This window comes from Cupriavidus sp. FW306-1B-F12B (assembly GCF_058781795.1).
This window is the reverse complement of sequence record NZ_JBYSXC010000015.1, coordinates 1-201,236: the sequence shown is the minus strand read 5'-3', so window position 1 is coordinate 201,236 and position 201,236 is coordinate 1. Positions and strand designations below refer to the sequence as shown.

Sequence of the window (201,236 nt, the reverse complement as noted above, 5' to 3'; positions counted from 1 at the left end):
AGCCTGGCGGGCGGCCGCCCGCGCGGCGGCGGCGGGCGACATGGCCCCGTTGCCGGCGCCAGCGGCCGGCCGTGCCGGCGCAGCTTCAGGGGATGCAGGGACAGCGGCAGGTGCGGCAGCGGGTTCGGCCACTACCGCGGGCTGGACCGCCCGTGCGGGCATAGGGGCAGGGACCGGGGCCGCCGCAGCACCGGCCTTGGCAGCCTGTTCGGCGGCATTGGCCACAGCCGTCGCATGGCGGGTATCAACGGTTTGCGCGGCTTCGGCACCACGCTGGCGCGCAGGCGCGGCACCACCGCCCTGCCCTTGCGTCGTAGTGGGTTCAGACGACGGCCGGAACGCCAGCATGCGCAGCAGCGTCATGGTGAAGCCGGCGTACTCGTCCGGCGCGAGCGCCAGCTCGCTGCGGCCGAGGTTGGCGATCTGGTAGAACAGCTGCACTTCCTGCGCGTCGAACACGCCGGCCAGGCGCCGCACCTCATCGGCTTCGGGCCATTCGTCCTGCACCGAGGCCGGCACGGCCTGCGCCAGAGCCACCTTGTGCAGCAGCGAGCCCAGGTCCTGCAGCGCGCCTGCAAACGACAGGCTGCGGTCGGCCATGGCATCGGCAATCGCCAGCATGGCGGCGCCGTCTTCGGCGGCCAGCGCATCGAGCAGCTGCACCAGGTAGCCCTGGTCGATCGCGCCCAGCATGCCGCGCACCGCGTCTTCCGAGACCTGGCCCGCGCTGTAGGCGATGGCCTGGTCGGTCAGCGACAGCGCATCGCGCATCGAGCCGTGCGCGGCCTGCGCCAGCAGCCGCAGCGCATTGCCGTCGTGGCCGATGCCTTCCTGCGCCAGGATATGGTCCAGGTGCGAGACGATATGCCCCGGCGGCATCTGCTTGAGGTTGAACTGCAGGCAGCGCGACAGCACCGTGACCGGGATCTTCTGCGGATCGGTGGTGGCGAGGATGAACTTGACGTGCCCGGGCGGCTCTTCCAGCGTCTTCAACATGGCGTTGAAGGCGTGGTTGGTGAGCATGTGCACTTCGTCGATCATGTAGACCTTGAAGCGCCCGGAGGTCGGGGCGTAGACCGCCTTGTCCAGCAGCTGCGCCATCTCGTCGACGCCGCGGTTGGACGCGGCGTCCATCTCGATGTAGTCGACGAAGCGGCCGCTGTCGATCTCCTGGCAGGCCTTGCACTGCCCGCACGGCTGGGCGGTGATGCCGCCGTTGCCGTCAGGGCCGGTGCAGTTCAGGGCCTTGGCCAGGATCCGCGACAGCGTGGTCTTGCCGACCCCGCGCGTGCCGGTGAACAGGTAGGCATGGTGCAGCCGCTGCTGTTCCAGCGCGTGCGTGAGCGCGCGGACCACGTGCTCCTGGCCGACCAGCGTGGTGAAATCCCTGGGGCGCCATTTGCGCGCTAGAACTTGATAACTCATGGCGGCGATTGTAGCAAAATGCGGCCCCCCTCCGGCCGCCGCCGCCCCGACCTCGCGGTCTTTATTCGCCACGCGCCGCGCGGGCTGGCTCCGGTGGCCGCAACCCGCCCGCGGCGGGGCTCAGCCGCACTCGCCCACGTAGCCGCAATTGGCGCATTTGGCGCATCCGTCGACCTTGTGCAGGGCGTGCGCGCCACACTCCGGGCACGGCTTGCCGGTGCCGACACCGGGGGTGCCGGGGACTCGGACCGGGCTGGCGAGATCCGCCCCGGCATCCGGCGCCTGCCCCCCGCCCTCGCGCTGGGCCAGCCTGGCCGCCAGCGCGGCTACCGGCACCTGGCCGCCGTCGGCATCCAGGAAGCCGCGCTTGATCAGGATGCGCTGCAGCGCGTAGCTGAGCGCGGCCACTTCGGAGTCATGGAAGCGCGGCACCTCGGTACCGTCCTGGCGCACCAGCGTGCCGTAGCGCACCGTGCCCTTGTCCCACACCACGTTTCGCATGTCCGCCAGTGCCTTGGCCACCGAGCCGCCCGAGCGCGCCACCATCGACAACAGCCGCATGGTCGAGGTAATCCACTGCTGGCCCTCGCTGCGCTGCCCCGCCGGCATGAAGAACTCCACCGGGCGCTCGATCTCCACCGGCTTGCCGCCGGCAACGCCGGCGACGCGCATGAAGTTGACGGTCAGGTAGACGGTCTTGTGGCCCTCGTACGTCAGGTATTCGACCTTGGACGTCACGCCCTCCAGGTCGCCCACCGGCCGGCTGCCGAAGGGGCGCACCAGCGGATTGTCGTCGGCCATGGCAGCGGGTGCCGCCGCCGGCGCCTCTACTGACAGCACGGCCCCCAGCACCGAATTGGGACGATAGGTCGCCAGCCCCTTCAGGCCGGCCTTCCACGCCTCCAGGTACAGGTTGCGGAAGGCTTCATACGGATAATCCTCCGGCACGTTGACGGTCTTGCTGATGCTGGTGTCGATATACGGCTGCACCGCTTCCAGCATCCGCATATGATCCAGCGCCGACATCTGCAGCGCGGTGACGAAGGCATCCGGCAACTGGGCCATGTCGGCCCCCATGTGACGGTAAAGCCGCCAGGCATGGTCCGCCACTTCGAAGCTGCGGTAGCTGTCGTCCGGCATCCGCTTCTTGCGGTTGTAGGTCCACGAGAAAGCCGGCTCGATGCCGTTGGAGGCATTGTCGGCAAAGGCCAGCGTGATGGTGCCGGTGGGTGCGATCGACAGCAGGTGCGAATTGCGCAGCCCGTTGCGCGCAATGGCATCGCGCAAGCGTTCAGGCAGCCGGCCGGCAAACCCGCTCTGCAGGTAGGCGTTGGCATCGAACAGAGGGAAGGCACCCTTCTCCACCGCCAGTTCGGTCGACGCCAGGTAGGCATCATCGCGCATGCGCTCCGAGATCCGCGCCGCCAGCTGCCGCGCCGGCTCTGTGTCATAGCGCAGGCCCAGCATCACCAGCGCGCTGCCCAGCCCCAGGAAGCCCAGCCCGACGCGGCGCTTGGCGTGGGCCTCGGCCTGTTGTTCGGGCAACGGCCAGAAGGTCACGTCGAGCACGTTGTCGAGCATGCGCGTGGCCACACGCACCACTTCGGCAAAGGCATCGAAATCGAATTCGGCCTGCGGCGAGAACGGCTGGCGCACGAAGCGCGTCAGATTGATCGAGCCCAGGCAGCAGCAGCCATAGGATGGCAGCGGCTGCTCGGCGCACGGGTTGGTGGCCTCGATGCGCTCGCAGTAATAAAGGTTGTTGTCGGCATTGATCTGCGACAGGAACAGGATGCCCGGCTCGGCATGGTCGTAGGTGGCCTGCATGACCTGGTCCCACAGGTTGCGCGCCGGCACGCGCCGGTACACCCACTGGCCGTCGTCGCGGCGATAAGCTCCTGCGGCGATCATATCGGCGCCCGGCTCGGCCTCATGCACCAGTTCGACCTCGCCGTCTGCCTGCACGGCCTGCATGAAGGCGTCAGTGACGCCGATGGAGATATTGAAGTTGCTGAGGTCGCCCTTGTCCTTGGCGTGGATAAAGCTCTCGATATCGGGATGGTCGCAGCGCAGCACGCCCATCTGCGCGCCGCGGCGGGCGCCGGCGGATTCCACGGTGGCGCACGATGCGTCAAACACTTTCATGAACGACACCGGCCCCGAGGCGCGCGAATGCGTGGCCCGCACCAGCGCGCCGGCCGGTCGGATCGCCGAGAAGTCATAGCCCACGCCGCCGCCGCGGCGCATGGTTTCGGCGGCCTGCGCCACCGCCGTATAGATGCTGGGGCGGCCCTCGCGCGGCTCCGACACCGAATCGCCCACCGGCTGCACGAAGCAGTTGATCAGCGTGGCCTGGATGCCGGTGCCCGCCGCCGAGTTGATGCGTCCGGCCGGCACGAAGCCGTTTTCCTGCGCCCACAGGAAGCGCGCGCTCCAGGCCTCGCGCTGGTCCTCGGGTTCGGCCTGCGCCAGCGCGCGCGCCACGCGTTGCCTGACATCGGCAATGCTGCGCTCTTCGCCCTTGGCGTACTTCTCGATCAGGACTTCGGAGGAGATTTCCTGCGGCGCCAGGGCGCCGCGAATGATCTGGTCGTTTGCGTTCATGTATTGGCTCACCACGGTCTGGGTCGGTGAATGGTCGGGCCGCCGCGGCCCGCGTTACCTGCGCCAGATCAAGCCGACGCATTTACCGCGGGCAATGACCCACCACTGCAAAGGGCATTCAACGCAATTTCTCCGCGATATCGCGGTCTGGGGTACAATGCCGCTCGGACGGGCCTCCTCGCATGGTGGCGCGGTCAACCTGGTCAGGTCGGGAACGAAGCAGCCACAGCCGTTTTCCGCCAGTGCCGAGGGTCAGGCTCGTCCACCTCACACCCCCTCCTGCCGTACCCCTCCCGCTGTATCCGCACGCACGAGTCGTTCGCAGCGCAGTCCCTGTCACTTTAGTACAGCCGGGCCGCGAGCGCGCGCGCTGCACACCCCATTTTGCGCCGATTCTGGCACCCTGTCCGGGTGCCACGCCAGCCGTCAGAACAGCGAGCCCTGCTGCGGCATCGGCGGCGCCATTCGCTCGGCGGGAATCCATTCGCCGTCCGCGGTGGCCACGCCGGCCTCGATACGCTTGCCCGGGAACATCGGCGCAAGCGCGGCCACATAGCGGCCCAGCTGCGCGCGGTAGGCGGCATGCTCCTGCGGCAGGAGCCGCAGCTTGTAGTCGACGATCACCACGCGGTCGTCGAATTCCACCAGCCGGTCGATGCGCAGCAGCCGGCCGCGCGCGTCATAGAGTTCGACTTCATTGCGCGCGCTGCGGGCGTCCCCCGCCCCCAGCAACGGCGCCAGCGCCGGCGCGCGCAGCATCGCAGCCACCGCCTCCAGCGCTTGCGCCACCTGTTGCCGCCACGCCTGCCGTGCCGCCCCGGTGTGCGCGCCCGTCAGCGGGAACCAGCGCAATGCGGTGTCGATCCCCGGCACGTCGGCAAAGGCTTCGGGATAGCGCGTCAGGCGCTCCAGCAAAGCATGCACCAGCTCGCCGTGGCGGGCGGCCGCGGCGTTGAAGACGATGCCGTCGGACTCGTCTTCGGCTTCGGCCTCGCCCTCTTCTTCAAGCGCGGTCCCCTGCCGCGCATCCACTGCATCGCGATAGCGCAGCCGGAAGTCGGTAAAGCGCACCGGCTCGCTCAGGCGCGCGGGCATCGGGGCCTGGTCCTGCGCATCGGCCAGCTCGCCCGGATAGGCCGGCACCATCTCGCCGACGCCCGCGGCCTGCAGCCGCACATACCAGCTGCCGGCGATCTCGGCATTGCCCTCGCCCGAACCGCTGCGGCTGGCCCGGCCCTTGACCCCGCTGACCAGCAGGCCCTGCTGCGCGCGCGTCATGGCCACGTACAGCAGGTTCCAGTTCTCGCGCTCGCCCAGCGCCGCCTCTGACTCGAACAACGGCGCCCGCGCCAGCCCGCGCTCGCTGCGCTTGCCGTAGGCCGAGAAATGCCGAGGCACCGGCGACGACGGCGGCCAGTCGACCAGGATGCCGCCCCGGTCCGCGGCCGGCTCGCTGTGATTGGCATCGAGCAGCACCACGAACGGCGCCTCCAGGCCCTTGGCTGCATGCACGGTCAGGATATGGACCGCGTCGAGGCCGGCAAACGCCGGATCGTCCTCGGCCGGCTCCACGTCTTCGGCGCTCTCGCCCATGCCGCCTTCATCGGGGCTTTCGCCCTCGTCGCCGCGGCGGATTTCCTGCAGCTCGTCGATAAATTTCGGCAGGCTCGGATAGCGCCCGCCGTCGAGGTCCAGCGACAGCTTCAGGAAGGCATCGAGGTTGGCCAGCACCTGTTCGCGGATATCCGGCGGCGCGGCCTCGGCATAACGGCGCCGCACTTCGCCGCCGTGGAAGATCTGGTCGATCAGGTCATGCACCGGCCGGTGCGGCGCGACGCGCAGCCACTGGCGCAAGCGCTGCACGCCTTCGCGCAGCGCATCGGATACGTGTTCGGGCAGGCCGCCTGACTCGATGCGTGCCCACCAGCCGCCCTCGCATTCGATCCGGGCCAGCGCCAGCAGGTCGTCGTCAGTCGCGCCCACCAGCGGACTCTTCAGCACGTGCGCGAGATCCAGGTCCGATTCCGGCGTCATCAGGAACGCCAGCAACGCCGACAGGTCCAGCGCCTCGAGCGTGGCCAGCAGGCCGCCGCGGCGCGGGCTCAGGCACGGAATGCCGGCCTCGCGCAGCGCGCGCTCATAGTCAGCCAGATGGGTCTTGCGGCGCACCAGCAGATGCATGTCGCTCCAGCGCGCGGGGCGCTGTTCGCCGCCCTCATGGACCGGCACGGTGTCGCGCACCAGGCGCAGCCACGCGGCCACGCGCCGGCCCTCTTCCAGCCGCAGCGAATCGCCGGCCTGCCGGCGTGGCTGCAGCAGCGTGTCGCGATGGGCGGAGGCGGCTTCGGCGCCCTTGTCCTCTGCACCATCGTCAACGGCGTCTTCGGCCTTGTCCTCGGGCTCCACCAGCGGCAGCAGCCAGACCGGCCCGTTGCCTCCGGCCAGTGCCGTGGTCTGGGTCGCGTACAGCGGATAGCGGCCCTCGGCGCGCGCGCTGTCGAACACGGCGTTGACCCAGTCCAGCACTTCGGCGCGGTTGCGCCGGGTTCGGTTGGTGCGCAGCACGGTGGCGCCGAACGCATCGCGCAGCATCTCGCCGGCCGCGCCGAACAGCCGTGCATCGGCGCGCCGGAAACGGTAGATCGACTGCTTGGGATCGCCCACCAGGAACACCGTCGGCCGCTCGCCCAGGCCCGCATAGCCGGCCAGCCAGCCCTGCAGGATGCGCCACTGCAGCGGGTTGGTGTCCTGGAACTCGTCGAGCAGCAGATGGCGGTAACGCGCGTCGAGCCGCACCTGCAGGTAGGTGGCGGTCTCTTCGTCCGACATCAGGCGCGCGGCCTGCCATTCCAGGTCGGCGAAGTCCATCGCGCGCTGCTCGTCCTTGTGCCGCTGGTAGCGCGTCAGCAAGGCATCGCCGATGCAGAACAGCGCGCGGTTGATCGCCAGCACCGCGGCTTCGCAACAACGCGCGCTGATGTCGTCAAGCATGGCGCAGATCGAGGCATGCTCGTCCAGCAACGCATCGACCATGCCTTCGCCGCCGGCGGCCTTGACCAGCGCCGCGGTGCGCCGCAGCGAACGCGGGCCGCCGGTGGTGGTGAAGAACGCGGCGCGCAACTGCGCGAACGCCCGTTCGGCGGGCTTGCCGGGCACCGCGCCCGCTTCGCGCCACGCGGTGATCGCCATCAGCGCATCGGTGATGCGGCCGGCGTGGGTCTGCTCGGTCTTGCCGGCCGCGCCCAGGCGCAGCGCCAGCGACTCGCAGGCATCGCGCCAGCCTTCGTCGGCCAGCGCCTGCAGCAGCACGTCGCCCCGGGCGTCTTCGCCCAGGCAGTCGGACAGCGCCTGCAGCGGGTCGCCGCCCTCCTGCATCGCCCACCATTCGCTGCGGGCATGGAACATCGCGTCCAGCAGCGCGCGTGCCTGGAAGTCGCCCACGGTATCGACCAGCGTTTCCCACGCGGCGCGCAAGTCGGTGTATTGCTCCGTGGCCAGCGCGCGCCAGACCGGGGCCCAGGCTTCGCGTTTCATGCGTAGCGCATCTTCGCGCAGCGCCGCGCCCGGCACGATGCCCGAGGCCAGCGGCGCGCCGCGCAGCAGCGTGCCGAACCAGCCGTGGAAGGTATCGATGGCCATGCGCCCGGGCGCGGCCAGCACCTGCGCATGCAGGCGCCGCGCACGCGGCAGCGTCTCGCGCGCGGCGTCGGGCGTCAGGCCGCGCTGCACCAGAGCGGCGATCACGTCGTCGTCGCTGTCGCGCGACAGCTGTGCCAGCACCTCCAGCAGGCGGTCGCGCATTTCTTCGGCGGCCTTGCGCGTGAAGGTGATGGCCAGGATCTCGTGCGGCGCGGCGCCGGCCAGCAGCAAGCGCACCAGCCGCGCCACCAGCAGCCAGGTCTTGCCGCTGCCGGCACAGGCCTCAACCACCACCGAGCGCGCGGGATCGCAGGCGGCGCGCGTGAACTCGGTCTCGGAAACGGGTTCGCCGTCGCGCTGGTAAGGCTGGACGTGGTGCGGATCGTGGGGCGTCATGATGTCAGCGCCGGCACGGCGGTGGATTCCCAGAAGCCCTTGCGGCACAGGCCGCGGGCGGTGCAATACAGGCAGGCGGAGGCATCGCCGAAGGCCGGCAGCCTGGCGCCCTGGCGCAGGCGCATGACGTCGTCGCGCATCTGCCGTTCCAGCCAGATGACGGCGGCTTCAAAATCGGGCAGGCCGACTTCGCGCTGCGCCGCCGCTGCGCCCTCGCGCGCGCCTTCGAGCGATACCCAGCTGCCGGCTGCCGCATCGGCGCGCAGCAGGCCGTAGAACGGCAGCTGGCAGTCTTCCTCGACCTCGGCCAGCTTGCGCTTGAGGCGGGTGGCGCTCTGCGTCTTGTAGTCGAGCACGGCATGCGCCCCGCCCGGGCCCTGGTCAAGCCGGTCGATGCGCCCGGTCAGGCGCAGCGGCTGGCCGTCGGGCATCGGCAGGTCGATGCCGGCGTCGAGCTCGCCGCCGCGCCAGAACCAGCCCTCGGCCTCGCGCGCGGATTGCCAGGCGACATACGACGGCATCACCTCGCGCCAGCGCCGGTAGTAGGCAATGGCATTGCCGTCCTCGGCCATCAGCGCGCCGAACACGTCTTCGGAAATCTCGGCCAGGCGGGCCAGGCGCTGGTCTTCCGCCAGCGTCTCGCCACGCTCGCGGCGCGCCTGCAGGTCCTTGTGGTAGCGCAGCAGCACGTGGTGCAGGTGTTCGCCGATCTCGCGTTTCTCCAGCTCGTCGCTGACTGTCTCCAGCCCGGCCAGGCCCAGCATGCGGCCGGCGAAGAACTGGTAGGGGCAGCGGCGCAGCATGTTGTAGGCCTGCGCGCTCCAGCGCACCGGCACCAGCGCGGGCTCCGCCGCCGGCGCCGGCATGCCCTGCGGATCGGCAAAGGTCTCGTGCGCCTGTGCTGCGGCGGCGGCTTCGATGCTGACGCCCGCGCGCGCGCAGCACGCCGCCAGGCGCTCGATCCAGCCCGACACATGATGCGGCTCGCCGCGGCTGCCGTAGCGTTGCCAGGTCAGCACCACGTCGTCGTTGTTCAGCAGCACCTCGGCCAGGTCGCGCGCCTGTTGGGCAAAGCGGGCCTCGCGGTCTTCCAGGTCCAGCTCGCGCCGCATCTGGTTGGAAAAGAACATCAGCTCGGCGGCGCTGGACGGCAGTTGCGCGTCATCGCAGCCGACGATCACCACGCCCTCGAAGCGGCGCATGCGCGCGCCGTTCAGGGGCAGGATGGTGATGCGCGCCGGGCCGCTGGCCGAGGGCTCCTTGTAGGCGACCGATTCCAGCAGCGCCGACAGCATCGCGCGGAACTCGCCCTGCGACAGCGTGGCATGGCCGCCAGTCTCGTCCAGCGGCAACTCCTGCAGCCGCGCCAGCGCATCGAGCAGCTGGCTGCCGGCATCGTCCGCGGCCAGCGCCGCGCGCATGCCGAGGCCGTCGAGCATGCCGTCGAGCCGTTCCAGCCAGGTTGCCAGCGGATGCTGCGCGAGCCCGCGCGGCCAGCGCGCCGCCTCGTCGGCGAGCACGGCGACGAGCGCGTGCGCGGCGCGGCGCGGCGCTTCGGCGGCATCCTCGTCTTCCGCGGCAGCTTGCTGCGCGGCAGTCGGTGCGCTCCCGAACAGCTGGCGCAGGCGCACCCAGCCGCCGGTAATGCCTTCGCGCCGCACCTGGCGCTCAAGCAGCGCGATGGCCGCGCCGCGCCCGGCAACCTCCGGCAGACAGAACGGGCTCTTGAGCAGGTCCAGCAGCGCGGCGGTGTCGCCGTCGCGCACCAGCAGGTCGAACCAGCGCATCAGCGCGGCGGCCGCGCGCGTGGTGGAAAGCTTCCAGCCGGTCTCGTCGCACACCGGTGCCCCGGCGCGCGCCAGCAAGGCGCGGGCGCGCCGCGCCACCACGCGGTCGTGCGCGACCAGCGCCACCTGGCGGCGGCCTTCATTGAGCCACTGCACCAGTTGCGCGGCTGCCGCGGCGGCTTCGTCCTCGAAGCGCGCGCTGCCGATCACGCGGATCGACGAACGCTGCGGCGGCAGCGCAGGCATGGCCGGCGCGGGGGCGACGGCTTCGGCATCGTCGGCGATCCTTGCTTCCGGCCACAGCGCCAGCAGCGTCTGGTACCAGTCGGCATCGCTCTCGCCCTGCCCGGTCCAGTCATAGCCGACCTGCAGCACCGGCACCAGCTCGGCGGCATCGCGCAGGAACGCGGCTTCAAGCGGCGTGGGCGGGGTCGGGGCAATCCAGATCACCGGGCCGCGCAGCTGCTGCGACAGCTCGCGCAAGGCGCGGCGCCGCGCCGGCAGCGGATCGTCCGGACCGGACAGCGCCTGCCAGAAGGCCAGCACGATGCGCGCCTCTTCGCCGAGGAAGCGCTCGGACAGATGCGAATAGGTCCGTTCCAGCGCGCCCTGCAGCAGGCCGGCGCGATCGTCGCCGTCGATCTCGTCATCGTCGCTGATGGCGGCGTCTTCGAGCCAGCGCGCGTTGAGCTCGTCGCAGATCGACAGCAGCGTCTGCGACAGGCCCCATGCGGCGGTCTCGTTCTGGGCGCCGAAGGCGCGGCGCAGCCAGTCCTGCCCGCGCACCGCCTGCTGCACGGCCAGCAGGCGTGCGGCCGGGCTGCGCACCGGGGCGCCCTCGGGCGGCAGGTCGAGCAGCCAGTGGCCCAGCGTCAGCACGCGCGGCAGCAGCCGCGGGCTGCCCGCCGCGCGCGCGGCGGCGTCCAGTGCCTGGCGCACGCCCGGAATCTGCGCCGCAGTGGGCACGACCACGTGCGCGCCCGCCTCCGGCGCGCCGCAGCGGTCGAGGAAATACCAGGCAGCGGTGGCGGCCTGGTCGAGGAAATCAGGGCCAGGGCGGAAACGTAGCGACGTCATGGGCGCGTGGGGCGCAGCCCGGAATGGCTGCGCGAACTGCGTCGGTCGGCGAAAGCGTCAGGATGCAACGGAAACAATACGGGCGCCGCCGGCCTGGGCGGCTGGCGGCAAGTGTGATGCAGGGGCAGGCGGAACGGCTCAGTCCGAACCGCCTTCCAGCCGGGCGCGGATCTCGCGCGCGGTCTCGAGCAGGCCCTCATAGCCGGAGCGCGCATGCTCGGGCAGGTCCGGGTCGCCCACCAGGGTACCGAGGGTCTCGATGATGCTGTAGACCAGGCCGCGTGCGGCACCGCTGGCGATGCTGTTGGTCTCCACGGCGCTGCTGATATGGTCCAGCGCATCGCTCAGGTGGTCCACGTCCGGCGCCTGGCCGGGCTCGGGCTCGGGCTGCGAAGGCTTGCGGGGATCGGTGTTCATGTCGATGACCTAGTCAGTGGCGCAGGATGCAAGATTGGTCCGCTGGCGCCGCCCGCGAACCGCTTTCTATTCTACGCGCACGCCACACGCAATCGGCACCGCGCGGCGCGCACAAGTGCATTCTATGACACACCCTCCCGCACGCCGCAAGCGATTACCCGAATCTCTCGGCGCCATAGAAAATAAGCATTTCAATGAATCCCCCGCTTGCAGCAGAATCATTTCCGTGCCGGCGCGCTTTCGAGTGTTTGCCAGGCCGGTCTTGAAAATCGGCAAACTGGTAACATATCGGCAGCACCGGGCGCGGCAGCGGCCCCCACAGCCTGTTTGCGGGCTGCGGAGGCAGCCCGACGGGTCCGCGCAATCTCGTGTAAGGTAACGGTTCGGCCCTCCGAAGTCTCCAGCCTTCAACATAAACAGAGCGAAACCAGAGGTTTTCCGCCATGAGCGAACAAATCAAGTATGTGAGCGACGCCTCCTTCGATGCTGACGTCCTCCAGTCCGACAAACCCGTCCTGCTCGACTTCTGGGCGGAATGGTGCGGCCCCTGCAAGATGATCGCGCCGATCCTGGACGAAGTCGCCAAGGACTACGGCGACAAGCTGCAGATCGCCAAGATCAACGTCGATGAAAACCAGCAGGTGCCGGCCAAGTTCGGCATCCGCGGCATCCCGACGCTGATCCTGTTCAAGAACGGCGCAGTCGCGGCCCAGAAGGTCGGCGCGCTGTCCAAGTCGCAACTGACCGCCTTCCTCGACGGCAACCTGTAAGCTGCGCGCCGGGACCTGACCCACGGTCCCGGTTTTGTCACGATCCGACGTGCGTGCGCCACATCCTGGCGCGCCGGTCGGATTGTGCTAAGATGCCACCAACAACTCCCCGAGCGTTCGCTCATTTCCCCCCTTCCCTTTAGGTCTCGCCCGTCCGGGCCCATCTGTACCCCTCGTCTATGCACCTGACAGAACTCAAATCGCTTCACGTGTCTGCGCTTCTCGAAATGGCGGCTACGCTCGAGATCGACAACGCACAACGGATGCGCAAACAGGAACTGATGTTTGCGATCCTGAAGAAGCGCGCCAAGATGGGCGAAACCATCTTTGGAGACGGCACGCTGGAGGTGCTGCCCGACGGCTTCGGCTTCCTGCGCTCGCCCGAAACCTCGTATCTGGCCAGCACGGACGACATCTACATCAGTCCGTCCCAGATCCGCCGCTTCAACCTGCACACCGGCGATTCGATCGAGGGTGAAGTGCGTACGCCCAAGGACGGCGAACGCTACTTTGCACTGGTCAAGGTGGACAAGGTCAACGGGCAGCCGCCCGAAGCGGTCAAGAACCGCATCATGTTCGAGAACCTGACGCCGCTGCACCCGAACCGGCCGCTCACGCTCGAACGCGATATCAAGGCTGAAGAGAACATCACCGGCCGCATCATCGACATGATCGCGCCGATCGGCCGCGGCCAGCGTGCGCTGCTGGTGGCATCGCCCAAGTCCGGCAAGACCGTGATGCTGCAGCACATCGCCCACGCGATTGCCAACAACCATCCGGAAGCGGACCTGTTCGTGCTGCTGATCGACGAACGCCCGGAAGAAGTGACCGAGATGATGCGATCGGTGCGCGGCGAAGTGGTTGCGTCGACCTTCGACGAACCGGCCATCCGCCACGTCCAGGTTGCCGAAATGGTGATCGAGAAGGCCAAGCGCCTGGTCGAACTGAAGCGCGACGTGGTGATCCTGCTGGACTCGATCACCCGCCTGGCGCGGGCCTACAACACCGTGGTGCCGGCCTCGGGCAAGGTGCTGACCGGTGGCGTGGACGCCAACGCGCTGCAGCGCCCGAAGCGCTTCTTCGGTGCCGCGCGCAACCTGGAAGAAGGCGGTTCGCTGACCATCATCGCCACCGCGCTGATCGAAACCGGCAGCCGCATGGACGACGTGATCTATGAAGAGTTCAAGGGCACCGGCAACATGGAAGTGCACCTGGAACGCCGCCTGGCCGAGAAGCGCGTCTACCCGTCGATCAACCTGAACAAGTCGGGCACGCGCCGCGAAGAGCTGCTGATCAAGCCGGAAATCCTGCAGAAGATCTGGATCCTGCGCAAGTTCATCTCCGACATGGATGAAGTGCAGGCGATGGAATTCATCATGGACAAGATGAAGGCCACGAAGAACAACGCCGAGTTTTTCGATATGATGCGCAGAGGCGGCTGAGCCCTCGCTGCAGCGTCAACGCAGCATCGCCGCAAGGCGGACAGGAAGGCGTGCCACGGCACGCCTTTTTTTGTTGCCCGACCTTTTTTGTTGCCGGACCATTTCACAGCGCACCGCGCTACGCCCATGCTCGGCAAACTGACCTCATTCCTGCGCACCCGCTCGCGGGCCCGCAAGCTGGAGCACTACGCCATCCCCGATGCGCTGTGGGCGCGCACGGTCGCCACGCTGCCGTTCGTGCAACGCTACGGCAGCGAAGACCTCGCGGCGCTGCGCGAGCTGGCCACGCTGTTCATCGCTGACAAGGAATACTCCACCGCGCACGACCTGCCGCTGGCCGACGACATGGTGGCCAGCGTTGCCGTGCAGGCCTGCGTGCCGATCCTGAAGCTGGGGCTGCCTTGGTACCGGGGCTGGCACGGCATCGTGCTCTACCCGGGCGAGTTCATCATCCGCCGGACCGTGCAGGACGAGATCGGCCTGGTGCACGGCGTGGTCGAGGAAGCCAGCGGCGAGGCCTGGGAGCACGGGCCGGTGATCCTGTCCTGGCCCGACGTGCACACCCCCGGGGCCGGCATCGACAGCGACCACGAACTGCCGGCCGATACCTACAACGTGGTCATCCACGAGTTCGCCCACAAGCTGGACATGCTCGACGGCGAGCCCGACGGCGTGCCGCCCTTCTCGCGCGTGCTGCACCCGGACATCGACGCGGAAGCCTGGGCCGAGACCTTCCTGACCGAGTACGACCGCTTTGCCGAGGCCTGGGAGGCACGCGACGAGGCCGACTGGGAGCACCCGGAGCGGCTGCCGCCGGCACTGCGCATCATCGACCCATACGGGACCGAGGCGCCGAGCGAGTTCTTTGCCGTGACGTCAGAGGCATTTTTTGTCGAGCCGACCGGGCTGGCGCGGCACTGGCCGCTTGTATACCAGTCGCTGGCCGTCTTCTATCGCCAGGACCCGGCCTCCATGTGATGCTTTTGCCATATTCCTGCGCAACACTTTCTGTGCCGCGCGTGGCGCTGCCTCTTCCCCAAGTATTTGTTTTTCTGCCATAATCCCGGTTTGCCCGTTACCGGCAAGTGGTTCGTTCGTCGCCGCGCCATGCACGCTCTCGCCCTCGGCGGAGAACAGCGGATTGCAACGGACTGGCTACCCAACCAGAAAGGACTCATCATGAAAGAAGGCATTCACCCGAATTACCGCGAAGTCGTGTTCCAGGACATGTCCAGCGACTTCAGCTTCATCACCCGCTCGACCATCCAGACCAAGGACAAGATCGTGAAGGACGGCAAGGAATACCCGCTGGCCAAGATCGAAGTCTCGTCGGAATCGCACCCGTTCTACACCGGCACCCAGAAGATCATGGACACGGCCGGCCGCGTGGAAAAGTTCCGCCAGAAGTTCGGCAACAAGCTGGGCAAGGCTGCGAAGTAAATCGCTTTCAGCGAACCCCGCTTCGCAAGGCCTGCGGACAGATGCTCCGGGGCCTGTGCGAAACAGCAAAGAGGCAGCATCGGCTGCCTCTTTGCTTTTATGCCGGACCACGACCGGTACCGCCGCATTCATTGGATTTACCCCACACCCCGTGAGGCTTCCACGCCATGCCACGGCCCGCGCGGCCGCCGCATGCGCGATACTGTGGCCTTCGCGCCATTGCGCCACGGCCCGACCTGAGCATCGATGCGTCAAGCCAATACCTCCCCCGTCCAGTTGACCGCTGCCGCGACCGGCGCCCTGCCGCGCGCGCTGCTGCTGGCGATCTGCATCATCTATGGCCTGGTCGGCCTGTTCGGCCGCGACCCGTGGAAGAACGAGGACGCCGCCGGCTTTGGCGTGATGTGGCAGCTGGCCACCGGCAACCTGCACGACTGGCTGATGCCGAATATCGTCGGCCGCCCGTACAGCGAGGACGGCCCGCTGGTGTTCTGGATCGGCGCGCTGATGATCCGCGGCTTCGGCAGCTGGCTGGGCGCGGCCGACGCCGCGCGGCTGGCCACGGCGCTGTTCTTCTTCGCGACCTGCGCCTGCATCTGGTACACCACCTACCTGCTGGGCCGGCGCGACGAGGTCCAGCCATTTGCCTACGCCTTCGGCGGCCAGCCCAACGCGCGCGATTACGGCCGCACGCTGGCCGACGGCGCGCTGCTGATCTTCCTGGCCTGCGTGGGCCTGGCCATGCGCGGGCACGAGACCACGCCGCAGGTCGGCCAGGTCGCCTTTATCGCACTGGCCCTGTACGGCATGGTGCGCAGCCTCGACAAGCCCATCCAGGGCAGCCTGGTCTATGGTGCCGCGCTGGGCGGGCTGGCGCTGGCCAGCGGGCCCCTGCTGCCGCTGGCGCTGCTGGGAGGCAGCGCGGTCTGCGCACTGGTGTGCAAGCCGCTGCCGTGGCGGCGCCTGGCCGCCATCGGCATTCCGCTGGCGCTGCTGATGGTGTCGGCGTGGCTGGCGGCCGCCTACTTCGGCGCGGCCGACCGCGACGAGGCGGTGACCTTCATCCGCGAATGGTCGCGCTATGACCGCCGCAGCTACGGCTCGCCCAATGTGGCGACCTTCGGCTTCAACGTGCGCAACCTGTTCCTGTACACGTGGCCGGTCTGGCCGATCGCGGGCTGGGCCTGGATCGCATGGACCGGCATGCGCCGCGCCCCCCATGTGGCGGCGCCGCTGGCGCTGCTGCTGCCGGTGCTGGTGCTGCTGTTCCTGCAGCGCAGTGCCGGCGACGTGCAGTTCATCCTGCTGCTGCCGCCGATGGCCGTGCTGGCCGCATTCGCGCTGCCCACGCTGGCGCGCGGCGTGATCAACGCGATCGACTGGTTCGCGCTGCTGTTCTTCACCATCTTCGGCGGCACGGTCTGGTTCATGTGGATCGCCAAGACCACCGGCTGGCCGCCGCGCATCGCACGCAACGTCTTCCGCCAGCTGCCCGGCTACCAGCATGAGTTCACCATCGCCGCGGTGGTGTTTGCGCTGGCGGCCACGGTCGCGTGGGTGCTGATCGTGCGCTGGCGGCTGTCGCGCGCGCCCAAGCAGATCTGGCGCCCGGTGGTGATTTCCGCCGCCGGCACCACCCTGATGTGGGTCATGGCCATGACGCTGTGGCTGCCCTCGATCAACTACGGCAAGACCTACCGCGACGTGGCCCAGGCTGCGGCGATGGCGCTGCCGCCTGCCTACCAGTGCGTCCAGCCGATCCGCATGGGCGATGCGCAGCTGGCGTCGTTTGCCTATTTCGGCCATATCCGCTTTGGCGGCCCCAACGACGGCTGCGACGTGCTGCTGCGCCATGACGCGGTCGACTATGGCGAGCCGGGCAATATCTCGCATTTCGAGTGGCGGCTGATCTGGGAAGGCCGCCGCCCCGCGGACCGCGACGAGCGCTTCCGCATGTACCGGCTGGTCGATACCGCGCGCGCCGTCCATCCGCGCCCCGACCTGCCGCGGCGCCGCCTGCCGCGCCAGCCCTGAGCCCTTTCCGGCGTCACTACCACCGCAGCGCCTGTCGCACCATCGAACCATTCCGGCCGCAGGCGGCTGCGGGGCTGACCATCCAGCCCTGACCAAGCCTGCCGAGCCCTGAATGACCCTGTTCCAAGACCTTCGCCGTATTGCCAGCCTGGCCGGCCCAGTGCTGGCCGGCCAGCTTGCCGTTATTGCCTTTGGCGTCATCGATACCGCAATGGCCGGGCGCGCCTCGGCGACCGACCTGGCCGCCGTGGGCTTGGGCGGCTCGATCTATGTCACCATCTATATCAGCCTGATGGGCGTATTGCAGGCGCTGTCGCCCATCGCCGGCCAGCTCTATGGCGCCGGCCGCATCGAAGCGATCGGCGCCGAGGTCCGGCAGGCCGCATGGCTGGGCGCCGCGCTGGCGATTCCGGGCGTGCTGCTGCTGGCCTTCCCGGCCCCGCTGCTCGCTTTCGCCAAGGCGCCGCCCGAACTGGTCGAGAAGGCCACTGCCTACCTGCACTTCGGAGCCTTCGGGCTGCCGGCGGCGCTGGGTTTCCGCATCTACTCGGCGCTGAACAATGCGCTGTCGCGCCCGATCATGGTGACGGTGCTGCAGATCGGCGGGCTGGCGCTGAAGGTGCCGCTCAATGCCTGGTTCATCCACGGCGGCCTGGGCGTGCCGGCCATGGGCGGCCCCGGCTGCGGCCTGGCCTCAACGCTGATCAGCTGGGCCTGGTGCATCGCCGGGCTGCTGATCCTGCGCTATGGCAGCGCCTATCACCCGCTGCGGATCTTCAGTATGTGGAGCTGGCCGGCTGCCGCCCCGCTGCGCGCGCTGCTGCGGCTGGGCCTGCCGATGGGCCTGACCTACCTGATCGAGATCACCTCGTTCACGCTGATGTCGATCTTCATCACGCGCCTGGGCACGGTCACGCTGGCCGGGCACCAGATCATCGCCAACCTGGGCGCGGTGGCCTACATGCTGCCGCTGTCGCTGGGGATTGCCACCTCGACGCTGGTGGCACAGCATCTCGGCGCGCGCGACCTGGCCGGCGCCAGCCGCCTTGCCTGGCGCGGCATCCGCATGGCGGTGACGCTGGCGGTGCTGACCGGTGCCCTGCTGTGGCTGCTGCGCAAGCCGGTGCTGCATGCCTACGCGAGCGATCCCGCGGTGGTCGCGGCAGCGCTGCCGCTGGTGCTGTTCGTGGCGTTCTACCAGGCCTTCGACGCGGTGCAGGTGATGACGGCGTTTATCCTGCGCGCGTACAAGATCGCGCTGATTCCGACGCTGATCTACGCCGGCTCGCTGTGGGGCATCGGACTGGGCGGGGGTTATGTGCTGGGCTTCGGGCTGATCGAGGGCATGCCGGCCTTCACGCGCGGCGCCAGCGGCTTCTGGCTGGCCAACAGCATCAGCCTGGCGATTGCAGGCGTGCTGCTGGTGCGGTATTTCAGCCGGGTCAGCAAGGATCCGGAAAACTGACTCTGGCACTGGCCGCCCGCAAGGGCGGCGGCCGCGATTTCAGCAGCCGGAAAAGAAAAACGCCCGCTTGCGCGGGCGTTCTAATTTGGCGGAGTGGACGGGACTCGAACCCGCGACCCCCGGCGTGACAGGCCGGTATTCTAACCGACTGAACTACCACTCCTTAGTCGGCGTCTTCCGAAGCTTCGCTTCAGTCGACTGGGCGTCTGATTACGCCCTGTTGTTATGGCGTCCCCTAGGGGATTCGAACCCCTGTACTCACCGTGAAAGGGTGATGTCCTAGGCCTCTAGACGAAGGGGACAGAAACTTGTTTTACAACGCGTTTTCTGTCTTGCGCTGGAAAGTCCGCCATCATAGCAGGCTTTTTCGCGCCTGGGAAGCTTCTTTTCAGACGCTTCCCAAATTCTGGTGGAGCTAAGCGGGATCGAACCGCTGACCTCTTGCATGCCATGCAAGCGCTCTCCCAGCTGAGCTATAGCCCCGTATCCGGTACGGCTGGACGGTTACTGCTGGAACCACCTTCGCTGCCTGCCGCTTACCGCAGCATTTGCAGCGAAGACAGGATTATATAGCGAATTTCGCAACGAATGCAACATTTTTTATTGCGTTTGCAGCGATTAACGACATAATCCCTCACCCAAAGAAAAACCCGCATGGTGCAAACCATGCGGGTTCAGTTTTGGCGGAGTGGACGGGACTCGAACCCGCGACCCCCGGCGTGACAGGCCGGTATTCTAACCGACTGAACTACCACTCCTTAGTCGGCGTCTTCCGAAGCTTCGCTTCAGTCGACTGGGCGTCTGATTACGCCCTGTTGTTATGGCGTCCCCTAGGGGATTCGAACCCCTGTACTCACCGTGAAAGGGTGATGTCCTAGGCCTCTAGACGAAGGGGACAGAAACTTGTCTTTCAACACGTTCCGTCTGGCGCCACCCCAAACAACCTGGATGACACCTAAATCTTGGTGGAGCTAAGCGGGATCGAACCGCTGACCTCTTGCATGCCATGCAAGCGCTCTCCCAGCTGAGCTATAGCCCCATGGTACTGCCATTTACTGCAACTTGCTGCGCTTTCGCCTGAATTAACTACCGTTTCAGGCGAAGCCAAGATTATATATCAACCATTAATCTTTGCAAGCTCCCGTTTCAGCTTTTTTCGCTTTCCCGTCACTTCAAAAATCAGTTCGGAGATTGCGAAGATCCTTGCGGATCCACCAGCCAGCTTGGTCAGGGACCGCGCTGCAGGGAGAAAGAGATTATGCGCAAGTCCGGCCCGGAGCGCAAGCCCCCGGCGCGGACTTTTTACGACTTTTTATGCAGCTGCCGCCAGGCGGCGCAGCACCGTGTCGCGGCCGAACAGTTCCAGCACCGCATCGATGCCCGGCGTCTGCAGCTGGCCGGCCACCAGCAGGCGCACCGGCATGGCCAGCTTGGGCATCTTCAGGCCGAACTCGGCGAGCACGGCCTTGAAGGTGGCGCTGATGGCTTCGCGCTTCCATTCCGGCAGCGCGGCCAGCTGGGCGGCCAGCACCGCCAGCGCGGGCTGGATTTCCGGGGTCAGGTGCTCGGCCTTGAGCGCGGCTTCCGCCTGCGGCTCGCCGCGATAGAACAGCAGCGCCGCCTGCGCGACCTCCTTCAGCGTATTGGCGCGGTCCTTCACCAGCGCCACCACGCCGGCCAGGTCCGCCCCTTCCACCTTGCCGCCGAGCGCCTCGATAAACGGCTGCGTCAGCGTGGCCAGGCGCTGGTTGTCGCCGACCTTGATGTAGTGGTTGTTCAGCCAGGCCAGCTTCTCGGGGTTGTACTGGGCGGGCGACTTACCCAGGTGCTCCAGGTCGAACCATTCAACGAACTGCTCGCGCGAGAAGATCTCGGCGTCGCCGTGGGCCCAGCCCAGGCGCGCCAGGTAGTTCAGCACGGCTTCGGGCAGATAGCCCTCGTCGCGGTAGCCGGTCACGGCCATCGCGCCATGGCGCTTGCTCATCTTCTCGCCCTGCTCGTTAAGCACGGTCGGCAGGTGGGCGTAGACCGGCGGCGTGCCGCCCAGCGCGCGGATGATGTTGATCTGGCGCGGGGTGTTGTTGACGTGGTCGTCGCCGCGGATCACGTGGGTGATCTTCATGTCGAGGTCGTCCACCACCACGCAGAAGTTGTAGGTGGGGGTGCCGTCCGGGCGCGCGATCACCAGGTCGTCGAGCTCGTCGTTGGAGATCTCGATGCGGCCCTTGACCGCGTCATCCCACACCACGCTGCCGCCGATCGGATTCTTGAAGCGGATCACCGGATCGACCCCTGCCGGCGGCTCGGGCAGAACCTTGCCCGGCTCGGGACGCCAGAAGCCGTTGTAGCGCGGCTTCTCGCCGCGCTCGCGCTGGGCTTCGCGCAGGGCATCCAGCTCTTCGGTGCTCATGTAGCAGCGGTAGGCCAGGCCGGACTCGACCATCTGCGCGACCACTTCGCGATAGCGGTCCATGCGCTGCATCTGGTAGAACGGGCCTTCGTCGATATCCATCTCCAGCCAGGCCATGCTCTCGAGGATCACGTCGACCGCTTCCTGCGACGAACGCTCGACGTCGGTGTCTTCGATGCGCAGGATGAAGTCGCCCTTCATGCGGCGGGCGAAGGCCCAGGGATAGAGCGCGGAGCGGATATTGCCGAGGTGGATAAAACCGGTCGGGCTCGGCGCAAAGCGGGTGCGGACGCGTTGGGTCATGGTCAGGGGCAGAAACAAGAAAGCCCGCGCGCAGCGGCGCGCAGGCTGGTGTATGTGCAGGCCTTGCATTATACCAACGCGCATCCCTCGCCCCGCCCGGCGTGCCGGCGCCGCGCGGAATCATTTATGCTTGCGCCGGTCTGAGGTGATGCCGCTGATTCAGGCTATGCGATGCCAGCCTCCCTGGAGGAGCGCCCGCATCACATCCCGTATCCGCCGGTCCCACCTGATTACTGATCCCGCTTCATGCAACGACGTCATTTCCTCGGCATCTCCGCGGCCGCCCTGCTGGCGGGCTGCTCGTTCGGCCCGCGTCCCGCGCCGCCGCTCGCCACTACCCCGCCCGCGCCGCGGCCCGTCAAGATCGGCCTGGCGCTGGGCGGCGGCGCGGCGCGCGGCTTTGCCCATATCGGCGTGATCAAGGCGCTCGAAGCGCAAGGCATCCATGCCGACCTAGTCACCGGCACCAGCGCCGGCGCAGTCGTGGCGGCGCTTTACGCCAGCGGACTGAATGGCTTCCAGCTGAACAAGCTGGCGCTGACCATGGACGAGGCTGCCATCGCCGACTGGGCCCTGCCCTTCGGCACCCGCTTCGGCGGCTGGCTCAAGGGCGAGGCGCTGCAGAACTACATCAACCGGCTGGTGCAGAACCGGACCATCGAGGCCATGAAGCTGCCGCTGGGCATTGTCGCCACCGATCTCAAGAGCGGCGAGAAAATTCTGTTCCGCCGCGGCAACACAGGCCAGGCCGTGCGCGCGTCGAGCAGCGTGCCCGGGGTGTTCCAGCCGGTGTCGATCCAGGGTCACGACTATGTCGACGGCGGCCTGGTCGAGCCGGTGCCGGTGGATTCCGCGCGCGGCATGGGCGCGGACTTTGTCATCGCGGTCAACATCTCGGCCGACCCGTCGGCGCAGAAGAACGCGGGCCAGAGCGGCGTGCTGCTGCAGACCACCGCGATCATGGGCCAGTCGATCAACAAGATGGCACTGGCGCGCGCCGACGTGGTGATCCGCCCCGAGCTGCCCGATATGGGCGGCAGCGACTTCAACGCCCGCAACCGGGCCATATTGGCCGGCGAACAGGCCACCACGGCGGTGATGGCAACGCTGCGGCAGCGGCTGGAACAGGCCCGCCTGGCACCGGCCGGAACGGTCGCAGTGCAATAGCCGGGAGAGCACGCCTCGCCAAAGCAAAAAGGACTACCGCAGCAGTCCTTTTTGCTTGAAGCGTGCCGGAACCTCAGCCGCCGTACATCGATGCGCGGACGACCTTGGGGTCGTAGCGCTTGAGCGTCTCGACCATGTCGCCGAGGCCATCGGCGCCGCCCTCCTTGCCATCCTCGATGCGGCGGGCGCCGTTGTAGCGGGTCACCCAGTAAGACGCACGCATGTCGTCGACACGGATCTTGCTGCCCGTGGACGGGGCATGCACGAACTTGTTGTCGCCGATATAGATACCGACGTGCGAGAAGGTCTGGCGCATGGTGTTGAAGAACACCAGGTCGCCCGGACGCAGGTCGGTGGCCGCCACGGTGGTGCCGACACGGCTGATTTCGACAGAGCGGCGCGGCAGCATGAAGCCGAAGGTGTCCTGGAACACGTAGCGGACGAAGCCGCTGCAGTCCAGGCCGGATTCGGGGCTGTTGCCGCCGAAGCGGTAACGCACGCCAATCAGGCCCAGCGCATTCATGACCAGGTCGCCAGCCTTGCTGGCAACGTTGCTGGTGGAATTCACCACCGACGACAGCAAGCCCCGCTTGCCTTCCGCATGCGAATCCGCGGCGTGGGCCGTGGCATCGATACGGGCGTCGGCATCCTTGAATACCGTATCCGCCAGCACTCCATTCGACACAGTCGCACCGCAGGCAATGGCAATTCCGACGGCGGCACGCGCCAGGGAATGAAGTACCGATCGCTGCATTGGTTCTCCCGTTGATCGTTCCACAGCAAGCCCCGGCACAAGTCCGGGGCAGCTGGGTATATGTGAAATTCGCGTGAACTTCGCGAGAAATTCATGTGAACCTGCGGGGTGAACCCTATGCAACATCCGCACCAGGCTTACCGGGCCTGTTTTGCACCGCAATCGTGCCATGCACGATCCAATGCGTCGGACGGACCACCCCCAAAACTAGTTCTCGCGGGATGGTAAAGGGTTGTCATTCACATGTCAAAGTTCGTTACAAATTCGCCGGATTTGACTGGCGAATCAAGGATATAGGCGGGAGTTCGCACCTTGTTTATCGGATTGATCCGAACCACCGGATGCTAGCCAGGCGGGGCCGCGGCGTTGCTGCGCCGCACACCTGCGGGTCAGCCAGCGCCGACCTGCGCCGCCGCCATCAGCTTGCGCGTATAGGGGTGCTGGGGTGCGCCCAGCACCGCTTCGGTGTCGCCGGCCTCGACCACCTCCCCTGCCTTCATCACGAAAACCCGATGCGCCATGGCGCGGATCACCGCCAGGTCATGGCTGATGAACAGGTAGGTGAGGTTGTACTTGTGTTGCAGCTGGGACAGCAGCGCCAGCACCTGCTGCTGGATCGACACGTCCAGCGCCGAGGTGGGCTCGTCCAGCACCAGGATCTGCGGCTTGAGGATCAGCACCCGGGCAATCGCGATGCGCTGCCGCTGCCCGCCCGAGAATTCGTGCGGATAGCGGCCCAGCGCGGTGCGGTCCAGGCCGACCTCGCGCAGGGCTTCGATCACGCGCTGGCGCGTGCCCTCGTGCGACAGGCCGGGCTGGTGCAGCGCCAGGCCTTCTCCGACGATCTGCTCGATGGTCATGCGCGGCGCCAGCGAGCCGAACGGGTCCTGGAACACCACCTGCATGCGCGCGCGCAACTGGCGGCGATCGTCGCGCGTCGCGGTGTCGAAGCTGCGGCCGAGGAAATGGATGGTGCCGCCGCTCTTGCGCTGCAGCGCCAGCACGGTATGCGCCAGCGTGGTCTTGCCCGAACCGGACTCGCCGACGATGCCGACGGTCTCGCCCTCGCGCAGCTGGAAGTCCACGTCCTTGACCGCCGCAAACTGGTCCTTGCCGAACCAGCCGGCCAGCCCGCGGCGCTTGCGCGCGTAGTTGACGCTCAGCTTGCGCGCTTCCAGCAGCACCGGCGCCAGCGGCACCAGCGGCAGCACCTCGCGCCTGGGGCGGCTGTCGATCAGCTTGCGGGTGTAGGGGTGCTGGGGGGCGGCAAACAGCTGCGCGGTCTCGCCGGTCTCGACCAGCACGCCCTTCTCCATCACGCCCACGCGCTGGGCAAAGGAACGCACCAGGTTGAGGTCATGGGTGATCAGCATCACCGCCATGCCGAACTCGGCCTGCAGGTCGCGCAGCAGGTCCATGATCTGGGCGCGGATGGTTACGTCCAGCGCCGTGGTCGGCTCGTCGGCGAGCAGCAGCTTGGGGCGGCAGGCCAGCGCCATGGCAATCATGGCGCGCTGGCGCTGGCCGCCCGAGAGCTGGTGCGGGAAGCTGTCGAAGCGGTGCGCGGCGTCGCTGATGCCGGTGCGCTCCAGCAGCGCGATGGCGCGCTCGCGCGCGGCGCGGCGGTCCAGGCCCTCGTGCAGCGCCAGCGTCTCGACGATCTGGTTGCCGATGGTGTACAGCGGATTGAGCGCCGTCATCGGCTCCTGGAAAATCATCGCGATCTCGGCGCCGCGGATGCCGCGCATCTCGCGGTCCGACACCTCCAGCAGGTTCTTGCCCTCGAAGCGGATCGCGCCGTCGTAGTAGGCGTCTTCCACCAGCCGCAGCATCGCCAGCGCGGTCACGGTCTTGCCCGAGCCCGACTCGCCCACCAGCGCGTAGCGCTCGCCCGCGCGCAGGTCGAAGCTGACTTCACGCACGGCACGGGTGGCATGCTCGCCGTGGCCGAAGGTGACGGAAAGCTTGTCGACGCACATCAGCGTGGAACCGGGCGCCGGCGCCGCGGCCGGCGCCTCGGCCGGCTGGATCACGGGAGACACCGCGGTCATGGCGTGGCCTCCGGTGCCGCCCCGGTCGGCGCGCCGGCCGGGATCTTGGGTTCGACCCGGCCGCGCAGCGCCGCCAGGCCCAGGCGGGTATCGAAGGCATCGCGCAGCGCGTCGCCCATGAAGGTCAGCAGCAGCAGCGTGACCACCAGCACCGCGAAGGTCGACAGCGAAATCCACCACGCATCCAGGTTGGCCTTGCCCTGCGCCAGCAGCTCGCCCAGGCTGGGCGTGGTCGGCGGCACGCCCATGCCGAGGAAGTCCAGGCTGGTCAGCGCCAGGATCGCGGCGCTCATGCGGAACGGCAGGAAGGTGATCACCGGGGTCAGGCTGTTGGGCAGGATATGGCGCCACATGATCTGCACATTGGACAGGCCCAGCGCGCGCGCGGCCTTGACGTAGTCGAGCGAGCGGTTGCGGTAGAACTCGGCGCGCACGTAGTCGGACAGGCCCATCCAGCCGAACAGCGACAGCAGGATGATCAGCAGCGCCAGGCTGGGTTCGAAGATCGAGGCAAAGATGATCAGCAGGTACAGCTCCGGCATCGAGCTCCAGATCTCGATGGCACGCTGCGAGAACAGGTCGAAGCGCCCGCCGAAGAAGCCCATCAGCGCCCCGCTCAGCGTGCCCACCAGCACCCCGATCACGGTCAGCGCCAGGCTGAACAGCACCGACACGCGGAAGCCGTACAGCAGACGGGCCAGGATGTCGCGGCCGCGGTCGTCGGTGCCCAGCCAGTTCTCTGCCGACGGCGGCGCCGGGTTGGGCTCCTTGGCAAAGTAGTTGAGCGAGTCGTACGAATAATGGTTCAGCGGGAACACCGCGAAGTTGCCGTTGGTGGTGATGCGGTCGCGGATATACGGATCGAGGTAGTCCGCGGGCGTGGCGAAATCGCCGTCGAAGGTGGTTTCCGGGTAGACCTTGACGATGGGGAAATACCATTCGCCCTTGTAGTGCACCACCAGCGGCCGGTTGCTGGACAGCAGCTCGGCGCCCAGGCTCAGCACGAAGATGACCACGAAGATCACCAGGCTCCAGTAGCCGCGCCGGTTGCGGCGAAAGCGCTGCCAGGCGCGCTGGCGCGGCGAAGGCGAATGCGGCAGCCCGTTGGGGGCCGCGTGCGTGAACAGTTTCATCGGTGCAAGCCCTCGAAATGGATGCGCGGATCCACCAGCACGTAGCAGACATCGGAGATCAGGCGCGTGACCAGCCCGATCAGCGTGAACAGGTAGAGCGTGCCCAGCACCACCGGATAGTCGCGCCGCAGCACCGCCTCATAGGACAGCAGGCCCAGCCCGTCGAGCGAGAACAGCGTCTCGATCAGCAGCGAGCCGGTGAAGAAGGCGCCGATGAACGCGGCCGGGAATCCCGTCACCAGCGGGATCAGCGCGTTGCGGAACACGTGCTTCCACAGCACGCGGCGCTCGCCCAGGCCCTTGGCGCGCGCGGTCAGCACGTATTGCTTGCGGATTTCCTCGAGGAAGGCATTCTTGGTCAGCATGGTGACCACCGCGAAGCTGCCCACCACCGATGCCGTGATCGGCAGCACCAGGTGCCACAGGTAGTCCATCACCTTGCCCATCAGCGAGAGCTGCTCCCAGTTGTCGGAGGTCAGCCCGCGCAGCGGGAACCACTGCACGAAGGTGCCGCCGCCGAACAGCACCAGCAGCAGCACGCCCAGCACGAAGCCGGGGATGGCATAGCCCACCAGCACGATGATGCTGGTCACCACGTCAAAGCGGCTGCCCGCGCGGATGGCCTTGGAAATGCCCAGCGGCACCGATATCAGGTAGGTCAGGAAGAAGGTCCACAAACCCAGGCTGACCGACACCGGCAGCTTGGACTTGACCAGCTCCCACACGCTGCGGTGCTGGAAATAGCTCTGGCCCAGGTCGAACTGGGCAAAGCGCTTGAGCATCAGGAAGTAGCGCTCCAGCGGCGGCTTGTCAAAGCCGTACAGGGCCTGGATCTCCTTGATCTTCTCGGGGTCGACGCCGCGCCGCCCGCGGTATTCGGCGCCGCCGCCGCTGGCTTCGCCGGCACCGCCCCGCCCTTTCAGTTCCATCATCATCTGCTCGACCGGGCCACCCGGCACGAACTGGATCACCACGAAGGTCAGCGTGATGACCCCGATCAGCGTCGGGATCATCAGCAGAATGCGCTTGAGCAGGTAGGCAAGCATCGGCCGGTCCTCTTCCTTGTCTTGGTCGCGGCGGGCGCGTCAGCGCGCCTGCGGCTGCAGGTCCGTGCGCCACCATTGGCTCAGGATCCAGCCTTCGGCCGTGTAGTAATAGGGAAGGCGCTCCGGGTAGGCCAGCGTCTTGCGGTATGACACGCGGTGCGATGCGCTGTACCAGTTCGGCACGATGTAGTAGCCATGCATCAGCACCCGGTCCAGCGCCCGCCCGGCGGTGACCAGCTCCTGCCGGGTATGGGCGTGCAAGACGTTGTCCACCAGCTTGTCGACCACGGGCGACTTCAGCCCGAACAGGTTGTCCGAGCCCGGCGTGCCGGCCGCCTCGCTGGAAAAGCGGTCGCGCAGCTCGTTGCCGGGGCTTTGCGAGTCGGGAAAGCGGATCGACACCATGTCGAAGTCGAAATCCTCCAGCCGCTTCTGGTACAGCGCAAAGTCCGTGGTGCGCTGGTTCACCTGGATGCCAAGCTTCTCCAGGTTGCGCACATAGGTGGTGATGACGCGGCTCATGGCGCCGCCGTCGTCGAGGAACTCGAACACCAGCGTCTCGCCCTTGGCGTTGCGCAGCGCGCCATCCGTATAGGTCCAGCCGGCCTGGGCCAGCAGGCGCCGTGCCTGGCGCAGGTTGTCGCGCAGCGAACGCGGCGCCGCAGTGCTGGGCTGGACCACGTCCGGGCCGAACACCTCCGGCGGCAATTCCGCGCGCAGCGGCTCAAGCAGCGCCAGCTCGCCCGGGCCGGGCCGGCCATCGAAGGTGGCGCTGGCGGCCAGCTCGCTGTTGGAGAACCAGCTGTCCAGCCGCCTGTAGGCGCCGTAGAACAACTGCCGGTTCAGCCATTCGAAGTCCAGCGCAAGGATCAGGGCCTGGCGCACGCGCACGTCCTGGAACACCGGCTTGCGCATATTCATCACGAAGCCCTGCATGCCGGCACCGTTGCGGTGCGGGAACTCGGTCTTCAGCAGCTCGCCGTTGCGAAAGCGGGTGCCCTGGTAGCTCTTGGCCCAGTTCTTGGCCTTGTATTCGACGATGGCGTCGAACTCCCCTGCCTTGAAGGCCTCGAGCTTGGCGGTCTCGTCCTTGTACAGGCGGTAGGCCACGCGCGCGAAATTGAAGGTGCCGCGGCGCACCGCGAGATCCTTGCCCCAGTACTTCGGGTCGCGCTGGAAGATGATGCCGCGGCCGGCGTCATAGCGCTCGATCAGGTAGGGGCCGCTGGTGACCGGCGGCTCGAAGGTCAGCTTCTCGAACGGGACCTTGGCCGTCCATTTCTTCGAGAACACCGGCAGCGAGCCTACGATCAGCGGCAGCTCGCGGTTGCGCTGCTTGAATTCGAAGCGCACCGTGCGCTCGCCGGCGACGATCACCGCCTTCACATCGGTACACATGCTGCGATAGCCCGGACTCGAGGCCTTGCTCATCAGCATGTCATAAGAATATTTGACATCCGACGCCAGCACCGGGTCGCCATTGGAGAAGCGCGCCTGGGGCCGGATGGTGAACGTGACCGACAGCTCGTCCGGCGCCACCGTGACGTCCTCGGCGAGCAAGCCATAGGCGCTCGCGCTCTCGTCGGCGCTGCTGATCAGCAGCGACTCGAACATCAGCGCGTTCAGGCCGGGCGCCGACGTGCCCTTCAGCGTGAACGGATTGAACTTGTCGAAACTGGTGCGCCGGTCCGGATTGGCGAGTGTCAGCGTGCCGCCGGCGGGTGCATTGGGATTGGCATAGTCGAAATGCCGGAAATCCGCCTGGTACTTCAGGTCCCCGTGCAGCGCGAAGCCATGCGCCGCCAGCGCCAGATTGGAAAAGAGAGAGACCCCCGCCGCCAGCGCCATGGCCAGCCCGCTTGCAACCCAACCGCGCAGTACCGCATCCCGCCGGAAGCACTGCCATGCCGCCTGAAGCGGCCAACGTGCTTGAATAGGCATCCCGTTGGATTCCTCCACTATGACCTGTGGGGCCCGGCATTCTGTGGCCGGGCCAAGTATGAGACAATTTTACATGCGTCCGGGGTGGCGCCAGCCATCCGGACATTCCCTCTGCGCGGCGCAATAAAAACGACCGCAAGACAGCAAAGGCACGCACACGGCCGCACGGCGGACGCACGAAGCGTGCCTGATACACCACCTTGGAGAACTTATGGGATTTCTGGCAGGTAAGCGGATCCTGATCACCGGCTTGCTCTCTAACCGGTCGATCGCCTATGGCATCGCATCGGCGTGCAAACGCGAAGGCGCCGAACTAGCCTTCACCTATGTCGGCGAACGGTTCAAGGACCGGATCAGCGACTTTGCCAAGGAATTCGGCAGCGACCTGGTGTTCGAATGCGACGTCGGCAGCGACGAGCAGATCGCCGCGACCTTCGCCGCGCTGGGCCAGCGCTGGGATAAGTTCGACGGCCTGGTGCACTCGATCGGCTTCGCGCCGCGCGAGGCGATCGCCGGCGACTTCCTGGAAGGCCTGTCGCGCGAAGGTTTCCGCATCGCCCATGACATCTCCGCCTACAGCTTCCCGGCGCTGGCCAAGGCCGCGCTGCCGCTGCTGTCGGACAAGGCCTCGCTGCTGACGCTGACCTACCTGGGCGCCGAGCGCGTGGTCCCCAACTACAACACCATGGGCCTGGCCAAGGCCTCGCTGGAAGCCAGCGTGCGCTACCTGGCCTCGTCGGTCGGTCCGCGCGGCATCCGCGCCAACGGCATCTCCGCCGGCCCGATCAAGACCCTGGCCGCCTCGGGCATCAAAGGCTTCGGCAAGCTGCTCGGCCACTTCGAGCAGGCCGCGCCACTGCGCCGCAACGTCACCATCGAAGAAGTCGGCAACGTGGCCGCCTTCCTGCTGTCCGACCTGGCCAGCGGCGTGACCGGCGAGATCACCTATGTCGACGGCGGCTTCAACGTGGTCGGCGCCAGCGTCGCGGACGCAGAGTAAGCCCGTCCCGCCAGCGGATGCATGAAAAAGGGGTGCCCGATGAGGCACCCCTTTTTTGTTCCTTGCAGACCTGGTGCGCACACCAGGTCCGCCTGCATCACGCTTGCGCCGCGGCTGGCGCGCCCTGCCGACCCATGCTCAGCATCGACCACGCATAGACCACCAGGCCGCCCAGCGCCAGCAGCAGGCCGACCCAGCCGGTGGACTCCCAGCCGTAGCCGGCGGCAATGGTCACCCCGCCCAGCCACGCGCCGAGCGCGTTGGCCATGTTGAAGGCCGAGTGGTTGAGGGCCGCGGCCAGCGTCTGCGCGTCGCCGGAGACATCCATCAGCCGGATCTGCAAGGCCGGGCCCAGTGCCACCGTGGTGCCCACCAGCAGCACATTGATGGCAGCCAGCCAGGGATGCGACGCGGTCAAGGCGAAGGCGCCCAGCACCAGCGCCGCCCACACCAGCACGCCGCCGATGGTCGGCATCAATGCCTTGTCGGCCAGCTTCGCGCCGGCAAGGTTGCCCGCCACCGTGCCGATGCCGAACAAGGCCAGCACCACCGGGATGCCCGCCGCCGGCATATGCGCCAGCTCCAGCATGGTCGGCTTGATATAGCTGAACACCGAGAACATGCCGCCGAAGCCGATCGCGCCGATACCGAGCGTCAGCCAGACCTGCTTGCGCTTGAGCGCCGACAGTTCGCGCAGCGGGCTGGCGCACCGGTCGGCCGGCACGAACGGGACCCACCGCCACACCAGCAGCGCCGTCAGTGCGCCGAGGGCACCGACAATCAGGAAGGCCGAGCGCCAGCCCAGCCAGGTGCCGACCGTGGCGGCGATCGGCACGCCCACCAGCGTGGCAGTGGTCAGGCCCAGCATCACCAGCCCCACCGCCTGCGCGCGCCGTTCGCGCGGGACCAGGCTGGCGGCCACCAGCGCCGCCACGCCAAAGTACGTGCCATGCGGAAAACCCGTGAGCAGGCGCGCCACCATCATCGACAGATAGGAAGGCGCCAGCGCGCTGGCGATATTGCCGGCGGCAAACACCGCCATCAGCGCGATCAGCAGGTTGCGCCGCGGCCAGCGCGCGCCCAGCACCGCCAGCAGCGGCGCGCCGATGACCACGCCCAGCGCATAGGCGCTGATCAGGTGGCCGGCTTGCGGGATGGAGATGGCGAGGTCGCTGGCGGCATCGGGCAGCAGGCCCATGATGACGAATTCGCCGGTGCCGATGCCGAAGCTGCCGACCCCGAGCGCCAGCAGCGGCAGGCGGCCGGATGGATTGCGATCGCGGGAAGAAACGGAAGCGTCTGCGCCGCGGACGGGATCCGCGGCGGAATGTGCATGTGGGGCGGCCATGTACAGGATTGCAGGATGTTCAACAAAATGCCGCCCGCTGACGGGCGAGGTCAGTGCCCTCGCCTCTGATCGATCCAGCGTGCTCCTGTGCGGCGCGCAGGCTGTATTGTGCGGCAAAACCGCAAATCTTGCCCGCGCCGGCCTGACTGGCCGGCGTTGCTTACTTGGTCACGTGGACCAGCCGGTGCCACCAGTACCGAAGCGAGTGCTTCGCTATGCCGAACACCGGCTTGTGGTGGATACCCACCCGGATGATGTAGCCGTAGACCCCGACCAACACGGCCAGGAACACAAGGGACCAGACGATCCCTGCACTGTCGGTCTCAGTCATTTCTTCTTCTTGGCGACCTCATCGTGCCCGCGAAACTGGACCGTGCTGAAGGGTGAGGCCGGCACGGATGGCTTCTTCGGTTGCTTGGGTTTCTTGGCTTCGCGGCTGCTGCGTAGTTGACTCTTGGCCATGATGGGCTCCTGAATGGCTTGCCTGGAGATAATGGCAATCCCAGCATACGCGCTAAATCGCCGGCGAAAGAAATATCTTTCGCGAAGACCGCGGCCATGCGCTCCAGCAGGCCGCGGGGACACATGCCCAGCTCGCGGGAAACAGGCGCATACTAGGGGCGGCAGCACCGGCTGGCGCCAGCAAGCCCAACACGCACGGCGTACCGTGACCGGACAGGAGTCTGCAATGGCACTGAATTTTCCCAATCCCAGCCGCAGCTACGATGCGGCGCGGCACTGCGTTTGCTTCTGGGGCTACGACAACGCGCGCGAAGTGGCCTTTCAGGTCACTGACGAAATCCTTCTGCGCCTGAGCCACCAGGGTGCCGCGGAAGAATCCGCCCTTCTCGCCACCTTCGACCATCATCGGGACCAGATCCTGCAACTGGCCAGGGACCTCTACAACCCCGGGGAACGTACCACCTACACGATTTCCTGACCGGAAAAACGCAGCGCGGCGGGCCAGCTTTCGCAGAGATCGGGATGCATCGATTGCCCAGCCCCGCCCGCGATTCGGCATCCGATATTAGAACCGTCCCAGTCCCGGCCCGGGCTGCGCCCGACGCCCCCATCCCTATGGCCGCTCGTCCTGCCGCAGCCTGGCCGGGTTGCGCTTGATCACGTCCAGCACCGCCGCGGTCATCACTGCGGTGGAGACGCCGAACATCAGGATGCCGTTGGCCGCCTCGAGCGGCCCCAGCAAGCGCCGGGCTTCGGACATGACGATATCGCCGTAGCCCAGCGTGGCGAAGTTCACGCCCGAGTGATAGAGCGCGGTAGCGAAATCGCCGAACTCGCCCAGCAGCATGAACAAGACGGCCCAGATCGCCATCTGCACGAAATTGCCAAGCAGCATCAGCATCATCACAACCGACAACAGCAGGACGTCCTGCCACAGCGATTCGCGGCCTTGCCGGGCATGCTTGAAGCGCACGTAGTAGCGCAGGCAGATGGCCACGAAGAGCGCCTGCAGCAGCAGGCACAGCAGCATTACGGGAAGGCCGATCAGCAGGTTGCTCAGCACGACCGGCCTCTTCAGCGGGCGCGCCGTCGTGCGCCGCGCGGCTGGTCGAGCAGCTCGATCATCAGCCAGGCATACAGCGTGACGCCGATAAACAGGCCCATGCGCACGGCGAAGGCGGTATAGACATCCTTTCCGGCCGCGCTGTCCTGCACGGACTGGCCCAGCAGGATGATCAGCGTCACGAGAGTGTTCACCCAGAAGCCTGGCGGGTACCGCGACGGGCTGAGGCCATACAGCTTGCGCGCCGCCAGCAGGCCGAACAGCAGCATCCACAGGAAGTACATCCACAAATGTACGAACAGGCTGAGTGCACACCAGAACACGATGGCCAGCACGCCGCCGAACATGGTCGAGCCAAGCAGCTCCCGCCCGGCGCCGCGTGCCGTGGTGGTGCAGCTTTGCCGGCCGAGGCTGACCGCTTTCATGATGATCGGGATGTACGCGGCCGGATCGTTCAGCGCCAGCAGGAAGGCCGGCATCACCACCAGCGCCGCGCGCAGCGCAATCCAGGCGGCCTGGTCATCCGGCAGAGCCTTGGCCGCAGGCCGCGCCTGCGCGCCGGACGGTTCGGGAAACAGCCAGTGGCCAAGTGTCAGCACCGCGACCGCGACGAGCAGTCCCTTGACCAGGGCATCGATGACCATGACCGCCAGCCCGAAATCGATGGTGCCCGCCGCCGAGATCATGGTCAGGCCGACCACCAGCAAGGTGGAGACCAGGTTATTGCCGCCGCGCAATCCGTAGCGAAAGGCCAGGAACAGGCACAGGCCGATCATCAGCACGCCGCTGACGGGATAGTAGCGCAGCAAGGGGATCAGCAGCAGGCCGGTGCCGGTGGTCAGCATCACGACCAGCACCAGGCCCAGCCCGGCCTTGGCCGACATCGGCTGGTTGACGCTGGCCAGCAGGAATACGCCGAGCACCGGCGCGAGCATGGGGATCGGCAGGCCCAGGCCGAAGCTGGCCGCCAGGCACAGCGCGGTGCCGCTGGCCAGGCGCAGCGAACGCTGGGCGCGTGGATCGCGCGCGGGCAACGGCAGCGCCGGGGCGTCAGTAGACATAGGAAAGCCAGCTCATCAGGTACAGGAATACGCGGCCGAGCGGATTGAGCGGGTTGCCCTGGGTGGGAAACGCCATGACTTCGGCCTGCCCGCCCACGCGAATGCCCCGCATCGAGGCGAGTTCGCCCTGGGCAAACTCGACCACCACCGGGAAGCGTTGTGCCGGACGCAGCCAGTCTCGGCTGTTCTGCACCGTCGGCAAGCTGCCCGGCGGCGTGCTCGGGCCGACGTTGACGCCATAGCCAACGCTGCGCACACGGCCTTCGAAGATCCTGCCCGGCAGCGCATCCAGCACGATGGCAACCGGCGTGCCGGGTTCGACACGGCCCAGGTTGTTCTCGGTCATCTCCGCGCTGATCCACAGATCGTGGATCGCGATCAGCGTCATGACCGGGTTGCCGGCTGCGGCAAACTGGCCGGCGTCGGTGCGCAGGTCGGTGACCAGCCCGGCGGCGCGCGCCCGCACCCGCGTATTGGCAAGATCCAGTTCGGCCTTTTCCAGGGCGGTGGCGGCGCTGCGCAGCTTGGCGTTCTCTTCCTCGCTGCCCCCCTGCTGTTCGCGCGCACGCTGGACCTCGGCCTTGGCGGCGGCGACCTGGCTGACAGCCTGCTCGAGGCTGGCCCGCGCCACCTCCAGACGGCGCAGGGAGATGGTGCCGGGATCATCGCTGTACAGGCGCTCCAGGCGATCGCTGTCCTGGCGCGCCTTGAGCTCGTTGGCGCGTGCTGCGCGCAGCGATGCCTGCGCCGATTCGATGCCGGCGGTGCTGGCGCCGATCTGCCGGCGTGTCGACTCCAGATCGGCGCGGGCGCGGTCCACGGCAATCTTGTAGTGCTGGGGATCGACCTCGAACAGGACAGTGCCTGCCGCGACGTCCTGGTTGTTGCGCACATGGACCTTGGTCACGCGCCCGGACACTTCCGCCGCAACCGGCACCACGAAAGCCTGTACCCGCGCCTGCTGCGTGTACGGGGTCAACCGGTCGGCAAACAGGTACCAGGCCAGGCTGATGACGATCAGCAAGAGCACCCAGCGCACGCCCTTCCTTGCCGGGTCGGCGGCGGGCGGCGGTGCGCTGGGCGCTGGGGCTGCGGGGGGTTGCGGGGCATCGCTCATCGGCACTCGCTCAGGGAGATCTACCTCTGCTTCACAGGGAGGCTGGCACCGGCGGACGGCGGGCCTGGTTCATCCAGCAGGTTCCCCCAGTCGGTGCGTTGCTGCATCTGCTCACGGGTGGCCGGGTCCACCAGTGGCTGCTCGCTGTGCCAGCCGCCGCCGAGCGCCTTGTACAACGCGATCAGGTTGCTGACGGCATTGCTGCGGTTGACCAGGTAGGTGTCCTGCTGGGCGGCCAGCGCACGCTGGGAATCCAGCACGCGCTGGAAGTCCGAGTAGCCTTCGCGGTAGAGCGCGTTGGCCAGCGTCAGCGAACGCCTGGCGGCCAGCGCGCTGTCGCGCAGGATCTGCTCGCGCTCCAGCGCCTTGATCAGGGCACTGGCGGCATCGTCGGCCTCGCGCGCCGCCTGGCGCACGGCATCCTGGTAGGCGACGATCAGCTGCTGCAGGCGGGCGTCCTGCACGCGCACGGTGTTCTTGATGCGGCCATAGTCGAACACGTTCCAGCGCAGGCTGGGGCCGCCGATCAGGGCCAGGCTGTTGGGCGTACCGGCCAGCGTGCTGGCAGACCAGACAATGCTGCCCAGCAGCGTCAGCGACGGATAGAGATCGGCTTCGGCCACGCCGATCAGCGCCGATTGCGCGGCGATCTGCAGCTCGGCGGCGCGGATGTCCGGACGGCGCGAGAGCAGGCTGGCGGGCACGTCCTGCAGTACCGCGCGATCGATCAGTGGAATCACCCCTTCCTTGCCCGCCAGTTCCGGCAGCTCCGGCAACGGGCCTGGCGGGCGGCCCATCAGCACCGCCAGGGCATTGCGGGTGCGCATGATCTGGCTTTCAAACTCAGGGATGGTGCTCAGGGTGCCCAGGTACTGCGTCTTCGCTTGCTGCAGGTCGAGCTCGTCGGTCTCGCCGCTCTTGAACAGCCGCTCGGTGATTTCAAGGCTGCGCTTTTGCAGCGCCGCGTTTTCGCGAGCGATGCGCAGCCGTGCCTCGGCCGTGCGCAGCGCAAAGTAGGTCTCTGCCACCTGGGCGCGCAGCAGCACCAGCACATCGTCGCGGTTGGCGCGGGCGGCAAAATAGACAGCATCGGCAGACTCGATGGCGCGGCTGAAGCGGCCCCAGAAATCGAGTTCCCAGCCGATATCGAAGCCCGCGCTGTATTGCCAGAAGCGGCTGTTCTGCGGGTTGAGGCCGCCGGCCTGCCGGCGGTCCGTGTACAGGGCATCGGCACTGGCCTGCTGCAGTTGCGGGAAGCGCCCGCTCTGGGCAATGCCCAGTTGGGCGCGCGCTTCCATCACGCGCAGGCCGGCAATCCGCAGGCTGGCATTGTGCGCGTCGGCTTCGGCGATCAGGCGTTCGAGCGTCGGGTCGGCAAAGACCTGCCACCACTCGCGGATGTCGGGCTGGGCCCGCTGCTCGGTCGCCTGCTCAAGCGCCGGGCTGTGCCACTGCTGCGTCCAGGGTTCATGCTGCGGCTGGAAATCGGGCCCCAGGCGCGCGCAGCCGCCAAGGCAGCAGGCGCCGGCCAGCAATGCGCGCAATGGATGATTCCAGCGCGACATGGGCGGCCCGGACCACTTCAGGTCTGTTGCTGGTTGCCGGGATCCGCCTGCAGCGGCGGGTCTTCCACCCATTGCCAGAACAGCTGATACCCGACCGCAAGCACCACCGGACCGATGAACAGGCCGATCACGCCGCCTGTCACCATGCCGCCCAGGGCACCGATCAATACCACCGGCATCGGCACATCGACGCCGCGCCCGAGCAGCAGTGGCTTGAGCACGTTGTCGGCCAGTCCCGCAACGAAGACGTAGATGGAGAAGACGATGGTGGCAACGCTGGCACCTTCCGTGGCAAAGACATAGATGATTACCGGCACCGTGATCAGCGTGGCCGGCAACTGCGCGATGCCCAGCAGCAGCACTGCCATGGCCAGCACGCCCGCGGCAGGAACCCCCTTGATCACAAAGCCTATGCCGATCAGCAGCATCTGGATGAAGGCGATGCCGACCACACCCTGCGCCACCGCGCGGATGGTCGCCGTGCATAGCGTGGCGATGCGCTGGCCCCGCTCCAGGCCGAAAATGCGCGAGGCAATCTGCACGGCGCTACGGTTGCCGGCCTCGCCGTAGGCCATGAAAATGCCCCCGATAATCAGCGCGAAGACGAAGATCAGCAGCCCCTTGCCGATGCCGGCGGCTGCGGCCAGCACGGCCAGAGTGATTGCCTTGAGCTGAGGCGCCAGCGTCTGCATCAGGCCGGCCAGGTCCGAGGCGGCTTGCAGCCAGAAGTCATACAGGCGCTGGCCAACCAGCGGCCAGCTGGCTACCGACTCATGCGGTGGCGGAATATGAATGCCTTCGCTCTTGACGATGGCGATCGCATGCTCCATCGAGTCAATCATGGCGGCGCCCAGCAGGTAGGCTGGCAGCGCAATGATGGCAATGGCGGCCAGCACGATCAGCGTGGCGGCGCGGCCGTCCTTGTTGCCCAGCCGGCGCCTGAGCCTGACCTGCAGCGGGTAGATGGTCACCGCCAGGATCACGGACCAGACAATGAGATCAAGGAAGGGGCGGAATATCCGGAAGCAGAAGATGGCCAGCACCGCGATCAGCCCGGCACGGATCAGGACATCGAGTAGTCCGCGGGACAGCGCTCTCTCTGAAGTGGGCGTGGGCAACATCGCTGGTCTCCCTGCAGATCACCGCAAAGGTATCGGATCGGCAGCCTCACCGCCGGCCCTCACCAAGCCGGGTTAAGTACCGGTCTCTTGGGAAGGTGAAATCCAGTCTAGACGAGTGACCCGGCCGGAACAACCTCAAGACGTATGCCAATCGCTACATGGGAAGGACGTCGGTGCCACGAGCGTGACAGACCAGGCGGGGAATCGCCCGGCGGGAATCAGTAACCTGAATCCATGGGATGACCCCAAGGGGCTGGCGCGTCCTAGAGGATTCGAACCTCTGACCGCTCGCTTAGAAGGCGAGTGCTCTATCCAACTGAGCTAAGGACGCGAAGGCGTGCATTCTACCGCAGCGCCGCTGCGCAGTGACAAGCGGCGCATATCAGGAGGCGGCACGCGGCTGTCCGCGCGTGATGTAGTGGCCATCGTCCGCGCCGCCATCGGCGCCCGCCTCGCTGCCTGCCGGATGCAGGGACACGCAGTTGCGCCCTTTCAGCTTGGCGTCGTATAGCGCACGGTCCGCGCGTCGCATCAGCGCATCGGCGCCTTCGCCCGGCTGCCGCGCCGCCAGGCCGATGCTGACGGTATAGGCGATCGGATCGGGTTCAGACGGGCATGGCGTGGCGCGCACCGCCGTGGCCAGCCGCAGGCAGGCCAGCCGGCCCTGCTCCAGCGCCGTATCCGGCATCAGGATGGCAAATTCCTCGCCGCCCAGGCGCCCCGCCACCTCGAGCTGGCCAAAATTCTTGCGCAGTTGCCCGGCGAAATGCCGCAGCACGCTGTCGCCCGCCAGGTGGCCGTAGACATCGTTGATTGCCTTGAAGTGATCGAGGTCGACAAAGGCCACCGTCAGGGGCTTGCGCTGCCGCTCGGCGCGCAGGCAGGCTGCCTCCAGCTCTTCCCAGAACGCGCCGCGCAGCAGCACATCGGTCAGGTCGTCATGGCGCGCGCGCCGCTCCAGCATACGCCGCAGCCGGTCGTGTGCCATCAGCGCAAAGCTGACCGACACGCCCACCAGTGCAAAGACGTTGAGCATGGCGAGTTCGCCGTCCCACGGCATCGGCCGCGGCCAGGCGCCGCCCTGCATGACTGCCGCCAGCGGCAGCGCCACGGTCCATGCGTTGATGGCCGCCACGGCGATGACGATCAATACCAGCGACAACGCCGCCAGCCGGCCGGTGCCGCGCGTGGCCGGCACCGACGGCAAGGCGCTGCGGGCCAGGTCCAGCAGCAGTGCGATATGGCACATCGTCAGCAGCGGTGCCATCTCCGGCATCAGCGCCGGCACGGCAAGATACTGCGGCGCCAGGTCGTGCCAGGCCACCGCCGCTGCGGCCGCCAGGTTGAGCGCCAGCAACGGCGCGGCGCGGCCGGGCCGGCCAGCGAAATGCCGCGCGCCCACGGCCATGACCGAGAGCGCCGCCAGCAGCGCCAGGTCGCTCGATTCCAGTACCAGCCACAGCGGGCGCAGTTCCTGCACCGCCGCCAGGGTCGCTGCCATTGCGGCCAGCACGCTTCCCAGCGCCCACGACGTCAGGCCGCTGCGATCCATGCCCGCCGAGCGGCGCAATACCACGCAAACCACAGCCATCTGCAGGGCGAACAACCCCGCGATGAGCACAACTATGTGCGACTGAAACATCTTCATTCCCGTCCAAGGCGACCAGCGGTGCACCGCATGGCGCCGCTGTTACCTGCTCTTTACCGGTCCTGTGTCGGACCGTTGTTATCAAAGCCGCATACCCGTTTTCAGGCCGGCTGGCGCCGCCAGCCGACAGACGCAAACACGCCGAGGCGCCCGCCGCGGGCGGGAGCGCCGTTATTGTTGTGGTGATCAGGTCAGTCCGGAAGGAATAGGCAAACCGGGCGTTCCCAAAAGCACGCCGGTCGGACTGGTGCGGTGTGCGGATTATCCCAGCGCGCAAACCCAAGTCAAGCCAAAGCGTCCCCGCCAGAAGGGGGAACAGGCCGGCAAGGTTGAGTGCGCCAGAGCGGGCATCATCACATTAGATTGACCGCGATCGCGGGGGCCGGCTACAATGGCCGGCTTCGGAGCGTAGCGCAGCCTGGTAGCGCATCTGATTTGGGATCAGAGGGTCGTAGGTTCGAATCCTATCGCTCCGACCAGAAATATGTAACGGAAACAACGGCTTGGATCGAAAGATCCAAGCCGTTTTTCTTTTCTGCCAACCGCGTCCAATAGCCGGACAGGCACGATCTGTTCTCACCACCGCAGCAAGTCCGGCCAGATCAGCGCCCCCGCGAACAGCATCAGCATCACCGCGACGATGACCAGCCGCCGGCTTGGGCCAGCATGGCCGGTTTCGACCTTTGGCATCCACGACTGGCCGGCCTCGGCCTCGGCCGGGGCCGCAGGTGACGGCGGCGGCGCGGGCGGCGCAGGCACGATGAATGCAACCCGCGGCACAAAGTCGGACTCGGCCAGCAGGAAGCCCATGGGCGTAGCCTGGCCGGCTGCACCCATGTGCTGGAACAGCAGCTTGGACAGCGCCAGGCAATCATCCAGCGCAACCTGCGGACGGGGCCGGAAGATGCGCAGGTGCTCGCACAGTGTATCGAGCTTGTGGTTAGGGACGTGGAAGTACTGGGACCAGCGGACCTGGCGCACCGAGCAGCGCCAGCGCTTGTGCTGGATGTCGGGAAGCACTTTTCCCAGCATCCGCGCATCGAATTCGGCGCCGTGGGCGACCAGCACATCCGCGTCGTCAACGATGGCACGGATGGCATCGACGTCAAAGCGCCGCCCGCGCAGCATCTCCGCGGTCAGCCCGTGCGTGCCGGTGGCCGCTTCGCTGATCGGCACGGTGGGCTCCTGCGAACCGTAATAGTCGGTGATCTCGCGCAACAGCGTGCCAGCCCGCGGCGCCACTTCGACAAGCAACAGGCCGATGCTGACGGGCTCGTCCGCTGGCGTGAGCCCGGTGGTTTCGGTACTGACGATGGCGACCCGCATGGGCTCGGTACTCCGGTGTAGCCGTCCGCGGGCATGGTTGGCGGCGGCCGCTCTGATTGTTTGCCTTTAGGTTAGTGCGAGCGCGTTAAACGTCATATCAACCAGATGGGCTAGCTGGAGGCGCCGGCCGGGAGGGTGCCGGCTGCCGCCGGTCCTCCCTCATCCCCACCACGTGGTTCAGGCAGGCTGCTGTTCCGCCTCGCCGCGCCGTCGCTCGAGATTGCAGTAGACGTCGGCCGCCACCAGCCCGAAGAGCGCGTGGGCAAACAGGCTTTCCCAGCCGCGGGCCTCGTCGAACCAGTTGAAGTAGGTTCCCAGCAGATAGAAATTGACCAGGTAGACCACCACGCCAAACACGATCCCGACCACCGAGGCCAGCCACAGGCTGGAATCGAAGCGGAATGACGACAGGATCATCGCCAGCACCGCCGCCAGGATGATCGACAGCGCGAAGTGCACCGTCCCCGCCGAAAGCACGACTGTCCAGTTGAAGGCATCGGCAGACAGGGCTTCACGCCCGAGGATGATGGCCGCGACCATCTTCACGGTGCCCCAGGCCCCCTGATACAGCAGGAAGCGCGCCGTCAGCAGTTCCAGCACCATGTAGACCGCGCCGGCAATCAGCCCCGCCACCACTGCGGCCCGCCAGTCCGGCCGGCAGCGAACGTAGCGGTGCGATTCCAGATGGAGTTCCATGGCAGTCTCCTTGCGAGATCCGGCCCGGCAAGGCCGTACGAGTTAGTTCTAGCTCATACGGGGCAAATACCAAGCCGGCCAGGCCGCAAGACACGCCTTTCAAGGCACATGAATTGCCGACCTGCCCGGCACCGTGCAACCGTCGCGGCCGGCGATCTGCCGCAACGTGCCGGTCATGCTGCAACTGCGTACGTGATACAATGTCAAAGTAGCCCCCGGGGTGTCCGTGCATCCCTGTAACCGGGCGTTCTCACCAGCGCGCTCTTCGCGAGCGAACAGCAGCCGCCGGCGCGGGCCTTCCGCGACGACACCAAACTGGCGAACCACCGGGTACAACCTGCCCGCCTGCTCCGCAAAGCACACGGTCTCCCCGGCCGTCAGCGGCCAGGCCGTCGCCCAAGCCATCCGCGCCCGTTGGGCGATACCGCTGACAGGACCGAGCATCAGGCGCCGCGCGCCGCAGTCCGCGTGAGCTTGCCCCGAACAACCCAAGGCGCGCTTCGCCGCAACCGGCGAAACATGCCGCGGTTCCGCGCCGTGCCGGGCGAACCGAACAGGATTTTTGAAATCGCAACCACGCAGCCTTCACGGGCTGCCGAAAAGGAAGACAGATTGGCTAAGGAAGAACTCATTGAATTTGGCGGCGTGGTGTCGGAAGCCCTGCCTGACAACCGCTATCGTGTCACGCTGGAAAACGGTGTCGAAATCTGGGCATACGCTTCGGGCAAGATGCAGAAGCACCGCATCCGCATCCTGGCCGGCGACCGTGTCACCCTGGAAATGTCGCCCTATGACCTGACCAAGGGACGCATCAACTTCCGCCACAAGTCCTGAGTTTCTGCACGGCCCCGGCGATACCGCATACGCGGCTGTCGCCCGCGCCGCGGCCGTTGTGCGCCGACGCGCTGTCACGCCGCTGACACCGCGCCCGGACACACTTGCGGGCTGCCCGACAGGCAGCCTGCTTCCGTTTACGCGCCGCGCGCAGCCTGGCCTGCGCCATCGGCGCGGGCCAGCTGGCGCTTGCACCGGTCGGGCCGCTTCACCATACTCGAAGCTCGCTCATTGCCCTGCCCGACATGAACCTGATCCTGTGGCGCCACGCCGAAGCCGAAGACCTCCCCGACGCGCTCAGCCTGAGCCGCCATGCCGACCTGCAGCGCCCGCTGACACGCCGCGGCCGCAAGCAGGCGGAGGTATCCGCCAAATGGCTGCGCGCGCATCTGCCGGCCGACACCCGCGTCCTTTGCAGCCCGGCGCTGCGCACCCGTGAAACGGCGGCCGCGCTGTCTGCCGAGGCGGAGATCATTGACGCCCTTGCGCCCGGCGCCGACGTCAGCGCAGTGCTTGCAGCAGTCGAGTGGCCGGAACGCCCCGAGCACGTGGTGGTAGTCGGGCACCAGCCCTGGATCGGCCGCGTCGCCAGCCTGCTGCTGGCCGGCTCGGAGATGAACTGGAGCGTGCGCAAGAGCGGCATCTGGTGGCTGACCGGCCGCACCCGCGAAAGCGAGGCGCAGACCGTGCTGCGCGCCGTCATCAACCCCGAATTCCTCTGAGCCCCCGGCGTGCCAGGTGCCGCCTGACGGCACCTGGCCCATTTTCTCCCGTCAAAATCAGAAATAGCTGATGGCGGGCGGAATCTACCGTTACTAGAGTGGCCTTGGCGCCTCTTCCGGTGCCGATAGCAGTTGTCACGGAGATTCCCCATGAATGGCCCGGCTGATCGTCATATTGCTGTCGAGGATCGCAACGCACACCCTGACCCATCTCGCGAAAGCGCCCGACCATCCGCCCTGGCAGCGGACGTCACGGAACCGTCATCCCCGGGTCACGGCACTGTCACCCGCTCTCACTACATTGCATCGCAACAGTTTCGTCACCAAAAGGACATACTGATGCGAGATCTGCCGACGCCCACCCAGCCGCTTTTCGACTCTCTGCCCAATGGCCTTGGCGGCCAGACGGCGCGGAGCCGTCTTCATCGCCAATCAGATACACCGGCACATGAATCGCCTGTTCTCAGCGTGGCGTGGGCGCGCCACCAGGACGAAGTAGTCGAAGCCCAGCGCCTGCGCTACAAGGTCTTTGCCGAGGAAATGGGCGCGCGCCTGACCTCTTCGGTGCCGGAACTGGACATCGACATGTTCGATGCCTACTGCGACCACCTGATCGTGCGCGACATGGCCACGCTGCGCGTGGTGGGCACCTACCGCGTGCTGCCGCCGCACCAGGCCAAGCGCCTCGGCTGCCTGTACGCGGAGTCTGAATTCGACCTGGTGCGCCTGGCCCACCTGCGCCCCAAGATGCTGGAACTGGGCCGCTCCTGCGTGCACCGCGACTACCGTTCGGGCAGCGTCATCATGGCGCTGTGGGGCGGCCTGGGCGAGTACCTGCAGCGCTGGGGCATCGAATCGATGCTGGGCTGCGCCAGCGTGCCGATGAACGACGGCGGCCACTATGCGGCCAGCCTGCACCGGCTGTTCAGCGAGCGCTCGCTGGCGCCGATCGAATACCACGCCTTCCCGCGCGTGCCGCTGCCGGTCGAGGACCTGAACCAGCAGCTGGATGTCGAGCCGCCCGCGCTGATCAAGGGCTACCTGCGCCTGGGCGCAAAAATCTGCGGCCAGCCGGCCTGGGATCCGGACTTCAACGTGGCGGACTTCCTGACGCTGCTGCGCGTGAACGACATGAACCCGCGCTACGCCCGCCACTTCCTCGGCCTGAACAACGGCGCCTGAGCGGCACCAGGCGCCTGTCAGCGGCCGCCGCCCTGGCGGCCGCCCTCCGCCCTGCGCTCAGTCGTAGATGACCTTGTAGCGCTTGCCAATCCGCTGCCATTCGTCAGCCTCCTGTGCCAGGCTGTATTCGATCAGCGGATTGGCCTCGATCCACACCTTCGGCAGGCGCACGGTGAAGCCTTCGTCCAGCGCCTCGGCCAGCTGGCTCACGCGGATATCGGGCAAGGCCACGTCCGAGCGGCGGCGGCACAGCACAAAGGCCAGGCGCAGGCTGAACAGCATGCGCCAGTCGACGAACCTGCCGCTGCCCGACAGCTTGCCGAGCTTGCCCGCATGGCCCAGCAGCAGCGTCGCCAGCCGCGCCTGGTCGGTCTTGGAAAAGCCCGGCATGTCGGCATGGGTGGCGATATAGGCCGAATGCTTGTGGTAGCCGCTGTGCGAGATCGACATGCCGGTCTCATGCAGGCTGGCGGCCCAGCCCAGCAGCGCCAGGTTGTCCTCGCGCCGTTCGTTGGCCGGCTCCGGGAACTGTGACAGCAGCGTCTGCGCGGCACGGCGCACGCGGCCGGACTGGGCCCGGTCCACGCCGTAGCGGCGCATGAACTGGTCCACCGTGACGGTGCGCATGTCCTCATGGTGGCTGCGTCCGAGCAGGTCGTACAGCACGCCCAGCCGCAGCGCGCCGTCGGTGACATCCATGCGCTCGATATCGAGTTCGGCAAACACGCCCAGCATGATCGACAAGCCGCCCGGCAGCACCGGGATGCGGTCCGCCTTGAGGCCGGTCAGCTTGACGCGGTTGGTGTTCTCGGCCTTGATCAGCGCGCGCTTGAGGCGCTCCAGCCCTTCGCGCGTGATACCGTGCTCGGCGGTGCTGTCGTTCATGCCATTGAGTTCGATCAGCTCGGCCAGCGCGCGCGCCGTGCCCGACGAGCCGACCGCCTGCTCCCAGCCCGCGGCGCGGTACTGGCGCACCAGCACCTGGATCTCGCGGCGCGCGGCCAGCTCGGCCTGCTTCATCGCGTATTCGTCGACGTTGCCGCTGGGGAAGAACTGGCGGCTGTGCGATACGCAGCCGATATACAGGCTTTCCATCAGCTTGGACTGGTAGCCGTTGCCGATGATGAACTCGGTCGAGCCGCCGCCGATATCGACCACCAGGCGGTTGCCCTGGCAGGCCGGGGCGTCGTGCGAGGCCCCGAGGTAGATCAGCCGCGCTTCCTCGCGCCCGGCGATCACTTCGATCGGGAAGCCCAGCGCGCTTTCGGCCTCGATCAGGAACTCGGACGCGTTCTTGGCCACGCGCAGTGTATTGGTGGCGACGGCACGCACCTGGTTGGGCGCGAACTCGCGCAGCCGGTCGCCGAAGCGCCGCAGCGCATCGATGCCACGGCGCCGCGCGGGCTGGTCCAGGTATTTGTCGGGAGTCAGGCCGGCGGCCAGGCGCACCGGCTCGCGCAGCGCGTCGACCTGGAAGATCTGGCTGGCCGGGCCATTGGCCGTGGGGGTCTCGTCCACCCGCCCGATCATCAGGCGGAAGCTGTTCGAACCCATGTCGACGGCAGCCAGCAGGCGTGGGGTGTTGTTCATCGTGTGCTAGGAGGGCTGGTTCGCGTTGGCGTTGCGTGGCGCGGCAGGTGCACTCTGGTGCCTGGGCCTGCCGGCGTTCGCGCCCGGGAAAAATATGTCCTGGTCATGTCTGCATCATGACAAAATCAAACTGTCATAAAAGTGACACGTTTTTATGAAAAAGTCGCCACATTACCAAAAGAAGGTCATGCTCATGTCGACGACTCCGTCCAGTACGCTGCTCAACCGCGAACTGGGCATCCTGGAATTCAATGCCCGCGTGCTGGCGCAAGCGGCGGACCCGAAGGTCCCGCTGCTGGAGCGGCTGAAATTCATCTGCATCGTGTCCAGCAACCTGGACGAGTTCTTTGAAATCCGCATGGCGGGCCTGAAGGAACAGATGCGCGACAACGCTTCGGGGCTGACGCCGGACGGCCTGTCATTCCAGCAGACCTACCAGCTTGTCACCGAGCGCACGCAACGGCTTGTGGCTTCGCAGTATGACATGCTGCAGAACACCATTTTTCCACTACTTGAAAAAGAGGGGGTCTTTTTCCACCTGACCACCACCTGGACCGACGCCCAGCGCGAATGGGCGCGCGAATTCTTCCAGCGCGAACTGGGGCCGGTGCTGACCCCGATTGCACTGGATCCCGCCCACCCCTTTCCCCGCGTGCTCAACAAGAGCCTGAACTTCGTGGTGGAATTGTCCGGCAAGGACGCCTTCGGCCGCGAGGCCGACCTGGCCATCGTGCAGGCGCCGCGCGCGCTGCCGCGCGTGGTGAAGATGCCGGAGAAGCTGTCGGGCTACCCGTATGGCTTCGTGATGCTGTCGTCGTTCATGCAGGGCTTCGTGCATGAGCTGTTCCCGGCGATTGCCGTGCACGGCTGCTACCAGTTCCGCGTCACGCGCAACTCCGACCTGTTCGTCTCGGAAGACGAGATCACCGACCTGCGCGAGGCGCTGCAGGGCGAGCTGCCCACGCGCCATTTCGGCGATACCGTGCGCCTGGAAGTCTCGTCGGACACGCCGGCACCGCTGGCGCGCCGGCTGCTGCTGGAATCGGGCCTCGCCGAGCAGGACCTGTATCGTGTTTCCGGCCCGGTGAACCTGGTGCGGCTGATGCAGATCCCCGACATGGTGGACCGGCCCGCGCTGAAGTTTGCGCCGTATGTGCCCGCCCCGGTCAAGGCCTTCTCCGCCGGCGCGTCGATGTTCGACGTGATGCGACAGCAGGACGTGCTGCTGCACCACCCGTACGAGAGCTTCAGTTCCGTGCTCGACCTGCTGCAGCTGGCCGCGGCCGACCCCAACGTGGTCGCGATCAAGCAGACCGTCTATCGCACCGGCAATGAGTCGCTGGTGATGGAAGCGCTGATGACCGCCGCGCGCAACGGCAAGGAAGTGACCGTGGTGGTGGAGCTGCTGGCGCGCTTTGACGAGGAAACCAACATCAACTGGGCCGAGCGCCTGGAATCCGCGGGCGCACACGTGATCTACGGCGTGGTCGGCCACAAGTGCCACGCCAAGATGCTGCTGATCGTGCGGCGCGAGCCCACCGGCCCCAAGGCCAAGCAGGTCAAGCTGCGGCGCTACGCCCACCTCGGCACCGGCAACTACCATCCGCGCACCGCCCGCCTCTACACCGACTTCGGCCTGCTGACGGCCAACGAGGAGATCTGCGAAGACGTGCACCACGTGTTCCAGCTGCTGACCGGCACCGCCGGCACCATCCGGCTGAACCACCTGTGGCAGTCGCCCTTCACCATGCAGAGCAACCTGGTCGACCATATCCGCGCCGAGGCCCGCAACGCGCGCGCCGGCAAGCCCGCGCGCATCATCGCCAAGATGAACGCGCTGCTGGAGCCATCGATCATCGACGAGCTGTACAAGGCCTCGCGCGCGGGGGTGAAGATCGACCTGATCGTGCGCGGCGTGTGCGCGCTGATGCCGGGCGTCCCGGGCATGTCCGAGAACATCTCGGTGCGCTCGATCATCGGCCGCTTCCTGGAACACCACCGGGTCTACTACTTCCACGCCGGCGGCGAAGAGGTGCTGTACCTGTCCAGCGCCGACTGGATGGACCGCAACCTGTTCCGCCGCGTGGAAGTTGCCTTCCCGGTGCTGGACAAGGCGCTGAAGGCACGCGTCATCAAGGAAAGCCTGCAGGTGCACCTGCGCGACAACGCCTCGGCGTGGATCATGCAGCCGGACGGCAACTATGCACGCAAGCAGACGCGCTCGAAGCGTCCACATGTGAGCCAGAACGATATGCTGGTGATGTTTGGGGGGATGCCCTGAGCGGGCTTCTGTTGCCCACCTTGCGCCAGGAGCCGAGGAGGCTTCCCTGAGGCATAACATGCAAAACCCCGCCGCGGCGGGGTTTTCCTTTCCGGCTCAGGCGGCGCGCCGCGAGGTGTCCGGCGACTGCGGCGGCGCGGTCGGGCCGCTGCCTGGCGCGGGCATGTCCGCGCCCTCCCCGGCCGAGCGCAGGCTGCGCTCAAGCGGGAAGATCACGCGGAACACGCTGCCCCGGCCCTCTTCGCTGGTCACGCGCAGGTCCGCATGGTGGCGTGACAGCACGTGCTTGACGATGGCCAGCCCCAGCCCGGTGCCGCCGGTGTCGCGCGAGCGGCTGCGGTCCACGCGGTAGAAGCGCTCGGTCAGCCGGGGAATATGCTCGGGAGCGATGCCCAGGCCGGTATCGGCCACCGAGAACACGGCATGACCCTCTTCCCAGGCCAGCCTGATGGTGATGCGCCCGCCGTCCGGCGTGTAGCGCACGGCGTTCGACACCAGGTTGCCCAGCGCCGACAGCAACTCGGTCTCTGCGCCGCGCATGCCGACGGTCGGGTCGATCTCGGCCGAGACCTGGTGCCGTCCCTGCGACAGCGCCTCGGCGTCGTGGGTCAGGTGCGCCACCATGGCACGGATCGGCACGATGTCATTGCCGGGCGGCTGCGCATCGCTTTCCAGCTTGGCCAGCGCCAGCAGGTCTTCGACGATGCTCTGCATGCGCACCGACTGCGCCAGCATCATGTCGATGTAGCGGCGCCGGTCGTCTTCCGATACCGGCAGGTCGCGCACGGTCTCCAGGAAGCCGGTCAGCACCGTCAGCGGCGTCTTCAGTTCGTGCGACACGTTGGCAACGAAGTCGCGCCGCATCGCCTCGGTGTTTTCGAGCTTGGTGATGTCCTGCGTGATCACCAGCTTGCGGTTGTCGCCATAGGGCAGGATCTGCACCGCGATCACGCTGTGCTTGTGTTCGCCCATGTCGCGCATCACCAGCGGATCGTCAAAACGCTGCCGGGTCAGGTAGTGGACGAACTCGGGCCGGCGGATCAGGTGGGTGATGCGCTGGCGCACGTCGCGCCGCGCGTTCAGGCCGAAGTGCTGCTCGGCCACGTCGTTGCACCACTCGATCTGGTCGGCGTCGTCCAGCATCAGCACGCCGTTGGGCGAAGCCTGGATGGCCTGGATAAAGCGCGTGTGCTGCTGCTCGACCTGCAGCACCTGGGTGCGCCAGCGCTTGACCAGCCGGTGCAGCCGGTAATACACCTCGCCCCAAAGTCCGAGTGCACTGGGGATCTCGCCGTAGACCGGCGCATCGAGCACCTTCCACAGGCGGTTGATCTGGTACAGGTAGTAGAACAGCAGCCCGAGCAGCGATACGCATGCCAGCGCCAGCGCCGGCACCGGGCCCACGGCCAGGTAAACACCGGCGGACAGCACCAGCAGGCTGATCAGGATGGCCACGGAACGGGCCCAGATGACATTCATGCGCAGGGTTCAGGCTCGCAGCCAGGGAAGGCTGCAGGGTTGCGACGGAGTGTGCCACGAATTCGCCGCGCCCTGCCAGCAGCGTGGGCTCTGGCAGGGCAGCACGTCAAGCCGCCCTCCCGTGTCCGGCGCGTCAGGCGCCGGGCGTGCGCGCCAGGCGGTAGCCACTGCCGCGCACGGTTTCGATCATATTGCTGTAGCCGCCGGGGGTGAGCGCGGCGCGCAGGCGCTTGATATGGACGTCGACGGTACGCTCCTCGACAAAGACATGGTCGCCCCAGACCTGGTCGAGCAGTTGCGAGCGGCTGTGCACGCGTTCCGGATGCGTCATCAGGAAGTGCAGCAGGCGGAACTCGGTCGGACCCAGCTCCAGCTTGATCGCGCCGCTCTCGTCCTGGCCGGTGACGCGGTGCGTGGCCGGGTCCAGGCGCAGGCCGTTGATGGCCACCACATCGTCGGTCAGCTGCGGCGCACGGCGGCGCAGCACCGCCTTGATCCGCGCCAGCAGTTCCTTGGGCGAGAACGGCTTGGTGACGTAGTCGTCGGCGCCGGCCTCAAGCCCCATCACCTTGTCCTGCTCCTCGCCGCGGGCGGTCAGCATGATGATGGGGATCTGGCGGGTGCGGTCGTTGGCCCGCAACTCCTTGGCGAAGTTCGCGCCCGACTTGCCCGGGAGCATCCAGTCGAGCAGCACCAGGTCGGGCAGCACATCGCTCATCAGCGACAGCGCCTGCTCGGCGTTATAGGCCCGGATCGGATAGTGCCCCGCGTGCTGCAGGTTCACGGCGATCAGTTCGGCGATCGCCGGTTCGTCTTCGACAACGAGAATACTGCTTGGCATGTAATTGTTCTCCGTGGGCGGCTGAGTTCAGCTCAGCGCTTCGCGCTCCATGTCCTCGCGCGAGACATGGCGGACGTCCGTCCCCTTGACAATGTAAATGATAAATTCCGCGATGTTCTTGGCGTGATCGCCGATGCGCTCGACGGCCTTGGCGATGAACAGGAAATCCAGCGCGACCGAGATCGTACGCGGGTCTTCCATCATGTACGTGATCAGCTTGCGCACGAAGCCGCGGAATTCCTCGTCGATGGCCTTGTCGTCCTTGACGATGCGCGCCGCCGCCACGGTGTCCAGGCGCGCAAAGGCGTCCAGCGCCTGGCGCAGCAGCGAGATCGCCATCTCGCCCGAGAGTTTGACCTCGGCGTAGTTGATGCTGTGCGCCGACGCGTCTTCCATGATGTGCTTGGTGCGCTTGGCGATCTTCTCGGCTTCGTCGCCGGCGCGCTCCAGGTTGGTGATGGTCTTGGAGATGGCCATCACCAGGCGCAGGTCGCGCGCGGTCGGCTGGCGCCGGGCAATGATGTTGCCGCAGTCGGCATCGATCTCGACTTCCAGCGCGTTGAGCTGGATCTCCCGGGCGATGACCTGGTCGGCGGTCTCGCCATCGAAGTCGGCCAGCGCGCGCATGGCGAGCTCGATCTGCGACTCGACCAGGCCGCCCATCTGCAGCAGCTTGGTGTTGATCGCGTTGAGGTCGGCGTCGAACTGGGTCGACAGGTGCTTGTCTGGCATGGGATTCTCCTGGCCGCTTATGGATATGCTACGCCCTGCGGTAACGATCAGCCGAACCGGCCTGTAATGTAGTCTTCCGTTTCCTTGCGGTGCGGCTTGATGAAGATCTTCTCGGTCTCGCCGAACTCGATCAGCTCGCCCAGGTACATGTAGGCGGTGTAGTCCGAGCAGCGCGCCGCCTGCTGCATGTTGTGGGTAACGATCACCACGGTGTACTCATCCTTCAGTTCCGCGATCAGCTCTTCGATGCGGCCGGTGGAGATCGGGTCAAGCGCCGAGCATGGCTCGTCCAGCAGCAGCACTTCCGGGCGGATGGCAATGCCGCGCGCGATGCACAGGCGCTGCTGCTGGCCGCCGGACAGGCCGTAGCCGGACTGGTGCAGCTTGTCCTTGGCCTCGTTCCACAGCGCCGCCTTGGTCAGCGCCCATTCCACGCGGTCGTCCATCTCCGAGCGCGACAGCTTCTCGAACAGGCGCACGCCGAAGGCGATGTTGTCGTAGATCGACATCGGGAACGGCGTCGGCTTCTGGAACACCATGCCGACCTTGGCGCGCAGCAGCGCGATGTCCTGGCGCGCGGTCAGCAGGTTTTCGCCGTCCATGTTGATCTCACCCTCGGCGCGCTGCTCGGGGTACAGCGCATACATCTTGTTGAAGGTGCGCAGCAGCGTCGACTTGCCGCAGCCCGACGGCCCGATAAAGGCCGTGACCTTGCGGTCCGGGATCGACATGTTGATGTCTTTCAGCGCATGGAACTGGCTGTAGTAGAAGTTCAGATTGCGCACGTCGATCTTGGCGCGTACCGAATCGGGAATGTCGATGACGGTGGAGGTCATTGCGTTTCTCGCTTGCAGTCTTTAGGGCGGGACGGATTACCGGCCGTGCCGCTTATTTCTTGAACAGGATGCGCGCCAGGATATTCAGGGCCAGCACGCCAATCGTAATCAGGAACACACCCGCCCAGGCCAGTTGCTGCCATTCGGTGAACGGGCTCATGGCAAAGCGGAAGATCGTCACCGGCAGGTTGGCCATCGGCTTGTTCAGGTCGCTGGTCCAGAACTGGTTGGACAGCGCGGTGAACAGCAGCGGCGCGGTCTCGCCGGCGATACGGGCGACGGCCAGCAACACCCCGGTCACAATGCCGGCGTAGGATGACTTCACCGTGATCGACAGCACCATCTTCCACTTGGGAGTGCCGAGTGCGAAGGCCGCCTCGCGCAGCGCGTTGGGCACCAGGTTCAGCATGTTCTCGGTGGTGCGCACCACGATCGGCACCTGCAGCAGCGCCAACGCGCAGATCCCGGCCCAGCCCGAGAAGTGGCCCATGCGGGTCACCACCAGCGCGTAGACAAAGAGCCCGATCACGATCGACGGCGCCGACAGCAGGATGTCGTTGATAAAGCGGATAAAGCTGGCCAGCGGCGAGCTCTTGCCGTACTCGGCCAGGTAGATGCCGGCCAGGATGCCCAGCGGCGTGCCAAACAGCGTGGCCATGCCGACCATCACGAAGCTGCCGAAGATGGCGTTGGCCAGGCCGCCGCCGGCGGTATTCGGCGCCGGGGTCATCTGCGTGAACAGGTCCAGCGACAGGCCGCCCACGCCCAGCGTGACGGTGGTCCACAGGATCCACGCCAGCCAGAACAGGCCGAAGCCCATCGCCACCAGCGAGGCGGTCAGTGCATACAGGTTGGTGCGGCGGCGGCGCGCCTGCAGCCGGGTGCGGATGGCATCCGCGTCGGGGCGGACCGCCGGGATCGATACGGTAGACACGGCTTGACTCGCGCTCATTTGGTTCCCTCATTCTTTGCCAGTCGCAGCAGCAGCAGCTTGGACAGCGCCAGCACCACAAAGGTAATGAAGAACAGGATCAGGCCCAGTTCCATCAGCGCGGCGGTGTGCAGGCCGGCGCCGGCTTCGGCGAATTCGTTGGCGAGGGCCGAGGTGATGCTGTTGCCCGGCGAGAACAGCGAGGCGCTGTCCAGCAGGTTGGTGTTGCCGATCACGAAGGTGACGGCCATGGTCTCGCCCAGCGCGCGGCCCAGGCCCAGCATCACGCCGCCGATGACACCTGCGCGGGTATAGGGCAGCACCACGTTCCACATCACTTCCCAGGTGGTGCAGCCCACGCCGTAGGCGGATTCCTTGAGCAGCACCGGCGTGACTTCAAACACGTCGCGCATCACCGAAGCGATGTACGGGATGATCATGATCGCCAGGATCACGCCCGCGCACAGCAAGCCGATGCCCAGCGGCGCGCCCTGGAACAGCTTGCCGACCACCGGCAGCTGGCCCACCGTGGCGGCCAGGGGCTTCTGGAAATACTCGCCGAAGATCGGCGCGAACACGAGCAGGCCCCACATGCCGTAGACGATCGACGGCACCGCGGCGAGCAGTTCGATGGCGGTGCCCAGCGGGCGGCGCAGCCAGGCCGGCGACAGCTCGGTCAGGAACAGCGCGATGCCGAAGCTCACCGGCACCGCGATGATCAGCGCGATCAGCGAGGTCACGATGGTGCCGTAGATGGGCACCAGCGCGCCATAGACATCGGCGGGAGGATCCCACTCCGCGGTCCACAGGAAGCGCGCGCCGAAGGTCTGGATCGACGGCCAGGCGCTGATCGCGAGCGAGACGATGATGCCGCCCAGCAGCAGCAGGGTCACGATCGCGGCGCCCCGCGTCAGGCCGCCGAACAGGATGTCGCCCATGCGGCTCGGGGGCTGGACGTTGCGGATCTCGGAGGGGGTAGTCGCCATGTCGGGAATTCAGGGTGGATCGCCGCTCCCGCCTGGGCGGGAGCCCGGTGTCCGGGCCAGTTTCGGGCAGCCCGGCCACCGGCCCCGCACTCGCGCGGGGCCGGCGATGCCGTCAGGATCAGTACAGCGCCTTGCCCGAGGCGTCCTTGACGCTGGTCTTCCAGGTCGAACGGATCTGGTTCACAACGTTTTCCGGCAGCGGCACGTAGTCGAGGTCGGCAGCCATGTTGGCGCCGCTCTTGTAGGCCCAGTCGAAGAACTTCAGCACTTCGGCACCCTGCGCGGCCTTTTCCTGGTTCTTGTGGACCAGGATGAAGGTGGCGCCGGCGATCGGCCAGGCTTCCTTGCCCGGCTGGTTGGTCAGGATCTGGTAGTAGGTCTTGCTCCAGTCCGCACCGGCGGCGGCAGCCTTGAAGGCATCGTCGCCCGGCTTGACCACGGCACCCGACGCGTTCTTCATGTTCACGTGGGTCATCTTATTCTGCTTGGCGTAGGCGTACTCGACGTAGCCGATCGCACCGTTCAGGCGCTGCACGAAGGCGGCGACGCCCTCGTTGCCCTTGCCGCCGGTGCCGCCGCCCGGCCAGTTGACCGTGGTGCCCTCGCCCACCGCGCTCTTCCAGTCCGGGCTGACCTTGGACAGGTAGTTGGTGAAGATGAAGGTCGTGCCCGAACCGTCGGCGCGGCGCACCGGCAGGATGTCCTGGCTCGGCAGCTTGGCTTGCGGGTTCAGCGCCTTGATCGCGGGGTCATCCCACTTCTTGATCTTGCCCAGGTAGATGTTGGCCAGCACTTCGCCCGTGATGGTCAGTTCGCCCGGCTTCACGCCCTGCAGGTTGATCACCGGCACCACGCCGCCGATCACGGTCGGGAACTGGACCAGGCCCTGCTTGTTCAGGTCCTCGTCCTTCAGCGGCGCGTCCGAGGCACCGAAATCGACCGTCTTGGCGCCGATCTGCTTGATCCCGCCCGACGAACCGATGGATTGATAGTTGACCTTGTTACCCGTTGCTTTTTGGTATGCGTCGGCCCACTTGGAATACACGGGCGCGGGGAAAGAAGCGCCTGCACCGGTAATTTCCGCCGCGAACGCAGTGCCCGCCACCACCATCGAAACGATGCCTGCCACGGCAGGCTTGACCAGCTTCATATGTCCTCCAGAGAACATTGGTTGGGAATGACAAATTTTTGACAAGACGAACTCTATGCTCCCTGTATGACAATTCCGTGACATCTTTAAATCTTCTTGGAACCGGCCTCCAGCAAGGGATCGCCGTTACCATCCGGCAGTCATGGTGACGCAATAGGACGGCGGTTAATTGCGTTATGGAATAAAAAAACGCCGGGACTGGCCCGGCGTTTCTGGTCAGGGGGCGGCGTATCAGGCGCCCAAGGCATCGGCCAGCCGCCTGGCCGCGCGCTCGGCCATTTCGGCCTGCTCGGCCTCGACCATCACGCGCACCACCGGTTCGGTGCCGGAGGCACGGATCAGCACCCGGCCGCGCCCCTCCAGTTCAGGCTCGACCGCCGCGCGCGCGGCCTGCAGGCCAGCATGCGACTGCCAGTCGAAGCCTTTCTGCACGCGCACGTTGATGAGCGTCTGCGGGAACAGCCTTACGCCCTCGAGCAACTGCGCCAGCGTCTTGCCGCTGCGGCGCAGCGCGGCCAGCACCTGCAGCGCCGACACGATGCCGTCGCCGGTGCTGTGGCGGTCCAGGCACAGCAGGTGGCCGGAGCCCTCGCCGCCAAGGGTCCAGCTGCGCTTGTTCAACTCTTCCAGCACATAGCGGTCGCCTACCTTGGCGCGCACGAATTCCACGCCCTGGCGCTTGAGCGCCAGCTCCACCGCCATATTGGTCATCAGCGTGCCTACGGCACCCGGCACCGCCTGGCCAGCGGCCTGGCGGTCGCGCACGATCAGATACAGCAATTCGTCGCCGTTGTAGAGACGGCCGTCGGCGTCCACCACCTGCAAGCGGTCGGCGTCGCCGTCAAAGGCCAGGCCCAGGTCGGCCCCATGTGCCTTGACCGCCTCAACCAGCTTGCCCGGCGCCGTGGCGCCGTAGCCGTCGTTGATATTGCGGCCGTCCGGCTGGTTGCCGATCGAAACCACGTCGGCGCCCAACTCATGGAACACGTGCGGCGCGATGTGGTAGGCCGCGCCATGGGCGCAGTCGACCACCAGCTTCAGGCCGTACAGGTCCTGCTCATGCGGGAAGGTGCTCTTGCAGAACTCGATATAGCGGCCGGGGGCATCGTTGATGCGGCGCGCGCGGCCCAGGTCATCGGACGGCGCGCACACCATCGGCTCTTCGATGGCAGCCTCGATCTCCGCCTCGACCGCATCCGGCAGCTTGTCGCCGTCGGCCGAAAAGAACTTGATGCCGTTGTCGTAGTAGGGATTGTGGCTGGCCGAGATCACCACGCCCGCGGACAGGCGCAGCGCCCGCGTCAGGTAGGCGATGCCCGGCGTCGGCAGCGGGCCGGTCAGCAGCACGTGCACGCCGGCCGAGGTAAAGCCGGCTTCCAGCGCCGCTTCCAGCATATAGCCGGAAATGCGCGTGTCCTTGCCAATCAGCACGGTCGGCTTGCCTTGCCCGGTCTTGGCGCCGTGGGCCAGCACCTTGCCGGCCGCATGGCCCAGGCGCATCACGAAGTCCGGCGTGATCGGCGCCTCGCCGACCCTGCCCCGCACGCCATCTGTCCCGAAATACTTGCGTGTCATTCGCTGATTCCCTTTCTTTACTCTGGTCGTTGATCTGTCTGCGGTGGCCGCGGCTGATTCAGGCCGCGCCAACGGACTCGTTGCGCACCGCCCACCAGGTCTTCACGGCATCCACCGTCTGCTCCACATCATGCACGCGCACGATAAATGCTCCGCGCTCCAGCGCACACACCGCGGCGGCAATGCTGGCCGCAACACGCTGCTGCGGCGGCCGGCCACCGAGGACCGCGCCCAGCGTGGACTTGCGCGAGATGCCCGCCAGCACCGGCAGGCCCTCAAGTGCCAGCCGCGGCAGTTGGCCGAGCAGGCGCAAATTATGATCGGGTGTCTTGCCGAAGCCAAACCCCGGATCGAGGGAGATGCGCGCATCGTCGATGCCGGCAGCGCGCAGCACGGCAATGCGCTCGGCAAGGAACCCGGCCACCTCGGCGACCACGTCATCGTAGTGCGGGTCTTCCTGCATGGTCTGCGGATCGCGCTGCATATGCATCACGCACAGGCCCGCCTGCCCCGCCGCCACGGCCTCGACCGCGCCCGGCATGCGGAAACCCCAGATATCGTTGATGAGATCGGCTCCGGCCGCAAGCGCGGCGCGCATGACCTCGGGCTTGTAGGTATCGACCGAGAGCGGCTTGCCGCAGTCGCGCAGCGCTTCCACCACCGGGATCACGCGCGCCAGTTCGTCTTCCAGCGGCAGCGCCGCCGAACCGGGCCGGCTCGATTCCCCGCCGATGTCGATGATGTCCACACCCTCGGCGATCATCTGCCCGGCATGGCGCAGCGCCGCGTTCCGGCTGGCATGCTGGCCGCCATCGGAGAAAGAATCGGGCGTGACGTTGAGGATACCCATCACCAGCGGGCGCTGGTCCAGGGCAAAGCGAAAACGGCCGCACTGGAAATACCGGGTCTGAGAAGTCTGCTGCAAGGTAGGAATGCTTGATTCAATCCGGGCGCCGCGGATGCCGCGCAAAAGGAAAAGCCGGTGCACCAGGCACCGGCTTCAGGGACAGGCACTACACAGCCATCACTACGGCGTCGTCTGTGAACGCACCAGGATCAGGCCGTGGCGGGCGCGTTGGTCGGCGGCGCCACCGGCGAGCCGCCCGGAGGCGTGCTGCCGCCGCCGTTCGGGCCCGACGCGCTGCGCGGCGGACGCGGCGGCTTGCCGGCCATGATGTCGTTGACCTGGTCGGCATCGATGGTTTCCCATTCCATCAGCGCGTTGGTCATGGCTTCGACCTTGTCGCGGTTCTCTTCGAGCAGGCGCTTGGCCAGCGCGTATTGCTCGTCGATGATGCGGCGGATCTCGGCGTCGACCTTCTGCTGCGTGGCTTCTGACACGGTCTTCGACGACAGCTTGCCGAACATGCCATCCTGCTCGGTATCCACGTAGACCATGGCACCCAGCGAATCGCTCATACCGAAGCGGGTCACCATGTCGCGGGCAAGCTTGGTGGCGCGCTCGAAGTCGTTGGAAGCACCGGTGCTCATGGCGTTGAGGAAGACCTCTTCCGCCGCGCGGCCGCCGAAGAGGATGGCAACCTCTTCCAGCATGCTGTCCTTGTACTTCGAATACTTGTCATGCTCCGGCAGCTGCCAGGTCACGCCCAGCGCCCAGCCACGCGGCATGATGGTGACCTTGTGCACCGGATCGGCCTTGGGCAGCAGCTTGGCCACCACCGCATGGCCCGACTCGTGGTAAGCCGTGGCCCGGCGCTCTTCTTCGCGCATGACCGTCGACTTGCGCTCCGGACCCATATAGATCTTGTCCTTGGCATCTTCGAAGTCCTGCATATCGACCACGCGCTTGCTCCGGCGGGCGGCAAACAGTGCGGCTTCGTTGACCAGGTTGGCCAGGTCCGCGCCCGAGAAGCCCGGGGTGCCGCGCGCGATGATCGAGGCGTCGACATCGTTGCCGATCGGCACCTTGCGCATATGGACCTTCAGGATCTGCTCGCGGCCGCGGATGTCCGGCAGGCCCACGTAGACCTGGCGGTCGAAACGGCCCGGACGCAGCAGCGCCTTGTCCAGCACGTCGGCACGGTTGGTCGCGGCGATCACGATCACGCCCGAGTTGGCCTCGAAGCCGTCCATCTCGACCAGCATCTGGTTCAGGGTCTGCTCGCGCTCGTCGTTGCCGCCGCCCATGCCGGCGCCACGATGGCGGCCAACCGCGTCGATTTCATCGATGAACACGATGCAGGGTGCCTGCTTCTTGGCGTTCTCGAACATGTCGCGCACGCGGGCCGCACCCACGCCGACGAACATTTCCACAAAGTCGGAACCCGAGATGCTGAAGAACGGTACCTTGGCCTCGCCGGCAATGGCGCGCGCCAGCAGCGTCTTGCCGGTACCCGGAGGGCCGACCAGCAGCACGCCGCGCGGGATGCGCCCGCCCAGCTTCTGGAACTTCTGCGGGTCCTTCAGGAAGTCGACCAGCTCGACCACTTCTTCCTTGGACTCGTCGCAGCCGGCCACGTCCTGGAACGTGACGGCGTTCTGGTTCTCGTCGATCAGGCGCGCACGCGATTTGCCGAATGAGAAAGCGCCGCCTTTGCCGCCCCCCTGCATCTGGCGCATCATGTAGAACCAGAACACGATGATCAGCAGGGTCGGCCCGAGGTAATACAGGGCCTGGACCAGCACGTTGGGTTCGTCGTCCGCCTTGCCGGTCACCTGGACGCCGTACTTCATCAGGTCGCCAACCATCCAGATGTCGCCCGGCGAGATGATGGTGTACTTGGCGCCTTCCTTAGGCGAGACCACCAGGTTGCGGCCCTGCACGTCGACACGCGACACCTTGCCATTCTTGGCGTCATCCATGAACTGCGAATAGGTGACGCTGTCCTGCGCACGGGGCTTGTCGAACTGCTTGAAGACGGTAAACAACACCAGCGCGATCACGAGCCAGATTGCCGCCTTTTGAAACAGGTTGTTATTCAAGGCCGAACTCCTTTGCAATTGCCTTGCCAACGGATAGCTGCATTGTAATGCAGCGCCCGCCCTCGGGGGGAAACAGAGAAACTATGATGCCGATAGCACCGGGTGGGGCACTTTCCACGCTTCTTTTTTCGCCCTGGCTTGTATCGAGACCGGTCAATCCACTGCCTTGAGGTAGCGCCCAAGGATAAAGGTTTCGGAAGACTTGTCGCGAGACGCCTTGGGCTTGCGTTTCGCAACCACTTTGAAATGCCGTTTGAACTTCTCCACGATCTGGCTGTAGCCGCTCCCGTGGAAGCACTTTACCAGCAATGCCCCCTCCGGCTTAAGGTGGGCCTGCGCAAATTCCAGCGCCAGGTCGCACAGGTACTCGATCCGTGCTGCATCGGCGAAGGCCACACCGGACAAATTGGGGGCCATGTCCGACAAAACAAGGTCAATCTTGTTACCGCCGGAGGCGTCCAGCACCACACTTTCCAGTTCGCGGAAGACCGATTCCTCGCGGAAGTCCCCCTGGATGAAAGTGACGTCGGCGACCGGTTCCATCGGCAGCAGGTCGATCGCGACCACGGCGCCATCGATCCTGCCGTCCTTGGCCCGGGGCGAGTCCGCCAGCTTGTTGCGGGCGTACTGGCTCCAGCTGCCCGGCGCCGCGCCCAGGTCGACGATCACCTGCCCCGGGCGGATCAGCTTGTCCTGCTCGTCGATCTCCTTGAGCTTGTAGGCCGCGCGGGCGCGATAGCCCTCGCGCTGGGCCATTTTCACGTACGGATCGTTGATGTGGTCGTGCAGCCACGAATGATTGAACTTGTTTTTTGCCATGCCAGTTACCAGCCTGTTCCCTGCCCCCGCCCGCCGCTCAATGCCGCCCGCGAAGGTTTTCCTACTGTTTTGATGATTTTGCTGCCCGACAGTGCCGGATTGACGGATAATACGCGCCAATCCGCATACCGACCGCCGGCTCGCCTTATCAGCTGCCGGCTTGCCGCCCCCGGCGGCCGTCGGCAGCCTGTCCTTGCCCGACCCGCCGTGTCACGACCGGCGCGGGCTGCAGCGCCCGATTTCCAGCGCCCACGCGCTCTATCACTATTTCAAGCGCCTAATAATCAGCGCCAACCTATGCCCGCTCTACAACTAGTCCCTGCCCAGCGCTCTGACCTGCGCTCCCGTGCCCATGCCCTGAACCCGGTCGTGATGGTCGGCGCCGAAGGCCTGACCCGTGCCGTACTGGCCGAGATCGACCGCAGCCTGGCCGCCCACGACCTGATCAAGATCCGCGTGTTCGGCGACGATCGCGACGCGCGCATCGCCATCTACGAGGAAATCTGCGACCAGCTCAGCGCCGCGCCGATCCAGCATATCGGCAAGCTGCTGGTGGTCTGGCGTCCGGGCGAAGCGCGCCTGAAGGAAAACCAGGCCGAAGACCTGGGCCGCCACACCCCCGCCCGCCGTGGCGGCGCGGCCCCGCGCACGGTGACAGTCAAGAAGCCCAGCGCCGCGCCGAACCGCCGTCCGACCCGCAAGGAAGTCACGGTGCTTGGCAACGAGCGCGTCACCGCCGGCGGCAATGTGAAGCGTTCGCGCGCACGCCCGACCAGCCAGAAGAAGAAGGCGCTGGGCTGAGCACGATCAGCTGAAGCATGACGGGGTCGCTGCCAGGCGACGCCCGATGCCGGCACGCCACGCCCGTGGCCGTGCCGGCGGCCGGCCTCACTCCCCGGCCGAACGCGGCGCCGAAGCGCGCCACACCAGCACCAGCGCCAGCAGGCTTTGCAGCAGGTAGAAGGCGCTCGACACGCCGTGCAGCATGCCGAACTGCGCCTTGTAAGGCGATTCCGAAACGCCGACGCCCAGCGCCAGCGCCTTTTCCTTCAGGCCGGCCATGAACGGCTGGGTGCCGAAGTAGCCCGCCAGCACGCAGCACAACATGCCCAGCACCAGCCAGCGCAGGCCGCGATAGCGGTGGGCACCGCGCCGGATCATCACGTTGCACAGCACCAGCTGCAGCACGCCGATGGTGACCCCGACGATGGCCTCGGTATGGAACAGGTGCCCGGCGATCATGCCCGCCATCTCGCGGCTGGGCAGCACCGAAAACAAAGTCGGCGCCACCATGTAGCCGACGGTCCAGAGGCTGCCCGCCCACACCACCGTCAGCAGCAGGAAGATGCGGTGCGGCAGCGGCGGCAGATTGTTATAGGAATTGGAGAACACGTGCCGGTCTTTCCGGGGGCCGGGCCAGGTGCAAGCCTGCCGGCCGGGCCGGCGTCAGATATAGCGTACGGTAATGACTTCGTACTCGCGCTCGCCGCCAGGGGCCAGCACGGTTGCGACGTCGCCTTCGAACTTGCCGATCAGCGCACGCGCGATGGGCGAGCTGACCGAGATCTTGCCGACGTCGATGTCGGCTTCGTCATCGCCCACGATCTGGTAGCTGACGGGACTGCCGGACTCCAGGTCTTCCAGGTCCACAGTCGCGCCAAAGACGATGCGGCCGTCGGTGTCCAGCTGGGTCGGATCGATGATCTGCGCGGCCGACAGCTTGGCCTCCACTTCCAGGATGCGGCCTTCAATAAAGGCTTGCTTTTCCTTGGCGGCGTCGTATTCGGCGTTTTCAGACAGGTCGCCCTGTGCGCGGGCTTCCGAGATCGCATTGATCACCGACGGACGCTCGACAGCCTTCAGGCGCTGCAGCTCCTCCTTCAGGAGCTCTGCGCCACGCTTGGTAATCGGAATGGTGCTCATGTCTTCGTTCAACAAAAAAATGAGCCGCAGCGGAGCTGGAGCCATCCCTGGCCAATGCTGCCAGGGCACTTCCGCTCAACCGCGGCTTTCAGACAGGACCGAATGCGGGCACGCCGCATCGATCGGCGAATTTGACGTAGTTTAGGCCAGGAAGCCCGCCGGCAGCAACTCCGGCGGGCTTCCTGGACTTGACCGGGCACAACCCGCCCGGCCAGTGGCAATGTGCCGCTTGCCTTACCTGCGGGGCTTCAGGCCAGCGAGGCGTGCAGGCTCTGCAGGTCGTAGACCTCCAGGCTCTGCATGTGCTTCAGGCCCTCCACCGCGGCGCGGGCGCCGGCGATGGTGGTGTAGTAAGGAATGCGGTGAGCCAGCGCCGAGGTCCGGATCGAGCGCGAATCGGCAATCGCGGTGCGGGTTTCGTCCACAGTGGTGAACACCAGCGCCAGTTCGCCGTTCTTGATCATGTCCACGATATGCGGACGGCCGTCCTTGACCTTGTTGACGGTCTTGACCGGGATGCCGGCGGCCTCGATGGCCGAGGCGGTGCCGCGGGTGGCAACGATCGGGTAGCCCATGTCGTGCAGCATGCGAGCCACGCCAACGGCGCGCGGCTTGTCGCTGTCCTTCACGGTGATCAGCACGGTGCCCTTCTCCGGCAGGCGCGAACCCGCGGCCAGCTGGCTCTTGAACAGCGCCTCGCCGAAGGCCTTGCCCACCCCCATCACTTCGCCGGTCGAGCGCATTTCAGGTCCGAGGACCGGATCGACGCCCGGGAACTTGTTGAACGGGAACACCGCTTCCTTGACGCTGTAGTACGGCGGGATGACTTCTTCGCCGATGCCCTGCTCGTCCAGCGACTGGCCCGCCATGCAGCGCGCGGCGATCTTGGCCAGCTGCAAGCCGGTGGCCTTGGACACGTACGGCACAGTACGCGAGGCGCGCGGGTTCACTTCCAGCACATAGACGGTATCGACGCCGTCGTTCTGCTGGATCGCGAACTGCACGTTCATCAGGCCGATCACGTTCAGCGCCTTGGCCATCGCGGCGGTCTGGCGCTTCAGTTCAGCCACGGTCTCGGCCGACAGCGAGTACGGCGGCAGCGAGCAGGCGGAGTCGCCCGAGTGCACGCCAGCCTGCTCGATGTGCTCCATCACGCCGCCGATGAAGACGCGCTTGCCGTCGGAGATGGCATCGACGTCGCACTCGATGGCGTCGTTCAGGAAGCGGTCCAGCAGCACCGGGGAATCGTTCGAGACCTTGACGGCCTCGCGCATGTAGCGCTCGAGGTCGCGCGGCTCATGCACGATTTCCATGGCGCGGCCGCCCAGCACGTACGACGGGCGCACCACCAGCGGGTAGCCGATCTCTTCGGCCAGGCGCAGCGCCTCGTCCTCGGCACGCGCGGTGCGGTTGGGCGGCTGGCGCAGGCCCAGCTCCTGCAGCAGTTTCTGGAAGCGCTCGCGGTCTTCGGCCGCGTCGATCATGTCGGGGCTGGTGCCGATGATGGGCACGCCGTTGGCTTCCAGGTCCAGCGCCAGCTTCAGCGGGGTCTGGCCGCCGTACTGCACGATCACGCCGACCGGCTTCTCGAGCGCGACGATCTCCAGCACGTCCTCCAGCGTCAGCGGCTCGAAGTACAGGCGGTCCGAGGTGTCATAGTCGGTCGACACGGTTTCCGGGTTGCAGTTGACCATGATGGTCTCGTACCCGTCTTCGCGCAGCGCCAGCGCGGCGTGCACGCAGCAGTAGTCGAACTCGATGCCCTGACCGATCCGGTTCGGGCCGCCGCCCAGCACCATGATCTTCTTCTTGTCGGTCGGCTGCGCCTCGCACTCGCCATGCTCGGCCTCGTAGGTCGAGTACATGTAGGCGGTGTTGGTGGCGAACTCGGCCGCGCAGGTGTCCACGCGCTTGTAGACCGGGCGCACGTTCTGGGCGATGCGCGCTTCGCGCACGGCCTTGGCGTCGGTCTTCAGCAGCTTGGCCAGGCGGCGGTCGGAGAAGCCCTTCTGCTTCAGGAAACGCAGCTCGGCGGTCGACAGGCTTTCCAGCTTGCGCGTCTTGACCAGGCCTTCGGTCTTGATGATGTCTTCGATCTGGGCCAGGAACCAGGGGTCGATGTCGGTCTCGGCATAGACCTCTTCCAGCGACATGCCCAGGCGGAAGGCGTCGCCCACGTACCAGATGCGGTCGGGGCCGGCTTCGCCGATTTCCTCGACGACCTCGTCACGGTCCGACGACTTTTCGTCCAGGCCGTCGACGCCCACTTCCAGGCCGCGCAGGGCCTTCTGGAACGATTCCTGGAAGGTGCGGCCCATCGCCATCACCTCGCCCACCGACTTCATCTGGGTGGTCAGGTGGCTGTCGGCCTGCGGGAATTTCTCAAACGCGAAACGCGGCACCTTGGTGACCACGTAGTCGATCGACGGCTCGAACGAAGCCGGGGTCGCGCCGCCGGTGATCTCGTTCTTCAGCTCGTCCAGCGTGTAGCCCACGGCCAGCTTGGCCGCGACCTTGGCGATCGGGAAGCCGGTGGCCTTGGAGGCCAGCGCCGACGAACGCGACACGCGCGGGTTCATCTCGATGACGATCATGCGACCGTCCTTCGGGTTGATCGAGAACTGCACGTTGGAGCCGCCGGTGTCGACGCCGATCTCGCGCAGCACGGCCAGCGACGCGTTGCGCAGGATCTGGTATTCCTTGTCGGTCAGGGTCTGGGCTGGAGCGACGGTGATCGAGTCGCCGGTGTGGATGCCCATCGGGTCCAGGTTCTCGATCGAGCAGATGATGATGCAGTTGTCCTTCTTGTCGCGGACCACTTCCATCTCATACTCTTTCCAGCCCAGCAGCGATTCTTCGATCAGCAGCTCGCGCGTCGGCGACAGGTCCAGGCCGCGCTTGCAGATCTCTTCGAATTCTTCGCGGTTGTAGGCGATGCCGCCGCCGCTGCCGCCCAGCGTGAACGACGGGCGGATCACGATCGGGTAGCCGCCGGTGCCGGTTTCCTGGGCAATGCGCGACTGCACGGCCATGGCTTCGTCCATCGAGTGGGCGATGCCCGACTTGGCCGAACCCAGACCGATCTTGGTCATGGCGTCCTTGAACTTCTGGCGGTCCTCGGCCTTGTCGATGGCTTCCGGCGAGGCGCCGATCAGCTCGACCTTGTATTTCTCCAGCACGCCGTGACGGTGCAGGTCCAGCGCGCAGTTCAGCGCGGTCTGGCCGCCCATGGTCGGCAGGATCGCGTCCGGGCGTTCCTTCTCGATGATGCGCTCGACCACTTCCCAGGTGATCGGCTCGATGTAGGTCACATCGGCCGTGTTGGGGTCGGTCATGATGGTCGCCGGGTTCGAATTGACCAGGATGACCTTGAAGCCTTCCTCGCGCAGCGCCTTGCAGGCCTGGGCGCCGGAGTAGTCGAACTCGCACGCCTGGCCGATGATGATGGGGCCCGCGCCGATGATCAGGATGCTCTTGATGTCTGTGCGTTTTGGCATTGCACGCTCTCTTTATGGGCCGGCCCGCCTTGCCTGCGGACCGCGCCGGTAATCAGGGAATCCGTCAGGATTCAAAAATATCGTCTTGCTCAGTTCATCGTGGCCGTCGCCAGCTTGGCGCCGAAGCCGATGAACATCGCGCCCACCCCGCTCGACATGCCCGCCGACAGGCGCCGGCGGCGCCGGAATGCGTCGGCCAGCTTCGCGCCCACGAAGATGATCGTGGTCAGGTAGGCAAAGCTGCAGAACTGGGCGACCAGGCCCAGCACGGAGAACGACAGCACCGGGTAAGCGAAGGCCGGGTCGACAAACTGGATGAAGAACGAGATGAAGAACAGGATCGCCTTCGGGTTCAGCAGGCTGATCAGCAACGCCTTGCGGAACGGGTCGGACTGGTCGGCCTTGCTAACCGGCGCGGTGGCGGCGGCATCGCCGCGCGCGGCCCAGTTGCGCAGCGCGCCGCGCAGCATGCTGAAACCAATCCACGCCAGGTAGGCCGCGCCAACGTACTTCACCACGTAGAACAGCGCCGGGCTGGCCTTGAGCAGCGAGGCCACGCCCGCCGCCGACAGCACCATCAGCACGAAGTCGCCCAGGAACACCCCGCACGCGCCCTTGTAGCCGGCGCGCACGCCGCGCTGCGCCGCCACCGACAGCACATACATCGAGTTCGGCCCCGGCAGCAGCACGATAAAGATCGTGCCCAGCACATAGGTCCAGAAATCGGTGATGCCGAAAGCGGTATGCATGAAGGCGTTCATGGGATGTCCCTGAGGTCTGCGCTGTTCTTCTTGCCCGCTTACTTGCGCGCGTCCGTCATCAGCTTGATGAAGCGGTCGAACAGGTAAGCCACGTCGTTCGGACCGGGCGACGCCTCCGGGTGGCCCTGGAAGCAGAAAGCCGGCTTGTCGGTCAGCGCGAAACCCTGCAGCGAACCGTCGAACAGCGACTTGTGCGTCACGCGCACGTTCGACGGCAGCGTGTCCGCATCGACCGCGAAGCCGTGGTTCTGCGACGTGATCACCACGCGGCCATCGTCCAGGTCCTTGACCGGGTGGTTGGCGCCGTGGTGGCCGAACTTCATCTTCAGGGTCTTGGCGCCAACTGCCAGCGCCATGATCTGGTGGCCCAGGCAGATGCCGAAGGTCGGGATGCCGCGCTCGATGAACTCGCGCGTGGCGGCGATGGCGTAGTCGCACGGCTCGGGGTCGCCGGGGCCGTTGGACAGGAACACACCGTCCGGATTCAGCGCCAGCGCGTCGGCGGCGCTCGCCTGCGCGGGCAGCACCGTGACCTTGCAGCCGCGCTCGGCCAGCATGCGCAGGATGTTGTACTTGACGCCGTAGTCATAGGCGACCACGTGGAATTGCGGCTTGTCCTGCTTGCCGTAGCCTTCGCCCAGCTTCCATTCGGACTGGGTCCACTCGTACGGTTCCTTGACCGAGACCACCTTGGCCAGGTCCATGCCGGCCAGGCCGGGGAACGAGCGGGCCAGGTCGATGGCCTTCTGGACATTGTCTTCGCCGGCCAGGATGCAGCCGTTCTGGGCACCCTTTTCGCGCAGGATACGCGTCAGCTTGCGCGTATCGATGCCGGCGATGGCCACCACCTTTTCCTGCTTCAGGTAGTGGGCAAGGGTGTGCTCCTTGCGGAAGTTCGAGGCCAGGATCGGCAGATCCTTGATGATCAGGCCGGCGGCATGGACTTTCGTGGCTTCGACATCCTCAGGATTGACCCCGTAGTTACCGATATGCGGATACGTCAGCGTGACGATCTGCCGGGAGTAACTCGGGTCGGTGAGGATTTCCTGGTAACCGGTGATGGCGGTGTTGAACACCACTTCACCGATGGTATGGCCGGAAGCGCCAATGGAATAGCCACGAAAGACCGTGCCGTCTGCAAGCGCGAGAATGGCGGACGGAAAAGACGGTAACACGGGTAGGCTCCTGCTGGACTCACCCCGTGACCGACCAATCGACGCCTCGTGCCTCCCAGGCTGGATCCGTGACGGCGGCAGCGGCATTGCGCCGATGCGGTCGGATCCGGTTGCGACATGCTCCTTGCGTCACATTGAATGCGGACAGCAAAGGCGGCGCGGCTGGGGGCGGCGGAAGGTGGAAAGCGGTAGGCGCTAGGGTGAAGGGTTCTGAAAGCGAAACTTTCGAATTATATCCCGCGCAACCCAATTTCTCAAGTTTTCAAGGACTTGCACGCGGCAGGCGCCGGCTGCGCCACGCCGCCGGCCACCATCCAGCCCTGTGCCTGCTACGTTACGCCCGCGGCGGCACGACCGCCGTGACCTCGATTTCCACCTTGGCGCGCGGCTCCACCAGGTCCGCGACCTCGACCGCCGTCATCGCCGGAAAGTGGCGGCCGATGATGGCCCGGTAATGCTGGCCGATCGCCCCATAGGCGCCGACATATTCCGCCTTGTCCTTCACATACCAGGTCATGCGCACGATATGCTCGGGCAGCGCGTCGCCGGCCGCCAGCACGGCAACCACGTTGCGCAGCGCCTGCGCCACCTGCAGGCCGAAGTCGTCGGTCTCGAATTCACATTTGCCGGTCCAGCCGATCTGGCCGCTGACAAAGAGGAGGCGGCTGCCGACCTGCATTTCGGTCATGGTGCCGTTGGCGTAGCCACGCGGGGGCGCCCAGTCGGGCGGCTGCAGGATGTTCATGGTGCGTTTTCCTGTTGGTATCTGTATGAGTAGATGGAATTCGGGGATTCAGGCCGTCGCGACCAGGTAGGACGACATGGCCTGGCGCACGGCATCGGGCAACGGCTGCGGAGCAATCGAGCCGGTATCGACGCAGACCAGCCGCTGCGTCACTTCCATGCGGGTATCGTCATGCGGGCCGGCGAAGCGGATCGCGAGGGTAAAGCTGGACTGGCCCAGCTTCAGCACGCGCAGCTCGCGCGTCAGCACCTCGCCCAGCCGGCTCGGAGCCAGGAAGCGGCACTCCAGCTCGGCGGTCGGCACGCCGGCGCGGCCCTCGCCATGCATGGCATCGAAGGGCCAGCCCAGCGCCTCGCTGAACCAGTCTTCGATCAGGTCGTTGAGCATCTCGAAATAGCGCGGGTAGAACACGATGCCCGCGGCGTCGCAGTGCTTGAAGCGCACCAGGACGGTGCTGCGGAACACGGGGCTCATGGCTTCCCCGCCTGGTTGACGCCGCCATTGCCGCCGCCATTGCCCTGCTCCGCCATCTGCCGCAGCCGGAAGCGCTGCAGCTTGCCGGTCTCGGTGCGCGGCAGCGCCGGCACGAACACAATGCGGCGCGGATACTTGTAGGGCGCGATCTGGCGCTTCACGTAGTCCTGCAGCGCGGTGCGGGTAGCGTCGTCCGCCGCCACGCCCTCGCGCAGCACCACATAGGCCATCACCACCTGGCCGCGCCCGTCGTCGGGCGCGCCGACCACACCGCATTCGGCCACTGCCTCGTGCTGCATCAGTGCGCTTTCCACCTCCGGCCCGGCGATGTTGTAGCCGGCTGAGATGATCATGTCGTCCGAACGCGCCTGGTAGAAGTAGTAGCCGTCCTCGTCGACGAAAAAGGTATCGCCCGGCAGGTTCCAGCCCGCCTTCACATAGTTGGACTGGCGTGGATCGTCCAGGTAGCGGCAGCCGGTCGGCCCCTGCACCGCGAGCTTGCCGACCTGCCCCGGCGGCAGGGGCTGCATGTTCTCGTCGACGATCTGCGCGACATAGCCCGGCACCACGCGCCCGATCGCGCCCGGCCTGACCTCGGCGCCGGCGCTGGAGATAAAGATATGCATCATCTCCGTGCCGCCGATGCCGTCGGTCATCTCGATGCCGGTGGCCGCCTTCCAGCTCTGGCGCGTGGCGTCCGGCAGGGCTTCGCCGGCCGACACGCTCTTCTTCAGGCTGGACAGGTCGTAGCGCCGCGCCAGCGCTGCCATCTGCCGGTAGAAGGTCGGGGCGGTAAAGACAATGGTGGCGCGGAAATCCTGGATCAGCCCGAGCAGCGTCTCTGGCGTCAGCTTCTCGGCCAGCACGGCGCTGGCGCCGATGCGCAGCGGGAAACACAGCATGCCGCCCAGCCCGAAGGTGAACGCGATCGGCGGCGTGCCGCAGAACACGTCGTCGGGCCGCGGGCGCAGCACGTGGCGCGGGAACAGGTCGCACATGGCCAGCACGTCGCGATGGAAGTGCATGGTGCCCTTGGGCTGGCCGGTGGTGCCGCTGGTAAAGGCGATCAGGCAGACGTCGTCGCTGGCGGTGTCGCAGGCCTCGAAGGCATCCGGCTTGCCCGCCATCGCCGCCTCCAGCGAACCCTCGCCTTCACCGTTGAAGTACAGCGTGCGCGCCAGGCTCGGGCAATGGAATTCGCCGCCGGCCTGCAGGTTGGCATCGAGTTCCTCGCGCAGCCGCGCATCGCACAGCGCGGCGCCGACCTGGGCCTTGTCGATGATCTGCTTCAGTTCCTTGGCGCGCAGCAGCGGCATGGTCGGCACCGCGACCAGGCCCGCCTTGAGCGTGGCCAGCCAGCTGGCGGCCATCATCAGGTTGTTGGGCCCGCGCAGCAGCACGCGATTGCCGGGCACCAGCTGCATGTCCTCGACCAGCACATGGGCGATGCGGTTCACCAGCGCCGCCAGCTGCGCGTACGTGACCGTCTCGACCTGTCCGTCGCGGCGATGGCGGATGGCGATGCGCTCGCCGCGGCCTTCGCGCACATGGCGGTCTACCAGCTCCACCGCGGCATTCATCCGCTCCGGGTAGTCGGTATCGGCATTGAAGCGGAACACCGGCCACATATCGGGCGGCGGCAGGCGGTCGCGCGCGAAGGTATCGAGGTGGGCTGTGGTCGCCATGGCTTGTCTCCTGTCTGCTCTGTATCGGTACGGCAGTTCGTGGGTGGCACGCGGGCGCGTCAGGCTTTGCGCCCGGCCAGCGTCTCGCGCGCAATGATCAGCTTCTGCACTTCGGTGGCGCCTTCATAGATGCGCAGCGAGCGGATCTCGCGGTACAGGCTTTCCACCCGCGTGCCTACCTTGACGCCCAGGCCGCCGAACATCTGCACCGCACGGTCGATCACCTGCTGCGCATTCTCGGTCGCCACCATCTTGGCCATGGCCGCCTCGCGCGTGGTGCGCTGGCCCTTGACATCGCGCAGCCAGGCCGCGCGGTAGGTCAGCAGCGCCGCGGCGTCGATCGCGGTGGCCATGTCGCCGATGGCGGCCTGCGTCAGCTGCAGGTCGGCCAGCACGCCACCGAACATCGGGCGCGCGCAGGCGCGCGCCAGTGCATCGTCCAGCGCGGCGCGGCCAAAGCCCAGCGCCGCCGCCGCGACCGAAGCACGGAAGATGTCGAGCGTCATCATCGCCACCTTGAAGCCCTGCCCCGCCTCGCCCAGCCGGTTGCCCACGGGCACGCGGCAGTCGTCGAAACGCAGCGTGGCGAGCGGGTGCGGCGCCATCACGTCGATGCGCTCGGCGATGGTCAGGCCCGGCGTATCGGCGTCCACCACAAAGGCGGAGATGCCGCGCGCGCCCGGCGCCTCGCCGGTGCGCACGAACACGCAGTAGAAGTCGGCAATGCCACCGTTGGAAATCCAGGTCTTGGCGCCATCGATCACATAGTGGCTGCCGTCGTCCGACAGCCGTGCGCTGCACTGCATGGCGGCCACATCGGAACCGGCCTCCGGCTCGGACAGCGCAAACGCGGCAATCGCCTCGCCGCGGGCCACGCGCGGCAGGTAATGCGCGCGCAGCGCATCGCTGCCGGCCAGCGAGATCGCGCCCGAGCCCAGCCCCTGCATGGCAAAGGCAAAATCGGCCAGGCCGTCATGGCGCGCCAGGGTCTCGCGCAGCAGGCACAGCGAGCGCGAATCCAGCGCCGGCAGCGCGCCGCCGTGCGCGGCCGGCACGCAGTAGCGCAGCCAGCCGGCATCGCCCAGCTGGCGCACCAGCGCGCGGCAGGCGGCGTCGGTATCGCTGTGGTCGACATGGAGGTGTTGCGCGCACCAGGCGTCCAGTTCGCGCTCCAGTGCGCGGTGCGCGTCGTCGAACAGCGGCAGGTCGAGATAGGTCTTGTCGGACATGGCGCTTCAGTCCCCTTCGAACACCGGCTTGGTCTTGGCGACGAAGGCCTCGTAGGCGCGGCGGAAGTCGCGCGTCTGCATGCAGATTGCCTGGGCTTCGGCCTCGGCCTCGATGGCCTCGTCCAGCCCCATGTTCCATTCCTGGTGCAGCAGCTTCTTGGTCACGCCGTGGGCAAAGGTCGGGCCGGCGGCCAGTTGCGCGGCCAGTGCCTGCGCCTGGGCCAGCACCGCTTCGGACGGATGCAGCGCATTGAAGAAGCCCCACTGCAGGCCCTCTTCCGCGCTCATCGAGCGGCCGGTGTAGAGCAGCTCGCTGGCACGCCCCTGCCCGATCACGCGCGGCAGCAGCGTGCACGCGCCCATGTCGGCGCCGGCCAGGCCGACGCGCGTGAACAGGAACGCGGTCTTGGCCTGCGCCGTGCCCAGGCGCATGTCGGAGGCCAGCGCCATCATCGCGCCGGCGCCGGCGCAGATGCCGTCGACCGCGCTCACCACCGGCTGCCGGCAGGCGCGCATGGCCTTGACCAGATCGCCGGTCATGCGCGTGAAGTCGAGCAGCTCAGGCATGGTCATGCGCGTGAGAGGCCCGATGATCTCGTGCACGTCGCCGCCCGAGCAGTAGTTGCCGCCCGCGCCCGTCACCACCACCGCCTTGATGTCGCTGGCATAGCACAGGCCGCGGAACAGATCGCGCAGCTCGGCGTAGGAATCGAAGGTCAGCGGGTTCTTGCGCTCCGGCCGGTTCAGCGTCACGGTGCCGACCTTGCCGTCGCCGGACACCGACCACAGGAAGTGCTCCGGCTGGTAGCCGGCAAAGCTGCGCTTGTGGTGGCGCATGTCGAGTGCGATCTCTGTCATGGGTTCTCTCTCAGGTCCTTCTGTCGTTGTCAGCCGGCCATCACCTCGCCGCCGGCCACCGGGATTGCCTGGCCGGTGATCGCCGCGGCGGACGGCTGGCACAGCCAGGCCACGGCGTCGGCCACTTCCTCGGGCTGCACCAGGCGGCGCTGCGGATTGCGCGCGGCCAGTTCAGCGCGGGCCTCGGCTTCAGTGCGGCCGGTCTTGCCGACGATATTGGCCACCGCGTCGCGCACGATGTCGGTTTCGGTATAGCCCGGGCAGACCGCGTTGACGGTCACGCCCTTGGCCGCGGTTTCCAGCGCCAGCGCGCGCGTCAGGCCGATCACCCCATGCTTGGCCGCGCAATAGGCACTGACATAGCCATAGCCGATCAGGCCGGCCGTGCTCGCCACATTGACGATACGGCCCCAGCCCGCGTCGAGCATCGCCGGCAGCGCCGCCTGCGTGCACAGGAAGGTGCCGGTCAGGTTCACGTCCAGCATGCGCTGCCACAGCGCGGCGTCGGTCTTCAGGAACGGAGCGCTGTGCGCCTGGCCGGCATTGTTGACCAGCATCGACACCGGACCGGACTGTTCCGCGGCGGCGGCGAAGGCGCGTGCCACGCTGTCGGCATCGGCAATATCGGCCGTGACAAAGGAGACTACGGCGCCTGCGGAAGCAAGCTCACGCAGCGCTTGCACGGTCGCCTGCAACGCGCCGGCATCGCGGCCCAGCAGTGTCACGCTGGCGCCGTCGGCCAGCAGCCGGCGCGCGATGGCCGCGCCGATGCCGCGCCCGCCGCCGGTGACCAGCGCGTGGCGCCCTGACAGTGAACCCGTGCTGCCCGTCATCCCTGCTTCTCCTGCGCCGCGGCGCGTTCCAGGTTGGTTTCAAGTTGCCGCTTGCCGGCCTGGTACTGCTTGGGCCAGGCGATATCGCGATAGCCGATGCGCGCCGCTTCCTGCAGCGTCCAGGCCGGGTTGGCCAGATGCGGCCGCGCGATCGCGCACAGGTCGGCACGGCCCGCGGCGATGATCGAGTCGACGTGGTCGGCCTCGAAGATCGCGCCCACGGCAATGGTGGCGATGCCGGCTTCGTTGCGGATGCGGTCGGCAAACGGGGTCTGGTACATGCGGCCGTAGACCGGGGCCTGGTCCGGGCTGACCTGGCCCGACGAGCAGTCGATCATATCGGCGCCGGCGGCCTTGAAGGCGCGTGCGATCTCGATCGCGTCGTCGGGGGTGATGCCGCCTTCGACCCAGTCGTGCGCCGAGATGCGCACCGACATCGGCTTGTGTTCTGGCCACACCTCACGCACCGCGGCAAACACCTCCAGCGGGTAGCGCAGCCGCGCGGCCAGCGAACCGCCGTATTCATCTTCCCGCGTATTGGTCAGCGGCGAGATAAAGCTCGACAGCAGGTAGCCGTGCGCGCAGTGTAGCTCCAGCCAGTCGAAGCCGGCCTCGGCGGCGCGGCGCGCGCTGGCGACGAAGTCATCGCGCACACGGTCCATGTCTGCGCGCGTCATCTCGCGCGGGGTCTGCGACTCGCCCGGCAGGTAGGGCAGCGGCGAGGCCGAGATCACCGGCCAGTTGCCGTCCGGCAGCGGATGGTCCATTGCCTCCCAGCCGAGCTGGGTCGAACCCTTGCGGCCCGAGTGGCCGATCTGCATGGCGATGCGCGCATCGCTGTTGGCATGCACGAAGTCGACGATGCGGCGCCAGGCATCGCGCTGTGCGTCGTTCCACAAACCCGGGCATCCCGGCGTGATGCGCGCATCGGGCGACACGCAGGTCATCTCCGCCACCACCATGCCGGCGCCGCCCAGCGCGCGCGAACCCAGGTGGACCAGGTGGAAGTCGCCGGGCACGCCGTCGGTGCATGAGTACATCGCCATCGGCGACACCACCACGCGGTTCTTCAGCGTGACGCCGCGCATGCGGAACGGCGTGAACATCGGCGGCAGCGGCTGATGCTCGCGCAGTTGCAGGCTTTCCGGTTGCACGCCGGCCTGCCGCGCCAGCCAGTGCTCGAACTGCGCCACGTAGTCCGCATCGCGCACGCGCAGGTTCTCATGCGAGATGCGCTGCGAGCGGGTCAGCAGGGAATAGGCGAACTGCTCCGGCGGCAGGCTGCCCGCGTAGCGCTCGACGTTCTCGAACCATTCGGTCGAGTTGCGCGCCGCGTTCTGGATCTTCAGCACTTCGACGCCGCGCGTGGCTTCGTAGCGCGACAGTGCATCGGGCAGGCCGTCATGACCCCTGCCACGGATTTCCTCGGCCAGGTCAATCGCATCTTCCAGCGCCAGCTTGGTGCCCGAACCGATCGAGAAGTGCGCGGTGTGCGCGGCATCGCCCATCAGCACCACCGGCACGCGGCGGCCGTCGGGCAAGGTGTTCCAATGCACCCATTGGCGGCAGATCACGCGCGGGAAGCGGATCCAGATCGCCGAGCCGCGCAGGTGCGCCGCATTGGTGATCAGCTTGTTGCCGTCGAGGTAGCGCGCGAACAGGCGCTCGCAGTAGGCCACGCCCTCTTCCTGGCTCATCTGCTCGATGCCCGCGGCGCGCCAGACCGACTCCGGGGCCTCGACGATAAAGGTCGAGGTGGTGTCGTCAAAGCGGTAGGCGTGCGCCTGGAACCAGCCGTGCTCGGTCTTCTCGAAGGCAAAGGTGAAGGCGTCGAACAGCTTGTGCGTGCCCATCCAGACAAAGCGGCACTGGCGCGTGTCGATGTCAGGCTGGAAGGTGTCGGCGTAGCGGGTGCGGATGCGGCTGTTCAGGCCGTCCGAGGCGATCACCAGGTCGGCCTGGTATTGCATCGCCAGCGCCTGGTCGTCGGACACATCGATCTCGAACACCAGCTTCACGCCCAGCGCCTCGCAGCGTGCCTGCAGGATATTGAGCAGGCGCTTGCGGCCGATGCCGATAAAGCCATGGCCGCCGGAGCGGATGGTGCGCCCGCCGATATGGATGTCGATATCGTCCCAGTGGTTGAAGGCCGCGTTGATCTCGGCCGCGCTGACCGGGTCGGCTTGCTTCAGGTTGTCCATGGTGGCGTCAGAGAACACCACGCCCCAGCCGAAGGTGTCGTAGGGCCGGTTGCGCTCGACCACGATGACCTCGTTGGCCGGATCCTGCAGCTTCATCAGCAGCCCGAAGTACAGGCCTGCCGGGCCACCACCAATACAAAGCACTCGCATCTGTCGCCTCCTGCCGGCTGCGCCGGGCACCTTTGCCCAGGATCACACCGCCATCTAGATGATGTCTAAATATTTTATGCTTCAAATATTAGACTGCATCACGGCCGATGGCAAGGGCGGGATGCGGAGTGCCCCGCACGCCACCCGCATCCCACGCCCTCAGCCCGCCATCTAGCCTTTCAGCGCTGCCTGCAACTGTTCCAGCGCACCCGGGTCCTCGATCGTGGTCAGGTCGCCCGGATCGCGTCCTTCGGCCACCGCCTGCATGGCGCGCCGCAGCAACTTGCCGGAGCGCGTCTTGGGCAGCGCATTGACAAAGAATACGCGCGCCGGCCGCGCCACGGCACCCAGTTGCTGCTCCACCGTCTTCATCAGCTCGCCCTCCAATGCCAGCCGCGCTTCGGCCGTGGCCGTGCGCGCCGGATCGCGGGCGATGCAGAAGGCCATGGCCACCTGCCCCTTGAGCGCGTCCTGCACGCCCACCACCGCCACCTCGGCCACGGCGGCGTTGGACGACAGGCTTTCCTCGATCTCGCGGGTGCCCAGCCGGTGGCCGGCCACGTTGATCACGTCGTCGGTGCGGCCCAGGATAAAGACGTAGCCGTCGGCGTCGCGCACGCCCCAGTCGAAGGTCGAATAGCACAGCCGGTTCGGCACCGCCTGCCAGTAGGTGCGCACGAAGCGGTCGTCGTCGCCCCAGACCGTGCTCATGCATCCCGGCGGCAGCGGGCCGTCGATGGCGACCACGCCCTTCTGCCCCGGCGGGCATTCAGCGCCGGTGTTCTCGTCGACGATCTTCAGGTCATAGCCATAGGCGGGCACGCCGGGCGAGCCCAGCTTGGGCGGCAGCGCCTCGATGCCGCGCTGGATCGCGAGGATCGGCCAGCCGGATTCGGTCTGCCAGTAGTTGTCGACCACGGGCTTGCCCAGGCCGTCCTGGATCCAGCGCGCGGTGGGCTCGTCCAGCGGCTCGCCGGCCAGGAACAGCAGGCGCAGGCTGGACAGGTCATAACGCGTCAGCCAGGCCGGGTCCTGCTTCTTCAGCACGCGGATCGCGGTCGGCGCGCTGAACATCAGGTTGACCTGGTATTGCTCCACCAGCCGCCACAGGATGCCACCGTCGGGGCGGATCGGCGTGCCTTCATACATCAGCGTGGCCATGCCGGCCAGCAGCGGGCCGTAGACGATATAGCTGTGCCCCACCACCCAGCCGATGTCCGACGCGGTGAACATGGTGTCGCCGGGCTTGCCGCAGAAGATGTATTCCATCGAGGTGGCCAGCGCCACCGCGTAGCCGCCGGTATCGCGCTGCACGCCCTTGGGCTTGCCGGTGGTGCCGGAGGTGTAGAGCACGTACGACGGCTCGCTCGATTCCAGCCACACGCACGGCACCTGCACGCCGGCCACGCGTTCGCGCCAGGCGGCGTAGTCCTCATCGCGGCCCTCGGTACGGGGCATTTGCGCCAGTTGCCGGTCCACCAGCAGCACCTTCCCGGGCTGGTGCGACGAGAGCCGGATGGCCTCGTCCAGCAGCGGCTTGTAGGGCACCACCTTGCCGGCGCGCGAGCCGGCGTCGGCGCTGACCACCACGCGCGGCCGGGCATCCTCGATGCGCGCGGCCAGGCTGACCGAGGCAAAGCCGCCGAACACCACCGAATGGATCGCGCCGATGCGCGCGCAGGCCAGCATGGCAAAGGCGGCTTCCGGGATCATCGGCATGTAGATCAGCACGCGGTCGCCCTTCTGCACGCCCAGGCCCTGCAGGATCGCGGCCATGCGGCTGACTTCGTCGTGCAGCTCGGCGTAGGTAAAGGTGCGGGCCTGGTCGGTCTCGCTCGAGACCCAGTGCAGCGCCGGCTGGCTGGCGCGGGCCGCCAGGTGGCGGTCGACCGCGTTGTGGCACAGGTTGGTGCGCCCGCCGGCGAACCAGCGCGTAAAGGGCGCGCGGCTGTTGTCGAGCACCTGGCCGAACGGGGTTTCCCAGTCGATGCGCGCCGCCTGTTCGGCCCAGAACCCCTCGGGGTCGGCCAGCGAACGGGCATGCACGGCATGGCTTGCCGTCATGTCTGTCTCCTCCGCGTCTGCGGTCATTGTGATGATGACCGTAGTTTGCCACCGGCGCGGGTGCGCGTGGACACAGATTCGGAGAGGGGCGCGCGGGCCCCGGGGGCCGGCACATGAAAAAAGGGGCGTGCCGACGGCATCGCCCCTTCTTGCGCCATGCGGCGGACCAGCCGGCGCCCGCATTCGTCAGCGGGCCTTGGCCCCCTTGGCGCCGGCCTTGGCCGACGCCTTGACGGTCGGCCCCGGCTTGGACTCGCGCACCACGCGCGCCGGCGCCGCCTTGACTGCCGTTCGCCGCGAGGCCGCCTCGACGGTGACGCGCTTGCGCGGCTCCGCCTTGCCCGCCTTGCCCTTGGCCGAGACCCGCACGATGCCGCCCTTGCTGCTTCGCTCGGAACGCTCCGCACGGTCGGCGCGCTCGGCACGGTCAGCCTGTTCGGCACGTGCCGCCCGCACCGCGCCGGCGCCGCGCACCGGCACCATCAGCACCAGGCTCTGCCCGGCGACCAGCTTGGTGCCGGAGAGCTTGTTCCTCGACTGCACCTGCCCCGCCGAGACGCCATAGCGCCGCGCCACCGAGGCCACGGTGTCGCGCCGGCCGGCTCGCACCACCACGCGGCGCGCATCCGGCAAATCAGGCTCCATCGCCAGCATGGCGCTGTCGGCCAGGGTCGCGCTGATATCCTGGTCGTGGCGGCCCGAGCGCGGGATCATCACGGTCGAGCCGGCCTTCAGGCGCATGCCCTTCGGGATGCTGTTGATCTCGCGCAGCGTATCGGCGTCGACGTTCAGCCGTGCCGCCAGCGCTTCGATACGCTCGCGGCTGTCCACCGTCACCGCCGACCAGCTCGACAACCCGCCGCGGTAGGTGTTCAGGTTGTACTGGAAGCGCTCGGCGTTATCGAACGGCAGCAGGATCTGCGGGTTGGACGCGCCCAGGATCACGGGCCGGTTGAACGACGGGTTGAGCGCCTTGAATTCCTCTACCGACATGTCCGCCAGCTTGGCCGCCAGGTTCACGTCGATATCGCGCGAGGTGGTCACCGTGACAAAGTACGGGTGGTCCGGGATCTCGGGCAGCTTGACGCCATACGCGGCCGGGTTGGCGATGATGTTCTTGACCGCCTGCAGCTTCGGCACGTAGTAGCGCGTCTCGTTGGGCATGGGCAGGCTGGCGTAGTCGGTCGGCAGCCCTCGCGCCTGGTTGCGTGCGATCGCGCGCGACACCGCGCCCTCGCCCCAGTTGTACGCCGCCAGCGCCAGGTGCCAGTCGCCGAACATGTCGTAGAGCCGCGCCAGGTAGTCCAGCGCGGCGTCGGTCGAGGCCAGCACGTCGCGGCGCTCGTCGCGGAACATGTTCTGCTTCAGGTTGTACGACTTGCCGGTGCTCGGGATGAACTGCCACATGCCGGCCGCCTTGGCGGTGGACTGGGCCTGCGGGTTGAACGCGCTCTCGACGAACGGCAGCAGCGCCAGCTCGGTCGGCATCTTGCGCCGTTCCAGCTCTTCTACGATGTGGTACAGGTAACGGCTTGAGCGCCCGACCATCCGTTCCATGTATTCCGGCCGCTGCGCATACCACTGGGTGCGGTCATCGACCAGCGTGCCCTCCAGGTCCTGCATGGCAAAGCCGCGCCGGATGCGGTCCCAGATGTCGCTGGACGGGCCGCGCAGCCAGTCCAGGCCACCCTGGTCGACATTGATCGTGGATGCGGAAGAAAGCGCCGATTTGTCGCTGAGCGAGTTGAGCGGGTCCTGGCGCTTGGCGGTCTGGGCGGTCGCGGCGCCGTTGGCGCCATCAGGCGGCGTGGGGGTGCTGGCGCACGCTGCAAGCAGCGCGGCGCACGCGACCACCGCCAGTAATCGACCAATTTTCATTAAGTTCTCGAATCGTGACGCCAAAAGGATGCGTGATGCTAAAAAAAACCGCGTATCGCGTCAATCAGATTTTCCATATAGCCAATATCCGCCGGGCAGCCGGAAAGCCTTGCGGCGCAAGGCGCGCAGGCCAGGCAGGGCTCAGCGGAAATTGTCCTTCCAGCCGCGCAGCGCACCGAAGGCCTGCGCATCGCCCGTGGCGGCCCCGCCCTGCGCCGCCACCGCCGCGCGCACCGCGGGCTCGCGCGAGCGCAGGAAGGGATTGACCTCGCGCTCATGGGCGATGGTGGTCGGCAGCGTCGGCTGGTCCGCCGCGCGCAGCGCGTCGACCCGCTGCGCCCACGCCGCCAGCGCGGCATTGGCCGGTTCCACCGCCCGTGCAAAGCGCACATTGCTGCGCGTATATTCGTGCGCGCAATAGACGCGGGTATCGCCCGGCAGTGCCGCCAGCTTGTCGAGCGAGTCCAGCATCTGTGCCGGCGTGCCTTCGAACAGGCGCCCGCAGCCACTGGCAAACAGGGTATCGCCACAGAAGACCGCCGGGCCGGCTTCGCCCAGGTCGCCCACATAGGCGATATGGCCGGCGGTGTGCCCGGGCACGTCCAGCACGTGCAGCGTCAGGGCCGGCGTCTCCAGCGTCACGACATCGCCTTCGCGCAGGGCCCGGGTGCGCCCGCCAATGCGTTCGCCGGCCGGCCCCAGCACCGGCATCGGCGCGCCCGACGGGGTGCGCGGGTGCGCCGCCAGCAACTCGGCCACCCCGCCCTGGTGATCGCCGTGGTGATGGGTGATTACAATAGCGCCCAGAGCCAGACCGCTTTGCGCCAGGAAGCGCTCCACCGGCGCGGCCTCGCCGGGATCGACCACGGCGGCGCTATGCCCGTCGTGGATGGCCCAGATATAGTTATCCTGGAACGCCGGGATCGGCTCAACCTTCAACATGCGCATGCTCCTATGTCCAATCGTCCCAATCATCCGATTGTAAGCTGGGAAGACTGGCTGGCCTCGCCGCCCGGTGAGTACATGCTGCGCTGGGAAGCGCAGCAGTACGACCGGATCGTGACCGACATCTTCGGCTACCACGCCGTCCAGTTGGGCCTGCCCTTTATCGACACCCTGCGCGAGAACCGGATGCCGTTCTCGGCGCTGGCGCTGGACCCTTCCAGCGGACCGCACGGGCCGCGCGCCGCACATCCCGATGCGCGCCAGCTGCTGTGCCGCTTCGACGAGCTGCCGTTCGACACCCAGAGCATCGACCTGGTCACCCTGCCCCACATCCTGGAATTCGCCGAAGACCCGCACGAAGTGCTGCGCGAGGTCTCGCGGGTGCTGATGCCCGAGGGGCGCGTGGTGGTCACCTGCTTCAACCCGATGAGCCTGTGGGGCGCGCGCCAGGGCATGAACCGGCTCGGCGCCACGCCCTTCCTGCCGACGGACGCGCAGCAGATCGGCTTCGTGCGCATCAAGGACTGGCTCAAGCTGCTGGGCTTCGATATCATCCGCGGCCGCTTTGGCTGCTACTGCCCGCCCTACCGCACCGACCGCTGGCTGCAGCGCGCCGCCTTCATGGAAAAGGCCGGCGACCGCTGGTGGCCGATCTTCGGCGCGGTCTATATGATCTCGGCGATCAAGCGCGTGCGCAATATCCGCCTGGTCGGCCCGGCCTGGAAGAGCAAGCCGGCGCTGGCTCCGGTGTCATCGCCCGTGGCCACGCCTACCGGCACCCACGGCAAGACCCCCGGCGAAGAGCGCTGACGCCGGCGCGCGCCCGCGCTCTCACCCAATTCGCCCTCAAAGCGCCACCTGCCCGGCGGGTGGCCACCTTGGAATCACATGCAAGAAGTCACGATCTACTCCGACGGCGCCTGCAAGGGCAATCCCGGCCGCGGCGGCTGGGGCGCGGTGCTCGTCGCCGGCACCAGCGAGAAAGAAATGTTCGGCGGCGAGCCCAACACTACCAACAACCGCATGGAAATGACCGCCGTGATCGAAGCGCTGCGCGCGCTCAAGCGGCCCTGCGTCGTGCGCGTCTATACCGACTCGCAGTATGTCCAGAAGGGCATCAGCGAATGGCTGCCCGGCTGGAAGGCCCGCGGCTGGAAGACCGCCGACAAGAAGCCCGTCAAGAATGCCGACCTGTGGCAGGAACTGGACACCCTGGCGCAGCCGCACCAGATCTCCTGGCACTGGGTGCGCGGCCACAACGGCCACCCCGGCAATGAGCGCGCCGACGCACTGGCCAACCGCGGCGTCGAATCGATCGGCCGCTGATCCCTCTCGCTAACAAGAAACCGCGGAGCGCCCGCGCCGCTCCGCTAGAATGCCCGCCATGCGACAAATCGTTCTCGACACCGAAACCACCGGCCTGAGTGCCGCCACCGGCGACCGCCTGATCGAAATCGGCTGCGTCGAGCTGATGAACCGCCGCCTGACGGGGCGCCACCTGCACTTCTACGTCAACCCGGAACGCGATATCGACGAGGGCGCGATCGCCGTGCACGGCATCACGGTCGAGTTCCTGGCCGACAAGCCCCGCTTTGCCGAAGTCGTCAACGACATCCGCGAGTTCATCCAGGATGCCGAGCTGATCATCCACAACGCGCCGTTCGACCTGGGCTTCCTCGACATGGAATTCCAGCTGCTGGGCCTGCCGCCGTTCCGCCAGCATGCCGGCAATGTGATCGACACCCTGCGCGAAGCCCGCCAGATGTTCCCCGGCAAGCGCAACTCGCTCGACGCCCTGTGCGACCGCCTGGGCATCAGCAACGCCCACCGCACGCTGCACGGCGCCCTGCTGGATGCCGAGCTGCTGGCCGAGGTCTACCTGGCCATGACGCGCGGCCAGGATTCGCTGGTGATCGACATGCACGACAGCAGCGCAGGCAACGGCGGCGCGGTTGCCGTGGCCGACCTGTCGCGCCTGGCCCTGCCCGTGCTGCGCGCCACGGACGAAGAGCAGCAGGCCCACCTTGCCCTGCTCAAGGGCCTGGACAAGGCCAGCGGCGGCAAGACAGTGTGGCAGGAGGCCCCCGCGGCAGAGTCCGGAAGCCTCGCCGCCTGACAAAAATCAAAAAAGGGCTTTACAAGATACAAGAACCTCTGCATAATCTCACTTCTCCGCTGCACGACGGCAACGACGACGCAGTAAGGGGTGGTTAGCTCAGCGGTAGAGCACTGCCTTCACACGGCAGGGGTCACAGGTTCAATCCCTGTACCACCCACCAGACAAATGGCCAGCAACTGCCTAAGTTGCCAGGAAACCCAGACAGCGCAAGCTCTCTGGGTTTTTTGTTGCCCGGCGTTTGCCCACGTTTTCTACCCTCCCCGGAAAACCGTGGTTCATCACGCCAATCAAGGAAAGCTGGCCTGGCATATTTGCGCCTGGCACGCATACTTGTCCACAGGACGACGGGCCAGGCAGGCACAGTCGCCCTCGCTCCCACGGGCACAGCCCCTATCGCCCATCCGATCATCGACGCAGCTTTCGGGAGTCCGCCATGCCCGATTCACCCAGGACGACGATCCATGCCGGCGCGACCGTGCCGCCGGAGGATGCCCAGACACGGGAGCCGGTGCTGGACGTAGTGGATCGCGTCTCCGAGATGTGCTTCGGCCTGTTCATGGCGCTCACTTTTGTCGGCGCGGTGTCGAGCGGCACGGGCGGCCCGGATGCCAGCCGCACCATGATGCATGCCGCGCTGGGCTGCAACCTGGCCTGGGGCATGGTGGACGCGGTCATGTTCCTGATCCGTACGCTGGCGAGCCGCGGCCAGCGGATCTCCCTGGCACTTGCCGTCAGGAATGCTAGCGACCAGGCCACGGCGATCGGCCTGATTCGCGATGCGCTGCCTCGCGCAACGAAGTCGCTGGTCACCGACAAGGAACTGGAAGCCATGCGGGCACGGCTTGCCGCCGCCCCGGCACTGCCGCCCCGCCCCCGCCTGAACATGGCCGACCTGCTCGGTGCCGTGCGCATCTTCTTTATCGTTGTACTGGCCACGTTTCCGGTCGCACTGCCGTTCGTACTGCTGGACAATGTCAAACTGGCGCTACTGATCTCGCGCGGGCTGACCCTGGCCATGCTGTTCGCCGCCGGGTGGGCGCTGGGCCACTATGCCGGCTTTGGCGGCTGGGTCACTGGCGCAGCCATGACTGCGCTGGGCGTGGTCATGACCATCGCCATCATCGCGCTGGGCGGCTGAGATGCGAGGCGCGATCCTACTGCTTGCCGCCGCCCTTGGCGCGGGCACGGTCCAGGCACAGGAGCCGCCCCAGCCCGCGCCGGATGCCGCCGGGCAGGCGGCCGGCTCGCCCTGGACCTTCTCGGCAACAGGCTACTGGAACATGCCGCGCCAGAGCGGCGACTACCTCTCCGGCATCTTCATCGCCGAAAGGAAGCAGCTTCACCTCGAGGCAAGAAGCAACTACGAAGCAGTCCACTCGCAGTCAGCCTTCATCGGCTGGACCTTCTCGGGCGGCGAAACCATCCAGTTCAAGGCGACCCCCATCGCTGGCTTCGTGGGAGGCTCCACCCACGGCCTGATCGGCGGGATCGAGGCCAGCGTCGCAGTGAGCAAGTTCGACTACTACATCGAAGCCGAATACCTGGACGCGCGCGGCGAAGAGCCGGGCTATCTCTACGCCTGGAGCGAACTTGGCTTCCGCCCGGTCGAATGGCTGAGGCTGGGCCTGGTCGCGCAACGTACCCGGATCTACGCGGAAGACCGCGAACTCCAGCGAGGCGGCTTTTTCCAGGTTACGGTGCGCAGGTTCACGGCGGGCTTCTACTGGTTCAACCCGGGCTCGACGGACCAGGTCGCGATCCTTTCGCTGGGCGTGAGCTTCTAGGCCGTAGCCACGTCGCGACGCAACCTTTCCGTTGCCGGCGATAAGGCTTATCTCATATCCACCCACTCATTCGCCGGCTACCTTGACCGCTCCGACCTGTACCGGAGCACGACTTGCCATCCGCCTGCCTCCCCACCGCGACCGAAACAGAACCCGCCCTACCCTGGACCGGCCGCAACCCGGTCAGTGCCGGCTGGTTCGAGATGCGCCCGGCGCGCGTGCCGCGTGATGCGCGGCCGGTCTATGACGAAGACATGGATTGCATCATCGGCTATCACCGCAGCTTTGCCTCGGTGGCTTCCACCTATGACCTGACGGGCGCGGTCGTGGCGCTCGATGCATACGTGGATGAAGCTGGCGCGGGGCGCGCACCGCTGCTGGTTGCCGGCACGCTGTGGCAGCCGCGCGTGCGCGGCATGACGCGCAGCGGCGCCGAGGGCGAAGGGCTGGCGGCGCCCGCGGCGACGCTGGCGCGGCTGCGCGGGCGCTTCATCGCACTGGCCCGGCAGCCACTGCATTTCACGCTGGCCGCGCTGGCAGACATGCAGGAGCCGGAGCGGTTCGTCCCGCTGCATATCCTGCGGCTGGCGATGCGCTGCGGCACGCGCCTCGCTGCGGCAGCGGACATGACACGCTTTGTCGCGCCAATCACGCGGCGGGGCGTGCCGACCGCACTGGAATTGACGCTGCGCCCGCGCGACCATACCGTGCTGCGCGTGCGCACCTGGACCGTCGCTGGTTAGCCGTGCCAGGCCCCTGCGTCCGCGACGACCGTGGCGAAGCGGTCGTTCAACGCGGCCAGCGTGCTGCGGTGGAGATCGGCCGCAGGCACGGCGGGGCCGCCCAGCGGGTCAGGCAGGTCGCGCGTGGCGCAGGCCGCGGCCACCACGGTGCTGCGATAGCCGTGGTCGAGCGCGGAGCGCACCGTGGCGCTTACGCACATATGCGTCTGGAAGCCGGCCACGATCAGCTCCTTGCGGCCGAGCCTGGCCAGCTCGTCGGCCAGGGTGGTGCCGGCGAAGCTGTTGGGCAAGCCCTTGGTGACGGTAATCTCACCGGCCTGCGGCCCCACCCCTCCAATGAAGGCGGCATACGGCCCGGTCGGATCGAACGCCATGCTTCCCGGACGGCCGTGGTGCGCGACATGGATCACCGGCGTGCCGTGGCTGCGCGCCAGCGCCAGCAGCTGCGCGCAGGCAGTCACGGCCGCGGGCATGCCGACCAGCGGCAGGCGGCCGTCGACATATTCGCGTTGATGGTCTATCAGGATCAGGACGGCGGCATCCCAGGCGGAAGGGGTGCGGCTGGCGCCGGCCAGGTCGAGCAGCGTAGTCGGTAAGGTCATTGGCGTTTGGACTGGAAGGAATCGGGAACGGCAATCAGGAACCGCGAGACGGGCCCGCCACATCGCGGGCCATCCCGCATGCTAATGCCAAGCCGGAATCCATGCATGAGTGCGCGTGGCGATCTCGCCACCGGCCGCGCCCTTCGCTGTAGCGCGGCAGGCACGCTGCGCTTGCACGATGGGCGCGCGGTTGCAAACAGTTGCGAATTTCATCTTGACATCTGCTAATCTTGGTTTCACGTCCCGGACAGAATCTCGGTCGGCAACACAATGCGCCGGGGACGGGATACGGGTCAGTGCGCACAAGAAACAAGTCAATCATGCAGCACTCTTTGAAGTACCGGATGGCGTTCGCCACGGCGGGTGTGGTGACGCTGATCATCGTGCTGCGCGCGCTCTACGCGCAGTGCTACGCATACGACGGCCTGAAGACTTTGCAGCAGACGCAGCAGGACACGCTGGTCAAGATGGTGGCCGAGCAACTCGATGAAAAGCTGCAGGGCCGGGCCGCCGTCCTGCGGCGCGTGGCACGCCAGCTCTCCCCCATGCTTTCGGCAAAGCCGGCCGAGCTGCGCCGGGCCGCGGAGGGCCTGGTGGAAGTGCCCGAGACCTTCAACGCCGTCTTCCTGGCCGCGCCCGACGGGCACCTGGTGTTCAGCACCGCCGTGCCGGACGGAGTGCGCCTGCGCGTCGACGACCGCGACTATTTCCGCGATATCCAGCAAGGCCAGCCATTTGCGGTGTCGGACCTGGTCCAGGGCAAGCAGACCAATGCCCCCGGCGTGGTGCTGGCAGTGCCGCTGCACGGTCCGGGCGGCGAGCTGCGCGGCGTGGTCGGGGGCGTCCTGAACCTCGCGGACAGCAACTTCCTGCGCGAGCTTGCGCACAGCCGCGTGGGCACGACCGGCAGCTTCTGCCTGGTTTCCGCCGGCACCAATCCCCGCTATGCAATGCACCCGGACGTTGCCCGCGTGCTGAGCCCCGCACGCGCGATCGGCGAAGCCTGCGGCGCCGATCATGCCCCCGCCTTCCTGGAAGTCCTGACGCCGACGCAGCCGATCGTGGCGCGCCATCTGCTGGCATCCAACGGCTGGGAGTTGGTGGCGGTCCTGCCCGCAGCCGAAGCCTACGCGCCGCTGCTCGCGGTGCGTCAACGGACCCTGGTCATCGGCGCCATCACCATGCTGCTTGCCGCCGCGATGATGTGGCTGGTCATGCGCCGGCTGCTTGAACCGCTGCAGCGGCTGCACCGCGCCGTGCGCCAGATCGGCACCAACCCGGCCGCGGTGGCAGACCTGCCCGCCGGCCGTGCCGACGAGATTGGCGAACTGGCCGTGACCTTCGCCGAAGTGGTGGCGCAGCTGTCCGAGCGCGAAGCCGCGCTGAAAACGGCCAAGGACCGCGCCGCCGAAAGCGAGAAGCGCATCGAGGCGATCGCCAACCATGTGCCGGACTTTGTCTCGTTCATCGACATGCAGCAGCGCTATGTCTTCGTCAACCAGGCCTATGCGCAGCGCTACGGCGTGCCGGCGCAGCAGATCGTGGGACTGTCGCTGCGCGAACTGTGGGGCATGCAGGAATACCTGGCTTGCCAGCAGTACCTGGAACAAGCCCGGGCCGGGCGCTCAGTGACCTTTACGCGGGAAAGCGCCGACGGCACCGAGTGCATCGAGATCACCTGCCAGCCGGCCTGGAACGATGCCCAGGACACCGTCCTCGGACTGCACATGTTCGGGCGCAACGTCACCCATGAGCGCGAAAAACTGCGCAGCCTGGAAGCGCAAACCATCTCCGACTACCTCACCGGCCTGCTCAACCGCAAGGGTTTCGACCGGCGCCTGGCCGAATGCATGGCCCGCGCCAGCGCCGACGGCCGCTCGCTGGCGCTGCTGCTGGTGGACCTGGACGACTTCAAGGGCGTCAACGACAGCCTTGGCCACCCGGTGGGCGACCAGTTGCTGGTCGCCTTTGCACAGCGGCTGCGCGCCTGCGTGCGCAAGGGCGACGCGGTCGCGCGCATCGGCGGCGATGAGTTTGCGGTGATCCTGGACGGCGTTGCCGACCGCCAGGCCATGGCATCCATCGCCAATACCATCGTGCAGGCCGCGCGCATGCCCTTCGTGATCGATGGCCACACGCTGGCGGCCTCGGCCAGCGTCGGCTCGGCCATCCATGACGCGCGCCATGCCATGACCGCGAGCGAGCTGTTCATGCACGCCGACATAGCGCTGTATGAGGCCAAGCGGCATGGGAAGGCGCGTTATGCGGTGCAGTCAGTGGCGAACGAGCCCCACTCGGAAACATCGGACTTGGCCACGTAGAAAGCGAGCGCCGAAGTCAGGGCCGGATGACCTGTTGAGTGCCCCCCTCTCCCGCATGCGGGAGAGGGGGGCAAACCAGCGGCATTCATTCATTGCCGGCAGCCTCAAACGCCTCAGCGCACCTTCCCTTCCTTCCACGCCTGCAACAGCTTGTCGTAAGGAATGGTCTCGCCCTTCGGCTTTTCGTTGGCCAGCTTCTGCCACGGCGCATGGTCGTTCGACAGCCACTTGCCCGGGTCTCCCTTCGGGTTGAGCTTGGGCGCGCAGTTGCTCATGCCGGCGCGTTGCAGCCGCGCCATGACCTGGTCCATCTCTTCGGCCAGCGTGTCCATGGCGGCTTGCGGCGTCTTCTCGCCGGTCACCGCGGTGGCCACGTTCTTCCACCACAGCTGGGCCAGCTTCGGATAGTCGGGTACGTTGGTGCCGGTCGGCGTCCAAGCCACGCGCGCGGGGCTGCGGTAGAACTCGACCAGCCCACCGTACTTGGCCGCGTTCTTGGTCAGGTACTCGTGGTGGATGTCGCTGTCGCGGATAAAGGTCAGTCCGGTCAGCGACTTCTTCAGCGAGACCGTCTTGGACGTCACGAACTGCGCATACAGCCAGGCGCCCGCCAGCTTGTTGGGGTCGGTGTTCTTGAAGAAGGTCCAGGAGCCCACGTCCTGGTAGCCGTTCTGCATGCCCTGCTTCCAGTACGGGCCGTACGGCGACGGCGCCATGCGCCACTTGGGCGAGCCGTCGGCGTTGACCACCGGCAGGCCCTTCTTGGTCATGTCCGCGGTGAAGGCGGTGTACCAGAAGATCTGCTGCGCCACCTGGCCTTGCGCGGGGACCGGGCCGGCCTCGGAGAAGGTCATGCCCATCGCCTGCGGCGGCGCGTACTTCTTCATCCAGTCGATGTACTTGGTCAGCGCATAGACCGCCGCCGGGCTGTTGGTGGCACCGCCGCGCGACACCGAGGCGCCGACCGGCGTGCACTTGTCCTCGGCCACGCGGATGCCCCACTCGTCAACCGGCATGCCGTTGGGAAGGCCCTTGTCGGCGGTGCCGGCCATCGACAGCCAGGCGTCGGTGAAGCGCCAGCCCAGCGACGGGTCCTTCTTGCCGTAATCCATGTGCCCGTAGACCTTCTTGCCGTCGAGCTCCTTCACGTCGTTGGTGAAGAAGTTGGCGATGTCCTCATAGGCTGACCAGTTGGTCGGCACGCCCAGGTCGTAGCCGTACTTGGCCTTGAACTTGTCCTGCAGGTCCTTGCGCGCGAACCAGTCGGCGCGGAACCAGTACAGGTTGGCAAACTGCTGGTCGGGCAGCTGGTACAGCTTGCCGTCCGGCGCAGTGGTGAACTTGGTGCCGATAAAGTCCTTCACATCCAGCCCGGGGTTGGTCCACTCCTTGCCGGCGCCGTTCATATAGTCGGTCAGCGGCAGGATGGAGCCATAGCGGTAGTGCGTGCCGATCAGGTCCGAGTCAGAGATCCAGCCGTCGTAGATCGACTTGCCGGACTGCATCGAGGTCTGCAGCTTCTCGACCACGTCGCCTTCCTGGATCAGGTCGTGCTTGACCTTGATGCCGGTAATCTCCTCGAACGCCTTGGCCAGCGTCTTGGATTCGTACTCGTGCGTGGTGATGGTTTCGGACACCACGCTGATCTGCGTGACACCCTTGGCCTTGAGCTTGGCGGCGGCGTCGATGAACCACTTCATTTCGGCCTGCTGCTTGTCCTTGGCCAGCGACGAGGGCTGGAACTCATTGTCGATCCACTTCTTGGCCTCAGCCTCGCCCGCCGAGACGGACCCACAAGCCAGCGCAGCCGCGCAGGCAAGGGCTGACATCCCCAACTTCACGTGCACTTTCATCAGTGTCTCCTCAAGATTTCCCCTCCCCGGCTATGGTCGTGGTGGCGGCCCCGGGGCAGGGATAAGCCGCAAACCTTCCATCCAACCCTGATGCTTATGAATAAACGGCTAGCCCTTGCGCATGATCAGCGCCAGCACCAGCATCGATACCCCGAAGCTGATCCAGACCGACGGCTCTTCGGGCAGCGACAGCCAAGCGGTGATTTTCTCGCCCAGTCCTACCCACGCCAGGTTGACCCAGGCGGCGCACATCAGCCCGATAAACAAGCGGTCGCCACGCGTGGTCGCGATCGGCAGGAAGCCCTTGCGCAGCACCGAAGGCGCGCGTATTTCCCAGATAGTCATGGTGATCAGCATGACTACGATGCAGCCGAAGAACACCGCCACCGGTGTCGTCCAGACCATCCAGCTCAGCATTGCGCCGTCTCCTTCCGTTGTGGTTAGGTTGCGTCGCGCGCTTACACGCGCCCCATCGCAAAGCCCTTCGCGATGTAGTGCCGCACGAACCAGATCACGATGCCGCCGGGCACGATGGTCAGCACGCCGGCCGCGGCGAGCACGCCCCAGTCCATTCCCGATGCCGACACCGTGCGCGTCATGGTGGCGACGATGGGCTTGGCATTGACCGAAGTCAGCGTGCGCGCCAGCAGCAGCTCGACCCAGCTGAACATGAAGCAGAAGAACGCCGCCACGCCCACGCCGGCCTTGATCAGCGGCAGGAAGATGGTCAGGAAGAAGCGCGGGAACGAGTAGCCATCGACATACGCGGTCTCGTCGATCTCGCGCGGCACGCCCGACATGAAGCCCTCCAGGATCCACACCGCGAGCGGCACGTTGAAGACCAGGTGCGCCAGCGCCACGCCCAGGTGGGTATCCATCAGCCCGATGGTGCTGTAGAGCTGGAAGAACGGCAGCAGGAACACCGCGGGCGGCGTCATGCGGTTGGTCAGCAGCCAGAAGAACACATGCTTGTCGCCGATGAACTGGTAGCGCGAAAAGGCATAGGCGGCCGGCAACGCCACGCTGATCGAGATCACCGTGTTCATCGCCACGTAGATCATCGAGTTGACGTAGCCCGAATACCAGGATGGGTCGGTGAAGATGGTCTTGTAATGCTGCAGCGTGAATTCCGCGGGCCACAGCGACAGCGTGGAGACGATCTCCTCGTTGGTCTTGAACGACATGTTCACCATCCAGTAGATCGGCACGATGGCGAACAGCAGGTAGACCAGCAGGAAGCCGGCGCGCCACCAGGTGGCGCGGTTGGCGGGGGTGCGCATCTCAGCCATGGGGCATGTCCTCGCTGCCGGCGGTGCCCGCGCGCTGCATCCAGTTATAGAGGATGAAGCACATGAGCAGGATGATCAGGAAATAGACGATGGAAAACGCCGCCGCCGGGCCCAGGTCGAACTGGCCCACGGCCTTCTGCGTCAGGTACTGCGACAGGAAGGTGGTGGCGTTGCCCGGCCCGCCGCCGGTCAGCACGAACGGCTCGGTATAGATCATGAAGCTGTCCATGAAGCGCAGCAGCACCGCGATCATCAGCACGCCGCGCAGCTTGGGCAGCTGGATATAGCGGAACACCGCCAGGCGCGAGGCGCCGTCGATCTGCGCGGCCTGGTAGTAGGCGTCGGGGATGGCGCGCAGGCCGGCGTAGCACAGCAGCGCCACCAGCGGCGTCCAGTGCCAGACGTCCATCACCAGCACCGTGACCCAGGCATCGAAAGCGCTGCCGGTATAGTTGTAGTCGAATCCCATCGCCTCGAGCGCGGCACCGAGCAGGCCGATATCGGTACGCCCGAAGATCTGCCAGATGGTGCCGACCACGTTCCACGGGATCAGCAGCGACAGCGCGATGATCACCAGCACCGCCGACGCCTTCCAGCCCCTGGCCGGCATCGACAGCGCCAGCAGGATGCCGAGCGGGATTTCCACCAGCAGCACCGCCAGCGAGAAGCCCAGCTGGCGCAGCAGCGCGTCGTGCAGCTCGCCGTCGCGCAGCACGGTGCGGAACCATTCGGTGCCGACAAAGACGCGCCGCTCGGGCGAGATGATGTCCTGCACCGAGTAGTTGACGATGGTCATCAGCGGCAGGATCGCGGAGAACGCCACGCACACCACCACCGGCAACACCAGCAGCCAGGCCTTCTGGTTGACGGGCTTCATGGCACCAGTTCCTCGTTGACGTAGTAGCAGGTATGGCGGTTGAACACCGACAGCCAGGCCGTGTCGCCCAGGCGCAGATCGGCCGCCTCGATACCCAGCCGCGCGCGCAGCGTACCCGCCAGTGCGCCCGCCTCCTGCACGCCGCCGGTCAGCAGCCAGTAAGTGCCGATGTCCTGCGCGCGCTCGACCCGCACCGGCACCGCCTGCGCGTCGCTCTCCGGCGCCAGGCGCAGGTACTCGGGCCGCACACCGATGCGGAAGCTGCCGGCCTCGCGCAGCGCCGCTTCGACTGACGGCGACAACTCCGGCATGTAGCGGCGACCCGCCAGCTCGATCGCGCCGTCGCGCCACTGCCCGGTCAGGAAATTCATGCCCGGCGAGCCGATGAAATGCCCGACGAAGGTATGCGCGGGACGCTCGAACAGCGCATCCGCCGGCCCCACCTGCACCGCCTTGCCGCGCGACATCACCACCACCTGGTCGGCAAAGGTCAGCGCCTCGGTCTGGTCGTGCGTCACGTAGATCAGCGTCAGGCGGAATTCGTGGTGGATTTCCTTGAGCTTGCGCCGCAGCTGCCATTTGAGCTGCGGGTCGATCACCGTCAGCGGCTCGTCGAAGAGGATGGCCGACACGTCCTGGCGCACCAGCCCGCGCCCCAGCGAGATCTTCTGCTTGGCGTCCGCGGCCAGGCCGCTGGCGCGGCGATCGAGCGTGGCCGACAGGTCCAGCATCTCGGCCACGCGTCCTACCCGCTCGCGCACCTGGGCTTCCGGCACGCCGCGGTTGCGCAGCGGGAAGGCCAGGTTCTCGCCGACGGTCATGGTGTCGTAGATCACCGGGAACTGGAACACCTGGGCGATATTGCGCGCCTGCGGCGTGGCAGCGGTCACGTCGCGGCCATCGAAGGCAATGGTGCCGTGCGAGGGCCGCAGCAGCCCGGAAATACAGTTCAGCAGCGTGGTCTTGCCGCAGCCCGACGGGCCCAGCAGCGCATAGGCGCCGCCGTCTTCGAACGTGAATTGCAGTGGCAGCAGCGCGTAGTCCTCGTCGGTACGCGGATTGGGCACATAGGAGTGCGCCAGGTCCAGGTCGATGCGCGCCATCTCAGGCCCCTGCCCCGGCAGCCGCGGCCGCGCCGCCGGGCACGTCCGCCGCCAGCCCGCCCGGCCGGCGCGGCGCATGGATGCGGCGCCCGTCGGCGTCGAACAGATAGATCTGCTCGGGCAGCAGGTGCAGTGACACCGGCTCGCCCAGCGCCAGGTCGAGCACGCCGGCGAACTGCGCCACCAGGTTGCCCACCGGCGTATCGGCGTGGACGAAGGTGTCTGAGCCTGACAGCTCGGCCAGCGCTACGCGCCCCGGCACCGCCACCGCGCCCGGCTCAGCGGCCAGGCGCAATGCCGACGCGCGCACCCCCACCGTGACCGGGCCGTCGTGCCCGCCCGCGCCGGGCACCGGCACGGAGATATCGCCAGCCAGCGTGACCCAGCCGCCCTGCAGCCGGCCCTCGACCAGGTTCATCGGCGGATCGTTGAACGCTCGCGCCACGCGCAGCGAATCGGGATAGTGGAAGACCTGGGGGGTGGGGCCGTACTGCAGCAGTTCGCCGGCGTCCAGCACCGCGGTATGGCCGCCCAGCAGCAGCGCTTCGCCGGGCTCGGTGGTGGCATAGACCACGGTGGCGTCGCCATGCGCGAACAGCTGCGCCAGTTCCTCGCGCAGTTCCTCGCGCAGCTTGTAGTCAAGGTTGACCAGCGGCTCGTCCAGCAGCATCAGCGGCGCCTCCTTGGCCAGCGCGCGCGCCAGTGCCACGCGCTGCTGCTGCCCGCCGGAGAGCTCGGACGGATAGCGGTCCAGCAGGTGGTCGATATGCAGCCGCCCGGCCAGCTCGCGCACGCGCGCGGCAATCTCTGCGGCCGGCGCCTTGCGCCGCAGCCGCAGCGGCGAGGCGATGTTGTCGAAGACCTTGAGCGACGGGTAGTTGATGAACTGCTGGTAGACCATCGATACATTGCGCTCGCGCACCGGCATGCCGGTCACGTCGTGGCCGTCGACCAGCACGCGGCCGGCGCTGGGCCGGTCCAGCCCGGCCATCAGCCGCATCAGCGAGGTCTTGCCCGCCTGCGTGGCGCCCAGCAGGATGGTCACGGCGCCCGGAACCGGCGCGAGCGTCATCGGATAGAGATGCGCCTGCGAACCTGCCTGCTGTGCGACGCCTTCCAAACGTAGCTGCATCCGGCCTCCATGTTCGATATGCTTCCCGCATCACAGCTTTGGCGCGCGATGCAGGCGCACAAGTTTTGGCTTGACGTTCGTTTTAGCAACAAAACGAACGCAAAACAATAGTGCAATGCATCATTTGTTTTCGTTTCTGTTTGAACTAGAATCCCGGCATGACCCTGAATCCCCGCCAGACGGCCCTGCTCGAAGAAGTCCGCACCCAGGGCTTTGCCTCCATCGACGAACTTGCGCGCAAGTTCGGCGTCACGCTCCAGACGGTGCGCCGCGACGTCAACCTGCTGGCCGGGAATGGCATGCTGGCGCGCTTCCATGGCGGGGTTCGGGTGGAGGGCTCCACCACCGAGAACATCGCCTACCGGCAGCGGCAGGTGCTCAACGCCGAAGGCAAGGCGCGCATCGCGCGCGCGGTGGCCGCCGCGGTGCCCGAGGGCTGCTCGCTGATCCTGAACATCGGCACCACGGTGGAAGAGATAGCGCGCGAACTGATGCACCACCGCGGGCTGCGCGTCATCACCAACAACCTGAACGTGGCCAATATCCTTGCCGACAACCCCGATTGCGAGGTCATCGTCGCCGGCGGCGTGCTGCGCTCACGCGACCGCGGCATCGTGGGCGAGGCCACGGTGGAGTTCATCCGCCAGTTCAAGGTGGATATCGGGCTGATCGGCATCTCGGGCATCGAGACCGACGGCACGCTGCGCGACTACGACTTCCGCGAGGTCAAGGTGGCGCGGACCATCATCGAGCATTCACGCGAGGTGTGGCTGGCGGCGGACGCCAGCAAGTTCAACCGCCAGGCGATGGTGGAGCTGGCGCATGTGTCGCAGGTCGACCGGCTCTTTACCGACGAGCCGCTGGCAGCGCCGTTCGACCAGATCGTGGCCGACAGTGGGGTGAAGTGTGTGGTGGCGGAGCGGGACTGACCCGCTGGCCCGGCATCCCCGCGCCGGCGGGGATGCGGCAGCCGTGAAGCGGCAGGATTCCCGCGGGCGCGGGAACCGGGGGACGGCGAGCTTACTTGAACACCACGGTCTTGTGGCCGTTCAGCAGGATACGGTGTTCGGCATGCCACTTGACCGCGCGCGCCAGTGCCACGCATTCCACGTCGCGGCCGACGGCGGTCAGTTGCTCGGGGTCCATGCTGTGGTCCACGCGCTCGATCTCCTGCTCGATGATCGGGCCTTCGTCCAGGGCGGCGGTGACGTAGTGCGCGGTCGCGCCGATCAGCTTCACGCCGCGGTCATGCGCCTGGTAGTAAGGCTTGGCGCCTTTGAAGCTGGGCAGGAACGAGTGGTGGATATTGATCGCGCGGCCGGCCAGCTTGCGGCACAGGTCGTCGGACAGCACCTGCATGTAGCGCGCCAGCACCACCAGGTCGATCTTCTGCTCCTGCACCACATCGAACACGCGCGCTTCCTGCGCGGCCTTCTGCTCGGCCGAGGCGTTCATCAGCGGCAGGTGGAAGAACGGCACATCGTACGACGCCGCCAGCTGGTAGAAGTCGCGGTGGTTCGAGACGATGGCCGCGATCTCGACCGGCAGGCCGCCGACCTTGGCGCGGAACAGCAGGTCGTTCAGGCAGTGGCCGATCTTGGACACCATGATCATCACGCGCGGCTTGACCGCGGCGTCGTTCAGCTCCCACTGCATGCCGAACTGGTCGCCGACCGGCACGAACGCGGCCTTCAGCGTGTCCAGGTCCGGGCCGCCGGCGGCCGGCGTGAAATGCACGCGCATGAAGAAGCGGCCGGCGTACTCGTCACCGTACTGGTCGGAATCGACGATATTGCAGCCGTGCTGGAACAGCAGGCCCGAGACGGCATGGACGATGCCCGGCTGGTCGGGGCAAGAGAGGGTCAGGATGAATCCGGTGTTGCTCATGGTGTGTTGTTCTGTCGGAGTGGCGCGGCGCAAGGCCGGGAAAATCAGGTCAGCGAGGTCGGCAAGACCGGCACAGGCGGAACCCGCGGCGACGGCTCAGGGGCGATGGTCAGGACCGAGCCAGCCGCGTCGCCCAAGGGCATCCAGCGTCACCAGTGTCGCATCGACCGTCATGGCGCCGGCCGACATGATAGCAAGCAATGCGGCCAAGTCGACGCGCCGGTGCTCGCTGACCTCGCCATCCTGGTTGCGCGGCGTGAAGCCCGGCGGCAGCAGCAGGTCGTAGACATAGATCTGCTCCCACTGTACGCCTTCGGGCAGGTCGCGCAGCACCTCGATCATGCCGTGGGCCTGCACGCCCTGCGCCAGCGCGGGCGGGATGCCGGATTCTTCCTCGCATTCGCGCACCAGCGTCGCCAGCGGATCGCTGCCGTGCGGCATGCCGCCGGCGACCAGGTTGTCCCACATGCCGGGGTCGACCGACTTGGCCAGGCTGCGCCGCGAGATCCACAGGGCGGGACCACCGTCCACATCGCCATCGACAATGCCGTTCATGTGCGAGGCAAAGGTCAGCAGCCCGAGAAAGCGCGCCGCCGCACGTTCCACCACGGCGAGTGCGGGCGCGTCCAGCGCGGGCGTGACCGCGAACAGTTCGTCGCGCCAGCCGCGCACATGGCCGGTATCGGCCAGCTGGCGGGCCAGCGCCTGCAGCGCGGCGCTGCGCGCGTCGAAGTCATTGCGCCCGGGCAGCAGTTCAGCCGCCGTGGTGCCATCGGCCAGGCGCTCGTCCGGGCCGAGGATGGCGCCCATGCCGCGCAGGATTGCCGCATGGGCACGCGGCAGCCAGCCAACCTGCTGGCCTGCCGCCATCAGGCGCAGCTTGGCGGCGGCGTCGAAGCCGCTGCGCGCCGCCAGCGAGGCGGCGATCTGCGCAGCGGGACCGGCGGCGAGGTTGCCCGCGGCGTCCGCGGGCGGCAAGGAAGACGTTTCAGCCATCAGGAATCCATGCGCCGGCCGGGCCGGCGCGCTTTGTCATTGTCAGGATTGAACGCATGAACCAGCCAGCCGCGCAGGCCCAGCGCCCTGCTTCGTCCCAGCTTCCCACCGAGCCGCAATATGTGCTGGCGCTCGACCAGGGCACCAGCAGTTCGCGGGCCATCCTGTTCGACCATGCCGGCAACGTGGTGCGGCTCGCGCAGCGAGAGTTCCGCCAATATTACCCACATCCCGGCCATGTCGAGCACGACCCCTACGAGATCTGGCAATCGCAGCTGGCGGTGGCGCACGCGGTGCTGTCCGACGCCGGCATCTCGGCCGCGCAGGTGCGCGCCATCGGCATCACCAACCAGCGCGAGACCACCGTGCTGTGGGACCGCAAGACCGGCGAGCCGGTCGGGCGCGCGCTGGTCTGGCAGGACCGCCGCACCGCGCCCATGTGCGAGGCGCTGCAGGCCGCCGGCCACGGCGAGCTGTTCCGCGACAAGACCGGCCTGATCATCGACGCCTACTTCTCCGGCACCAAGCTGCGCTGGATGCTCGACAACATCGAAGGCGCGCGCGAACGCGCCCAGCGCGGCGAGCTGGCCTTCGGCACCGTCGACAGCTGGCTGATCTGGCAGCTGACCGACGGCGCGCGCCATGTCACCGATGTGTCAAATGCCTCGCGCACCATGCTGTTCAATATCCACAGCTTCGAGTGGGACGATGCGCTGCTGGCGCTGCTAGACATCCCGCACGCGCTGCTGCCCGAGGTGGTGGCGTCCAGCGGCGAGGTGGCGCGCACCTCGGCGCGGCTGTTCGGCATGCAGATCCCCATTGCCGGCATCGCCGGCGACCAGCAGGCCGCCACCTTCGGCCAGGCCTGCCTGTCGCCCGGCATGGCCAAGAACACCTACGGCACCGGCTGCTTCCTGCTGATGAATACCGGCTCGCAGCCGGTCGCGTCGCACAACCGGCTGCTGACCACGATCGGCTGGCAGATCCGCGGCCAGACGCAATATTGCCTGGAAGGCGGCGTGTTCATGGGCGGCGCCACCATCCAGTGGCTGCGCGACGGCCTCAAGCTCATCAACAGCGCGCCCGAGGTCGAGCCGCTCGCGCGCCAGTGCGACGACACCGGCGGAGTGGTGCTGGTGCCCGCCTTTGCCGGCCTGGGCGCGCCGCACTGGGACCCGTTTGCACGCGGCACGCTGGTCGGCATGACGCGCGGCACCGGCCGGCCGCAGATCGCGCGCGCGGCGCTGGAATCGATCGCGCTGCAGAGCGTCGACGTGCTGGAAGCCATGCAGAAGGATGCCGACATCTCGCTGGCCGAGCTGCGCGTGGACGGCGGCGCCTCGCGCAGTGACCTGCTGATGCAGATGCAGGCCGACCTGCTCGGCACCCCGGTGGTCCGCCCGCGCGTGACCGAAACCACCGCGCTGGGCGCCGCCTACCTGGCGGGACTGGCCACCGGTTACTGGAGCGATCCGGCGGAGATCGCGCAGCAATGGCAGGTGGAGCGGCGCTTTGAGCCGAACCTGTCGGCTGACGCGCGCGGCCACCGGCTGGCGCGCTGGCATCGCGCAGTCGACCGCGCGCGCGACTGGGCGCGCGAGGATGAAGCCAACGGCAGCCACGCCTGAGCGCCGCCCCCCCGAACACACCCCCCAAAAAAAGCGTCATGCAGAGAGTCTCCACCCCGATCCAGCCCCCCGGCCGCGCCGCCCTGCTTGCCACCCTGGAGCGCGAGCCGCGCTGGGATGTGATCGTCATCGGCGGCGGCGCCACCGGCCTGGGCACCGCAGTCGACGCCGCCTCGCGCGGCTACCGAACGCTGCTGGTCGAAGCCGCAGATTTTGCCAAGGGCACCTCCAGCAAGGCCACCAAGCTGGTGCATGGCGGCGTGCGCTACCTGGCCCAGGGCAATATCAGCCTGGTGCGCGAGGCCCTGCACGAGCGCGGCCTGCTGGCGCGCAACGCGCCGCACCTGGTGTGGCCGCTGGGCTTCGTGGTGCCGGCCTACCAGCTGTTCGACCAGCCCTTCTACGGCATCGGCCTCAAGGTCTACGACATGCTGGCCGGCGACCTCAACCTGGCCGGCAGCCGCTGGCTGAACCACCGCGAGGTGCTGGCCGCAGCGCCCAACCTGGCCGAGCACGTCGGCGGGCGTCCGCTGCGCGGCGGCAACCTGTATTTCGACGGCCAGTTCGACGATGCGCGGCTTGCGGTGGCGCTGATGCGCACGCTGTTCGACGTGGGCGGCACCGCGGTCAACTACATGCGCGTGACCGGCCTGAGCCAACAAGGCGGCGTGATCAGCGGCGTGACCGTGCAGGATGTGCTGGGCGACGCCACCTTCCACCTGCGCGCCGACTGCGTGATCAACGCCACCGGCGTATGGGTCGATGCGATCCGGCAGATGGAAGACGGCCACGCGCGCGCCATGGTCGCGCCCAGCCAGGGCGTGCACCTGACGCTGCCGCGCAGCTTCCTGCCGGGCGAGCGCGCCATCCTGATCCCCAAGACCGACGACGGCCGGGTGCTGTTCGTGGTGCCCTGGAACGGCCACACCATCGTCGGCACCACCGACACGCCGCGCCGCGACCTGCCGCTGGAACCAGACGCCGGCGCCGACGATGTCGACTTCATCCTGGAAACCGCGTCGCGCTACCTGGCCAGGGACCCGACCCGTGCCGACGTCACCAGCGTCTGGGCCGGCCTGCGGCCGCTGGTGCGGGCCACCGGCGAGGCCTCTACCGCATCGCTGTCGCGCGAGCATACGATCCTGGTGTCCAAGGCCGGGCTGATCACCGTCACCGGCGGCAAGTGGACCACTTACCGCAAGATGGCCGAAGACGTGATCGAGACCGCGATCCAGCGCCAGATGGTGCGCGCGGCCCCGTGCGTGACCGCCGAGCTGCCCCTGCACGGCGCGGCGGGGCTGCCGGCAGGGCTGCCGCCGCCGGATTCAGGCTCGCCGGACCGCTACTACGGCAATGAACTGGACCTGCTGCGCGCGCTGCCCGGATATGACCGGATGCTGGCACCAGCGTCGGGCCTGACCGAGGCGCACGTGCGCTTTGCGGCCCGGCACGAACTGGCGCGCCGGGTCGAGGACGTGCTGGCCCGCCGCAACCGCGCGCTGTTCCTGGACGCGCGCGCCGCCGTGGACGCCGCGCCGGCCGTGGCCGCGGTCCTGGCCGAGGAGCTCGGCGAGAACGAGGCCTGGCAGGCGCGCGAAATCGAGAGCTTCCGCACGCTCGCCGCCGGCTACATGCTCGGCTGACCCGGACGCCGCCGGAACCACCATCGGCGCCGCCCCCCCTCAACTGGCTGCCCCCCCATCGACCAAGGCAAACCCATGACCACTCGTCCGATCCTGTCCTGCGCCCGCGCCGTGGTCCTGCTCGCAACCGTCGGCGCCTGCGCCGCCGCGCACGCCGCCCGCGCGCCCGGCATCGACGGCGTGCGCTTCCCGGACGTGCGCACCGTGCGCTACCAGTGCGACGGCGGCAAGACTCTTTCCGTGCGCTATTTCAACAGCCCGGACAACCAGGCGGCAGTGTTCCGCATCGACGGCAAGCCGGTGCTGGCGGTCAGCACCGTGTCGGCCTCCGGCGCGCGCTATGTCGGCGGCCGCTACGAATGGTGGACCAAGGGCGAGGAAGGCACGCTGCGCGACCTGATGCAGGCCGAAAACGCCGCGCCGGCGCTGGCCAACTGCCAGGCAAAGCCCTAAGCGCCACGTCAACGTTTGAGGTGGCGGCGTTCCGGGCGATAATGCGGGGATTGAATCAGGGAGAACACCATGGACGAGATTGAAGATCTGTCCGATCTGCCGATGCCCCGCTTTATCTGGGGCTTCGCCGTTATCGCAGGCAAAGGCGGCGAGGTCATGCACGACGAGTTCGAGTATCTGACCCATACCCGCAGCCCGCGCTTCACCTGCCGCGTGGTCGAGCTAGAAGACATGCCGGCGGAAAGCGAGGAAGACGCCATCGATGGCCGCATCGTCCATGAAGACGATCCGAGCCGGATGTTCTATATCACCGATGCCGGCATGGCGCTGGTCAATTTCCAGCTGTTCGACAAGATGCCGGACAAGCAGAAATTCAAGCGTATCTGCGACGAAGCCATCGCCAACTGGATGCTGCGCCGCGAATTCCTTGACGAAGAAGAAGAGGACTGACCCGCTCGTGGCCTGATGGGGTCAGGCAGGTGGCCGCGGGCGCGGCCACCATATTTCAGCTCTGGCCCTGCTCCGGCGGCAACGCGCCCGCCAGCAGTTCATTGAGCAGCCCGGTCATGCCACCCGGGTGATCGACGGCAAGCGCCTGCAGGCGCTTGACCAGCGTGCCGTCCAGCTTGCACGCAAAGGGCACCAGACCTTGCTCCTGGTCGAGCCGGCGCTGTTCGCGCCGGTCCGGGCGCGCCGCGCCGCCGGGAATACCCCGCCCCGCCGAAGCCTGCTTCAGGCTGTTGGCGATCTTCAGGCCCTTGTTTTTTTCCAGGTCCGTTTTCTTCACGGCATTATCCGAAAGTCTGTAGAGGCCGGTATTGTACGCACCTGCGGCATCCACCGGCCGCAAGGCGACCGGCGCCGCTATTCGTTGCCGACTTCGATCAGTTCGGCAGCCACCCGCTGGATTTCCGCATAGACCGGAATGGCCTCCATCGGCCCGGTGCAGCCCACGGCCGTGGCCTGGCTGGCATCGGCGCCAGGCGGCAGGAACACAAAGGCCATGCCGGGCTGCCAGCCGGGATGCTTGCGCAGGCTGTCATTGAGGATGTCGAGATACTGCGCGCGCGTGAAAACGTGCTTTGCCATTGCTACCTCCGGTATCCGCCGCCGATGTGCCGCGCGGGCGCGGTTGTCATGGCGGCGATCGTAGCATGGCAAGGCCACCCGGCGTCACCGTGCGGCGCCGGGTGGCCGGCACCTCAGCACTCGCCCTTCTTGGCGTGGCCGGGCGGGCAGTGATAGCCCTTGTCCTTGTGGCCCTTATCCTTGTGCCCCTTGTCCTTGTACCCGCCCTGGTCCCAGCGACCTGGCACCAGCACCCAGCCGTCGCGCGACTGGATCCAGCGCGGCGACTCATAGACATAGCCGGGGCGTTCACGTTCCCAGCGCCCCTTCTTCCAGGCGTGCTTGTGGTGGTGATCATCCCAGTCCCAGTAGCCCGGCATCCAGACATAGCCGGAGCGCGGCGCGGGCACGACCTCGTAGATCGGGGCCGGCGGTGGTACGCCGATGCCAATATTGACCGACACCTGAGCCATCGACGCCGCACTGAACGTCAGGCCGGAACCCAGCAGGGCCGCCAGCAGGAGGGCCTTGGCCGGCCGGAGCGCGCGATGTGTCATGGGAGTCCTTTCTTGTGGAGGAACATGCCCACAGTCTAGCGCGCACCGATCCCGGCGCAATGTAAGAAACGGTATCCGCTGGTCACAAAGATGCCGGCGCGCAACACTCGCTAGTGGTCTTCTGCCATCGCCTTGAGCTGGGCCTCGCCCGCTACCCGCGCGGCATCCGAGGTGGTGAAGGTGTCGTCCGAAACGATGGCGCGCCGGATCTGCTGCGCGCCAAAGTCCACCAGCGCGATGACCCACACATAGCGCCCCGCCTGGGGCGCGGTCTGCACGAAAGCCTTCAGGTTGTTGCGCGATTCACTTGCCATGATCCATCTCCTGTTGAGACGTGCCGCAGCACAGGTGTCTGGGAACTCTAGCACATGGCTCGCCCGCTCACCGGGTGGCGGCCTCGGTGGCGAAGTCACGCAATTCGCGCGCGCGCCCGGCCGTCATCCGCGCCATGCAGGTCGCCCCGGCCACGCGCGCGGCCGTGCCGCCGGCCGGATTGGCCACATAGGTGCAGTTGGCCTGGCGAAACTCCAGCCAGACCCGCTGCGCCACCCGCAGCTGGCCGGTGCGCGGCGCTTCCAGCCGCCGCAGCAAGGCTTGATAGGCGCTGTTCAGCGCCACGTCCTGGACCCGTGCTTCGGCCAAGGCGCAGCCGAGCATGTCGGCAGTCGACGTGGCCTTGGCCATGCAGCGTTCATATTCGGCGCTCAGGCCATTGCCTTGCTCGGCGCGCGCCGGTGTGCCCGCCGCGGCGAGAACAAGGACGGCAAGACATGCGATGACGCGCATAACGGCTCTCCTTTTGCCTGGTGGTGACATGACGACGCCATGCCGGGGCATCGGGACGCTCAGGCCAGCCAGCGCCCCAGCGTGGCCACGGCGATATTGACCAGCCCGAGCACCAGGTTGGTCCCCACCGCCTGCCGGATGCGGTTCAGCGCGGCACCGGCGCCCGGCCAGTCCTGGGCATCCACGGCCCGGCCCAGCGCGCGATACGGCCCAAACCACACGTAGCAGAAAATCACCGTCATGACGAGGCCGATCCCCATCATCAGGTGCCAGCTGCGTGGGGCAGCGGACATGCCCACTGCAGCCAGCATCGCTGCGCCGCTCAGCAGGATCGCAATCACCGCCGCCCATACCCACGGGAAGAAGCGGGCAAACACGCCGCGCCAGAGCCGCAGCCGCGGCGGCGGTTCCAGCACGGTGCCGGCCACGGGCCGCAGGCACAGGTAGGCGAAGAACATACCGCCCACCCAGACGGCAACGCCGGCAACGTGCAGGAAGCGGAAAAGCGGGTCGGCAATCATGGCGGCATGCGGCGGCGAGGCGCGCGTTGGGGACGATGGACCCATTCTAAGTGTTGTGCCCGCCACGGCGAAGCGCTGCGCGCGTTCCCGCCTGACTTCAGGAAAACGACCCAAAACCGTTAAACATTCCGTATCACGCCGCGTCGCAAGCAGGCCCCACGGAAGCATGCCCGCACAAGCGTGTTCCGGGGCCGGGCCCGCCCGTGCCGGACGCTTGACCGCCCGGAACCCGCCCCCGGACAATAACTGCGGCTGCGGACAGCCCACCACCCATTACAGGCCACACCGAACCTCCTTCCCCAGACCATGGCTCCTGCCCCAGCCAGCGCCCTTCCCAGTGCCGATTCCGCCCGACGTCCACCGCTGCTGCGCCGCGCCCTGCCGGCCCTGCTCGCCGTGACGCTGGCGGTGCTGCCGGCCATGCTGCCGCCGGCGGTAACGGCGCAGCCCGCGCCGCAGCGCACCGACCTGGTCGCGCGCGTGGTCTTCAGCCTGCTGGGGTATGCACGCTGGCCGGTCGAGCGCGACCCGGTGCGGCTGTGCGTGGACAACACCAGCCGCTACTCCGCGCGGCTGATGGAAGGCGGCACGCTCGCCAATGGCCGCCCGGTGCGCGCGCGCCAGGTCGACGTGCTGGCCGACATGCTGCATCCGGCCTGCGATGCCCTCTACATCGGCGCCATGAACGAAGCCCGCCGCAAGCGGCTGTCAGGCGAGCTGACCGGCCGGCCGGTGCTGGTGATCGCCGAGGAAGACTTCGAGTGCGAGGTCGGCAGCATGTTCTGCCTGAACATCCGCGACCAGCAGGTCTCGTTCCGCGTCAACCTCGACACGCTCGCCCGCAGCGGCGTGCACGTGCACCCCGGCGTGCTGCAGCTGGGCCGCCGCAGGGGAGCGCCATCATGAGCGCCCACCAGCCGGCGCGCGGCAACGGCGCCCGCCCCACCCTCTACAGCGTGCTGCGCCGGATCCACCTGGGCGTGGCGCTGATCGCGGTATTCACTGCCGGGGTATCGCTGACCGCCCTTGGCCTGACCGCACTGCGCGTCTATGCCGACCACAACGTGCGGCTGGTGGCCCGCTCGATCGCCTACACGCTGGAAGCGCCAGTCGTATTCCGCGACCAGGCGGCCACCGGCGAGACGCTGGCGGCTATCGCCGCGTCCGAGGACATCGCGCGCGCCACCGTCTACGACCTCGACAACCACGTGCTGGCCGAATGGCAGCGCCCCGGCCAGGCGCCACTGACCGGCTTGCGCCACGTGCTGAGCGAGTGGCTGAGCATGGGTGTCGTGGAACAGCCGATCCTGCACCAGACGCAACAGGTCGGCATGCTGCGCGTCAGTGGCGACCCCCGCAACCTGCTGCATTTCCTGCTGCGCGGCGCGCTCGGCCTGCTTGGCTGCCTGCTGCTGACCGCCATCGGCGCCCACTACCTGGCCAGCCGGCTGCTGGTGCAGATCGTCGAGCCGCTGCGCAACCTGATGCGCGTGGCGCACGCGGTGCGTTCCAAGCGCGATTTCGCGCAGCGCACGCCGCCGGCCAGCATCGCGGAACTCAATGCCCTCAGCGAAGACTTCAACGGCCTGCTGGACGAACTGCAGACCTGGCAGAACCAGATGCAGCACGAGAACCGCTCGCTCGCCCACCGCGCCAACCACGATGCGCTGACCGGCCTGCTCAACCGCGCCGCCTTCGTCGAAGCGCTGGAGCACGCCGTGCGCCATGCCGCGGCCAACGACGAATACGCGGCCGTGCTGTACCTGGACAGTGACGATTTCAAGAACATCAACGACCGCCACGGCCATGCCGCCGGCGATGCCGTGCTGGTGGCCGTGGCCCAGCGCATCCGCGCCAGCCTGCGCGCCGGCGACACCGTGGCACGCATCGGCGGCGACGAGTTCGCCGTGCTGGCCGCAGCGCTGCGCGCGCCGCGCGACGCCATCCATATCGCCGAGCATATCCTGCAGGCAATGTCCGCCCCGATCGACCTGCCCGACGGCAGCACGGTGCAGGCCTCGCTCAGCATCGGCCTGGCCGTCTTCCCTGTCCATGCGCAAGGCAGCCAGGCGCTGCTGCACGCGGCCGACGCCGCCATGTACGGCGCCAAGCGGCGCTCCGGCGGCACCTGGCAATGCGCCGAGCCGCGCCTGGACGTCACGCAGTGAGAACCCGCATGCCCGAACGCCTGCCCCTGCCCTACTGGAAGTCCCTGTGGAAACTCTGGCTCGCCGCCGTCGTGCTGACGGGGCTGTCGCTGGCCGGCTGCCAGACCGCGCCGCCAGCCACCGGGCTGTCTCCGGCACAGGTCGCGGTGCTGAAGCAGGAAGGCTTCGCCCTGACCGATGAAGGCTGGGAACTCGGCTTGTCAGACAAGCTGCTGTTCGGATTCAATGAGGACCTGATCGACGCTGAGCGCGCCGCCAATGTGCAGCGCCTCGGGCGGGCGCTGAAGGGCGCGGGCATCGAGCGCCTGCGCGTGGATGGCCACACCGACGACGCGGGCTCGGCCGAATACAACCAGTCGCTGTCAGTGCGGCGCGCCGAAGCCGTGGCAAGGCTGCTGGCGGGCACCGGCTTTGCGCCGGAAAACATTGAAGTTCGCGGACGGGGCAAGAGCCACCCGGTGGCCGACAACCGCACCGCCGCCGGACGCAGCGAGAACCGGCGCGTCGCCATCGTCGTATCGGTCGAGTAGGACGACGGCAGGCGCGTCAGTCACCGAACGGATTGGGCGCGCGGTTCTCCGGCGCGTCGCTCAGGTCGAACTCGTCGCGCACCTTGTCGACCACCGCGCGGATGCTGGCCTCGTAGCCGGACGCATTGCCGAAGCCCGTCATGTTCCAGTTGCGCCCGCGCGCATCGCGCGCGTGCGGCACAGGCGCCGGCACCCGGACCTTGGCGCCGTCCTCGCCGATTTCATAGATTTGCTGGATGCGCCGGCTCACCTCGTCCTGCAGGGCACGCCGGCCACGCTCACGCTTGGCCATGGCTGACTCCTCGATCAATCCCGAGGCATCCTAGCACGCACGCAAATCTGCTCAAAGCGCAGCCTTGGCAGCCTGGTACGCAGCGTAAAGCCGGCCAAAGACCGGCCCCGGCACCCCCTTGCCAATGGCGCGGCCATCGATGGTCACCACCGGCAGCAGCTCCTTGCTGGCAGACGACAGCAGCACCTCATCGGCGGCGAACACCTCTTCCTTCGCGATGCGGCGCGCCTCCAGCGCAATCCCCATCGCGGCACAGACCTCTTCCATGAACCCGTAGCGGATGCCTTCCAGAATCAGGTTGTCCTTGGGCGGCGCCATCACGCGGCCGTCGCGCACCACCCACACATTGGACGCCGACGCCTCGGTCAGCCAGCCATCCCGGAACTGGATCGCCTCGATCGCGCCGTGCTCCACCGCATGCTGCGCCGCCAGCACGTTGCCCAGCAGCGACGTCGACTTGATCTGGCAGTTCAGCCAGCGCCGGTCCTCCATCGTCACGCACGCCACGCCCTGCTCAAGCATCTGCGCCGACGGCAACGCCATCGGGTTGGTCATGATCAGCACCGTCGGCACGACCTCCTTCGGAAACGCATGCGTGCGCTTGGCGACGCCGCGCGACACCTGGATGTAGACCAGCTGGTCCGACAGGCCGTTGGCCTCGACCACCTCGCCGACCAGCTCCAGCCACTGCCCGGCGCTGTACGGATCGGAAATCCCGATGCCCTCCAGGCTGCGGTGCAGGCGGGCCAGATGCTGCTCTGCGCGGAATGGCTTGCCGTTGTAGTAAGGGATGACTTCGTAGATGCCATCGCCAAAGATGAAGCCGCGGTCGAGGACGGGGATGCGGGCTTCGGAGAGAGGGGTCAGGGTGCCGTTGAGGTGGACGATGGGGTCGGACATGGGGGCAAGTGCTAGAGATTCGAAAAAGACGCCTGATTCTTTCACGGGCAGCCACGCAGGTTCATGCAATTTGCGCATGAGGTTGGCTACCCGTGCCAAGCCGGCGCCGGCGCCGGCGCGCACACTCAGGCTGGCGGCAGCGCTTTCGACAACAGCACAGTGGTAAAGCCACTGTCCCAGCTCTCGTCGGGATAGAAATCGATCTCGGCATAGCCATGGCGCCGGTAGAACGCGCGGCTTTGCACGTTGAACGTGTCCGTCTCCAGCCTCGCCTCGCGATGCCCGGCGCGGGCAATCGCGCCTTCGGCATGGGCCAGCAGCGCCCCGCCCAGCCCCATGCGTTGCCATGCCCGCCCGACATGCAGGGCCCAGATAAAGTTGTTCTCCCAATCCACCATCGCGGCGGGCACGCCATCCACGCAGGCTACGCGGAATGCTTGCAGGCGCGCTTCGACGTAGCTTCGGGTCTTGCCTTGCCGTTCGAAGGCAGCTGCCGCGGCGGCTGTCAGTTGCGGCTTCCAGGTGCCGAGGTAGGTGTCGGTCAGGATGGCTTCCACCGCTTGCGCGTCTGCGGGCAAGGCGGGGCGGATTTCGAGTTCGAAGGTGAGTTTGGTCATGGCCGGGAGGATACCGGGCACCGGGTACATGGCGGAAGCCCTCTCATGGCCAGAACAACTGGATCGACGCGCTCATCCAATCCGGCGCGCCGAGAGGGAAGCCATGCCTTCGCCGCGATGGCTGGCATAGCATGTCGCCTTGCGGCAACACCTCTATTTAGAGGGATGCGCGATACAAGGTCCTATACGACCATCGCTCACGGGCGATCCCGCGACTCGCCCACTACTACTTCAGCCCTCGCCTACCCTGGCCGAGGGCTTTTCTTTGAGCCCTTCAGGCATTACGAAGCCACCAGGGACTGGAAACAAAAAAGCCGCCCAGACGGGCGGCTTTGCTGTGCATAGTGTTCTGGCGGAGAGAGGGGGATTCGAACCCCCGATAGGCTGTTAACCTATACACGCTTTCCAGGCGTGCGACTTAAACCACTCATCCATCTCTCCGGGAAGTCCGAGATTATAGCAGAGTTGCCTGGCGAATCCAGTGCTTCGTCGCCGTATCCCGCCTTACTTGACAAGCCCATCCGCCCTACCCCTTGCGCAGGTAGCTAACCAACCGGTCGATCACCGGTGCATTGCGTGGTGTCAGCAGGCTGACGATGATGGCCACGGCGAAGCCCGCCGGCACGCCGAAAGCGCCGGAGGCGATCGGGTCGACGCCGAACCAGCGGTTGCCGAAGATGCCGGTCATGCGGGTGAAGAACGGATAGTTGACGATGATGTAGTAGACCGCCACGCCCAGCCCGGCGGCCATGCCGGCGACTGCGCCGGCGGCGGTGGTGCGGCGCCAGAAGATGCCGAGGACCAGCACCGGGAAGAAGCTGGAGGCGGCCAGTGAGAACGCGGCGCCGACCAGGAACAGGATATTGCCGGGGCGCAGCGATGTGACGTAGGAGGCAAAAAGCGCCACGCCCAGCAACACGATCTTGGCGGTGGTGACGCGGCGCTGGTGGCTCGCCTGGCGGTCGACCATGTGATAGAAGACGTCGTGCGAGAGCGCATTGGCGATGGTCAGCAGCAGGCCGTCGGCGGTGGACAGCGCAGCGGCCAGGGCGCCGGCGGCGATCAGGCCGGAGATCACGTATGGCAGGCCGGCGATTTCCGGCGCGGCCAGCACGATCATGTCGGGCTGCAGCAGGATCTCGGCCCATTGCACGATGCCGTCGCCGTTGACATCGCGGATGCCGAACACGGGTGGATCGACCTTGCGCCATTGCACCACCCACTGCGGCAATTCGGCGTAGGGGGTTCCCACCAGGTGCTGGAAGAACTCGTATTTGACCAGCGCAGCCAGCGTGGGCGCGGACACGTACAGCAAGGCGATGAAGAACACGGCCCAGGCCACGGAGTTGCGCGTTTCCTTGACCGACGGGGTAGTGTAGAGCCGCGTCAGGATGTGCGGCAGGCTGGCGGTGCCGACCATCAGGCAGAACACCAGCAATACAAAATTCAGCCGCTTGGTCTTGCGCTCCTGCTCCGATGCCGCGGGATAGGGCTCGGTCGATGACAGCGAATGGCGGCTGCGGGCCAGTGCGTCTGCCCGCTGCTGGTTCCACTGCTGCTGTGCCGCAGCAGGGTCGCGCGGGAATTCCAGCCGTTCGCGCTCCAGCGACTTGATGTCGCGCAGCGGCGCATTACGCGTGCGCAGGTCCTGCAGCCGCGCGTCGAGCGCGTCGCGCTCCTGAGCAAAGGAATCGGGCAACCGGGCGATGCGCTCCTGCAGCAGGATGGCCTGCTGCCGGTAGTACTCGCGCACGGCCTGCTCGGCCGGCTCGCGCTCCAGTTGCTGCTCGCGCGCGTCCAGTTGCGACAGCAGCGTGCCGTAGCTGAGCTGCGGCAGCGCTTCGTGGTGATGCTTCCACGCGATCATCGATACCGTGACCAGGAAGGCGACGATCATCATGATGTACTGCGCCACCTGCGTCCACGTGACCGCGCGCATGCCGCCCAGGAACGAGCACACCAGGATGCCGGCCAGCCCGAAGAAGATGCCGACGGCAAACTCCACGCCGATAAAGCGCGTCACCACCAGCCCCACGCCCTGGATCTGCGCCACCAGGTAGACGAAGGAGCAGAGCGAAGCCGCCAGCACCGCGATCGCGCGCACTGGCAGGTTGCCGCCGGGCTTGCCGTTGCCGTAGCGCGCCGCGAGGAAATCGGGAATGGTGTAGCCGCCGTACTTGCGCAGGTACGGCGCCAGCAGGAAGGCCACCAGGCAGTAGCCGCCAGTCCAGCCCATCACATAGGCCAGCCCTTCGTAGCCCGAGGAAAACAGGATGCCGGCCAGGCCGATGAAGGACGCCGCGCTCATCCAGTCGGCGGCAATCGCCATGCCGTTGAACAGCGCCGGCACGCGCCGCGAGGCAACGTAGTACTCGTTCAGGTCAGAGGTGCGGCAGATCAGCCCGATGCAGGCATAGATCGCGATGGTGATGAAGAGGAAGACGTAGCCGAGCCACAGCGCATCGGCGTTGGACTTTTCCAGCAGCCCCATCATGCCGACGAAGCCGAACAACCCTAGCGTGAACAGGCCGTAGTACAGCAGCAACCGTCGGCGAAAGCGCGACTGGGCTTCAGGCATGGGGGACGGTCCGTGGTCGGTGGGGGGCTATCGTAACAAACCCGCCGGCGCGCGGGAACGCGGCGGCGGGTTCAAGGGCTCGATCGGGCCGAAGCTAGGCGATCACTGTGCCTGCTTGAGCTGCTCCAGGATGGCCGGATTCTCCAGCGTCGAGGTGTCCTGCGTGATTTCCTCTCCCTTGGCCAGCGACCGCAGCAGGCGCCGCATGATCTTGCCCGAGCGCGTCTTGGGCAGGTTGTCGCCAAAGCGGATGTCCTTGGGCTTGGCGATCGGGCCGATCTCCTTGCCGACCCAGTTGCGCAGTTCCGTCGCGATCTTGACGGCCTCTTCGCCAGTCGGACGCGAACGCTTGAGCACGACGAAGGCGCAGATGGCCTCGCCGGTCATGTCGTCGGGGCGGCCCACCACGGCGGCTTCGGCCACCAGCGGGTTGGCCACCAGCGCTGACTCGATCTCCATCGTGCCCATGCGGTGGCCCGACACGTTCAGCACGTCGTCGATGCGGCCCATGATGGTGAAGTAGCCGGTGTCCTTGTCGCGGATCGAGCCGTCGCCGGCCAGGTAGAGCTTGCCGCCGAGCTCTTCGGGGAAGTAGCTCTTCCTGAAGCGCTCCGGATCGCCCCAGATGGTGCGGATCATGGCCGGCCACGGACGCTTGACCACCAGGATGCCGCCGTTGCCGTTGGGCACGTCATGGCCGGTCTCGTCGACGATGGCGGCCATGATGCCCGGCAGCGGCAGCGTGCACGAACCCGGCACCAGCGGCGTCGCGCCCGGTAGCGGCGTGATCATGTGGCCGCCGGTTTCGGTCTGCCAGAAGGTGTCGACGATCGGGCAGCGCTCGTTGCCGATGTTCTTGTAGTACCACATCCAGGCTTCGGGGTTGATCGGCTCGCCCACGGTGCCGAGCAGGCGCAAGCTGGACAGGTCGTACTGCTTCGGGTGGATCTTCTCGTCGGCCTCGGCGGCCTTGATCAGCGAGCGGATCGCGGTCGGCGCGGTGTAGAAGATGCTGACCTTGTGGCGCGCAATCATGTCCCAGAAGCGGCCGGCGTGGGGGTACGTGGGCACGCCCTCGAACACCACCTGGGTCGCGCCGGCGGCCAGCGGGCCATAGGCGATGTAGGTATGACCGGTGACCCAGCCGATGTCCGCGGTACACCAGAACAGGTCGTCGGGCTTGATATCGAAGGTCCACTTCATTGTCATCAGCGCCCACAGCAGGTAGCCGCCGGTGCTGTGCTGCACGCCCTTGGGCTTGCCGGTGGAGCCGGAGGTGTAGAGCACGAACAGCGGGTGCTCGGCGCTCACCGGCTCGGCTTCGCAGGTATCCGGCTGGCCGGCGCTGACATCTTCCATCCAGCGGTCGCGGCTTTCGGTCCAGGCAACCTTGCCGCCGGTGCGGCGGTAGACGATCACGTTCCTGACGGCCTCGCAGCCACCCAGCGCCAGCGCATCGTCGGCGATGGCCTTGAGCGGCAGCGCCTTGCCGCCGCGCATCTGCTCGTCGGCGGTGATCAGCGCCACCGCGCCCACGTCCACCAGCCGCTCCTGCAGCGACTTGGCCGAGAAGCCGCCGAACACCACCGAGTGCGTGGCGCCCAGGCGTGCGCAGGCCTGCATCGCGACCACGCCTTCGACCGACATCGGCATGTAGATCACCACGCGGTCGCCCTTCTTGATGCCGAGCGCCCTCAGGCCGTTGGCGAAGCGGCACACCTTGCCATGCAGCTCGCGGTAGGTGACGCGCGTCACGGTGCCGTCATCGGCCTCGAACACGATCGCGACCTTGTCCGCATTGCCGTTCTGCAGATTGCGGTCCAGGCAGTTGTAAGAGGCGTTGAGCTCGCCGTCTTCGAACCACTTGTAGAACGGTGCGTTGCTTTCGTCCAGCACCTTGGTGAAGGGCTTGGTCCAGTGCAGCAGCTCGCGCGCGTGGCGCGCCCAGAAGCCTTCATAGTCACGCTCGGCTTCGTCGCACAGCGCCTGGTAGGCCTCCATGCTGGGGATCGCGGCCTGGCTGGCGAAGCCTTCCGGCGGGTTGAACACGCGATGCTCTTGCATCACCGATTCGATGGCGGACATAAGTTTGTCTCCTGATTTTGGACTGGCTTTGGCTGCCACGTTACGCCCGACGGCTTACTTAAACCTGACGGTAAGACCTGACGGTGGGCCTGGGTGTGCCTGCAACTTGTTGCAATGCAGCGGGAAAAATCCACGCACGCGCAGCGAAAGTGCAGCCTTCTCCATTAGGCTAGCACAGCTATAATCCGCGAGTTCCATACTTGATCGCGGCGCTTACCCTTGCCGCTCCCGCCGGCTCAGCACCCGCCGCGCCAAGGCGCCGCGGCGCCCGCCGGACGACCAAGGCCGTACCCGTGCCCGCCAATCCTTCAGCATTCTCCCCGGTCTACGCCCTCTTCCTGGTTGCCTCGATGGCGCTGGTCGGCAGCAACGTGGGCCTCGGCAAATCGATCATCGCGCATGTGCCGGTGCTGCTGTTCGCGCTGCTGCGTTTTGTCATTGCCATCGTCTGCCTGGCACCCTGGTACCGGCCCGCGCGCATGCGCCGGGTCTCGCGCGGGGAATGGCTGAACCTGTTCCTGCAGGCGTTCTTCGGCACCTTCCTGTTTACCCTGCTGATGCTCAATGGCGTGCGGCTGACCAGCGCCATGGCGGCCGGCGTGATCACCAGCACCATCCCGGCCACGGTGGCGATCCTGTCGTGGCTGCTGCTGCGCGAGCGGCTGTCGCGGCGCACGGTGGCATCGGTGCTGCTGGCGATGACCGGCATCGCCGTGCTGAATATCGCCCGGGGCGACGCGCACGGTGCCGGCAGCGGCAGCCAAGCATGGCTGGGCAACCTGATGATCATGGGCGCGGTGGTGTGCGAATCGATCTACGTGATCCTGTCGCGGCGGCTCACGCAGACGCTGGCCGCGATCGAGATCTGTGCCTACACGCATTTGATTGGCGGGCTGCTGATGCTGCCGCTGGGGCTGGTGCCGCTGCTGGACTTCGATGCGTCGCCGGTGCCCACGCAGACCTGGCTGATGCTGCTGTGGTATGCGCTGTCGGCCAGCGTGTTCTCGTTCTGGCTGTGGATGAAGGGCATCCGCCATGTGCCGGCGCAGCTGGCGGGGGTGTTCACCTCGGTGCTGCCGGTGGCGGCTGCCACCTACGGCATCGCCTTCCTGGGCGAGCAGCCGGGCTGGCCGCATGGGGTGGCGCTGGCGTGCGTGCTGGCCGGGATCGTGCTGGCCAGCTGGCCGGGGCGGATCGCGCGCGGCGCGTGGCGCGGCAAGGCGGCCGGCGCCGATCCCGGCGCCGCGGCCTGAGCCACGCCGGCGACGAACGGTTCGGTTACGGTCGGTAACAGCGCCCGGTCATCGGCGCTTGGTACAATCCACGCCGCCTTTCAACTCGCTGACACCGCCCCGCCCATGGCTTCCAATCCAATGACCAGGCCGCAGACCATGCGGCCGATCCCGAGCATCATCTTCGCGTCGCGCTGGCTGCAGTTGCCGCTTTACCTGGGCCTGATCGTGGCCCAGGGCGTCTATGTCTACCACTTCCTGGTCGAGGTCTGGCACCTGCTGGCGCATGTGACCGAGTTCGACGAGAACAAGATCATGCTGGTGGTGCTGGGCCTGATCGACGTGGTGATGATCTCCAACCTGCTGATCATGGTGATCGTGGGCGGCTATGAGACCTTTGTCTCGCGCCTGGGCATCGACAACCATCCGGACGAGCCGGAATGGCTGGACCACGTCAACGCCGGGGTGCTCAAGGTCAAGCTGTCGATGGCGCTGATCGGGATTTCGTCGATCCACCTGCTCAAGACCTTTATCGATGCCGAGCAACGGACCACGCACACCATCATGTGGCAGGTGGCCATCCATATTGCCTTCCTGCTGTCGGCGGTCGCCATGGCCTGGGTGGACCGGATGGTGTCGCACCCGGCCGGCGCACCTGCCAAGCACTAATCACATTCGTGCGCCATCGGACGCCTAGTCCCAGCCAGACCGCGGCCATGTGCCGCGGTTTTTGCTTTTGGGCCCGCCCCCGCGCAGGCAGCGGCGTTTGCCGCACATTATCGGTTGTAGACGGATGTATGCAGCCGGGCAGAGCGCCTCGGCTCAGTGTATGATTTCAGGCTGTGTTTCACCGCTGCCCTCCCCACAAAATGACTGTCATCAAGCAAGAAGACCTCATCCAGAGCGTCGCCGACTCCCTGCAGTACATCAGCTACTACCACCCGATGGACTACATCACCAGCCTGGGCCGCGCCTATGAGCTGGAGCAGAGCCCGGCGGCCAAGGACGCGATCGCGCAGATCCTGACCAACAGCCGCATGTGTGCCGAGGGCAAGCGCCCGATCTGCCAGGACACCGGCATTGTCACGATCTTCGTCAAGGTGGGGATGGACGTGCGCTGGGATGGCGCCACCATGGGCCTGACCGACATGATCAACGAGGGTGTGCGCCGCGGCTACACGCATCCGGACAACGTGCTGCGCGCCTCGATCGTCAGCCCGCCCGAAGGCGGCCGCAAGAACACCAAGGACAACACCCCGGCCGTGATCCACTACGAAGTGGTGCCGGGCAACACCGTCGACATCCAGGTCGCGGCCAAGGGCGGCGGCTCGGAGAACAAGTCCAAGTTCGTGATGCTGAACCCGTCCGACTCGATCGTCGACTGGGTGCTGAAGACCGTGCCGACCATGGGCGCCGGCTGGTGCCCGCCGGGCATGCTGGGCATCGGCATCGGCGGCACCGCCGAGAAGGCCATGGTGATGGCCAAGGAATCGCTGATGGAGTCCATCGACATTCAGGACATCATCGCCCGCGGCCCCAAGGACTGGGTCGAGGAACTGCGCGTCGAGCTGTACGAGAAGGTCAACGCGCTGGGCATCGGCGCGCAGGGCCTGGGCGGCCTGGCCACCGTGCTGGACGTCAAGATCATGGCCTGCCCGACCCACGCCGCGTCCAAGCCGGTCGCGATGATCCCCAACTGCGCCGCCACCCGCCACGTGCACTTCACGCTGGACGGCAGCGGCCCGGCCAAGCTGGAAGCGCCTGACCTGTCGCAATGGCCGAAGGTAGAGTGGGCCCCGAACACCGAGACCTCCAAGCGCGTCGACCTGAACACGCTGACGCCGGAAGAAGTCGCCTCGTGGAAGCCGGGCCAGACCCTGCTGCTCAACGGCAAGATGCTGACTGGCCGCGACGCCGCGCACAAGCGTATCGCCGACATGCTGGCCAAGGGCGAGAAGCTGCCGGTGGACTTCAAAAACCGCGTGATCTACTACGTCGGCCCGGTCGATCCGGTGCGCGACGAGGCCGTCGGCCCGGCCGGCCCCACCACCGCCACGCGCATGGACAAGTTCACCGAGATGATGCTGGCCGAAACCGGCCTGATCTCGATGATCGGCAAGGCCGAGCGCGGCCCGGTGGCGATCGAGGCCATCAAGAAGCACAAGTCGGCCTACCTGATGGCCGTGGGCGGCGCCGCCTACCTGGTGGCCAAGGCGATCAAGGAAGCCAAGGTGGTCGGCTTCGAAGACCTCGGCATGGAAGCGATCTACGAGTTCGACGTCAAGGACATGCCGGTGACGGTCGCCGTGGACAGCGAAGGCACCTCGGTGCACAAGACCGGCCCCGCGGAATGGCAGGCCAAGATCGGCAAGATCCCGGTCGCCGCGCTGTAAGCCTGGCAGGACGGTAGAATCTGCCGTCGCGCTCGAAAAAGAAGCCGGGTTCCGACCCGGTTTTTTTCTACCTTGATTCTTGTCGTCCCCGCACCCCAGTGAACCCCGCACCCATCGGCGTCTTCGATTCCGGCCTTGGCGGCCTGTCCGTGCTGCGCGAGATCCGCGCGCTGCTGCCCCATGAATCGCTGCTGTACCTGGCGGATTCAAAATACGCGCCCTATGGCGAGAAGCCCGAGGCCTTTGTCGAGGCGCGCACGCTGCAGGCCTGCGAATGGCTGCTTGGCCAGGGTTGCAAGGCGCTCGTGATCGCCTGCAATACCGCCACCATGCATGCAGTGCAGACACTACGCGAGCGGCTGACGGTGCCGATCATCGGCGTCGAGCCCGGCCTCAAGCCCGCCGCCGCGGCCAGCCGCAGCAAGGTCGTGGGCGTGCTGGCCACCGCCAATACCCTCAAGAGCGCCAAGTTCGCGCGGCTGCTGACATCGCTGGAAGGCGAAAGCCGCTTCCTGTGCGAGGCGGGCCTGGGGCTGGTGTCGCTGATCGAGCAAGGCGAGACCGACGGCCCGGCCGTGCGCCAGCGCCTGGATGCCTACCTGACGCCCATGCTGGAGGCAGGCGCCGACACGCTGGTGCTGGGCTGCACCCATTACCCTTTTCTCTCCGGCACGATCCGGGCGATGGTTGGCGACCAGCTGGCACTGGTCGACACCGGCAGCGCCATTGCGCGCCAGCTGGCACGCAAGCTGGCCGAACACAAGCTGGCCGCCGCGCCCGATGCCACGCCGCACGACCGCTTTGCCTCGACCAAGGACGCCGCGCATCTGCGCGCGATGGCAGCCACGCTGTTGCAGGTGGAAGCGGATGCGGAAACCGTGGTGATCGAGCCGGCGCCGGCGCTCTGACCTCTGAGCGGCGCCTTCCCCTACTGCAGGAAGCCCAGTGGCCGGTGCTCCCGCACCTCGGGCTTGATCGCGTGTTCCTGGCGCAGCTGTGCCAGGAACTCGTCCGGCGTCAGCGCCTCGCCCAACAGCACGCACTGGCGCTTGACCGTGGCGAAGTCGCCCGGCGTCAGGCAATCCATCGCATCCAGTTCACGGCGCATGCTGTCGGTCAGGCCGGCGGCATCGCCGTCGAGCGCCTCGTCGACAAACATCGCCACGCGCTGCGTGGGCTTGAGCGCCAGGAAGCGGATCTTGAAAGAGAAGCGGCGCAGCGCGGCCTCATCGATGCGGTCGAACAGGTTGGTAGTGCAGATAAAGATGCCGTTAAAGCGCTCCATGCCCTGCAGCATCTCGTTGACCTCGGAGATCTCATAATTGCGCACCGCCTGCTGGCGGCTCTGCATGAAGCTGTCGGCCTCATCCAGCAGCAGCACCGCCCCATCCTCTTCGGCGCGCGCGAACATGGCGGCGATCTGCTGCTCGGTCTCGCCCACATATTTGCTCATCAGGTCGGAGGCGCGGCGGATCATCAGCGGCAGGTCCAGCTCGGCCGCGATATGCTCGGCCAGCGCGGTCTTGCCGGTGCCGGGCGGGCCGTAGAAGCACAGCGTGCCGCGCTGGCGCACGCGCAGCGCGTCGACGATCTTGACCACCTCGTAGCGGGTTTCAAGGTGCAGGTTCTCCAGCCGGTAGTGCGTGACCACCGAGCGCGCCTCGGCCTCGGGGCGCAGCCCCATGGCGCGGTCGGCGTGTTCCAGCTGGCGCAGGATCAGCGCTTCCACCGGCTCTTCCACGTCGGGCCGCGCCAGCTCGACAAAGCGCGCGGCCGACTGCACCTGCGCCGGCGTCAGCGTCTTGCGCCCGGCCAGCCCGGTGATAAAGGCGTCGCTGACGTCCAGCCCGCCCAGGTGCTTGCGGATGATGTTCTCGCGCACCAGCGGCGGCGGGATCTTCAGCTCCAGGTGGAACTGGAAACGGCGCAGGTAGGCCGGGTCGATCTGCCGGATCGAATTCGAGATCCAGATCACCGGCACCGGGTTCTGCTCGAGCGTCTGGTTGACCCAGGCCTTGCCGTTGACCGAGGCGCGCGTGTCTTCCTGGCCGAACAGGCTCATCAGCTCGCGCGCGCTGCCCGGGAAGACGTCTTCCACCTCATCGAACAGCAGCGCGGTATGGGCACGCCCGCGCAGGAAGGCCTGCGACACCTGCAGCGAGCGGTAGCGGTCCTTGCCCGACAGGCTGTTGCCGTCGCGGTCCAGGCAATCGACTTCATACAGCTCGCAGCCCGCCTCGCGCGCCAGCAGCCGCGCAAACTCGGTCTTGCCGGTGCCGGGCGGGCCATAGATCAGCACGTTGACGCCGCTCGCATGCTGGCGCGTGGCATTGCTCAGCAGCGCGCACAGGTAGCGCGCGTCGGTCTCGACATGGGGATAGTCGGCCGTGGTCAGCGTGGGCGGCGCGGCCGGGCGCGTGAACACCGCCATCATCTCGGCTTCGTTGGCGTAGTTGCCCAGCAGCACGTGCAGCAGCCGGTCCGAGAGCCGCATCAGGTCGCCCAGGTCGGTCACGCTGTTTTCCGGCAGCGGCTGCTCGATCAGGTTCAGCGTCTCCAGCCGCGAGCCCGGCCGCAGCGAGGCAGCCACGTCGGCGGCGCCGGCGCCGGTCAGGCCGGCCAGGATCTGGAACGCCTCCTGGCTGTGCGCCACCTTGCAGTCGACCATCACCGCGCGCAGGTCGCGCTTGTACTTGGCCAGCGCCGCGTACAGCAGCAGCTTGCGCTCGTGCTCGGGCAGGTCCAGCACATGGCTGAGCATGTCGATATTGCGCACCAGCAGCACGCGCTCGCCTTCCAGGCGCTGGGCGATGGCAGCGGCGGACGCGTCGAACACGGCGAACATGTCCTTGGCGTGGTGCTTGACGTACTCGTCCAGGTAATAGAACAGCGCGCTCTCATCGAAAGCGCTGTTCCACTGTCCGTGGCGGTCCAGGAATTCCTCAGGGGTCAGGCGGGCGGTGCCCTTCCAGGCGGGCATGTCGGCGCAGCGCGCGGCCAGGAAGCGCTGCACGCGCAGCACCACGCCGTACGGCCACACCATCTCCTGCGCGCTGACGGTCAGGACATCGTTGATATTGCTGCGCAGGTTGAAACGCGGACCCAGTGCGCACACCACGCGCAGGGCAAACTGGGCGCACATCCAATCCAATGCTGAACTGGACGATGTGCCAGGCATGGAGCGCAGAATCGTCGATCGGTCATCTTCAGCAAAACGTGTGAAGTCCATGGACGGGTCCCCGAGCGCGCTGTGCGCGATGGCGGGGCCGCGACCGGACACCGCCACGTCTGCAGTTTCTTCCTATGCTAGCGCGCTTTGGTACCAACCGCGCATGCCTGTGCGCAACGGGCGCCGCCGATTGTGGCCTGGGGCACCGAAGCACGGCAAAGTGCCAGAGCGCGCCAGCGCGCGTGCACCGCTGCATCACCTCCCGAAATGCTGCCTGGACTTGCCGGTATAACGTGCCGGGCCAGAAAATTCCAGTTGCGACGCACAAATCACAACAAATAAGAATCATTATCGTTTATACTAGCCCGCTGACACGCTGCCCCAGAGTGGCGCTCCCACGGCAACCCAGTTGAAGGAGCGTTTATCATGGAATTGCTGCTTAGCCTGCTGGTCGGTTGCGGCATCTCGCTGATCCTGTTTTATCGCAAGTGACGGCGCACAGCGCCGCCGCGGTGCCACCGCTGGCAGACTTTTGTTGTTGACACATGTTCGACCAACGCTTCTTCAAGATTACGCTCGCCGTACTGCTGTTCCACGTCGGCCTGCTCTACCTGATCCAAAGCGGCCTGGGCCGCAAGCTGACCGAGGCGGTGATCTCGCCGGAAATCGTCGCGCGCATCATCCCGCTGGAGCCTCCCAAGCAGGAAGCCCCGCCGGAGCCGCCCAAACCCAAGCCCAAACAGGAAACCCCGCCCAAGCAGGTGAAGGTGACCACGCCCAAGCCGACCCCGCCGCAGCCCAAGCCAACCCCGCAGCCGGTAGCCAGCCTGCCGCCGACACCGAACGCGCCCGAGGCTCCTCCCGCGCCGCCGGCACCCCCGGCACCGGCACCTGAGCCCGCCCCTGCACCGGTATCCGCCGCGCCGCGTGCAGTCGGCATCGGCGAAATCCAGTGCACGGCGCCGCAACCGAAGTATCCTTCCCAGTCACGCCGCATGGGCGAGACCGGCAAGGCCGTGGTGCGCCTGACCACCGACGAAAGCGGCAAGGTCGTGAAGACTTCCGTCGTATCCTCGAGCGGTTCATCGCGCCTGGACCAGGCCGCGGTAGAGGCCGTGCAGGCCATGCGCTGCAAGCCTTACATGGACAACGGCCGCGCCGTCGCCGTCACGGCGCAGCAGCCGATCGGCTTCGAACTGAACTGACCGCCCCAGATTTCCGATCTCTGATCTGACCTAAACCAAGCGAACTCACCAGGAACCAACACATGCAGGACCTCGGACTCTCCCACCTCTGGACGCAAGGCGACTTCGTCATGCGTGCGACCGCGATCATTCTGCTGATCATGTCGCTCGCCTCATGGATCGTGATCCTTACCAAGGCGTGGGATCTGGTGCGCCTGAAGAAGATGGCGCACGGCGCGGAAAAGCGCTTCTGGCACTCGGACGATTTCGACCACGCGCTCGAAACCTTGGGCGCCGGCGATTCCAACCCGTTCCGCACGCTGGCCATCGCCGGCAAGGAAGCCGCCCAGCACCACCGCGCCAGCCAGCCGCAGCTGCACGACGTGATGGACATCTCCGACTGGCTGACCCGCTCGCTCAAGAGCTCCATCGACGAGTCGGTGGCGCACATGCAATCGGGCCTGGCGGTGCTGGCTTCGGTGGGCTCGACCGCACCGTTCGTGGGCCTGTTCGGCACCGTGTGGGGCATCTACCACGCGCTGATCGGCATCGGCGCCTCGGGCGTGCCGACCATCGACAAGGTTGCCGGCCCCGTGGGCGAGGCACTGATCATGACCGCCTTCGGCCTGGCCGTGGCAATTCCCGCCGTGCTGGGCTATAACGCCCTCACCCGCGGCAACAAGTCGGTGATCTCGAAGCTCAACCGCTTTGCCCACGACCTGCACGCCTACTTCGTCACCGGTGCGCGCGTGCGCCCCACCGGCGCCCGCGCCGAGGACGGCACCGTGCGCCTGGCCGCGGCACAGCGCTAAACCGCAAGCAAGGAAGTCATCATGGCATTCGGTACTCTCGACGGCGACGACGACGAGGTGATGAGCGAGATCAACATGACGCCGCTGGTCGACGTCATGCTGGTGCTGCTGATCATCTTCATCATCACCATCCCCGTGATCAACCACGCGGTGAAGATCGACCTGCCGCGCGCCACCAACACCCCGAACGACCCGAAGCCGCAGAACATCAACGTCTCGATCGACGCTGCCGGCAAGGTCTTCTGGAACCAGGTGGAAGTGGACCAGGCCACGCTGGCAAGCAATATCGCGTTGGCCGCGCAGCAGCAGCCGCAGCCTGAGCTGCACCTGCGCGCGGACCGCGAGGTGCGCTACGAGCGCGTGGCCGAAGTCATGGCCGCCGCGCAGCACGGCGGCCTGGGCAAGATCGGCTTTATCACCGAACCCAAGCAGTAAGCGCGCGCCGCCAGGCGCTCCGGAACGACAAAGGGCACCTCAGGTGCCCTTTGTCGTTGATGCCGCCGAGTCATTGCGCCAGCCTGTGCTGCGCCGCCTCTGGCGCCCCTTCCAACCGCACATGGTCGTTCCGCGAATCTTATCCAGAGGCTATTGTAATGATAACAATTCTCATTTAATATCTTTCCATCGACTGCGCCATAGCCGGCGCGCCCTTTTTGCAGAACGGAGCCAGAAGATGAGCACACTTTCCCTGCCGCTGTCGCAACCGCGTGAAGTCACCCGCCGCCGGCTGTCGCTGCGCCGCGTCGAGGTCGCCGCGCAACCGCGCCGCGAGGCCAGCGCGAAGGCGGCACCGTCGACCATCGCATCCGTGAAGTCCGCGGTGGCGGCCCTGCCCGCCCGGCTCGAGGCACTGGTGCGCGACAGCCTGTCGCCAGCGCCTGCCGGCGAGGCGGTGGCCCTGGACGCCATCATGCGTGGCGCCAGCACCCTGCCGATCCTGCACAACGGCGATGTCTACACGCTGCGCGTCACGCGCTACGGCAAGCTGATCCTGACGAAATGACGCGGCCCCGCGGCGATACCGCAAGGTTGAAGCCAGAGGGAAGCGACCGAGACCCGCGTTGGGCGCGGGTGCCACGTACGTGGCAGTAAAGACTTTTGTGGGGACCACCTCGGAACGAGGTGTTGGGCAGTAGCCAGGTACTGGTGCCGCGGGCGGGATTCAGACCCCACGCCGGGCCGACCGTACCCAGCCATGCCCTCTTTTATGCCGCCCCGCAGGCCATGCCTGCGGGGCCTTTTCATGCGCCGGCACAATGGCCGGCGCAAGGGCTTTACAGGCCCAGCGCAGCGATACCGGCACGCGCGATCTGCGCGTCTTCGGTCGACTTCACGCCCGACACGCCCACGGCACCGACCACCTGATCGTTGCAGACGATGGGCACGCCGCCCTCCAGCATGCCTTGCAGCACCGGCGCCGTCATGAACGAGTAGCGACCGTTGTTGATCATGTCTTCGTAGACCTTCGACTCGCGACGGCCCAGCGCCGAGGTACGGGCCTTTTCGCCGGCAATATAGGCCGAGATCGGCGCGGCACCATCCAGGCGCTGCATCGCCAGCAGATGGCCGCCATCGTCCACCACGACAATGGACACGGCCCATTGATGATTTTTCGCCTCGGTTTCCGCTGCGGCCATGATCTTCTTCACGTCGTCTGCCGTCAGAACCGTTTTTTGCTGCATGCCACTCTCCTGGTCATTCATTTGGTTAAGGCCGAAGTATAGCGCCGCACCCCCGCCATCGTCATGACAGGCGCCCCATTGCGGTGCGCCGGAGCGCGGGGAAAAACAAGAATGGCCCGCGCTTGGGCGGGCCATTCAACATAGACGGACAACAGCGATTCAGGCGCCGTCCGAGAACGGATCCGGCTTGCCAATGAGCGCGCCATCGGTGTACGGATCGGGCTTGGCGAGGCGGGCACCGTCGGTGAACGGATCAACCTTGCCCATCTTGGCACCATCGGTGTACGGGTCCGTCTTGCCGACCCTGGCGCCGTCCAGGTACGGATCGACCTTGCCGACGGCGGCAAATGCGGAGGTGGAAAGCGCGCCCAGCGCGGCCAGCGCTGCGACGGCAGCAACGGCTTGTGTGATCTTCATGGATATTCCCCTTGCTATTGTTGGTCGAGGCACCGTGCAGCACGTTGCAGTGCCGTCATCACGATGTCACACCGATAGTTTAGGGGGAAACCCTTATAACGATAGAGGTGACGCTTTGAGCAGTCTGTTCAAATAATTTGACTACTCTGACCAAGGGGGCGAATTTCCTGGAACTGGCTTCAGCGCCTCATGTCGCAGTGCGGCAGGAAAAAGGGAAAGGGCCCCGGAGGGCCCCTTCTCTTTCAAAAAGCTTGCGCAGGTCGAACGACGATCAGTCGTCGTGCCAACGGCCGTGGCCATGCCCATGCCGGTGGCCGTGCCCACGATGGTATCCCGGCGGGCCATAGTAGCCGCGGTGGCCGCCGTAATAGCGCGGCGGGCCGTAGTAGCCAGGACCGTAATAGACCGGACGCGGCCGCACCACCACCGGCGGCGGACCGTAGTAGACCGGCGCGGGCGCCACCACGACAGGCGGCGGTGCATAGTAAGCCGGGGCTGGCGGATAATAGGCGGGCGCGCCAACCACTACGCCCGGCACGCCGATTGCCACGCCGACGCTCACATGGGCCATTGCTGCCCCGGAAGCAAGCCCGGCTGCGACACCGAATGCTGCGAGCCACCAACGTTTCATATCCGCCTCTCAATGTGAGATTTCTCTTAATCCGTATTGTAGGGGTTCGGAATTTTCCAGGTGCAACGGCAAGGTCGACATTGTTACCAGCCGTAACAGTGGCGTCACTTTTTCGCGCGCCCGGCGCCCGCCGCAGTAACGCGCTTGCATCCGGGATGCCGAGCCACCACAATACCGGGCTTGCCGTGCGGCCGTGGAGAAATTGGTAGACTCAGCAGACTTAAAATCTGCCGCCTTTCCAGGCTTACGGGTTCGAGTCCCGTCGGCCGCACCAGGGTGTACAGCCCCCTTCCGCTCCCGTTTCAAAATAAAAGAAGGGGCCATCGGCCCCTTCTTTTGATGCCTTCAGCTCCGCGCGCGTCAGGCCATCGCGTAGCACATCAGCGCACCCACCCCCATCAGGAACACGAACAGCACACCGGCCAGCGCCAGCGGCTTGCGTCCGGCGCGCACCAGGTCGCCGATGCGGGTGTGCAGGCCGATCGCCAGCATCGCGCAGGCCAGCAGCCAGTTGTCCAGTGCGATCAGCGGCGCCTTCCAGGCAGTGGGCACGGTGCCGGCCGAGTTGACCGCCATCACCGCGACAAACCCCACCGCGAACCACGGCACCGACTTCAGGATGCCATGCAAGCGGCTGCCGCCTGCGGTGCCTTGCTCGGCTTGCTCGCCGCCCTGCGGCCACAGCGCCATCACCAGCAGCAGCGGGCCCAATGCCAGCACGCGCACCATCTTGGCCACCACGGCAGCGTCGGCGGTCGGCTCGCTGATCATCTTGCCGGCGGCGATCACCTGGGCCACCTCGTGCAGCGTCGCGCCGGTAAAGATGCCGAACATGCGCTCGCTGACGGCCCAGTGCCAATGGCCTGTCGCCAGTTCGTACAGATAGGGATAAAGCAGCATGCCGACGGTGCCGAACAGCACCACGGTCGCCACCGCCACGGCGGTCTGCTTGTCGTCGGTGCGCACCACCGACGATACGGCGATGGCCGCGGCGGCACCGCAGATGGCACTGCCGGAGCTGACCAGGATCGCTTCGCGGCGGCTCAGGCCGAAGAACGTGGTGCCCACCCAGGTGCCGAACAGCAGCGTGGCCACCAGCATGGTCAGCGGCACCACGATGCCCGGCAGCCCCAGCGCGACGATCGAGGCAAAGGTCAGGCGCAGCCCGTACAGTGCCACGCCCAGGCGCAGCAGGTGGTGGCGTGCGACCTGCATGCCGGGGGCCAGCGGCGCCAGCCAGTGGCGCGGCAGCGTATTGGCCGCGACCATGCCGGCGCACATGGCCAGCGTCAGCGCGCTGAGGCCATAGCGCGCCACGGCCGGATGCTCGGCCAGCGCAATCGCCAGCCAGGCAATGCCGCCCAGCGGGACCAGTGTCAGCAGGCGCTGCGACCACGGCGGCGGCAAGGCCGGCGCGGCGGCCGGGGTGGTGCGGGGGGCGGAGACGGAGGACATGGCAGGCTCGGGTCGTGTTCTTTAGTGACTCAAGCGTACTGGCGCCCCGCTAACCCGTAAAACGGGTAATATCGGTATGCGTTATTGATTATATCGATATGGACCACCGCCCCGATCCCCGGCCCGAACACCGCCCCCTGCGCCTGACGCTGCGCCAGCTGTCCGTCTTCGTTGCCGTGGCCCAGCATGGCAGCACCATGGCGGCGGCGCAGGCACTTGCGATGTCGCAGTCGGCCGTCAGCGCCTCGCTGGCCGAGCTTGAACGCGCGCTCGACAGCCCGCTGTTCGACCGCGTGGCCCGCCGGCTCAGCATCAACGAGACCGGACGCCAGTTTTTCCCGCGCGCGCTGTCGCTGCTGGACCAGGCCCAGGAACTGGAGCGCTTTGCCACCCAGACCGGCGTGCAGCTGCGCATCGCGGCCAGCAATACCATAGGCAGCTACATCCTGCCGCCGCTCCTGGCGGGCTTCCGCCATTCGCGCAGCGGCCCGTGCACGCTGGACCTGCGCATCGGCAATACCCGCGAGGTGCTGCAATCGCTGCTGCAGTTCGACGCCGATATCGGCCTGGTCGAAGGCGCCAGCCATGAGCGCGACCTGCGCAGCGTGCGCTGGTGCGACGACGAGATGGTGGTGGTGGTCGGCCCCTCGCATCCGCTTGCGGCCGCGCCGCATGACCTGGTGGCGCTGCGCGATGCCGAATGGATCGTGCGCGAGCCGGGCTCGGGCACGCGCGAGGTCATCGAGGAACGGCTGGTGCCGTTGCTGGGCGAGTTGCGCTTCGCGCTGGAGCTGGGCAACGCCGAAGCCATCAAGCGCGCCGTAATGAGCGGCTTCGGCGTCAGCTGCCTGTCGCTGCATGTGGTGCGCGATGAACTGGAGCGCGGCACGCTGGTGGCGATCCGCGACGGCCTGCCACGCATCGTGCGGCCGCTGCAGCTGGTGGTGCACCAGGACAAGTTCCCGACCCAGGGGCTACTGGCCTTTACCGAATACCTGCGCACCATGGCGCCGCGGATCGGCGGCTGAGCCGAACCCAGGCTACGGTCATGCCGGCTGCGGATCCGCGCTGCGATGGCGCCGCGCCGTGTACAGGTCGAGCAGGTGGAACAGCACCGGATTGAGCATGATCGACAGCAGCGCCCCGGCCAGGATCAGCGCCTGGCCGCGCTCGGGCAGGATCTTCAGGTAGACGCCGAGGCTGGCGAGAATGAACGAGAACTCGCCGATCTGCGCCAGGCTCACGGCAATGGTCATGCCGGTCTGCCCGGAATGCCCGAAGGCACGCACGATGCCCAGCGCCGCCAGCGACTTGCCCACCACGATGATAAACACCGTCGCCAGCACGCCCCACGGGTCGTTGACCAGCACCATCGGGTCGAACAGCATGCCCACGGATACGAAGAAAAGCACGGCGAAGGCATCGCGCAGCGGCAGCGACTCTTCGGCCGCACGATGACTGAACTCGGACTCCGCCAGCACCATGCCGGCAAAGAACGCGCCCAGCGCGAACGACACGCCAAAGAGCGCATAGGCGCCGTAGGCCACGCCCAGCGCCGTCGCCAGCACGCCCAGGCGGAACATCTCGCGGTTGCCGGTCCAGACGATGCGCTCCAGCATCCACGGGATAAAGCGCCGGCCGATCACCAGCATCACCGCAACGAAAGCGGCCACCTTGCCCAGCGTCGCGAAGATCGCGAGCACCACGTCACCGGTAGCCGGCGCGGCCTCGCCCGGTGTTTCGCCGGCGCCCGCCAGCAGACCTGCCATGGCCGGCAGCAGCACCAGGGCCAGCACCATCGCCAGGTCTTCCACGATCAGCCAGCCGACCGCGATGCGGCCCTGCGGCGACTCCACCAGGTCACGCTCCTGCAAGGCCTTGAGCAGCACCACGGTGCTCGCCACCGACAGCGCCAGTCCGTACACCAGCCCCTGCCCCCATGACCAGCCGAAGCCCCAGGCCACCAGCATCCCCATCAGCGTGGCGATGCCGATCTGCACCACCGCCCCCGGAATGGCGATGCGCTTGACCGCCATCAGGTCCTTGATCGAAAAGTGCAGCCCCACCCCGAACATCAGCAGGATCACGCCAAGCTCGGCCAACTCCGGCGCCAGGGCCTGGTCGGCGGTATAGCCAGGCGTGTGCGGACCGACCACGATGCCTGCGCACAGGTAGCCGATCAACGGCGGCAGGCGCAGCCGGCTGGCGATGGCGCCAAGGATAAAGGCCAGGACGATACCGCCGACGATGGTACTGATAAGCGGGGTGGCGTGATGCATGCGCGCGGGATTCCTCGTGTCAGGGGCTGAACGGCTAACCCGCTCCCAGCCCTGGCAACCGCGACAGCGCCTCCGGCGCGCACCAGCGGTCAGCGCGGGGAAGTCGCCGCAACAATTGGCAGCAGCATCGGAACGGGGAAGAACGGGAAGTGCCGCAGCGGCCCCGGACACGCCGGCGGCGCGTCACGGATCGGGGATGGCGATTGACATGCTGCCCCGCTATCCATCACGCGGAGCCCCCCGAAAAGCGTACGACAGGAGTAATGTAACATGCCCGCCACGTGCCCGAGGCGCGGAGATGGCGGACGATCCGGCGCCCGGAAAACAAAAACGGCGCCGCGAGGCGCCGTTCTGCATGCAACTGGAGGCGGAGGTCGGAATCGAACCGGCGTACACGGCTTTGCAGGCCGCTGCATAACCACTCTGCCACCCCGCCAGGTGACGTGCTGCTGGATTGTATCCGCATTCAGCCGATGCTGCCGGAGCGCAGCTTCCGGCAATGTCTTGCGGCGATTCAACCCAAACAAAAAGGGAAGCGGTGCTTCCCTTTGGGGATTGGAGCGGGAGACGAGTCTCGAACTCGCGACCTCAACCTTGGCAAGGTTGCGCTCTACCAACTGAGCTACTCCCGCATACAACTTTTGCTGCCAGCCCCGCATCGTGCAAGCACGCTGCCGGACCTTCTTTAACCTGGAGCGGGAGACGAGTCTCGAACTCGCGACCTCAACCTTGGCAAGGTTGCGCTCTACCAACTGAGCTACTCCCGCAGGGGCACCGCTAAAATCCAACTAAGGCGTTTTATGCCGCAACACGCTGTTATCTCACAACATCTTGCGTCAAACCCACCTTATCTCGCTGCTTTCGTTTGCGTCGTCAGCAACGAGAATGAGATTATGCAAAGAACTGCTCTCGCCGTCAACACCTTTTCAAAAATTCTTTTCATTTCTGCGCGCCGGCGCGCGCCACCATCCCGCTGCGCTCGCGGATTTGCGGCCAGGCCAGCTTCATGTAATAGAACATCGACCAAAGCGTCAGCACCGCCGCCACGTAGATCATCCACGTGCCGAGCAGGTGGGCATCGAAGCCGAGCAGGCGGTCGCTGTACAGCAGCAGCGGGATCGCCACCATCTGCACCGTGGTCTTGAGCTTGCCGAGGAAGTTCACCGCCACGCTCTTGGAAGCGCCGATCTGCGCCATCCATTCACGCAGCGCCGAAATGGTGATCTCGCGCCCGATGATCACCAGCGCGATCAGGTCCGTGACCCGGCCCAGTGCCAGCAGCGAAAGCAGCGCCGCCGTCACCATCAGCTTGTCGGCGACCGGGTCCAGGAAGGCCCCGAACGACGAGGTCTGGTTCCAGCGCCGCGCAAGGAACCCGTCCAGCCAGTCCGTGACCGCGGCAATGATGAAGAACGACGCCGCCGTCAGGTTCTTGGCGTGCATCGGCAGCCACGCGTCGGGCAGGTAGAACACGCCAACCACCAGGGGAATCATGGCGACGCGAAGCCAGGTCAGCAGGATCGGGAAATTGAAGGGCATGGAACTCGGGCGGCGGGGGACGGTAACCAATCTTGCGATTGTCGCCGATTTCCGGACCAATCGACCATCACTGGCCAATTTCCCACCCCGCGGCCCCGCGCGCTCAGTGCAACTGCCGGTAGATCTCTTCGGCCAGGCCGCGTGAAATGCCCTCGACGCTGGCCAGTTCGTCGATGCTGGCGGCCATCACGCCGCGCAGCCCCCCGAAGCGGGTCAGCAGCTTCTGGCGCCGGCGCGCGCCGATGCCCTCGATCTCTTCCAGGCGCGAGGTGGTGCGCGTCTTGGCGCGGCGCGCGCGCATGCCGGTGATGGCAAAGCGGTGCGCCTCGTCGCGGATCTGCGCCACCAGCATCAGCGCGGCGCTGCCCTGCCCCAGTTCCAGCGACGGGCGGCCATCGGCGAACACCAGCGTCTCCAGGCCGACCTTGCGGCCCTCGCCCTTGGCCACGCCGACCAGCAGGCCGATATCCAGCCCGAGCTCTTCGAACACCTGCCGCGCCACCTCGACCTGTCCCTTGCCGCCGTCGATCAGCACGATCTGCGGCAGCTGCGCCGCGGCTTCGCTGCCGGCCTCCATGCCGCCGTCTTCCTGGATCTGCTCGACCAGCTTCTGATAGCGCCGCGTCAGCACCTGGCGCATGGCCGCGTAGTCATCGCCGGGAATGATGTCCTGGATGTTGTAGCGGCGGTATTCGCTGTTCTGCATGTCGTGGTGGTGGTACACCACGCACGATGCCTGGGTGGCCTCGCCGGCGGTATGGCTGATGTCGAAGCATTCCACGCGCAGCAGCGCCAGGTCTTCCAGGTCCAGCCCGATGGTTTCGGCCAGCGCGCGCGTGCGTGCCTCCTGGCTGCCCTGCTCGGCCAGCCGGCGCGACAGCGCCAGCGCCGCGCCCTGCTGCGCCATCTCCAGCCAGATCTTGCGCTGGCCCTGCGGCTGGCGCACCAGCGTGACCTTGCGCCCGGCGTGCAGCGTCAGCGCCTCGAGCACCGTGGCATCGTCCGGCGCATGGCTGACGACGATGATGGGCGGCGCCGGCTGCTCCAGGTAGTGCTGCACCATGAAGGCCGACAGCACCCGGGTGGCGATGCGGTCGACGGTCAGCGGCGGCGCGGTGGCGGCGCTGTCATCGTCGCGCTCATCGGCATCCTCGACGATCATCGCCGCTTCGTCGGCATGGGCCGGGAAGTAGGCCTTGTCGCCCAGATGGCGGCTGCCGCGCACCATGGCCAGGTTGACGCAGGCACGCCCGCCCTCCACGGCGACGGCCAGCACGTCGATGTCGCGCGCCTGCCCGCCCACCTCTTCCACCGCCTGGCGCTTGAGCACGGTCGACAGCGCCGCGATCTGGTCGCGCACGGCCGCGGCCTGCTCGAACTCCAGCCGCTCGGCATGCTGTTCCATCTTGCCCTGCAGGCCTTCCAGCACCTCGGTCTGGCGGCCTTGCAGGAAGCGCGCCGCGTTGGCGACATCGCGCGCATAGTCCTCTTCGCTGATGGCGTTGACGCACGGCCCGGTGCAGCGATGGATCTGGTGCAGCAGGCACGGCCGCGTGCGGTTGTTGAAGACGGTGTCCTCGCAGGTGCGCAGCTGGAACACCTTCTGCAGGATCTGCATGCTCTCGCGCACCGCATAGGCGCTAGGGAACGGCCCGAAGTACTGGTGCTTGCGGTCGGTGGCGCCGCGGTAGTACGCCATGCGCGGGAAGCGGTGCCCGGTCAACTTCAGGAACGGGTACGACTTGTCGTCGCGGAACAGGATGTTGTAGCGCGGCGCCAGCGCCTTGATCAGGTTGTTCTCGAGCAGCAGCGCCTCGGCCTCGGTGCGCACCACCGTGGTATCGATGCGGGCAATGCGCGCCACCATCATCGCAATACGCGGCGACAACTGGGTCTTGTTGAAGTAGCTCGACACCCGCTTCTTCAGGTCGCGCGCCTTGCCCACGTACAGCACATTGCCGGCCGCGTCGAAATAGCGGTACACGCCCGGCAGGCCGGGCAGGCGGGAAATGACCGGGCGCGGGTCGAACGGCTCCGGCGGCGCTTCAGCAGCCGCCTCGGCAGTCACCTCGGCTGGCCGGGCGGCCGCCGCTTCGGCCGGAACTTCGTCGGCGGGATTTGGGGAATCGGGTTGCTGGTCGGACATTGGGGACGGTGACCGCTACACGGCCTGCGCGCATCAAAACGGCATGGCCTCTAAAATCGCAAGTTTAGAGCAATTCAGCGCGCGCCCCGCCCGCCCCTCACCCGCCATGCCTATCCGCTCCTGGGACATCTTCTGCACCGTGATCGACAATTTCGGCGACATCGGCGTCTGCTGGCGGCTGGCACGCCAGCTCGCACAGGAACACGGGCACGCGGTGCGGCTGTGGGTCGATGACCTGGCCAGCTTCGCGCGGCTGGCGCCGGAACTCGATACCGGCGCCACGGTGCAGCGCCTGGCGGGCGTGGAGATCCGTCCGTGGCGGCCGGGTGGCGACAGCGTGGATGACACCGCCGGGGTCGAGCCACACGATGCCGTCATCGAAGCCTTCGCCTGTGATGTGCCGCAAGCCTTCCTGGCCCGCATGGCCGCGCGTGACCCCAAACCCGCCTGGATCAACCTGGAATACCTGAGCGCCGAGCCTTGGGTACGGGAGCACCATGCGATGCCCTCGCCCCATCCGCGGCTGCCGCTGGTGAAGCATTTCTTCTTCCCCGGCTTCGAGCCCGGCACCGGCGGCCTGCTGCGGGAATCGATGCTGGGCGCGCAGCGCGCCGCCTTCCTCGGCGGCACGGCTGCCCAGGCGGCCTTGTGGCACCGGCTGAGCGTGATGCCCCGGCCCGATGCGCTGCGCGTGAGCCTGTTTGCCTACCGCAACCCGGCCCTGCCCGCGCTGCTGGAGCAATGGCGCGATGCCGCCGAGGCGGTCCATTGCCTGGTGCCCGCAGGCCTGGCCGCGGACCAGGTCGCCGAATGGCTGGGTGCCCCGCTGCGGATTGGCGACCCGGTGGAACGCGGCAGCCTGTGCGTGCAGCTCATCCCTTTCGTACGCCAGGAGCACTTTGACGAACTGCTGTGGGCCTGCGACCTGAACTTCGTGCGCGGCGAGGATTCCTTCGTGCGCGCGCAATGGGCGGCGCGGCCGCTGGTGTGGCATATCTACCCGCAGGACGATGCCGCGCACCGGGTGAAGCTGGACGCCTGGCTCGACCTGTTCGGCCAGGGCGGCGTGGCGCCGGAAGCAGCGGCCGCGCTGACGGACTTCTGGCACGCCTGGAACGGCTATGGCAATGCCGTGGACTGGCCGCGCCTGCGTGCGCACCTGCCGGCACTTGCCGCGATCGCAGCGCGCTGGGAGCGGCGTTTGCAGCATCCCGGCGATCTTGCCGCCAACCTGGTGGCGTTTTGCGAAAATCAGGTAAAATGATCGGTTGATTCAAATGGCGACCGGGCCGGAGAACCAGGGCCTTTCCCAGGCGTCAGACCGACACTGGGCGAAGACCTGTATGCAAGCTGAGCACGGGGTCGCGAGCGCGTGAACGCCTCTCGTTGGGGCTCACAGGCTCACCGCAGGTGATGCCGGCAGCGCGCCTTCGCCATTCCAAATTCCTACTTTCTATTTCAGGAAAACAGTTCAGATGAAAATCGCACAGGAACTCCGCGTCGGTAACGTGTTCATGATCGGCGGCGATCCGATGGTCGTGCAGAAGGCCGAATACAACAAGTCGGGCCGCAACGCCGCTGTGGTCAAGATGAAGTACAAGAACCTGCTGACGGACGCACCGGGCGAGTCGGTGTTCAAGGCCGACGACAAGTTCGAGGTCGTGGTGCTGGAGCGCCGCGAATGCACCTACTCGTACTTCGCTGACCCGATGTACGTGTTCATGGACGCCGACTACAACCAGTACGAAGTCGAGAAGGACAGCATGGGCGACTCGCTGAACTACCTCGAAGACGGCATGAACGTTGAAGTGGTGTTCTACAACGACAAGGCCATCTCGGTTGAAATGCCGACCACGCTGGTCCGTGAAATCGTCTACACCGAGCCGGCCGTCAAGGGCGACACCTCGTCGGGCAAGGTGCTCAAGGGCGCCAAGATCAACACCGGCTTCGAGCTGCAAGTGCCGCTGTTCTGCAACATCGGCGACAAGATCGAAATCGACACCCGCACCGGCGAATACCGCAGCCGCGCCAACTGAGGCGCTTGCTTCGCCCCGCTTCAGCGCGGGGCCGGTCAACAAAAATGGCAGCCGCGGCTGCCATTTTTGTTTGTGCACGCGGCCCCGTTCAGGCGATCAGGTCGTGCTCTTTCAGCGTGCGCAGCGCGGCGCGGTACTCGCCTTCCTGGTGCAGCTTGTTCCAGTCCAGCGGCTTCCTGCGCGCGAACAGCTTGCGGATGCGGCGCTGCGAGGTCTTGTCGATGCCCACGTCCAGCTCGGTCAGCAACTGGTCGGCGCGCTCCGGGTGGTTGCAGATCAGCACCATGTCACAGCCCGCGGTCAGCGCGGCGCGCGCGGCCTCGGTGACATTGCCGGCGACGCTGGCGCCTTCCATGCTGAGGTCGTCGCTGAAGATCACGCCCTCGAAGCCCAGCTGGGCGCGCAGCACGTCCTGCAGCCAGTAGCGCGAGAAGCCGGCCGGGTTCGGGTCGACCTTGGGGTAGATCACGTGCGCCGGCATCACCGACGACAGCGACAGGCCCAGCCACTCGTACGGGCGCGCATCCTGCTCCAGGATCTCGTCCAGCGAGCGCTCGTCGACCGGGATCGCCACGTGCGAATCGGCCTCGACGTAGCCGTGGCCAGGGAAGTGCTTGCCGCAGTTGCTCATGCCGGCCAGCAGCAGGCCGTGGTTCAGGTGGCCGGCCAGCATCGACACCACGCGCGGATCGGCGTGGAAAGCACGGTCGCCGATCACGGCGCTGCGGCCGTAGTCCAGGTCCAGCACCGGGGTGAAGCTCAGGTCGATGTCGCAGGCGCGCAGTTCGGCGGCCAGCACATAGCCGCAGGCCACGGCGGCCTTGGTCGCGGCCAGCACGTCGCGCTCCCACAGCTCGCCCAGGCGGTGCATCGCCGGCAGGTGGGTGAAGCCGTCGGTCTTGCAGCGCTGCACGCGCCCGCCTTCATGGTCGATGCAGATCAGCACGTCGTCGCGCACCGCGCGGATGGCGCGCGTCAGCGCCTGCAGTTGCGCGCGCGACTCGAAATTGCGCGCGAACAGGATCACGCCGCCGGTCAGCGGATGCGCGATGCGGCGCGCATCTTCCGCGTCGAGCTGCTTGCCGACGACGTCGAGGACCACCGGGCCCGGCCGCTTGCCGGAGTTCTTCTTGGACATGGAAGTTGTTGGATTCACAAGGCTGTAGGTTGGGAAGCCGCCCCGCCCGCACGCTCGGCAATGGCGAAGGCGACGGCAAAGTCGTGCTCGTCACTGACACTGACCCGCACGGTGAGCCCGCGTTCCGCCAGCCATGCGGCCAGCTCGCCATGGCATACCGGCGTGGGCTCGCCGGACGGCAGGTTCATCAGCTCCATGGCGCGCCACGTCATCGGCCAGCGCATGCCCAGGCCGATGGCCTTGGAGAACGCCTCCTTGGCAGCGAAGCGCGTGGACAGGAAGGCCAGCCCGCGCTTCTCGGAGCGCGCCTTGCGCGCGTGGTACTTGGCCAGCTCATCGGGGCCCAGCACCTTCTCGGCGAAACGGCCGTTGGTGCGTTCCATCACGCCCTGCACGCGGGCGATCTGGATGATGTCGGTGCCGACGCCGTAGATCACGCCGGGGCGCCCGCGGCAGGATAGCGCGTGCCCAGGCGCGCGGCGACCATGATGGCCTTCATCTCGCGCACCGCGTTCTCCCAGCCCGCGAACACCGCATGCGCCACGATCGCGTGGCCGATGTTCAGCTCCTTGATGCCGGGCAGCGCGGCGATCGGCTGCACATTGGTGTAGTGCAGGCCATGGCCGGCGTTGACCACCAGGCCGTGCTTCTGGCCGGCATCGACGCCATCGGCGATGCGGCGGAACTCGAGCGCCTGCTCATCGGGCGTATGCGCATCGGCATAGCGGCCGGTATGCAGCTCGATCACCGGCGCGCCGCACGCGGCCGCCGCGGCGATCTGGTCGGCATCGGCATCAATGAACAGCGACACGCGGGTGCCGGCACCGGCCAGCTGCGCGCACGCCGCCTTGACCTGCTCGAAACGCCCGGCCACATCCAGCCCGCCCTCGGTGGTCACTTCCTCGCGGCGCTCCGGCACCAGGCATACGTCCTGCGGACGGATCTCGCAGGCGATGTCGAGCATCTCCTGCGTGAGCGCGCATTCCAGGTTCATGCGCGTGGCCAGTTGCGGACGCAGCGCGCGCACGTCGGCATCGCGGATATGGCGGCGGTCTTCGCGCAGGTGCAGCGTGATCAGGTCGGCGCCGGCCTGTTCCGCCAGCAGCGCGGCACGGATGGGATCGGGGTACACGGTGCCGCGCGCGTTGCGCAGCGTGGCGACGTGGTCGATATTGACGCCAAGGTCGATGACGCCCGGATTTGCGTGGAAGATCATGCGAGCAGGTGCAGGAGTGAGTCGGATGGTTCTTGAGTCGGTCAGAGATACTGCAGGTCGATCAGAATCTGGCGCGTCTTCAGCGGCGCGCCTTGCAGATAATAATGCAGCAGGAACCGCATCAGCGCGCGGCTTTGCGCGGCGGTCTGCGCGCGGCTGTAATCGTCCTGCGCCATGTCCAGCAGGGTCTGGCCGGTCACCACCGGCCACGACGACGGGTCGCTCGGCTGCGCGCGGCGCACGCCGCGCTCTGGCTGGTAGACATAGTCCAGGCCCGGCTGGACCCGCTCGCCGGTGCTCAGGCACTGGTCAAACGCAACCGCGAAGCCGGTTTCCTGCAGCAGCACGCGTTCAAAGCTGCGCAGCACCAGCCCGGCTTGCTCGCCGTGCGCCAGCCGCGTCAGCGTCGTCAGGTAATGGCGGAACAAGGCCGGATGCGCATCCTCGCGCGGGCAGAAGCGCATCAGCAGCTCGTTCAGGTAGAACGCCGACAGCAGCGCGTCGCCGGCCAGCGGCGGCATGCCGCCGACCCACTCGGCCTTGGTCAGGGTCTTGACCTCGCCGCGGCCGCTCCATGACACCGAGACCGGGTGGAAATGCTGCAATACCGCGCGCAGTGCGGAGTGCGGGCGCTTGGCGCCCTTGGCCACCATCGAGATGCGGCCGTAGTCGCGCGTGAACAGGTCCAGGATCAGGCTGGTCTCGCGATACGGCCAGGCATGCAGCACAAAGCCGGGCTGCTCGGCCACGCGCGACTCGGGCCGGGCCGGCACGATGCGCATGGCGCGATCCATCATCGCGCGCGCGGCAGCGTCGGCCATGCCGGGCAGCGCCTTGCTGTCGAGCAGTTCGGCGGCCTCGTCGACCACGGGGTCGGCGCGGCGGGACCGTGGCGCCGGCGCCGGCGCGCGCGCGATGTCAGCCGTCTTGCTCACTGGTCGCTCGCTGTTGTGCTCACTCGTAGCCGTACGCGCGCAGCCCTGCTTCGTTGTCGGCCCAGCCGCTCTTCACCTTGATCCACATTTCCAGGTAGACCTTGCCGTCGAACAGCTTTTCCATGTCCAGGCGCGCCTCGGTGGAGATCTGCTTGAGCTTGGCGCCCTTGTTGCCGATGATCATGGCCTTGTGCGCGTCGCGCTCGACCAGGATGGTGGCAAAGACGCGGCGCAGGCGGCCTTCGGTCTCAAACTTGTCGATGATCACGGTGCTGGTGTACGGCAGCTCGTCGCCGGTCCAGCGGAACACCTTCTCGCGGATGATCTCCGAGGCCAGGAAGCGCTCGCTGCGGTCGGTCATGGCGTCGGCGTCGTACATCGGCTCGCCTTCCGGCAGGTAGGGCCGGATGATCTCGAACAGGCGCGCGATATGGTCGTGGGTCTTGGCCGTCATCGGCACCACTTCGCGGAACGGGAACTGCTGCCCCATCTTTTCCAGGAAGGGCATCATCACTTCCAGGCGGTTCTCGCCGTTGACGCGGTCCAGCTTGTTGGCGACCAGCAGCACCGGCGTGTTCTTCGGCAGCAGCGACAGCACCTTCTCGTCGTCGGCGCCGTAGTAGCCGGCCTCGACCACGAACAGGACCAGGTCCACCGACGACAGCGTGGACGTGACCGCGCGGTTCAGCGAACGGTTCAGCGCGCTGGCGTGGCGGGTCTGGAAGCCCGGCGTGTCGACGAACACATACTGCGCGTCATCCGTGGTCTGGATGCCGACGATGCGGTGGCGCGTGGTCTGCGCCTTGCGCGAGGTGATGCTGATCTTCTGGCCGACCAGCGCGTTCATCAGCGTGGACTTGCCCACGTTGGGGCGGCCGACGATGGCCACGGTGCCGCAGCGGAACGCCGCGGCCGGGGTATCCGCCGCGTCTTGCTGCGGATGGGTAGATTCGGTCATTCCTTCAACCTGAGAGACAGCTGTGGGTCTTGCGGCACGGGTTGCTTGCGGGTCTTGCCGGTGCGCTCGGCGCGGCTGCGCTTGAGCAGCTGCGGCACCAGCTTCTGGACTTCATCCAGTGCCAGCTTGGCGGCGGCCTGCTCGGCGGCGCGCCGCGAGGCGCCGGTGCCGAACACCCGGACTTCCAGTTTAGGCACCGTGCACTCGACTTCAAACTGCTGGCTGTGCGCGGCCCCGTGTGTGGCGATTACGTTATATTGCGGCAGGGCGATCTTGTGGCCCTGCAGGTATTCCTGCAGCAGGGTCTTGGCGTCCTTGCCCAGCGTGCGCGGATCGACCTGCTCCAGGATCGGGATATAGAGCTTGCGGATCAGCGCGCGCGCGGCGTCGAAGCCGGCGTCGAGAAACACCGCGCCGACGATGGCTTCGAGCGCATCGGCGAGGATGGACGGACGGCGGAAGCCGCCGCTCTTGAGTTCGCCCTCGCCCAGGCGCAGCGTGTCGGACAGCTGCAGCATCTGGGCGATCTCGTACAGGGCCTGCTGCTTGACCAGGTTGGCCCGCACGCGCGACAGGTCGCCCTCGTCGAGCTTGCCGAACATGCCATAGAGCATGTCGGCCACGGCGCAGTTGAGCACCGAATCGCCCAGGAATTCAAGGCGTTCGTTGTGCTGGGCGCTGTGGCTGCGGTGCGTCAGCGCCTGTTGCAGCAATTCGGGCTTGCTGAATCGGTAGCCGAGTCGTTGCTGCAAGGCGTCGAGGTTCATATCAGTGCTGCGTTCCTGAATAGGTAATCAGTAGGCTCAGGGGTCCGTAGACGGGTACCTCGGTCCGGTACGAGAAATCGACCGACTGGATGGTGCCGTTCTCGTCTTCCCGGATCAGGAGGTCCTCGGCCTTGATTGCGGTAATCCGGTCGATGGCTGCCTGCTTTTCAAAAAAATCGACCACTTCGCGCTTGTTGGCGGCGCGCTGCTTGGCATAGCTGGCGGCGCGCTTGACCGAAAAATACTCCACCAGGCTCGGGATCGCGCGCAGGGCCGGCAAGGCCACCCCGATCACGAACACCACGATCACCAGCAGCGTCCAGACGGAAAACCCGCCTATGCCTGCCCGGCGTCGTACCGGATTCCTGCCCCCCACCTTCCCAAGTTGACCCATGATGCGCTCGTCCTCGTTTAGCGTTGAGTGTTCTTGCGCCGCGGGGATTCTTATTTGAACGTTCCCACGCGTCCGAAATTGCCCAGGTTCATCCAGATTACAAAGGCCTTGCCGACGATATTCTCATCCGGCACGAACCCCCAGAAACGGGAATCCAGGCTATTGTCCCGGTTGTCACCCATGACGAAATAGTGACCTGCAGGTACCTTGCAGGTCACGCCCTGCTGATTGTAAGTGCAGTTTTCCCGGTACGGGAAATCCGGGTCCGCCCCCGCGATAAACGCCGGGCGGTCGGCGTCGTTCAGGATGCCATGATCGACGCTGCCTGGCAGCTTTTCGCGGAAATGCCTGGAATATGCCAGGCGCTCCTCGTCCAGGAAATCCGGCAGCGCGGCGTACTCGGCCGGCTTGCCGTTGATGGTCAGGCGCTTGTTGGCATACTGCACCACGTCGCCCGGCACGCCGATCACGCGCTTGATGTAGTCGAGCGACGGGTCCTTCGGGTAGCGGAACACCATGACGTCGCCGCGCTGCGGCTCGCCCATGTCCATGACCTTCTTGTTCACCACCGGCAGGCGGATGCCGTACTCGTACTTGTTGACCAGGATGAAGTCGCCGATCAGCAGCGTCGGGATCATCGAGCCGGACGGGATCTTGAACGGCTCGACCACGAACGAGCGCAGCACGAACACCGCCAGGATCACCGGGAAGAAACTGGCCGAATATTCCAGCCACCACGGCTGGCGCAGCTTTTCCTCGGCCAGGCGCTTGCGCGTGGCGTCAGCTTCCGCCGCGCCGAAGCGGCCCTGCAGGTCGGCCTGGCGCGAATCGAACTCGGCCAGCGCCAGCCGCGCCGAAGAGCGGCGCTGCCGCTCGAACACGAGCTTGTCCGCAACCCACGCGACGCCCGTAATCACCACCAGCACAAAAAGGATCAGTGCAAAATTCATGACGGCTTCTGGTTTTTTGAAATCCTGGTACAGCCTGTTCTTTCACCACGGCGGCAAGCCGCCGCGCGTGGCACTGCCCTGCTCGCGGCGCCTTCTTACTTGTCATCCACCTGCAGGATGGCCAGGAAAGCCTCCTGCGGGATCTCGACCGTACCGACCTGCTTCATCCGCTTCTTGCCCGCCTTCTGCTTTTCCAGCAGCTTCTTCTTGCGCGTGATGTCGCCGCCGTAGCACTTGGCCAGCACGTTCTTGCGCAGCGCCTTGACGTTTTCGCGCGCAATGATATTCGCGCCGATGGCGGCCTGGATCGCCACGTCGTACATCTGGCGCGGAATGATCTCGCGCATCTTGGCCGCGACCTCGCGGCCGCGGTATTGCGAGTTCGATCGGTGCACGATCACCGACAGCGCATCGACCTTGTCGCTGTTGATCAGGATGTCGACCTTGACCACGTCCGACGGGCGATATTCCTTGAACTCATAGTCCATCGACGCATAGCCGCGCGACACCGACTTCAGGCGGTCGAAGAAGTCCATCACGATTTCCGCCATCGGGATTTCGTAGGTCAGCTGCACCTGCTTGCCGTGGTAGCTCATGTTGATTTGCGAGCCACGCTTCTGCGTGCACAGCGTAATCACCGAGCCGACATATTCCTGCGGCATATACAGGTTCACGGTGACGATCGGTTCCAGGATCGCCTCGATCTTGCTCGGGTCCGGCATCTTCGCCGGATTTTCCACGGTGATCACGGTGCCGTCGCGCATCTCGACCTGGTACACCACCGTCGGCGCGGTGGTGATCAGGTCCATGTCGAACTCGCGCTCCAGGCGCTCCTGCACGATCTCCATGTGCAGCAGGCCGAGGAAGCCGCAGCGGAAGCCGAAGCCCAGCGCCTGCGACACTTCCGGCTCGAACATCAGCGAGGCATCGTTGAGCCGCAGCTTTTCCAATGACTCGCGCAGCGCCTCGTACTGGTTTGCCTCAACCGGGTACAGGCCGGCGAACACCTGCGGCTTGACTTCCTTGAAGCCCGGCAGCGGCGCTTCGGCCTTGCGCTGCATGGTGGTGATGGTATCGCCCACCTTGGCCGCCTTCAGTTCCTTGATGCCGGCGATGACAAAGCCCACCTGGCCCGCCGTCAGCGCATCGCGGGGGATCGACTTCGGCGTAAACACGCCCACCTGCTCGACCAGGTGCTGTGAGCCGTTGGCCATCAGCAGCACCTTGTCCTTGGGACGCAGGGTGCCGTTGACCACGCGCACCAGCATCACCACGCCAACGTAGTTGTCGAACCACGAATCGATGATCAGCGCCTGCAGCGGCGCGTCGGCGTCGCCCTCGGGCGGCGGCACCTTGGCGATCAGCGCCTCGATCACGTCCTGCACGCCCTGCCCGGTCTTGGCCGAGCACGGCGTGGCGTCCTGCGCGTCGATGCCGATCACGTCCTCGATCTCCTGGATCGCGTTATCGGGATCGGCCTGCGGCAGGTCGATCTTGTTCAGCACCGGCACCACTTCCACGCCCAGCTCGATCGCGGTGTAGCAGTTGGCCACGGTCTGCGCCTCAACGCCCTGCGAGGCGTCGACCACCAGCAGCGCGCCTTCGCAGGCGGACAGCGAGCGGCTCACTTCATAGCTGAAGTCGACGTGTCCCGGGGTGTCGATCAGGTTCAGGTTGTAGACCTTGCCGTCGCGCGCCTTGTAGCTGAGCGCAGCGGTCTGCGCCTTGATGGTGATGCCGCGCTCCTTTTCGATATCCATCGAATCGAGGACCTGCGCTTCCATCTCCCGATCCGACAGCCCTCCACAAAGCTGAATGATCCGGTCGGCCAGGGTGGACTTCCCATGGTCGATATGGGCAATGATCGAGAAATTACGGATATGGTCCATCTAGTGTTCAGGGGGGCGCCGGCGTGAGAGCCCGCGCGGCAACAAGCGGTTGAGCGGCCCGGCGCCGCGCGCCGCAAGGCGGGCGCGGGCGTACCGCAGGTTCGGGGGGGTGCAATTTTTGCGCCAATCCGCAATTTTACCGGATTTTCAATGACTTCCGGGTCGTCAAATGGCGGCGTGGCGCGGTTGGCGGCGGTTACCGACGGGGATCAGCGGGTTGTGTGCGCGCCGCCATGTGCGGCAAGCCACACCCTTACGGCAGCTTCGTCGAGGAAATAGTGGCAAAGCTCCACGGCGCCGCCCTGCAAGTCTGCTGGGGTGCCCGGCATCAGCACCGGCACCAGTTCGCCAAAACGGTCTTTCAGCCCCGCATCGGCATCGACATCCACCTCGTGCAGGGTGAAAGAAAAATCGCGCCGGAGCGGCTCCAGCGCGACCTTCATGTCTTCGCAAAGGTGACAGTATGCCCGGCCGTACAACGTCAGCGCAGGCATACCGGTCATTGCTTTAGCGGCTGGACGTGGCGCCCGGACGCAGCGTCAGCACCTGGGTGGCATCGCCGCGCCGCACGAACACCGCGGCAATCCGGTTCTTGTCCAGGCTGCGCACCAGCTCGTTGAACTGGCGGGCGTTGGTCACGTCCGTATCGCCCAGGCGCAGGATGATGTCGCCCGGACGGATGCCGGCACGCAGCGCCGGGCCGTCGGCCACTTCCACCTCGACGCCCGACTTGAGCTTGAGCTCCTTCAGGCGCGCCTCGGGCAGGTCGTTGACCACCAGGCCAAGCGCGTTGGGCTTGCCGGCCTGTGCCGCGCTGTCGTCCTTGGGCGTTGCGCCGCTGCGAGCGCGTGCCTTGCCGTCCGGCTCCAGCTCGGTGACGGTGATCGTGACCTCGCGGACCGCGCCCTTGCGCCACAGCTGCAGCGGCACGCGCGTGCCCGGCTTGGTCTCGCCCACCATGCGCGGCAGGTCCGAGGCCCGCTCGATATCGCGGCCGTTGAACTTGAGGATGATGTCGCCGGCTTCGATGCCCGCCTTCTCGGCAGGACCGCCCGGCTCGACGCTGCCGACCAGCGCGCCGCGCGCACGGCCCAGGCCCAGCGAATCGGCCACCTCCTTGGTGACGTCGCCGATCGCCACGGCGATGCGCCCGCGCGTCACGCGCCCGGAGCTTTTGAGCTGCTCGGACACGCGCATCGCCTCGTCGATCGGGATCGCGAACGAGATACCCATGTAGCCGCCGCTGCGGCTGTAGATCTGCGAGTTGATGCCGATCACCTCGCCGCGCAGGTTGATCAGCGGGCCGCCGGAATTACCGGGATTGACCGCCACGTCGGTCTGGATGAACGGCAGGTAGTCGCCCGTGTCGCGGCCCTTGGCCGAGACGATGCCGGCGGTCACGCTGTTGTCCAGCCCGAACGGCGAGCCGATCGCCAGCACCCATTCGCCGGCTCGGACCTTGTTGGAATCGCCCAGCGGCAGGCGCGGCAGGCCGCTGGCCTCGACCTTGAGCAGCGCCACGTCGGTGCGCTTGTCCGAGCCGATCAGCTTGGCCTTGAATTCGCGCTTGTCGGGCAGCGTCACATAGATGGTTTCGGCGTCGGCCACCACGTGCGCGTTGGTCATCACGTAGCCGTCCTGGCTGATGATGAAGCCCGAACCCACGCCGCGGCTCTGCTCTTCCTGCTGCGGCGGCTGGCCGCGGCGGGGGGCGCCGGGCGCCGGGGCACCGGGCATCGGCACGCCGAAGAAGCGCCGGAAGAATTCCGCCATCTCGTCATCGCCGCCGGGCGCACCGCGCTGGCGCACGAGTTCCGTGGTGCGGATATTGACCACGGCCGGACTGGCCTTTTCCACCAGGTCGGTGAAATCGGGCAGGTTGTAGTTGGAGGCGGCAGCCTGGGCATGGCTGACTTCGGCAACAGTCGGGCCGAGCAGCATCATGGCAGCCATGACCACGGCCCGCGCCAGGGCTGGAGATCTGAACATCATCGACAACTCCCGGGATTCAGCGAATAGAAGAAAAACCGTCTGGATGTGATCCCGTGGCGGGGACCCCTGCGCAGGTTTCATGGAGCCGGCGCCGGGACAGAGTCCGGCGGCGTCGGCTGCACCTGCGTCAAGCTCAGTGTACCGCCTTGGGCGGGCGGTACTCCACGGCCGTCGCAAACTGCCGCACGGTGCTCGCCGGCACCTCGCCCACCACGGTAATCCAGAAATCGGCAATCCGGCGCACCACGACCTGGGTCGCGCCGAGCGCGGCCACGCCCTCGCGGCGCACGCGTTGCTCGGAAACCGGTTCAATGAAGACCGACAGGCCGGTCAGCCCGTCGCTGTAAACGACCTGCAGCACTTCGAAGACCTGGCCGCGCGCGTTGCCCGGCGCGGGCGCGCGCAACTCGCCGAGCGGACGGCGCACTTCGCGGATCTTCTGGAAGCCCTTGAGCGGCACCGCAATCGACCAGCCCTCGTCGGCGATATTGGTCGGCTGGTAGGTCACCTCATAGCGATTCCAGCTGCTGGAATTCTTGATCGCACCGAGGATACGCTGCTTTTCGGACGGCACCCCGATCTGCACCTGCGAGAACGCGACCTGCTCCAGCACCTTGCCGCCGTCGCCGATGGTCTGCGCGCGCATCAGCAGGCCGGAGTTCTTCTCCGCCCACAGGCGCACCGCATAGCGCGCGGCATCGTGCGGCTCCAGCGCAAAGACCTCGCATTCCATGCCTGCCACCCGCTCGGCGGGCATCTTGCGCATGTCGTACAGGTCCAGCACGTCGTTCTTGTTGGTGGCGAGCAGCGCCGGGAAGCGATCCTTGGCTTCCTGCTTCTCCACCACCACCAGCTTGGCTTCGGGGATCAGGCTGTGCACTACGTCATTCTGACGCAGCACCTCGCGCGGCTTGCCGTCGAGCGTTTCCAGGCGTTCGTACTCGTTGTGGACGAGATCGCTGTAGTGCTGGATACGCGAGGCGTGCATGACGCTGCCGCGCTGGTAGATCAGCGTGCCGACATAGTTCTCGCGCTGTGCGGCTTTGTGGATCTTGTTGAGCCAGGCGGTGGCGTCGCGTCGGTTCAGCGTACTGTCCGAAGGCTGTGCGGTGGCCGCGGCAGCGCTCAGACACAAGGCCAGAAAAAAGGACCTACGCAGGGCCCTGATTTTCTGCGCGCCCGCTACATAGGCGGGCGACCCTCCTTTATGCATGTCCGGCATTATTCCTGCGTATTTTCCTGAGTGAAGTTTGCACCGTTGGCAACCGTGCGCATGGTGGGCACGAACGCATCCGTTGCCACCGACGTGCGATGGGCACGCAGGTATTCGTCCAGGCGCGGGTCGCGGATCATCTGGGGATTTTCCGCCGCCACGGTGACGATGCCAGAGGCCGGGCTGGCCGGCTGGTCGGCGCGTGCCACCACGGCATCGGGCGTGGCCAGCGTGGCGGGGCCCCGCATCTGCGGCACGACCACCCAGCTGACCGCTGCCACGGCGGCAGCGATCGCGGTGCCCGGCATCACGCGGCGCACCCACGACGGCCTGACCAGCAGGCGGTGGCGGGCACTGGCCTGCGCCAATGCCGGTACCAGTACATGCGGCTCGGCTTCTAGGCGCGCGGAGAAACGAGAGAGGAAAGCAGAGGTGGAACCCGCGTGCGTCAGGTCTTCCGAGCGCAGCGTGTCGCCGATCAACTGGTAAGTGGTCCAGTCGGACATGCCGGCATCGCTTTTCGCGAGGCCCAGCACGGCATCGACTTCGTGCGGCGCCAGTTCGCCATCCATCAATACGGAGATCTGCTCCGCTGCTTCCACTACATGAACCGACTGCTTATGAGCCTGACCCATTTCCCACCCCAAGACATTCCATTGAACACCGATAATCCCGTCACTTCTGTCGCTTATCGATGCAGGAATACGCTGCAACGCTGGCCGCACGACATTCTTTTCGACTACCCGACTACTACCACCGCTTGCCCTCTGCCGTTCCCAGCAGCGGACGCAATTTCTCGGCAATCGCCTCGCGCGCCCGAAAGATCCGCGAACGCACCGTGCCGATCGGACATCCCATCGCTTCGGCGATCTCCTCATAGCTGAGGCCCTCGATCTCGCGCAGCGTGATGGCGGTCCGCAATTCTTCCGGAAGGGCCTCCATGGCGCGGTTCACCGTCTCGGCGACCTGGCGCGTGTGAAGCATCGATTCCGGCGTATTGATATCCCTTAGTTGCTCACCGTCCGCAAAAGTTTCAGCCTCTTCTGCATCGATATCGCTGGACGCTTCCGGGCGGCGGCCCTGGGTGGCCAGGTAGTTCTTGGCCGTGTTGACGGCGATCCGGTACAGCCACGTATAGAAGGCCGACTCCCCGCGGAACTGGGGCAAGGCGCGGTATGCCTTGATAAAGGCATCCTGCGCCACATCCTCCACCTCAGCGGGGTCCCTGACCAGGCGCGAAATCAGGCGAATGATCTTCCGATGGTATTTGGTCACCAGAAGTTCAAAGGCCCGCTTGTCGCCCTGCTGGACGCGTTCAACTAGGAGCTGATCGGCTTCGCGTTCGCTCACGTATGGCTCACCTGCAGTGTATCTCTTGGTTTGGTCGTCACGACAAACGTTGTATTTTACCTACGATTCTAAGCCCGCCCGGTGAAGCAACGCGCATCCTGTGACCGTAAGCTAACAAAATCGTTCCCCTGCCGGCATCTCAGGCTGCACCCGCAGTGCAACTCTGGTGGCGCGTTGCAACCACCGCGCCATCGCGGGCGAACCCGCCTGCCAGGGGAGAAAGATGGCGCCCGGCATCCCGGGCGCTCCGGGGGCCAGGCGCACGACAGCGACGCCGCCGGCCTGCCAGCATTGCCTGACCACAGTCTCGTGTCGGGCACGGCCCGGCCCTTGCAGGCGGATCCGCAATGGCCCGTTGCCGTCGGGCGCGTGCAGCACTGCCGTGCAGCGCCAGCGCAGGCTACACCACCACGCCGGCCAGGCACGCACCGTTGCCGCTGCGGCAAGCACGAGTGCCAGCGCCATGGCGGCATGCCCCCAATGGAAACCAGCCTGACTGCCGGCTATTACAGCGGCCAGCGTCCGCGCCAGCAGCGCGAGCGCCAGCATTTCGCCGGCACAAAACACGAACAGGGCCCACCGCAACGGGTGGACCCTGCCCTGGCGCAGCCCGCGAAGGGCCCGCCTCAACCACGGATCAGGCGCGGCGGAAAACAAGCGTGCCGTTGGTGCCGCCGAAACCGAAGTTGTTCTTCACCGCGACCTCGATCTTCATCTCGCGCGCCGTGTTGGCCACGTAGTCCAGGTCGCACTCGGGATCCTGGTTGTCGAGGTTGATCGTCGGCGGCGACACCTGGTTGTGCAGCGCCAGCACGGTGAAAACCGATTCCAGGCCGCCGGCGCCGCCCAGCAGATGGCCGGTCATCGACTTGGTCGAGTTCACCACCATCTTGTAGGCCTGCTCGCCGAATGCGGCCTTGATCGCATCGGATTCGTTCTTGTCGCCCAGCGGCGTGGACGTGCCGTGGGCGTTCAGGTAGTGCACCTGGTCCGTATTGATGCCAGCGTCCTTGAGCGCGTTGACCATGCAACGGCGCGGGCCGTCCATGTTCGGCGCGGTCATGTGGTAGGCGTCGCCGCTCATGCCAAAGCCGATCAGCTCGGCGTAGATGCGCGCGCCGCGCGCCTTGGCCGACTCGTACTCCTCCAGCATCATCACCCCGGCGCCTTCACCCAGCACGAAGCCGTCGCGGTCCTTGTCCCACGGACGCGAAGCGGCAGCCGGATCGTCATTGCGCGTCGACAGCGCACGCGCAGCGGCGAAACCGCCGATGCCCAGCGGCGACACGGTCGACTCGGCACCGCCCGCCAGCATGGCGTCGGCATCGCCGGCCTGGATCAGGCGGGCGGCCAGGCCAATGCTGTGCAGGCCGGTCGTGCAAGCCGTCACGGCAGCCAGGTTCGGGCCCTTGATACCGTGGATGATCGACAGGTGGCCCGCGATCATGTTGATGATCGAGCCCGGCACGAAGAACGGCGAAATCCGGCGCGGACCGCGCTCGGTCAGCACGGCGTGGGTCTCTTCGATCAACGGCAGGCCGCCGATGCCCGAGCCGACCAGCACGCCGATGCGCTCGGCATTGGCCTCGGTCACTTCCAGGCCGCTGTCCTTCAGCGCCTGCGTGCCGGCTGCAATGCCGAAATGGATGAAGGTATCCATCGCGCGGGCTTCCTTGGCCGGGATGTAGTCCTCGGCATTGAAACCCTTCACTTCACCGGCAAAGTGCACGGAAAGCGCGGAGTGATCGAATTTGGTGATGGTGGCGATGCCGGACTTGCCGGCAACCAGGTTGGCCCAGCCTTCGGCAACCGTGTTTCCGACCGGAGACACAAGGCCAAGCCCAGTGACGACGACGCGACGACGGCTCACTATGTTTTCCTACGGGTGCGTGAAACGGGAACGGAACGGAGATCAGCCCGCCGCCGGCCTTGCGGGCCGCGCGGCGAAGCACATTCCATTCTGCTTCTTCAAACAGACGAAAGCCACAGAAAACAGCAAGGCGCGGCCGCAACGGCCCGCCCACCTGCCTTCTGTGGCTCGGAATGCAGAGACGACGGGCTTAGGCCTTGACGTGCGCGGTGGCGTAGTCGATAGCCTGTTGCACGGTCGTGATCTTTTCGGCTTCCTCATCAGGAATTTCCATGCCGAATTCATCTTCCAACGCCATCACGAGTTCAACCGTGTCCAGCGAGTCCGCACCGAGGTCGTTCACGAACGACGATTCGTTCTTGATGTCTGCCTCGGCCACGCCAAGCTGTTCTGCCACGATTTTCTTGACGCGTTGTTCGATATTGTCCATGTAACCCTCCAGGGAAGTTCGACAAAAAGTGGGCGCATTTTAGCAGGTTTGAGGCGACAGAAATGCCGCCTGCCAAGCTTTGCAAGAATCGCGCCCGTTTGGTTCGGAAAACTACTACTTCAGGCGGCTTCTTCGGGCTTCTTCCCCGAAACCAGCCAGCCAAAAACCCATTAATTCATGTACATCCCGCCGTTCACATGCAGCGTAGTGCCGGTAATGTAAGCGGCTTGCGGGCCAGCCAGGAAGGCCACCGCGTTGGCGATATCCTCCGGCTGGCCAAGGCGACCCAGCGGAATCTGCGTCTTGAGCGAAGCATGCTGCTCTTCGGACAGCGCCTTGGTCATGTCGGTGTCGATAAAGCCCGGCGCGACACAGTTCACGGTCACGTTGCGGCTGCCGATTTCCGCGGCCAGCGAGCGGGTCATGCCCGCCACGCCCGCCTTGGCAGCAGAGTAGTTCATCTGGCCGGGGTTGCCGACCGAGCCCACCACCGAAGTGATATTGATGATGCGGCCCTGGCGGGCCTTCATCATCGGGCGCAGCACCGCGCGCGACAGACGGAACACCGAAGTCAGGTTGGTCTGGATCACGGCCAGCCAGTCCTCGTCCTTCATGCGCATCGCCAGCTGGTCCTGCGTGATGCCGGCATTGTTGACCAGCACGCCGATGCCGCCGTGGGTCTTGACGATCTCGTCGATGAGCGCGTCGCAAGCGGCCGCGTCATTGACGTTGAGCACGGCGCCCTTGCCCTTCAGGCCGTCGGCGCCGAGGTAATCGGTGATGCCGGCCGCGCCGGCTTCGCTGGTGGCGGTGCCGATCACGGTGGCGCCCTGGCGGGCCAGTTCCAGCGCGATGGCGCGGCCGATGCCGCGCGAGGCGCCGGTGACCAGCGCAACCTGGTTGTCGAGAAGTTTGGTCATGCGGATGTCCTCTTGCTTACTTCAGCAGTGCCAGCGTGTCTTGCAGCGAGGCCGGATCGAAGATCGCACCGCCGGTCAGGTTGCCGTCGATGCGCTTGGTCATGCCGGCCAGCACCTTGCCGGGGCCGCATTCGATCACGTGCGTGACGCCTTCGGCGGCCATCTTCTGCACGCACTCGACCCAGCGCACCGGCGCGGCGGCCTGGCGCACCAAGGCGTCCTTGATCGCGTCCGGATCATTGACGATGGCGACGTCGACGTTGTTCACCAGCGGGATCGACGGCGCCGAGAAAGCCAGGCCGGCCATGCGCTCGCGCAGGCGGTCCGAGGCGGGCTTGAGCAGCGACGAGTGGAACGGCGCCGACACCGGCAGCGGCAGCGCGCGCTTGGCGCCCTTGCCCTTGGCGATTTCGCAGGCCTTCTCGACCGCGGCCTTGTGGCCGGCAATCACCACCTGCGACGGCGCGTTGAAGTTCACGGCCTCGACCACGCCGGCGGCCGATGCCTCGGCGCAAGCGGCGCGCACGTCGTCATCGGACAGGCCCAGGATCGCGGCCATGGCGCCCTCGCCCACCGGCACGGCTTCTTGCATGGCTTGCGCGCGGAAGCGCACCAGCGGTACCGCGTCGGCAAACGGGATCACGCCCGCGGCCACCAGCGCCGAGTACTCGCCCAGGCTGTGGCCGGCAACCAGCGCCGGTGCCGGACCACCGGCATCCAGCCAGGCACGGTAGACCGCCACTGCGGCGGTCAGCATCACCGGCTGCGTGTTGGTGGTCAGGTTCAGCTCTTCGGCGGGGCCTTCGGCGATCAGGCGGCCGAGATCCTGGCCGAGCGCGGCCGAGGCCTCTTCCACGGTGGCGCGCACCACGGCGTTATCGGCGAAGGCATTGAGCATGCCGACCGACTGCGAACCCTGGCCGGGAAATACGAAAGCGAATTTCATCGGATTGGAACCCTAACAAGAAACGGGTGGCCGGCGCCGCGGCATGTCCTGCATGCGCGGCATGCCATGGCGCCGGCCGCGAATCACATGCGCAGCAGCACCGCGCCCCAGGTGAAGCCGCCGCCCACGCCTTCCATCAGCACGGTCTGACCCGCGCGGATGCGGCCGTCGCGCACCGCGACGTCCAGCGCCAGCGGGATCGACGCGGCCGAGGTGTTGCCGTGCTCATGCACGGTGGCGACCATGCGCTCCGCCGGCAGGCCCAGCTTCTTTGCCGTGCCCTGCATGATGCGGATATTGGCCTGGTGCGGGATCAGCCAGTCGATCTGGTCCGGCGTCACGCACGCAGCCTCCATGGCTTCGCGCGCGACCTTGTCCAGCACGTTCACGGCCAGCTTGAACACAGCCTGGCCGTCCATGTGCAGGAACGGGTTGCCGGTGATGTTGCCGCCGGCGACGTTGCCCGGCACGCACAGGATATCGACATGCCTGCCGTCCGAGTGCATCGCGGTGGACAGGATCCCCGGCTCCTCGGACGCCGACAGCAGCACGGCGCCGGCACCGTCGCCGAACAGCACGCAGGTGGTGCGGTCGTTGAAGTCCAGGATGCGCGAGAACACCTCGGTGCCGATCACCAGCACGTTGCGGTGCGAGCCGCTGCGGATGAACTTGTCGGCAGTGGCCAGTGCGTACACGAAGCCCGAGCACACCGCCTGCAGGTCGAACGCCGGGCAGTGGTTGGTGATGCCCAGCTTTTCCTGCACGATGCAGGCCGTGCTGGGGAACACGAAGTCCGGCGTCGAGGTGGCGACGATGATCAGGTCGATGCTCTGGCGGTCGATGCCGGCGGCTTCGATGGCCTGCTCGGCAGCCTTGACCGCGAGATCGCTGCTGGTCACATCCGGCTCGGCCCAGTGGCGTGCCGAAATGCCGCTGCGCGAGACGATCCAGTCGTCGCTGGTCTCGATGCCCTTTTCGGCAAGCTGCGTGGCCAGGTCATGGTTGGTCACGCGCCGCGGAGGCAGGTAGCTCCCGGTACCGATGATTTTTGCGTACTTGGTCATGTATTGTCGGATCGTATGGCCCGCAGGCACCCTCGACCGGCGCGCGTGGCGCTCAGGCGACGTGGGGGCTGGGATGCGCGCCAGGCACCTCTGTCTCCGGGGCGGGCTGTGCAGCGCCTGCGGCGCTGGATTTATCGGCAAAAGCCCGGGTGATGCGGGCGATCACGCCATTCTTGGCGGCATCATACCCGCGTTTGATGGCCCACTCAAAAGAATGGGCATCGGCCGAGCCGTGGCTCTTGATCACCAGCCCGCGCAACCCAAGCAGCGAGGCGCCGTTGTAGCGCGCCGGGTCGAGTCGCCTGGCCAGGCGCGACAGCACCGGCATGGCGACCGCGGCCAGCAGCTTGGTGAACCACGAGCGGGTGAATTCTTCCTTGATCATACTGCCGATCATCTTGGCCAGGCCCTCGGTGCTCTTGAGCGCCACGTTGCCGACGAAGCCGTCGCAGACCACGATGTCGGTAGTGCCCTTGAAGATGTCGTTGCCTTCCACGTTGCCGTAGAAGTTCAGCTCCGAGGCGCGCAGCAGTTCACCCGCACGCTTGACCACCTCATTGCCCTTGATGACTTCCTCGCCGATGTTCAGCAGGCCCACCGTGGGGTGTTCCTTGTGGTCGACCACGGCCACCATGGCTTCGGCCATGCGCGCGAACTGCAGCAGGTGCTCGGGCTCGCAGTCGGCATTGGCACCCAGGTCCAGCACGGTGGTGCCCCACCCTTGCTCGTTCGGGATGGTGGTGGCGATGGCCGGCCGCTCGATGCCTTCGAGCGTCTTGAGCACATAGCGCGACACCGCCATCAGCGCGCCGGTATTGCCGGCGGAGATGCAGGCACCGGCCAGGCCCTCCTTGACCTGCGTGACGGCGACGCGCATCGAGGAATCCCTCTTCTTGCGCAGCGCCACCTCGACCGGGTCATCCATGGTGATGACCTCGGTGGCCTCGACGATGGTCACGCGCGGATGGTCCAGCGCGTGCAGCTTCTTCAGCTGCGTCCGGATGGCGTCGGGCAAGCCGACCAGCACCATCTCGGCGTCGTCGTGGCGGGAAAGAAAACTGATCGCCGCAGGCACCGTCACGGAGACTCCGTGATCGCCGCCCATGCAGTCGATAGCGATTTTGATCGTCATTGTTCCTGGTACGGATAGCGCGGCGGCGCACGCCACGCCCGGCGGGAAATCCGAGCGCCCAACAAAAAAGCGGCAACGATCTTGCCGCTTTTTTGTCTCTGACCTTTTAGTGTCCGACCTACAGGCATGCGCGAGCGAGACGCAACGTCACGCCGAACGAAGCTATCAGTCGTTCTTGGTCTTGATGACCTTGCGGCCACGGTAGTAGCCGTTCGGGCTGACGTGGTGGCGCAGGTGGGTTTCGCCGGTGGTCGGCTCAACTGCCAGCGGCGCTGCCGACAGGTGATCGTGCGAACGGTGCATGCCGCGCTTGGACGGCGACTTCTTGTTCTGTTGAACAGCCATGATGACTCCTTCGAGAATTTTTCAATATTAACACACGCAACCCGCCCAAGGCGTAGCCGGGGCCCGGCCGGATGCTTCAGATTCACCTGCAAGACCTTGCGCACCGCCTGCCGGCGGCATCAATGCTTGGTCTTCAGGCCGGCCAGCGCCGCAAAGGGCGAAGGCCGCTTTTCTTCCTCAGGCTCAGCCTCTGGCTGCGCCTCGCCGTCCGAACCGGTCACGAGGCTTTCGTGCACCGTCGGGCAGACGTCATGCTTGGGGGCCACCGGCAACGCCAGCAGCACTTCATCTTCAATCAGGTCCAGCAACGAGAAATGCTTCGAGCCGGCGATCACGTCGACTTCGTCGTCGTCCATCGGCGCGGCGTCGGCCGCTTCCTCGCTTTCCACCACCTCGAAACGCGTTGCCGTATCGATCGGCTCGGCATATGGGGCCAGGCAGCGCTGGCAATCCAGCCATATCCGGCCCTGCACGGTCACGTCGAGAAACAGCCGCCGCGCCACCGCGGCGCCCGGCTCGGCCGCCTCTTCACGCATGAAGCCAGTGGCCGAATAGGCAAACGTCTCATCGGGTGCCGAGGCTGGCGCTTGCGCGGCGGTCTCGGCTAAGATGCGCGGCAAATCCCGCACCGCCACGTCGCCGGCCAGGCTTTCACCCTTCCGGCACAAGGCGAAGAGATCAAGCGCGCGCAGGTCAATCGGCTGGGTCATGTGCGTGGCTCCGGTCGCTATACAATGACTGGTTCGCCACATTCCACGGCTGTCGGACTACGGGCCGCGCACATTGGCGGCACTGCGCCCGGGTGCGGATGCGGCTAAACGCGCGATTGTACGACGTAAACCGTGCCGAGGTCAAAGGTCTTGCAGCGCGGGCCGCACCTTTTACTGTTTCGCTTCCTGTTCCGATTCCATTGCTTATGTCCCCAGACCCCCGCCCCAGCCTGATCCTTGGCTCCGGCTCGCCCTACCGCCGCGAACTGCTGGAGCGCCTGCGCATCCCGTTCGAGGTGGCCGCGCCCGACATCGACGAAACCCCGCTTGCCGGCGAAGCGCCCGAAGCCACCGCGCTGCGCCTGTCGCAGCGCAAGGCCGAAGCCATTGCCGCGCGCCGTCCGGGCGTGCTGGTGATCGGCTCGGACCAGGTGCTGACCCTGGACGGCGAACAGATGGGCAAGCCCGGCACGCACGAGAAGGCCGTGGCGCAGCTGCGCCGCATGCGCGGGCGCACCGCAACCTTCCACTCGGCCCTGTGCCTGCTGGACGCACGCACCGGCACCGTGCAGCTGGCCGACGTGCAAACCCGCGTGACCATGCGCGACCTGACCGATGCTGAAATCGAAACCTACCTGCAGCTGGAGCGCCCCTACGACGTGGCCGGCAGCGCCAAGTCCGAAGGCCTGGGCATCGCGCTGCTGGAACGCGTCGAGTCGGACGACCCGACCGCACTGGTCGGCCTGCCGCTGATCGCGCTGACCGGCATGCTGCGCCAGGCCGGCTACCCTCTTCTTTCCGCATGACCCGCACGAGCCCACCATGAGCGGCACTCTCTACCTGATCCCCAACACCCTCGGCAAGCGCGATGAAGCCGACCCGCTGGCCGACGTGATCCCGGCCGGCGTGCAGCAGATCGCGGCCAACCTCGATTACCTCGTCGCCGAGAACGCCAAGACCGCGCGCGCCTTCCTGAAGAAGCTGGGCGAGACCACGCCGCTGGCACGCCCGATCCAGCAGATCGAGATCCGCGAGCTGAATGTCAACACGCGTGCCGACGCCCTGGCCGCTCTGCTGGCCCCGCTCGAAGCCGGCCGCGACGGTGGCCTGCTGTCCGAGGCCGGCGTCCCGGCGGTGGCCGACCCCGGCGCCGACCTGGTGCGGCTGGCCCATGCGCGCCGCATCCGCGTGCGGCCGCTGGTCGGGCCCAGCTCGATCCTGCTGGCGGTGATGGGCTCGGGCCTGAACGGCCAGAGCTTTGCCTTCAACGGCTATCTGCCGGTCGATGCCGGCGAGCGCGCGCAGCGACTGCGTGAGCTGGAGCAGCGCTCGCGCAAGTCCAGCCAGACCCAGGTGTTCATCGAAACGCCCTACCGCAATGCGGCGCTGCTGGAAGCCATGCGCCAGCACTGCGCCGGCACCACGCTGCTGTCCGTGGCCGTGGACCTGACCCTGCCGGGCGAGACCATCGTCACGCTGCCGCTGTCGGACTGGCGTCCCGAGCGGATCGACCTGCACAAGCGCCCGGCGATCTTCTCGCTGCTGGCCATGTAAGAAATGGCAAAGGGGGCGCGAACGCCCCCTTTGCCATTGCCGCCGCGCCATCAGGCTCAGTGCATGCCCTGCATGCGGTTGCTCCACAGCATGGTCTTCATCGCCGCCGAGCCCACCGCCGCGCCAAAGCGCTTGGCCACGCGCTCTGCGATGTTCTCCTTGACGGTGTAGTCGACGATGTCCTCGGCCTTGAGCACATCGCGCGCGACATAGTCGGCACTGCCCAGCCCGTCGGCCAGGCCCAGCTCCACGGCGCGCTCGCCCGACCAGAACAGGCCGGAGAACAGCTCCGGATCATCCTTGAGCCGGTCACCGCGCCCTTCCTTGACCACGTCGATGAACTGCTGGTGGATCTGCTTGAGCATGGCCTCGGCAAAGGCCTTCTGCTTGGGCACCTGCGGCGAGAACGGGTCCAGCATGCCCTTGTTGGCGCCCGAGGTGTACAGCCGGCGCTCCACGCCCAGCTTGTCCATCAGCCCGGTAAAGCCAAAACCGTCCATCAGCACGCCGATCGAACCCACGATGCTGGCCTTGTCGACATAGATCTTGTCGGCCGCCGCGGCCACGTAATAGCCGCCCGAGGCGCAGATCTCTTCCACCACCACATAGAACGGCTTGGACGGATAAAGCGTGCGCAGCCGCTGGATCTCGTCGTTGATGATGCCCGCCTGCACCGGCGAGCCACCCGGAGAATTGATCTTCAGGATCACGCCGGCGGCATTGCCGTCAGCGAACGCCGCCTGCAACGAGGCATTGATCGATTCCGCGCTGGCCGGCGTGCCCGCGGCGATTTCGCCCTCCAGCGTGACCATGGCCGTATGGCGGCCCGAGGTGCTGATGGCGCCATCGCCCTTGAAGTCGAACAGCGTGACCAGGATCAGCGCCAGCAAAGCCAGTCCGACAAAGCGGAAGAAGATGCGCCAGCGCCGTGCCGCGCGCTGCTCGCGCAGCGATGCGGTCAGCACTTTTTCGAGCAGATCGCGCTCCCAGCCGGCGCCGCCGCCAACCGGGGGCCCCGCCGTGGCTCCAGCCATGCGTGCCTTGCGCTCGCGCGCTTCACGCCTTGCCGCGTCGTCGCCGGCGCGCAATTCGTCTTCCAGCGGGTAATCGGCGCGCGGTGCGGTGACCAGGCGCTCGGACTCCGCCTGGGGCGACCCTTCGCCCGGCGCACCGTCGCCGGCTGGCTTGTGCTCGTCCGGCTGACCCGATTCACCCGATGGCGGCTTCTGTTGTTCTGTCATGCAAATCGCTCGTGGAAACGCCTGGAAACCCAGGCCTGGAAATACAACGGCCGGCCTGACTGCCGGCCCTGCCCGTCATTCAGGCACCGCCCATGCGCGCAGCGATCCGGTATGGCGCTTCCGGTAGCCAGTAGACCTGGCCGTCGCGCTCCTCGATGCGCAGCTTGGCCAGCGATGCACCGCGGCAGGGGCCGCCGACGCACTCGCCGCTGTCCGGCACATAAACCGCGCCATGTGTGGCGCACATCAAGTATAGGCCCGAGGCATCGAAGAACCGGCCTTCCTGCCAGTCCAGTTCCATCGGCACATGGGCGCACTGGTTCAGGTAGCCGTGCGCGGCGCCGTCGAAACGCACCACGAAGGCGCCGATCTCGCGCTGGTCCAGCGCCACCGAGAAGCGCACACCCAGGCCGCCTTCCTCCAGGTCCTCGGCGGCGCACAGCCGCACCGGCGCCTGGCCGGCCGCTGCCTCAGGCATGGGCCAGCAGCCAGTCGGTCAGGTCGGGGATGGAAGTCGCGCAATGCACCGGCGCCATCGCGCGCAGCGAATCTGCGGGATGTGCACCATAGCACACGCCAATCCCCTTGGCGCCGGCATTGGCCGCCATCTGCAGGTCATGGGTGGTGTCGCCGACCATCACCGTGCGCTCCACGTCCTGGCCCAGTTCGCGGGTCAGTTCGTGCAGCATGGCCGGGTGCGGCTTGGAGAAGGTCTCGTCGGCACAGCGCGTGGCGTCGAACAGGCGGGTCAGACCGCTCGCGGCCAGCGCGCGCTGCAGGCCGACGCGGGTCTTGCCGGTGGCCACGCCAAGAAAATAGTGTTCGCCGCGCAGGGTCTCCAGCATTTCGCGCACGCCGTCGAACAGCACAAGGTCGGCATCGCGAGCGAGGAAGTGGTAGCGGTAGCGTTCGGCCAGGCGCGGGTAGTCGGCGGGGTCCAGCGTCGGCACCGCGTAAGACAGCGCATCCTTCAGGCCCAGCCCGATCACGTGGCTGGCGGCGCGGTCATCCGGCACCGGCAGGCCCAGGTCGCGGCTGGCAAGCTGGATGCACTTGGCGATGGTCGGGGTCGAGTCCATCAGCGTCCCGTCCCAGTCGAAAACGATCAGGTCAAATTGTTGCCTGGCCATGGAAGTCCTTGTGGCGTTTGATGCACTACCCTACTCCGGGGCATGCAGTTCACGCAATTGTTGCAGGAATCCGACGCACTCGTCGGGCAGCGGCGCTTCCACCGCCAGCGGCTCGCCCGTGGCCGGGTGGATAAACACCAGCCGGTGGGCGTGCAGGAACATGCGCTTGAGGCCCGGCCTCGCGCCAGAACGCGCCAGTGCCTTGTTCAGCGAGAAGTCGCCATATTTTTCGTCGCCGACGATCGGGAAACCCGAGTGGGCCAGGTGGACGCGGATCTGGTGGGTACGGCCGGTCTTCAGCTCGGCCTCCAGCAGGGTGAAGCCCTGGAAGGCCTCGACCCGGTTGAACACGGTGTGCGAGGCCAGCCCGTCGGCCTGCACCCGCACCCGGCGCTCGCCGTCCGGCGTGCTGTACCTATATAGCGGCAGCTTCACGTGCTGGCGCGCGTTCGGGAATTCGCCGGCCACGCAGGCGAAATAGCGTTTGTCCATCGCGCTGCCGCGAATCTGCTCGTGCAGGTGGACCAGCGCCGAGCGCTTCTTGGCCAGCACCAGGATGCCGGAGGTCTCGCGATCGAGCCGATGCACCAGTTCCAGGAACTTGGCCTGGGGCCGCGACCGGCGCAATTGCTCGATCACGCCGAAGGCCACGCCCGAGCCGCCGTGCACGGCCACGCCGGCCGGCTTGTTGATCACCAGTAGCTGGGCATCTTCAAACAGCACCGGGAACTCGCCCGCCGGCACATGCCGGGCATTGTCCGATTGCGCCGAATTCGCCACCCGCATTGGCGGAATGCGCACTACATCACCCGACTGCAAGCGATAAGTGGCATCGATCCGGCCCTTATTGACGCGAACTTCCCCCGAACGCAGCACCCGGTAGATATGGCTCTTGGGCACGCCCTTGGCCACCTTCAGCAGGAAGTTGTCAATGCGCTGACCTTCCGAGCCTTCGTCAATCGTGACATACGCCACCTGTGGGCTGGCCGGCGCAGCTTCGGCAGCCTTTTCAATTTGATGGCGTAACTCATTCATTTTCAATATAATTTCCTCGCTGTCCCGGCTTGTGGCCGGCAGCGCAAGACCTGTGTAAGCGATTAATCTTCGAGTTTTCCTGGATTTTTTGCATTCTACACTTGGGGTTGCCGCCAACCCCGCCCGTCTCCCGCAACTTTGCGTTCCGCCAAGCGCCAGACGGGCAAATGGCAGTAAAAAGCAGCACGCACGGTGCCGCCGGCATGCAGGAAGTCGCCCAAAGGAGGCTTCGGCGAGGCAGGCGGTGACGTGGGAACTGAGTGTTCAGGTAAAACAGAATTTAAAGGCGGATGCCACTGCCGGCATCCGCTTCGGTGAGAGAAGTCCTGCCCGCACCGGGAAACGGTGCCGGCCGGCAGGTTAGCCTGCCGCCTGACTGGAAATACCGGCGCCCGGTCGCAGAATTCCAAGAAGTAGTAGGTGCGCCCGCCAGGAGTAGTCAGGCAGCAACGGCAACCATGCCGTGTCCGAAAAATTTGCTCTTTGACGCGTCTAGGCCTTCCGCGGCCGGCCGCGATGCCGCCGGCGCCGGTTGCGCCGGCGTTCAGCATCGCCTCCGGCACGGGAACGCGCCGGATGTCTGCGCAAGAGCAGCCTCCGGTGTTCTCTCCTGCCCCGCGGACGTTACCCCGACGTCATCGCTCTCTTTCACCCGCGCCCAGCCGCTCGCCTATCCCGCGCAGCGGCGCTTTCCGGCAATTCTCGCGCCTCGCTCGCTCCCTCGCGTGCTCCATAGATCGCCGCGGACACCGCCCAGACGGTGCCACCCGCGACACTGGAGTGAGGTACTGCGATGAAACGCATGCTGTTCAACGCGACGCAACAGGAGGAATTGCGCGTCGCCATCGTCGACGGTCAGAAACTGATCGATATCGACATCGAGACTGCCGGGCGCGAACAGCGCAAGGGCAACATCTACAAGGGTGTCATCACCCGCATCGAACCCTCGCTGGAAGCCTGCTTCGTCAACTACGGCGAAGAACGCCACGGCTTCCTGCCGTTCAAGGAAGTAGCCCGCGCCTTCTTCAAGGAAGGCATCGACGTGCGCAACGCGCGCATCCAGGATGCCCTGCATGAAGGCCAGGAACTGATCGTCCAGGTCGAGAAGGAAGAGCGCGGCAACAAGGGCGCGGCCCTGACCACCTTTATCTCGCTGGCCGGCCGCTACCTGGTGCTGATGCCCAACAACCCGCGCGGCGGCGGCGTGTCGCGCCGCATCGAGGGCGAGGACCGCCAGGAACTGCGCGAGACCATGGCGCAGCTGACCGTGCCGGAAGGCATGAGCATCATCGCCCGGACCGCCGGCATCGGCCGCTCGGCCGAGGAACTGCAGTGGGACCTGAACTACCTGCTGCAACTGTGGAAGGCCATCGACGGCGCCGCCGGCGACAACAAGGCCCCGCTGCTGATCTACCTGGAATCGAGCCTGGTCATCCGCGCCATCCGCGACTACTTCCAGCCGGATATCGGCGAGATCCTGATCGACACCGACGAGATCTACGAACAGGCCCGCGCCTTCATGAGCGTGGTGATGCCTGACAACATGAACCGCGTGAAGAAGTACCGCGACGACGTGCCGCTCTTCTCGCGCTTCCAGATCGAGCACCAGATCGAGTCGGCCTACTCGCGCATGGTGATGCTGCCCTCGGGTGGCGCCATCGTGATCGACCACACCGAGGCGCTGGTCTCCGTGGACGTGAACTCGGCCCGCGCCACCAAGGGCGCCGACATCGAGGAAACCGCGCTGCGCACCAACCTCGAGGCCGCCGACGAGATCGCCCGCCAGTTGCGCCTGCGCGACCTGGGCGGCCTGATCGTGATCGACTTCATCGACATGGAGTCGGGCAAGGCCCAGAAGGACGTGGAAACGCGCCTGAAGGACGCGCTGCGCCACGACCGCGCGCGCGTGCAGATGGGCAAGATCAGCCGCTTCGGCCTGATGGAGCTGTCGCGCCAGCGCCTGCGCCCGTCCCTGTCGGAGGGCTCGCACATCACTTGCCCGCGCTGCAACGGCACCGGCCATATCCGCGATACCGAATCGTCCGCCCTGCAGGTGCTGCGCATCATCCAGGAAGAGGCGATGAAGGAAAACACCGCCGCGATCCACTGCCAGGTGCCGGTGGAAGTGGCCGCCTTCCTGCTGAACGAGAAGCGCCAGGAAATCAACCTGATCGAGCTGCGCTTCAAGGTCAATGTGCTGCTGATCCCCAACAAGCACCTGGAAACGCCGCACTACAAGCTGGAGCGCCTGCGCCACGACGACCCGCGCCTGGAAGAAAGCACCGCCAGCTACCGCATGGCCGAGGCCGCCGCCAAGGAACTGGAAGCCGACACCAGCTACAGCAGCCGCCGCAAGGAAGAAGCCAAGCCGCGCCAGGAAGCCGCGGTCAAGGGCATCACCCCGGAACAACCGGCCCCGGTGTCGGTGCCGCGCCCCGAGCGCGCACCCAAGCCGGAAGCCCCGGTCGCCCCGCCCGTGCCGGCCACCCAGCCTGTGGTCAGCGGCGGTTTCATCGCCTGGCTGAAGGGCCTGTTCGGTGCCCGTCCGGCAACCCCGCCGGTGGTGGAACCGGCCAAGCCGGCGGTTGCCACTGAGGCCCGCAGCGCCGAAGGCCGGCGCGAGCGCGGCCAGCGCGGCGAAGGCCGTGGCCAGCGTGGTGAGCGTGGCGACCGCGCGGAGCGTGGTGAGCGAGCGGAGCGTGGCGAGCGCCAGGGCCGCGGCCAGCGCGGCGACCGTGCCGAGCGCGCGGAACGTGGTGAACGCCAGGGTGCCGAGCGCGCCGAGCAACGCGAGGGCCGTGGCGAACGCCAGGGCCGCCAGCCGCGCCAGCAAGGTGAAGGCCAGGCCACCCCGGCCCTGGCACGCCAGGGCGAGGCGGTGCAAGCCGAGCGCGCCCAGGGCGAGCGCGTCGAGGGCCGTCAGGAAGGCCGCCGCGACCGCAACCAGGAACGCCGCGAGCGCCAGCGTGAACGCCAGCGCGAACGCAGCGAACTGCGCGAAGCCGAAGCCGGTGAAGCACCGCAGCCGGAAGCCATCGCCGCCGCCCAGGCGCTGGGCGTGCTGCCGCAGGCCGTGACCGAAGAGACGCAAGCCGTCCGCGCCGAGCTGCCGGAAGGTGCCGAAAGCGCCGCCGAGACCGCTGAGGGCGAAGAGCGCCGCCGCCGCAACCGCCGTGGCCGCAACCGCTATCGCCGCGAGCGCGACGAGTCGGTGCAAGGTGCCCAGGGCGAAGGCGACGAAGAAGCCGCCGCTGCCGAAGGCGTGGCCCCGGTGCGCGCTGAAGCCGCCATGCCGGCCGAGCCCGCACCGCAAGCTGCCGTGGCCGTGGCCGCAGCAGCCGAGGCCGTCGAAGCGATCCGCATCGCCGTGCCGGAAGACGTGACGCCCGCGCCGGTCGCCGAGGCAGCCCCGGTGACCGCGCCGGTTGCCGAGCCCGCGTCCGAGCAAGCTGCCCCGGTCGCCGCCGCCGTCACGGAAGCCGTTGCCGCCGAAGCGATCGTCGAGACCACCGCAAGCGTGGCCGTCGAAGCGGCTCCGGTGGTGCCGGCACCTGCCGCTGCACCGGTCATCGCCCCTGTGGCCGAAGCCGCACCGGCCGAGGTGTTCACCCCGGCAACCCCGGTCGTTGCAGCAGCGCCGGCCACCCCCGCAGCGCTGGAGAAGCTGGAATCGATGCTGGCCACCGCCGGCCTGCAATGGGTCCATACCGACAGCGACAAGCTGCGTTCGGCCCAGGAAGCCGCCGCCCGCATCGCGCCCGCCCCGCGCGTGCAGCGCGAGCGCAAGGCGCTGCCGCCGCTGCCCCACGGTCCGATGATCCTGGTGGAAACCGGTGGCCGCGAAGTGGAGATGGCATCGCAGCAGTAAGCGTTGCCGCTGCACCGCAGCCAAAGCAGGAAGGGGACGGCCACGCCGTCCCCTTTTTTCATGGGCCGCCGCCCGGATGAATCCCCGCCATCACCGGGGGATGCGGGTGCCCCGCCCCCGCCTCGGCTAGAATGGCAGCAGAATGCATCCGGTCCTCGAGCGCCCCTGATTTGGCCCCGCCGCCAGGCCGCTCCCCGGACGCCGTGCCCACCCACAGGCCATGACCGAATCCGTCATTCCGATTTTCGACCTGCGCGACCATCGCTACCGCTCGATGACGCCCAGCATTCCCGGCAAGCTGGCTCCCCCGACCGGCCTGGTGGCGGACACCCGCGGCCGGCCGCTGCATGACCTGCGCATCTCGGTGACGGACCGCTGCAACTTCCGCTGCGTGTACTGCATGCCGAAGGAAGTCTTCGACAAGGACTACACCTTCCTGCCGCACTCCGAGCTGCTGAGCTTCGAGGAGATCGAACGCACCGCGCGCCTGTTCGTCGCCCACGGCGTCGAGAAGATCCGCCTGACCGGCGGCGAGCCGCTGCTGCGCAAGAATATCGAGCACCTGGTGGAGATGCTGGCGAAGATCGAGACGGTCTCGGGCAAGCCGCTGGACCTGACGCTCACCACCAACGCCTCGCTGCTGGCGCGCAAGGCGCGCGCCCTGCGCGACGCGGGACTGACGCGGGTCAGCGTCAGCCTGGACGCGATCGACGACGCCACCTTCCGCCGCATGAACGACGTGGACTTCGCCGTCGCCGACGTGCTGCACGGCATCGAGACCGCGCAGGCCGTGGGGCTGGCGCCGATCAAGGTCAACATGGTGGTCAAGCGCGGCACCAATGACCAGGAAATCGTGCCGATGGCGCGCCACTTCCGCAATAGCGGCATCATCCTGCGCTTTATCGAGTTCATGGACGTGGGCGCCAGCAACCACTGGCAGATGGATGAAGTGCTGCCGTCCGCCGAGGTGGTCAAGCGCATCGATGCGGAATTCCCGCTCGAACCGGTGCAGGCCAACTACTCCGGCGAAACCGCCGAGCGCTGGCGCTACCGCGACGGCAGCGGCGAGGTCGGCGTGATCTCCAGCGTCACCCACGCCTTCTGCGGCGACTGCAGCCGCATCCGGCTGTCCACCGAAGGCCGGCTCTACCTGTGCCTGTTCGCCACCGAAGGCTTCGACCTGCGCGCGCTGCTGCGCGGCGGCTACAGCGACCTGGAAATCTCCAATGCGATTGCGCAGGTGTGGCAGGGCCGCACCGACAATTATTCCGAGCAGCGCAGCGACCCGACGGTGCGCGCCAGGCGTGCCGAGCGCAAGATCGAGATGTCCTATATCGGCGGCTGACCCCGCCGCACACACAATCCATGATTGCACGCGACGACATCACCGGCCTGATCCTCGCAGGCGGCAGGGGCAGCCGCATGGGCGGCACCGACAAGGGCCTGCAGCCCCTGCGCGGCACGCCGATGGCCATGCACACGATGATGCGGCTTACCCCCCAGGTGGGCGGGCTGATGATCAATGCCAACCGCAACCTGGCCGCCTATGAGTCCTTCGGCGTGCCGGTCTACACCGACACCGTGCCCGACTTTGCCGGCCCGCTGGCGGGGATGCTGGCCGGCCTGGAGCAATGCGCCACGCCGTGGATGGTGACCGCGCCCTGCGATTCGCCGTTCCTGCCGACCGACCTGGTGGCACGCCTGGCGCAGGCGATCGAGGCCGAAGGCGCGGACCTGGCGATCCCCGTCACGCTGGACGAAGACGGCCGGCGCCAGACCCAACCTGTGTTCTGCCTGATGCCGGTCAGTGCGCTCGACAGCCTGGTGGCTTATCTTTCCGGCGGCGGCCGCAAGATCGAGACCTGGGCCGCCTCGCACCGCCTGGCCGAAGTGCTGTTCGACGACGCCGCGGCCTTTGCCAATATCAACACCCTGGACGAACTGCGCACGCACGAAACGCGCTGAGCCACCATGCCCACCCTGCAATCCGTCATCTCCTGCCTTTCCGACTACGACCCCACCGCCCTGTCGGTGGACCAGGCCAACCGCATCATCGGCGAGGTGGTCGAGCCGGTGCGCGGCGTCGAGCAGTTGCCGATCCGCAGCGCATTGGACCGCGTGCTGGCCGAGGACATCGTCTCGGCCATCAACGTGCCGGCGCATGACAACTCGGCAATGGACGGCTATGCCTTCCAGGGTGCCGCGCTGGCTGCCGCGCAGACCGCCACGGTCGAGCTGGAAGTCATCGGCAGCGCCTTCGCCGGCGGCGCCGGGGCGCTGGCGCCCACGGCGGCGCAGGCGGTGCGCATCATGACCGGCGCGGTGATGCCGGCCGGCTGCGACACCGTGGTGCCGCAGGAATTCGTCGAAGCCGTGGACGACGGCGCGCGCATCCGCTTTGCCGCCGACTGCGTGCGCACCGGCGACAACCGGCGCCTGCGCGGCGAAGACCTGGCGCGCGGCCAGGCCGCGCTGCAGGCCGGGCGCATCCTCCAGCCGGCCGACCTGGGCCTGCTGGCCTCGCTGGGCGTGGCCGAGGTGCGCGTGCGCCGGCGCCTGCGCGTCGCGTTCTTCTCCACCGGCGACGAGCTGCGCTCGATCGGCGAGCCGCTCGATCCCGGCTGCGTCTATGACTCCAACCGCTATACGCTGCACGGCATGCTGCGCCGGATGAACGTCGACCTTCTCGATATGGGCGTGGTACGCGACAACCCCGAGGCGCTCGAAGCCGCCTTCCGCACCGCCTGCGAGACCGCCGACGCGGTCATCACCTCCGGCGGCGTCTCGGTCGGCGAGGCCGATTACACCAAGCAGATCATGGCGCGCCTGGGCGATGTCACGTTCTGGAAGATCGCGATGCGCCCGGGCCGGCCGATGGCCTTCGGCCGCATCAATTCCAACGGCCGCGACGCGCTGCTGTTCGGGCTGCCGGGCAACCCGGTGGCGGTGATGGTCACCTTCTACCACTTCGTGCGCGCCGCGCTGCAGCGGCTGATGGGCGCCAGCGTGGCACCGCTGCCGCTGCTGCGCGTGCGCAGCGCGCAAGCCATCCGCAAGAAGCCCGGCCGCACCGAGTACCAGCGCGGCATCCTGGCGCGCGCCGGCGACGGCCAGTGGGAAGTGCGTATCACCGGCCAGCAGGGCTCGGGCGTGCTGCGCTCGATGAGCGAGGCCAACTGCTTTATCGTGCTCGGCCATGAACAGGACTCGGTCAAGGCCGGCGATGCGGTCGAGGTGATGCTGTTCGACGGACTGGTCTAGCCGGACCGGCAGGCGCTGCACGCAAGCGCTTGCCACACGCCGGTAGCAATGTGTCGTTTTTGTGCCGCACATTTGCGGCCATAGCACAGCCGGCACGGGGCTTTCGCCCGCCCCCGCCGCCGGCGGGCTATGCTTGGCATCGGCCAATCGCTACACTTGGCGCACGATTCAGAACCATTCGAGTATCCCCCGTCATGAATCAGGAGATCGCCTACCTCCACCCCGTCAAGACCGCCCGCGCGCTGGTGCTGGTCTACCTGTGCTTCTCGCTGCCGATCGTGTCGCTGGGCCTGTTTGTCACCTTCGTCCGCTACGGTGACCTGCCCGCCATCACGGTCTTCAGCGCAATCATCCTGAATGCGCTGATCGGCTTCGGCCTGCTGTGGCTGGCCTGCAAGGCCTACAACTGGGTGGCCGCCCGCTTCGGCGGCATTGAAGTCCACGTGCGCGAACTGGCGCCCGAAGACGAGCGCTGAGCAGCGCGCCGGCGCCCAGGCCGGCAGCAATCCGCAAGCCCCCGCGGGGGCTTGCCCTGACCCTTCCCTGCCGCGCGTTCAGCCGCCGTTGTCTTCGGCGGCCTCCGGCGCGTCCGCCGCTTCTGCTGCATTGAGGCCAAGCACCTGCTGCGCGGCCTCGCCCGGCAGCGCTTCCACCGTACGCAGCTTGCGCGCCATCTGGCGCGTGCGCACTTCGGCCTGCTCGATGTTGCGCGCGGCGCGTTCCAGCGTATCGCGGGTCTTGGCCAGCACGTCGCCGAACTTGCCGAACTCGGTCTTGACCGCGCCCAGCACCTCCCACACCTCGCTTGAGCGCTTCTCCAGCGCCAGCGTGCGGAAACCCATCTGCAGGCTGTTCAGCAGCGCGGTCAGCGTGGTCGGTCCGGCCACGGTCACACGGTAGTCGCGCTGCATCAGGTCGGTCAGGCCCGGACGCCGCAGCACCTCGGCGTACAACCCCTCGGTCGGCAGGAACAGGATGGCGAAATCCGTGGTCTGGGGCGGCGACAGGTATTTCTCGGCGATGGTCTGGGCCTCGCGCCGCAGCGCCACTTCCAGTTCGCGGCCAAAAGCGAGCACGCCGTTCGGGTCGCCCCGCTCCTGCGCGTCCACCAGGCGCTCGTACTGTTCCTTGGGAAACTTGGCGTCGACCGGCAGCCAGACCGGCGCATTGTCGCCACCCGCGGCCTTGCCCGGCAGCCGGATCGCGAACTCCACCCGCGCGCCCGAGTTGCGCACGGTCTCGACATTCTTGCCGTACTGCTCCGGCGTCAGCATCTGCTCCAACAGCATTTCCAGCTGGACTTCGCCCCAGGTTCCGCGCGACTTCACATTGGTCAGCACCTTCTTCAGGTCGCCCACGCCCTGCGCCAGCACCTGCATCTCGCCCAGGCCGCGGTGCACCTGCTCGAGCCGGTCCGACACCAGCCGGAAGGACTCGCCCAGGCGCTGCTCCAGCGTGGCATGCAACTTCTCGTCGACAGTGCGGCGCATTTCCTCAAGCTTGGCGGCGTTGTTGGCCTCGATGTCCTGCAGCTTCTTCTCCAGCGTGGCGCGCACTTCGGCCAGGCGCCGCTCGTTGGCTTCGGACATCTGCGCCAGCTGCTGTTGCAGCCCGTCGCCGAAGCGGCGCAGCGTGCCGGCCTGCTCGTCGCGCGCCTGCTGGGCCTGCAGCATCAGGTGCTGGCGCACCTGCTCGAGCTGCTGGGTGTTGGTCTCGGTCAGCTTGGCCAGTTGCTGCGCGAAGGTGTCGATCTGGTTGTTCTGCAGCGTGGCGACGCCCGTCAGCTGCGACGACAGCGCCTGCTGGAAGCGCAGCATCTGCTGCGCCGACTCGTCGCGGCTGCCGCGCGCGGCGTCGGCCACGTCGGTGCGCAACTCCCGCTCCAGCCGCTCCATGCCGCGCGCGCTTTCCGCGCGCATGTCGGCCAGTTGCCGGCCAAGCTCGGCCCCCGGCGAGGCAGCCTGCTGGCGCAGCAGGACGATGACCAGCAGGACGACCGCGAGCAGCGCCACGGCCAGCGTCAGGAACGGAATCAGGGTCATGCAGCAGGAAACAGGTGGATGGCAGGCTTAGCGGCGCCGCGACATGACGTCGGGGTTGATCACGGTGGGCGGATGGCCGGCCTGCGGGCCCTGGTCGAGCGCGGCGATCAGGTTGTCGGCGGCCAGCATCGCCATCGCACGGCGGGTCTTCTCGGAGGCGCTGGCGATATGCGGCGTGAGCACGACGTTGGGCACCGTCAGCAGATCCGGATTGACGCTGGGCTCGCCCTCGAACACATCCAGGCCGGCGCCGAAGATGCGCTTGTCGCGCAGCGCCTGCGCCAGCGCGGCATCGTCGACGATGCCGCCGCGCGCCAGGTTCACCAGCGTCGCGGTCGGCTTCATCAGTGCCAGCTCGGCGGCGCCGATGGCGTGGTGGCTCTGCGGGCCATAGGGCAGCACCAGCAGCAGGTGGTCGGACTGGCGCAGCAGGTCTTCCTTGCTGACATAGCGCGCGTTGAGCGCGCGCTCGGTGTCCGCCGGCAGCTGGCTGCGGTTGTGGTACAGCACGCTCATGCCAAAGCCGCTCGCGCGGCGCGCCAGCGCCTGGCCGATGCGGCCCATGCCGAGGATGCCGAGCGTGCTTCCGTACAGGTCCATGCCGACCAGCATGTCGTAGCTCCAGCGCTGCCACTTGCCGGCGCGCAGGTAGTGCTCGGCCTCGGTCACGCGGCGCGCGGTGGCCATCAGCAGGGCCCAGCCGAAGTCGGCGGTGGTCTCGGTCAGCACGTCCGGCGTATTGGTGGCGACGATGCCGGCGGCCGTCAGCGCCGGCACGTCCAGGTTGTTGTAGCCGACCGCCATATTGCACACCGCGCGCAGCGCCGGCAGAGCGGCGACCACGTCGCCGTCGATGCGGTCGGCGGCGTTGGCCAGCACGCCGGCCTTGCCCGCCAGGCGCGCCTTCAGCGCGGCGGCGTCGAGCACCGCGTCCTGCTGGTTGTCGTCGACATCGAAATACTGCGCCAGGTGCGCGATGACTTCGGGATAGATGGCGCGGGTGACCAGGACAGACGGCTTCATGGCATCACACTCGGAAGAAAAGGAAGGTCATGATGACGAACAGCGGCATCAGGAAGATGCCCGAATACAGCATGTAGCCGAAGAAGCTCGGCATGCGCACGCCGCGGTTCTCGGCAATGGCCTTGACCATCAGGTTGGGGGCATTGCCGATATAGGTATTGGCGCCCATGAACACGGCCCCGGCCGAGATCGCGGCCAGGGTCGAGGCATCGCGCGTCATCAGCGTGGCCGCGTCGCCGCCGGCGGTGTTGAAGAACACCAGGTAGGTCGGCGCGTTGTCCAGGAACGACGACAGCAGGCCGGTGGCCCAGAAGTACATGCTGTCGACCGGCTGGCCGTTGCTGTCGCTGACCGCGCGGATCACGCCGGAAAAGGCGCCGTCGGTGCCGGCCTTGAGCATGGCGATGACCGGGATGATGGTCAGGAAGATGCCGGCAAAGAGCTTGCCGACCTCCAGGATCGGCTCCCAGTTGAATTCATTGCCGGTGCGCGCCGTCTGCGGCGTCACCAGCAGCGACACCACCGCCACCACCACCAGCAGCGCATCGCGTACCGCGGCCTGCAGCGGCACCTCGGTGCCCAGGACATCGAACGAAATGCCCGGCTGCCACAGCCCGCTCATCAGCACCAGGCCGATCACGGCCAGCAGCAGCACGAAGTTGAACTTGCCCTCGATGGCGATGCCGCCCGAGTCCGGCGTGGGGTCGCTGCGCGGCGGCAGTTCCTCTTCCTTGTTCCGGTAGTAGTGACGGTCGAGCAGGTAGAACAGCCCCAGCAGCACCACGCAGATAAAGACCGTCTCCGGAAAGATGTTGCGCATGGTCCAGAAGAAGTCCACGCCTTTCAGGAAGCCCAGGAACAGCGGCGGATCGCCCAGCGGCGTCAGCGAGCCGCCGGCATTGGCCACCAGGAAGATAAAGAACACCACCACGTGCGCCACGTGGCGGCGGTTGTCATTGGCGCGCAGCAGCGGCCGGATCAGCAGCATGGCCGCGCCGGTGGTGCCCATGAAGCTGGCCAGCAGCGTGCCCAGCGCCAGGATGCCGGTATTGAGCCCGGGCGTGCCGTGCAGGTTGCCGCGCACGCAGATGCCGCCGGCCACGATATACAGCGAGGCGATCAGAACGATGAACGGGATGTACTCGGCCAGCAGCGCGTGCACCGCGCTGGCCGCGGCCGCATGCGTGCCGAACGCTGCCGCGAACGGCAGCAGGAACAGCAGCCCCCAGCCCGCGGCGATCTTGCCGTAGTGGTGGTGCCAGAACTTGGGTGCAACCAGCGGCCACACCGCGATCGACAGCAGGATGCCGGCGAACGGCAGCCCCCACAGCGAGGACAGCGACGCCCCGTCAAGGTCCGCGGCACGGCCGACGGCGGGAAAGGCGGCCAGCACGGCCAGCAGCGGCAACAGCACGGAGGCACGTCGCATCAGGCAGGATCTCCTCGGGAATGCAGCATTCATTGGCGCACCGCCGGCACGAAGCCGCGGCACGCAGGCAAGCCTGCAAGTGTAATTCAAGCACCTCTTGCCCCGGAGCTTCCGGCATGGGTGGTGCATCGCATTCCGTGCGGCAAAAGCCGCGGGTTCAGGCCTCGTCGACCAGGATCACATGCACGCGGTACGGGCCATGGGCGCCGAGCACGATGGTCTGCTCGATATCGCCCGTGCGCGAAGGCCCGCTGATGATATTGGTGGCGCGCGGCAGTTCGCCGCGCTCGCTGCGTACCAGCGCAAAGGCGTCTTCCAGGCCGGCGACGATGCGCGAGCGCGGCACCACCGCCAAGTGGGTCTCGGGCAGCAGCGCGGCCGAGGCAAAGGTGGCCGGGCCCGACAGCAGCATCAGCGAGCCGGTCTCGGCAATCGCGCAGAAGCAGCCGGTGATGCCGACCAGGTCGCCATGATCGTGGTCGGCCTCGACCTCGCGCACCGGCGGTCGGCATTCCACCGCCAGCCCCGCGGCCTGCCACGGCAGCGGGCCCAGCGCATCCCAGGCCACGGCACGGTGGACCAGGTTCAGGCTGTCGAGAAAGCGCGCGGTGGCGGCGGGCACCTCGTCCATCCTCGCCACGCGGTCGACGGTCGAGGCCATGCGCTGGGCCTGCGTCAGGAAGGCCTCGGCCAGGTCGGCGGCCACCGCCGGGCGCGGGCCCTGCGGGTGGCGCGCCAGGTAGTCGGCCACGGCCTCGCGCTCGCCCGCGCTCGGCCGGGTCGGCCTGCCCTGGGCAGCACGGATGCGGGCAAAGATGCGGTCGCGGGCGTCGTTGGTTTCCATAAGGCCTGGCTGGAGAAGCGCAAAGCGCGGCGAACGCGCGATGCGCCGATTATAGTGGCGCCCGCCGCATGCAGAGCATGCGATGGCCGGCGCAAGGTGTTGAATTTTGCTACGCCGCGGGCTGAACCGAGTACACCTGGCGCAGGTAGGACAGGTAGCCGGGATCGTCGCACATGGTCTTTTCCGGCGTGTCCGACAGCTTGGCCACCGGCTGCCCGTTGCAGCGCACCATCTTGATCACGATCTGCAGCGGGGTATAGCCAAGGTCGTTGGTCAGGTTGGTGCCGACGCCAAAGGCCAGCCGGCAGCGGCCATGGAAGCGCTCGTACAGCTCGATCACGCGCGGGATGTCGAGGCTGTCGCTGAAGATCAGCGTCTTGGTGCGCGGGTCGACGCGGTTGGCGGCATAGTGGGCGACCATGCGCTCGCCCCACAGCATCGGGTCGCCGGAATCATGGCGCACGCCGTCGAAGAGCTTGCAGAAATACAGGTCGAAGTCGCGCAGGAAGGCATCGAAGCCGTAGGTATCCGACAGCGCGATGCCCAGGTCGCCGCGGTACTCGCGCGCCCAGCGCTCCAGCGCGTACACCTGCGAATCGCGCAGCCGCGGGCCCAGTGCCTGGCAGGCCTGCAGGTATTCATGCGCCATCGTGCCCAGCGGCACCATATTGTGCAGGCGGGCAAAGTGGACGTTGCTGGTGCCGGCCAGCTGCGGCCCGAGCAGGCGCCGCATGGTCAGCAGCACCTCTTCCTGCCATTCGCGCGAAAAGCGCCGGCGCGTGCCGTAGTCAGCGATCACGCAATCGGCCAGCTCGGGCGTCTTCAGCAAGGCCAGCTTGTGGTCCAGCCGGCGGCGGCCTTCGGCCTGGTCGGGCCTGGGCTGGGTGCGGCGGAAATAGACCTCGTTGACGATCGCCAGGACCGGCACTTCGAACAGGATGGTATGCAGCCACGGGCCGATGATCGAGATCTCGATCTCGCCGTTGCCCTGCGGGGACGGCCGCACCGAGACATATTTCTCGTTCAGGTGGAACAGGCCGAGGAAGTCGACGAAATCGCTCTTGATAAAGCGCAGGCCGCGCAGGTAGGCGAGCTCGTCGTCGGTGAAGCGCAACTGGCACAGGTGTGCCACCTCGGCGCGGATCTCATCGATATAGGGCGTCAGATCGACGCCCGCGTTGCGGCACTTGAAGCGGTATTCCACTTGCGCCTGCGGGAACTGATGCAGCACCACCTGCATCATCGTGAATTTGTACAGGTCGGTGTCGAGCAGGGACGGGATGATCATAGCGGGCCAGACGGCGATGCCGGGTCAGTACGTCATGCTAACCGAAGTCTGGCCGCACCCGGCCACTCTTGCCGCTCAACCACCATCGAGGAAGGGCTGTGGCTGCCGCGGCGCCTCCCTGCCCCTGGCCCTGCCCTGCAGGCACCACAACTGGCGGCCGTCGGTACCGGGGCACGACACCAGCGTGGCGGCGGCGCGCGGCACCCGCTGCGGCAGCGGCTCGGCAAAGGCGCCGTCGCCGGCCATGATGCGCTCGGTGTAGACCAGGGTCCCGGCGCGCTCGAAGCGCAGCACCTGCACCCGGTCGTCCGGCTGCGGCTGCAGTTGCGGCCCGCACGGCATCAGGCCGGCCCGGCCGCAATGGGCAATGGCATCGCCCGCGGGCGAATCGGTCACGCTGAAGTGGTCCCAGTCGAACGCGGTCAGCGCCGGCAGCGCGACCGGCGCATCGGTACGCGCGCGCCACGCCACCAGGCGCGACACCACGCTGTCGGCCATTCCCGGCGACTGGGCCAGGGTCTGGGCGGCAACCGACCCGATCGGCGCCAGAAATGCCGTCAGCAGCACAGCAATGGGGGCGAAGATCCGGCGCATCGCGGCATGGTGCCGCAGGCTGGCAAGGCAAGGCTGGCGTGGCATACGGGTCTCCCGGCACGGATGCAAGTGACTGCTGGCGGCCTCATCATGCCCGCTGGCGGGCCGACGTGCCAGCTGGCCGCCATGCGTTAAATCAAAAGTACATAAAGAAATAAGAAAACTATCTGATCCGGCTATATAGACCCGCTATTCTTGCCAGAAGCCTCGGCTACAATATCGCTTTCCGAAAGGCCTCGGCCGGCGCTCGCCCAGCCCATGCTGCCATGCGGCACCATGCGGTGGATGCGGCGTCCGCCGGCAAGAAGCGGCCCCACAGTTTCCCATTAAAAGCCGACCTGTTTTCCTGGAACCGAAATGACTCACGTTGTCACCGAATCCTGCATCCGTTGCCGCTACACAGACTGCGTTGACGTGTGTCCGGTCGATTGTTTCCGCGAAGGCCCCAACTTCCTGGCTATCGACCCGGATGAGTGCATCGACTGCGCCGTGTGCGTGGCCGAATGCCCGGTGAACGCCATTTACGCCGAGGAAGACGTGCCGGGCGACCAGCAGCAGTTCATCGACCTGAACGCCGAGCTGGCCCGCAACTGGCCCTCCATCACCAAGACCAAGGCCCCGCTGGCCGAGGCCGAGGAGTGGAAGGACGCCACTGACAAGCTGCAGTACCTGCAGCGCTGACAGAACAAGAAAGCCATCCCCACGCGCTTTCCGCAACACCGGGCACAAGCGGCCCACGCAAACGTATCAGGACGAATATGGACTTGAGCATTCCAAATCCCGTCGCCGACACGACCAAGCAGGTCGACGGCGGCAGCCCTGCAGGCGGCCAGCCGCAGGAGATCGATGCGCTGATCGTCGGTGCCGGCCCGGTGGGCCTGTTCCAGGTCTTTGAACTGGGCCTGCTCGAAATCAAGGCACATGTCATCGATTCCCTGAAGGTGGTCGGCGGCCAGTGCGTGGAGCTCTATCCGGACAAGCCCATCTACGACATCCCGGCGGTGCCCATCTGCACCGGCCAGGAACTGACCGACAACCTGCTCAAGCAGATCGAGCCGTTCGAGCCCACCTTCCACCTGGGCCAGGAAGTCGCCGTCGTGGAGCGCCGCGAAGACGGCCGCTTCTTCGTCGAGACCTCGCTCGGAACCCGCTTCATCACCAAGACCATCTTTATCGCCGCGGGCGTGGGTTCGTTCCAGCCACGCACGCTGAAGGTCGAGGGCATCGACAAGTTCGACGGCAAGCAGCTGTTCTACCGCGTCAAGGACCCGAGCCGCTTCCATGGCCGCAACCTGGTGATCATCGGCGGCGGTGACTCGGCGCTGGACTGGACGCTGGACCTGGTCGGCAAGGCCGAGTCGGTGGTGATGATCCACCGCCGCGACGGCTTCCGCGCCGCGCCGGCCTCGGTCGCCAAGATGAAGGAACTATGCGAACAGATGGAAATGCAGTTCCTGGTCGGCCAGGTCGGCGGCTATGAAGAGAAGGACGGCGTGCTCACCGAGATCAAGGTGACGGGCGCCGACGGCGTGACCCGCCGCCTGCCGGTGGATGACCTGCTGGTGTTCTTCGGCCTGTCGCCCAAGCTCGGCCCGATCGCCGAATGGGGCCTGGACCTGGAGCGCAAGCAGATCAAGGTGGACACCGAGAAGTTCGAGACCAATATCCCGGGCATCTTCGCTGTGGGCGACATCAACACCTACCCCGGCAAGAAGAAGCTGATCCTGTCGGGCTTCCACGAGGCCGCGCTGGCCGCGTTCGGTGCCGCGCCGTATATCTTCCCCGAGAAGAAAATCCACATGCAGTACACCACCACCTCGCCGAAGCTGCACAAGATCCTCGGCGTGGATTCGCCGGTGTTCGACTGAGCCGAGCGAGTGCCGCAGAAAAAAACCGCCGCGAGGCGGTTTTTTTCTGGCACAAACCCAAAACCGTAGCTATAATGCGGCCTCGCTGTTCGACACGGCGGCACGAAGCCGGCAGAGATGCCCTTCGCACCGTACGGCAGGCAGCAAGCCGGAAGCTTCCAGAGACCTTCTGACAAGAACAAAATGTCGAAAAGGTGTTGACGAAGAAAAGAGAAACTGGCTATAATCTCTTTCTCAGCTGTTCCCCGATAGCTCAGTCGGTAGAGCGACGGACTGTTAATCCGCAGGTCCCTGGTTCGAGCCCAGGTCGGGGAGCCAACCGATACGGAAGCCCGGTGCAAACGCACCGGGCTTTTTCGTTTTGGGCTTCGGTTCGCGCAACGCGCTTCGATCTTGTCCTCCCTCGACAGCCGTCACGACAGCCTGCGGGCCGCCGCAACGCCTGCCCTCTCCCATTTATCCCTGCAGCGAACCGCCAGCGGCCTTCAGCGCCACGACAATGGCGTCGGCATTGGCCTCGATCCGATGCAGCGGCCCCGCCACGGACATGCCATAGGTCACGCCCCCAATGGCCACCGGGATGGCGATCGCGCCGAGGTCAGGAAACGACTCGCCAAAGTTCGGATACCAGCCTTGCGCCTGCCATTGCTGCATGGCGGCTTCGAAAACGCGCAGCGAGTCCACCGTGCGCCCCGTGCGCGAGGCAAACGACACGCCAGCCAGCAGTTCGGCGCGGCTGTCCGCCGGCATCGTGCCAAGGATGGCGCGGCCGATCGAGTTCACGTGCGCATCGCGCAGCTCGCCCGGCGCGGCGATATAGCGCACCGGATTGCCGGACTCCCGCACCTCCAGGTACAGCACGCGGCCGTCATCCTGGAGCTTGCCGAAGATCACGGTTTCGCCGGTGGTGTCGCGCAGCGATTCCAGCACCGGCTGCACGCGTTCGAGCAGCGGGTCGTTGCGGGCGATGCGCTGGGCAATGTCGAGCAGACGGCGCGTCGGGTAGTAGCCCTGGCGGCGGCCGGTCTCGTACAGGTAGCCGAGCGAGGCCAGCGTGCGGATCAGCCCCAGGCAGCTCGACATCGGCGCGCCCAGCAGCCTGGCCAGCTCGGTCAGCGTCAGCGAGCGCCCTTCGCGCGCATAGATCTCCATGATCTCGATCACGCGCAGCGCGGTCTTGACGCTGGCGTGACCCGATTTTTCTGCCGGTTCGTGTTCTGCCATCGTTGGCTTCCTCGACTTCAATATCTGTTGGCCGGGATTGTACGCGGCGGAGTCGGCCGGCAAGGGTGTCAGCCGCCCTCCGCGCCGCCTGGCCCGGGCAACGCCTGCGGCCAGCTGCGGATATTGCCGGGCGTGCGCGAGAAGCGTGTCGGGATGCCCACGCCACGCAGCCGGCCTTCGCTGGGATGGTCGTATTCGAACATCATGCCGGTGGCGCGCAGGTGCGGGTCGGCGGCCAGGCTGTCGAAATGCGGCACTTCGCTGTGCGGGATATCGGCATCACGCAGCAGGTCCAGCCATTCGGCCGTGGTGCGCTGCGCGACGATCTCGGCCAGCGTGGCGTAGAGCGCGTCGATATTGGCGCTGCGCGCGGCCGGTGTGGCATAGCGCCGATCCTGCGCCAGCTCCGCATGGCCTGACACATCGAAAAAACGCAGCCATTGGGCGCTGGTATAGGGCAGCAGCGCAATATGTCCGTCGCGCGTGCGATAGGGCTTGCGGTGCGCCGACATCACGCGCGGATAGCCGGCCTGCCCGAGCGATGGGACAAAGGTCTGTCCGGCCAGCTGCTCCGCGGCCAGGAAAGACACCAGCGTCTCGAACATCGGCACCTCGATGGCCTGGCCCTGGCCGGAACGCTCGCGCTCGTACAGCGCCATCGGGATCGCGTAGGCCACGGTCAGCCCGGCCACCTTGTCGGCCAGGATGGTGTTGACGTACTGCGGGCCTTCGTTCGAGTTCGCACCCTGGAACTGCGCCATGCCGCTGCGCGCCTGGATGATGTCGTCGAAGGCCGGCGCGCCTGCGTAGGGCCCCTCCTCCGAATAGCCATAAGCGCCGCAGTAGATCAGCCGCGGATGGTCCGCGCGCAGCGACGCATAGTCCAGCCCAAGCTTGCGCAGCGACTGCGGCCGCACGTTGGAGACAAAGACATCGGCCGTGGCGATCAGGGCTTTCAGCGCGGCGAGGTCATCGGGCTGCTTCACGTCCAGCACCACGAACTGCTTGTTGCGGTTCAGGTTCAGGAAGCTGGCGCCCATGGCCGCGTGCCGCGCCGGCTCGGCGTGGCGGAACACATCGCCGGCGGGCGGCTCGACCTTGATGACTTCGGCGCCCATGTCGCCGAGGATCTGGGTGGCATACGGGCCCATCGCGACCGAGGTCATGTCGATCACGCGGATGCCGGCCAGCGGCCCGGTGGCCGCGCTTGCCTGCGCTTGCTCGTTTGGCATCGTCGCTCCCGCTCAGTACGACTTGGGCAAACCCAGCACGCGCTCGGCGATAAAGCACATGATCAGCTGCGGGCTGACCGGCGCGATGCGCGGAATATAGGACTCGCGCAGCAGCCGCTCGACGCGGTACTCGCGCGAGTAGCCCATGCCGCCCAGCGTCAGGATCGCGGTCTGGCACGCGTTATGGCCAGCCTCGGCGGCGAGGTACTTCGCCGTGTTGGCCTCGGCGCCGCAGGACTGGCCGGCGTCATAGCGCGCCGCGGCCTTGAGCATCATCAGGTTGGCCGACTCCAGCTGCATCCAGGCCTGCGCCAGCGGATGCTGCACGCCCTGGTTCATGCCGATGGGACGGCCGAACACCACGCGCTCCTTGGCGTACTGCGTGGCGATGGCCAGCGCCGCGCGGCCCAGGCCGATGGCCTCGGCAGCGATCAGGATGCGTTCCGGGTTCAGTCCGTGCAGGATGTATTCGAAGCCCCTGCCCTCTTCGCCGATGCGGTCTTCCTCCGGGATGAACAGGTCGTCGATAAACAGCATGTTGGTATCGACGGCGGCGCGGCCCATCTTGTCGATCTCGCGAATCTCGATCTTGCTGCGGTCGACTTTGGTGTAGAACAGCGACAGCCCTTCGGTCGACTTCTTCACCGACTCCAGCGGCGTGGTGCGCGCCAGCAGCAGCATGCGGTCGGCCACCTGCGCGGTCGAGATCCAGATCTTGCGCCCGCTCACCGAATAGCCGCCCGGCACCTTGCGCGCAAAGGTCTTGAGCTTGGTGGTGTCCAGGCCCGCGTCGGGCTCTGTCACGCCGAAGCAGGCCTTCTCCTGGCCGGCGATCAGCGGCGGCAGGAAGCGGCCCTTCTGCTCGTCGGTGCCGAACACCACCACCGGGTTCAGGCCGAACACATTCATATGCACCGCCGAAGCGCCGGTCATGCCAGCGCCCGACTGCGAGATGGTCTGCATCACCAGCGCCGCCTCCAGGATGCCCAGGCCCGCGCCGCCGAAGGCCTCGGGCATCGCCACGCCCAGCCACCCGCCCTCGCACAGCGTCTTGTAGAACTCGTGCGGATAGGTGCCGGACTTGTCCAGGCGGTCCCAGTATTCCATGTCGAACTGCGTGCAGACCTGCTGCACGGCCTCGACGATGGATGCCTGTTCTTCGGAGAGGTCGAAATTCATAGCGTTACCTGCCTGATGTCGTTGTCTTGTTGGTTGCCTGATGGTTGCCCGAAGAGCGCCTATTCCGGCTGGATGCCAGCGTCTTTCACCAGCCGCGACCACTTCTGCAGCTCGGCCACGACAAACTGGCTGAGCTCGGCCGGCGTGCTGCCGAACGGCTCGAAGCCCAGCGCGTGGAACTGCGGCGCATGCTGCTTGCTGGTGGCGATGGCAACCAGCTCACGATTGAGCCGCTGCACCACCGGCGCCGGCACCCCGGCCGGCGCGAACACGCCGTTCCATGAGGTCACGTCGAAACCCTTCAGCTCCGGCACGCTCGCCAGCGGCGGCAGGTCGGGCAGCAGCGCGCTGCGCTGCGCGGTGGTCACCGCCAGCGCGCGCAGCTTGCCGGCGCGCACGTTGGCGATGCCCGCGGCAAAGTCGACGAACATCGCCTGCACCTGGCCACCCATCACATCGGTCATCGCCGGCGGCGTGCTCTTGTATGGCACGTGCAGCATGTTCAGGCCGGCCATCTTCGACAGCGTGGCGCCCGAGACGATGCCGGTGCTGTTGCCGCTGGCATAGCTCAGGCCCGGATGCGCCTTGGCATAGTCGATGAACTCACGCAGCGTCTTCACCGGCAGCGCCGGATTGACCACCAGCATGAACGGCAGGTTGCCCATGCGCGAGACCGGCGTGAAATCCTTGACCGGGTCATAGCGCAGCTGCTTCATCAGCGACGGGTTGGCCGAATGCGTGGTGTTGGTGGTCATGAACAGCGTGTAGCCATCGGCCGGGGCCTTGGCCACGAACTCGGCGGCAATGGTGCCGTTGGCGCCGGGCTTGTTATCCACCACCACCGGCTGCTGCAGCGCCTCGCCCAGGTATTTGGCGGTCAGGCGGGCCACGGCATCGGTGCCGCTGCCGGCAGCGAACGGCACCACCAGGCGCAGCGGCCTGGACGGGAATTCATCGGCCGACAGCGCCGGGGTGGCGGCCAGCGCCGCGGTGCACCCGAGCACCAGGCTGGCAAAGGCATTCCTGAAGGACTTCACGGTGGTTGTCTCCTGTAGTTGTTCAATCCCTTGCCGTGACCAGCCGCGTCTTATGCGGGCCGTATCACGCGCTCGGGGGATTCCCCATATGGCGGGGAATAGATGACCAGAATTTTGGCCGGCTCGTCGCTGACCACGGTGAACACATGCATCTGGTCCGGCGGGAAGAAGCAGCAGTCGCCAGGGCCCAGTTCCTTGCGCTGGCCGCCGACCTCGGCCACGGCGCGGCCTTCGAGCACGTAGCAGACCTGCTCGATGCCGGGATGCGCATGCGGCAGCGCGCCCTTGCCCTTCTCGATGGTGCCGTGGATCACTTCCAGGTGCCGCGATCCGACGGTCTCGGGGCCGATCAGCCGGCGGTTGAGGGTGCCGACATGGTTGGCGGGGTGGTAGCCCTCGACCTCGTCGGTCGAGATGAAATAGACGGGTTGGTCCTGCATGCGGCGCTCCTGCCTGAATTCATATTTATGAATAATAGTTTATCTACTTGAATTTACGCGTCAAATGATTTCGACGTCGTTGCGGGTTTACCGGGAGTGAATGCGAGGGGCGAGCGCCATCCTCACGCGGCGCGTGATCGGCAAAAAAGTGCTTCTTTGAGTTACCCGGCGATCAGCCGGCGAAGCGGTAGCCCACCCCAATCTCGGTCAGCAGGTAGGCAGGCTGGGCCGGGTCGGCTTCCAGCTTGTGCCGCAGGTGCCCCATGTAGACGCGCAGGTACTGGCTGCTGTCGGCATGCGCCGGCCCCCACACCTCGCGCAGCAGTTCGCGGTGGGTCATGACCTTGCCGCGATGCGCCAGCAGCACGGCCAGCAGCCGGAACTCGATCGGCGTCAGGTGCACCGGCACCCCCGCGCGCGTGATCTGGCGGTTGGCCAGGTCCACGGCGATCTCGCCGAACGCCACCTGCGCCCGCCCCTGCGCGCCGGCACGCACATGGCGGCGCAGCAGCACGCGCAGGCGCGCCACCAGCTCGCCCACGCCGAAGGGCTTGGTCAGGTAGTCGTCGGCGCCGGCGTCGAGCGCGCGGATCTTCTCGGCCTCGCCGGTGCGCGCCGACAGCACCAGCACCGGCACTTCGGTCCAGGTGCGCAGGTCGCCGATCATCGATACGCCGTCGCCATCCGGCAGCCCCAGGTCCAGGATCACCAGGTCCGGCTGGCGCGTGCCGGCCTCGATCAGTCCGCGCTGCAGCGACTCGGCCTCGTGCACGGTGCAGCCCTCGTCCTGCAGCGCCGCGCGCACGAAGCGGCGGATATGGGGCTCGTCTTCCACCAGCAGCACCGTGGGCGAAAACTCGAATGGCATGACGCGTCGGATCCTTGAAAGGTTGTCGGTTTCAGGCCGGCAAGCCGGCCGCTTCCGGTTCCAGCACTGGAGGGTTGCCGCGCGGCAGCGTGACCACGAAGCGCGCGCCGGTGCCTTCGCCCTGCGCCCGAGCATGCACCGGCTCGACGCGGATGCTGCCGCCGTGCGCCTGCACGATGGCCTCGCACACGGCCAGCCCCAGGCCCACCCCGCTGGTGGCGGACTCGCGCTCGCCGCGGGTGAATTTCTCGAACACCTTCCGCGCCATCGCCGCCGGCACGCCGGGGCCGTCGTCCTCGACGACCAGGTGCACGGCGTCATCGGAGAGCTCGCCGCGCACGCGGATCTCGGTGCCCGGCGCGGTGTACTTGGCCGCATTCTCCAGCAGGTTGCACAGCACGCGCTCCATCAGCACGCCATCGCATGCCACCAGCGGCAGCGCCGACAGGTCGGCCACCACCACGCGGTGCCGCGCCAGCGCATCGCGCAGCGACGCCAGCGCCGCGCCGGCCAGTTCTTCGAACGACTGCCATTCCTTGCGCAGCGCCACACTGCGGCTTTGCAGCCGCGCCATGTCGAGCAGGTTGGCCACCATCGCGTGCATGCGGCGCGCCTGGTCGCGCATGGCGCCGACGGTCTCGGCCACCTCCGGCGCCAGCGGCATCGTGCCGCGCTGCAGGGTCTCGGCCATGCCGATCAGGCTGGTCAGCGGCGTGCGCAGGTCATGCGACACCGCGGCCAGCAGCGAGCTGCGCAGGCGCTCGGACTCCATCGTCAGCAGCGCCTGCTGCGCCACCTCGACATAGTGCAGCCGCTCGATCGCAATCGCGATCAGCGTGGCAAAGACATCGGCCTGGCGCCGCAGCGCGGGCTGCGCAAACGCGCGCCAGGCGCGCGGCTCCACCGCCAGTACGCCGCGCACCTGCATCGGCGCCTTCAGCGGCAGGTACAGCACCGTGCCGGAAGGCAGCGTGTCGGTGCCGGTGCCGGCCGGCTGGCCGTGGTTGAAGACCCATTGCGCCAACACGTGGTCGACGGCATCGCTCTGTGCCGCACGGCCGGCCTCGGGATCCGTGGCCGCGGGCAGCAGCCGGCCGTCCGCGCCGACCAGGAAAAACGCGGCACGCGCATCGAACGCCGCGCGCAGGAAGCGGCTGCCGATGCCGACGATCTGCGCGTCGGTCAGCGCCGCCGACAGCTCGCGCGCCAGCTCGTACAGCGTGCGCGCATCGGTCTCGCGCTGCACCGATACCTGGGCCTGCTCGCGCAGGCCGGCCGTCAGTTGGCCGATCACCAGCCCGACTGCCAGCATCACCAGGAAGGTCACGAGGTATTGCACGTCGCTGACCGCAAACGACAGCTGCGGCGGCACGAAGAAGAAATCAAACGCCCCCACCGCCACCAGCGAGGCGAACGCCCCTGCCGCGCGTCCGTGGCGCAGCGCCACGCCGGCCACCGCCAGCAGGAACAGCATGGCGATATTGACCAGGTCGAACCAAGGCCGCGCCAGCGCCGACAGCGCGGTGGCGCCGGCGCACCAGGCCACCGCCCACAGCAGGCCCGGCCACTGCGCAGGCGCGGCTTCTGCCCGCGGCGGCTCGGTGCCGGGCAGCATGGGCGCATCACCGGAGGTGTCCTGCCGGACGCTGTCGGCCGCCACGCGGATCACGTCGATCTCGGGACACGCCGCAGCCAGCGCATCGGCAAAACTGGTGCGCCCGAACAGCCACGCGCGCGCGCCCAGCCATGGCGCCAGCGCGCGCGCCATCAGCGCGTGCATGCGGCCGGACAATGAAGCCCCGCCATCGGCCCAGCGCGCCGGCGTGCGGCCGATCAATACCTTGGTCAGGTTGTGCCGCCGCACATAGCCGGCCACCGCCGCCACCATGTCGCTGCCGGCCAGCGTTTCGGTACGCGCGCCCAGCGCCTCGGCCAGCCGCATGGCCTGGTCGAGCTGCTCGCGCTGGGCGTCGGGCACGGGTGCCAGGCGCGGCACCGACACCGTCACCACATGGCAGTCGCAATCGAGCTGCCCGGCCAGCCGGCGCGCGCTGCGCACCACCTGCGCGGCATCGCTGCCGTGGCCGACGCAGGCCAGCACCGCTTCACGCGTGCGCCAGACCGGTTCGATCGAGGCTTCCTGCCGGTAGGCGCGCACGTCGTCGTCGACGCGGTCGGCAGTGCGGCGCAGCGCCAGCTCGCGCAGCGCAATCAGGTTGCCCTTGCGGAAGAAATGCTGCACGGCATGGCGGGCCTGCTCGGGCACGTACACGCGCCCTTCGCGCAGGCGGCACAGCAGCTCGTCGGCGGGCAGGTCGACCAGCACCACCTCGCCGGCATCGTCGAAGACCGCGTCGGGCACGGTCTCGCGCACGCGGAGGCCGGTGATGCCGGCCACCGCCTGGTTCAGGCTGTCCAGGTGCTGGACGTTGACCGTGGTCCAGACATCGATGCCGGCCGACAGCAGCTCGGCGATGTCCTGCCAGCGCTTGGGGTGGCGGCTGCCGGGCGCGTTGCTGTGCGCCAGCTCATCCACCAGGATCAGCGCGGGGCGGTGCGCGAGGGCGGCATCGAGATCGAATTCCTGCAGCGTGCGGCCGCGGTAGTCGACGCGGCGCAGCGGCACGCGCTCGATGCCTTCGGCCAGTGCCTCGGTCTCGGCGCGGCCATGGGTTTCGACCACGCCCACCACCACGTCGCCGCCCTGCTCGCGCAGCGCGCGCGCCGCCGCCAGCATGGCGAAGGTCTTGCCGACGCCGGCCGAAGCGCCGAAATAAATGCGCAGGCGCCCGCGCGCGGCGCGTGCGCCGGCCGCCTGCATGCGCTGCAGCAGGTGGTCGGGGTCGGGGCGGGGATCGTCGGGTTGGCGCGGCTCAGGCATGGTGGGCGCGCTTGCCTCGCAGCGGCGGGGGCGCAGCCAGATTGTGCCACGCAGGCGCCGGCCTAAAGTGCGCCAAGGCAGACTAATAGCGATTTCCGATGATACGCCCCGCGCGCGCATTGCACTACATTCTTGACAGTGCAGTCGTATACATGCCATAGTTACGGGCGTATAGCATTCATGGAAACCGGTACTGTCAGGCTCCAGTTGTATAGGACCTGGCGCTATCACCCCTGACACTGGTTGCACGGACTGAAACGTCCACATCTTTCAGGTTCGCGGGGGCGCACCAGGGCATTAGCCCGGCGTGCAATACCAGTCGCTCCGGCGACCGCAGTTTCCCCCCGTGTGAACCAGCCGCTCCTTGCGGCAATCCCCTAAAGGACTGAATTGACTAAGATCGTCTTGAAACCCGGTGAGCCCGTTGAAGTTGCAATGCGGCGCTTCCGTCGCGCCATTCTGCAGACTGGCCTGATCGTTGAACTCAAGAGCCGCACCGCTTACGAGAAGCCGACGACCGAGCGCAAGCGCAAGAAGAAGGCCGCCGAAGCACGTCTGCGCAAGCGCCTGCGCATGCAGATGCTGCCGAAGAAGATGTACTGATCCGGTACGCTTCGCCGCCTGGCACCGCCGGGCATAAAAAACCGCCAGTTCGCTGGCGGTTTTTTTATGCCTCGCGCGCAGGCCAGCCCCCGCTGCGCCTTGCCGCCGCGGCTTTTGCTGCACTGCGCCACCTGAGCATTGCGCCGATGACCGGCATAATGGCGGATATTGCGCCCGTGCGGCGCCACACCGGACCCTGCCTTGACTGCCATCCTAGAGTTGCGCAAGGTGCGCAAGCAATACGGCGACACGGTCGTGGTCGACGACCTCGATCTCCAGGTATTTCGCGGCCAGTGCTTCGGCCTGCTGGGCCCCAACGGCGCCGGCAAGACCACCACGCTGCGCCTGCTGCTGGGCCTGACCACGCCCATGGCCGGCACGCTCACGCTGTGCGGTGAGCCCATCCCCGAGCGCGCGCCGCAGGCGCGCATGCGCGTGGGCGTGGTGCCGCAGTTCGACAACCTCGACCCGGATTTCTCGGTGATCGAGAACCTGCGCATCTTCGGGCGCTACTTCGGGCTGTCGTCGGCCGAGATCGAACGGCGCGTGCCGATGCTGCTGGAATTCGCCCGGCTGGAAAACCGCGCCGATGCCCAGGTGCGCGACCTCTCCGGCGGCATGCGCCGGCGCCTGACCGTGGCGCGCGCACTGATCAACGACCCCGACCTGCTGGTGATGGACGAGCCCACCACCGGCCTGGACCCGCAGGCGCGCCACCTGATCTGGGAGCGCCTGAAGTCGCTGATGGCCAGCGGCAAGACCATCCTGCTGACCACGCACTTCATGGAAGAGGCCGAGCGGCTGTGCAACTACCTGTGCGTGATCGACGGCGGGCGCAAGATTGCCGAAGGCAAGCCGCACGAGCTGATCGACAGCCAGATCGGCTGCGACGTGGTCGAGGTCTATGGCGATGAACTGGACACGCTGCGCGGCAGCCTGACGCCGCTGGCGCAACGTACTGAAATGAGCGGCGAGACGCTGTTCTGCTATGTGCGCGAACCCGCCCCGCTGCTGGCGGCACTGCACGGCAGGAACGGCGTGCGCTACCTGCACCGCCCGGCCAACCTGGAGGACGTGTTCCTCAAGCTGACCGGCCGCGAGATGCGGGACTGAACCGAGGGACTGACATGAGCGAACAGGATCCCCGCGCGGATACCACCACTGCCCCCGCGGCCGCCGGCGGCCACGCCGCCGCGACGCCGCGCCAGCGCTATCCGCAGCCGCTGCTGCCGCGCAACCTGCGCAACTGGATGATGGTCTGGTACCGCAACTACATGGTGTGGAAGAAGCTGGCCATCCCGTCGATGATCGGCAACCTCGCCGACCCGATGATCTACCTGTTCGGCCTCGGCCTCGGGCTGGGGCTGATGGTGGGCCAGGTCGACGGCGTGTCGTATATCGCCTTCCTGGCCGCCGGCACCACCGCATCCAGCGTGATGATGTCGGCCAGCTTCGAGTCGATGTATTCCGCGTTCTCGCGCATGCACGTGCAGCGCACCTGGGAGGCGATCATGCATGCCCCGCTGACGCTGGGCGACGTGGTGCTGGGCGAGATTGCGTGGGCGGCCAGCAAGGCGGTGCTGTCCGGGCTGGCCATCATGCTGGTGGCGGGCGCGCTCGGCTATGCGCAGATGCCCGGCGCGCTGCTGGCGCTGCCGGTGATCGTGCTGGCCGGCATTGCCTTTGCGGCGCTGGCGATGATCGTCACCGCGCTGGCGCCCAGCTACGATTTCTTCATGTTCTACCAGACCCTGGTGATGACGCCGATGCTGCTGCTGTCGGGCGTGTTCTTCCCGCTGGAACAGTTGCCCGAAGGCGTGCAGGCAGCCACCAAGGTACTGCCGCTGGCTCATGCGGTGGCGCTGATCCGGCCGCTGATGCTGGGCCGTCCGTCGGAGGATGTCGGCCTGCACCTGGCGGTACTGGGCGCCTATGCAGTGGTGGCGCTGGTAGTGTGCCTGGTGCTGCTGCGCCGCCGGCTGCTGCGCTAAGGCTGCCGCATGCCGGGCCCTCAGGCGCTGCCCACCAGCTTGAGCCCGGCAATCCCGCACACGATCAGGCCGATGCAGGCCAGCCGCGCCGCGGTGGCGGGCTCATTGAAGAGTATGATGCCGAGGATCGCGGTGCCGACCGCGCCAATCCCGGTCCAGACCGCATAGCCGGTCCCGACCGGGATATGCCGCAGCGCCAGCGCCAGCAGCACCACGCTGATGGCCATGCCGATCAGCGTGATAACGCTGGGCACCAGCCGCGTAAAACCTTCGGTGTACTTCAGCCCGATCGCCCACACCACCTCGAACAGCCCTGCCAGGGCCAGCAGTGTCCATGCCATATCGATTTCTCGGATTGCGTCGCAACGTGCGCAACGATAGCGGAGATTCCGCCACCTTGCAGCGCACCGTCCTGGCGCTGGCGGCCGCATGTGCCACGGCGTCACTGGCCGGGTGCATGGTGATGGCGGTGGGCAGTGCCGCGGTGTCGACGGTCGCTACCGTCGGATCGGCCGCCGTCAGCGTGGCAACGACCGCGGTCAGCACCACCTACGACGTCACGGCCGCAGGCGTGAAGGCCGTGGCCGGCAGCGACGAACCCGCGCCGCCCCCGTCGCCACAACCAGCGCAGCCGGCGCAATAGACCCTCAGTCGCCCAGGCCGCGCAGCAGGTCGGCCTTCAGGTCCTCGACCGACTCCAGCCCCACCGCCAGCCGGATCAGCCCTTCACCCACGCCCGCGGCCGCCTTGGCCTCGGGGCTCACGCGCGCGTGCGTGGTGGTGTACGGGTGCGTGATGGTGGTGCGGGTGTCGCCCAGGTTGCCGGTGATCGAGCACAGCCGGGTGTTGTCGATCACGCGCCAGGCATTGGCGCGCTGCTGCTCGGGCGTGGCGCCCTTCAGCTCGAACGACACGATCGCGCCGCCGCCGCTTTGCTGGCGCATGGCGATCTCGTGCTGAGGGTGCGACTTCAGCGCCGGGTGGAACACGCGCGCCACCGCCGGATGCGATTCCAGGAACTGCGCCAGCGCCAGCGCGCTGGCCGAATGGCGTTCCATGCGGATCGCCAGCGTCTCCATGCCCTTGAGCAGCACCCAGGCGTTGAACGCCGACAGCGTCGGGCCGGCGGTGCGAACGAACGGGAACACCTTGCCCATGATGAAGTCGTGCGTGCCCAGCACCGCGCCGCCCAGCACGCGGCCCTGGCCGTCGATATGCTTGGTGGCCGAATGCACCACGATGTCGGCGCCGAACTTCATCGGCTGCTGCAGCGCCGGCGAACAGAAGCAGTTGTCGACCACCAGCAGTGCGCCGGCGTCGTGGGCGATGTCGGCCACGGCGGCGATATCGGCCACTTCGGTCAGCGGGTTCGACGGCGTTTCCAGGAAGAACAGCTTGGTGTTCGGGCGCACCGCGGCGCGCCATGCGCTCAGGTCGCTCGGGTCGACGAAGGTGGTCTCGACGCCGAACTTCGAGAAGATATTGCCGAACAGCGTCATGGTCGAGCCGAAGATCGCGCGCGAGCTGACCAGGTGGTCGCCCGCCTGCATCGACGACAGCACCACCGACAGGATCGCGCTCATGCCCGAGGCGGTCGCCATGCAGGCCTGCGCCCCTTCCAGCGCTGCCAGGCGCGACTGGAACATCGACACGGTCGGGTTGGTGAAGCGCGAGTAGGTGAAGCCCTCTTCCGAGTTGGCGAAGCGTTCGGCGGCCTCGGCCGCGCTGTGGAAGCAGAAGCTCGAGGTCAGGTAGATGGCCTCGGAGTGCTCCATGAATTCGCTGCGCAGCGTGCCGGCGCGCACGCCGAGGGTGTCGATGCCGAGCGATTCGGGGTTGAGCGGTTCATTCATGCTGGTGGGGCGCGGTCGTACCCGCGCGAATGCGATGGTTTCGACGAGCCGGCGCCGGCCAGGTGGACCGGCGCGCGGCCATGAAAAAAGCCCGTGCGATCGGGTGGTCGGATCGACGGGCTTGCTGTTCTGCGAATGGCCTTCGGCTTCAGGCTGTGGCGGCCGGCTTCCGGAAATCGCTGCGCCGCGAAGGCACTGCGCATCGGGAATCGTTGCTGACCGCCATCTCTTTAGCTGTTTCGGGCTGGACCCGCGTCCGCAAGCTGACTATCAAATCGACGCCCGGCCATGTTACGGCCGGGCTCCTCATTCGTCAACGCGCGGACAGCGGCGGCACGGCTTACTCGTTGCCGCCGGAGCGCTGCAGGTGCAGTTGCGAGCGCTCGGTGTCGCCATTGGTGCCGTCGCGGTCGGCCTGACTGCGCGCCGTTTCGAGGCGGTTCAGGTAGGCCTCGTCGATATCGCCGGTGATGTAGCGGCCATCGAAGCACGAAGCATCGAAGTCCTTCAGCGCCGGGTTGATGTCGCGCACGGCCTGCTTCATCGCTTCCACGTCCTGGTACACCAGCTTGTCCGCGCCGATGATCTTCGCGATCTCTTCGTGGGTGCGGTTATGGGCCACCAGCTCGCTGCGGGTCGGCATGTCGATGCCGTACACGTTGGGGTACTTCACCGGCGGCGCGGCCGAGGCGAAGATCACCTTGTTGGCGCCGGCGTCGCGCGCCATCTGCACGATCTCGAACGAGGTGGTGCCGCGCACGATCGAGTCATCGACGATCAGCACGTTCTTGCCCTTGAACTCCACGCCCATGGCATTGAGCTTCTGGCGCACCGACTTCTTGCGCACCGCCTGGCCAGGCATGATGAAGGTGCGGCCGACGTAGCGGTTCTTGAAGAAACCTTCGCGGTAGTTCACGCCCAGGCGGTTGGCCACCTGCATCGCGGCCGGACGGCTGGAATCGGGAATCGGCATGACCACGTCGATATCGCCGGCCGACACTTCCTGGCGGATCTTCTCGGCCAGGTAGTCGCCCATGCGCAGGCGCGCGTCATAGACCGGCACGCCGTCGATGCACGAATCCGGGCGGGCCAGGTAGACGTACTCGAAAATGCACGGCGTCAGCACCGCGTTCTCGGCGCACAGCTTGGTGTAGAGCTTGCCGTCCAGGTCGATGAAGATGGCCTCGCCCGGCGCCACGTCGCGCTCGAGCTTGTAGCCGATGCCTTCCAGCGCCACGGACTCGGATGCCACCATCCATTCCTTGCCGGTGGGGGTCTCGACGCTGCCCAGGCACAGCGGGCGGATGCCGAACGGGTCGCGCACCGCCAGCATGCCGTAGCCGGCGATCTGCGCGGCGATGGCGTACGAGCCGCGCACGCGGCGGTGCAGGCCGCTGACCGCCGTGAAGATGGTGTCGGGGTCCAGCGCCATGCCGTTGCTGGCGCGCTGCAGCTCGTCGGCCAGCACGTTCAGCAGCACTTCGGTGTCCGAATGCGTGTTGATGTGGCGGCGGTCGCGGCGGAACATCTCCTCGCGCAGCTGCTCCCAGTTGGTCAGGTTGCCGTTATGCGCCAGGATCACGCCATAGGGCGCGTTCACGTAGAACGGCTGCGCTTCTTCCTCGCTGGATGCCGAGCCGGCGGTCGGATAGCGCACCTGGCCGATACCGGCGGCGCCCGGCAGGCTGCGCATATTGCGGGTGCGGAAGACATCGCGCACCAGGCCGTTGGCCTTGTGCATGTGGAAAGTACTGCCGTTGGCGGTGGCGATGCCGGCAGCATCCTGTCCGCGATGTTGCAACAACAGCAGGCTGTCGTAAATCAATTGGTTGACAGGCGTGGCTGAAACCACACCGACGATACCGCACATTGCCAAGCTCCCAGGAAAGGCTTTGAATCAGGGGGCGCAGCCTGGTCCGGAAATCCCCCGGACCCAAAGGCCTGCGTACTACCGACCGGGCACCATGCCCGGCTTCATGTCTTGACGTACTTCGCCAGCTCCGGCGGCAGCCATGGCTTCACCGATTCCATGGCCTGCATCACATAAGGGCGGCTTACCGCGTCGCGCCAGAACGGTTCTTCCGGCAATTTGGTCAGGCTGGCCAGCGTGACCATCACCATCACCAGCAGCACGCCGCGCAGCAGGCCGAACATCAGCCCCAGCCCGCGGTCGGCGGGCTTGAGCCCGGTGCTCTCCAGCAGCTGCCCGACCACCATGCCAGCCAGCGAGGCGCCCAGCACGGTGCCGATCAGCAGCACCACGAAGCCCAGCGCATGGCGCGCCAGCTCGCCGCCAGGCATCGATTCAGGCATCCAGCCCGCGGCCACCGCGCCATAGCGGAACGCCACCCAGAACGCCACCACCCAGCCGATCAGCGAGAGCACCTCGCGCACCAGGCCGCGCAGCACGCCGAGCACGCCCGAGGCCAGCAGGATGAAGACCACGGCATAGTCGAAGAAAGTCGGCTGCATCGTTGCTTGCGGCCGGGCACAGGCGCCGGCCGTGCTTGCCCCTTACTGTTCCACGACCTTCGAGGTCAGCCCCACCGCGCGCACGCGCTTGTCGGCAGCGTCGGCGGCGTCACGGTCGCTGAAGGGGCCGGCACGCAGCAGGATGCGCTCGCCATCGGCCAGCATTTTCTTTTCGACATAGGCCGGGACCTTGCTCGCCTTGAGCTTGGCCAGCCAGCCCTTGGCGCGTTCTTCGGAAGAAAAAGCGCCGATCAGGATCAGGTACTTGCCGCTGCCCGGCTTGGCTTCGGGCTTGGCTTCAGCCCGTTGCGCGGGCTTGTCCGCGGCGGCTGCGGCAGTGGCCGCGGGCTTGGGCGCGCTGACGATTTCTTCGCCGGCGTCCAGCGCCTCGGCATCATTGCGCGCCGCCGGCGTGGGCGGCAGCGGGTCGGCCTTGCGCGGCTCGACGCGGGGCTTCTGCGCCCCCTGCGCGCCGGTGACCCCGTTTGCGACCTTTACCGAGACGTCCTCGGACACCGGCCGCGGCTTGGTCTCGAACACGATCGGCAGCACGATCACGGCGGCCACCATCAGCACCACGGCGCCGATCAGGCGGCGGCGCGCGCGCTGCTTCTGCGGGAATTCGGGGTCGAGCGTATCGTCGGCATAGTCATCGGCCAGACGGCGCGACGAGGCGATGCCTGCACCCGTGTCGGTGCGCTGGCGCCGCGCACGCTCGGGTGCCGGGTCGTTGCCCTTGCGGGAAGAAAACAGCGAAAGCAGGCCCATAGATTGGTTCGGTGATACGGCCTTGTGGGGCCGCTCGTTGCGTTTGCCGCTCATTGATCGGCCAAGGCCGCCGGGGTTGCCAGGTCAGCGGGCGCCGGGGCGCCTGCTTCAGTTAGCCTGCGTGGCACGATAGGCCATCACGCCGGCGACGGTATAGAACGATCCGAAGACCAGAATTCTATCATTCTCGGTGGCTCGCTCGATGGCATCGCGGAATGCCGCCTCGGGGCTGGAGAAGCAGGCCGCGGTGGCGTCCGGGCCGGGGCGGAATCCGCCCGCCTCCAGCTTGGCGAGCAGGTCCGCGGCACTGGCGGCGCGCTCGGTCGGCAGGTCGCACAGGCACCAGTGGTCGACCTTGTCGGCCACGTGCTGCAGCACCCCGGCGATGTCCTTGTCCTGCATCGCGCCAAACACCGCATAGGTGTAGCGGAAGAACCCCATGTTCTCCAGGTTCTGCCCCAGCGTGGCCGCTGCATGCGGATTGTGCGCCACGTCCAGGATCACCGCCGGGCGGCCCGGCAGCACCTGGAAGCGGCCCGGCAGCTCGACAAAGGCCAGGCCGTTGCGCACTTCCTGTGCGCTGACCGGCAGGCGCGGGCGCATGGCCTGCAGCGCGGCCAGCGCCGCCGCCGCGTTGAGCAGCTGGTTGGCGCCTCGCAGCGCCGGGTAGCCCAGGCCGTTAAGCTTGCGCCCGCCGCCGCTCCAGTCCCATTGCTGGCGCTCCTGGCCCTTGGCGGCGTGGAAATGGTAGTCGCGCCCCACCAGCCACAACTCGGCGCCGACGGCCTCGGCGTGCGCCACCAGCGACTTGGGCGGCATCGGGTCGCCGCAGATCGCGGGCACGCCCGGGCGGAAGATGCCGGCCTTCTCGAAGCCGATCTCCTCGCGCGTATGGCCCAGGTACTGGGTATGGTCGATATCGACGCTGGTGACGATGGCGCAGTCGGTATCGATCACGTTGACCGCGTCCAGGCGCCCGCCCAGGCCCACTTCCAGGATGATCGCGTCCAGCCCGGCCGCGGCGAAGGCATGGATGATCGCCAGCGTGGTGAACTCGAAGTAGGTCAGGCTGACCGGGTCGGCAAAGCTGTTGCGCGCGCGCTCGACCGCCTCGAAATGCGGCAGCAGCTGCGCATCGGTGGCGATCTCGCCATTGATGCGGGCGCGCTCGTTGAACGAGATCAGGTGCGGCGAGGTATGGCAGCCCACCTTGTAGCCGGCCTCCAGCAGGATGCGCTCGAGCATCGCGCAGGTAGAGCCCTTGCCGTTGGTGCCGCCCACCGTGAGCACCACGGCGTCGATGCGCAGCCCGAGGGCCTCCTTCACGCGCGTGATGCGCGCCAGGCCCATGTCGATGCCCACGGGATGGGCGGTTTCGAGATGGGCAAGCCATTCGGGGAGCGTATGGAAGACAGGCATGTGGGGTGCGAGGAAAAGCTGTTGCTACCAGATTTGGCCAGCCAGCGGCAAAGTCAAGGCCAGGCTTGCGCCCGGCCCCGAGATAGCTGCCGGGGCGGCCAAGAAAAGCGAAAGGCGCGTCAACCACCCGCGCCCTTGATCTGCCATGCAGACGTTGTTATGCCACCGCGTCGGCCGGCTGCTTCTGCAGCAGCGCCAGCAGCTGCGCCAGTTCCGCGCGCATCTTGCGGCGGTCGACGATCATGTCGATGGCGCCCTTCTGGATCAGGAACTCCGAGCGCTGGAAGCCTTCCGGCAGCTTCTCGCGCACGGTCTGCTCGATCACGCGCGGGCCGGCAAAGCCGATCAGCGCCTTGGGCTCGGCGATCACCACGTCGCCCAGGAAGGCGAAGCTGGCCGACACGCCGCCCATGGTCGGGTCGGTCAGCACGCTGATGAACGGCAGCTTGGCCGCGCTCAGCTGGTTCAGCATCGAGGTGGTCTTGGCCATCTGCAGCAGCGACAGCAGGCTTTCCTGCATGCGCGCGCCGCCGGTGGCGGTAAAGCAGATGAACGGCACCTTCTGCTCCAGCGCTGCCTGCGCGCCGCGCACGAAGCGCTCACCCACCACCGAGCCCATCGAACCGCCCATGAACTCGAACTCGAAGCAGCTCACCACCACCGGGATGGTGTGGATGGCACCGCCCATCACCACCATGGCATCGGTCTCGCCGGTGTCTTCCATGGCGGCCTTGATGCGGTCCGGGTACTTCTTGGAATCCTTGAACTTGAGTGCGTCGACCGGCACGATCTCCTGGCCGATCTCATAGCGGCCTTCGGCGTCCAGCAGCCCGTCCAGGCGCGCCCGGGCGCTGATGCGCATATGGTGGTCGCACTTGGGGCAGACGTGCAGGTTGGCCTCGACGTCGGTCCGGTACAGGGTGGACTCGCACGACGGGCACTTGACCCACAATCCCTCAGGGATGCCCTTGCGGGTGCTGGGGTCGGTCTGTTGAATCTTGGGGGGCAGGAGTTTATCCAACCAGCTCATGAAAGCTCCTTTCGGATGACTGCGGTCCGCCGGCAAGCCCGGTGTCGGGACGCCTGTTGGCAGATGGCAGGGAATCAACCCGCGAATTTACCATGCCGGCCCGGTGACCTCGAAGCGCAACGCGCGATTTGCGCACATTGACGCACTTCTGAAGTTTCATCAGGCCGGCATTAGATCACTTCAACTATCCAGCGCCTGGCGGATCTCGGCGATAAACGCCTGCAGCGTCGCCACCGCCTGTTCGCGCGGCGTGTCCTCCAGCAGCTGCACCAGGCGGCTGCCGATTACCACGGCATCGGCCACGCTGCCGATCGCGCGCGCGGTCTGCGCGTCGCGGATGCCGAAGCCCACGCCCACCGGGAGGTTGGCATGCTGCTTGATCAGCGGCAGGCGCGCCGCCACGCTGTCCAGGTCGATCGCGGCCGAGCCGGTCACGCCCTTGAGCGACACGTAGTACAGGTAGCCGCTGGCCACGCGCGCCACGGCCTCGATGCGGGCATCGGTCGAAGTCGGCGCCAGCAGGAAGATCGGGTCCATGCCGTTGTCGCGCATCAGCGTGGCGAATGACTCGCACTCCTCGGGCGGATAGTCGACCACCAGCACGCCGTCGACGCCGGCTTCGCGCGCGGCGGCGGCAAAGACCTGCTCGCCCATGCACTCGATCGGGTTGGCGTAGCCCATCAGCACCACCGGGGTGTCGGCATTGGTCTTGCGGAACTCGCGCACCCACTGCAGCACCTGGGTCAGCGACACGCCCTGCGCCAGCGCGCGCTCGGAGGCGCGCTGGATCACCGGGCCGTCGGCCATCGGGTCGGAGAACGGCACGCCCAGCTCGATCACGTCGGCGCCGCCCGCCACCAGCGCATGCATCAGCGCCACGGTCAGGCCGGGCTCGGGATCGCCGGCGGTGATAAACGGAATCAGGCCCTTCTTCTGCTGCGCGGCCAGCGCCGCGAACGTCTTCTGGATACGGGACATATCAGGGAATCAGGTGAGGCCGCGGCGCCGGCGAGACATCGTCGTTGGCGGCGGCCAGGGTTGGGGTGGCGGCAGGCTCGGCCGCCGCGCTCGTGACGGCAAGAGCCGCGGCGGCGGCGGACACACGGCCGCACGCCACCTGCACATACTCCGGATTGATCTCGAAGCCGGCAAAGCGCCGTCCGTGGCGCAGGCAGGCCACCGCGGTGGTGCCGCTGCCGGCGAACGGATCCAGCACCAGGCCGCCCGGGGGGCAGCTTGACAGCACCATGCGCTCGACGATCTCCAGCGGCTTCTGCGTCGGGTGGTTGGCGCGCTCCGGGTCCTGGCGGTGGATGCGCGAGACGCTCCACAGGTCCTTCGGGTTGTAGCCCACCTCGAGCCACTTCTTGCCTTCGAAACGCGGACGGCTGCGCGCCTTTTTGGTCTCGGGGTCGTAGGGAATGCGGACCGGGTCGAGATCGAAGTAGTAGTCGCGCGCGCGCGCAAAAAAGCCGATGTTGTCGTGCACCGACGAGAACTTGCGCGTGGTGCCGCCCATGCTGGGCACGCGGCGGTCCCAGATGATCTCGTTGATCATGGTCAGGCGCCGCTTGAGCATCACGAACAGCTCGGGCGAATACTGCCAGGTGCAGAACAGGTAGAGCGTGCCCTTGGGCGCGAGCTTGGGCACGACCGCGTTCATCCAGCGCTCGGACCAGTCCAGATACTCCTGGCCCGACAGCAGGTCGGAATCGTTGCCGTAGTCCTTGCCCAGCCCATAGGGCGGATCGGCGACGATCAGGTCGACCGAGCCGTCCGGCAGGCGGGCAATGCCCTCGAACATGTCTTCCTGGAACAGGCGCAACTGGGCGGAATCGGGCGCACCGGACGCATCCGGTGCACCCGCGCCGCCCACGGCAAGTCCGGTCGGAGGCAGCGCGCGCATCAGAGCTTGAGCCCCGCGCGCTCGGCCACGGTGTGCATGTCCTTGTCGCCGCGGCCGGACAGGTTCACCAGCAGCAGCTTGTCCTTGGGCAGCGTCGGCGCCAGCTTGCAGGCATAGGCGATGGCGTGGCTCGATTCCAGCGCCGGGATGATGCCCTCGATGCGGCAGCAGTCGTGGAAGGCCTTGAGCGCTTCCTCATCCGTGATCGGCACGTACTGCGCACGGCCACTGTCCTTGAGCCAGGCATGCTCGGGGCCCACGCCCGGGTAGTCCAGGCCGGCCGACACCGAATGGGTCTCGATGATCTGGCCGTTGGCGTCCTGCAGCAGGTAGGTGCGGTTGCCGTGCAGCACGCCCGGCGTGCCGCCGGTCAGCGAGGCCGCGTGGCGGCCGGTGTCGAGGCCGTCGCCGGCGGCTTCCACGCCGATCAGCTGCACGTCCTGGTGCTCGATATACGGGTAGAAGATGCCCATGGCATTGGAGCCGCCGCCGACGCAGGCGATCACGGCATCCGGCTGGCGTCCCGTCATCTCCGGCATCTGCACCTTGGCTTCCTCGCCGATCACGCACTGGAAGTCGCGCACCATCATCGGGTACGGATGCGGGCCGGCCACGGTGCCGATGATGTAGAAGGTGTTCTCGACGTTGGTGACCCAGTCGCGCATGGCTTCATTGAGCGCGTCCTTGAGCGTGCGCGAGCCGCTTTCCACCGGCACCACGGTGGCGCCCAGCAGCTTCATGCGGTAGACGTTGGCGGCCTGGCGCTTGACGTCCTCGGCCCCCATGTAGACCACGCACTCCATGCCGAAGCGCGCGGCGATGGTGGCAGTGGCCACGCCATGCTGCCCTGCCCCGGTCTCGGCGATCACGCGCGGCTTGCCCATGCGCTTGGCCAGCAGCGCCTGGCCGATCACGTTGTTGATCTTGTGCGCGCCGGTATGGTTCAGGTCTTCGCGCTTGAAATAGATCTGCGCCCCGCCGAGCGTCTCGCTCCAGCGCTGCGCGTGGTAGATCGGCGACGGGCGGCCGACAAAGTGCTTCAGTTCGCGGCGGTATTCGGCATCGAACTCCGGATCCTTCTGGTAGTGCGCATAGGCCTCGCGCAGCTCATCGAGCGCGTGGACCAGCGTTTCGGACACGAAGGTGCCGCCATAGGGGCCGAAATGGCCACGGGAATCGGGCAGGTCGTACATGTCTAGACTCTTCGGAACAGCGGCCTTGCCTCATCCGGCAAGGGCGCATGGTTGACTGCGATGCGTGTGCGCGCATGCGGCAGGCCACGGGCGGCATGGGGAAAGACGCGGGACACGGCCCGGCTCATCCTGCCTCGGCACTGCGCACAGCGCGCACGAACGCGGCGATGCGGGCGTGGTCCTTCACGCCCTTGGCGGCCTCTACCCCGCTGCTGACGTCCACAGCGTAGGGCCGCACGCGTTCAATCGCGCCAGCGACGTTTTGCGCGTTCAACCCACCACTCAAAACGATGCGAGGAGCGCCGCTTGCGTTCGGGTTGCCGGTAGCTGGTACCGGGGGAGTAGGCGGAAGCCATGCCGGGGGAATCAGGGTCCAGTCGAAGACGTGGCCGCCACCGCCGTAGCCTTCGACGAAGGCATCGAGCAGCAAGGCAGCGGCATCACGGTATTGATCGGCAAATTCTACCAAATCGAGGCCCTGGCGCACACGGGCGGCGCGCAGGAATGGCAGCCGGCAGCGTTGCGACGCCTGCGAGCAGAACTGCGGGGTCTCGTCGCCGTGCAGCTGCAGCAGCGTCAGCGGCACGCGCTCGGCCACATGGGCGATGTCCTCCAGGTCGGCATTGACGAACAGCCCGGTGATCGCCACGAACGGCCCGGCGGCCTCGGCCAGCGCGGCGGCGCGCGCCACGTCGACGTAGCGCGGGCTGTTCGGGTAGAACACCAGCCCGATGGCGTCGGCGCCGGCGTCCACGGCCGCGCGCACGTCGTCCTCGCGCGTCAGGCCGCAGATCTTGATGCGGGTGCGGGCCGGCATGTGCACTGTGCTGCCCGCCGTGCTGCCTTCGGCGGCCTCAGGCTGCGTCATCGAACACTCCATGGAACAGGCTCGCGGACGGATCGGCCGCGGGGATCTGGTAAGGATCAGGATACTTGACGCCGACCAGGTAGAGGCCGTCCGGCATGAAGGTCGGCGCCGCCAGCTTGCGCTCGCGCCCGGCCAGCACCTGCGCCAGCCAGTGCGCCGGGTAGCGTCCGCGCCCCACCGCCACCAGGCAGCCCATCAGGTTGCGCACCATATGGTGCAGGAAGGCGCTGGCGCGAAAGCGCAGGAACACCCAGTTGCCGTCATCCTTGATGGTGACGTCGTACATGGTCTTGACCGGCGACTTGGCCTGGCATTCGGCGGCGCGGAAGGCAGAGAAGTCATGCTCGCCGAGCAGGCATGCGGCGGCCTCGCGCATGGCGTCGACGTCGAGCCGCTGGCCCGGCGGCAGCATCTGGTAGCCGGCGCGGCCGTGCACCAGCGGCACGCGGTGAGGCCCGGTGTAGAGCGCGTAGTAATACATGCGCTCGAACGCCAGGAAACGCGCGTGGAAACCCTGGTCCACCGGCAGCGCCCATTGCAGCGCGATCGACGGCGGCAGGAAGGCGTTGACGCCGCGCACCCAGGAAAATGGCTCGCGCTCGAGCGCCGTGTCCAGGTGGATGACCTGGCCGAGCGCATGCACGCCGGTATCGGTGCGCCCCGCCACGGTGGTCAGCAGGCGCACGCCGGCAAAGCGCTCGATGGCGTCTTCCAGGTGATCCTGCACGGTATTGCGGTGCGGCTGCGACTGCCAGCCGGAAAAGGCGGTGCCGTCGTAGTGCAGGCCAAGAGCGATGCGGTTCATGTCAGGGGATCAGGCAAGGCGGCGGGTACGTCCGGGCGCAGTGGTCCACGCCAGGTCCGCCGAAAAAGCAAATGCGCCGGAAGGGACGCTTCCGGCGCATCGCTTCAGGCTGCGGCAGCGCGTGCCGCGGCCGGACCGTCAATGATAGCTCAGGCCACTTCCAGCAGCAGCGAACGGGCCTCCGCCTGCAGCGGATCCTGCGACTGCTCGACCACTTCCTGCAGCAGTTCGCGCGCCCCTTCCTTGTCGCCGATCTCGATATAGGCACGAGCCAGGTCAAGCTTGATCTGCATGTCGCGCCCGCCGTCCACGCCGTCGACCGACAGCGTGCTCGGCGAACCCCCGTGCGTGAGGTCGCCGCCGGTTTCAGGCGCCACGCGCGACAGGTCGATCGGCTCGACCAGCTTGCCGTCGCGCAGCATGGTGGTGGCGGGCAGCGGCAAGGTGGCCTCGTCCGGCACGTCCTTGCCGCCGGCATCGGCTTGCGGGGCGCTGCCCAGGTCAAGCGACAGCCCCGACATGTCGAACTCCAGCGGACGGCCGCGGGTCGGCGTGTCGAGGGTGGGAACGTCGTCGGCAAGCGGGTCGGCGCCGGTGCCCGGCAGGCCGAGATCCAGCCGCACCGGCTCGCCGGCGTCGTGCGCGTCAGCGCCAAACACCATCGCCGCGGAAGCAGGCGCCACGATCGGCTCGCCGGCCGCCGGGGCCGGGAAGGCATCCAGCGGCAGCGCCAGGTCACCCAGCGACGGCTCCAGCCGCGGGATCGAGGCCGGATTCTGCGACGGGTCCTGGGTGCGCCACTGGTCGGTTGCCGGCGATGTCGTATCCGGCCCCGCCGCTTCGGGCGTCACCGCCAGGAAGAGCGCGTTGCCTGGCTCGAGCGCGCGCCCCATTTCTGCTGCCTTCAGCCATTCCGCCCCGTGTCCGCCGGTCTGGGCGAACATTTCTTCTGCAATCACGCGGAAACCTTCCACATCCTGTCTGTTGCTGTAAATCTCCAGGAGCTTGAGCCGCACCGGCTGCTGCTCCGGGTTCTTCTCCAGGGCTTCGCGCAGGATTTCCTCCGCCTGCACATCGCGCCCATAGGCGATATAGACCTCGGCCTCGGCGATCGGGTCGACCTCGTTGGCTTCCGGCGTGTTGTTGCCGATGCGGAAGTCCGCGCCGAACACGCTGTGCTGCGAGGTGTCGACGCTCTGCCCCCCGGCCGTGCCGAACAGCGAATTGGCACCGGCCATCACCGTGCTTTCCTGCGACAGGATGCTGTCGCCGAAGCCGGTCGCCTCGCTCGCCTTCTGCTGCTGGCGGCGGCGATAGATCGCATAGACGCCGAGCAGCGCCACCAGCAGGCCACCGCCGGGCAGCAGCATGGGGTTGGCCAGCAGGCCATCGATGAACGACGGTTCGGGCACCGGCTCGGGCTGGGCCACCACCGGCGGACGCTTGGCAGCGGGGGCCGACGCGGCGGCGGCGGCCTGCGCTGCGCTGGCAGGAACGGCGGCAGCCGGCTGCGAAGCGGGGGCCGCTGCCACCGCTG

182 protein-coding genes, 15 tRNA genes and 1 other RNA gene are annotated in these 201,236 nt (G+C 66.9%); 58 read left to right on the top strand and 140 right to left on the bottom strand.

Going from position 1 to position 201,236, the window contains the following annotated elements; translation table 11 throughout:
• Nucleotides 1–1,425, bottom strand: a 1,425-nt coding sequence (locus AC3WLE_RS23785) for a DNA polymerase III subunit gamma/tau (protein ID WP_492363596.1), incomplete at its 3' end; no start/stop codon positions are given.
• Nucleotides 1,426–1,545: 120 nt separating this feature from the next.
• Nucleotides 1,546–4,029, bottom strand: a complete 2,484-nt coding sequence (locus AC3WLE_RS23780) for an adenosylcobalamin-dependent ribonucleoside-diphosphate reductase (RefSeq protein ID WP_492357274.1) — start codon at nucleotides 4,027–4,029, stop codon at nucleotides 1,546–1,548.
• 167 nt (nucleotides 4,030–4,196) lie between these two features.
• Between AC3WLE_RS23780 and ffs the strand changes: the two genes are divergently transcribed.
• Nucleotides 4,197–4,295, top strand: an RNA gene (gene ffs / locus AC3WLE_RS23775) — signal recognition particle sRNA small type.
• 160 nt (nucleotides 4,296–4,455) lie between these two features.
• On the opposite strand, the gene AC3WLE_RS23770 is transcribed toward ffs, so the two are convergent.
• The 3 genes from AC3WLE_RS23770 to AC3WLE_RS23760 all read right to left on the bottom strand — a co-directional run bounded on the left by AC3WLE_RS23770 (nucleotide 4,456) and on the right by AC3WLE_RS23760 (nucleotide 11,345).
• Nucleotides 4,456–8,064, bottom strand: a complete 3,609-nt coding sequence (locus AC3WLE_RS23770) for a UvrD-helicase domain-containing protein (protein ID WP_492357275.1) — start codon at nucleotides 8,062–8,064, stop codon at nucleotides 4,456–4,458.
• Nucleotides 8,061–10,928, bottom strand: a complete 2,868-nt coding sequence (locus tag AC3WLE_RS23765) for a PD-(D/E)XK nuclease family protein (RefSeq protein ID WP_492357276.1) — start codon at nucleotides 10,926–10,928, stop codon at nucleotides 8,061–8,063. Before AC3WLE_RS23765 ends, AC3WLE_RS23770 begins: the two co-directional genes overlap by 4 nt.
• A gap of 138 nt (nucleotides 10,929–11,066) precedes the next feature.
• On the bottom strand, nucleotides 11,067–11,345 hold the full coding sequence (locus tag AC3WLE_RS23760; protein ID WP_010814264.1) for a hypothetical protein: 279 nt from the start codon (nucleotides 11,343–11,345) through the stop codon (nucleotides 11,067–11,069).
• 443 nt (nucleotides 11,346–11,788) lie between these two features.
• On the opposite strand from AC3WLE_RS23760, the gene trxA reads away from it, so the two are divergent.
• The 6 genes from trxA (at nucleotide 11,789) to AC3WLE_RS23730 (ending at nucleotide 18,496) form a co-directional block, all read left to right on the top strand.
• The gene (trxA, locus tag AC3WLE_RS23755; protein WP_010814265.1) at nucleotides 11,789–12,115 is read left to right on the top strand and encodes a thioredoxin TrxA; all 327 of its coding nucleotides are present in this window, start codon (nucleotides 11,789–11,791) and stop codon (nucleotides 12,113–12,115) included.
• Between the two features lie 179 nt (nucleotides 12,116–12,294).
• Nucleotides 12,295–13,557, top strand: coding sequence for a transcription termination factor Rho (rho, locus tag AC3WLE_RS23750; protein ID WP_010814266.1), 1,263 nt, complete (start codon nucleotides 12,295–12,297; stop codon nucleotides 13,555–13,557).
• Between the two features lie 126 nt (nucleotides 13,558–13,683).
• Nucleotides 13,684–14,535: a M90 family metallopeptidase gene (locus AC3WLE_RS23745; protein ID WP_492320621.1), complete on the top strand. Its 852-nt coding sequence runs from the start codon at nucleotides 13,684–13,686 to the stop codon at nucleotides 14,533–14,535.
• A gap of 201 nt (nucleotides 14,536–14,736) precedes the next feature.
• Nucleotides 14,737–14,997 (top strand): type B 50S ribosomal protein L31, encoded by a 261-nt coding sequence (locus AC3WLE_RS23740; RefSeq protein ID WP_010814268.1) that lies wholly within the window; start codon nucleotides 14,737–14,739, stop codon nucleotides 14,995–14,997.
• Between the two features lie 246 nt (nucleotides 14,998–15,243).
• Entirely contained in the window at nucleotides 15,244–17,031 is a 1,788-nt protein-coding gene (locus tag AC3WLE_RS23735; RefSeq protein WP_011615638.1) for an ArnT family glycosyltransferase, read from the top strand.
• Between the two features lie 112 nt (nucleotides 17,032–17,143).
• The gene (locus tag AC3WLE_RS23730) at nucleotides 17,144–18,496 is read left to right on the top strand and encodes an MATE family efflux transporter (RefSeq protein ID WP_492351913.1); all 1,353 of its coding nucleotides are present in this window, start codon (nucleotides 17,144–17,146) and stop codon (nucleotides 18,494–18,496) included.
• 86 nt (nucleotides 18,497–18,582) lie between these two features.
• Here AC3WLE_RS23730 and AC3WLE_RS23725 read toward each other — a convergent pair.
• From AC3WLE_RS23725 to gltX, 7 genes are all read right to left on the bottom strand, one after another.
• Nucleotides 18,583–18,659, bottom strand: a tRNA-Asp gene (locus AC3WLE_RS23725).
• 63 nt (nucleotides 18,660–18,722) lie between these two features.
• A tRNA-Glu gene (locus tag AC3WLE_RS23720) sits at nucleotides 18,723–18,798 on the bottom strand.
• A gap of 105 nt (nucleotides 18,799–18,903) precedes the next feature.
• Nucleotides 18,904–18,979: transfer RNA gene (locus AC3WLE_RS23715), tRNA-Ala, on the bottom strand.
• Nucleotides 18,980–19,177: 198 nt separating this feature from the next.
• Nucleotides 19,178–19,254 (bottom strand) — tRNA-Asp (locus AC3WLE_RS23710).
• Nucleotides 19,255–19,317: 63 nt separating this feature from the next.
• A tRNA-Glu gene (locus AC3WLE_RS23705) sits at nucleotides 19,318–19,393 on the bottom strand.
• A 66-nt stretch (nucleotides 19,394–19,459) separates the two neighbouring features.
• Nucleotides 19,460–19,535: transfer RNA gene (locus AC3WLE_RS23700), tRNA-Ala, on the bottom strand.
• A gap of 273 nt (nucleotides 19,536–19,808) precedes the next feature.
• The gene (gltX, locus tag AC3WLE_RS23695) at nucleotides 19,809–21,209 is read right to left on the bottom strand and encodes a glutamate--tRNA ligase (RefSeq protein WP_492320619.1); all 1,401 of its coding nucleotides are present in this window, start codon (nucleotides 21,207–21,209) and stop codon (nucleotides 19,809–19,811) included.
• A gap of 246 nt (nucleotides 21,210–21,455) precedes the next feature.
• Here gltX and AC3WLE_RS23690 point away from each other — a divergent pair, with 246 nt between their 5' ends.
• A complete protein-coding gene (locus AC3WLE_RS23690; protein ID WP_058697198.1) occupies nucleotides 21,456–22,376 on the top strand; it encodes a patatin-like phospholipase family protein in 921 nt (306 codons plus the stop codon).
• Between the two features lie 73 nt (nucleotides 22,377–22,449).
• On the opposite strand, the gene AC3WLE_RS23685 is transcribed toward AC3WLE_RS23690, so the two are convergent.
• From AC3WLE_RS23685 to AC3WLE_RS23665, 5 genes are all read right to left on the bottom strand, one after another.
• Nucleotides 22,450–23,130: a C40 family peptidase gene (locus tag AC3WLE_RS23685; protein ID WP_492320618.1), complete on the bottom strand. Its 681-nt coding sequence runs from the start codon at nucleotides 23,128–23,130 to the stop codon at nucleotides 22,450–22,452.
• 389 nt (nucleotides 23,131–23,519) lie between these two features.
• Nucleotides 23,520–25,181 carry an ABC transporter ATP-binding protein gene (locus AC3WLE_RS23680; RefSeq protein ID WP_492320617.1) on the bottom strand — a complete coding sequence of 554 codons (1,662 nt, stop codon included), beginning with the start codon at nucleotides 25,179–25,181 and terminating at the stop codon, nucleotides 23,520–23,522.
• Entirely contained in the window at nucleotides 25,178–26,314 is a 1,137-nt protein-coding gene (locus AC3WLE_RS23675; protein ID WP_492320616.1) for an ABC transporter permease, read from the bottom strand. The genes AC3WLE_RS23680 and AC3WLE_RS23675 overlap by 4 nt, the downstream gene beginning before the upstream one ends.
• Nucleotides 26,311–27,360 (bottom strand): microcin C ABC transporter permease YejB, encoded by a 1,050-nt coding sequence (locus tag AC3WLE_RS23670; RefSeq protein WP_010814276.1) that lies wholly within the window; start codon nucleotides 27,358–27,360, stop codon nucleotides 26,311–26,313. The genes AC3WLE_RS23675 and AC3WLE_RS23670 overlap by 4 nt, the downstream gene beginning before the upstream one ends.
• Nucleotides 27,361–27,399: 39 nt before the next feature.
• The gene (locus tag AC3WLE_RS23665) at nucleotides 27,400–29,301 is read right to left on the bottom strand and encodes an extracellular solute-binding protein (protein ID WP_492357277.1); all 1,902 of its coding nucleotides are present in this window, start codon (nucleotides 29,299–29,301) and stop codon (nucleotides 27,400–27,402) included.
• A gap of 211 nt (nucleotides 29,302–29,512) precedes the next feature.
• Here AC3WLE_RS23665 and fabI point away from each other — a divergent pair, with 211 nt between their 5' ends.
• A complete protein-coding gene (gene fabI, locus AC3WLE_RS23660; protein WP_010814278.1) occupies nucleotides 29,513–30,301 on the top strand; it encodes an enoyl-ACP reductase FabI in 789 nt (262 codons plus the stop codon).
• Between the two features lie 97 nt (nucleotides 30,302–30,398).
• Here the strand turns inward: fabI and AC3WLE_RS23655 are convergent, their stop codons facing one another.
• The 3 genes from AC3WLE_RS23655 to AC3WLE_RS23645 form a co-directional block, all read right to left on the bottom strand.
• Nucleotides 30,399–31,649: an MFS transporter gene (locus AC3WLE_RS23655; RefSeq protein WP_492320614.1), complete on the bottom strand. Its 1,251-nt coding sequence runs from the start codon at nucleotides 31,647–31,649 to the stop codon at nucleotides 30,399–30,401.
• A gap of 160 nt (nucleotides 31,650–31,809) precedes the next feature.
• Entirely contained in the window at nucleotides 31,810–31,980 is a 171-nt protein-coding gene (locus AC3WLE_RS23650; protein WP_492320613.1) for a hypothetical protein, read from the bottom strand.
• Nucleotides 31,977–32,111, bottom strand: a complete 135-nt coding sequence (locus AC3WLE_RS23645) for a hypothetical protein (protein WP_013957262.1) — start codon at nucleotides 32,109–32,111, stop codon at nucleotides 31,977–31,979. Before AC3WLE_RS23645 ends, AC3WLE_RS23650 begins: the two co-directional genes overlap by 4 nt.
• Nucleotides 32,112–32,337: 226 nt before the next feature.
• Here AC3WLE_RS23645 and AC3WLE_RS23640 point away from each other — a divergent pair, with 226 nt between their 5' ends.
• Nucleotides 32,338–32,589, top strand: coding sequence for a DUF1488 family protein (locus tag AC3WLE_RS23640; protein ID WP_010814281.1), 252 nt, complete (start codon nucleotides 32,338–32,340; stop codon nucleotides 32,587–32,589).
• A 135-nt stretch (nucleotides 32,590–32,724) separates the two neighbouring features.
• Here AC3WLE_RS23640 and AC3WLE_RS23635 read toward each other — a convergent pair whose 3' ends face one another.
• The 7 genes from AC3WLE_RS23635 to AC3WLE_RS23605 form a co-directional block, all read right to left on the bottom strand.
• Nucleotides 32,725–33,174 carry a potassium channel family protein gene (locus tag AC3WLE_RS23635; protein WP_492320612.1) on the bottom strand — a complete coding sequence of 150 codons (450 nt, stop codon included), beginning with the start codon at nucleotides 33,172–33,174 and terminating at the stop codon, nucleotides 32,725–32,727.
• A gap of 11 nt (nucleotides 33,175–33,185) precedes the next feature.
• On the bottom strand, nucleotides 33,186–34,235 hold the full coding sequence (locus tag AC3WLE_RS23630; protein WP_492351915.1) for a DUF2955 domain-containing protein: 1,050 nt from the start codon (nucleotides 34,233–34,235) through the stop codon (nucleotides 33,186–33,188).
• Entirely contained in the window at nucleotides 34,225–35,352 is a 1,128-nt protein-coding gene (locus AC3WLE_RS23625) for an HlyD family secretion protein (RefSeq protein WP_492320610.1), read from the bottom strand. Before AC3WLE_RS23625 ends, AC3WLE_RS23630 begins: the two co-directional genes overlap by 11 nt.
• Before the next feature lie 20 nt (nucleotides 35,353–35,372).
• Nucleotides 35,373–36,917 (bottom strand): efflux transporter outer membrane subunit, encoded by a 1,545-nt coding sequence (locus AC3WLE_RS23620; RefSeq protein WP_492357589.1) that lies wholly within the window; start codon nucleotides 36,915–36,917, stop codon nucleotides 35,373–35,375.
• Between the two features lie 17 nt (nucleotides 36,918–36,934).
• On the bottom strand, nucleotides 36,935–38,038 hold the full coding sequence (locus AC3WLE_RS23615) for an AI-2E family transporter (RefSeq protein WP_492320608.1): 1,104 nt from the start codon (nucleotides 38,036–38,038) through the stop codon (nucleotides 36,935–36,937).
• Between the two features lie 254 nt (nucleotides 38,039–38,292).
• Nucleotides 38,293–38,369 (bottom strand) — tRNA-Arg (locus AC3WLE_RS23610).
• A gap of 51 nt (nucleotides 38,370–38,420) precedes the next feature.
• Nucleotides 38,421–39,680, bottom strand: a complete 1,260-nt coding sequence (locus AC3WLE_RS23605; RefSeq protein ID WP_492357588.1) for a GGDEF domain-containing protein — start codon at nucleotides 39,678–39,680, stop codon at nucleotides 38,421–38,423.
• A 408-nt stretch (nucleotides 39,681–40,088) separates the two neighbouring features.
• Here AC3WLE_RS23605 and AC3WLE_RS23600 point away from each other — a divergent pair.
• Nucleotides 40,089–40,165, top strand: a tRNA-Pro gene (locus tag AC3WLE_RS23600).
• A 97-nt stretch (nucleotides 40,166–40,262) separates the two neighbouring features.
• Here the strand turns inward: AC3WLE_RS23600 and AC3WLE_RS23595 are convergent.
• Together AC3WLE_RS23595 and AC3WLE_RS23590 are read right to left on the bottom strand one after the other, a co-directional pair.
• On the bottom strand, nucleotides 40,263–41,012 hold the full coding sequence (locus AC3WLE_RS23595; protein ID WP_492357587.1) for an exonuclease domain-containing protein: 750 nt from the start codon (nucleotides 41,010–41,012) through the stop codon (nucleotides 40,263–40,265).
• Nucleotides 41,013–41,189: 177 nt separating this feature from the next.
• A complete protein-coding gene (locus AC3WLE_RS23590; protein ID WP_492320605.1) occupies nucleotides 41,190–41,708 on the bottom strand; it encodes a hypothetical protein in 519 nt (172 codons plus the stop codon).
• Nucleotides 41,709–42,320: 612 nt separating this feature from the next.
• Here AC3WLE_RS23590 and infA point away from each other — a divergent pair.
• From infA to AC3WLE_RS23575, 3 genes are all read left to right on the top strand, one after another.
• Complete coding sequence (infA, locus tag AC3WLE_RS23585) at nucleotides 42,321–42,542, top strand: translation initiation factor IF-1 (protein ID WP_008641674.1); 222 nt, start codon at nucleotides 42,321–42,323, stop codon at nucleotides 42,540–42,542.
• 245 nt (nucleotides 42,543–42,787) lie between these two features.
• Entirely contained in the window at nucleotides 42,788–43,264 is a 477-nt protein-coding gene (locus AC3WLE_RS23580) for a SixA phosphatase family protein (protein ID WP_492320604.1), read from the top strand.
• Nucleotides 43,265–43,603: 339 nt separating this feature from the next.
• The gene (locus AC3WLE_RS23575) at nucleotides 43,604–44,446 is read left to right on the top strand and encodes a GNAT family N-acetyltransferase (RefSeq protein WP_456808364.1); all 843 of its coding nucleotides are present in this window, start codon (nucleotides 43,604–43,606) and stop codon (nucleotides 44,444–44,446) included.
• 57 nt (nucleotides 44,447–44,503) lie between these two features.
• Here the strand turns inward: AC3WLE_RS23575 and ppx are convergent, their stop codons facing one another.
• Nucleotides 44,504–46,036: an exopolyphosphatase gene (gene ppx, locus AC3WLE_RS23570; protein WP_492320602.1), complete on the bottom strand. Its 1,533-nt coding sequence runs from the start codon at nucleotides 46,034–46,036 to the stop codon at nucleotides 44,504–44,506.
• Between the two features lie 154 nt (nucleotides 46,037–46,190).
• Here ppx and ppk1 point away from each other — a divergent pair, with 154 nt between their 5' ends.
• Nucleotides 46,191–48,317 (top strand): polyphosphate kinase 1, encoded by a 2,127-nt coding sequence (ppk1, locus tag AC3WLE_RS23565; protein WP_081050189.1) that lies wholly within the window; start codon nucleotides 46,191–46,193, stop codon nucleotides 48,315–48,317.
• A gap of 96 nt (nucleotides 48,318–48,413) precedes the next feature.
• On the opposite strand, the gene phoR is transcribed toward ppk1, so the two are convergent.
• The 11 genes from phoR to AC3WLE_RS23510 form a co-directional block, all read right to left on the bottom strand.
• Nucleotides 48,414–49,796, bottom strand: coding sequence for a phosphate regulon sensor histidine kinase PhoR (phoR, locus tag AC3WLE_RS23560; RefSeq protein WP_010814306.1), 1,383 nt, complete (start codon nucleotides 49,794–49,796; stop codon nucleotides 48,414–48,416).
• A gap of 133 nt (nucleotides 49,797–49,929) precedes the next feature.
• Nucleotides 49,930–50,637: a phosphate regulon transcriptional regulator PhoB gene (phoB, locus tag AC3WLE_RS23555; protein WP_492320600.1), complete on the bottom strand. Its 708-nt coding sequence runs from the start codon at nucleotides 50,635–50,637 to the stop codon at nucleotides 49,930–49,932.
• A gap of 27 nt (nucleotides 50,638–50,664) precedes the next feature.
• A complete protein-coding gene (gene phoU, locus AC3WLE_RS23550; protein ID WP_018309301.1) occupies nucleotides 50,665–51,369 on the bottom strand; it encodes a phosphate signaling complex protein PhoU in 705 nt (234 codons plus the stop codon).
• 47 nt (nucleotides 51,370–51,416) lie between these two features.
• Nucleotides 51,417–52,205 (bottom strand): phosphate ABC transporter ATP-binding protein PstB, encoded by a 789-nt coding sequence (gene pstB / locus AC3WLE_RS23545; RefSeq protein WP_013957282.1) that lies wholly within the window; start codon nucleotides 52,203–52,205, stop codon nucleotides 51,417–51,419.
• Nucleotides 52,206–52,257: 52 nt separating this feature from the next.
• Entirely contained in the window at nucleotides 52,258–53,157 is a 900-nt protein-coding gene (gene pstA / locus AC3WLE_RS23540) for a phosphate ABC transporter permease PstA (protein WP_492320599.1), read from the bottom strand.
• Nucleotides 53,154–54,122, bottom strand: coding sequence for a phosphate ABC transporter permease PstC (gene pstC / locus AC3WLE_RS23535; RefSeq protein ID WP_011615657.1), 969 nt, complete (start codon nucleotides 54,120–54,122; stop codon nucleotides 53,154–53,156). Before pstC ends, pstA begins: the two co-directional genes overlap by 4 nt.
• 118 nt (nucleotides 54,123–54,240) lie before the next feature.
• A complete protein-coding gene (pstS, locus tag AC3WLE_RS23530) occupies nucleotides 54,241–55,272 on the bottom strand; it encodes a phosphate ABC transporter substrate-binding protein PstS (protein WP_492356227.1) in 1,032 nt (343 codons plus the stop codon).
• A 231-nt stretch (nucleotides 55,273–55,503) separates the two neighbouring features.
• Nucleotides 55,504–56,847, bottom strand: coding sequence for a phosphoglucosamine mutase (gene glmM / locus AC3WLE_RS23525; protein ID WP_492351918.1), 1,344 nt, complete (start codon nucleotides 56,845–56,847; stop codon nucleotides 55,504–55,506).
• Nucleotides 56,848–56,905: 58 nt separating this feature from the next.
• Complete coding sequence (gene folP, locus AC3WLE_RS23520; RefSeq protein ID WP_492320596.1) at nucleotides 56,906–57,772, bottom strand: dihydropteroate synthase; 867 nt, start codon at nucleotides 57,770–57,772, stop codon at nucleotides 56,906–56,908.
• A 131-nt stretch (nucleotides 57,773–57,903) separates the two neighbouring features.
• Nucleotides 57,904–59,790, bottom strand: coding sequence for an ATP-dependent zinc metalloprotease FtsH (ftsH, locus tag AC3WLE_RS23515; protein ID WP_492320595.1), 1,887 nt, complete (start codon nucleotides 59,788–59,790; stop codon nucleotides 57,904–57,906).
• A gap of 153 nt (nucleotides 59,791–59,943) precedes the next feature.
• Nucleotides 59,944–60,609 carry an RlmE family RNA methyltransferase gene (locus AC3WLE_RS23510; RefSeq protein WP_010814316.1) on the bottom strand — a complete coding sequence of 222 codons (666 nt, stop codon included), beginning with the start codon at nucleotides 60,607–60,609 and terminating at the stop codon, nucleotides 59,944–59,946.
• A 297-nt stretch (nucleotides 60,610–60,906) separates the two neighbouring features.
• On the opposite strand from AC3WLE_RS23510, the gene AC3WLE_RS23505 reads away from it, so the two are divergent.
• Nucleotides 60,907–61,410 carry a YhbY family RNA-binding protein gene (locus AC3WLE_RS23505; protein ID WP_010814317.1) on the top strand — a complete coding sequence of 168 codons (504 nt, stop codon included), beginning with the start codon at nucleotides 60,907–60,909 and terminating at the stop codon, nucleotides 61,408–61,410.
• 87 nt (nucleotides 61,411–61,497) lie between these two features.
• Here AC3WLE_RS23505 and AC3WLE_RS23500 read toward each other — a convergent pair whose 3' ends face one another.
• From AC3WLE_RS23500 to gloB, 15 genes are all read right to left on the bottom strand, one after another.
• On the bottom strand, nucleotides 61,498–62,001 hold the full coding sequence (locus AC3WLE_RS23500) for a DUF4149 domain-containing protein (protein ID WP_010814318.1): 504 nt from the start codon (nucleotides 61,999–62,001) through the stop codon (nucleotides 61,498–61,500).
• A gap of 54 nt (nucleotides 62,002–62,055) precedes the next feature.
• On the bottom strand, nucleotides 62,056–62,532 hold the full coding sequence (greA, locus tag AC3WLE_RS23495; RefSeq protein WP_492320594.1) for a transcription elongation factor GreA: 477 nt from the start codon (nucleotides 62,530–62,532) through the stop codon (nucleotides 62,056–62,058).
• Between the two features lie 248 nt (nucleotides 62,533–62,780).
• Nucleotides 62,781–66,029 carry a carbamoyl-phosphate synthase large subunit gene (gene carB, locus AC3WLE_RS23490; protein ID WP_492356226.1) on the bottom strand — a complete coding sequence of 1,083 codons (3,249 nt, stop codon included), beginning with the start codon at nucleotides 66,027–66,029 and terminating at the stop codon, nucleotides 62,781–62,783.
• A gap of 89 nt (nucleotides 66,030–66,118) precedes the next feature.
• Nucleotides 66,119–66,790: a leucine efflux protein LeuE gene (gene leuE, locus AC3WLE_RS23485; RefSeq protein WP_439670747.1), complete on the bottom strand. Its 672-nt coding sequence runs from the start codon at nucleotides 66,788–66,790 to the stop codon at nucleotides 66,119–66,121.
• A gap of 38 nt (nucleotides 66,791–66,828) precedes the next feature.
• Complete coding sequence (gene carA / locus AC3WLE_RS23480; protein WP_492320592.1) at nucleotides 66,829–67,965, bottom strand: glutamine-hydrolyzing carbamoyl-phosphate synthase small subunit; 1,137 nt, start codon at nucleotides 67,963–67,965, stop codon at nucleotides 66,829–66,831.
• 334 nt (nucleotides 67,966–68,299) lie between these two features.
• Nucleotides 68,300–68,710 carry a RidA family protein gene (locus tag AC3WLE_RS23475; RefSeq protein WP_010814323.1) on the bottom strand — a complete coding sequence of 137 codons (411 nt, stop codon included), beginning with the start codon at nucleotides 68,708–68,710 and terminating at the stop codon, nucleotides 68,300–68,302.
• A gap of 48 nt (nucleotides 68,711–68,758) precedes the next feature.
• Entirely contained in the window at nucleotides 68,759–69,184 is a 426-nt protein-coding gene (locus tag AC3WLE_RS23470) for an acyl-CoA thioesterase (RefSeq protein ID WP_492320591.1), read from the bottom strand.
• Nucleotides 69,181–70,869, bottom strand: a complete 1,689-nt coding sequence (locus tag AC3WLE_RS23465; RefSeq protein ID WP_492356225.1) for an AMP-binding protein — start codon at nucleotides 70,867–70,869, stop codon at nucleotides 69,181–69,183. Before AC3WLE_RS23465 ends, AC3WLE_RS23470 begins: the two co-directional genes overlap by 4 nt.
• Nucleotides 70,870–70,928: 59 nt before the next feature.
• Entirely contained in the window at nucleotides 70,929–72,098 is a 1,170-nt protein-coding gene (locus AC3WLE_RS23460) for an acyl-CoA dehydrogenase family protein (protein ID WP_492356224.1), read from the bottom strand.
• Between the two features lie 6 nt (nucleotides 72,099–72,104).
• Nucleotides 72,105–72,956 (bottom strand): enoyl-CoA hydratase family protein, encoded by an 852-nt coding sequence (locus tag AC3WLE_RS23455; protein ID WP_492356223.1) that lies wholly within the window; start codon nucleotides 72,954–72,956, stop codon nucleotides 72,105–72,107.
• Nucleotides 72,957–72,985: 29 nt separating this feature from the next.
• Entirely contained in the window at nucleotides 72,986–73,789 is an 804-nt protein-coding gene (locus AC3WLE_RS23450) for an SDR family NAD(P)-dependent oxidoreductase (RefSeq protein WP_492356222.1), read from the bottom strand.
• Nucleotides 73,786–76,140, bottom strand: coding sequence for a bifunctional salicylyl-CoA 5-hydroxylase/oxidoreductase (locus AC3WLE_RS23445; protein WP_492320587.1), 2,355 nt, complete (start codon nucleotides 76,138–76,140; stop codon nucleotides 73,786–73,788). The genes AC3WLE_RS23450 and AC3WLE_RS23445 overlap by 4 nt, the downstream gene beginning before the upstream one ends.
• Before the next feature lie 171 nt (nucleotides 76,141–76,311).
• Nucleotides 76,312–78,204 carry a propionate--CoA ligase gene (locus AC3WLE_RS23440; RefSeq protein ID WP_492351921.1) on the bottom strand — a complete coding sequence of 631 codons (1,893 nt, stop codon included), beginning with the start codon at nucleotides 78,202–78,204 and terminating at the stop codon, nucleotides 76,312–76,314.
• A gap of 186 nt (nucleotides 78,205–78,390) precedes the next feature.
• Entirely contained in the window at nucleotides 78,391–80,082 is a 1,692-nt protein-coding gene (locus AC3WLE_RS23435) for a transglycosylase SLT domain-containing protein (protein WP_492356221.1), read from the bottom strand.
• 141 nt (nucleotides 80,083–80,223) lie between these two features.
• Nucleotides 80,224–81,024, bottom strand: a complete 801-nt coding sequence (gloB, locus tag AC3WLE_RS23430; protein WP_492320584.1) for a hydroxyacylglutathione hydrolase — start codon at nucleotides 81,022–81,024, stop codon at nucleotides 80,224–80,226.
• Between the two features lie 12 nt (nucleotides 81,025–81,036).
• Between gloB and AC3WLE_RS23425 the strand changes: the two genes are divergently transcribed.
• From AC3WLE_RS23425 to AC3WLE_RS23395, 7 genes are all read left to right on the top strand, one after another.
• On the top strand, nucleotides 81,037–81,837 hold the full coding sequence (locus AC3WLE_RS23425) for a methyltransferase domain-containing protein (RefSeq protein ID WP_010814333.1): 801 nt from the start codon (nucleotides 81,037–81,039) through the stop codon (nucleotides 81,835–81,837).
• Nucleotides 81,838–81,915: 78 nt separating this feature from the next.
• Complete coding sequence (rnhA, locus tag AC3WLE_RS23420; protein WP_010814334.1) at nucleotides 81,916–82,353, top strand: ribonuclease HI; 438 nt, start codon at nucleotides 81,916–81,918, stop codon at nucleotides 82,351–82,353.
• A 49-nt stretch (nucleotides 82,354–82,402) separates the two neighbouring features.
• Entirely contained in the window at nucleotides 82,403–83,143 is a 741-nt protein-coding gene (gene dnaQ / locus AC3WLE_RS23415; RefSeq protein WP_492320583.1) for a DNA polymerase III subunit epsilon, read from the top strand.
• A gap of 88 nt (nucleotides 83,144–83,231) precedes the next feature.
• Nucleotides 83,232–83,306: transfer RNA gene (locus tag AC3WLE_RS23410), tRNA-Val, on the top strand.
• Between the two features lie 273 nt (nucleotides 83,307–83,579).
• Complete coding sequence (locus tag AC3WLE_RS23405; protein ID WP_492320582.1) at nucleotides 83,580–84,284, top strand: hypothetical protein; 705 nt, start codon at nucleotides 83,580–83,582, stop codon at nucleotides 84,282–84,284.
• A 1-nt stretch (nucleotide 84,285) separates the two neighbouring features.
• Nucleotides 84,286–84,930 carry a hypothetical protein gene (locus tag AC3WLE_RS23400; RefSeq protein WP_492320581.1) on the top strand — a complete coding sequence of 215 codons (645 nt, stop codon included), beginning with the start codon at nucleotides 84,286–84,288 and terminating at the stop codon, nucleotides 84,928–84,930.
• 113 nt (nucleotides 84,931–85,043) lie between these two features.
• Nucleotides 85,044–85,673: a hypothetical protein gene (locus AC3WLE_RS23395; protein ID WP_492356220.1), complete on the top strand. Its 630-nt coding sequence runs from the start codon at nucleotides 85,044–85,046 to the stop codon at nucleotides 85,671–85,673.
• On the opposite strand, the gene AC3WLE_RS23390 is transcribed toward AC3WLE_RS23395, so the two are convergent.
• Nucleotides 85,670–86,275 carry a cysteine hydrolase family protein gene (locus AC3WLE_RS23390; RefSeq protein WP_492356219.1) on the bottom strand — a complete coding sequence of 202 codons (606 nt, stop codon included), beginning with the start codon at nucleotides 86,273–86,275 and terminating at the stop codon, nucleotides 85,670–85,672. The genes AC3WLE_RS23395 and AC3WLE_RS23390 overlap by 4 nt on opposite strands.
• Nucleotides 86,276–86,595: 320 nt before the next feature.
• Here AC3WLE_RS23390 and AC3WLE_RS23385 point away from each other — a divergent pair, with 320 nt between their 5' ends.
• Nucleotides 86,596–88,596, top strand: a complete 2,001-nt coding sequence (locus AC3WLE_RS23385; protein ID WP_492320578.1) for a sensor domain-containing diguanylate cyclase — start codon at nucleotides 86,596–86,598, stop codon at nucleotides 88,594–88,596.
• Nucleotides 88,597–88,709: 113 nt separating this feature from the next.
• Here AC3WLE_RS23385 and AC3WLE_RS23380 read toward each other — a convergent pair whose 3' ends face one another.
• From AC3WLE_RS23380 to AC3WLE_RS23355, 6 genes are all read right to left on the bottom strand, one after another.
• On the bottom strand, nucleotides 88,710–90,437 hold the full coding sequence (locus AC3WLE_RS23380) for an ABC transporter substrate-binding protein (RefSeq protein WP_492356229.1): 1,728 nt from the start codon (nucleotides 90,435–90,437) through the stop codon (nucleotides 88,710–88,712).
• A gap of 120 nt (nucleotides 90,438–90,557) precedes the next feature.
• Nucleotides 90,558–90,866 (bottom strand): DUF2160 domain-containing protein, encoded by a 309-nt coding sequence (locus AC3WLE_RS23375; RefSeq protein ID WP_492320577.1) that lies wholly within the window; start codon nucleotides 90,864–90,866, stop codon nucleotides 90,558–90,560.
• Nucleotides 90,867–90,907: 41 nt separating this feature from the next.
• A complete protein-coding gene (locus AC3WLE_RS23370) occupies nucleotides 90,908–91,738 on the bottom strand; it encodes a carbohydrate ABC transporter permease (protein WP_414217155.1) in 831 nt (276 codons plus the stop codon).
• Nucleotides 91,731–92,615: a carbohydrate ABC transporter permease gene (locus AC3WLE_RS23365; protein WP_492320576.1), complete on the bottom strand. Its 885-nt coding sequence runs from the start codon at nucleotides 92,613–92,615 to the stop codon at nucleotides 91,731–91,733. Before AC3WLE_RS23365 ends, AC3WLE_RS23370 begins: the two co-directional genes overlap by 8 nt.
• A complete protein-coding gene (locus AC3WLE_RS23360) occupies nucleotides 92,612–93,718 on the bottom strand; it encodes an ABC transporter ATP-binding protein (protein ID WP_010814345.1) in 1,107 nt (368 codons plus the stop codon). Before AC3WLE_RS23360 ends, AC3WLE_RS23365 begins: the two co-directional genes overlap by 4 nt.
• Nucleotide 93,719: 1 nt before the next feature.
• The gene (locus AC3WLE_RS23355) at nucleotides 93,720–94,850 is read right to left on the bottom strand and encodes an ABC transporter ATP-binding protein (protein ID WP_492356218.1); all 1,131 of its coding nucleotides are present in this window, start codon (nucleotides 94,848–94,850) and stop codon (nucleotides 93,720–93,722) included.
• A 158-nt stretch (nucleotides 94,851–95,008) separates the two neighbouring features.
• Between AC3WLE_RS23355 and AC3WLE_RS23350 the strand changes: the two genes are divergently transcribed.
• Nucleotides 95,009–95,779, top strand: coding sequence for a DeoR/GlpR family DNA-binding transcription regulator (locus tag AC3WLE_RS23350; RefSeq protein ID WP_492320573.1), 771 nt, complete (start codon nucleotides 95,009–95,011; stop codon nucleotides 95,777–95,779).
• A gap of 91 nt (nucleotides 95,780–95,870) precedes the next feature.
• Here AC3WLE_RS23350 and purU read toward each other — a convergent pair whose 3' ends face one another.
• Both purU and AC3WLE_RS23340 read right to left on the bottom strand, forming a co-directional pair.
• Nucleotides 95,871–96,737: a formyltetrahydrofolate deformylase gene (gene purU / locus AC3WLE_RS23345; protein ID WP_492320572.1), complete on the bottom strand. Its 867-nt coding sequence runs from the start codon at nucleotides 96,735–96,737 to the stop codon at nucleotides 95,871–95,873.
• A gap of 96 nt (nucleotides 96,738–96,833) precedes the next feature.
• On the bottom strand, nucleotides 96,834–97,733 hold the full coding sequence (locus AC3WLE_RS23340) for an NUDIX hydrolase (protein ID WP_492356217.1): 900 nt from the start codon (nucleotides 97,731–97,733) through the stop codon (nucleotides 96,834–96,836).
• 56 nt (nucleotides 97,734–97,789) lie between these two features.
• On the opposite strand from AC3WLE_RS23340, the gene glpK reads away from it, so the two are divergent.
• The 4 genes from glpK (at nucleotide 97,790) to AC3WLE_RS23320 (ending at nucleotide 101,907) form a co-directional block, all read left to right on the top strand.
• Complete coding sequence (gene glpK, locus AC3WLE_RS23335) at nucleotides 97,790–99,361, top strand: glycerol kinase GlpK (protein ID WP_492320570.1); 1,572 nt, start codon at nucleotides 97,790–97,792, stop codon at nucleotides 99,359–99,361.
• A gap of 38 nt (nucleotides 99,362–99,399) precedes the next feature.
• The gene (locus tag AC3WLE_RS23330) at nucleotides 99,400–101,004 is read left to right on the top strand and encodes a glycerol-3-phosphate dehydrogenase/oxidase (RefSeq protein ID WP_492356216.1); all 1,605 of its coding nucleotides are present in this window, start codon (nucleotides 99,400–99,402) and stop codon (nucleotides 101,002–101,004) included.
• Nucleotides 101,005–101,079: 75 nt separating this feature from the next.
• A complete protein-coding gene (locus AC3WLE_RS23325; RefSeq protein WP_492356215.1) occupies nucleotides 101,080–101,457 on the top strand; it encodes an MliC family protein in 378 nt (125 codons plus the stop codon).
• A gap of 69 nt (nucleotides 101,458–101,526) precedes the next feature.
• The gene (locus AC3WLE_RS23320; RefSeq protein WP_035818297.1) at nucleotides 101,527–101,907 is read left to right on the top strand and encodes a hypothetical protein; all 381 of its coding nucleotides are present in this window, start codon (nucleotides 101,527–101,529) and stop codon (nucleotides 101,905–101,907) included.
• A 55-nt stretch (nucleotides 101,908–101,962) separates the two neighbouring features.
• On the opposite strand, the gene AC3WLE_RS23315 is transcribed toward AC3WLE_RS23320, so the two are convergent.
• The 6 genes from AC3WLE_RS23315 to AC3WLE_RS23290 form a co-directional block, all read right to left on the bottom strand.
• On the bottom strand, nucleotides 101,963–102,244 hold the full coding sequence (locus AC3WLE_RS23315) for a hypothetical protein (protein ID WP_010814354.1): 282 nt from the start codon (nucleotides 102,242–102,244) through the stop codon (nucleotides 101,963–101,965).
• Nucleotides 102,245–102,321: 77 nt separating this feature from the next.
• Entirely contained in the window at nucleotides 102,322–102,546 is a 225-nt protein-coding gene (locus tag AC3WLE_RS23310) for a hypothetical protein (RefSeq protein WP_010814355.1), read from the bottom strand.
• Nucleotides 102,547–102,659: 113 nt separating this feature from the next.
• Nucleotides 102,660–103,082, bottom strand: a complete 423-nt coding sequence (locus AC3WLE_RS23305; protein WP_492356214.1) for a YXWGXW repeat-containing protein — start codon at nucleotides 103,080–103,082, stop codon at nucleotides 102,660–102,662.
• A 110-nt stretch (nucleotides 103,083–103,192) separates the two neighbouring features.
• A complete protein-coding gene (locus AC3WLE_RS23300; RefSeq protein WP_010814357.1) occupies nucleotides 103,193–103,396 on the bottom strand; it encodes a hypothetical protein in 204 nt (67 codons plus the stop codon).
• 67 nt (nucleotides 103,397–103,463) lie between these two features.
• Entirely contained in the window at nucleotides 103,464–103,868 is a 405-nt protein-coding gene (locus AC3WLE_RS23295) for a lysozyme inhibitor LprI family protein (protein ID WP_492356213.1), read from the bottom strand.
• Between the two features lie 59 nt (nucleotides 103,869–103,927).
• Entirely contained in the window at nucleotides 103,928–104,389 is a 462-nt protein-coding gene (locus tag AC3WLE_RS23290; protein WP_492320564.1) for a CopD family protein, read from the bottom strand.
• Between the two features lie 306 nt (nucleotides 104,390–104,695).
• Here AC3WLE_RS23290 and yfiR point away from each other — a divergent pair, with 306 nt between their 5' ends.
• The 3 genes from yfiR to yfiB are packed head-to-tail and all read left to right on the top strand — an operon-like array spanning nucleotide 104,696 to nucleotide 107,087.
• On the top strand, nucleotides 104,696–105,295 hold the full coding sequence (gene yfiR, locus AC3WLE_RS23285; protein WP_492356212.1) for a regulatory sequestration protein YfiR: 600 nt from the start codon (nucleotides 104,696–104,698) through the stop codon (nucleotides 105,293–105,295).
• Complete coding sequence (gene dgcN, locus AC3WLE_RS23280) at nucleotides 105,292–106,557, top strand: diguanylate cyclase DgcN/YfiN (protein ID WP_492353098.1); 1,266 nt, start codon at nucleotides 105,292–105,294, stop codon at nucleotides 106,555–106,557. Before yfiR ends, dgcN begins: the two co-directional genes overlap by 4 nt.
• A gap of 8 nt (nucleotides 106,558–106,565) precedes the next feature.
• Nucleotides 106,566–107,087, top strand: a complete 522-nt coding sequence (yfiB, locus tag AC3WLE_RS23275; RefSeq protein ID WP_492320561.1) for an outer membrane lipoprotein YfiB — start codon at nucleotides 106,566–106,568, stop codon at nucleotides 107,085–107,087.
• 16 nt (nucleotides 107,088–107,103) lie between these two features.
• Here yfiB and AC3WLE_RS23270 read toward each other — a convergent pair whose 3' ends face one another.
• The 6 genes from AC3WLE_RS23270 to acs all read right to left on the bottom strand — a co-directional run bounded on the left by AC3WLE_RS23270 (nucleotide 107,104) and on the right by acs (nucleotide 113,559).
• Nucleotides 107,104–107,379 carry a hypothetical protein gene (locus tag AC3WLE_RS23270; protein WP_010814363.1) on the bottom strand — a complete coding sequence of 92 codons (276 nt, stop codon included), beginning with the start codon at nucleotides 107,377–107,379 and terminating at the stop codon, nucleotides 107,104–107,106.
• A gap of 51 nt (nucleotides 107,380–107,430) precedes the next feature.
• On the bottom strand, nucleotides 107,431–108,279 hold the full coding sequence (locus tag AC3WLE_RS23265) for a D-amino acid aminotransferase (protein ID WP_492320560.1): 849 nt from the start codon (nucleotides 108,277–108,279) through the stop codon (nucleotides 107,431–107,433).
• A gap of 125 nt (nucleotides 108,280–108,404) precedes the next feature.
• Complete coding sequence (locus AC3WLE_RS23260) at nucleotides 108,405–108,896, bottom strand: GNAT family N-acetyltransferase (RefSeq protein ID WP_492353095.1); 492 nt, start codon at nucleotides 108,894–108,896, stop codon at nucleotides 108,405–108,407.
• Nucleotides 108,897–109,246: 350 nt separating this feature from the next.
• A tRNA-Ser gene (locus tag AC3WLE_RS23255) sits at nucleotides 109,247–109,337 on the bottom strand.
• Between the two features lie 85 nt (nucleotides 109,338–109,422).
• Nucleotides 109,423–111,474 (bottom strand): VC_2705 family sodium/solute symporter, encoded by a 2,052-nt coding sequence (locus tag AC3WLE_RS23250; RefSeq protein WP_492320558.1) that lies wholly within the window; start codon nucleotides 111,472–111,474, stop codon nucleotides 109,423–109,425.
• A 102-nt stretch (nucleotides 111,475–111,576) separates the two neighbouring features.
• The gene (gene acs, locus AC3WLE_RS23245; protein ID WP_492320557.1) at nucleotides 111,577–113,559 is read right to left on the bottom strand and encodes an acetate--CoA ligase; all 1,983 of its coding nucleotides are present in this window, start codon (nucleotides 113,557–113,559) and stop codon (nucleotides 111,577–111,579) included.
• A 293-nt stretch (nucleotides 113,560–113,852) separates the two neighbouring features.
• Between acs and AC3WLE_RS23240 the strand changes: the two genes are divergently transcribed.
• From AC3WLE_RS23240 to murI, 4 genes are all read left to right on the top strand, one after another.
• Nucleotides 113,853–114,812, top strand: coding sequence for a DMT family transporter (locus tag AC3WLE_RS23240; RefSeq protein WP_492320556.1), 960 nt, complete (start codon nucleotides 113,853–113,855; stop codon nucleotides 114,810–114,812).
• A gap of 105 nt (nucleotides 114,813–114,917) precedes the next feature.
• Complete coding sequence (locus AC3WLE_RS23235; protein ID WP_340521633.1) at nucleotides 114,918–115,460, top strand: TIGR00645 family protein; 543 nt, start codon at nucleotides 114,918–114,920, stop codon at nucleotides 115,458–115,460.
• Nucleotides 115,461–115,660: 200 nt separating this feature from the next.
• Nucleotides 115,661–117,184 carry a fumarate hydratase gene (locus tag AC3WLE_RS23230; protein WP_010814713.1) on the top strand — a complete coding sequence of 508 codons (1,524 nt, stop codon included), beginning with the start codon at nucleotides 115,661–115,663 and terminating at the stop codon, nucleotides 117,182–117,184.
• A 98-nt stretch (nucleotides 117,185–117,282) separates the two neighbouring features.
• Nucleotides 117,283–118,092 (top strand): glutamate racemase, encoded by an 810-nt coding sequence (murI, locus tag AC3WLE_RS23225; protein ID WP_340521636.1) that lies wholly within the window; start codon nucleotides 117,283–117,285, stop codon nucleotides 118,090–118,092.
• Between the two features lie 20 nt (nucleotides 118,093–118,112).
• Here the strand turns inward: murI and AC3WLE_RS23220 are convergent, their stop codons facing one another.
• Complete coding sequence (locus AC3WLE_RS23220) at nucleotides 118,113–120,413, bottom strand: AAA family ATPase (protein ID WP_492320555.1); 2,301 nt, start codon at nucleotides 120,411–120,413, stop codon at nucleotides 118,113–118,115.
• A gap of 485 nt (nucleotides 120,414–120,898) precedes the next feature.
• Here AC3WLE_RS23220 and AC3WLE_RS23215 point away from each other — a divergent pair, with 485 nt between their 5' ends.
• From AC3WLE_RS23215 to AC3WLE_RS23200, 4 genes are all read left to right on the top strand, one after another.
• Nucleotides 120,899–121,558 carry an energy transducer TonB gene (locus AC3WLE_RS23215; protein ID WP_492320554.1) on the top strand — a complete coding sequence of 220 codons (660 nt, stop codon included), beginning with the start codon at nucleotides 120,899–120,901 and terminating at the stop codon, nucleotides 121,556–121,558.
• A gap of 62 nt (nucleotides 121,559–121,620) precedes the next feature.
• Complete coding sequence (locus AC3WLE_RS23210; protein ID WP_492320553.1) at nucleotides 121,621–122,349, top strand: MotA/TolQ/ExbB proton channel family protein; 729 nt, start codon at nucleotides 121,621–121,623, stop codon at nucleotides 122,347–122,349.
• A 21-nt stretch (nucleotides 122,350–122,370) separates the two neighbouring features.
• A complete protein-coding gene (locus tag AC3WLE_RS23205; RefSeq protein WP_010814707.1) occupies nucleotides 122,371–122,784 on the top strand; it encodes an ExbD/TolR family protein in 414 nt (137 codons plus the stop codon).
• 238 nt (nucleotides 122,785–123,022) lie between these two features.
• On the top strand, nucleotides 123,023–123,352 hold the full coding sequence (locus AC3WLE_RS23200; protein WP_010814706.1) for a hemin uptake protein HemP: 330 nt from the start codon (nucleotides 123,023–123,025) through the stop codon (nucleotides 123,350–123,352).
• A 271-nt stretch (nucleotides 123,353–123,623) separates the two neighbouring features.
• On the opposite strand, the gene AC3WLE_RS23195 is transcribed toward AC3WLE_RS23200, so the two are convergent.
• The 3 genes from AC3WLE_RS23195 to AC3WLE_RS23185 form a co-directional block, all read right to left on the bottom strand.
• Nucleotides 123,624–124,031, bottom strand: coding sequence for a heme-binding protein (locus AC3WLE_RS23195; RefSeq protein WP_010814705.1), 408 nt, complete (start codon nucleotides 124,029–124,031; stop codon nucleotides 123,624–123,626).
• 159 nt (nucleotides 124,032–124,190) lie between these two features.
• Entirely contained in the window at nucleotides 124,191–124,448 is a 258-nt protein-coding gene (locus AC3WLE_RS23190; RefSeq protein WP_492321725.1) for a hypothetical protein, read from the bottom strand.
• A gap of 271 nt (nucleotides 124,449–124,719) precedes the next feature.
• On the bottom strand, nucleotides 124,720–125,079 hold the full coding sequence (locus AC3WLE_RS23185; protein ID WP_492321724.1) for a hypothetical protein: 360 nt from the start codon (nucleotides 125,077–125,079) through the stop codon (nucleotides 124,720–124,722).
• Nucleotides 125,080–125,266: 187 nt separating this feature from the next.
• Between AC3WLE_RS23185 and AC3WLE_RS23180 the strand changes: the two genes are divergently transcribed.
• Nucleotides 125,267–125,353: transfer RNA gene (locus tag AC3WLE_RS23180), tRNA-Leu, on the top strand.
• An 86-nt stretch (nucleotides 125,354–125,439) separates the two neighbouring features.
• On the opposite strand, the gene AC3WLE_RS23175 is transcribed toward AC3WLE_RS23180, so the two are convergent.
• Nucleotides 125,440–126,534, bottom strand: a complete 1,095-nt coding sequence (locus AC3WLE_RS23175) for a YeiH family protein (RefSeq protein WP_010814702.1) — start codon at nucleotides 126,532–126,534, stop codon at nucleotides 125,440–125,442.
• A 98-nt stretch (nucleotides 126,535–126,632) separates the two neighbouring features.
• Here AC3WLE_RS23175 and AC3WLE_RS23170 point away from each other — a divergent pair, with 98 nt between their 5' ends.
• Complete coding sequence (locus AC3WLE_RS23170; protein ID WP_492319870.1) at nucleotides 126,633–127,562, top strand: LysR family transcriptional regulator; 930 nt, start codon at nucleotides 126,633–126,635, stop codon at nucleotides 127,560–127,562.
• 18 nt (nucleotides 127,563–127,580) lie between these two features.
• Here the strand turns inward: AC3WLE_RS23170 and AC3WLE_RS23165 are convergent, their stop codons facing one another.
• From AC3WLE_RS23165 to uvrC, 6 genes are all read right to left on the bottom strand, one after another.
• Complete coding sequence (locus AC3WLE_RS23165; RefSeq protein WP_492319869.1) at nucleotides 127,581–128,813, bottom strand: cation:proton antiporter domain-containing protein; 1,233 nt, start codon at nucleotides 128,811–128,813, stop codon at nucleotides 127,581–127,583.
• Between the two features lie 362 nt (nucleotides 128,814–129,175).
• Nucleotides 129,176–129,249, bottom strand: a tRNA-Cys gene (locus AC3WLE_RS23160).
• Between the two features lie 120 nt (nucleotides 129,250–129,369).
• A tRNA-Gly gene (locus AC3WLE_RS23155) sits at nucleotides 129,370–129,445 on the bottom strand.
• Nucleotides 129,446–129,504: 59 nt separating this feature from the next.
• Nucleotides 129,505–129,580 (bottom strand) — tRNA-Gly (locus AC3WLE_RS23150).
• A gap of 172 nt (nucleotides 129,581–129,752) precedes the next feature.
• Nucleotides 129,753–130,352 (bottom strand): CDP-diacylglycerol--glycerol-3-phosphate 3-phosphatidyltransferase, encoded by a 600-nt coding sequence (pgsA, locus tag AC3WLE_RS23145; RefSeq protein WP_013957352.1) that lies wholly within the window; start codon nucleotides 130,350–130,352, stop codon nucleotides 129,753–129,755.
• A 103-nt stretch (nucleotides 130,353–130,455) separates the two neighbouring features.
• A complete protein-coding gene (uvrC, locus tag AC3WLE_RS23140; RefSeq protein WP_492340336.1) occupies nucleotides 130,456–132,498 on the bottom strand; it encodes an excinuclease ABC subunit UvrC in 2,043 nt (680 codons plus the stop codon).
• 106 nt (nucleotides 132,499–132,604) lie between these two features.
• Here uvrC and earP point away from each other — a divergent pair, with 106 nt between their 5' ends.
• Both earP and efp read left to right on the top strand, forming a co-directional pair.
• A complete protein-coding gene (gene earP, locus AC3WLE_RS23135) occupies nucleotides 132,605–133,762 on the top strand; it encodes an elongation factor P maturation arginine rhamnosyltransferase EarP (protein ID WP_492319867.1) in 1,158 nt (385 codons plus the stop codon).
• Nucleotides 133,763–133,973: 211 nt separating this feature from the next.
• Nucleotides 133,974–134,534: an elongation factor P gene (gene efp, locus AC3WLE_RS23130; RefSeq protein ID WP_010814696.1), complete on the top strand. Its 561-nt coding sequence runs from the start codon at nucleotides 133,974–133,976 to the stop codon at nucleotides 134,532–134,534.
• 88 nt (nucleotides 134,535–134,622) lie between these two features.
• On the opposite strand, the gene nagZ is transcribed toward efp, so the two are convergent.
• The 22 genes from nagZ to AC3WLE_RS23020 form a co-directional block, all read right to left on the bottom strand.
• Nucleotides 134,623–135,672: a beta-N-acetylhexosaminidase gene (gene nagZ, locus AC3WLE_RS23125; protein WP_492319866.1), complete on the bottom strand. Its 1,050-nt coding sequence runs from the start codon at nucleotides 135,670–135,672 to the stop codon at nucleotides 134,623–134,625.
• A 14-nt stretch (nucleotides 135,673–135,686) separates the two neighbouring features.
• Nucleotides 135,687–136,109, bottom strand: a complete 423-nt coding sequence (gene acpS / locus AC3WLE_RS23120; protein WP_340520375.1) for a holo-ACP synthase — start codon at nucleotides 136,107–136,109, stop codon at nucleotides 135,687–135,689.
• Nucleotides 136,106–136,888: a pyridoxine 5'-phosphate synthase gene (pdxJ, locus tag AC3WLE_RS23115; protein ID WP_492319865.1), complete on the bottom strand. Its 783-nt coding sequence runs from the start codon at nucleotides 136,886–136,888 to the stop codon at nucleotides 136,106–136,108. Before pdxJ ends, acpS begins: the two co-directional genes overlap by 4 nt.
• 41 nt (nucleotides 136,889–136,929) lie before the next feature.
• Nucleotides 136,930–137,823: a DNA repair protein RecO gene (gene recO, locus AC3WLE_RS23110; RefSeq protein ID WP_439670798.1), complete on the bottom strand. Its 894-nt coding sequence runs from the start codon at nucleotides 137,821–137,823 to the stop codon at nucleotides 136,930–136,932.
• Between the two features lie 19 nt (nucleotides 137,824–137,842).
• Entirely contained in the window at nucleotides 137,843–138,781 is a 939-nt protein-coding gene (gene era, locus AC3WLE_RS23105) for a GTPase Era (RefSeq protein WP_010814691.1), read from the bottom strand.
• The gene (gene rnc / locus AC3WLE_RS23100; RefSeq protein WP_010814690.1) at nucleotides 138,778–139,548 is read right to left on the bottom strand and encodes a ribonuclease III; all 771 of its coding nucleotides are present in this window, start codon (nucleotides 139,546–139,548) and stop codon (nucleotides 138,778–138,780) included. The genes era and rnc overlap by 4 nt, the downstream gene beginning before the upstream one ends.
• Nucleotide 139,549: 1 nt before the next feature.
• Nucleotides 139,550–139,942, bottom strand: coding sequence for a DUF4845 domain-containing protein (locus AC3WLE_RS23095; protein ID WP_492319864.1), 393 nt, complete (start codon nucleotides 139,940–139,942; stop codon nucleotides 139,550–139,552).
• Nucleotides 139,943–139,992: 50 nt separating this feature from the next.
• The gene (gene lepB / locus AC3WLE_RS23090; protein ID WP_011615721.1) at nucleotides 139,993–140,892 is read right to left on the bottom strand and encodes a signal peptidase I; all 900 of its coding nucleotides are present in this window, start codon (nucleotides 140,890–140,892) and stop codon (nucleotides 139,993–139,995) included.
• Between the two features lie 95 nt (nucleotides 140,893–140,987).
• Nucleotides 140,988–142,781 carry a translation elongation factor 4 gene (gene lepA, locus AC3WLE_RS23085; RefSeq protein WP_010814687.1) on the bottom strand — a complete coding sequence of 598 codons (1,794 nt, stop codon included), beginning with the start codon at nucleotides 142,779–142,781 and terminating at the stop codon, nucleotides 140,988–140,990.
• A gap of 209 nt (nucleotides 142,782–142,990) precedes the next feature.
• Nucleotides 142,991–143,275, bottom strand: a complete 285-nt coding sequence (locus tag AC3WLE_RS23080) for a glutaredoxin family protein (protein ID WP_492319863.1) — start codon at nucleotides 143,273–143,275, stop codon at nucleotides 142,991–142,993.
• 13 nt (nucleotides 143,276–143,288) lie between these two features.
• On the bottom strand, nucleotides 143,289–144,773 hold the full coding sequence (locus AC3WLE_RS23075; protein WP_492319862.1) for a DegQ family serine endoprotease: 1,485 nt from the start codon (nucleotides 144,771–144,773) through the stop codon (nucleotides 143,289–143,291).
• Nucleotides 144,774–144,906: 133 nt separating this feature from the next.
• Nucleotides 144,907–145,986, bottom strand: a complete 1,080-nt coding sequence (locus AC3WLE_RS23070) for a MucB/RseB C-terminal domain-containing protein (protein WP_492319861.1) — start codon at nucleotides 145,984–145,986, stop codon at nucleotides 144,907–144,909.
• A gap of 8 nt (nucleotides 145,987–145,994) precedes the next feature.
• Nucleotides 145,995–146,621, bottom strand: coding sequence for a sigma-E factor negative regulatory protein (locus AC3WLE_RS23065; RefSeq protein ID WP_492319860.1), 627 nt, complete (start codon nucleotides 146,619–146,621; stop codon nucleotides 145,995–145,997).
• Nucleotides 146,622–146,736: 115 nt separating this feature from the next.
• Nucleotides 146,737–147,336 carry an RNA polymerase sigma factor RpoE gene (rpoE, locus tag AC3WLE_RS23060; protein WP_010814682.1) on the bottom strand — a complete coding sequence of 200 codons (600 nt, stop codon included), beginning with the start codon at nucleotides 147,334–147,336 and terminating at the stop codon, nucleotides 146,737–146,739.
• A gap of 637 nt (nucleotides 147,337–147,973) precedes the next feature.
• Nucleotides 147,974–149,206, bottom strand: coding sequence for a beta-ketoacyl-ACP synthase II (gene fabF, locus AC3WLE_RS23055; RefSeq protein WP_454750348.1), 1,233 nt, complete (start codon nucleotides 149,204–149,206; stop codon nucleotides 147,974–147,976).
• Nucleotides 149,207–149,396: 190 nt separating this feature from the next.
• A complete protein-coding gene (acpP, locus tag AC3WLE_RS23050) occupies nucleotides 149,397–149,636 on the bottom strand; it encodes an acyl carrier protein (RefSeq protein ID WP_008644813.1) in 240 nt (79 codons plus the stop codon).
• 170 nt (nucleotides 149,637–149,806) lie between these two features.
• A complete protein-coding gene (gene fabG, locus AC3WLE_RS23045) occupies nucleotides 149,807–150,556 on the bottom strand; it encodes a 3-oxoacyl-ACP reductase FabG (RefSeq protein WP_018309408.1) in 750 nt (249 codons plus the stop codon).
• Nucleotides 150,557–150,572: 16 nt separating this feature from the next.
• Nucleotides 150,573–151,502: an ACP S-malonyltransferase gene (gene fabD / locus AC3WLE_RS23040; RefSeq protein WP_011615725.1), complete on the bottom strand. Its 930-nt coding sequence runs from the start codon at nucleotides 151,500–151,502 to the stop codon at nucleotides 150,573–150,575.
• Nucleotides 151,503–151,585: 83 nt separating this feature from the next.
• Nucleotides 151,586–152,566 (bottom strand): beta-ketoacyl-ACP synthase III, encoded by a 981-nt coding sequence (locus AC3WLE_RS23035; RefSeq protein WP_492356211.1) that lies wholly within the window; start codon nucleotides 152,564–152,566, stop codon nucleotides 151,586–151,588.
• Nucleotides 152,567–152,618: 52 nt separating this feature from the next.
• Nucleotides 152,619–153,698 (bottom strand): phosphate acyltransferase PlsX, encoded by a 1,080-nt coding sequence (gene plsX / locus AC3WLE_RS23030; RefSeq protein WP_010814676.1) that lies wholly within the window; start codon nucleotides 153,696–153,698, stop codon nucleotides 152,619–152,621.
• 165 nt (nucleotides 153,699–153,863) lie between these two features.
• Nucleotides 153,864–154,043, bottom strand: coding sequence for a 50S ribosomal protein L32 (rpmF, locus tag AC3WLE_RS23025; protein WP_010814675.1), 180 nt, complete (start codon nucleotides 154,041–154,043; stop codon nucleotides 153,864–153,866).
• Between the two features lie 119 nt (nucleotides 154,044–154,162).
• Complete coding sequence (locus tag AC3WLE_RS23020; protein ID WP_492319858.1) at nucleotides 154,163–154,753, bottom strand: DUF177 domain-containing protein; 591 nt, start codon at nucleotides 154,751–154,753, stop codon at nucleotides 154,163–154,165.
• A 206-nt stretch (nucleotides 154,754–154,959) separates the two neighbouring features.
• On the opposite strand from AC3WLE_RS23020, the gene AC3WLE_RS23015 reads away from it, so the two are divergent.
• A complete protein-coding gene (locus AC3WLE_RS23015) occupies nucleotides 154,960–155,559 on the top strand; it encodes a Maf-like protein (protein WP_492319857.1) in 600 nt (199 codons plus the stop codon).
• Nucleotides 155,560–155,575: 16 nt separating this feature from the next.
• Nucleotides 155,576–156,307, top strand: coding sequence for an SAM-dependent methyltransferase (locus AC3WLE_RS23010; RefSeq protein WP_492319856.1), 732 nt, complete (start codon nucleotides 155,576–155,578; stop codon nucleotides 156,305–156,307).
• Between the two features lie 56 nt (nucleotides 156,308–156,363).
• Here the strand turns inward: AC3WLE_RS23010 and AC3WLE_RS23005 are convergent, their stop codons facing one another.
• The 4 genes from AC3WLE_RS23005 to AC3WLE_RS22990 all read right to left on the bottom strand — a co-directional run bounded on the left by AC3WLE_RS23005 (nucleotide 156,364) and on the right by AC3WLE_RS22990 (nucleotide 159,713).
• Nucleotides 156,364–157,548, bottom strand: coding sequence for a S49 family peptidase (locus AC3WLE_RS23005; protein ID WP_492356210.1), 1,185 nt, complete (start codon nucleotides 157,546–157,548; stop codon nucleotides 156,364–156,366).
• Nucleotides 157,549–157,627: 79 nt separating this feature from the next.
• On the bottom strand, nucleotides 157,628–158,026 hold the full coding sequence (locus AC3WLE_RS23000) for a Rieske (2Fe-2S) protein (protein ID WP_492319854.1): 399 nt from the start codon (nucleotides 158,024–158,026) through the stop codon (nucleotides 157,628–157,630).
• On the bottom strand, nucleotides 158,019–158,678 hold the full coding sequence (locus tag AC3WLE_RS22995) for an HAD-IA family hydrolase (RefSeq protein ID WP_013957379.1): 660 nt from the start codon (nucleotides 158,676–158,678) through the stop codon (nucleotides 158,019–158,021). The genes AC3WLE_RS23000 and AC3WLE_RS22995 overlap by 8 nt, the downstream gene beginning before the upstream one ends.
• A gap of 30 nt (nucleotides 158,679–158,708) precedes the next feature.
• Nucleotides 158,709–159,713: an RluA family pseudouridine synthase gene (locus AC3WLE_RS22990; protein WP_492356209.1), complete on the bottom strand. Its 1,005-nt coding sequence runs from the start codon at nucleotides 159,711–159,713 to the stop codon at nucleotides 158,709–158,711.
• Between the two features lie 793 nt (nucleotides 159,714–160,506).
• Between AC3WLE_RS22990 and AC3WLE_RS22985 the strand changes: the two genes are divergently transcribed.
• The 5 genes from AC3WLE_RS22985 (at nucleotide 160,507) to AC3WLE_RS22965 (ending at nucleotide 167,318) form a co-directional block, all read left to right on the top strand.
• Nucleotides 160,507–163,581, top strand: a complete 3,075-nt coding sequence (locus AC3WLE_RS22985) for an Rne/Rng family ribonuclease (protein WP_492356208.1) — start codon at nucleotides 160,507–160,509, stop codon at nucleotides 163,579–163,581.
• Nucleotides 163,582–163,801: 220 nt separating this feature from the next.
• Entirely contained in the window at nucleotides 163,802–164,926 is a 1,125-nt protein-coding gene (moaA, locus tag AC3WLE_RS22980; protein WP_492356207.1) for a GTP 3',8-cyclase MoaA, read from the top strand.
• Between the two features lie 20 nt (nucleotides 164,927–164,946).
• The gene (gene mobA / locus AC3WLE_RS22975) at nucleotides 164,947–165,546 is read left to right on the top strand and encodes a molybdenum cofactor guanylyltransferase MobA (RefSeq protein WP_492356206.1); all 600 of its coding nucleotides are present in this window, start codon (nucleotides 164,947–164,949) and stop codon (nucleotides 165,544–165,546) included.
• A gap of 6 nt (nucleotides 165,547–165,552) precedes the next feature.
• Nucleotides 165,553–166,842, top strand: coding sequence for a molybdopterin molybdotransferase MoeA (gene moeA / locus AC3WLE_RS22970; protein ID WP_492356205.1), 1,290 nt, complete (start codon nucleotides 165,553–165,555; stop codon nucleotides 166,840–166,842).
• Between the two features lie 194 nt (nucleotides 166,843–167,036).
• Nucleotides 167,037–167,318, top strand: a complete 282-nt coding sequence (locus tag AC3WLE_RS22965) for a hypothetical protein (protein WP_010814663.1) — start codon at nucleotides 167,037–167,039, stop codon at nucleotides 167,316–167,318.
• 78 nt (nucleotides 167,319–167,396) lie between these two features.
• Here AC3WLE_RS22965 and AC3WLE_RS22960 read toward each other — a convergent pair whose 3' ends face one another.
• The 6 genes from AC3WLE_RS22960 to AC3WLE_RS22935 all read right to left on the bottom strand — a co-directional run bounded on the left by AC3WLE_RS22960 (nucleotide 167,397) and on the right by AC3WLE_RS22935 (nucleotide 174,107).
• Entirely contained in the window at nucleotides 167,397–168,884 is a 1,488-nt protein-coding gene (locus AC3WLE_RS22960) for a DNA recombination protein RmuC (RefSeq protein ID WP_492356204.1), read from the bottom strand.
• Between the two features lie 27 nt (nucleotides 168,885–168,911).
• Nucleotides 168,912–169,907 carry a 2-hydroxyacid dehydrogenase gene (locus tag AC3WLE_RS22955; protein ID WP_492319848.1) on the bottom strand — a complete coding sequence of 332 codons (996 nt, stop codon included), beginning with the start codon at nucleotides 169,905–169,907 and terminating at the stop codon, nucleotides 168,912–168,914.
• Between the two features lie 4 nt (nucleotides 169,908–169,911).
• Nucleotides 169,912–171,336, bottom strand: a complete 1,425-nt coding sequence (locus AC3WLE_RS22950; RefSeq protein ID WP_492319847.1) for a sodium:proton antiporter — start codon at nucleotides 171,334–171,336, stop codon at nucleotides 169,912–169,914.
• A gap of 157 nt (nucleotides 171,337–171,493) precedes the next feature.
• A complete protein-coding gene (locus AC3WLE_RS22945; protein ID WP_492319846.1) occupies nucleotides 171,494–172,180 on the bottom strand; it encodes a LutC/YkgG family protein in 687 nt (228 codons plus the stop codon).
• Nucleotides 172,181–172,289: 109 nt separating this feature from the next.
• Nucleotides 172,290–173,468, bottom strand: a complete 1,179-nt coding sequence (gene pncB, locus AC3WLE_RS22940) for a nicotinate phosphoribosyltransferase (protein WP_492319845.1) — start codon at nucleotides 173,466–173,468, stop codon at nucleotides 172,290–172,292.
• A gap of 75 nt (nucleotides 173,469–173,543) precedes the next feature.
• Complete coding sequence (locus tag AC3WLE_RS22935) at nucleotides 173,544–174,107, bottom strand: hypothetical protein (RefSeq protein WP_492319844.1); 564 nt, start codon at nucleotides 174,105–174,107, stop codon at nucleotides 173,544–173,546.
• 312 nt (nucleotides 174,108–174,419) lie between these two features.
• Here AC3WLE_RS22935 and fdxA point away from each other — a divergent pair, with 312 nt between their 5' ends.
• The 3 genes from fdxA (at nucleotide 174,420) to AC3WLE_RS22920 (ending at nucleotide 176,248) form a co-directional block, all read left to right on the top strand.
• The gene (gene fdxA, locus AC3WLE_RS22930) at nucleotides 174,420–174,743 is read left to right on the top strand and encodes a ferredoxin FdxA (protein ID WP_010814656.1); all 324 of its coding nucleotides are present in this window, start codon (nucleotides 174,420–174,422) and stop codon (nucleotides 174,741–174,743) included.
• A gap of 77 nt (nucleotides 174,744–174,820) precedes the next feature.
• Nucleotides 174,821–175,930 carry an NAD(P)/FAD-dependent oxidoreductase gene (locus AC3WLE_RS22925; protein ID WP_010814655.1) on the top strand — a complete coding sequence of 370 codons (1,110 nt, stop codon included), beginning with the start codon at nucleotides 174,821–174,823 and terminating at the stop codon, nucleotides 175,928–175,930.
• A gap of 242 nt (nucleotides 175,931–176,172) precedes the next feature.
• A tRNA-Asn gene (locus AC3WLE_RS22920) sits at nucleotides 176,173–176,248 on the top strand.
• 138 nt (nucleotides 176,249–176,386) lie between these two features.
• Here AC3WLE_RS22920 and AC3WLE_RS22915 read toward each other — a convergent pair.
• The 7 genes from AC3WLE_RS22915 to AC3WLE_RS22885 form a co-directional block, all read right to left on the bottom strand.
• Complete coding sequence (locus AC3WLE_RS22915; protein WP_492319842.1) at nucleotides 176,387–177,154, bottom strand: IclR family transcriptional regulator; 768 nt, start codon at nucleotides 177,152–177,154, stop codon at nucleotides 176,387–176,389.
• Between the two features lie 68 nt (nucleotides 177,155–177,222).
• On the bottom strand, nucleotides 177,223–178,386 hold the full coding sequence (locus tag AC3WLE_RS22910; RefSeq protein ID WP_492356203.1) for a CaiB/BaiF CoA transferase family protein: 1,164 nt from the start codon (nucleotides 178,384–178,386) through the stop codon (nucleotides 177,223–177,225).
• Nucleotides 178,387–178,398: 12 nt separating this feature from the next.
• A complete protein-coding gene (locus AC3WLE_RS22905) occupies nucleotides 178,399–179,565 on the bottom strand; it encodes an acyl-CoA dehydrogenase family protein (RefSeq protein WP_010814652.1) in 1,167 nt (388 codons plus the stop codon).
• A gap of 59 nt (nucleotides 179,566–179,624) precedes the next feature.
• Nucleotides 179,625–180,602, bottom strand: coding sequence for a Bug family tripartite tricarboxylate transporter substrate binding protein (locus AC3WLE_RS22900; RefSeq protein ID WP_013957395.1), 978 nt, complete (start codon nucleotides 180,600–180,602; stop codon nucleotides 179,625–179,627).
• A gap of 50 nt (nucleotides 180,603–180,652) precedes the next feature.
• On the bottom strand, nucleotides 180,653–181,042 hold the full coding sequence (locus AC3WLE_RS22895) for a cupin domain-containing protein (RefSeq protein WP_492319840.1): 390 nt from the start codon (nucleotides 181,040–181,042) through the stop codon (nucleotides 180,653–180,655).
• Nucleotides 181,043–181,214: 172 nt separating this feature from the next.
• Nucleotides 181,215–181,910, bottom strand: coding sequence for a two-component system response regulator KdpE (gene kdpE / locus AC3WLE_RS22890; RefSeq protein ID WP_492319839.1), 696 nt, complete (start codon nucleotides 181,908–181,910; stop codon nucleotides 181,215–181,217).
• A 31-nt stretch (nucleotides 181,911–181,941) separates the two neighbouring features.
• Nucleotides 181,942–184,791, bottom strand: a complete 2,850-nt coding sequence (locus AC3WLE_RS22885) for a DUF4118 domain-containing protein (RefSeq protein WP_492352064.1) — start codon at nucleotides 184,789–184,791, stop codon at nucleotides 181,942–181,944.
• A gap of 390 nt (nucleotides 184,792–185,181) precedes the next feature.
• Between AC3WLE_RS22885 and rpsU the strand changes: the two genes are divergently transcribed.
• The 3 genes from rpsU to AC3WLE_RS22870 all read left to right on the top strand — a co-directional run bounded on the left by rpsU (nucleotide 185,182) and on the right by AC3WLE_RS22870 (nucleotide 187,385).
• On the top strand, nucleotides 185,182–185,394 hold the full coding sequence (gene rpsU, locus AC3WLE_RS22880; RefSeq protein ID WP_010814647.1) for a 30S ribosomal protein S21: 213 nt from the start codon (nucleotides 185,182–185,184) through the stop codon (nucleotides 185,392–185,394).
• 201 nt (nucleotides 185,395–185,595) lie between these two features.
• On the top strand, nucleotides 185,596–186,507 hold the full coding sequence (gene nodI / locus AC3WLE_RS22875; protein ID WP_026200447.1) for a nodulation factor ABC transporter ATP-binding protein NodI: 912 nt from the start codon (nucleotides 185,596–185,598) through the stop codon (nucleotides 186,505–186,507).
• Nucleotides 186,508–186,521: 14 nt separating this feature from the next.
• Nucleotides 186,522–187,385 carry an ABC transporter permease gene (locus tag AC3WLE_RS22870; RefSeq protein ID WP_492352066.1) on the top strand — a complete coding sequence of 288 codons (864 nt, stop codon included), beginning with the start codon at nucleotides 186,522–186,524 and terminating at the stop codon, nucleotides 187,383–187,385.
• Nucleotides 187,386–187,405: 20 nt separating this feature from the next.
• On the opposite strand, the gene sugE is transcribed toward AC3WLE_RS22870, so the two are convergent.
• Entirely contained in the window at nucleotides 187,406–187,726 is a 321-nt protein-coding gene (gene sugE, locus AC3WLE_RS22865; protein ID WP_018309438.1) for a quaternary ammonium compound efflux SMR transporter SugE, read from the bottom strand.
• Between the two features lie 56 nt (nucleotides 187,727–187,782).
• Here sugE and AC3WLE_RS22860 point away from each other — a divergent pair, with 56 nt between their 5' ends.
• Nucleotides 187,783–188,028, top strand: a complete 246-nt coding sequence (locus AC3WLE_RS22860) for a hypothetical protein (protein ID WP_340521393.1) — start codon at nucleotides 187,783–187,785, stop codon at nucleotides 188,026–188,028.
• A gap of 4 nt (nucleotides 188,029–188,032) precedes the next feature.
• Here AC3WLE_RS22860 and AC3WLE_RS22855 read toward each other — a convergent pair whose 3' ends face one another.
• The 12 genes from AC3WLE_RS22855 to AC3WLE_RS22800 all read right to left on the bottom strand — a co-directional run.
• A complete protein-coding gene (locus AC3WLE_RS22855; RefSeq protein WP_492352067.1) occupies nucleotides 188,033–189,238 on the bottom strand; it encodes an O-succinylhomoserine sulfhydrylase in 1,206 nt (401 codons plus the stop codon).
• Between the two features lie 340 nt (nucleotides 189,239–189,578).
• Nucleotides 189,579–191,108 (bottom strand): amidophosphoribosyltransferase, encoded by a 1,530-nt coding sequence (gene purF / locus AC3WLE_RS22850; protein ID WP_013957403.1) that lies wholly within the window; start codon nucleotides 191,106–191,108, stop codon nucleotides 189,579–189,581.
• Nucleotides 191,109–191,212: 104 nt separating this feature from the next.
• Complete coding sequence (locus AC3WLE_RS22845) at nucleotides 191,213–191,710, bottom strand: CvpA family protein (RefSeq protein ID WP_010814640.1); 498 nt, start codon at nucleotides 191,708–191,710, stop codon at nucleotides 191,213–191,215.
• A gap of 42 nt (nucleotides 191,711–191,752) precedes the next feature.
• Nucleotides 191,753–192,478: an SPOR domain-containing protein gene (locus tag AC3WLE_RS22840; RefSeq protein WP_316150772.1), complete on the bottom strand. Its 726-nt coding sequence runs from the start codon at nucleotides 192,476–192,478 to the stop codon at nucleotides 191,753–191,755.
• Nucleotides 192,479–192,586: 108 nt separating this feature from the next.
• Nucleotides 192,587–193,897, bottom strand: coding sequence for a bifunctional tetrahydrofolate synthase/dihydrofolate synthase (folC, locus tag AC3WLE_RS22835; RefSeq protein WP_492356202.1), 1,311 nt, complete (start codon nucleotides 193,895–193,897; stop codon nucleotides 192,587–192,589).
• A gap of 157 nt (nucleotides 193,898–194,054) precedes the next feature.
• Nucleotides 194,055–194,927, bottom strand: a complete 873-nt coding sequence (gene accD, locus AC3WLE_RS22830) for an acetyl-CoA carboxylase, carboxyltransferase subunit beta (protein WP_340521382.1) — start codon at nucleotides 194,925–194,927, stop codon at nucleotides 194,055–194,057.
• Between the two features lie 180 nt (nucleotides 194,928–195,107).
• Complete coding sequence (gene trpA / locus AC3WLE_RS22825; protein WP_492356201.1) at nucleotides 195,108–195,905, bottom strand: tryptophan synthase subunit alpha; 798 nt, start codon at nucleotides 195,903–195,905, stop codon at nucleotides 195,108–195,110.
• Nucleotide 195,906: 1 nt separating this feature from the next.
• Complete coding sequence (locus AC3WLE_RS22820) at nucleotides 195,907–196,833, bottom strand: DNA-methyltransferase (RefSeq protein ID WP_492319834.1); 927 nt, start codon at nucleotides 196,831–196,833, stop codon at nucleotides 195,907–195,909.
• Nucleotides 196,833–198,026 carry a tryptophan synthase subunit beta gene (gene trpB / locus AC3WLE_RS22815; protein WP_010814634.1) on the bottom strand — a complete coding sequence of 398 codons (1,194 nt, stop codon included), beginning with the start codon at nucleotides 198,024–198,026 and terminating at the stop codon, nucleotides 196,833–196,835. Before trpB ends, AC3WLE_RS22820 begins: the two co-directional genes overlap by 1 nt.
• Before the next feature lie 124 nt (nucleotides 198,027–198,150).
• On the bottom strand, nucleotides 198,151–198,894 hold the full coding sequence (locus tag AC3WLE_RS22810) for a phosphoribosylanthranilate isomerase (protein ID WP_492356200.1): 744 nt from the start codon (nucleotides 198,892–198,894) through the stop codon (nucleotides 198,151–198,153).
• Nucleotides 198,881–199,699, bottom strand: coding sequence for a tRNA pseudouridine(38-40) synthase TruA (gene truA, locus AC3WLE_RS22805; RefSeq protein WP_492319832.1), 819 nt, complete (start codon nucleotides 199,697–199,699; stop codon nucleotides 198,881–198,883). The genes AC3WLE_RS22810 and truA overlap by 14 nt, the downstream gene beginning before the upstream one ends.
• Nucleotides 199,700–199,848: 149 nt before the next feature.
• On the bottom strand, nucleotides 199,849–201,236 hold a 1,388-nt coding region (locus AC3WLE_RS22800), incomplete at its 5' end, for a motility hub landmark protein FimV (RefSeq protein WP_492363595.1).

Bases quoted from the DNA above. Each gene is read 5' to 3' on its own strand.
- AC3WLE_RS23270 (WP_010814363.1), bottom strand. From the start codon at position 107,379: ATGGCCAAGCGTGAGCGTGGCCGGCGTGCCCTGCAGGACGAGGTGAGC.
- AC3WLE_RS23630 (WP_492351915.1), bottom strand. From the start codon at position 34,235: ATGTCTACTGACGCCCCGGCGCTGCCGTTGCCCGCGCGCGATCCACGC.
- AC3WLE_RS23265 (WP_492320560.1), bottom strand. From the start codon at position 108,279: ATGTCCGACCCCATCGTCCACCTCAACGGCACCCTGACCCCTCTCTCC.
- AC3WLE_RS23390 (WP_492356219.1), bottom strand. From the start codon at position 86,275: ATGACCTTACCGACTACGCTGCTCGACCTGGCCGGCGCCAGCCGCACC.
- AC3WLE_RS22870 (WP_492352066.1), top strand. From the start codon at position 186,522: ATGAGCGAACAGGATCCCCGCGCGGATACCACCACTGCCCCCGCGGCC.
- AC3WLE_RS23165 (WP_492319869.1), bottom strand. From the start codon at position 128,813: ATGCATCACGCCACCCCGCTTATCAGTACCATCGTCGGCGGTATCGTC.
- purF (WP_013957403.1), bottom strand. From the start codon at position 191,108: ATGTGCGGTATCGTCGGTGTGGTTTCAGCCACGCCTGTCAACCAATTG.
- yfiB (WP_492320561.1), top strand. From the start codon at position 106,566: ATGCCCGAACGCCTGCCCCTGCCCTACTGGAAGTCCCTGTGGAAACTC.
- moaA (WP_492356207.1), top strand. From the start codon at position 163,802: ATGACCGAATCCGTCATTCCGATTTTCGACCTGCGCGACCATCGCTAC.
- pdxJ (WP_492319865.1), bottom strand. From the start codon at position 136,888: ATGATCTTCCACGCAAATCCGGGCGTCATCGACCTTGGCGTCAATATC.
- uvrC (WP_492340336.1), bottom strand. From the start codon at position 132,498: ATGTCCGACCAGCAACCCGATTCCCCAAATCCCGCCGACGAAGTTCCG.
- fabD (WP_011615725.1), bottom strand. From the start codon at position 151,502: ATGAAATTCGCTTTCGTATTTCCCGGCCAGGGTTCGCAGTCGGTCGGC.
- AC3WLE_RS23365 (WP_492320576.1), bottom strand. From the start codon at position 92,615: ATGAAGCCCGTCAACCAGAAGGCCTGGCTGCTGGTGTTGCCGGTGGTG.
- AC3WLE_RS23355 (WP_492356218.1), bottom strand. From the start codon at position 94,850: ATGCAGCTACGTTTGGAAGGCGTCGCACAGCAGGCAGGTTCGCAGGCG.
- AC3WLE_RS22925 (WP_010814655.1), top strand. From the start codon at position 174,821: ATGGACTTGAGCATTCCAAATCCCGTCGCCGACACGACCAAGCAGGTC.
- AC3WLE_RS23230 (WP_010814713.1), top strand. From the start codon at position 115,661: ATGACTGTCATCAAGCAAGAAGACCTCATCCAGAGCGTCGCCGACTCC.
- AC3WLE_RS23020 (WP_492319858.1), bottom strand. From the start codon at position 154,753: ATGACCCAGCCGATTGACCTGCGCGCGCTTGATCTCTTCGCCTTGTGC.
- AC3WLE_RS23685 (WP_492320618.1), bottom strand. From the start codon at position 23,130: ATGCAGCGATCGGTACTTCATTCCCTGGCGCGTGCCGCCGTCGGAATT.
- dnaQ (WP_492320583.1), top strand. From the start codon at position 82,403: ATGCCCGCCATGCGACAAATCGTTCTCGACACCGAAACCACCGGCCTG.
- phoR (WP_010814306.1), bottom strand. From the start codon at position 49,796: ATGAATGTCATCTGGGCCCGTTCCGTGGCCATCCTGATCAGCCTGCTG.
- gltX (WP_492320619.1), bottom strand. From the start codon at position 21,209: ATGACCCAACGCGTCCGCACCCGCTTTGCGCCGAGCCCGACCGGTTTT.
- AC3WLE_RS23470 (WP_492320591.1), bottom strand. From the start codon at position 69,184: ATGAGCCCCGTGTTCCGCAGCACCGTCCTGGTGCGCTTCAAGCACTGC.
- AC3WLE_RS23665 (WP_492357277.1), bottom strand. From the start codon at position 29,301: ATGCCTATTCAAGCACGTTGGCCGCTTCAGGCGGCATGGCAGTGCTTC.
- AC3WLE_RS22895 (WP_492319840.1), bottom strand. From the start codon at position 181,042: ATGCAGGACCAACCCGTCTATTTCATCTCGACCGACGAGGTCGAGGGC.
- AC3WLE_RS23460 (WP_492356224.1), bottom strand. From the start codon at position 72,098: ATGTCCGACAAGACCTATCTCGACCTGCCGCTGTTCGACGACGCGCAC.
- glpK (WP_492320570.1), top strand. From the start codon at position 97,790: ATGAACCAGCCAGCCGCGCAGGCCCAGCGCCCTGCTTCGTCCCAGCTT.
- AC3WLE_RS23655 (WP_492320614.1), bottom strand. From the start codon at position 31,649: ATGGCCGCCCCACATGCACATTCCGCCGCGGATCCCGTCCGCGGCGCA.
- pstB (WP_013957282.1), bottom strand. From the start codon at position 52,205: ATGACCTCCACCGTCATCGACATTCCCGATTCGGTACGCGCCAAGATC.
- pstA (WP_492320599.1), bottom strand. From the start codon at position 53,157: ATGAGCGCGAGTCAAGCCGTGTCTACCGTATCGATCCCGGCGGTCCGC.
- AC3WLE_RS22995 (WP_013957379.1), bottom strand. From the start codon at position 158,678: ATGGCCAGGCAACAATTTGACCTGATCGTTTTCGACTGGGACGGGACG.
- AC3WLE_RS22855 (WP_492352067.1), bottom strand. From the start codon at position 189,238: ATGAATGAACCGCTCAACCCCGAATCGCTCGGCATCGACACCCTCGGC.
- rpmF (WP_010814675.1), bottom strand. From the start codon at position 154,043: ATGGCTGTTCAACAGAACAAGAAGTCGCCGTCCAAGCGCGGCATGCAC.
- AC3WLE_RS23675 (WP_492320616.1), bottom strand. From the start codon at position 26,314: ATGAAACTGTTCACGCACGCGGCCCCCAACGGGCTGCCGCATTCGCCT.
- AC3WLE_RS23215 (WP_492320554.1), top strand. From the start codon at position 120,899: ATGTTCGACCAACGCTTCTTCAAGATTACGCTCGCCGTACTGCTGTTC.
- era (WP_010814691.1), bottom strand. From the start codon at position 138,781: ATGACCGAATCTACCCATCCGCAGCAAGACGCGGCGGATACCCCGGCC.
- fabG (WP_018309408.1), bottom strand. From the start codon at position 150,556: ATGACCAAACTTCTCGACAACCAGGTTGCGCTGGTCACCGGCGCCTCG.
- AC3WLE_RS22820 (WP_492319834.1), bottom strand. From the start codon at position 196,833: ATGCGCGCGCTGCCTCCGACCGGACTTGCCGTGGGCGGCGCGGGTGCA.
- fabI (WP_010814278.1), top strand. From the start codon at position 29,513: ATGGGATTTCTGGCAGGTAAGCGGATCCTGATCACCGGCTTGCTCTCT.
- AC3WLE_RS23350 (WP_492320573.1), top strand. From the start codon at position 95,009: ATGACCCTGAATCCCCGCCAGACGGCCCTGCTCGAAGAAGTCCGCACC.
- fdxA (WP_010814656.1), top strand. From the start codon at position 174,420: ATGACTCACGTTGTCACCGAATCCTGCATCCGTTGCCGCTACACAGAC.
- lepA (WP_010814687.1), bottom strand. From the start codon at position 142,781: ATGGACCATATCCGTAATTTCTCGATCATTGCCCATATCGACCATGGG.
- pncB (WP_492319845.1), bottom strand. From the start codon at position 173,468: ATGATCATCCCGTCCCTGCTCGACACCGACCTGTACAAATTCACGATG.
- AC3WLE_RS23765 (WP_492357276.1), bottom strand. From the start codon at position 10,928: ATGACGTCGCTACGTTTCCGCCCTGGCCCTGATTTCCTCGACCAGGCC.
- AC3WLE_RS23305 (WP_492356214.1), bottom strand. From the start codon at position 103,082: ATGACACATCGCGCGCTCCGGCCGGCCAAGGCCCTCCTGCTGGCGGCC.
- ppk1 (WP_081050189.1), top strand. From the start codon at position 46,191: ATGAAAAAGTCGCCACATTACCAAAAGAAGGTCATGCTCATGTCGACG.
- phoU (WP_018309301.1), bottom strand. From the start codon at position 51,369: ATGCCAGACAAGCACCTGTCGACCCAGTTCGACGCCGACCTCAACGCG.
- AC3WLE_RS23220 (WP_492320555.1), bottom strand. From the start codon at position 120,413: ATGGACTTCACACGTTTTGCTGAAGATGACCGATCGACGATTCTGCGC.
- AC3WLE_RS23190 (WP_492321725.1), bottom strand. From the start codon at position 124,448: ATGAAGATCACACAAGCCGTTGCTGCCGTCGCAGCGCTGGCCGCGCTG.
- AC3WLE_RS23745 (WP_492320621.1), top strand. From the start codon at position 13,684: ATGCTCGGCAAACTGACCTCATTCCTGCGCACCCGCTCGCGGGCCCGC.
- AC3WLE_RS23435 (WP_492356221.1), bottom strand. From the start codon at position 80,082: ATGAAAATTGGTCGATTACTGGCGGTGGTCGCGTGCGCCGCGCTGCTT.
- AC3WLE_RS23620 (WP_492357589.1), bottom strand. From the start codon at position 36,917: ATGTCGCGCTGGAATCATCCATTGCGCGCATTGCTGGCCGGCGCCTGC.
- AC3WLE_RS23205 (WP_010814707.1), top strand. From the start codon at position 122,371: ATGGCATTCGGTACTCTCGACGGCGACGACGACGAGGTGATGAGCGAG.
- AC3WLE_RS22905 (WP_010814652.1), bottom strand. From the start codon at position 179,565: ATGAATTTCGACCTCTCCGAAGAACAGGCATCCATCGTCGAGGCCGTG.
- AC3WLE_RS23455 (WP_492356223.1), bottom strand. From the start codon at position 72,956: ATGACAGAGATCGCACTCGACATGCGCCACCACAAGCGCAGCTTTGCC.
- AC3WLE_RS23320 (WP_035818297.1), top strand. From the start codon at position 101,527: ATGGACGAGATTGAAGATCTGTCCGATCTGCCGATGCCCCGCTTTATC.
- AC3WLE_RS23400 (WP_492320581.1), top strand. From the start codon at position 84,286: ATGCGAGGCGCGATCCTACTGCTTGCCGCCGCCCTTGGCGCGGGCACG.
- purU (WP_492320572.1), bottom strand. From the start codon at position 96,737: ATGAGCAACACCGGATTCATCCTGACCCTCTCTTGCCCCGACCAGCCG.
- AC3WLE_RS23195 (WP_010814705.1), bottom strand. From the start codon at position 124,031: ATGCAGCAAAAAACGGTTCTGACGGCAGACGACGTGAAGAAGATCATG.
- AC3WLE_RS23740 (WP_010814268.1), top strand. From the start codon at position 14,737: ATGAAAGAAGGCATTCACCCGAATTACCGCGAAGTCGTGTTCCAGGAC.
- lepB (WP_011615721.1), bottom strand. From the start codon at position 140,892: ATGAATTTTGCACTGATCCTTTTTGTGCTGGTGGTGATTACGGGCGTC.
- AC3WLE_RS23170 (WP_492319870.1), top strand. From the start codon at position 126,633: ATGGACCACCGCCCCGATCCCCGGCCCGAACACCGCCCCCTGCGCCTG.
- AC3WLE_RS23235 (WP_340521633.1), top strand. From the start codon at position 114,918: ATGGCTTCCAATCCAATGACCAGGCCGCAGACCATGCGGCCGATCCCG.
- AC3WLE_RS23310 (WP_010814355.1), bottom strand. From the start codon at position 102,546: ATGGCAAAGCACGTTTTCACGCGCGCGCAGTATCTCGACATCCTCAAT.
- phoB (WP_492320600.1), bottom strand. From the start codon at position 50,637: ATGCCAAGCAGTATTCTCGTTGTCGAAGACGAACCGGCGATCGCCGAA.
- AC3WLE_RS23760 (WP_010814264.1), bottom strand. From the start codon at position 11,345: ATGAACACCGATCCCCGCAAGCCTTCGCAGCCCGAGCCCGAGCCCGGC.
- AC3WLE_RS23405 (WP_492320582.1), top strand. From the start codon at position 83,580: ATGCCCGATTCACCCAGGACGACGATCCATGCCGGCGCGACCGTGCCG.
- trpA (WP_492356201.1), bottom strand. From the start codon at position 195,905: ATGTCCCGTATCCAGAAGACGTTCGCGGCGCTGGCCGCGCAGCAGAAG.
- pstS (WP_492356227.1), bottom strand. From the start codon at position 55,272: ATGAAGCTGGTCAAGCCTGCCGTGGCAGGCATCGTTTCGATGGTGGTG.
- AC3WLE_RS23770 (WP_492357275.1), bottom strand. From the start codon at position 8,064: ATGACGCCCCACGATCCGCACCACGTCCAGCCTTACCAGCGCGACGGC.
- plsX (WP_010814676.1), bottom strand. From the start codon at position 153,698: ATGACGATCAAAATCGCTATCGACTGCATGGGCGGCGATCACGGAGTC.
- AC3WLE_RS22885 (WP_492352064.1), bottom strand. From the start codon at position 184,791: ATGCCTGAGCCGCGCCAACCCGACGATCCCCGCCCCGACCCCGACCAC.
- AC3WLE_RS22965 (WP_010814663.1), top strand. From the start codon at position 167,037: ATGAATCAGGAGATCGCCTACCTCCACCCCGTCAAGACCGCCCGCGCG.
- accD (WP_340521382.1), bottom strand. From the start codon at position 194,927: ATGAGCTGGTTGGATAAACTCCTGCCCCCCAAGATTCAACAGACCGAC.
- AC3WLE_RS23370 (WP_414217155.1), bottom strand. From the start codon at position 91,738: ATGGCTGAGATGCGCACCCCCGCCAACCGCGCCACCTGGTGGCGCGCC.
- AC3WLE_RS23595 (WP_492357587.1), bottom strand. From the start codon at position 41,012: ATGCGGGTCGCCATCGTCAGTACCGAAACCACCGGGCTCACGCCAGCG.
- gloB (WP_492320584.1), bottom strand. From the start codon at position 81,024: ATGTTGAAGGTTGAGCCGATCCCGGCGTTCCAGGATAACTATATCTGG.
- AC3WLE_RS23070 (WP_492319861.1), bottom strand. From the start codon at position 145,986: ATGCATAAAGGAGGGTCGCCCGCCTATGTAGCGGGCGCGCAGAAAATC.
- AC3WLE_RS23440 (WP_492351921.1), bottom strand. From the start codon at position 78,204: ATGACGGCAAGCCATGCCGTGCATGCCCGTTCGCTGGCCGACCCCGAG.
- AC3WLE_RS23730 (WP_492351913.1), top strand. From the start codon at position 17,144: ATGACCCTGTTCCAAGACCTTCGCCGTATTGCCAGCCTGGCCGGCCCA.
- AC3WLE_RS22985 (WP_492356208.1), top strand. From the start codon at position 160,507: ATGAAACGCATGCTGTTCAACGCGACGCAACAGGAGGAATTGCGCGTC.
- AC3WLE_RS23175 (WP_010814702.1), bottom strand. From the start codon at position 126,534: ATGTCCTCCGTCTCCGCCCCCCGCACCACCCCGGCCGCCGCGCCGGCC.
- AC3WLE_RS23575 (WP_456808364.1), top strand. From the start codon at position 43,604: ATGCGAGATCTGCCGACGCCCACCCAGCCGCTTTTCGACTCTCTGCCC.
- pgsA (WP_013957352.1), bottom strand. From the start codon at position 130,352: ATGCCCTTCAATTTCCCGATCCTGCTGACCTGGCTTCGCGTCGCCATG.
- AC3WLE_RS23670 (WP_010814276.1), bottom strand. From the start codon at position 27,360: ATGCTTGCCTACCTGCTCAAGCGCATTCTGCTGATGATCCCGACGCTG.
- AC3WLE_RS23000 (WP_492319854.1), bottom strand. From the start codon at position 158,026: ATGCCTGAGGCAGCGGCCGGCCAGGCGCCGGTGCGGCTGTGCGCCGCC.
- AC3WLE_RS23605 (WP_492357588.1), bottom strand. From the start codon at position 39,680: ATGTTTCAGTCGCACATAGTTGTGCTCATCGCGGGGTTGTTCGCCCTG.
- AC3WLE_RS22955 (WP_492319848.1), bottom strand. From the start codon at position 169,907: ATGAAGCCGTCTGTCCTGGTCACCCGCGCCATCTATCCCGAAGTCATC.
- AC3WLE_RS23035 (WP_492356211.1), bottom strand. From the start codon at position 152,566: ATGACCAAGTACGCAAAAATCATCGGTACCGGGAGCTACCTGCCTCCG.
- mobA (WP_492356206.1), top strand. From the start codon at position 164,947: ATGATTGCACGCGACGACATCACCGGCCTGATCCTCGCAGGCGGCAGG.
- AC3WLE_RS23295 (WP_492356213.1), bottom strand. From the start codon at position 103,868: ATGCGCGTCATCGCATGTCTTGCCGTCCTTGTTCTCGCCGCGGCGGGC.
- AC3WLE_RS23650 (WP_492320613.1), bottom strand. From the start codon at position 31,980: ATGACTGAGACCGACAGTGCAGGGATCGTCTGGTCCCTTGTGTTCCTG.
- acpP (WP_008644813.1), bottom strand. From the start codon at position 149,636: ATGGACAATATCGAACAACGCGTCAAGAAAATCGTGGCAGAACAGCTT.
- AC3WLE_RS23340 (WP_492356217.1), bottom strand. From the start codon at position 97,733: ATGGCTGAAACGTCTTCCTTGCCGCCCGCGGACGCCGCGGGCAACCTC.
- nagZ (WP_492319866.1), bottom strand. From the start codon at position 135,672: ATGTCCAAGAAGAACTCCGGCAAGCGGCCGGGCCCGGTGGTCCTCGAC.
- AC3WLE_RS22960 (WP_492356204.1), bottom strand. From the start codon at position 168,884: ATGACCCTGATTCCGTTCCTGACGCTGGCCGTGGCGCTGCTCGCGGTC.
- AC3WLE_RS23185 (WP_492321724.1), bottom strand. From the start codon at position 125,079: ATGAAACGTTGGTGGCTCGCAGCATTCGGTGTCGCAGCCGGGCTTGCT.
- AC3WLE_RS23680 (WP_492320617.1), bottom strand. From the start codon at position 25,181: ATGACCGCGGTGTCTCCCGTGATCCAGCCGGCCGAGGCGCCGGCCGCG.
- acs (WP_492320557.1), bottom strand. From the start codon at position 113,559: ATGTCCGCCATCGAATCGGTGATGCAAGAGCATCGCGTGTTCAACCCG.
- AC3WLE_RS23425 (WP_010814333.1), top strand. From the start codon at position 81,037: ATGTCCAATCGTCCCAATCATCCGATTGTAAGCTGGGAAGACTGGCTG.
- AC3WLE_RS23645 (WP_013957262.1), bottom strand. From the start codon at position 32,111: ATGGCCAAGAGTCAACTACGCAGCAGCCGCGAAGCCAAGAAACCCAAG.
- AC3WLE_RS23580 (WP_492320604.1), top strand. From the start codon at position 42,788: ATGAACCTGATCCTGTGGCGCCACGCCGAAGCCGAAGACCTCCCCGAC.
- truA (WP_492319832.1), bottom strand. From the start codon at position 199,699: ATGAACCGCATCGCTCTTGGCCTGCACTACGACGGCACCGCCTTTTCC.
- AC3WLE_RS23615 (WP_492320608.1), bottom strand. From the start codon at position 38,038: ATGTTGCCCACGCCCACTTCAGAGAGAGCGCTGTCCCGCGGACTACTC.
- AC3WLE_RS23015 (WP_492319857.1), top strand. From the start codon at position 154,960: ATGTCCCCAGACCCCCGCCCCAGCCTGATCCTTGGCTCCGGCTCGCCC.
- AC3WLE_RS22950 (WP_492319847.1), bottom strand. From the start codon at position 171,336: ATGCGACGTGCCTCCGTGCTGTTGCCGCTGCTGGCCGTGCTGGCCGCC.
- AC3WLE_RS23505 (WP_010814317.1), top strand. From the start codon at position 60,907: ATGCCCGCTCTACAACTAGTCCCTGCCCAGCGCTCTGACCTGCGCTCC.
- AC3WLE_RS23325 (WP_492356215.1), top strand. From the start codon at position 101,080: ATGACCACTCGTCCGATCCTGTCCTGCGCCCGCGCCGTGGTCCTGCTC.
- glmM (WP_492351918.1), bottom strand. From the start codon at position 56,847: ATGACACGCAAGTATTTCGGGACAGATGGCGTGCGGGGCAGGGTCGGC.
- AC3WLE_RS23690 (WP_058697198.1), top strand. From the start codon at position 21,456: ATGCAACGACGTCATTTCCTCGGCATCTCCGCGGCCGCCCTGCTGGCG.
- trpB (WP_010814634.1), bottom strand. From the start codon at position 198,026: ATGTACGACCTGCCCGATTCCCGTGGCCATTTCGGCCCCTATGGCGGC.
- AC3WLE_RS23735 (WP_011615638.1), top strand. From the start codon at position 15,244: ATGCGTCAAGCCAATACCTCCCCCGTCCAGTTGACCGCTGCCGCGACC.
- AC3WLE_RS23450 (WP_492356222.1), bottom strand. From the start codon at position 73,789: ATGACGGGCAGCACGGGTTCACTGTCAGGGCGCCACGCGCTGGTCACC.
- earP (WP_492319867.1), top strand. From the start codon at position 132,605: ATGCCTATCCGCTCCTGGGACATCTTCTGCACCGTGATCGACAATTTC.
- AC3WLE_RS22935 (WP_492319844.1), bottom strand. From the start codon at position 174,107: ATGCCACGCCAGCCTTGCCTTGCCAGCCTGCGGCACCATGCCGCGATG.
- AC3WLE_RS22910 (WP_492356203.1), bottom strand. From the start codon at position 178,386: ATGCCAAACGAGCAAGCGCAGGCAAGCGCGGCCACCGGGCCGCTGGCC.
- leuE (WP_439670747.1), bottom strand. From the start codon at position 66,790: ATGAACGCCTTCATGCATACCGCTTTCGGCATCACCGATTTCTGGACC.
- AC3WLE_RS23780 (WP_492357274.1), bottom strand. From the start codon at position 4,029: ATGAACGCAAACGACCAGATCATTCGCGGCGCCCTGGCGCCGCAGGAA.
- kdpE (WP_492319839.1), bottom strand. From the start codon at position 181,910: ATGCCATTCGAGTTTTCGCCCACGGTGCTGCTGGTGGAAGACGAGCCC.
- AC3WLE_RS23475 (WP_010814323.1), bottom strand. From the start codon at position 68,710: ATGAACATCCTGCAGCCGCCCGACTGGGCGCCCCCGCGTGGCTACGCC.
- rnhA (WP_010814334.1), top strand. From the start codon at position 81,916: ATGCAAGAAGTCACGATCTACTCCGACGGCGCCTGCAAGGGCAATCCC.
- AC3WLE_RS23375 (WP_492320577.1), bottom strand. From the start codon at position 90,866: ATGCTGAGCTGGATGGTCTGGACGACACCGGTGGCGGTGTTCTTCGGC.
- AC3WLE_RS23510 (WP_010814316.1), bottom strand. From the start codon at position 60,609: ATGGCAAAAAACAAGTTCAATCATTCGTGGCTGCACGACCACATCAAC.
- AC3WLE_RS23465 (WP_492356225.1), bottom strand. From the start codon at position 70,869: ATGGCGACCACAGCCCACCTCGATACCTTCGCGCGCGACCGCCTGCCG.
- AC3WLE_RS22845 (WP_010814640.1), bottom strand. From the start codon at position 191,710: ATGCAGCCGACTTTCTTCGACTATGCCGTGGTCTTCATCCTGCTGGCC.
- rho (WP_010814266.1), top strand. From the start codon at position 12,295: ATGCACCTGACAGAACTCAAATCGCTTCACGTGTCTGCGCTTCTCGAA.
- greA (WP_492320594.1), bottom strand. From the start codon at position 62,532: ATGAGCACCATTCCGATTACCAAGCGTGGCGCAGAGCTCCTGAAGGAG.
- AC3WLE_RS22945 (WP_492319846.1), bottom strand. From the start codon at position 172,180: ATGGAAACCAACGACGCCCGCGACCGCATCTTTGCCCGCATCCGTGCT.
- AC3WLE_RS23095 (WP_492319864.1), bottom strand. From the start codon at position 139,942: ATGGGTCAACTTGGGAAGGTGGGGGGCAGGAATCCGGTACGACGCCGG.
- AC3WLE_RS23250 (WP_492320558.1), bottom strand. From the start codon at position 111,474: ATGCCTGAAGCCCAGTCGCGCTTTCGCCGACGGTTGCTGCTGTACTAC.
- moeA (WP_492356205.1), top strand. From the start codon at position 165,553: ATGCCCACCCTGCAATCCGTCATCTCCTGCCTTTCCGACTACGACCCC.
- AC3WLE_RS23290 (WP_492320564.1), bottom strand. From the start codon at position 104,389: ATGATTGCCGACCCGCTTTTCCGCTTCCTGCACGTTGCCGGCGTTGCC.
- AC3WLE_RS23385 (WP_492320578.1), top strand. From the start codon at position 86,596: ATGCAGCACTCTTTGAAGTACCGGATGGCGTTCGCCACGGCGGGTGTG.
- AC3WLE_RS23080 (WP_492319863.1), bottom strand. From the start codon at position 143,275: ATGCCTGCGCTGACGTTGTACGGCCGGGCATACTGTCACCTTTGCGAA.
- dgcN (WP_492353098.1), top strand. From the start codon at position 105,292: ATGAGCGCCCACCAGCCGGCGCGCGGCAACGGCGCCCGCCCCACCCTC.
- AC3WLE_RS23010 (WP_492319856.1), top strand. From the start codon at position 155,576: ATGAGCGGCACTCTCTACCTGATCCCCAACACCCTCGGCAAGCGCGAT.
- AC3WLE_RS23300 (WP_010814357.1), bottom strand. From the start codon at position 103,396: ATGGCAAGTGAATCGCGCAACAACCTGAAGGCTTTCGTGCAGACCGCG.
- pstC (WP_011615657.1), bottom strand. From the start codon at position 54,122: ATGGCGACTACCCCCTCCGAGATCCGCAACGTCCAGCCCCCGAGCCGC.
- AC3WLE_RS23625 (WP_492320610.1), bottom strand. From the start codon at position 35,352: ATGAGCGATGCCCCGCAACCCCCCGCAGCCCCAGCGCCCAGCGCACCG.
- trxA (WP_010814265.1), top strand. From the start codon at position 11,789: ATGAGCGAACAAATCAAGTATGTGAGCGACGCCTCCTTCGATGCTGAC.
- carB (WP_492356226.1), bottom strand. From the start codon at position 66,029: ATGCCAAAACGCACAGACATCAAGAGCATCCTGATCATCGGCGCGGGC.
- AC3WLE_RS23360 (WP_010814345.1), bottom strand. From the start codon at position 93,718: ATGGCGCGCATCGACCTGGACCTGGCGCACTCCTATGTGCCCAATCCG.
- yfiR (WP_492356212.1), top strand. From the start codon at position 104,696: ATGGCTCCTGCCCCAGCCAGCGCCCTTCCCAGTGCCGATTCCGCCCGA.
- sugE (WP_018309438.1), bottom strand. From the start codon at position 187,726: ATGGCATGGACACTGCTGGCCCTGGCAGGGCTGTTCGAGGTGGTGTGG.
- AC3WLE_RS23075 (WP_492319862.1), bottom strand. From the start codon at position 144,773: ATGATGTTCAGATCTCCAGCCCTGGCGCGGGCCGTGGTCATGGCTGCC.
- AC3WLE_RS23210 (WP_492320553.1), top strand. From the start codon at position 121,621: ATGCAGGACCTCGGACTCTCCCACCTCTGGACGCAAGGCGACTTCGTC.
- AC3WLE_RS23445 (WP_492320587.1), bottom strand. From the start codon at position 76,140: ATGCGAGTGCTTTGTATTGGTGGTGGCCCGGCAGGCCTGTACTTCGGG.
- AC3WLE_RS23590 (WP_492320605.1), bottom strand. From the start codon at position 41,708: ATGGAACTCCATCTGGAATCGCACCGCTACGTTCGCTGCCGGCCGGAC.
- AC3WLE_RS23200 (WP_010814706.1), top strand. From the start codon at position 123,023: ATGAGCACACTTTCCCTGCCGCTGTCGCAACCGCGTGAAGTCACCCGC.
- AC3WLE_RS22840 (WP_316150772.1), bottom strand. From the start codon at position 192,478: ATGGGCCTGCTTTCGCTGTTTTCTTCCCGCAAGGGCAACGACCCGGCA.
- AC3WLE_RS23330 (WP_492356216.1), top strand. From the start codon at position 99,400: ATGCAGAGAGTCTCCACCCCGATCCAGCCCCCCGGCCGCGCCGCCCTG.
- efp (WP_010814696.1), top strand. From the start codon at position 133,974: ATGAAAATCGCACAGGAACTCCGCGTCGGTAACGTGTTCATGATCGGC.
- AC3WLE_RS23005 (WP_492356210.1), bottom strand. From the start codon at position 157,548: ATGACAGAACAACAGAAGCCGCCATCGGGTGAATCGGGTCAGCCGGAC.
- folC (WP_492356202.1), bottom strand. From the start codon at position 193,897: ATGCCTGTCTTCCATACGCTCCCCGAATGGCTTGCCCATCTCGAAACC.
- AC3WLE_RS23065 (WP_492319860.1), bottom strand. From the start codon at position 146,621: ATGGGTCAGGCTCATAAGCAGTCGGTTCATGTAGTGGAAGCAGCGGAG.
- rnc (WP_010814690.1), bottom strand. From the start codon at position 139,548: ATGAACCTCGACGCCTTGCAGCAACGACTCGGCTACCGATTCAGCAAG.
- AC3WLE_RS22810 (WP_492356200.1), bottom strand. From the start codon at position 198,894: ATGACGCAGCCTGAGGCCGCCGAAGGCAGCACGGCGGGCAGCACAGTG.
- ppx (WP_492320602.1), bottom strand. From the start codon at position 46,036: ATGAACAACACCCCACGCCTGCTGGCTGCCGTCGACATGGGTTCGAAC.
- AC3WLE_RS22915 (WP_492319842.1), bottom strand. From the start codon at position 177,154: ATGGCAGAACACGAACCGGCAGAAAAATCGGGTCACGCCAGCGTCAAG.
- AC3WLE_RS22990 (WP_492356209.1), bottom strand. From the start codon at position 159,713: ATGAATGAGTTACGCCATCAAATTGAAAAGGCTGCCGAAGCTGCGCCG.
- AC3WLE_RS23640 (WP_010814281.1), top strand. From the start codon at position 32,338: ATGGCACTGAATTTTCCCAATCCCAGCCGCAGCTACGATGCGGCGCGG.
- AC3WLE_RS23260 (WP_492353095.1), bottom strand. From the start codon at position 108,896: ATGACCAAACTCACCTTCGAACTCGAAATCCGCCCCGCCTTGCCCGCA.